This is a genomic window from Nocardioides euryhalodurans (assembly GCF_004564375.1).
Lineage (GTDB): Bacteria > Actinomycetota > Actinomycetes > Propionibacteriales > Nocardioidaceae > Nocardioides > Nocardioides euryhalodurans.
In genome coordinates this window covers 1,888,453-2,113,233 of record NZ_CP038267.1, presented here as the reverse complement: position 1 = coordinate 2,113,233, position 224,781 = coordinate 1,888,453, and the positions used below count along the sequence as shown (strand labels likewise).

General features: G+C 72.2%; 219 protein-coding genes, 4 tRNA genes and 3 pseudogenes (2 of these 226 cut by a window edge). 154 read left to right on the top strand and 72 right to left on the bottom strand.

All coding sequences use genetic code 11. The features are described from left to right. The 4 genes from EXE57_RS10050 to EXE57_RS10035 form a co-directional block, all read left to right on the top strand. Positions 1-390, top strand: the 3' portion of a protein-coding gene (locus EXE57_RS10050) for an ABC transporter ATP-binding protein (protein WP_135077122.1). It extends 597 nt beyond the left edge of the window; only the last 390 of its 987 coding nucleotides appear in the window; its start codon lies off the left edge, out of view; it ends in the stop codon at positions 388-390. A gap of 10 nt (positions 391-400) precedes the next feature. After that, positions 401-1,450, top strand: a complete 1,050-nt coding sequence (locus tag EXE57_RS10045) for a phosphatase PAP2 family protein (protein ID WP_244246776.1) — start codon at positions 401-403, stop codon at positions 1,448-1,450. Between the two features lie 280 nt (positions 1,451-1,730). Next, complete coding sequence (locus EXE57_RS19950; protein WP_135077119.1) at positions 1,731-3,038, top strand: C40 family peptidase; 1,308 nt, start codon at positions 1,731-1,733, stop codon at positions 3,036-3,038. Between the two features lie 35 nt (positions 3,039-3,073). Continuing rightward, positions 3,074-5,059 (top strand): acyl-CoA dehydrogenase family protein, encoded by a 1,986-nt coding sequence (locus EXE57_RS10035; RefSeq protein WP_135077116.1) that lies wholly within the window; start codon positions 3,074-3,076, stop codon positions 5,057-5,059. A gap of 30 nt (positions 5,060-5,089) precedes the next feature. Here the strand turns inward: EXE57_RS10035 and EXE57_RS10030 are convergent, their stop codons facing one another. After that, positions 5,090-5,593, bottom strand: coding sequence for an inorganic diphosphatase (locus tag EXE57_RS10030; RefSeq protein ID WP_135077113.1), 504 nt, complete (start codon positions 5,591-5,593; stop codon positions 5,090-5,092). 90 nt (positions 5,594-5,683) lie between these two features. On the opposite strand from EXE57_RS10030, the gene dacB reads away from it, so the two are divergent. The 12 genes from dacB (at position 5,684) to EXE57_RS09970 (ending at position 16,623) form a co-directional block, all read left to right on the top strand. Beyond that, positions 5,684-7,135 (top strand): D-alanyl-D-alanine carboxypeptidase/D-alanyl-D-alanine endopeptidase, encoded by a 1,452-nt coding sequence (gene dacB / locus EXE57_RS10025; protein ID WP_167305869.1) that lies wholly within the window; start codon positions 5,684-5,686, stop codon positions 7,133-7,135. Between the two features lie 29 nt (positions 7,136-7,164). Next, complete coding sequence (locus tag EXE57_RS10020) at positions 7,165-8,190, top strand: zinc-dependent metalloprotease (RefSeq protein WP_341869384.1); 1,026 nt, start codon at positions 7,165-7,167, stop codon at positions 8,188-8,190. Positions 8,191-8,194: 4 nt separating this feature from the next. Continuing rightward, positions 8,195-9,175 carry a tRNA lysidine(34) synthetase TilS gene (gene tilS, locus EXE57_RS10015; protein WP_135077107.1) on the top strand — a complete coding sequence of 327 codons (981 nt, stop codon included), beginning with the start codon at positions 8,195-8,197 and terminating at the stop codon, positions 9,173-9,175. Positions 9,176-9,180: 5 nt separating this feature from the next. Next, complete coding sequence (gene hpt / locus EXE57_RS10010; protein ID WP_135077103.1) at positions 9,181-9,732, top strand: hypoxanthine phosphoribosyltransferase; 552 nt, start codon at positions 9,181-9,183, stop codon at positions 9,730-9,732. A gap of 228 nt (positions 9,733-9,960) precedes the next feature. Further along, positions 9,961-12,015 carry an ATP-dependent zinc metalloprotease FtsH gene (gene ftsH, locus EXE57_RS10005; RefSeq protein ID WP_135077100.1) on the top strand — a complete coding sequence of 685 codons (2,055 nt, stop codon included), beginning with the start codon at positions 9,961-9,963 and terminating at the stop codon, positions 12,013-12,015. Further along, entirely contained in the window at positions 12,012-12,626 is a 615-nt protein-coding gene (gene folE, locus EXE57_RS10000) for a GTP cyclohydrolase I FolE (RefSeq protein ID WP_135077097.1), read from the top strand. Before ftsH ends, folE begins: the two co-directional genes overlap by 4 nt. A gap of 8 nt (positions 12,627-12,634) precedes the next feature. Then, positions 12,635-13,459, top strand: coding sequence for a dihydropteroate synthase (folP, locus tag EXE57_RS09995; RefSeq protein ID WP_482805345.1), 825 nt, complete (start codon positions 12,635-12,637; stop codon positions 13,457-13,459). Then, positions 13,456-13,827, top strand: a complete 372-nt coding sequence (folB, locus tag EXE57_RS09990) for a dihydroneopterin aldolase (protein ID WP_135077095.1) — start codon at positions 13,456-13,458, stop codon at positions 13,825-13,827. Before folP ends, folB begins: the two co-directional genes overlap by 4 nt. After that, positions 13,824-14,393 (top strand): 2-amino-4-hydroxy-6-hydroxymethyldihydropteridine diphosphokinase, encoded by a 570-nt coding sequence (gene folK, locus EXE57_RS09985; RefSeq protein WP_135077091.1) that lies wholly within the window; start codon positions 13,824-13,826, stop codon positions 14,391-14,393. Before folB ends, folK begins: the two co-directional genes overlap by 4 nt. Continuing rightward, on the top strand, positions 14,390-14,884 hold the full coding sequence (locus EXE57_RS09980) for a DUF3180 domain-containing protein (protein ID WP_135077088.1): 495 nt from the start codon (positions 14,390-14,392) through the stop codon (positions 14,882-14,884). Before folK ends, EXE57_RS09980 begins: the two co-directional genes overlap by 4 nt. Positions 14,885-14,893: 9 nt before the next feature. Continuing rightward, positions 14,894-15,472, top strand: coding sequence for a hypothetical protein (locus EXE57_RS09975; protein ID WP_135077085.1), 579 nt, complete (start codon positions 14,894-14,896; stop codon positions 15,470-15,472). Between the two features lie 53 nt (positions 15,473-15,525). Further along, the gene (locus EXE57_RS09970; protein ID WP_208542813.1) at positions 15,526-16,623 is read left to right on the top strand and encodes a GNAT family N-acetyltransferase; all 1,098 of its coding nucleotides are present in this window, start codon (positions 15,526-15,528) and stop codon (positions 16,621-16,623) included. A gap of 104 nt (positions 16,624-16,727) precedes the next feature. On the opposite strand, the gene EXE57_RS09965 is transcribed toward EXE57_RS09970, so the two are convergent. Further along, positions 16,728-17,750 (bottom strand): ABC transporter ATP-binding protein, encoded by a 1,023-nt coding sequence (locus EXE57_RS09965; RefSeq protein ID WP_425271683.1) that lies wholly within the window; start codon positions 17,748-17,750, stop codon positions 16,728-16,730. A 4-nt stretch (positions 17,751-17,754) separates the two neighbouring features. Here EXE57_RS09965 and EXE57_RS09960 point away from each other — a divergent pair, with 4 nt between their 5' ends. The 3 genes from EXE57_RS09960 to EXE57_RS09950 all read left to right on the top strand — a co-directional run bounded on the left by EXE57_RS09960 (position 17,755) and on the right by EXE57_RS09950 (position 20,196). Continuing rightward, complete coding sequence (locus EXE57_RS09960) at positions 17,755-18,456, top strand: ABC transporter permease (RefSeq protein WP_208542812.1); 702 nt, start codon at positions 17,755-17,757, stop codon at positions 18,454-18,456. Then, on the top strand, positions 18,453-19,187 hold the full coding sequence (locus tag EXE57_RS09955; protein WP_244246775.1) for an ABC transporter permease: 735 nt from the start codon (positions 18,453-18,455) through the stop codon (positions 19,185-19,187). The genes EXE57_RS09960 and EXE57_RS09955 overlap by 4 nt, the downstream gene beginning before the upstream one ends. A gap of 73 nt (positions 19,188-19,260) precedes the next feature. Further along, positions 19,261-20,196, top strand: coding sequence for an ABC transporter substrate-binding protein (locus EXE57_RS09950; protein ID WP_135077079.1), 936 nt, complete (start codon positions 19,261-19,263; stop codon positions 20,194-20,196). A gap of 3 nt (positions 20,197-20,199) precedes the next feature. Here EXE57_RS09950 and ispD read toward each other — a convergent pair whose 3' ends face one another. Next, entirely contained in the window at positions 20,200-20,916 is a 717-nt protein-coding gene (gene ispD, locus EXE57_RS09945) for a 2-C-methyl-D-erythritol 4-phosphate cytidylyltransferase (protein WP_135077076.1), read from the bottom strand. A gap of 170 nt (positions 20,917-21,086) precedes the next feature. Here ispD and EXE57_RS09940 point away from each other — a divergent pair, with 170 nt between their 5' ends. The 3 genes from EXE57_RS09940 to panD are packed head-to-tail and all read left to right on the top strand — an operon-like array spanning position 21,087 to position 23,328. Continuing rightward, positions 21,087-22,001, top strand: a complete 915-nt coding sequence (locus EXE57_RS09940; protein WP_135077073.1) for a Rossmann-like and DUF2520 domain-containing protein — start codon at positions 21,087-21,089, stop codon at positions 21,999-22,001. Beyond that, the gene (gene panC, locus EXE57_RS09935; protein WP_135077070.1) at positions 21,998-22,906 is read left to right on the top strand and encodes a pantoate--beta-alanine ligase; all 909 of its coding nucleotides are present in this window, start codon (positions 21,998-22,000) and stop codon (positions 22,904-22,906) included. Before EXE57_RS09940 ends, panC begins: the two co-directional genes overlap by 4 nt. Next, positions 22,906-23,328, top strand: coding sequence for an aspartate 1-decarboxylase (gene panD, locus EXE57_RS09930; protein WP_135077067.1), 423 nt, complete (start codon positions 22,906-22,908; stop codon positions 23,326-23,328). The genes panC and panD overlap by 1 nt, the downstream gene beginning before the upstream one ends. Here the strand turns inward: panD and EXE57_RS09925 are convergent. After that, the gene (locus EXE57_RS09925) at positions 23,315-24,223 is read right to left on the bottom strand and encodes a LysR family transcriptional regulator (RefSeq protein ID WP_135077064.1); all 909 of its coding nucleotides are present in this window, start codon (positions 24,221-24,223) and stop codon (positions 23,315-23,317) included. The genes panD and EXE57_RS09925 overlap by 14 nt on opposite strands. A gap of 82 nt (positions 24,224-24,305) precedes the next feature. On the opposite strand from EXE57_RS09925, the gene EXE57_RS09920 reads away from it, so the two are divergent. The 6 genes from EXE57_RS09920 (at position 24,306) to EXE57_RS09895 (ending at position 31,746) form a co-directional block, all read left to right on the top strand. Next, positions 24,306-25,196 carry an EamA family transporter gene (locus EXE57_RS09920; RefSeq protein WP_135077061.1) on the top strand — a complete coding sequence of 297 codons (891 nt, stop codon included), beginning with the start codon at positions 24,306-24,308 and terminating at the stop codon, positions 25,194-25,196. 57 nt (positions 25,197-25,253) lie between these two features. Beyond that, positions 25,254-26,912, top strand: a complete 1,659-nt coding sequence (locus tag EXE57_RS09915; RefSeq protein WP_135077059.1) for an L-aspartate oxidase — start codon at positions 25,254-25,256, stop codon at positions 26,910-26,912. Continuing rightward, the gene (gene nadC, locus EXE57_RS09910) at positions 26,909-27,817 is read left to right on the top strand and encodes a carboxylating nicotinate-nucleotide diphosphorylase (RefSeq protein WP_135077057.1); all 909 of its coding nucleotides are present in this window, start codon (positions 26,909-26,911) and stop codon (positions 27,815-27,817) included. Before EXE57_RS09915 ends, nadC begins: the two co-directional genes overlap by 4 nt. Before the next feature lie 2 nt (positions 27,818-27,819). Further along, a complete protein-coding gene (locus tag EXE57_RS09905) occupies positions 27,820-28,614 on the top strand; it encodes a type III pantothenate kinase (RefSeq protein ID WP_208542811.1) in 795 nt (264 codons plus the stop codon). A 95-nt stretch (positions 28,615-28,709) separates the two neighbouring features. Then, on the top strand, positions 28,710-29,036 hold the full coding sequence (locus tag EXE57_RS09900; protein WP_135077054.1) for a histone-like nucleoid-structuring protein Lsr2: 327 nt from the start codon (positions 28,710-28,712) through the stop codon (positions 29,034-29,036). 130 nt (positions 29,037-29,166) lie between these two features. Then, positions 29,167-31,746 (top strand): ATP-dependent Clp protease ATP-binding subunit, encoded by a 2,580-nt coding sequence (locus EXE57_RS09895; protein WP_135077051.1) that lies wholly within the window; start codon positions 29,167-29,169, stop codon positions 31,744-31,746. Positions 31,747-31,822: 76 nt separating this feature from the next. On the opposite strand, the gene EXE57_RS09890 is transcribed toward EXE57_RS09895, so the two are convergent. After that, complete coding sequence (locus tag EXE57_RS09890) at positions 31,823-32,149, bottom strand: DMT family transporter (RefSeq protein ID WP_135077048.1); 327 nt, start codon at positions 32,147-32,149, stop codon at positions 31,823-31,825. A gap of 81 nt (positions 32,150-32,230) precedes the next feature. Between EXE57_RS09890 and EXE57_RS09885 the strand changes: the two genes are divergently transcribed. After that, positions 32,231-32,806, top strand: coding sequence for a TetR/AcrR family transcriptional regulator (locus EXE57_RS09885; RefSeq protein ID WP_135077045.1), 576 nt, complete (start codon positions 32,231-32,233; stop codon positions 32,804-32,806). On the opposite strand, the gene EXE57_RS09880 is transcribed toward EXE57_RS09885, so the two are convergent. Continuing rightward, the gene (locus EXE57_RS09880; protein ID WP_135077042.1) at positions 32,791-33,654 is read right to left on the bottom strand and encodes an HhH-GPD family protein; all 864 of its coding nucleotides are present in this window, start codon (positions 33,652-33,654) and stop codon (positions 32,791-32,793) included. The two genes, EXE57_RS09885 and EXE57_RS09880, sit on opposite strands and share 16 nt — an antisense overlap. A gap of 68 nt (positions 33,655-33,722) precedes the next feature. Here EXE57_RS09880 and EXE57_RS09875 point away from each other — a divergent pair, with 68 nt between their 5' ends. Further along, on the top strand, positions 33,723-34,556 hold the full coding sequence (locus EXE57_RS09875) for a hypothetical protein (protein ID WP_135077039.1): 834 nt from the start codon (positions 33,723-33,725) through the stop codon (positions 34,554-34,556). Positions 34,557-34,566: 10 nt separating this feature from the next. Here EXE57_RS09875 and disA read toward each other — a convergent pair whose 3' ends face one another. Together disA and radA are read right to left on the bottom strand one after the other, a co-directional pair. After that, a complete protein-coding gene (disA, locus tag EXE57_RS09870; RefSeq protein WP_135077036.1) occupies positions 34,567-35,649 on the bottom strand; it encodes a DNA integrity scanning diadenylate cyclase DisA in 1,083 nt (360 codons plus the stop codon). A gap of 88 nt (positions 35,650-35,737) precedes the next feature. Continuing rightward, positions 35,738-37,132 carry a DNA repair protein RadA gene (gene radA / locus EXE57_RS09865; protein ID WP_135077033.1) on the bottom strand — a complete coding sequence of 465 codons (1,395 nt, stop codon included), beginning with the start codon at positions 37,130-37,132 and terminating at the stop codon, positions 35,738-35,740. 83 nt (positions 37,133-37,215) lie between these two features. On the opposite strand from radA, the gene EXE57_RS09860 reads away from it, so the two are divergent. After that, positions 37,216-38,247, top strand: coding sequence for a LacI family DNA-binding transcriptional regulator (locus EXE57_RS09860; RefSeq protein ID WP_135077030.1), 1,032 nt, complete (start codon positions 37,216-37,218; stop codon positions 38,245-38,247). A 52-nt stretch (positions 38,248-38,299) separates the two neighbouring features. Here EXE57_RS09860 and EXE57_RS09855 read toward each other — a convergent pair whose 3' ends face one another. The 3 genes from EXE57_RS09855 to EXE57_RS09845 form a co-directional block, all read right to left on the bottom strand. Continuing rightward, a complete protein-coding gene (locus tag EXE57_RS09855; RefSeq protein WP_135077027.1) occupies positions 38,300-38,998 on the bottom strand; it encodes a class I SAM-dependent methyltransferase in 699 nt (232 codons plus the stop codon). A 13-nt stretch (positions 38,999-39,011) separates the two neighbouring features. After that, positions 39,012-39,650, bottom strand: coding sequence for a VOC family protein (locus EXE57_RS09850; RefSeq protein ID WP_135077023.1), 639 nt, complete (start codon positions 39,648-39,650; stop codon positions 39,012-39,014). Positions 39,651-39,764: 114 nt separating this feature from the next. Next, positions 39,765-40,526: a DUF3109 family protein gene (locus EXE57_RS09845; RefSeq protein ID WP_135077020.1), complete on the bottom strand. Its 762-nt coding sequence runs from the start codon at positions 40,524-40,526 to the stop codon at positions 39,765-39,767. Positions 40,527-40,590: 64 nt separating this feature from the next. Here EXE57_RS09845 and EXE57_RS09840 point away from each other — a divergent pair, with 64 nt between their 5' ends. The 8 genes from EXE57_RS09840 to proC all read left to right on the top strand — a co-directional run bounded on the left by EXE57_RS09840 (position 40,591) and on the right by proC (position 47,052). Continuing rightward, positions 40,591-41,526 carry a Ppx/GppA family phosphatase gene (locus EXE57_RS09840; RefSeq protein ID WP_135077017.1) on the top strand — a complete coding sequence of 312 codons (936 nt, stop codon included), beginning with the start codon at positions 40,591-40,593 and terminating at the stop codon, positions 41,524-41,526. Then, positions 41,519-42,319 (top strand): sugar phosphate isomerase/epimerase family protein, encoded by an 801-nt coding sequence (locus tag EXE57_RS09835; RefSeq protein WP_135077014.1) that lies wholly within the window; start codon positions 41,519-41,521, stop codon positions 42,317-42,319. The genes EXE57_RS09840 and EXE57_RS09835 overlap by 8 nt, the downstream gene beginning before the upstream one ends. Further along, complete coding sequence (locus tag EXE57_RS09830; RefSeq protein WP_135077011.1) at positions 42,316-42,906, top strand: TetR/AcrR family transcriptional regulator; 591 nt, start codon at positions 42,316-42,318, stop codon at positions 42,904-42,906. The genes EXE57_RS09835 and EXE57_RS09830 overlap by 4 nt, the downstream gene beginning before the upstream one ends. A gap of 28 nt (positions 42,907-42,934) precedes the next feature. Beyond that, entirely contained in the window at positions 42,935-43,645 is a 711-nt protein-coding gene (locus tag EXE57_RS09825; protein ID WP_135077008.1) for an ABC transporter ATP-binding protein, read from the top strand. A gap of 67 nt (positions 43,646-43,712) precedes the next feature. After that, positions 43,713-44,450 carry an ABC transporter permease gene (locus EXE57_RS09820; protein ID WP_135077005.1) on the top strand — a complete coding sequence of 246 codons (738 nt, stop codon included), beginning with the start codon at positions 43,713-43,715 and terminating at the stop codon, positions 44,448-44,450. Between the two features lie 18 nt (positions 44,451-44,468). Then, complete coding sequence (locus EXE57_RS09815; protein WP_135077002.1) at positions 44,469-45,224, top strand: inositol monophosphatase family protein; 756 nt, start codon at positions 44,469-44,471, stop codon at positions 45,222-45,224. A gap of 52 nt (positions 45,225-45,276) precedes the next feature. After that, entirely contained in the window at positions 45,277-46,224 is a 948-nt protein-coding gene (locus tag EXE57_RS09810) for a proline dehydrogenase family protein (protein WP_244246774.1), read from the top strand. 57 nt (positions 46,225-46,281) lie between these two features. Further along, on the top strand, positions 46,282-47,052 hold the full coding sequence (gene proC / locus EXE57_RS09805; protein ID WP_135080812.1) for a pyrroline-5-carboxylate reductase: 771 nt from the start codon (positions 46,282-46,284) through the stop codon (positions 47,050-47,052). A gap of 1 nt (position 47,053) precedes the next feature. Here the strand turns inward: proC and trpS are convergent, their stop codons facing one another. After that, positions 47,054-48,001, bottom strand: a complete 948-nt coding sequence (gene trpS / locus EXE57_RS09800) for a tryptophan--tRNA ligase (protein WP_135076998.1) — start codon at positions 47,999-48,001, stop codon at positions 47,054-47,056. Between the two features lie 161 nt (positions 48,002-48,162). Beyond that, positions 48,163-48,837 carry an HAD family hydrolase gene (locus EXE57_RS09795; protein ID WP_135076995.1) on the bottom strand — a complete coding sequence of 225 codons (675 nt, stop codon included), beginning with the start codon at positions 48,835-48,837 and terminating at the stop codon, positions 48,163-48,165. 56 nt (positions 48,838-48,893) lie between these two features. Between EXE57_RS09795 and EXE57_RS09790 the strand changes: the two genes are divergently transcribed. The 5 genes from EXE57_RS09790 to EXE57_RS09770 all read left to right on the top strand — a co-directional run bounded on the left by EXE57_RS09790 (position 48,894) and on the right by EXE57_RS09770 (position 52,925). After that, a complete protein-coding gene (locus EXE57_RS09790) occupies positions 48,894-50,078 on the top strand; it encodes an acetoin utilization protein AcuC (RefSeq protein WP_135076992.1) in 1,185 nt (394 codons plus the stop codon). Positions 50,079-50,309: 231 nt separating this feature from the next. After that, positions 50,310-50,468, top strand: coding sequence for a helix-turn-helix domain-containing protein (locus EXE57_RS09785; protein ID WP_425271682.1), 159 nt, complete (start codon positions 50,310-50,312; stop codon positions 50,466-50,468). Positions 50,469-50,604: 136 nt separating this feature from the next. Next, on the top strand, positions 50,605-50,706 hold the full coding sequence (locus EXE57_RS09780; protein WP_008356322.1) for a 30S ribosomal protein bS22: 102 nt from the start codon (positions 50,605-50,607) through the stop codon (positions 50,704-50,706). Between the two features lie 22 nt (positions 50,707-50,728). Continuing rightward, positions 50,729-51,793: an NAD-dependent epimerase/dehydratase family protein gene (locus tag EXE57_RS09775; RefSeq protein WP_135076985.1), complete on the top strand. Its 1,065-nt coding sequence runs from the start codon at positions 50,729-50,731 to the stop codon at positions 51,791-51,793. After that, positions 51,786-52,925, top strand: a complete 1,140-nt coding sequence (locus EXE57_RS09770; RefSeq protein WP_135076982.1) for a lysophospholipid acyltransferase family protein — start codon at positions 51,786-51,788, stop codon at positions 52,923-52,925. Before EXE57_RS09775 ends, EXE57_RS09770 begins: the two co-directional genes overlap by 8 nt. Positions 52,926-52,938: 13 nt before the next feature. On the opposite strand, the gene EXE57_RS09765 is transcribed toward EXE57_RS09770, so the two are convergent. The 3 genes from EXE57_RS09765 to EXE57_RS09755 all read right to left on the bottom strand — a co-directional run bounded on the left by EXE57_RS09765 (position 52,939) and on the right by EXE57_RS09755 (position 56,092). Beyond that, positions 52,939-54,126 carry a DUF5667 domain-containing protein gene (locus tag EXE57_RS09765; protein WP_135076979.1) on the bottom strand — a complete coding sequence of 396 codons (1,188 nt, stop codon included), beginning with the start codon at positions 54,124-54,126 and terminating at the stop codon, positions 52,939-52,941. Positions 54,127-54,265: 139 nt separating this feature from the next. Beyond that, positions 54,266-55,021 carry a sigma-70 family RNA polymerase sigma factor gene (locus EXE57_RS09760; RefSeq protein ID WP_244246773.1) on the bottom strand — a complete coding sequence of 252 codons (756 nt, stop codon included), beginning with the start codon at positions 55,019-55,021 and terminating at the stop codon, positions 54,266-54,268. 192 nt (positions 55,022-55,213) lie between these two features. Beyond that, positions 55,214-56,092: an HAD family hydrolase gene (locus tag EXE57_RS09755; protein ID WP_135076976.1), complete on the bottom strand. Its 879-nt coding sequence runs from the start codon at positions 56,090-56,092 to the stop codon at positions 55,214-55,216. Between the two features lie 54 nt (positions 56,093-56,146). On the opposite strand from EXE57_RS09755, the gene EXE57_RS09750 reads away from it, so the two are divergent. The 7 genes from EXE57_RS09750 (at position 56,147) to hemB (ending at position 63,702) form a co-directional block, all read left to right on the top strand. After that, positions 56,147-57,748, top strand: a complete 1,602-nt coding sequence (locus tag EXE57_RS09750; protein WP_135076973.1) for a class I adenylate-forming enzyme family protein — start codon at positions 56,147-56,149, stop codon at positions 57,746-57,748. Beyond that, positions 57,745-57,984: a glutaredoxin family protein gene (locus EXE57_RS09745; RefSeq protein ID WP_135076970.1), complete on the top strand. Its 240-nt coding sequence runs from the start codon at positions 57,745-57,747 to the stop codon at positions 57,982-57,984. The genes EXE57_RS09750 and EXE57_RS09745 overlap by 4 nt, the downstream gene beginning before the upstream one ends. A 163-nt stretch (positions 57,985-58,147) precedes the next feature. Then, positions 58,148-58,819, top strand: a complete 672-nt coding sequence (locus EXE57_RS09740) for a redox-sensing transcriptional repressor Rex (protein WP_244246772.1) — start codon at positions 58,148-58,150, stop codon at positions 58,817-58,819. Next, on the top strand, positions 58,816-60,108 hold the full coding sequence (locus EXE57_RS09735; protein WP_135076967.1) for a glutamyl-tRNA reductase: 1,293 nt from the start codon (positions 58,816-58,818) through the stop codon (positions 60,106-60,108). The genes EXE57_RS09740 and EXE57_RS09735 overlap by 4 nt, the downstream gene beginning before the upstream one ends. Then, positions 60,105-61,043, top strand: a complete 939-nt coding sequence (hemC, locus tag EXE57_RS09730) for a hydroxymethylbilane synthase (RefSeq protein ID WP_135076964.1) — start codon at positions 60,105-60,107, stop codon at positions 61,041-61,043. Before EXE57_RS09735 ends, hemC begins: the two co-directional genes overlap by 4 nt. Continuing rightward, positions 61,040-62,698: a bifunctional uroporphyrinogen-III C-methyltransferase/uroporphyrinogen-III synthase gene (locus EXE57_RS09725; protein ID WP_135076961.1), complete on the top strand. Its 1,659-nt coding sequence runs from the start codon at positions 61,040-61,042 to the stop codon at positions 62,696-62,698. Before hemC ends, EXE57_RS09725 begins: the two co-directional genes overlap by 4 nt. Before the next feature lie 86 nt (positions 62,699-62,784). Beyond that, positions 62,785-63,702, top strand: a complete 918-nt coding sequence (hemB, locus tag EXE57_RS09720) for a porphobilinogen synthase (RefSeq protein WP_244247083.1) — start codon at positions 62,785-62,787, stop codon at positions 63,700-63,702. A 22-nt stretch (positions 63,703-63,724) separates the two neighbouring features. Here the strand turns inward: hemB and EXE57_RS20360 are convergent, their stop codons facing one another. Continuing rightward, complete coding sequence (locus EXE57_RS20360) at positions 63,725-64,993, bottom strand: lytic transglycosylase domain-containing protein (protein ID WP_279633121.1); 1,269 nt, start codon at positions 64,991-64,993, stop codon at positions 63,725-63,727. 147 nt (positions 64,994-65,140) lie between these two features. Next, positions 65,141-66,334 (bottom strand): lytic transglycosylase domain-containing protein, encoded by a 1,194-nt coding sequence (locus EXE57_RS20355; RefSeq protein WP_135076958.1) that lies wholly within the window; start codon positions 66,332-66,334, stop codon positions 65,141-65,143. 177 nt (positions 66,335-66,511) lie between these two features. Between EXE57_RS20355 and hemL the strand changes: the two genes are divergently transcribed. The 6 genes from hemL to ccsB are packed head-to-tail and all read left to right on the top strand — an operon-like array spanning position 66,512 to position 72,367. Then, a complete protein-coding gene (gene hemL / locus EXE57_RS09700) occupies positions 66,512-67,825 on the top strand; it encodes a glutamate-1-semialdehyde 2,1-aminomutase (RefSeq protein WP_135076955.1) in 1,314 nt (437 codons plus the stop codon). Then, positions 67,822-68,496 carry a histidine phosphatase family protein gene (locus EXE57_RS09695; protein WP_135076952.1) on the top strand — a complete coding sequence of 225 codons (675 nt, stop codon included), beginning with the start codon at positions 67,822-67,824 and terminating at the stop codon, positions 68,494-68,496. Before hemL ends, EXE57_RS09695 begins: the two co-directional genes overlap by 4 nt. 2 nt (positions 68,497-68,498) lie before the next feature. Further along, positions 68,499-69,068: a TlpA family protein disulfide reductase gene (locus EXE57_RS09690; protein WP_135076949.1), complete on the top strand. Its 570-nt coding sequence runs from the start codon at positions 68,499-68,501 to the stop codon at positions 69,066-69,068. After that, a complete protein-coding gene (locus tag EXE57_RS09685) occupies positions 69,061-69,810 on the top strand; it encodes a cytochrome c biogenesis CcdA family protein (RefSeq protein WP_135076946.1) in 750 nt (249 codons plus the stop codon). Before EXE57_RS09690 ends, EXE57_RS09685 begins: the two co-directional genes overlap by 8 nt. Further along, positions 69,810-71,372 (top strand): cytochrome c biogenesis protein ResB, encoded by a 1,563-nt coding sequence (gene resB / locus EXE57_RS09680; RefSeq protein WP_135076943.1) that lies wholly within the window; start codon positions 69,810-69,812, stop codon positions 71,370-71,372. The genes EXE57_RS09685 and resB overlap by 1 nt, the downstream gene beginning before the upstream one ends. Beyond that, the gene (gene ccsB / locus EXE57_RS09675) at positions 71,369-72,367 is read left to right on the top strand and encodes a c-type cytochrome biogenesis protein CcsB (RefSeq protein WP_135076940.1); all 999 of its coding nucleotides are present in this window, start codon (positions 71,369-71,371) and stop codon (positions 72,365-72,367) included. Before resB ends, ccsB begins: the two co-directional genes overlap by 4 nt. Here ccsB and EXE57_RS19725 read toward each other — a convergent pair. Next, a complete protein-coding gene (locus EXE57_RS19725; RefSeq protein ID WP_167305868.1) occupies positions 72,332-72,496 on the bottom strand; it encodes a hypothetical protein in 165 nt (54 codons plus the stop codon). The genes ccsB and EXE57_RS19725 overlap by 36 nt on opposite strands. A 55-nt stretch (positions 72,497-72,551) precedes the next feature. Between EXE57_RS19725 and EXE57_RS09670 the strand changes: the two genes are divergently transcribed. Continuing rightward, positions 72,552-72,812: a DUF4229 domain-containing protein gene (locus EXE57_RS09670; RefSeq protein ID WP_135076937.1), complete on the top strand. Its 261-nt coding sequence runs from the start codon at positions 72,552-72,554 to the stop codon at positions 72,810-72,812. Between the two features lie 4 nt (positions 72,813-72,816). Here the strand turns inward: EXE57_RS09670 and EXE57_RS20350 are convergent, their stop codons facing one another. Genes EXE57_RS20350 through EXE57_RS09660 form a run of 3 tightly spaced genes read right to left on the bottom strand, consistent with a single transcriptional unit; the run spans position 72,817 to position 75,166 of the window. Next, a complete protein-coding gene (locus EXE57_RS20350; RefSeq protein ID WP_279633120.1) occupies positions 72,817-72,951 on the bottom strand; it encodes a hypothetical protein in 135 nt (44 codons plus the stop codon). 20 nt (positions 72,952-72,971) lie between these two features. Continuing rightward, positions 72,972-74,243, bottom strand: a complete 1,272-nt coding sequence (locus EXE57_RS09665; RefSeq protein WP_167305867.1) for a GNAT family N-acetyltransferase — start codon at positions 74,241-74,243, stop codon at positions 72,972-72,974. Between the two features lie 50 nt (positions 74,244-74,293). Continuing rightward, on the bottom strand, positions 74,294-75,166 hold the full coding sequence (locus tag EXE57_RS09660) for a 1,4-dihydroxy-2-naphthoate polyprenyltransferase (protein ID WP_135076931.1): 873 nt from the start codon (positions 75,164-75,166) through the stop codon (positions 74,294-74,296). Positions 75,167-75,354: 188 nt separating this feature from the next. Between EXE57_RS09660 and EXE57_RS09655 the strand changes: the two genes are divergently transcribed. The 3 genes from EXE57_RS09655 to EXE57_RS09645 all read left to right on the top strand — a co-directional run bounded on the left by EXE57_RS09655 (position 75,355) and on the right by EXE57_RS09645 (position 78,646). Further along, complete coding sequence (locus tag EXE57_RS09655) at positions 75,355-77,313, top strand: GTP-binding protein (protein ID WP_167305866.1); 1,959 nt, start codon at positions 75,355-75,357, stop codon at positions 77,311-77,313. Positions 77,314-77,343: 30 nt separating this feature from the next. Beyond that, complete coding sequence (locus EXE57_RS09650) at positions 77,344-77,970, top strand: histidine phosphatase family protein (protein ID WP_135076925.1); 627 nt, start codon at positions 77,344-77,346, stop codon at positions 77,968-77,970. 70 nt (positions 77,971-78,040) lie between these two features. Further along, complete coding sequence (locus EXE57_RS09645; RefSeq protein WP_135076922.1) at positions 78,041-78,646, top strand: GNAT family N-acetyltransferase; 606 nt, start codon at positions 78,041-78,043, stop codon at positions 78,644-78,646. On the opposite strand, the gene EXE57_RS19720 is transcribed toward EXE57_RS09645, so the two are convergent. Both EXE57_RS19720 and EXE57_RS09640 read right to left on the bottom strand, forming a co-directional pair. Further along, the gene (locus EXE57_RS19720; RefSeq protein ID WP_167305865.1) at positions 78,643-78,819 is read right to left on the bottom strand and encodes a hypothetical protein; all 177 of its coding nucleotides are present in this window, start codon (positions 78,817-78,819) and stop codon (positions 78,643-78,645) included. The genes EXE57_RS09645 and EXE57_RS19720 overlap by 4 nt on opposite strands. A gap of 112 nt (positions 78,820-78,931) precedes the next feature. Then, positions 78,932-79,849, bottom strand: coding sequence for a CPBP family intramembrane glutamic endopeptidase (locus EXE57_RS09640; RefSeq protein WP_244247082.1), 918 nt, complete (start codon positions 79,847-79,849; stop codon positions 78,932-78,934). A gap of 182 nt (positions 79,850-80,031) precedes the next feature. On the opposite strand from EXE57_RS09640, the gene EXE57_RS09635 reads away from it, so the two are divergent. Both EXE57_RS09635 and EXE57_RS09630 read left to right on the top strand, forming a co-directional pair. Continuing rightward, on the top strand, positions 80,032-80,418 hold the full coding sequence (locus EXE57_RS09635; RefSeq protein WP_135076916.1) for a hypothetical protein: 387 nt from the start codon (positions 80,032-80,034) through the stop codon (positions 80,416-80,418). 133 nt (positions 80,419-80,551) lie between these two features. Then, the gene (locus EXE57_RS09630) at positions 80,552-80,926 is read left to right on the top strand and encodes a YciI family protein (RefSeq protein ID WP_135076914.1); all 375 of its coding nucleotides are present in this window, start codon (positions 80,552-80,554) and stop codon (positions 80,924-80,926) included. 115 nt (positions 80,927-81,041) lie between these two features. Here the strand turns inward: EXE57_RS09630 and dapB are convergent, their stop codons facing one another. The 3 genes from dapB to EXE57_RS09615 form a co-directional block, all read right to left on the bottom strand. Continuing rightward, positions 81,042-81,842: a 4-hydroxy-tetrahydrodipicolinate reductase gene (gene dapB / locus EXE57_RS09625; RefSeq protein ID WP_135076911.1), complete on the bottom strand. Its 801-nt coding sequence runs from the start codon at positions 81,840-81,842 to the stop codon at positions 81,042-81,044. Between the two features lie 113 nt (positions 81,843-81,955). Further along, positions 81,956-83,281, bottom strand: a complete 1,326-nt coding sequence (locus tag EXE57_RS09620) for an HNH endonuclease signature motif containing protein (RefSeq protein WP_135076908.1) — start codon at positions 83,279-83,281, stop codon at positions 81,956-81,958. A 348-nt stretch (positions 83,282-83,629) separates the two neighbouring features. Then, positions 83,630-84,079 (bottom strand): potassium channel family protein, encoded by a 450-nt coding sequence (locus EXE57_RS09615; protein WP_135076905.1) that lies wholly within the window; start codon positions 84,077-84,079, stop codon positions 83,630-83,632. Positions 84,080-84,179: 100 nt separating this feature from the next. On the opposite strand from EXE57_RS09615, the gene nhaA reads away from it, so the two are divergent. Genes nhaA through EXE57_RS09580 form a run of 7 tightly spaced genes read left to right on the top strand, consistent with a single transcriptional unit; the run spans position 84,180 to position 93,364 of the window. Continuing rightward, a complete protein-coding gene (gene nhaA / locus EXE57_RS09610; RefSeq protein WP_208542808.1) occupies positions 84,180-86,048 on the top strand; it encodes a Na+/H+ antiporter NhaA in 1,869 nt (622 codons plus the stop codon). Positions 86,049-86,058: 10 nt separating this feature from the next. Further along, entirely contained in the window at positions 86,059-87,054 is a 996-nt protein-coding gene (locus EXE57_RS09605; RefSeq protein ID WP_135076902.1) for an AMP-binding protein, read from the top strand. Next, the gene (locus EXE57_RS09600; RefSeq protein WP_135076899.1) at positions 87,051-88,001 is read left to right on the top strand and encodes an o-succinylbenzoate synthase; all 951 of its coding nucleotides are present in this window, start codon (positions 87,051-87,053) and stop codon (positions 87,999-88,001) included. The genes EXE57_RS09605 and EXE57_RS09600 overlap by 4 nt, the downstream gene beginning before the upstream one ends. Then, complete coding sequence (gene menD, locus EXE57_RS09595) at positions 87,998-89,572, top strand: 2-succinyl-5-enolpyruvyl-6-hydroxy-3-cyclohexene-1-carboxylic-acid synthase (protein ID WP_135076896.1); 1,575 nt, start codon at positions 87,998-88,000, stop codon at positions 89,570-89,572. Before EXE57_RS09600 ends, menD begins: the two co-directional genes overlap by 4 nt. A gap of 59 nt (positions 89,573-89,631) precedes the next feature. Further along, complete coding sequence (locus EXE57_RS09590; protein ID WP_135076893.1) at positions 89,632-90,576, top strand: SDR family oxidoreductase; 945 nt, start codon at positions 89,632-89,634, stop codon at positions 90,574-90,576. Beyond that, the gene (locus EXE57_RS09585) at positions 90,573-91,484 is read left to right on the top strand and encodes a helix-turn-helix transcriptional regulator (RefSeq protein ID WP_135076890.1); all 912 of its coding nucleotides are present in this window, start codon (positions 90,573-90,575) and stop codon (positions 91,482-91,484) included. Before EXE57_RS09590 ends, EXE57_RS09585 begins: the two co-directional genes overlap by 4 nt. Positions 91,485-91,510: 26 nt before the next feature. Then, entirely contained in the window at positions 91,511-93,364 is a 1,854-nt protein-coding gene (locus tag EXE57_RS09580) for a Na+/H+ antiporter (protein ID WP_135076887.1), read from the top strand. Between the two features lie 26 nt (positions 93,365-93,390). On the opposite strand, the gene EXE57_RS09575 is transcribed toward EXE57_RS09580, so the two are convergent. From EXE57_RS09575 to EXE57_RS09555, 5 genes are all read right to left on the bottom strand, one after another. Then, positions 93,391-94,530, bottom strand: coding sequence for an ABC transporter ATP-binding protein (locus tag EXE57_RS09575; RefSeq protein WP_135076884.1), 1,140 nt, complete (start codon positions 94,528-94,530; stop codon positions 93,391-93,393). After that, complete coding sequence (locus tag EXE57_RS09570; protein WP_135076881.1) at positions 94,523-95,512, bottom strand: ABC transporter ATP-binding protein; 990 nt, start codon at positions 95,510-95,512, stop codon at positions 94,523-94,525. The genes EXE57_RS09575 and EXE57_RS09570 overlap by 8 nt, the downstream gene beginning before the upstream one ends. Positions 95,513-95,520: 8 nt before the next feature. Beyond that, positions 95,521-96,471: an ABC transporter permease gene (locus EXE57_RS09565; RefSeq protein WP_135076878.1), complete on the bottom strand. Its 951-nt coding sequence runs from the start codon at positions 96,469-96,471 to the stop codon at positions 95,521-95,523. 6 nt (positions 96,472-96,477) lie between these two features. After that, positions 96,478-97,488: an ABC transporter permease gene (locus EXE57_RS09560; protein WP_135076875.1), complete on the bottom strand. Its 1,011-nt coding sequence runs from the start codon at positions 97,486-97,488 to the stop codon at positions 96,478-96,480. Between the two features lie 108 nt (positions 97,489-97,596). After that, complete coding sequence (locus EXE57_RS09555; protein WP_135076872.1) at positions 97,597-99,261, bottom strand: ABC transporter substrate-binding protein; 1,665 nt, start codon at positions 99,259-99,261, stop codon at positions 97,597-97,599. A 196-nt stretch (positions 99,262-99,457) separates the two neighbouring features. On the opposite strand from EXE57_RS09555, the gene EXE57_RS09550 reads away from it, so the two are divergent. After that, a complete protein-coding gene (locus EXE57_RS09550) occupies positions 99,458-100,090 on the top strand; it encodes an MBL fold metallo-hydrolase (protein WP_135076869.1) in 633 nt (210 codons plus the stop codon). A 6-nt stretch (positions 100,091-100,096) separates the two neighbouring features. Here the strand turns inward: EXE57_RS09550 and EXE57_RS09545 are convergent, their stop codons facing one another. Together EXE57_RS09545 and EXE57_RS09540 are read right to left on the bottom strand one after the other, a co-directional pair. Continuing rightward, complete coding sequence (locus EXE57_RS09545) at positions 100,097-101,389, bottom strand: isochorismate synthase (protein WP_244246771.1); 1,293 nt, start codon at positions 101,387-101,389, stop codon at positions 100,097-100,099. Between the two features lie 100 nt (positions 101,390-101,489). Next, positions 101,490-103,028, bottom strand: a complete 1,539-nt coding sequence (locus EXE57_RS09540; protein ID WP_135076866.1) for an LVIVD repeat-containing protein — start codon at positions 103,026-103,028, stop codon at positions 101,490-101,492. A gap of 48 nt (positions 103,029-103,076) precedes the next feature. On the opposite strand from EXE57_RS09540, the gene EXE57_RS09535 reads away from it, so the two are divergent. Further along, positions 103,077-103,811, top strand: a complete 735-nt coding sequence (locus EXE57_RS09535) for a DUF305 domain-containing protein (protein WP_135076863.1) — start codon at positions 103,077-103,079, stop codon at positions 103,809-103,811. 10 nt (positions 103,812-103,821) lie between these two features. Here the strand turns inward: EXE57_RS09535 and EXE57_RS09530 are convergent, their stop codons facing one another. Then, a complete protein-coding gene (locus tag EXE57_RS09530; protein ID WP_244247061.1) occupies positions 103,822-104,943 on the bottom strand; it encodes a L,D-transpeptidase family protein in 1,122 nt (373 codons plus the stop codon). Between the two features lie 119 nt (positions 104,944-105,062). Here EXE57_RS09530 and EXE57_RS09525 point away from each other — a divergent pair, with 119 nt between their 5' ends. The 17 genes and pseudogenes from EXE57_RS09525 to EXE57_RS09445 all read left to right on the top strand — a co-directional run bounded on the left by EXE57_RS09525 (position 105,063) and on the right by EXE57_RS09445 (position 122,624). Beyond that, positions 105,063-105,770: a demethylmenaquinone methyltransferase gene (locus EXE57_RS09525; RefSeq protein WP_135076861.1), complete on the top strand. Its 708-nt coding sequence runs from the start codon at positions 105,063-105,065 to the stop codon at positions 105,768-105,770. Between the two features lie 167 nt (positions 105,771-105,937). Continuing rightward, a complete protein-coding gene (locus EXE57_RS09520) occupies positions 105,938-106,297 on the top strand; it encodes an NADH-quinone oxidoreductase subunit A (protein ID WP_135076858.1) in 360 nt (119 codons plus the stop codon). A gap of 6 nt (positions 106,298-106,303) precedes the next feature. Then, the gene (locus tag EXE57_RS09515) at positions 106,304-106,858 is read left to right on the top strand and encodes a NuoB/complex I 20 kDa subunit family protein (protein WP_135076855.1); all 555 of its coding nucleotides are present in this window, start codon (positions 106,304-106,306) and stop codon (positions 106,856-106,858) included. Then, positions 106,855-107,559: an NADH-quinone oxidoreductase subunit C gene (locus EXE57_RS09510; RefSeq protein ID WP_135076852.1), complete on the top strand. Its 705-nt coding sequence runs from the start codon at positions 106,855-106,857 to the stop codon at positions 107,557-107,559. Before EXE57_RS09515 ends, EXE57_RS09510 begins: the two co-directional genes overlap by 4 nt. Before the next feature lie 74 nt (positions 107,560-107,633). After that, positions 107,634-107,723: pseudogene (locus tag EXE57_RS09505) on the top strand (NADH-quinone oxidoreductase subunit C); the annotation flags it as partial. Between the two features lies 1 nt (position 107,724). Further along, positions 107,725-109,065 carry an NADH-quinone oxidoreductase subunit D gene (locus EXE57_RS09500; protein ID WP_135076849.1) on the top strand — a complete coding sequence of 447 codons (1,341 nt, stop codon included), beginning with the start codon at positions 107,725-107,727 and terminating at the stop codon, positions 109,063-109,065. A gap of 5 nt (positions 109,066-109,070) precedes the next feature. Beyond that, positions 109,071-109,835 carry an NADH-quinone oxidoreductase subunit NuoE gene (gene nuoE, locus EXE57_RS09495; RefSeq protein ID WP_135080798.1) on the top strand — a complete coding sequence of 255 codons (765 nt, stop codon included), beginning with the start codon at positions 109,071-109,073 and terminating at the stop codon, positions 109,833-109,835. Next, entirely contained in the window at positions 109,835-111,145 is a 1,311-nt protein-coding gene (nuoF, locus tag EXE57_RS09490; protein ID WP_135076846.1) for an NADH-quinone oxidoreductase subunit NuoF, read from the top strand. Before nuoE ends, nuoF begins: the two co-directional genes overlap by 1 nt. 67 nt (positions 111,146-111,212) lie before the next feature. Continuing rightward, on the top strand, positions 111,213-113,594 hold the full coding sequence (locus EXE57_RS09485) for an NADH-quinone oxidoreductase subunit G (protein ID WP_135076843.1): 2,382 nt from the start codon (positions 111,213-111,215) through the stop codon (positions 113,592-113,594). A gap of 20 nt (positions 113,595-113,614) precedes the next feature. Then, positions 113,615-114,919, top strand: coding sequence for an NADH-quinone oxidoreductase subunit NuoH (nuoH, locus tag EXE57_RS09480; RefSeq protein WP_135080796.1), 1,305 nt, complete (start codon positions 113,615-113,617; stop codon positions 114,917-114,919). Next, entirely contained in the window at positions 114,912-115,469 is a 558-nt protein-coding gene (nuoI, locus tag EXE57_RS09475; RefSeq protein WP_135076839.1) for an NADH-quinone oxidoreductase subunit NuoI, read from the top strand. The genes nuoH and nuoI overlap by 8 nt, the downstream gene beginning before the upstream one ends. Next, entirely contained in the window at positions 115,466-116,269 is an 804-nt protein-coding gene (locus EXE57_RS09470; protein WP_135076836.1) for an NADH-quinone oxidoreductase subunit J, read from the top strand. The genes nuoI and EXE57_RS09470 overlap by 4 nt, the downstream gene beginning before the upstream one ends. Further along, complete coding sequence (nuoK, locus tag EXE57_RS09465; RefSeq protein ID WP_135076833.1) at positions 116,266-116,559, top strand: NADH-quinone oxidoreductase subunit NuoK; 294 nt, start codon at positions 116,266-116,268, stop codon at positions 116,557-116,559. Before EXE57_RS09470 ends, nuoK begins: the two co-directional genes overlap by 4 nt. 57 nt (positions 116,560-116,616) lie before the next feature. Beyond that, positions 116,617-118,514, top strand: a pseudogene (gene nuoL / locus EXE57_RS09460) (NADH-quinone oxidoreductase subunit L). Then, positions 118,511-120,028 (top strand): NADH-quinone oxidoreductase subunit M, encoded by a 1,518-nt coding sequence (locus tag EXE57_RS09455; RefSeq protein ID WP_135076830.1) that lies wholly within the window; start codon positions 118,511-118,513, stop codon positions 120,026-120,028. The pseudogene nuoL and the gene EXE57_RS09455 overlap by 4 nt, the downstream one beginning before the upstream one ends. Then, positions 120,028-121,617: an NADH-quinone oxidoreductase subunit NuoN gene (gene nuoN / locus EXE57_RS09450; protein WP_135076827.1), complete on the top strand. Its 1,590-nt coding sequence runs from the start codon at positions 120,028-120,030 to the stop codon at positions 121,615-121,617. The genes EXE57_RS09455 and nuoN overlap by 1 nt, the downstream gene beginning before the upstream one ends. Further along, entirely contained in the window at positions 121,614-122,624 is a 1,011-nt protein-coding gene (locus tag EXE57_RS09445; protein WP_244247060.1) for a polyprenyl synthetase family protein, read from the top strand. The genes nuoN and EXE57_RS09445 overlap by 4 nt, the downstream gene beginning before the upstream one ends. Before the next feature lie 18 nt (positions 122,625-122,642). Here the strand turns inward: EXE57_RS09445 and rarD are convergent, their stop codons facing one another. Then, positions 122,643-123,551: an EamA family transporter RarD gene (rarD, locus tag EXE57_RS09440; RefSeq protein ID WP_135076824.1), complete on the bottom strand. Its 909-nt coding sequence runs from the start codon at positions 123,549-123,551 to the stop codon at positions 122,643-122,645. Positions 123,552-123,652: 101 nt separating this feature from the next. Here rarD and EXE57_RS09435 point away from each other — a divergent pair, with 101 nt between their 5' ends. Next, a complete protein-coding gene (locus tag EXE57_RS09435; protein ID WP_135076822.1) occupies positions 123,653-124,099 on the top strand; it encodes a hypothetical protein in 447 nt (148 codons plus the stop codon). A 7-nt stretch (positions 124,100-124,106) separates the two neighbouring features. On the opposite strand, the gene EXE57_RS09430 is transcribed toward EXE57_RS09435, so the two are convergent. Beyond that, the gene (locus tag EXE57_RS09430; protein ID WP_208543027.1) at positions 124,107-125,201 is read right to left on the bottom strand and encodes a 2-oxoacid:ferredoxin oxidoreductase subunit beta; all 1,095 of its coding nucleotides are present in this window, start codon (positions 125,199-125,201) and stop codon (positions 124,107-124,109) included. After that, complete coding sequence (locus EXE57_RS09425) at positions 125,198-127,228, bottom strand: 2-oxoacid:acceptor oxidoreductase subunit alpha (RefSeq protein WP_425271706.1); 2,031 nt, start codon at positions 127,226-127,228, stop codon at positions 125,198-125,200. The genes EXE57_RS09430 and EXE57_RS09425 overlap by 4 nt, the downstream gene beginning before the upstream one ends. A gap of 110 nt (positions 127,229-127,338) precedes the next feature. Here EXE57_RS09425 and EXE57_RS09420 point away from each other — a divergent pair, with 110 nt between their 5' ends. Genes EXE57_RS09420 through EXE57_RS09405 form a run of 4 tightly spaced genes read left to right on the top strand, consistent with a single transcriptional unit; the run spans position 127,339 to position 131,078 of the window. Then, entirely contained in the window at positions 127,339-128,382 is a 1,044-nt protein-coding gene (locus tag EXE57_RS09420; RefSeq protein ID WP_135076816.1) for a sulfate ABC transporter substrate-binding protein, read from the top strand. Further along, complete coding sequence (gene cysT, locus EXE57_RS09415; protein WP_135076813.1) at positions 128,382-129,281, top strand: sulfate ABC transporter permease subunit CysT; 900 nt, start codon at positions 128,382-128,384, stop codon at positions 129,279-129,281. The genes EXE57_RS09420 and cysT overlap by 1 nt, the downstream gene beginning before the upstream one ends. Then, entirely contained in the window at positions 129,275-130,087 is an 813-nt protein-coding gene (locus tag EXE57_RS09410; RefSeq protein WP_135076809.1) for a sulfate ABC transporter permease subunit, read from the top strand. Before cysT ends, EXE57_RS09410 begins: the two co-directional genes overlap by 7 nt. A gap of 10 nt (positions 130,088-130,097) precedes the next feature. Next, positions 130,098-131,078 carry a sulfate/molybdate ABC transporter ATP-binding protein gene (locus EXE57_RS09405; protein ID WP_135076806.1) on the top strand — a complete coding sequence of 327 codons (981 nt, stop codon included), beginning with the start codon at positions 130,098-130,100 and terminating at the stop codon, positions 131,076-131,078. Between the two features lie 6 nt (positions 131,079-131,084). Here the strand turns inward: EXE57_RS09405 and EXE57_RS09400 are convergent, their stop codons facing one another. Continuing rightward, entirely contained in the window at positions 131,085-131,576 is a 492-nt protein-coding gene (locus tag EXE57_RS09400) for a YajQ family cyclic di-GMP-binding protein (RefSeq protein WP_135076803.1), read from the bottom strand. Positions 131,577-131,660: 84 nt separating this feature from the next. Here EXE57_RS09400 and EXE57_RS09395 point away from each other — a divergent pair. Then, positions 131,661-131,742 (top strand) — tRNA-Tyr (locus EXE57_RS09395). A gap of 40 nt (positions 131,743-131,782) precedes the next feature. Here the strand turns inward: EXE57_RS09395 and EXE57_RS09390 are convergent. Beyond that, on the bottom strand, positions 131,783-132,289 hold the full coding sequence (locus EXE57_RS09390) for a Pvc16 family protein (RefSeq protein ID WP_135076800.1): 507 nt from the start codon (positions 132,287-132,289) through the stop codon (positions 131,783-131,785). Between the two features lie 156 nt (positions 132,290-132,445). Between EXE57_RS09390 and EXE57_RS09385 the strand changes: the two genes are divergently transcribed. Further along, complete coding sequence (locus tag EXE57_RS09385) at positions 132,446-133,078, top strand: hypothetical protein (RefSeq protein ID WP_135076797.1); 633 nt, start codon at positions 132,446-132,448, stop codon at positions 133,076-133,078. After that, the gene (locus EXE57_RS20345; RefSeq protein WP_135076795.1) at positions 133,075-134,253 is read left to right on the top strand and encodes a PrsW family intramembrane metalloprotease; all 1,179 of its coding nucleotides are present in this window, start codon (positions 133,075-133,077) and stop codon (positions 134,251-134,253) included. Before EXE57_RS09385 ends, EXE57_RS20345 begins: the two co-directional genes overlap by 4 nt. On the opposite strand, the gene EXE57_RS09375 is transcribed toward EXE57_RS20345, so the two are convergent. Beyond that, positions 134,240-135,151, bottom strand: a complete 912-nt coding sequence (locus EXE57_RS09375) for a phosphodiesterase (RefSeq protein ID WP_244247080.1) — start codon at positions 135,149-135,151, stop codon at positions 134,240-134,242. The genes EXE57_RS20345 and EXE57_RS09375 overlap by 14 nt on opposite strands. A gap of 37 nt (positions 135,152-135,188) precedes the next feature. Between EXE57_RS09375 and EXE57_RS09370 the strand changes: the two genes are divergently transcribed. Next, positions 135,189-136,529, top strand: coding sequence for an MFS transporter (locus EXE57_RS09370; RefSeq protein ID WP_135076789.1), 1,341 nt, complete (start codon positions 135,189-135,191; stop codon positions 136,527-136,529). A gap of 8 nt (positions 136,530-136,537) precedes the next feature. On the opposite strand, the gene fahA is transcribed toward EXE57_RS09370, so the two are convergent. The 6 genes from fahA to EXE57_RS09340 form a co-directional block, all read right to left on the bottom strand. After that, entirely contained in the window at positions 136,538-137,737 is a 1,200-nt protein-coding gene (gene fahA, locus EXE57_RS09365) for a fumarylacetoacetase (RefSeq protein WP_135076786.1), read from the bottom strand. Then, the gene (locus EXE57_RS09360; RefSeq protein ID WP_244247059.1) at positions 137,734-138,576 is read right to left on the bottom strand and encodes a hypothetical protein; all 843 of its coding nucleotides are present in this window, start codon (positions 138,574-138,576) and stop codon (positions 137,734-137,736) included. Before EXE57_RS09360 ends, fahA begins: the two co-directional genes overlap by 4 nt. A gap of 21 nt (positions 138,577-138,597) precedes the next feature. Next, positions 138,598-139,830 carry an ABC transporter permease gene (locus tag EXE57_RS09355; protein WP_135076783.1) on the bottom strand — a complete coding sequence of 411 codons (1,233 nt, stop codon included), beginning with the start codon at positions 139,828-139,830 and terminating at the stop codon, positions 138,598-138,600. Positions 139,831-139,838: 8 nt separating this feature from the next. Then, on the bottom strand, positions 139,839-140,729 hold the full coding sequence (locus EXE57_RS09350; RefSeq protein ID WP_135076780.1) for an ABC transporter ATP-binding protein: 891 nt from the start codon (positions 140,727-140,729) through the stop codon (positions 139,839-139,841). 86 nt (positions 140,730-140,815) lie between these two features. Continuing rightward, on the bottom strand, positions 140,816-141,463 hold the full coding sequence (locus tag EXE57_RS09345; RefSeq protein ID WP_135080788.1) for a response regulator: 648 nt from the start codon (positions 141,461-141,463) through the stop codon (positions 140,816-140,818). A gap of 16 nt (positions 141,464-141,479) precedes the next feature. After that, positions 141,480-142,859 (bottom strand): sensor histidine kinase, encoded by a 1,380-nt coding sequence (locus EXE57_RS09340; RefSeq protein ID WP_135076777.1) that lies wholly within the window; start codon positions 142,857-142,859, stop codon positions 141,480-141,482. A 91-nt stretch (positions 142,860-142,950) separates the two neighbouring features. Here EXE57_RS09340 and EXE57_RS09335 point away from each other — a divergent pair, with 91 nt between their 5' ends. Continuing rightward, a complete protein-coding gene (locus tag EXE57_RS09335) occupies positions 142,951-143,409 on the top strand; it encodes a GNAT family N-acetyltransferase (protein ID WP_244247058.1) in 459 nt (152 codons plus the stop codon). A 75-nt stretch (positions 143,410-143,484) separates the two neighbouring features. Then, positions 143,485-144,048, top strand: coding sequence for a DUF1269 domain-containing protein (locus EXE57_RS09330; protein WP_135076773.1), 564 nt, complete (start codon positions 143,485-143,487; stop codon positions 144,046-144,048). 11 nt (positions 144,049-144,059) lie between these two features. Here the strand turns inward: EXE57_RS09330 and EXE57_RS09325 are convergent, their stop codons facing one another. Further along, entirely contained in the window at positions 144,060-144,641 is a 582-nt protein-coding gene (locus EXE57_RS09325; RefSeq protein ID WP_135076770.1) for a dihydrofolate reductase family protein, read from the bottom strand. A gap of 130 nt (positions 144,642-144,771) precedes the next feature. On the opposite strand from EXE57_RS09325, the gene EXE57_RS09320 reads away from it, so the two are divergent. Beyond that, positions 144,772-145,104, top strand: a complete 333-nt coding sequence (locus tag EXE57_RS09320) for a hypothetical protein (protein WP_135076767.1) — start codon at positions 144,772-144,774, stop codon at positions 145,102-145,104. 6 nt (positions 145,105-145,110) lie between these two features. Here the strand turns inward: EXE57_RS09320 and EXE57_RS09315 are convergent, their stop codons facing one another. After that, positions 145,111-145,662 (bottom strand): hypothetical protein, encoded by a 552-nt coding sequence (locus tag EXE57_RS09315; protein WP_135076764.1) that lies wholly within the window; start codon positions 145,660-145,662, stop codon positions 145,111-145,113. Positions 145,663-145,725: 63 nt separating this feature from the next. Between EXE57_RS09315 and EXE57_RS09310 the strand changes: the two genes are divergently transcribed. Further along, positions 145,726-146,223, top strand: coding sequence for a thioesterase family protein (locus EXE57_RS09310; RefSeq protein WP_135076761.1), 498 nt, complete (start codon positions 145,726-145,728; stop codon positions 146,221-146,223). Between the two features lie 6 nt (positions 146,224-146,229). Here EXE57_RS09310 and EXE57_RS20340 read toward each other — a convergent pair whose 3' ends face one another. From EXE57_RS20340 to EXE57_RS09275, 8 genes and pseudogenes are all read right to left on the bottom strand, one after another. Further along, positions 146,230-146,310, bottom strand: a complete 81-nt coding sequence (locus tag EXE57_RS20340) for a DUF2200 family protein (protein ID WP_279633196.1) — start codon at positions 146,308-146,310, stop codon at positions 146,230-146,232. A gap of 70 nt (positions 146,311-146,380) precedes the next feature. Further along, positions 146,381-146,515: pseudogene (locus EXE57_RS20335) on the bottom strand (DUF2200 family protein); the annotation flags it as partial. A gap of 76 nt (positions 146,516-146,591) precedes the next feature. Then, positions 146,592-148,520 carry an ABC transporter ATP-binding protein gene (locus EXE57_RS09300; protein WP_244247057.1) on the bottom strand — a complete coding sequence of 643 codons (1,929 nt, stop codon included), beginning with the start codon at positions 148,518-148,520 and terminating at the stop codon, positions 146,592-146,594. Then, the gene (locus tag EXE57_RS09295) at positions 148,517-150,394 is read right to left on the bottom strand and encodes an ABC transporter transmembrane domain-containing protein (RefSeq protein ID WP_135076756.1); all 1,878 of its coding nucleotides are present in this window, start codon (positions 150,392-150,394) and stop codon (positions 148,517-148,519) included. Before EXE57_RS09295 ends, EXE57_RS09300 begins: the two co-directional genes overlap by 4 nt. 135 nt (positions 150,395-150,529) lie before the next feature. Further along, the gene (locus EXE57_RS09290) at positions 150,530-150,805 is read right to left on the bottom strand and encodes a formate dehydrogenase subunit delta (protein ID WP_208543026.1); all 276 of its coding nucleotides are present in this window, start codon (positions 150,803-150,805) and stop codon (positions 150,530-150,532) included. Then, positions 150,802-153,639 (bottom strand): formate dehydrogenase subunit alpha, encoded by a 2,838-nt coding sequence (gene fdhF, locus EXE57_RS09285; protein WP_135076750.1) that lies wholly within the window; start codon positions 153,637-153,639, stop codon positions 150,802-150,804. Before fdhF ends, EXE57_RS09290 begins: the two co-directional genes overlap by 4 nt. After that, positions 153,636-155,156 (bottom strand): NADH-ubiquinone oxidoreductase-F iron-sulfur binding region domain-containing protein, encoded by a 1,521-nt coding sequence (locus EXE57_RS09280; protein ID WP_135076747.1) that lies wholly within the window; start codon positions 155,154-155,156, stop codon positions 153,636-153,638. Before EXE57_RS09280 ends, fdhF begins: the two co-directional genes overlap by 4 nt. Further along, positions 155,153-155,605, bottom strand: a complete 453-nt coding sequence (locus EXE57_RS09275) for an NAD(P)H-dependent oxidoreductase subunit E (protein ID WP_244247056.1) — start codon at positions 155,603-155,605, stop codon at positions 155,153-155,155. The genes EXE57_RS09280 and EXE57_RS09275 overlap by 4 nt, the downstream gene beginning before the upstream one ends. Before the next feature lie 188 nt (positions 155,606-155,793). Here EXE57_RS09275 and EXE57_RS09270 point away from each other — a divergent pair, with 188 nt between their 5' ends. Continuing rightward, the gene (locus tag EXE57_RS09270) at positions 155,794-157,029 is read left to right on the top strand and encodes a homogentisate 1,2-dioxygenase (protein ID WP_135076744.1); all 1,236 of its coding nucleotides are present in this window, start codon (positions 155,794-155,796) and stop codon (positions 157,027-157,029) included. A 103-nt stretch (positions 157,030-157,132) separates the two neighbouring features. On the opposite strand, the gene nemA is transcribed toward EXE57_RS09270, so the two are convergent. Next, on the bottom strand, positions 157,133-158,221 hold the full coding sequence (gene nemA / locus EXE57_RS09265; protein WP_244247055.1) for an N-ethylmaleimide reductase: 1,089 nt from the start codon (positions 158,219-158,221) through the stop codon (positions 157,133-157,135). A gap of 83 nt (positions 158,222-158,304) precedes the next feature. Here nemA and EXE57_RS09260 point away from each other — a divergent pair, with 83 nt between their 5' ends. Genes EXE57_RS09260 through EXE57_RS09245 form a run of 4 tightly spaced genes read left to right on the top strand, consistent with a single transcriptional unit; the run spans position 158,305 to position 163,719 of the window. Then, positions 158,305-160,692 (top strand): FdhF/YdeP family oxidoreductase, encoded by a 2,388-nt coding sequence (locus EXE57_RS09260; protein ID WP_135076738.1) that lies wholly within the window; start codon positions 158,305-158,307, stop codon positions 160,690-160,692. Positions 160,693-160,701: 9 nt separating this feature from the next. Next, complete coding sequence (locus EXE57_RS09255; RefSeq protein ID WP_135076735.1) at positions 160,702-161,697, top strand: pirin family protein; 996 nt, start codon at positions 160,702-160,704, stop codon at positions 161,695-161,697. Between the two features lie 17 nt (positions 161,698-161,714). Further along, entirely contained in the window at positions 161,715-162,296 is a 582-nt protein-coding gene (locus EXE57_RS09250) for a DNA-3-methyladenine glycosylase I (RefSeq protein ID WP_208543025.1), read from the top strand. Positions 162,297-162,318: 22 nt separating this feature from the next. Then, positions 162,319-163,719, top strand: a complete 1,401-nt coding sequence (locus EXE57_RS09245; protein WP_135076733.1) for an amidase — start codon at positions 162,319-162,321, stop codon at positions 163,717-163,719. Positions 163,720-163,740: 21 nt separating this feature from the next. Here the strand turns inward: EXE57_RS09245 and EXE57_RS09240 are convergent, their stop codons facing one another. Genes EXE57_RS09240 through EXE57_RS09225 form a run of 4 tightly spaced genes read right to left on the bottom strand, consistent with a single transcriptional unit; the run spans position 163,741 to position 166,547 of the window. Next, positions 163,741-164,445: an anti-sigma factor gene (locus EXE57_RS09240; protein ID WP_135080776.1), complete on the bottom strand. Its 705-nt coding sequence runs from the start codon at positions 164,443-164,445 to the stop codon at positions 163,741-163,743. Continuing rightward, positions 164,442-165,044 (bottom strand): RNA polymerase sigma factor, encoded by a 603-nt coding sequence (locus EXE57_RS09235; RefSeq protein WP_135076730.1) that lies wholly within the window; start codon positions 165,042-165,044, stop codon positions 164,442-164,444. Before EXE57_RS09235 ends, EXE57_RS09240 begins: the two co-directional genes overlap by 4 nt. Then, positions 165,041-165,703: a class F sortase gene (locus tag EXE57_RS09230; protein WP_135076727.1), complete on the bottom strand. Its 663-nt coding sequence runs from the start codon at positions 165,701-165,703 to the stop codon at positions 165,041-165,043. The genes EXE57_RS09235 and EXE57_RS09230 overlap by 4 nt, the downstream gene beginning before the upstream one ends. Positions 165,704-165,716: 13 nt before the next feature. Next, positions 165,717-166,547: a DUF4397 domain-containing protein gene (locus EXE57_RS09225; protein WP_135076724.1), complete on the bottom strand. Its 831-nt coding sequence runs from the start codon at positions 166,545-166,547 to the stop codon at positions 165,717-165,719. A 224-nt stretch (positions 166,548-166,771) separates the two neighbouring features. Between EXE57_RS09225 and EXE57_RS09220 the strand changes: the two genes are divergently transcribed. From EXE57_RS09220 to EXE57_RS09185, 8 genes are all read left to right on the top strand, one after another. After that, a tRNA-Thr gene (locus EXE57_RS09220) sits at positions 166,772-166,844 on the top strand. Positions 166,845-166,894: 50 nt separating this feature from the next. Beyond that, positions 166,895-166,968 (top strand) — tRNA-Met (locus EXE57_RS09215). 45 nt (positions 166,969-167,013) lie between these two features. Then, positions 167,014-167,184, top strand: coding sequence for a 50S ribosomal protein L33 (gene rpmG / locus EXE57_RS09210; RefSeq protein WP_135076721.1), 171 nt, complete (start codon positions 167,014-167,016; stop codon positions 167,182-167,184). 89 nt (positions 167,185-167,273) lie between these two features. Beyond that, positions 167,274-167,675 carry an FAS1-like dehydratase domain-containing protein gene (locus EXE57_RS09205; RefSeq protein WP_135076718.1) on the top strand — a complete coding sequence of 134 codons (402 nt, stop codon included), beginning with the start codon at positions 167,274-167,276 and terminating at the stop codon, positions 167,673-167,675. Further along, positions 167,672-168,061: a MaoC/PaaZ C-terminal domain-containing protein gene (locus tag EXE57_RS09200; RefSeq protein ID WP_135076715.1), complete on the top strand. Its 390-nt coding sequence runs from the start codon at positions 167,672-167,674 to the stop codon at positions 168,059-168,061. The genes EXE57_RS09205 and EXE57_RS09200 overlap by 4 nt, the downstream gene beginning before the upstream one ends. Continuing rightward, entirely contained in the window at positions 168,054-169,094 is a 1,041-nt protein-coding gene (locus EXE57_RS09195; RefSeq protein WP_135076713.1) for a UDP-N-acetylmuramate dehydrogenase, read from the top strand. The genes EXE57_RS09200 and EXE57_RS09195 overlap by 8 nt, the downstream gene beginning before the upstream one ends. A 34-nt stretch (positions 169,095-169,128) precedes the next feature. Beyond that, on the top strand, positions 169,129-170,820 hold the full coding sequence (locus EXE57_RS09190) for an MFS transporter (RefSeq protein ID WP_135076711.1): 1,692 nt from the start codon (positions 169,129-169,131) through the stop codon (positions 170,818-170,820). Positions 170,821-170,850: 30 nt separating this feature from the next. Further along, complete coding sequence (locus tag EXE57_RS09185; protein ID WP_135076709.1) at positions 170,851-171,567, top strand: DUF2652 domain-containing protein; 717 nt, start codon at positions 170,851-170,853, stop codon at positions 171,565-171,567. A gap of 21 nt (positions 171,568-171,588) precedes the next feature. On the opposite strand, the gene EXE57_RS09180 is transcribed toward EXE57_RS09185, so the two are convergent. The 3 genes from EXE57_RS09180 to EXE57_RS09170 form a co-directional block, all read right to left on the bottom strand. Beyond that, positions 171,589-172,245, bottom strand: coding sequence for a class I SAM-dependent methyltransferase (locus tag EXE57_RS09180; RefSeq protein WP_135076707.1), 657 nt, complete (start codon positions 172,243-172,245; stop codon positions 171,589-171,591). Between the two features lie 58 nt (positions 172,246-172,303). Continuing rightward, a complete protein-coding gene (locus tag EXE57_RS09175) occupies positions 172,304-173,263 on the bottom strand; it encodes an adenosine deaminase (protein WP_244247054.1) in 960 nt (319 codons plus the stop codon). Between the two features lie 543 nt (positions 173,264-173,806). After that, positions 173,807-175,099 (bottom strand): aspartate aminotransferase type Ic, encoded by a 1,293-nt coding sequence (locus EXE57_RS09170; protein ID WP_135076703.1) that lies wholly within the window; start codon positions 175,097-175,099, stop codon positions 173,807-173,809. A gap of 165 nt (positions 175,100-175,264) precedes the next feature. Here EXE57_RS09170 and EXE57_RS09165 point away from each other — a divergent pair. The 24 genes from EXE57_RS09165 (at position 175,265) to EXE57_RS09050 (ending at position 202,004) form a co-directional block, all read left to right on the top strand. Beyond that, a tRNA-Trp gene (locus EXE57_RS09165) sits at positions 175,265-175,337 on the top strand. A gap of 60 nt (positions 175,338-175,397) precedes the next feature. Beyond that, positions 175,398-175,634 carry a preprotein translocase subunit SecE gene (gene secE / locus EXE57_RS09160; protein WP_135076701.1) on the top strand — a complete coding sequence of 79 codons (237 nt, stop codon included), beginning with the start codon at positions 175,398-175,400 and terminating at the stop codon, positions 175,632-175,634. 55 nt (positions 175,635-175,689) lie between these two features. Then, positions 175,690-176,556 (top strand): transcription termination/antitermination protein NusG, encoded by an 867-nt coding sequence (gene nusG, locus EXE57_RS09155; RefSeq protein ID WP_135076699.1) that lies wholly within the window; start codon positions 175,690-175,692, stop codon positions 176,554-176,556. Positions 176,557-176,631: 75 nt separating this feature from the next. Then, on the top strand, positions 176,632-177,060 hold the full coding sequence (gene rplK / locus EXE57_RS09150) for a 50S ribosomal protein L11 (protein WP_135076697.1): 429 nt from the start codon (positions 176,632-176,634) through the stop codon (positions 177,058-177,060). Between the two features lie 97 nt (positions 177,061-177,157). Beyond that, positions 177,158-177,880 (top strand): 50S ribosomal protein L1, encoded by a 723-nt coding sequence (gene rplA, locus EXE57_RS09145; RefSeq protein ID WP_135076695.1) that lies wholly within the window; start codon positions 177,158-177,160, stop codon positions 177,878-177,880. A gap of 290 nt (positions 177,881-178,170) precedes the next feature. Continuing rightward, positions 178,171-178,815: a 50S ribosomal protein L10 gene (gene rplJ, locus EXE57_RS09140; RefSeq protein WP_135076692.1), complete on the top strand. Its 645-nt coding sequence runs from the start codon at positions 178,171-178,173 to the stop codon at positions 178,813-178,815. A gap of 84 nt (positions 178,816-178,899) precedes the next feature. Then, a complete protein-coding gene (gene rplL / locus EXE57_RS09135; RefSeq protein ID WP_135076689.1) occupies positions 178,900-179,295 on the top strand; it encodes a 50S ribosomal protein L7/L12 in 396 nt (131 codons plus the stop codon). A gap of 307 nt (positions 179,296-179,602) precedes the next feature. After that, positions 179,603-180,556 carry an ABC transporter ATP-binding protein gene (locus tag EXE57_RS09130; RefSeq protein WP_135076686.1) on the top strand — a complete coding sequence of 318 codons (954 nt, stop codon included), beginning with the start codon at positions 179,603-179,605 and terminating at the stop codon, positions 180,554-180,556. A gap of 1 nt (position 180,557) precedes the next feature. After that, the gene (locus tag EXE57_RS09125; protein WP_135076683.1) at positions 180,558-181,343 is read left to right on the top strand and encodes an MlaE family ABC transporter permease; all 786 of its coding nucleotides are present in this window, start codon (positions 180,558-180,560) and stop codon (positions 181,341-181,343) included. Between the two features lie 3 nt (positions 181,344-181,346). Continuing rightward, on the top strand, positions 181,347-182,174 hold the full coding sequence (locus EXE57_RS09120) for an MlaE family ABC transporter permease (protein ID WP_135076680.1): 828 nt from the start codon (positions 181,347-181,349) through the stop codon (positions 182,172-182,174). Between the two features lie 7 nt (positions 182,175-182,181). After that, positions 182,182-183,468, top strand: coding sequence for an MCE family protein (locus EXE57_RS09115; protein ID WP_135076677.1), 1,287 nt, complete (start codon positions 182,182-182,184; stop codon positions 183,466-183,468). Further along, on the top strand, positions 183,465-184,511 hold the full coding sequence (locus tag EXE57_RS09110) for an MCE family protein (protein ID WP_135076674.1): 1,047 nt from the start codon (positions 183,465-183,467) through the stop codon (positions 184,509-184,511). Before EXE57_RS09115 ends, EXE57_RS09110 begins: the two co-directional genes overlap by 4 nt. A gap of 70 nt (positions 184,512-184,581) precedes the next feature. Next, positions 184,582-185,550, top strand: coding sequence for an MCE family protein (locus tag EXE57_RS09105; RefSeq protein WP_135076671.1), 969 nt, complete (start codon positions 184,582-184,584; stop codon positions 185,548-185,550). Between the two features lie 4 nt (positions 185,551-185,554). Further along, positions 185,555-186,691 carry an MCE family protein gene (locus EXE57_RS09100; RefSeq protein ID WP_244247053.1) on the top strand — a complete coding sequence of 379 codons (1,137 nt, stop codon included), beginning with the start codon at positions 185,555-185,557 and terminating at the stop codon, positions 186,689-186,691. Further along, positions 186,688-188,145 (top strand): MCE family protein, encoded by a 1,458-nt coding sequence (locus EXE57_RS09095; RefSeq protein WP_135076668.1) that lies wholly within the window; start codon positions 186,688-186,690, stop codon positions 188,143-188,145. Before EXE57_RS09100 ends, EXE57_RS09095 begins: the two co-directional genes overlap by 4 nt. Continuing rightward, a complete protein-coding gene (locus tag EXE57_RS09090) occupies positions 188,142-189,413 on the top strand; it encodes an MCE family protein (protein ID WP_135076665.1) in 1,272 nt (423 codons plus the stop codon). The genes EXE57_RS09095 and EXE57_RS09090 overlap by 4 nt, the downstream gene beginning before the upstream one ends. After that, a complete protein-coding gene (locus EXE57_RS09085; RefSeq protein WP_135076662.1) occupies positions 189,410-189,994 on the top strand; it encodes a hypothetical protein in 585 nt (194 codons plus the stop codon). The genes EXE57_RS09090 and EXE57_RS09085 overlap by 4 nt, the downstream gene beginning before the upstream one ends. After that, positions 189,991-190,800 carry a J domain-containing protein gene (locus EXE57_RS09080; RefSeq protein ID WP_135076659.1) on the top strand — a complete coding sequence of 270 codons (810 nt, stop codon included), beginning with the start codon at positions 189,991-189,993 and terminating at the stop codon, positions 190,798-190,800. Before EXE57_RS09085 ends, EXE57_RS09080 begins: the two co-directional genes overlap by 4 nt. Positions 190,801-191,032: 232 nt before the next feature. After that, the gene (rpoB, locus tag EXE57_RS09075) at positions 191,033-194,575 is read left to right on the top strand and encodes a DNA-directed RNA polymerase subunit beta (RefSeq protein WP_135076656.1); all 3,543 of its coding nucleotides are present in this window, start codon (positions 191,033-191,035) and stop codon (positions 194,573-194,575) included. Between the two features lie 97 nt (positions 194,576-194,672). Next, a complete protein-coding gene (locus EXE57_RS09070; RefSeq protein ID WP_135076653.1) occupies positions 194,673-198,554 on the top strand; it encodes a DNA-directed RNA polymerase subunit beta' in 3,882 nt (1,293 codons plus the stop codon). Positions 198,555-198,643: 89 nt separating this feature from the next. Continuing rightward, positions 198,644-199,732, top strand: coding sequence for an alpha/beta fold hydrolase (locus EXE57_RS20190; protein WP_135076650.1), 1,089 nt, complete (start codon positions 198,644-198,646; stop codon positions 199,730-199,732). A 126-nt stretch (positions 199,733-199,858) separates the two neighbouring features. Next, positions 199,859-200,221 carry a DsrE family protein gene (locus tag EXE57_RS09060; protein WP_135076646.1) on the top strand — a complete coding sequence of 121 codons (363 nt, stop codon included), beginning with the start codon at positions 199,859-199,861 and terminating at the stop codon, positions 200,219-200,221. A 53-nt stretch (positions 200,222-200,274) separates the two neighbouring features. Beyond that, positions 200,275-201,327: a serine hydrolase domain-containing protein gene (locus EXE57_RS09055; protein WP_135076643.1), complete on the top strand. Its 1,053-nt coding sequence runs from the start codon at positions 200,275-200,277 to the stop codon at positions 201,325-201,327. Then, positions 201,324-202,004 carry a DUF429 domain-containing protein gene (locus EXE57_RS09050; RefSeq protein ID WP_167305864.1) on the top strand — a complete coding sequence of 227 codons (681 nt, stop codon included), beginning with the start codon at positions 201,324-201,326 and terminating at the stop codon, positions 202,002-202,004. Before EXE57_RS09055 ends, EXE57_RS09050 begins: the two co-directional genes overlap by 4 nt. Before the next feature lie 15 nt (positions 202,005-202,019). Here the strand turns inward: EXE57_RS09050 and EXE57_RS19715 are convergent, their stop codons facing one another. Next, the gene (locus EXE57_RS19715; RefSeq protein ID WP_167305863.1) at positions 202,020-202,193 is read right to left on the bottom strand and encodes a hypothetical protein; all 174 of its coding nucleotides are present in this window, start codon (positions 202,191-202,193) and stop codon (positions 202,020-202,022) included. 138 nt (positions 202,194-202,331) lie between these two features. On the opposite strand from EXE57_RS19715, the gene EXE57_RS09045 reads away from it, so the two are divergent. Further along, positions 202,332-203,567 (top strand): geranylgeranyl reductase family protein, encoded by a 1,236-nt coding sequence (locus EXE57_RS09045; RefSeq protein WP_135076638.1) that lies wholly within the window; start codon positions 202,332-202,334, stop codon positions 203,565-203,567. A gap of 177 nt (positions 203,568-203,744) precedes the next feature. On the opposite strand, the gene EXE57_RS09040 is transcribed toward EXE57_RS09045, so the two are convergent. After that, the gene (locus EXE57_RS09040) at positions 203,745-205,331 is read right to left on the bottom strand and encodes a phytoene desaturase family protein (protein WP_135076635.1); all 1,587 of its coding nucleotides are present in this window, start codon (positions 205,329-205,331) and stop codon (positions 203,745-203,747) included. Then, a complete protein-coding gene (locus EXE57_RS09035) occupies positions 205,328-206,545 on the bottom strand; it encodes an aminomethyl transferase family protein (protein ID WP_167305862.1) in 1,218 nt (405 codons plus the stop codon). The genes EXE57_RS09040 and EXE57_RS09035 overlap by 4 nt, the downstream gene beginning before the upstream one ends. Positions 206,546-206,656: 111 nt before the next feature. Here EXE57_RS09035 and EXE57_RS09030 point away from each other — a divergent pair, with 111 nt between their 5' ends. Together EXE57_RS09030 and solA are read left to right on the top strand one after the other, a co-directional pair. After that, positions 206,657-207,736, top strand: a complete 1,080-nt coding sequence (locus tag EXE57_RS09030; protein ID WP_208543024.1) for an aromatic ring-hydroxylating oxygenase subunit alpha — start codon at positions 206,657-206,659, stop codon at positions 207,734-207,736. Next, positions 207,729-208,889, top strand: coding sequence for an N-methyl-L-tryptophan oxidase (solA, locus tag EXE57_RS09025; protein WP_135076629.1), 1,161 nt, complete (start codon positions 207,729-207,731; stop codon positions 208,887-208,889). Before EXE57_RS09030 ends, solA begins: the two co-directional genes overlap by 8 nt. Before the next feature lie 19 nt (positions 208,890-208,908). Here solA and EXE57_RS09020 read toward each other — a convergent pair whose 3' ends face one another. Further along, positions 208,909-209,556 (bottom strand): TetR/AcrR family transcriptional regulator, encoded by a 648-nt coding sequence (locus EXE57_RS09020; protein ID WP_208543023.1) that lies wholly within the window; start codon positions 209,554-209,556, stop codon positions 208,909-208,911. A gap of 32 nt (positions 209,557-209,588) precedes the next feature. On the opposite strand from EXE57_RS09020, the gene EXE57_RS09015 reads away from it, so the two are divergent. The 9 genes from EXE57_RS09015 to EXE57_RS08975 all read left to right on the top strand — a co-directional run bounded on the left by EXE57_RS09015 (position 209,589) and on the right by EXE57_RS08975 (position 220,411). After that, the gene (locus EXE57_RS09015; protein WP_135076626.1) at positions 209,589-210,752 is read left to right on the top strand and encodes an aromatic ring-hydroxylating oxygenase subunit alpha; all 1,164 of its coding nucleotides are present in this window, start codon (positions 209,589-209,591) and stop codon (positions 210,750-210,752) included. 116 nt (positions 210,753-210,868) lie between these two features. After that, positions 210,869-211,684: a lysophospholipid acyltransferase family protein gene (locus EXE57_RS09010; protein ID WP_135076623.1), complete on the top strand. Its 816-nt coding sequence runs from the start codon at positions 210,869-210,871 to the stop codon at positions 211,682-211,684. An 11-nt stretch (positions 211,685-211,695) separates the two neighbouring features. After that, complete coding sequence (locus tag EXE57_RS09005) at positions 211,696-212,571, top strand: NUDIX hydrolase (protein WP_135076620.1); 876 nt, start codon at positions 211,696-211,698, stop codon at positions 212,569-212,571. Beyond that, on the top strand, positions 212,568-213,830 hold the full coding sequence (locus tag EXE57_RS09000; RefSeq protein ID WP_135076617.1) for a hydroxyacid-oxoacid transhydrogenase: 1,263 nt from the start codon (positions 212,568-212,570) through the stop codon (positions 213,828-213,830). Before EXE57_RS09005 ends, EXE57_RS09000 begins: the two co-directional genes overlap by 4 nt. Before the next feature lie 28 nt (positions 213,831-213,858). Beyond that, entirely contained in the window at positions 213,859-216,555 is a 2,697-nt protein-coding gene (locus EXE57_RS08995) for an FAD-binding and (Fe-S)-binding domain-containing protein (RefSeq protein WP_135076614.1), read from the top strand. 117 nt (positions 216,556-216,672) lie between these two features. Then, on the top strand, positions 216,673-217,893 hold the full coding sequence (locus EXE57_RS08990; RefSeq protein WP_135076611.1) for a class I SAM-dependent methyltransferase: 1,221 nt from the start codon (positions 216,673-216,675) through the stop codon (positions 217,891-217,893). Then, positions 217,880-218,854 (top strand): WD40 repeat domain-containing protein, encoded by a 975-nt coding sequence (locus EXE57_RS08985; RefSeq protein WP_135076608.1) that lies wholly within the window; start codon positions 217,880-217,882, stop codon positions 218,852-218,854. Before EXE57_RS08990 ends, EXE57_RS08985 begins: the two co-directional genes overlap by 14 nt. A gap of 54 nt (positions 218,855-218,908) precedes the next feature. Beyond that, on the top strand, positions 218,909-219,904 hold the full coding sequence (locus tag EXE57_RS08980; protein WP_135076605.1) for a DNA topoisomerase IB: 996 nt from the start codon (positions 218,909-218,911) through the stop codon (positions 219,902-219,904). 9 nt (positions 219,905-219,913) lie between these two features. Then, entirely contained in the window at positions 219,914-220,411 is a 498-nt protein-coding gene (locus EXE57_RS08975; protein ID WP_135076602.1) for an O-acetyl-ADP-ribose deacetylase, read from the top strand. A gap of 75 nt (positions 220,412-220,486) precedes the next feature. Here EXE57_RS08975 and serC read toward each other — a convergent pair whose 3' ends face one another. Further along, the gene (serC, locus tag EXE57_RS08970; protein WP_135076599.1) at positions 220,487-221,608 is read right to left on the bottom strand and encodes a phosphoserine transaminase; all 1,122 of its coding nucleotides are present in this window, start codon (positions 221,606-221,608) and stop codon (positions 220,487-220,489) included. Positions 221,609-221,812: 204 nt separating this feature from the next. Here serC and EXE57_RS08965 point away from each other — a divergent pair, with 204 nt between their 5' ends. Together EXE57_RS08965 and EXE57_RS08960 are read left to right on the top strand one after the other, a co-directional pair. After that, positions 221,813-222,142 (top strand): zinc ribbon domain-containing protein, encoded by a 330-nt coding sequence (locus EXE57_RS08965; protein ID WP_135076596.1) that lies wholly within the window; start codon positions 221,813-221,815, stop codon positions 222,140-222,142. Continuing rightward, the gene (locus tag EXE57_RS08960; protein WP_244247052.1) at positions 222,135-222,617 is read left to right on the top strand and encodes a GNAT family N-acetyltransferase; all 483 of its coding nucleotides are present in this window, start codon (positions 222,135-222,137) and stop codon (positions 222,615-222,617) included. Before EXE57_RS08965 ends, EXE57_RS08960 begins: the two co-directional genes overlap by 8 nt. A gap of 6 nt (positions 222,618-222,623) precedes the next feature. Here the strand turns inward: EXE57_RS08960 and EXE57_RS08955 are convergent, their stop codons facing one another. Then, a complete protein-coding gene (locus EXE57_RS08955) occupies positions 222,624-223,187 on the bottom strand; it encodes a hypothetical protein (protein WP_135076593.1) in 564 nt (187 codons plus the stop codon). Positions 223,188-223,348: 161 nt separating this feature from the next. On the opposite strand from EXE57_RS08955, the gene EXE57_RS08950 reads away from it, so the two are divergent. Next, positions 223,349-223,924 (top strand): VldE C-terminal domain-containing protein, encoded by a 576-nt coding sequence (locus tag EXE57_RS08950; protein ID WP_135076590.1) that lies wholly within the window; start codon positions 223,349-223,351, stop codon positions 223,922-223,924. 2 nt (positions 223,925-223,926) lie between these two features. Here the strand turns inward: EXE57_RS08950 and EXE57_RS08945 are convergent, their stop codons facing one another. Further along, positions 223,927-224,781, bottom strand: the 3' portion of a protein-coding gene (locus EXE57_RS08945) for an SRPBCC domain-containing protein (RefSeq protein WP_135076587.1). Its footprint extends 69 nt past the window's final position; 855 of the gene's 924 nt are visible here — the last part of the coding sequence; its start codon lies off the right edge, out of view; it ends in the stop codon at positions 223,927-223,929.

The window sequence follows — 224,781 nt, the reverse complement described above, 5'->3', positions numbered from 1 at the left end:
CTCGCGGTGATGCGCGCGGGACGGATCGTGCAGCAGGGCGACATCGCGGAGGTCTGGCGGGCACCCGTCGACGCCGAGACCGCGCTCTTCCTCGGCTACGCACGGGTGCTGGACGGGGAGCCGGCCGCGCGGGTCCTCGTGGCCGCCGGCCTGCCGGCGGCCCCCTCCGTCGCCCTGCGCCGCTCGGCGCTGCGGGTGGCCGACGACGGGGTCCTGCGCGGGACCGTGACCGCCTCGCGGCTCACGCCCGAGCAGGTCCGGCTCGAGGTCGACGTACCGGGTGCGGGGCTGCTCGACGCGGTCGCCCCGCTCGACCGTCACGCCGGGCCGGGTGACCCGGTGAGCCTACGGGTGGACCACACGCGTCTGGCCGTCGTGGCGCAACCCTAGACTGGCCCACGTGTATCGCCGGGCCTACGCACTCCTTGTCGGGACTGCTCTCGTCATGGGGTTGCTCGCCATCGTCGCGGCCCTGGTCCTCGACAAGCGACTCGCGGACCCGGACGGCTTCCTCGGCCCCTCGTGGCTGCGGCTGCCGCTGCTCCTCTCGGGTGCGTTCCTGGCCGACATCGTCCCGCGAACCCTGTGGCTCTCACGCGGTCGCCCCGGCCAGTGGCGCTCGGTCGCGCGGGAGCGGATCCGCGACCACTGGACGCGGGAGCGGCTGACGCTCGTCGTGATGGGCATCGTGTGCTTCTACATCACCTACGTCAGCTACCGGAACCTCAAGTCGTTCCTCCCCTTCATCATGGGGGACAAGAAGTACGACTACGAGCTGCACCTGGTCGACCAGGCCCTGATGCTCGGCAACGAGCCCGCGGACGTCCTCCACGCGATGCTCGGCACCGACGTCGCCGCCCACTTCCTGTCCTCGATCTACCTGTGGTTCCTGCCGCTGGTGCCGCTGGCCGTGACGGCCTGGCTCGTGTGGTCGCGCAACATCTCCTACGGCTACTGGTTCGTCACCTCGCAGGTCATCGCCTGGACGCTCGGGACGCTCTCCTACTACATGCTCCCGACCCTCGGCCCCGGGTTCGCCTACCCGTGGCTCTACGAGGACCTCGCGTCGACGCCGACCAACGACCTCATGGACGCCCTGTTCAACTCGCGCGTCCGGGTGACCCTCGAGGGGGTCGAGGGAGCGGTGCAGTCGACGGCCGGCTTCGCGAGCCTCCACACGGCGATCACCCTGCTGGTGGCGCTGATGGTGCAGTACACGGTCCGCTCCCGGGTGGTGCACTGGATCGCCTGGGTCAACTTCGGCCTCACCATCGCCGCGACCCTCTACTTCGGCTGGCACTACATCGCCGACGACGTCGCCGGCATCCTGATCGCGCTGCTCGCCTTCTACCTCGGTGGCATCGCCAGCGGGCAGAAGTTCGAGAGACACGGGCTCGCCTCGCACCCCACGACGACCACCTCCGCCGTCCCGGTCGAGGCCAAGGACTGACCTGCCACCCCACTGCCCGGCCGTGTGCCCGGGGGTGGGGATACCTGACCGCGATCATCGTCGTCCTCGGGGCCGTCGTGATGATCTTCGCGGTCAGCTATCGCAGCGCGCGTGAATTACAACCTTGTAGTTTGTCAAGGCGACACGCCTGGGGCTGAAGAAAAAATTGGGAAAAGTGTTCCCAGTGTGACGAATGAGCACTAGCGTTCCGCGAGGACCGGGCGATGGGGAAGTCGCCCGGGACAGTCCATGACTCACTCGAGCCAGGAGGAACGCCACCGTGCGTGCAGTCGGATCCGTGCTGGTGCTCACCCTCGCTCTCGCGGTCCCCCCGGCCGCGGGAGGGATGGCGTGGGCCGACGGGACCGACGCGCCCCCCACCCGCTCCGAGGTGCGCGACGCGCGTGCCGCGGTACGGGACCAGACGCGCGACGTGGCAACCGTCCAGGCCGAGCTGCTCGCCGCGAACCAGCGGCTGCAGGACTCAGCCATGCGCGCAGCGCAGGCGAGTGAGGCGTGGAACGGTGCGCGATACCGGCTCGAGCAGGCGCGGCGGGCCGCGGCCGCCGCTGCCGACCGGGCCGGTATCGCGCGCCAAGACGTGGACGCCCAGCGTCAGGCGTACGCCGACGCGGTCGTCGAGTCCTACCAGATGGCCCCCGAGCTGACCGCCGTCGCGTCGATCGTGCAGTCCGACGGCATCGCCTCGGTGGTCGAGCAGACCACGACCCTCGGGCAGACCGAGGCCGCGATGGACACCCGCTACGACGGGTTCCGCGCCGCCTCGACGCTGGCCGGGGTGGCAGTCGTCCAGGCGACCGACGCCCGGACCGAGGCCGAGCAGCTGCAGGTCGAGGCCCGGGAGGCGCGCGACGCAGCCGTCGCCGCTGCCGACGCGGCTGCCGCGGAGGCGCAGTCGATCGCCGAGCGCAAGGGCGTCCTGATCGAGGAGCTCGCACGGCTCGAGGACGTCAGTGTCGAGATCGCCGAGGAGCGGCAGTCCGCGCTCGAGGCGCAGGCGCTCGCCGAGGCCGCCGCCGAGCAGCGGGCCGCCCAGGAGGCGGCCGCGGCGGAGCAGGCAGCCGAGCAGGCGGAGCAGGACGCCGCCGACGAGGCGTCGCAGCCGGCCCCGGCGCCGGCCCCCTCGCCGGCGCCGGAGCCCCAGCCCGAGCCCGACCCGGCACCGCAGCCCCCGCCCGCACCGCCCGCGCCGCCCGCCCCCAGTGGTGGCGTCGGCGCGGCCATCTCCTTCGCCCGTGCCCAGATCGGCGAGCCCTACCAGTGGGGTGCCGCCGGCCCCTCCGCCTGGGACTGCTCCGGCCTGACGATGGGCGCCTGGAGCGCCGGTGGCCGGTCGCTGCCCCACTACTCCGTCGCGCAGTACGAGCAGTCGACCCCGATCGGCGTCGGGAACCTGCAGCCGGGTGACCTGCTCTTCTGGGGCTCCTCGAACAGCCCGTCGTCGATCTACCACGTGGCGCTCTACGTCGGCAGCGGCCAGATGATCCACGCCCCGCGCACCGGCCGCCCGGTGACGCAGGAGTCGATGTACTACTGGACCGCGCCGAACTTCTTCGCGCGACCCTGACGCCGCCGGCCCTACCGGCAAGTAATGTCGGGGGCATGGCCACCGACACCGCTGCGCCCGATGCCGGCAGCACCCGCGGCTACGTCCAGCCCACCATCGACGTCGCGGCCCTGCGCCGGCTGCTCGACGGCCGCTACGCCGAGGTCCGCGACCTGGTCCGCAGCAACCTCGCCGAGCACGCCTCGGTCCTCGAGGAGGCCGAGACCCTCTCGACCGACGACTACCGCGACCGCGTGCGCGACCTCGTGGTCACCATGGCGTCCACCGGCCAGACCGGCATGGGCTTCCCCGAGGCGTACGGCGGCGGCGGCGACCTCGGCGCCTCGATCGCGGCCTTCGAGACGCTGGCCTACGGCGACCTGTCCGTCCTGGTGAAGGTCGGCGTGCAGTTCGGGCTCTTCGGCGGTGCGATCCTGCAGCTCGGCACGCAGCGCCACCACGACCAATACCTCGCCGACCTGATCTCCGGTCGCGTGATGGGCTGCTTCGCGATGACCGAGGTCGGGCACGGCTCCAACGTGCAGGCGCTCGGCACGGTGGCGACGTACGACCCGGACCGCGAGGAGTTCGTCCTCACCACCCCGGACCCGTCGGCGCGCAAGGACTGGATCGGCAACGCCGCCCGGCACGCCGAGCTGGCCGTGGTCTTCGCACAGCTCGAGGTCGGGGGCGAGGCGCACGGCGTGCACGCGCTCGTGGTTCCGCTGCGCCGCGACGGCGAGGTCCTCGACGGGATCACCATCGAGGACGACGGGCTGAAGATGGGGCTCAACGGCGTCGACAACGGGCGGATCGGCTTCGACCACGTCCGGGTGCCGCGCGAGAACCTCCTCGACCAGTTCGCGCAGGTGACCCCCGACGGGCGGTACGAGAGCCCGATCGAGAACGCCAACCGTCGCTTCTTCACCATGCTCGGGACGCTCGTCCAGGGCCGGGTGTGCGTCGGCGGAGCCGGCATCAACGCGGCCAAGGTGGCGCTCGCGATCGCGATCACCTACGCGGACCGCCGTCGGCAGTTCAACGCCACCTCGGAGGAGCAGGAGGAGCTGCTCCTCGACTACGGGCTGCACCAGCGTCGACTGCTGCCGCTGCTCGCACGGACGTACGCCCTCCACTTCGCCCAGGAGGTCGTGGCGCTCGAGCTGCACGAGGTATTCACGCAGACCGACGCCCCCGAGGAGGGGGAGAACGAGCACCGGCGGCGCGAGCTGGAGTCGCTGGCCGCCGGCACCAAGGCGCTCGGCACCTGGCACGCCACCCGCACCATCCAGGAGTGCCGCGAGGCGTGCGGCGGGCAGGGGTACCGCGCGGTCAACCGGTTCGCCGCCCTCAAGGCCGACACCGACGTCTTCACGACCTTCGAGGGCGACAACCACGTGCTGCTGCAGCTGGTCGCCAAGGGCCTGCTCACCGACTACGCCGGTGAGTTCGAGGAGATGGACCAGTTCGGGATGGTCCGCTTCGTCGCCGGGCTCGCGGTCGACACCGTCATCGAGCGGACCTCGGTGCACAAGCTGCTCGAGCGGGTCCGCGACGTGCTGCCGGGCGGCGACGAGTGGGACCAGGAGGCCGGGCTGCTCGACCCCGACTACCAGCGGATGATGCTGCGCTTCCGCGAGGAGCACATGCTCTCCGGCGTCGCACGCCGCCTCAAGCGCGGCATCGACGGTGGCATGGACCCGGGCGAGGTGTTCTCCCGCGTCCAGGACCACGTCATCGCCGCGGCCGGTGCCCACGTCGAACGGCAGGTGCTCGACGCGTTCGTCGACAAGGTGGCGACGCTCGAGGACGGCGACGCCAAGGTCGCCCTCAACCTGCTCTGCGACCTGTTCGCGCTCTCCACCATCGAGGCCGACCGGGCCTGGTTCATGGAGCACGGGCGGATGTCGGCGCAGCGCTCCAAGGCGATCAGCCGCGAGGTCAACGACCTGTGCCGCAAGCTCCGCCCGCTCGCCCGCGACCTGGTCGACGCGTTCGGCGTACCGCCGGAGATGCTGCGGTCGCCGGAGCTGGTGGGCTGACCCCCGACTGTCCGAGCGCCGTGGCGCGGGTCAGTGGCCGGGGTTGTCCTCGTGCCGCTTGAACGACGCCTGCACCTCGGCCTCGGCCTCCGTACGGCCGACCCAGTCGGCCCCCTCGACGGACTTGCCGGGCTCGAGGTCCTTGTAGACCTCGAAGAAGTGCTGGATCTCCAGGCGGTCGAACTTCGACACGTGGTTGATGTCGCGCAGGTGCTCCAGGCGCGGGTCGTGGCTCGGGACGCAGAGGACCTTGTCGTCGCCGCCGGCCTCGTCGGTCATGCGGAACATGCCGATCGCGCGGCACTTGATGACGCAGCCCGGGAAGGTCGGCTGCTGGAGGATGACCATCGCGTCGAGCGGGTCGCCGTCCTGGCCGAGGGTGTCCTCGATGAAGCCGTAGTCGGCCGGGTAGGCCGTGGAGGTGAACAGCATCCGGTCCAGCCGGATGCGCCCGGTCTCGTGGTCGACCTCGTACTTGTTGCGCTCCCCCTTGGGGATCTCCACCACCACGTCGAACTCGAGCACGTCGTCCATCCTCCGCTTCGTCTGCGACCGGCCGGGTCCCGGTCCCGGGGCCAGTGTCGCGCACAATGGCCCCGAACGCGCAGCCGGAAGGGACCCAGAGTGAGCAGACGTGACCCACACCACGGCAGCGGGCGCCGTCCGGGCCGCCGTGGCGCCGTCGCGCTCTGGCTCCCCGTGGTGCTCGTCCTGGTGCTCGTGGGCGGCGCCGTGGCGGCGTGGCAGTACGACCTCGGCGCCCGCTGGTTCGGCACCGCGACCCCCGACCCGGTCAGCGAACCGGCCGCCGTACCTCCTCCCGAGGGGCTGGAGGTGCCGGCCCTCGACCGGCCCGGGCCGGTCGCGGCGGAGTCCGGGGACGCGGCGCTCGCCCCTGCCGCCGTACGCCGGGCCCTCGCGCCCGGCCTGCGCGACCGCGACCTGGGCCGCTCCGTGCTCGCCGCGGTCGCCCCGCTCGAGGGTGCCGGCCCCGGCTACGAGTCGGGCTCGGGGTCCTTCCTGCCGGCGTCGACCACCAAGCTGGTGACCGCGGCGGCCGCCCTGTCCGCCCTCGGGCCGGACCACCGTTTCGAGACGACCGTCGTCGGCAGGCGCGGGTCGGTGACCCTCGTCGGTGGCGGCGACCCCTTCCTCGCGAGCCGCCCCGTCCCGTCGGGGGAGTGGCCGGACCGCGCCGACGTCGTCGACCTCGCTCGTCAGACCGCCCGATCGCTGCCCGGGCGCAGGCCGGTCCGGGTGGCGTACGACGCCTCGCTCTTCACCGGCCCCGCCGAGAACCCCTACTGGCGCAGCGACTACGTCCCCGACGGCATCGTCTCGCCGATGTCGGCGCTCTGGGTCGACGAGGGTCGCGACGCCGACGGCTTCGGCCGCGTGGCGGACCCGGCTGCGGTGGCCGCCGACCGGTTCGCCGAGGCGCTGCGCCAGCAGGGCGTGAAGGTCACCGGCCAGCCCCGGCCGGCCACGGCTCCCCGGGGCGCCGAGCAGCTGGCGGTCGTCCGCAGCGCCCCGCTGTCCGCGATCGTCGAGTGGGTGCTCGAGGTCAGCGACAACGAGGCCGCCGAGGTGCTGGCCCACCAGACAGCCCTCGCCACCGGCGAGGAGGCGTCGTTCGCGGGCGCCTCGCGAGCGGTCTCCGAGACACTGCGCGGGCTCGGCGTCCCGATGGCGGGAGTCGTGCTGCGGGACGGCAGCGGTCTGTCGCGGGACAACCGGCTGACCGCTCCCGCCCTCCTCGAGGTGCTGCGGCTGGCCGCCGACCCCGACCACCCCGAGCTCCGACCGGTGGCGACCGGGCTGCCCGTCGGCGGCTTCACCGGGTCGCTCGCCCTCCGGTTCGACGAGGCGCCCGAGGCAGGCGTCGGCCGGGTGCGCGCCAAGACCGGCACCCTCACCGGGGTCAGCTCGCTCGCCGGGATCGCGACCGACCTCGACGGCACGCCGATGGCCTTCGTCCTCGCCGCCGACCGGGTCCGCGTGCCCGACACGCTCGACGCGCGCCAGGCGCTCGACAACCTGGCCGGGGCGCTGGGGGCCTGCCGCTGCTCGCGCTGAGCGGTTGCCGTCACGCGTAGGGTCGGCGCATGGACTCCATGGTCGACTGGGACCTCGCCGTCAACATCGGATCCCGGTTGGCGGGCAGGGGTCCCGAGGTGACCCCCGATCAGGCCGCCGCCGTGGTGGCCGAGCTCCGGACCGCGGCCGACCGCTCCACCGGGCTGGTCCGAGACTTCACGGGACTGGTCGCCGCCGACCGCAGCGCGCCGGTCCTCGTCGTCGACCGCGCCGGCTGGGTGCAGGCCAACGCCGACGCCTTCTCCACCATGCTCGGCCCGGTCATCGAGAAGCTCTCGGAGAAGAAGGGGCCGCCCAACGGGCTGGCCCAGGCGGTCGGCTCGCGCGTCACCGGCGCCGAGGTCGGGCTGCTGCTCGGCTTCCTCGCCGGCAAGGTGCTGGGCCAGTTCGACCCCTTCCACGACCCGGCCGGCCGGCTGCTGCTCGTGGCCCCCAACATCGTCCACGTCGAGCGCGAGCTCCGGGCGGACCCGCAGGACTTCCGACTGTGGGTCTGCCTCCACGAGGAGACCCACCGGGTGCAGTTCACGGCCGTCCCGTGGCTGCGTGACCACCTCGCCTCCGAGATCGCGGCGCTCGCCGAGACCGTCGATCCCGGTGCGGCGCTCGAGGACGGCGTCAGGCGCGTCTCCGAGGCTCTCCGCGGCGGCGGGGGAGGCAGTCTGCTCGACGCGCTCGGCTCACCGGAGCAGAAGCAGATCCTCGAGCGGGTCACCGGGGTGATGTCGTTGCTCGAGGGCCACGCCGACGTCGTCATGGACGGCGTCGGTCCCCAGGTCATCGGCTCGGTCGCGGCCATCCGGAAGAAGTTCGACCAGCGTCGCCAGGGCATCGGGGTCCTCGACAGGTTCTTGCGCCGGATGCTCGGCCTCGACGCCAAGATGGCGCAGTACCGCGACGGCGCGAAGTTCGTCCGTGGCGTCGTGGACAAGGTGGGGATGGCCGAGTTCAACGCCGTCTGGGACGGCCCGGCGAACCTCCCGTCCAAGGCCGAGATCGCGGACCCGGACGCCTGGGTCTCGCGGGTGCTCTAGGCCGGTGGCACTGCCTCCGGCGGTCGCCGCCTGCCGTCGCGCCGTACGCCGGTCGCTGGCGGGCCTCGAGCCCGCCGACCGGGTCCTGGTCGCCTGCTCCGGCGGCGCCGACTCGCTCGCCCTGCTGGCCGCCACCGTCCACGAGGCCCACCGGATCGAGGTGCTCGTCCTCGGGGCGACCGTCGACCACGGCCTGCAGGACGGGTCGGCGGGGCGGGCCGACCTGGTGGTGGCCCAGATGGCCAGGCTCGGGGCCGACGAGACCGCGAGCGCCCGGGTGCGGGTCGAGGGGGCGGGCCAGGGACCCGAGGCGGCCGCCCGCCAGGCGCGCTACGCCGTGCTGGAGGAGCTCGCCGGCCGCGCCGGTGCGCGCCGGGTGCTGCTCGGCCACACCCTCGACGACCAGGCCGAGACCGTGCTGCTCGGGCTCGCCCGCGGCAGCGGTGGCCGCTCGATCGCCGGCATGCGACCGGCGTACGGCGTCTTCGTGCGTCCGCTCCTCGACGTGACCCGGGCCGAGACCGAGGCGGCGTGCCGCGCCGAGGACATCGCCTGGTGGGACGACCCCCACAACGAGGACCCGCGGTTCACCCGCAGCCGGGTCCGCCACGTCGTGCTACCCGTGCTCGAGCGCGAGCTCGGCCCGGGGGTCGCCCAGACCCTGGCCCGGACCGCGGCCATGCTCCGCCCCGACATGGAGGCGCTCGACCGGATGGCTGCGGTGGCCCACGACGCCCTCGACGGTTCCGACGGCCTCCCGCTGGGGGCGCTCCACGACCTCGACGAGGCCGTAGCCAGCCGGGTGCTGAGGCTGGCCGCGCTCGCCGCCGGAGCCGTGGACGCGGACCTCTTCCACGTCCACGTCCGGGCCCTGGTCGACCTCGCGGCGGGTGACATCAGCGGCCAGGTCCAGCTGCCCGGCCACGTCACGGCGGTCCGCGAGGCCGGGCACCTGCGGTTCCGGCCCACGACTGTGGAATCCTGACGTCCATGGATGCCTCGCACGTCGACGACGACCTGGTCAACGTCCTCTTCACCGAGGCCCAGATCCGGGAGCGGCTCGGTGAGCTGGCCGCCCAGATCGAGGAGGACTACGCCGGGCGCGACCTCCTCATCGTCGGCATCCTGCGCGGCGCCGTGATGGTCATGGCCGACCTCGCCCGCAGCTTCACCCGCCACCTCGAGATGGACTGGATGGCGATCTCGTCCTACGGCTCCGGCACCAAGTCCAGCGGCGTCGTGCGGATCCTCAAGGACCTCGACACCGACATCAGCGGTCGCGACGTCGTCATCGTCGACGAGATCATCGACACCGGCCTCACCCTGTCGTGGCTGACCTCCAACCTCGCCTCGCGCGAGCCGGCCAGCGTCGAGATCTGCACCCTGCTCCGCAAGCCCGAGGCGCTCCAGATGCCCGTCGACGTGAAGTACGTCGGCTGGGACATCCCGAACGAGTTCGTCGTCGGCTACGGCCTCGACTACCGCGAGAAGTACCGCAACCTGCGCGACATCGGCACCCTCGCGCCGCACGTCTACTCCTGAGGGAGGCACTCCGCACCCTTCGGCCCGGGCGTCGCACGGCGGGTAACGGCGGATCGGATGCGCTCCACACGCGTTGCAGCCCGTGTGGAGCGCCTCGCATCCACCGTTAGCCACCAATAACGTCCTCCCGACCGGCCAGGCGGCCGTCCGTTCGCCCCCGTTGGGCCCGCCTGCGAGAATGACCGAGACTCCTGTCCACCCTGCTCGACCTGACTCGAAGAGAAGTACGTGAAGCGGATCCTCCTGAATCGCTGGGTCATCGGCATCCTCGCCGTGACCGGCGTCCTGCTCGCCCTCCAGTACCTCGTCCCCACGGGCGAGTACGAGGAGGTCTCCACCTCGCGGATGATCGAGTACATCGACTCCGGCGAGGTCAAGGAGATCACCTTCATCGACGGTGACCAGGTCATCGAGGCGACCCTCGATGACGACGTCGAGCGTGACGGCGGCAACCAGGTCATGGCGTACTGGCTCGACGGCACCCAGGTCGACATCGAGGCCGCCGCCCAGGAGCAGATCCAGGCCGGCGAGATCGAGGACTACACCACCGAGATCGCCAAGCCCAGCGTGCTGGGCTCGATCCTGGCGACCTTCCTCCCGTTCGTGCTGATCGTGCTCGTCTTCCTGTGGCTGATGAACAACGTCCAGGGTGGCGGCGGCCGCGGGGTCATGCAGTTCGCGAAGTCCAAGGCCAAGCTGATCACCAAGGACATGCCGAAGACCACGTTCAGCGACGTGGCCGGCTGCGACGAGGCCATCGAGGAGCTCGGCGAGATCAAGGAGTTCCTCCAGGAGCCCGCCAAGTTCCAGGCCGTCGGCGCCAAGATCCCCAAGGGCGTGCTGCTCTACGGCCAGCCCGGAACCGGCAAGACCCTGCTCGCCCGCGCCGTCGCCGGCGAGGCGGGCGTCCCCTTCTACTCCATCTCGGGCTCCGACTTCGTCGAGATGTTCGTCGGCGTCGGCGCCAGCCGCGTCCGCGACCTGTTCGAGCAGGCCAAGGAGAACGCCCCGGCGATCGTCTTCATCGACGAGATCGACGCCGTCGGCCGCCACCGCGGCGCCGGCATGGGCGGCGGGCACGACGAGCGCGAGCAGACCCTCAACCAGCTGCTCGTCGAGATGGACGGCTTCGACGTCCGCGGCGGCGTCATCCTGATCGCGGCGACCAACCGCCCCGACGTGCTCGACCCCGCGCTGCTGCGTCCCGGCCGGTTCGACCGACAGATCGGCGTCGACGCGCCCGACCTCGCCGGTCGCGAGCAGATCCTCAAGGTCCACTCCCGCGGCAAGCCGCTGGCCCAGGACGTCGACCTGCGCGGCGTGGCCCGGCGTACGCCCGGCTTCAGCGGTGCCGACCTCGCCAACGTGCTCAACGAGGCCGCCCTGCTCACCGCCCGCCAGGGCGGCAAGCTGATCACCGACGAGGCGCTCGACGAGGCGATCGACCGGGTCATCGCGGGTCCGCAGCGCCGCACCAGGCTGATGAGCGAGAAGGAGAAGCTCGTCACCGCCTACCACGAGGGCGGTCACGCGCTCGTCGCCGCAGCACTGCCCGGCAGCGACCCGGTCCACAAGGTCACGATCCTGCCCCGCGGCCGCGCCCTCGGCTACACGATGGTGCTGCCCGACGAGGACAAGTACTCGCAGACCCGCAGCGAGCTGCTCGACAAGCTGGCCTACATGATGGGCGGCCGGGCCGCGGAGGAGATGGTCTTCCACGACCCGACCACCGGCGCCGGCAACGACATCGAGAAGGCCACCAACCTCGCCCGCGCGATGGTGACCCAGTACGGCATGACCGAGACGCTCGGCGCGATCAAGCTGGGCGAGTCCAACTCCGAGCCCTTCCTCGGTCGCGACCTCGGCCACAGCCGGAACTACTCCGAGGACGTCGCCGCCAAGGTCGACCAGGAGACCAAGACCCTGCTCGCCGTGGCCCACCAGGAGGCCTTCGACATCCTCGAGGAGAACCGGGACGTCCTCGACGCGCTGGTCCTCGCGCTGCTCGACAAGGAGACCCTCGACAAGTCCGAGGTCGCCGAGATCTTCGAGGCCCTGCGGCGGCGCCCGACCCGCCCGGCCTGGACGGGATCGCCCGACCGCAACCCCTCGGAGATCCCGCCCATCGAGATCCCGCAGGAGATCCGCGAGCGCTCGCGGGCCAACGGCACGCCCGCGGTCGAGGAGAGCGAGGGCGGCGTCGTCATCACCCCGCCCGGCGCGGGCGGCGACGTCCACGGCGATCCCGGCCTGGGCCAGGCACCTCCCGAGCCGCCTCGATGACCGACCCGATCTCGCTGCCGCAGCGCGACCCGGACGAGGTCCCCGCGTTCGACCACGCGCGGGCCGAGGCCGCCGTGCGCGAGCTGCTGCTGGCGATCGGCGAGGACCCCGGCCGCGAGGGGTTGCACGAGACGCCCGCCCGCGTCGCGCGGGCCTGGGCAGAGCTGACCACGGGCCTGCGGCAGACACCCGAGGACGTGCTCACCACGACCTTCGACCTCGGCCACGACGAGATGGTGCTGGTCCGGGACATCGAGCTGTGGTCGATGTGCGAGCACCACCTGGTGCCGTTCACGGGCGTCGCCCACGTGGGCTACATCCCGGCCGCGTCGGGCAAGATCACCGGGCTCTCCAAGCTGGCGCGGCTGGTCGACGTCTACGCCAAGCGGCCGCAGGTGCAGGAGCGGCTCACCACGCAGGTCGCCGACGCCCTCATGGAGATCCTGGAGCCCCGGGGGGTGATCGTCGTGATCGAGGCCGAGCACCTCTGCATGACGATGCGCGGGGTCCGCAAGGCCGGCGCCCGCACCATCACCTCCGCGATGCGCGGCATGATGCGCGAGCCCGCGACCCGCGCGGAGGCGCTGGCCCTGATCCACCAGAGGCCGTAGTCGAGATCGTGTCTGCGCGGCTGATGGGCATCGTCAACGTCACCCCCGACTCGTTCTCCGACGGGGGTCTCTTCGTCGAGACGGCCGCCGCGGTGGCCCACGGCCGCCGGCTGCTCGCCGAGGGCGCCGACATCCTCGACGTCGGGGGCGAGTCGACGCGGCCGGGAGCCACGCGTCCCCTGGTCGAGGAGGAGCTGGCCCGGGTCGTCCCGGTGGTCGAGGCACTCGCCGGGGACGGTGCCGTGGTCTCGGTCGACACGATGCGCTCCGAGGTGGCGCGCGCGGCCGTGGCCGCCGGCGCGGCCGTCGTCAACGACGTCTCCGGGGGGCTCGCCGACCCCGCGATCCTCGACGTGGTCGCCGAGTCCGGGGCGACGTACGTCGCCATGCACTGGCGCGGGCACGCCGACCGGATGCAGGACCTGGCGTCGTACGACGAGCCGGGCGGGGTCGTCGCGGCCGTCGTCCGCGAGCTGTCGGAGCGGGCCTCGGCCGCCCTGGCCGCCGGCATCCCCGCCGATCGTCTGGTGCTTGACCCGGGACTCGGCTTCGCCAAGACCGCCGACCACAACTGGGCGCTGGTCGCCGGACTCGACCGGCTCCACGCGCTCGGTCACCCGCTGCTGGTCGGTGGCAGTCGCAAGTCCTTCCTCGGCAGCCTGCTCCGTGGCGCGGACGGCAGCCCCCGGGCGGTCGGCGAACGCGAGTCCGCCAGCACCGCGCTGACCCTGCTGCTCGCGCAGCGGGGGGTGTGGGCGATCCGCGTGCACGACGTCCGGGCGAGCGCCGACGCGCTCGCCGTGCTGGAACGCCTGGAGCAGGAGCATCCATGACCGACGAGCTCACCATCACGGGCATCGAGTGCTTCGGGCACCACGGCGTCTTCGACCACGAGCGGCGCGACGGCCAGGTGTTCGTGATCGATCTCACGCTGGGCCTCGACACCCGTCCGGCAGCGGCCAGCGACGACTTGCAGGACACGGCCGACTACGGAACCCTCGTGGCCCGAGCGAAGGCCGCTGTCGAGTCGGACCCGGTCGACCTGATCGAGACGCTCGCCCAGCGGATCGCGGACGTGGCCCTTTCGGCCGATCGTGTTGAATGGGTGCGGGTGACGGTGCACAAGCCGGATGCCCCGATCGAGGCAGCGTTCGCCGACGTGGCACTGACGATCCGGAGAGACGTGAGGGACATCCTGTGACCGAGACGCCCAACCCGAACATCATCGATGCCGACACCCTGACCGGCGAGATGCGCCCGATCCGGCGTGCGGTGCTCGCCCTGGGTTCCAACCTCGGTGACCGGATGTCGTCGCTCCAGGGCGCCGTCGACGCGATCGCCGACACCCCCGACGTCTGGGTCACCGCGGTCTCCCCGGTCTACGAGACCGAGCCGGTCGACAGCCCCGACGACGCCGGTCCCTACCTCAACGCCGTGGTGCTCCTCGACACCACCCTGGCCGCCCACCGGCTGCTGGACCGGGCCCTCGCCGTCGAGGACGCCTACGACCGTGAGCGCAGCGAGATCCGCAACGCCCCGCGGACGCTCGACGTCGACGTGATCGTCGTCGGCGACCGTCGGGCCGACGACGACAACCTGCGGCTGCCCCACCCGCGCGCCCACGAGCGCGCGTTCGTGCTCCAGCCCTGGCACGACCTCGAGCCCGACGCCGTGCTTCCCGACGCAGGGGCCGTCAAGGAGCTGCTCGACGGGGTCGACGCCTCCGGCCTCACGCGCCGCGACGACCTGGCGCTCGAGCTCCAGTGACCGACGGTCCGTCGGGCGAGGAGCCGGACGGACCGGTCGAAGGACGGCTCCAGCCGACCTCCCCGGCCACGGTCGGCGGCTCGGTCATCGTCGGTCTCGTGGCGGGCTGGCTGCTCCACCCCGTCGCCGACCGGCTGGGCAACGCCCCGGTCATCAGCTGGCTGCAGCCGCTCGCGCTGTTCTTCGTGGGTGCCGTGCTGCTGGCCACGGCCTGGGTCACCCACCGCTCGCTGCACGTACGCCGGGAGTGGCTCGAGCCGCACCGGGCCGTCAACCGGTTGGTGCTGGCCCGCGCCTGCGTCGTCGTGGGCGGCCTCGCGGCCGGCGCGTACGTCGGCTATGCCGTCAGCTGGCTCGGGGTGCCCGGTGAGCTCGCCGACCAGCGGATCCTCCGTTCGCTGCTGGCCGGAGCGGCCGGTGTGACGATCGTCGTCGGGGCACTGCTCCTGGAGCGTGCGTGTCGTGTCAGAAAAGACGACGCGGCGCAATAGTCTCGTGGTATGTCTTCCCCGACCGCACGTCGGCGACAGCGCAGCACGCGCCTCACCGTCGCCGTTTCCCTGCTGACGATCGCCGCGGTCCTCGTGACCGCGGCGTTCCTCGGTGACGTCGCCTGGTTCCAGGCGTTCGCCGCCGTGTCCGCCGTGGTGCTCGGCGCTGCCGCCACCCGGATCACCCACTCCGAGCTCATGCAGACGCGCCGCGACGCGGCACGCGACCGCGCCGAGCAGGCGCAGGCCTACCGCTCCCTCACCGAGGAGCGCACCGCCGAGCACACTGCCTTCGCCGACTCGATGAAGTCGCGCGTCGACCAGCAGGAGCTGGCCCTCACCGAGCTCGAGAGCGCGCTCAGCGAGGCCCAGAAGCGGGCGGCCGAGGCGACGCGCAAGTTCAACGCGGAGGCGCGGCGGGCCGAGCTGGCCGAGCAGGAGGGTCGCGCGGTCACGGTGCGGCTCGAGGAGGCCGAGGAGCGTGCCGCCGAGGCGGTGCTGCGGGTCGCCGAGCTCGAGCAGGAGGCCGACGTGCTGCGGGCCGAGCTGGCTGCCTGGCAGGCCGAGCCCGCCCGGCTGCGCGCCTGAGCGAGTCCGACCGCTGGGGGGCCTGCTCCCGCGGTGCGGCAGAATGACCTGACGTGATCCCCGAGGACAACCGGTTCCACAGCGACCCCGACGGCATCCTCGCGGATTCCGCGCACCTCGTCGACGGCTGGAAGGTCGAGCCGCCCGACCCGGGCGACCGCTTCACCGTCGCCCGCCTGACCCACCTGCTGCGCGAGCACGAGCGCGCCGGGCGCGGGTGGGCAGGAGCGTCGGTCGACGACGTCCTCGTCGAGGTGTCCGAGCGGGGCCTGCGGATGCGCGAGAACGTCGTGCTCCGCGACCCCGAGGGCGAGATCCGCGCCTGGGGGAGCGTCCACGACCGGGCCGAGGGGCGGATGCTCTTCGTCCACGTCGTGGAGCGCGGGCTGCCCGAGGAGCAGGCCGACGCCTGCTCCCGGCTGCTGTTCACCTGGGCCGACGAGCAGGCCCGCGCGGTCGGAACCGCGCGGGAGCTCGAGGTCCAGCAGATCGACACCGGCGCCTTCGCCGACGACGACCGCCAGCACGCCTGGCTGGAGGCGGCCGGCTTCACCAAGGTCCGGACCTGGTTCCAGATGAGCCGACCGGTCACGGCCGAGGAGGCCGACCTGGTCCCCGACCCCGACCTGTGGCAGCGCGGTGAGGTCACGATCCGGCGCGTACGCCGTCGCGAGGAGGACGGGCTGCCCGACTCCGTCGACCTCTCCGCGATCCACCAGGTCCTCGAGCAGGCCTTCCGCGACCACTTCAACTCGTGGGAGGAGACCTTCGGCGAGTTCGTGCACCGGGTCCGTGAGGACCCGGGGCACCGGTGGGACCACTGGTGGCTGGCCGAGCTCGAGCACGAGGACCTCGACGGCATCGGGCCGATCCCCGTCGGCGCGCTGATCGGGACCTACCTGGAGACCAACAACGGCGCCGACGGCTCGTACGTCTCCTACATCGGCGTCCTCGACGACGCCCGTGGTCGCGGCGTCGCCAAGGCGCTGCTCCACACGATCATCGCCGACGCCGCCACCCGCGGCCGCGACCGAGTCGGCCTCGAGGTCGACGCCGACTCGCCGACCGGTGCGCACGGCCTCTACGAGGCGCTCGGGTGGCAGACCAAGTACGTCACGGAGTCCTGGCACCGGGACGTCCCCGTCCGCTGACCGGGCGATCGTGCCGGCCACCGGGCCGCTGACCGGGCGTTCGAGGCGCCAGAAGTGCCCGGTCGTGCCGTTCAAGGCCGCCCCGAGTGCCCGGTCAGCGTGGGTCAGTGGGGGTGGTCGGCCAGCGACGCCCGCAGCGCCTGGTGCACCCCGTTGGGGGTGAGCACGCCGACGAAACCGGCGCCCGAGTCGGCCTTGACGCCCACCATCGGCCGGTCGTCGCGCAGCATCGCGGCCAGCGCCTCCTCCAGGGAGGAGTCGAGGCCGATGGCGGTCCCGAGGTCGCCGGCGTTGACGCCGTCCATGGGCTCGAGGTGCTCGCGGCGCAGCGGCGTGACGGCGAGCCGCCGCAGCCCCCGCGTCGAGCCGACGAAGTCGGCGACGAAGGCGTCGGCCGGCCGCGCGAGCAGCTCCATCGGGGTGGCGTACTGGGCCAGCCGGCCGCCGGTCGCGAAGACGGCGACCCGGTCGCCCATCCGGACCGCCTCGTCGATGTCGTGGGTGACCAGGACGACGGTCTTGCCGAGGTCGCGCTGCAGCCGCAGGAACTCGTCCTGCAGCCGCACCCGCACCACCGGGTCGACCGCGCCGAACGGCTCGTCCATCAGCAGGACCGGCGGGTTGGCGGCCAGCGCCCGGGCCACGCCCACCCGCTGCCGCTGACCGCCCGAGAGCTGGTGGGGGTAGCGGCCGGCGTACGTCGAGGGGTCGAGCCCCACGAGGTCCATCAGCTCGTGGGCCCGCTCGCGGGCGGTCGGCTTCGACTCGCCGTAGAGGAGCGGGACCGTCATCACGTTGGTCTCGATCTTCTGGTGCGGGAACAGCCCGACCTGCTGGATGACGTAGCCGATGCCGCGGCGCAGCTCGACCGGGTCCTCGCGCGTCACGTCGCGGCCGTCGATCTCGATCGTCCCCGTGGTCGGCTCGATCAGCCGGTTGATCATCTTCAGCGTGGTCGACTTGCCGCACCCGGACGGGCCGACGAGGCAGACCAGCTCGCCCTTCGCCACGTCGAGGTCGAGCTCCTGGACCGCGACGGTGCCGTCGGCGTACGTCTTGCCGACACCTGCCAGCCGGATCATGGGCTGCGCTGCGGGCGAGCCCGGAGCGTTTGCCGTAACGTCCATGCGCGTGACCCTACTCGTCCCGGCGGCCACCGAGCCGAGCTGTTACAGCCGGCTCACCAACGAGTGGATCTGCGGCCAGTACCTCGTCGACCGCCAGGACGAGATCGTCGACGCCACCGTCGAGCACATCTGGATCACCGTCGCCGCCGTCGTCTTCGGCGTGCTGATCGCCTTCCCGCTGGCGCTCGTCGCGCGCCGCTACCCCCGCCTCGAGTCGACCATCCTCGGTGTCAGCACCGGGCTCTACACGATCCCCTCGCTCGCGCTCTTCCCGCTGCTGGTGCCGTTCACCGGGCTCACCCCGACCACGGTGATCATCGGGCTCGGCCTCTATGCGCTCACGGTGCTGGTGCGCAGCATGCTCGAGGGCTTCCGGTCGGTGCCGGCCGAGGTCCGTGAGTCCGCCACCGGGCTGGGCTACGGAGCCGGTCGACTGCTGCTGCGGATCGAGCTGCCCCTCGCGCTGCCGGTCATCATGGCGGGCCTGCGCGTGGCGACGGTCTCGACGGTGGCGCTCACGACGATCGGCACCCTCGTCTCGTACGGCGGCCTCGGCAACCTCATCAAGGACGGCGTCGACACCAACTTCCGGGCCGAGCTGCTCACCGCGGCCGTGCTCTGCGTCGTGCTGGCCGTTCTCTTCGACGCGCTCATCGTGCTGGCGCAACGCCTGCTGACGCCGTGGACCCGGGGGGTCGGCGCGTGAACATCTTCGCCGAGACCTGGGCCTACCTGACCGACCCCGCCAACTGGCAGGGCGCGGGAGGGCTGTGGGCCCGGATGCTGGAGCAGCTGCTGCTCACCGGCACCGCCCTGGTGCTCGCGGTCGTGATCGGCCTGCCGATCGCGTTGTGGCTCGGCCACCTCGGCCGCGGCGGCTTCCTCGCCATCAACATCTCCAACGTCGGGCGCGCCATCCCGACGTTCGCGCTGCTGGCGCTGCTGGTGACCGCCGACTGGCCGGGGACCGCGAGCTTCGGCCCCTACGGTCGGGCCGGCCTGGCCACGCTGATCGCGCTCACGCTCTTCGCACTGCCTCCCATCATCACCCAGTCCTACACCGCGATCCGCGAGGTCGCCGACGACGTCAAGGAGTCGGCGCGGGGGATGGGCATGACCTCCTCGCAGCAGTTCTTCCGCGTGGAGCTCCCGCTCGGGTTGCCGCTCGTGATGTCGGGCATCCGGCTGGCGCTGGTGCAGGTCTGGGCGACCGCCACCATCGCGGCTCTGGTCGCCGGGCCGGGCCTCGGCCGCATCATCACCGACGGCTTCTACCGGTCCAACTACCCCCAGGGCATCGCGGGCGCGATCGTGGTCGCCCTGGTCGCGCTGGTGCTCGAGCTGGCCGCGGCCGGCGTCCAGCGGGCGCTCGACCCGACCCCGTCGGCGTCCGCCGCAGCGGATCCCGTTCGCGAATCAACCACCACCGGGGGATGATGGGCCCGCACGACCCACATCGCAGCATCCGGACACGCGCGGCGCGGCCGCGGGACACAGAAGGTTGACGAACATGCTCCGACGTTCCCTGGCTGCGGTGATGTCCGCCGGCCTGCTCCTGACCGCCGGCTGCGCCGGTGACGACCTCGCCGAGGACTCCTCGGGCGAGACCTCCGACACCGGTGGCGGCGGCGAGGTCCGCATCTCCGGGCAGAGCTTCCCCGAGGCCGCCCTGGTGACGGCGATGTACGACGAGCTCCTCACCGAGGCGGGCTACACCACGACCATCAACCTGGTGGACACCCGCGACGTCTACATGGGGGAGTTCCCGGGCAGCGTCGACGTCGTGCCCGAGTACGTCGGCGGCGTGGTCGACTTCCTCAGCACCACCATCGGCGACGGCGAGACGCTGACCACGACCGACGCCCAGGAGTCGATCGACAACGCGCAGGCGCTGCTGGAGGAGAAGGGCATCACGCTGCTCGCGCCCTCTGAGGCGACCGACACCAACGCCTTCTTCGTCACCCAGGAGTACTCCGAGGAGAACGGCGTCACCGCGCTGTCGGACCTCGAGGGCGAGACGGTGACCCTGGCCGCGGCTCCCGACTGCGAGGGCCGGCCCGACTGCGCCGGCGGGCTCACGGACGTCTACGGCATCGACATCGCCGAGGTGCTGCCGCTCGGCTTCGCCAGCGACCAGACCTACCAGTCGGTGCTCGACGGCGAGTCGCAGCTGGGCCTGACCTCCACCACCGACGGCACCCTGGAGAGCCAGGGCCTCGTGCTGCTCGAGGACGACCAGTCGATCCAGCCCGCGCAGAACCTCGTCCCGGCGATCAGCACCGAGTTCCTCGACGCCAACCCCGACATCGCCGACGTCCTGGAGCCGCTGATGTCCGCGCTGACCACCGAGAACCTCACCGAGCTCAACGGCCGCGTGGCCGTCGACCGGGAGACCCCCGAGGACGTCGCCCGTGACTTCCTCGAGGAGGAGGGCCTGCTCGGCTGACGCTCACCCCTCCTCGTCGAGGCGCATCAGCGCCTCGACGAGGACCAGGTCGAGCTTCGTCGTGACCTTGAGGGTGCGCTCGTCGCCGGCCACCACGGCGACCGGCACGTCCGGGAGGTAGCGGTGCACGACCGAGCAGTCGTCGGTCGCCACGAAGCCGGGGTCGCCGGCGGCGACCTCGTAGGCCCGGCGCAGCACCTCCGCGTGGAAGCCCTGCGGGGTCTGGGCCCGCTGGAGCGAGTCCCGGGGCGGCACGGAGCGCAGGGTCCGCTCCGGACCGACCTCGAGGAGGGTGTCGGTCGACGGCACGGCGGTCGCGACCGCGGCGTACGTCCCCAGCGCCGTGAGGCAGTCGGTGACCACCCTGCGTGGGAGCAGCGGCCGGGCGGCGTCGTGGAAGAGGACGTGGCAGTCGGCCTCGCCGAGGTGGGCGAGCGCGGCCAGGGTGCTCTGCGTCCGCGTGCTGCCGCCGGGGAGCACCGCGGTGACCTTGTCGTACGCCGCCGCGACCGACCGCGCGACGTCGAGGTGTCCGGGCGCCATCACGACGACGACCTCGTCGATCAGGTCGTGGTCGTGCAGCCCCCGGAGCGAGTGCTCGAGGATGGTCCGGCCGTGCAGCTCGACGAGCTGCTTGGGCCGGTCGAGGCCGACCCGGGCACCGACGCCCCCGGCCAGCAGCACCCCGACCCGGCGGGGCGTGGTGGGGCTGGCGTCCATGGCCGCATCCTCGCAGGCGCACGGGAGAGGTCCACGTCACACTCCGGGGCGGTTCCCAGCGGGAAGCGGGGCGCGTAGATTCACGTTGCAATCAACGAGCACATCGTCTGGTACCCGTACCGGCCGCGTCAGCGGATGTCGGCGGGACCGAAACGAGAGGTTCGCGAGACATGAGCAGCTCCACCACGCCTGCCCCGCTCCGGGTCGGGGTCATCGGCGCCGGCCGCGTCGGCGCCGTCCTCGCAGCGGCCCTGCGGGACGCCGGGCACGAGGTCGTCGCCGCCGCGGGCGAGTCCGACGCTTCCCGGGGGCGCATCGACGCCCTGCTCCCCGGGACCCCGGTCCGCAAGCCGTCCGCCGTCGCGCGGGCGTCCGACCTGCTGCTGCTCACCGTCCCCGACGACATGCTGCCCAACGTGGTCACGATGCTGGCTGCGAGCGGAGCGCTGCGCGAGGGCCAGTACGTCGCCCACACCTCGGGCCGCCACGGGCTCGCGGTCCTCGGGCCGGCGACCGCCCTCGGCGTACGCCCGATGGCGCTGCACCCCGCGATGACCTTCACCGGCACGGCCGTCGACCTGCCCCGCCTCGACGGTTGCGTCTTCGGCGTGACCGCGGGTGACGCCGAGCGCGAGGTCGCCGCACGGCTGGTGGCCGACCTCGGCGGGCGCCCGATGTGGGTCCCCGAGGAGCGGCGCAGCCTCTACCACGCCGGCCTCGCCCACGGCGCCAACCACCTGGTGACCCTGGTCAGCGAGGCGATGGAGCTGCTCTCGGCCTCCGGCGCGGACGACCCCGCAGCGACGCTCCGCCCGCTGCTGCAGGCGGCGCTCGACAACGCCCTCGAGCAGGGCGACAGCGCCCTGACCGGGCCGATCGTGCGCGGTGACGTCGAGACGGTGCGCGCCCACCTCGCCGAGGTGACGGCCAACGCCCCCGACACGCTCCCGTCGTACGTCGCGCTGGGGCGGGCCACGCTCGACCGGGTCGTCACCGACGGCCGGGTGCTCCCGATCCGCGCCGCGAAGATCCGCCGCGTGCTCGACGCCGCCGTGGCGCCGGCCGCCCTCCGCGCCCCGCGATGACCTCGGCCCCGGTCGTGGCGGCGACCCGCCACGAGCTTGCCGACCTGCTCGGGGACGCGCGTCGCGCCGGGGGCAGGGTGGCCCTGGTCCCCACGATGGGCGCGCTCCACGAGGGCCACGCCAGCCTGGTGCGGCGGGCCCGGGACGAGGTCGGTCCCGAGGGACGCGTCGTGGTCTCGATCTTCGTCAACCCGATGCAGTTCGGCCCCGGCGAGGACCTCGACCGCTATCCGCGTTCCTTCGACGCCGACCTCGCGACGTGTGCCCGCGAGGGCGCCGACCTCGTCTTCGCGCCGGCCGTCGACGAGGTCTACCCGGGTGGTGAGCCGATGGTGACGGTGGCGCCGGGTCCGCTCGCCGAGGTCCTGGAGGGTGCGGTCCGGCCGGGCCACTTCCGGGGGGTGCTCACGGTGGTCGCCAAGCTGCTCGGCCTGGTGCGTCCCGACGTCGCGGTCTTCGGGGAGAAGGACTACCAGCAGCTGGTGCTGATCCGGCGGATGGCCGCGGACCTCTGCCTCCCGGTCACGATCGTGGGGGCACCGACGCAGCGGGAGCCCGACGGCCTGGCGCTGTCCTCCCGGAACCGCTACCTCGACCCCGCCCAGCGGAGGTGCGCGGCCGGGCTGCACCGGGTCCTGCTGGCCGCCCGGGGCTCGCAGCAGGAGGGGCTCGCGTCCGCGCTGGCTGCCGCCCGGGCCACGCTGCGTGCCTCCCAGGGGCTCGACCTCGACTACCTCGTCGTCACCGACCCCGACCTCGGCGAGCTGCCCGCCGACCCCGCACCCGGGACCCCGGCGCGGGTCCTGGTCGCGGCGCGGGTCGGCAGCACCCGCCTCATCGACAACCTGCCCCTCACCCTGGGCGTCCCGCGCGTCGAGCAACCCGTCGAGCAAGGAGACCGCTGATGCTGCGGACGATGATGAAGAGCAAGATCCACCGGGCCACCGTCACCCAGGCCGACCTTCACTACGTCGGCTCGGTGACGGTCGACCAGGACCTGCTCGACGCGGCCGACCTGCTGCCGGGCGAGCTGGTCCACATCGTCGACGTCACCAACGGTGCCCGGCTCGAGACCTACACCATCGCCGGGGAGCGCGGCTCGGGCGTGATCGGCATCAACGGGGCCGCGGCCCGGCTGGTCGCCCCGGGCGACGTGGTGATCCTGATCGGCTACGGGCAGATGGAGACCGACGAGGCGAGGGCCTTCGTGCCGAGCGTGGTCTTCGTGGACGCCGACAACCGGGTCGTCGACACCGGCTCCGACCCCGCCGCCGTCGTCGCCGGGGTGACCGGCGACCTCGTGCGAGGCGACCTCACGGCCCGCTGACGCGTCCCTGCTCCGAACCGGCCACCAGGTGGTCGAGGACCAGGCGCAGGGGTGACCACGCCGACCGGCCGCGACGGGTGGCGGCGTACGCTCGCAGCGCGGCGCCGGGGTCACGCAGCGGCAGCACCCGCACCCCGGGCCGGAGGTCGCGGTCGACCGGGACCAGGCCGACCCCGAAGCCGGACGCCACGAGGTGCTCGACCAGGTCGAGGCTGTCGGCCCGGTGCCGGACCTGCGGGGTGAAGCCGGCGCGCGAGGCGAGGATCCGCACGACCGACTCGTCTGCGGTGTTGCGGCTGTTGACGATCCAGCCGTGCCCGGCGTACGCCGCCATCACGGTCGTCGCGTCGCCGCTGGGCAGGCCGTCCCCCTCCGGGACCGCCAGGCCCCAGTCCGCCGACCAGAGGTGGACGGCCTCGACGTCGTCGGGCGGCCCGGCCGGGGCCAGGTCGTAGTCGTAGACCAGGGCCAGGTCGATGTCGTCGACGGCCAGCGCGGCGTAGGCCTCCCCGGGCTCGAGCTCGCTCACCACCACCCGGGTGTCGGGATGGGTGGCGTCGAGCCGGTCGACCACGGGGAGCAGCGTCCTGCGGATGCAGGTGGCGAAGCCGCCCACCCGGACCGTCCCGGCGGGCTCGCTCCCGGGGTCGAGGTCGCGGCGGGCCACCTCGATCGCGGCGAGGATCGTGACCGCGTGGTCGGCGAGCCGGCGCCCGGCCGGCGTGAGCCGGACCCGGCGTCCGTCGGGCTCGACCAGGGGGGTGCCCGCCTCGCGGGCCAGCGTCGAGATCTGCTGCGACACCGTCGACGTCGTGAGGCGGCGCTCCTCGGCGACGGCCCGCATCGACCCCAGCCGGGAGAGCTGGAGGAGCAGGTCGAGGCGACGCGGGTCCACCCTCCCATTGTCCATGTCTGCCGAACGGTATGTCCAGCAATCTCACGTGGACGCGAACGGTCTGAGTGGGTTCACTGGAGCCATGACCACCACGACCTCCGGGCGAGCGACCGCCGCCGTGCGTACGGGCGTCGGCCTGTCGGTGGCCTCGATGCTCTGCGTGCAGCTCGGCCTCGCCGCCTCGGTGGGGCTGGTCGACCAGCTCGGCAGCGATGGCGTGGCCTGCCTGCGGCTGGTGTGGGCCGGCGCGCTGCTCCTCGTGATCGTCCGGCCGCGCCGCTCCGACTACTCCGCCCGCGGCTTCCGGGCGGCCGCGCTGCTCGGGGTGGTGACGGCGGGGGTCACCCTGCTGTTCATGGAGGCGGTGGCCCGGCTGCCGCTCGGCACGGCCAGCGCGCTGGAGTTCCTCGGACCGCTGGGCGTCGCGGTGGCCCGCGGCCGTGGCGGCCACCGGTTGTGGCCGGCGCTCGCCGCCGTCGGCGTGGTGCTCCTGACCGAGCCGTGGAGCGGTGCCGTGGACCCGGTCGGGGTGGCCTTCGCGCTGGGCGCCGCCCTCTGCTGGGCCGGCTACATCCTGCTCACCCAGCACGTCGGTGACGAGGTGGAGGGGATCCACGGCCTGGCGGTCTCGATGCCCGTCGCCGGGCTGGTCTCCGCACTCGTCGCCGGTCCCGCCCTCGTCGAGCGGCTCACGCCCGAGCTGCTCCTGATCGGGCTCGGCCTCGCCGTGCTGCTGCCGGTCGTGCCGTTCACGCTGGAGCTGTTGGCGCTGCGGCGGCTGACCACCGCGGCGTTCGGCACCCTGATGAGCCTCGAGCCCGCGATCGCCCTCGTCGTCGGGCTGGTGGCGCTGCAGCAGGTGCCGGGGGCCACGGCCGTGCTCGGGATCGCGCTGGTCGTCACGGCCGGCATCGGGGCTCAGCGGTCCGGGGCGCGGGTCCCGGTCGACGCCACGGTCGAAGCGGTGCGCTGAGTCCGCCCTCCGGGCTCGGGCTCGGTCGCCGGCCCGACGGTGGACTAGCCTGCCGGGGTGTCCCGGCCCTCGAGCGTCTCCGGACGTCTCAGCGCACCCGAGCCCGGGTGGACGACGTACGCCGACGTCGTCGTGGTCGGCTCCGGCATCGCCGGACTCACGGCGGCGCTCCGGCTCTACGGCCAGGTCGGCAAGATCCTGGTGGTCACCAAGGACGTCCTCGACGCCGGCTCGACCCAGTGGGCCCAGGGGGGCATCGCCGCCGCGCTCGGCCCCGGGGACACCCCAGCCCAGCACGAGCACGACACGCTGGTCGCCGGAGCCGGGGGGTGTGACCGCGACGCCGTCCGGGCCCTGGTCACCGAGGGCCCGGCAGCCGTGCGCGAGCTCATCAGCTGGGGCGCGGTCTTCGACCAGCACGAGGGCGCCCTGTCCCTCACCCGGGAGGGCGGGCACCTCCGCGACCGGATCGCGCACGCGGGCGGCGACGCGACCGGTGCGGAGATCCAGCGGGCGCTGATCGCGGCTGTCGGGAAGGCCCCCGAGATCGAGGTGATCCAGCACGCGCTCGCGGTCGACCTGCTGCCGGCCGCCGACGGTGGCGTCGCTGGCCTGACCCTCCACGTCCTCGGCGAGGGCCAGATCGACGGGGTCGGGCAGGTGCTGTGCCGCGCCGTCGTGCTGGCCAGCGGCGGCCTGGGGCAGGTCTTCTCGCAGTCGACCAACCCCTCGGTCGCCACCGGCGACGGGATGGCGCTGGCGATCCGGGCGGGCGCCACCCTGCGCGACCTGGAGTTCGTGCAGTTCCACCCGACCGTGATGTGGCTGGGCGAGGAGTCCCAGGGGCAGCAGCCGCTGATCTCGGAGGCCGTCCGCGGCGAGGGCGCCTTCCTCTTCGACGACGCCGGCCGCCGGATCATGGAGGGCGTCCACCCGCTCGCCGACCTGGCTCCCCGCGACGTGGTCGCGAAGGCGATCACCCGGCGGATGCACGAGACCGGCCGCCCGCACGCCTGGCTGGACGCCCGCCACCTCGGGGCCGACTTCTGGGAGCGGCGGTTCCCGACCATCCTCGCCACCGCCCGCGTCCACGGGGTCGATCCCGTGAGCGAGCTGATCCCCGTGGCACCGGCCCAGCACTACGCCTCGGGCGGTGTCGCCACCGACCTGTGGGGCCGGGCCGCCGGCGTGCCCGGGCTCTACGCCACCGGCGAGGTGGCCTGCTCCGGCGTCCACGGCGCCAACCGGCTCGCCTCCAACTCGCTCCTCGAGGGCCTGGTGTTCTCGCGCCGGATCGCCGAGGTGCTCCCCGGCGAGCTGCGCGACCGGACCGATCCGGTGGTCGACCCGCGCCCGGAGGGGCTGCTGCCGGGCTCGGCGCGGTCGGCCGTGCAGGAGGTCATGACCGACCGGGTGGGCGTGCTGCGCACTGCCGCTGGGCTCGCGAGCGCCGGCAGCGACCTGGCCGCGCTGGCCGCGGAGCCCGCGACCGAGCCCGGCCCGGACTCCTGGGAGACCACCAACCTCGTGACCGTGAGCCGGGCCCTCACCGCCGCGGCGACGCTGCGCGAGGAGACCCGCGGCTCCCACTGGCGCGACGACTTCCCGGCCCGCGACGACGCCGAGTGGGCCGGCCACATCGACGTCGTCGTCGACCGTGGTCGCCCGGTGGCGACCTTCCACCCGGCCCCCGCGACCGACGGAGAGTCCTCATGAGCATCGCCCGCACGCCGTACGACCTGCTGCCGCCGGCGCTGCTGCGCGAGCTGGCGGACGCCGGGCTCGACCCGGCAGCCGTCCACCGGATGGTGGAGGTGGCCTTCGAGGAGGACCTGCCCGCCGGGTCCAGCGACGTCACCAGCGCGGCGATGCCGCCGATGGGGCGCTCCAGCGGAGACTTCCGGGCCCGTGAGGAGGGCGTGGTCGCGGGGCTCGCGATCGCCGAGCTCGCCTTCCGCTACGCGCAGGGCGACGAGGTCTCGGTCACCGGACGGCTCGCCGACGGGAGCCGGGTGCGGCCGGGCGACGCCGTCCTGCACGTCGAGGGGCCGACCCGCGACCTGCTGACGGCCGAGCGGACGGCGCTCAACTTCGCCTGCCACCTCTCGGGCGTCGCCACCGCCACCGCGCACTGGGTCGACGCCCTGTCCGGCACCCGTGCCCGGGTCCTGGACACCCGCAAGACCCTGCCGGGCTGGCGCGCCCTCCAGAAGTACGCCGTGCGCTGCGGCGGCGGCGTCAACCACCGCTTCAGCCTGGCGGACCGGGCGATGGTGAAGGACAACCACGTGGTGGCCGCCGGTGGCGTGGTCCCGGCCTTCGAGGCGGTCAGGGCCGCCAACCCGGCGCTGCGGGTGGAGGTCGAGGTGACCGACCTCGACCAGCTCCGCGAGCTGCTCGACGCCGGCTGCGAGGAGATCCTGCTCGACAACATGAGCACCGCCACGATGGCCGAGGCGGTCGCGCTGACGGCGGGCCGCGCCACGCTGGAGGCCTCCGGCGGGCTGACCCTCGAGCGGGCGGCCGAGGTGGCCGCGACCGGCGTCGACTTCATCTCTGTCGGCGCGCTGACCCACTCCGTCAAGGTCTTCGACCTCGGCCTGGACCTCGTGGAGGAGTGACCGTGCCCCGCAACGCCGCCACCGCCGGACCGATCCTCGCCGCCGACATCGGCAACAGCCACACCGTCCTGGGGGTGGTGTCGGGCGGTGACGTGCTGGCCGAGTGGCGGGTGGCGACGGTGGCGACCCGGACCTCCGACGAGTGGTCGGTGCTGCTGCGCGGCCTGCTGGGCGACCGGGCGGCCGAGATCACCGGCATCGCGGTGTGCGCCACCGTTCCTGCCGTGCTCCACGAGTGGCGCGACATGCTCGACCGGCACTTCGGGGACCTGCCCCGCCTCGTCGTCGAGCCCGGCGTCCGGACCGGCGTGCCGGTCCGCACCGACAACCCCCGCGAGGTCGGCACCGACCGGATCCTCAACGCCCTGGCCGCCGCCACCGACTTCGGCGGTCCGGCCATCGTCGTCGACTTCGGCGGCACCGCCACGACCTTCGACGTCGTCGACGCCGCCGGCCAGTACGTCGGGGGCGCCATCGCACCCGGGATCGAGCTCTCCCTCGAGGCGCTCGGACATCGCGGTGCGCAATTGCGTACGGTCGAATTGTCGAGGCCGAGATCCGTCATTGCGCGCAACACCGTCGAGGCTTTGCAGTCTGGTCTCCTATTCGGGGTCGCGGGACAGGTCGAGGGCCTCGTCTCGCGCATGATCGGTGAATTGGCGACCGACGAGGACGTCACCGTCATCGCCACCGGCTATCTCGCCCCGCTTGTCCTCGGCGAGTGCGGCTGCTTCACCGCTCACGTGCCCGCGCTCACGCTGCGGGGGCTGGAGCTGGCCTTTGCCCGCAACCAGTAATTCGGCTTTCTCGGCTTTGATTTCCTTTTCCCGCGCCTTTCGGGCATGCTGAATTGCGAATTGCCAATGGGTGGCATTCAGGGGAAGGGAAAACAATGGCGCAGAAGGTGAACATCGTCCTGGTCGACGACCTCGACGGCAGTGACGCCTCGGAGACCGTGTCCTTCGGGCTCGACGGCACCTCCTACGAGATCGACCTGAACGACAAGAACGCCGCCGCGCTGCGCGAGGCCCTCTCCGGCTACGTCGGTCACGCCCGCAAGGTCACCGCCGCCCGCGGCCGCAAGGCGCGCACCACCGCCACGACCTCCGGCCCGAGCGCCCGCGAGCTGCGCGACTGGGCCCGCTCCAACGGCTTCGAGGTCTCCGACCGGGGCCGCGTCCCCGCCGAGGTGCGCGAGGCCTTCGACGCCGCGCACTGATCCTGTGTTCGCTCTGGGCGGACGCCCTTTGGCCCGCGCAGGGAACGCGTAGGCTGTCGGCGGGGTTGTACCGATAGTTTGCGGTTCGCCAGCGAGGCGACCGGCCCCCGAGGCAACAGGAGCGATGCGCATGTTCGAGCGGTTCACCGACCGAGCCCGACGAGTGGTGGTGCTGGCCCAGGAAGAGGCCCGCATGCTGTCCCACAACTACATCGGGACCGAGCACATCCTGCTCGGCCTGATCCACGAGGGCGAGGGTGTGGCGGCCAAGGCGCTGGAGAGCCTCGACATCTCCCTGGAGGCCGTGCGCGCCCAGGTCGAGGAGATCATCGGCCAGGGCCAGCAGGCCCCCAGCGGCCACATCCCGTTCACCCCGCGCGCCAAGAAGGTGCTCGAGCTGTCCCTGCGCGAGGCGCTGCAGCTCGGCCACTCCTACATCGGGACCGAGCACATCCTGCTCGGCCTGATCCGCGAGGGCGAGGGCGTCGCTGCCCAGGTCCTCCAGAAGCTCGGCGCCGACCTCAACCGGGTCCGCCAGCAGGTCATCCAGCTGCTCTCCGGCTTCCAGGGCAAGGAGTCCTCGGCGACCGCCTCCGCCAGCGGCGCCCCCTCCGAGCAGCAGTCCTCCTCGCTCGTCCTCGACCAGTTCGGGCGCAACCTCACCCAGGACGCCCGCGAGGGCAAGCTCGACCCGGTCATCGGCCGGGAGCAGGAGATCGAGCGGGTCATGCAGATCCTGTCGCGCCGTACGAAGAACAACCCGGTCCTCATCGGCGAGCCGGGCGTCGGCAAGACGACCATCGTCGAAGGCCTGGCCCAGGACATCGTCAAGGGCAACGTCCCCGAGACGCTCAAGGACAAGCAGATCTACACGCTCGACCTTGGCGCGCTCGTGGCCGGTTCCCGCTACCGCGGTGACTTCGAGGAGCGCCTCAAGAAGGTGCTCAAGGAGATCCGCACCCGCGGCGACATCGTGCTGTTCATCGACGAGATCCACACGCTCGTCGGCGCCGGTGCCGCCGAGGGCGCGATCGACGCGGCGAGCATCCTCAAGCCGATGCTGGCCCGCGGCGAGCTGCAGACCATCGGTGCGACCACCCTCGACGAGTACCGCAAGTACCTCGAGAAGGACGCCGCGCTGGAGCGCCGCTTCCAGCCGATCCAGGTCGCCGAGCCCTCGATCGCCCACACGATCGAGATGCTCAAGGGCCTGCGTGACCGCTACGAGGCCCACCACCGCGTGACGATCACCGACGAGGCGCTCGTGAGCGCCGCGACGCTGGCCGACCGCTACATCTCCGACCGCTTCCTCCCCGACAAGGCGATCGACCTGATCGACGAGGCCGGCTCGCGGCTGCGGATCCGCCGGATGACGGCGCCTGCCGACCTGCGCGAGTACGACGACAAGATCGCCGAGGTGCGCCAGCGCAAGGAGGGCGCGATCGACGGCCAGGACTTCGAGGCCGCGGCCCGCCTGCGCGACGAGGAGAAGCAGCTCATCGCCCGCAAGGCCGAGCGTGAGAAGCAGTGGCGCGCCGGCGACATGGACGAGGTCGCCGAGGTCGACGAGGAGCTGATCGCCGAGGTGCTCGCCGTCGCGACCGGCATCCCGATCGTGAAGCTGTCCGAGGAGGAGTCCTCGCGGCTGCTCCACATGGAGGACGAGCTCCACAAGCGGGTCATCGGCCAGGACCAGGCGGTCAAGGCGATCTCCCGCGCGATCCGGCGTACGCGTGCCGGCATGAAGGACCCCAAGCGGCCCGGCGGGTCGTTCATCTTCGCCGGCCCGTCCGGTGTCGGGAAGACCTGGCTGTCCAAGTCGCTCGCGGAGTTCCTCTTCGGCGACGAGGACGCGCTGATCCAGCTCGACATGAGCGAGTTCAGCGAGAAGCACACCGTCTCGCGGCTCTTCGGCTCGCCTCCGGGCTACGTCGGCTACGAGGAGGGCGGCCAGCTCACCGAGAAGGTGCGGCGCAAGCCGTTCTCCGTGGTCCTCTTCGACGAGGTCGAGAAGGCGCACCCCGACATCTTCAACAGCCTGCTGCAGATCCTGGAGGAAGGTCGCCTGACCGACTCCCAGGGCCGGGTCGTCGACTTCAAGAACACCGTCATCATCATGACGACCAACCTCGGCACGCGTGACATCGCCAAGGGCCTGAACCTCGGCTTCCAGCAGGCCGGTGACGCCGCCGGTTCCTACGAGCGGATGAAGAACAAGGTCTCGGAGGAGCTCAAGCAGCACTTCCGTCCCGAGTTCCTCAACCGTGTCGACGAGATCATCGTGTTCCCGCCGCTGTCGCAGGAGCAGATCGTCGCGATGGTCGACAACATGATCGCCGGCGTCGAGCTGCGCCTCCGCGACCGCGACATGAAGCTGGAGCTGACGCAGGACGCCAAGAACCTGCTGGCCGAGCGGGGCTTCGACCCCGTCCTCGGAGCGCGGCCGCTGCGGCGGACGATCCAGCGGGAGATCGAGGACGTGCTGTCCGAGAAGATGCTCTTCGGCGAGGTCGGCCCCGGGCAGATCGTGCTGGTCGGCGTCGAGGGCGAGGGGCCCACGGCCGCGTTCACGTTCCGCGGCCAGAAGATGGGCGAGCTGCCCGACGTTCCCCCGTTCGAGACCGCCGACGTCGACGCCTCCGCAGGCGAGGCACCGGCCGAGGGGCCGGACGACAGCGAAGGTCCCAAGGACGTCCCGCGCGCCGAGTGAGGTCCTGACCCGTCGTACGACATCCCGGCCCGCCGCAGAGAGATCTGCGGCGGGCCGGTGTCGTCGTGGCCGGCGGTCAGTGCGTGCCGTGCAGGTTGAGCACGACGACCCCGCCGATGATCATCAGGAGCGCCGCAGCCTTGACGATGTCCATCCGCTCGTCGAGAAAGAGCACGCCGATGACGGCGATGCCGGCGGTTCCGAGGCCGGCCCAGACGGCATACGCGACCGAGACGGGGAGTGTGCGGATCACGAGCGTGAGCAGCCAGATCGACAGCGCATAGCCCCCGATCACGGCGGCGGTCCATGCCGGGTCGCGGAACTGGTCGGTCCGGGGGAGGGAAGCCGTGGCGAAGACCTCCGCGACGATCGCGGCGAGCAGCAGCAACCAGGCGACGAGCATGACTCACGTCCTTGTGTGTAGCGACTGCTACGAAATGTAGCACTCGCTACACTCAGTCCCAGACGTCAGAGAGGGGACCGGGTGCCGCGCGACACCACCCGCCGGGCTGAGCTCGCCGAGGCCGCGACCGACCACGTGCTGGTCCACGGGCTGATCGGCCTCAGCCTGCGCCCGCTCGCCGAGGCGCTCGGGACCAGCGACCGGATGCTGCTCTACCACTTCGCCGGCAAGGACGACCTCGTGGCGACCGTGCTGCGGACCGCCAGCGACCGGTCGGTGGCGGAGGTCCGGGCGCTCGCCCCGTCCCCCGGCGTGCGCCGCGCCGTGCTCGACCTGTGGCGCGCTGCCACGGCAGAGCAGCTGGGCCGTTGCCAGCGCCTCTACGTCGAGGCGGCGGCGCTCGGCCTGCTGGGCCGCGAGCCGTACGCCTCCGTCGTCGCCGAGGCCAACGAGCGCTGGGTCCGGGCGCTGGCCGACCACCTGGTGGCCTCGGGAGCGCGACGCCGCGAGGCCCGCCGTGCCGTGGCCCTCGTCGACGCGACCTTCATGGGTCTGCAGCTCGACCTCCCGCTGGACCCGACTTCGCCGGCGATCCGGCGGGTGGTGCGCGACGTCGCGGCCGCCGCTGCGGTCGTGGCCGGTCAGGGCAGCGCGTAGTCCTCGCCGTCTCGCACGAGCAGGCCGTCGGCGAGCAGCGAGGCCAGGCAACGTTCCCGCTGTGCCTGCTCCGGCCAGACGGCGTCGAGCCGCGGCCTCGGGACCGGCCCGTCGGCCTCCCGGACGACCGCGAGCAGCCGGCCCCGGCACTGCCGGTCGGTCCCTGCCCAGGCCTGGCCACGTCGCGGCGGTCCGTCGTACGCCGGGTGGCCGGCGGCCCGCCAGGCGCACGCGTCGGCGACCGGGCACGCCCCGCAGCGGGGCCGCTGCGCCGTGCAGACCAGGGCGCCGAGCTCCATGACCGCCACCGACCAGGTCGCGGCGTCGGCGTCGTCACGGGGGAGCAGGTCGGTCGCCCGCTCGCGCTCGGCCCGGGTCACCGACTGCGGCGCCAGCTCGACCCCGTCGAGGACCCTGGCGTGGACCCGGCGGACGTTGGTGTCCAGCACGGCGTGCCGACGCCCGTGGGCGAAGACCGCGACGGCGGCCGCCGTGTAGTCGCCGACCCCCGGCAGGGCCAGCAGGTCCGCATGGTCGGCCGGGACCTCGCCCCCGTGGTGCTCCACGATCGCGGTGGCAGCGGCGTGGAGCCGCAGCGCCCGCCGCGGGTAGCCGAGCCGTCCCCACATCCGTACCGCCTCCCCGGCCGGCTCGGCCGCGAGGGACGCCGGCGTGGGCCAGCGCTCCAGCCACTGCTCGTGGACGGGCAGCACCCGGGCGACCGGTGTCTGCTGCAGCATGAGCTCGGAGACCATGACCGACCACGGGGTGGCCGAGGGTGAGCGCCACGGCAGCTCACGGGCGTGCTCGTCGTACCACCGCAGCACCGGGGCGTGGAGGTCGTTCATCGTCACCGATCGTAGGCAGGCAGGCGTGGCACCGCCGCCGGGGCCGCCCCGCTGTCTAGGTTGTGACCATGACCGCGATGACCCGGGGACCGCTGCCGGCACGCGTCTACTGGCGACGCCGCGCCCTCGTGGTGCTGCTGGCGCTCGGTCTCGTCATCGGGACCGCACGGCTGCTCACGCTGGGCTCCGACGCCTCCTCCGAGGACCCGCAGGCCAGCCAGGTCGCGGCCGACACCACCGAGTCCGCCGTGCCGGACGACGCGACCACCGAGGCCTCGTCCCCGATCGCCGAGCCGCGGGTCACCACCGAGCCGAAGCGCGAGCGGAAGAAGCAGCGCCCGAAGCGGCCGGTCCTCGCCGAGCCCGAGGGCGTCTGCTCCGACCGCGACATCGCCGTGACCCCCTCCGTCGAGGACGCGGTCGGCGGGCGCCCGGTCGTCTTCACCCTCCAGCTGCGCACCATCACCAGTCCGGCGTGCACCTGGCAGGTCTCGCCGACAACCCTGACGGTCAAGCTCCGCTCGGGCGACGACGACATCTGGTCCAGCCAGGACTGCCGCCGGGCGGTCCCGACCCAGGAGGTCGTGGTCCGCGACAACGTCAGCACCGAGGTCGAGGTGACCTGGTCCGGACGCCGCTCCGACGACGAGTGCTCGGTCTTCACCGACTGGGCCCTGCCCGGCTGGTACTACGTCGACGCAGCCGCCCTTGCCGGCGAGCCCTCCGACCTCCACTTCCAGCTCAGCAAGCCGGAGCCGGAGGTGCAGGTCGAGACCGTCCAGCCCGAGCCGCGCGAGGACCGACGCGACCGCGACCGCGACCGGCAGCGGCAGTCCGGGCAGGAGCAGCAGGGGCAGGACGGGGACCGGGCGCAGGACGAGGGGCAGGGCGGCCGCGGCTGAGTCGGGAGGCTCAGACGTAGCGCTCGAGGATCGTCGACTCCGCCAGTCGCGAGAGCCCCTCGCGGACGCTGCGGGCACGCAGCTCGCCGACGCCGTCGACCGCCTGCAGGTCCTCGATGCCGGCGGAGAGCAGCTTCTGGAGCGTCCCGAAGTGGTCGACCAGCCGGTCGACGACGGCCTGCGGCAGCCGCGGCACCTTGGCGAGCAGGCGGTAGCCGCGGGGGGCGACGGCTCCGTCGAGGTGCTCGCCGCTGCCGAGCCCGAGCGCGCGGGCGGCGGCACCGGGGTCGACCAGCTCGGTGGGGGAGAGGGCCTCGAGCCGTGCCAGGCACTCCTCCGGGGTCCGTGCGCGTCGACCCGCGGGCAGGTAGTCGCGGATCACCAGCTCGCGCTCGGCGTCCACGCCCGTGATCAGCTCCTCCAGCTGCAGCGAGAGCAGCCGGCCGTCGGTGCCGAGCTCGAGGACGTAGTCCTCGATCTCGCGGGCGATCCGGGTGACCATCTCGAGCCGTTGGGCGACGACGGCCACGTCGCGGACCGTGACGAGGTCCTCGATCTCGAGGGCCGACAGCGTGCTGGCGACCTCGTCGAGGCGCAGCTTGTAGCGCTCCAGGGTGGCGAGGGCCTGGTTGGCGCGGGACAGGATCTGGCCGGAGTCCTCGAGCACGTGGCGGGTCTCGCCGACGTACGCGGCGATGATCTGCATCGACTGCGACACCGAGATCACCGGGAAGCCGGTCTGCCGGGCGACGCGGTCGGCGGTGCGGTGCCGGGTCCCGGTCTCCTCCGAGGGGATCGTGTGGTCGGGCATCAGGTGGGTGGCGGCCCGGATGATCCGGGTGACGTCACGGTCGAGGACCAGGGCGCCGTCCATCTTGGCCAGCTCGCGCAGCCCGGTGGCGGTGAAGGGCACGTCGAGGCTGAAGCCGCCGGTGGCGATCGACTCGACGGTGCGGTCGTGGCCGAGGACGATCAGGGCGCCTGTGCGGCCGCGGAGGATCCGCTCGAGCCCGTCGCGCAGCGGCGTTCCCGGTGCGATCGTGGCCAGGGTCGCGCGCAGCCGGAGCTGCTCGTCCGTACGGTCGGCCGCCACGCCTGTCTCCCTCCGTCTGCCGAGTCGTCGTCACGCCTCGGCGCCGACAGTGTAGGAGATGTGGGCCACACCGGCCCGCACCGGACCGTCAGCCGGCGCGGGACCTGCCGAGCGAGAGGGTCCGCAACGCCGAGGCGACGTCGGGCACCTCGATCACGCGCATGCCGTCGATGCGCCGCTCACCGGTCTTCCCGCCGCTGCGGTCGTGGGGAACCACCGCGACGGTGAACCCCAGCCGGGCGGCCTCGGCGATCCGCTGGGGCAGGTCGCGGACCTTGCGCAGCTCCCCCGCCAGGCCCAGCTCGCCCATGGCCACCACGCCCTGGGGCGCCGGCTCCCCGGTCGACGCGGAGGCCAGGGCGACGGCGATGGCCAGGTCGGTGGCCGGCTCGAGCAGCCGGGCACCGCCGACGGTCGAGGCGAAGACGTCCTGCTGCTGGAGGCGGAGACCGCAGTGCTGGTGGAGCACCGCCAGCACCATCGCCACCCGGGAGGAGTCGAGGCCACTGGTCGTACGGCGGGGGCGCTCGGCGGCGGTGTGGGTGACCAGCGCCTGCACCTCGGCGAGCAACGGACGCCGCCCCTCCATCGTCACGGCTACACAGGTCCCGGGGACCTGCTGGTGGTGGTTCTCGACGAAGAGCCCGGTCGGGTCGGTCACCGCGGTGATGCCCTCGGCGGAGAGGTCGAAGCAGCCGACCTCGTCGACCGGGCCGAAGCGGTTCTTCATCGCCCGGACCATCCGGAAGCGGGAGTTGCGGTCGCCCTCGAAGTGGAGCACCACGTCGACCACGTGCTCGAGGACGCGGGGGCCGGCGATCGAGCCGTCCTTGGTCACGTGGCCCACGAGCACGGTGGTGATGTTGCGGGTCTTGGCGACCCGGATCAGCGCAGCCGCCACCTCCTTGACCTGGCTGACGCCGCCGGGGACGCCGTCGGTGCCGGAGGCGGCGATCGTCTGCACGGAGTCGACGACCAGCAGCTCGGGTCGCACCTCCTCGATGTGGGTCAGCACGGCGCCGAGGTCGGTCTCGGCCGCCAGGAAGAGCTGCTCGTGGACGCCGCCGGTCCGGTCGGCGCGCAGCCGGACCTGCGAGGCGGACTCCTCGCCCGTGACGTAGAGGGTGCGGCGCTGGTAGCGGGCGGTCTGGGCGGCCACCTCGAGCAGCAGCGTGCTCTTGCCGACGCCGGGCTCGCCGGCCAGCAGGATCGCCGCACCGGGGACGAGGCCGCCACCGAGCACCCGGTCGAGCTCGGGCACGCCGCTGGTGCGGAAGGCGGAGTCCTCGGCAGGCACCTCGCCGATGGGGACCGCCGGTCGGGTCACCGGTCCGGCGCTCGCTCGCATCGTGGGCGCGGCCGCCTCCGCCACCGAGCCCCAGGCCTGGCACTCGCCGCAGCGGCCCACCCACTTGGCGGTCTCCCAGCCGCACTCGCTGCAGCGGTAGGCAGGGCGCGGGGACCTGGCGGCACTCTTCGGCATGCGGGAGACGCTAGGTCACGGCACCCACAGCCATGGGTATGCTGCCCATTGGAACGATCAAGAGCGGCCTGTGAGGGGGACTGATGTCGCGCACACCGGGGCGGGTGCCTGCGCTGCCACCGACGTTGGCCGACGTGGCCGAGGTCGCCGGCGTGTCACGCCAGACCGTGTCCAACGCGGTCAACAACCCCGACCTCCTGCGCGCCGACACGCTGCAGCGGGTGCAGGAGGCGATCGACTCGCTGGGCTACTCGCCCAACCGGGCCGCCCGCAACCTCCGTACGCGCACCAGCCACCTGATCGGGCTGCGCTTCGCCCCCGCCCAGGAGGGCACGGCGAACGCCCTGATGGACCGGTTCGTCCACTCCCTGGTCGAGACCTCGAGTGCCGCCGGCTACCACGTGCTGCTCTTCCCGGGCGACCCGCAGGACCCGACGACGGGCTACGACGACCTGTTGCGCTCCACCGCCGTCGACGCCTTCGTGGCGACCGACACCTACCTCGGCAACCCGCAGGCGGCGTGGCTGGAGTCGCGCCGGGCCCCGTTCGTCGCGTTCGGCCGTCCCTGGGACAACCCCGGCGCCGGCCACCCCTGGGTCGACGTCGACGGCGCCGCCGGCACCCAGGTCGCGACCGAGCACCTGCTCTCGCGGGGCCACGAGCGGATCGCGTGGATCGGGTGGCGCAAGGACCAGGTGATCGGCGAGGACCGCCGGAGCGGGTGGACCCGCACCATGCGCTCCCACGGCCTGGCCACCACCGGCCTCGCCTCGCGCTCCGACGACACGGTCGCCAGCGGCCGGGAGGCGGCCGCCGTGCTGCTCGACGAGGCCGGCCCGACCGGTTTCGTGTGCGCCTCCGACACGCTGGCGCTCGGGGTCATGCACACCCTCGCCGACCGTGGCATGGTCCCCGGCCGCGACGTCGCCGTGGTCGGGTTCGACGACTCCCAGGTCGCCCAGGTCGTGCCCCCGGGCCTGACCTCGGTCCGACAGCCGCTCGAGGAGGTCGCGGTCGAGATCGTCCGTGCGCTCGAGGGCCTGCTCGGCCACCCGCCCGAGCGGGCCGAGGGCGTGCTGCTCGCTCCCGAGCTGGTCGTGCGCGGGACCAGCTGAGCGCCCTGCATGATTCCCCGGCTGCCGGGGAAACCTGCAACGTGCAGGCCGGCTAGAAGCCTCGCACCCACAGGTTCACGGCGTAGTCGACCGAGGTCCCCTCGTGCGTGGCCAGGACGTCGGTGGCCACCGCGGTCGGCAGCTCGATGCCGACCACGGCCTCGAGGTCCTCGCGGGACCCGAACTCCCAGCGGATCTCGAGCGGGTGTCTCTCCCAGCCGCGGCCCGACCAGAAGCGCTCCACCGCGACCGGGTCCACCTCGGGGTAGCCCCGCCGGAACCACGCGCCGAAGGTGGAGCGGGTGGGGTCGTTGTCGATGACGAACGCGGTGCCGCCACGGCGTACGACGCGGTCGAGCTCGGCCAGTCCGGGCTCGCAGCCGGGACCGAAGAAGTAGGCCCACCGGGCGTGCACCACGTCCACGGACGCGTCCGGGACCGGGAGGGACTGCGCGAGGCCCTCGCGGACCGCCACGTTGCCGAGCCGACGCGTACGTCGGCGCGCGATCGCCGCCAGGCCGGGATGCGGCTCCACCCCGACGACCGCGGCCGCGTCCTCGGCGAAGCGGGGGAGGTGGAAGCCGGTGCCGCAGCCGAGGTCGAGCACCGTCCGACCGGACCAGTCGGCGAGCCGGCGCATGGCGGCCTCGAGCAGGCCGTCGGGGTCGACGGCCCGGTTCTCGAGCTCGTACGTCGCGGTGTGGTGCCAGATGTTCGGGCTCGGTCGAGCGCCCGCGGGGATCCCGCTCACCCGCGAGGCTCGCTCAGATCCGGACCAGGCCGTTCGGGGTCTGCACCTGGGCGGCGATGATGCCGGGGGTGCCGTTGGGGGCCACCCACTCGACCTTCACGTCCTCCAGGGGCGCCTCGACGGTCTCGCCGAGCCACTCCGAGACCCGCTGCGGGTCGCCGGCGATCTCGAGGCAGGCGAGCGTGAAGTCGCCCGCCGCCCCGGCGCTCGGGTGCATCTCCGCAGGGCTCTCCCAGTGGATGAAGAAGGGCAGCTGCGGGTCTGCGATGAGACCGTTGATACCGATCTGCTGCCAGAGCAGCTCGGTGCCGTCGGGTCGCTTGCGGTTGCCCTTGGCGGCCTCGCGCCCGAGCCGGGTCTCGACCGCGGCGATGTCGTCGACCGCCACGACCCAGCCGAGCCAGCCGCCCCCGAGCTGGGAGCGGGCACGCACGGCCTGGCCGAAGGGCGCCTTGTCGGAGGCCGGGTGGTCGAGCACCTCGACGACCTCCAGGTAGGTCCCCCCGGACAACGGAAGGATCATGTTGCGGGTGCCGAACCGCGGGTGCACCCCGCCGTCGAGGAAGTCCGTGCCGAGCAGTCCCCCGAGTCGCTGGGCAGTGCTGGCAAGGCCATCAGGTCCGGCTGCGAAAGAGAGATGGTCCAAGCGCATGCCGTTCATTGTCGGCAATCGGGGATCGGTCGCGTGCAGCGGGGTCGATTTGTCTCGATGTCAAGGCTTCGTCCCGGGATCCGACAGTGGCCGGGTCCCCGCGGAGAAAGGTCCTCAGCGGGGGTCGGCGGGATGGATCGCGAGCGCCGAGCGGGACCGCAGGTGCGCCTCGCAGTGCGCCACGAGCGCGTCGTAGGCGGGGCGGCCCATCAGCTCGGTGAGCTCGGGCTCGTTGGTGACGTAGAGCGGCTCCACGCCGACGTGGGCCTCGGTGTTGCCCGAGCAGTACCAGTCGAGGTCGTGCCCGCCCGGACCCCAGCCGCGACGGTCGTACTCCGTGATCGTGACCTCGGTGTAGGACGTCTCGTCCTGCCGCTCGACGGTGCGGTACGTCCGCCGGATGGGCAGCTGCCAGCACACGTCGGGCTTCGTCTCGAGCGGGTTGCGGCCCTGCGCGAGCGCGAGGCCGTGGAGCGCGCAGCCGGCCCCGGTCGGGAAGTCGGTGCGGTTGTGGAAGATGCAGGCCCCCTGGCCGTCGACCTCGAGGGTGCGGGTCTTGGTCTCGCCGTCGGCGTCCTTCTCGACCCAGTCCGCCTTGCGGACCTTGCGGCCCGGGTGGAACTGCCACTGCTCCGGCGTGAGCTGGGCGACGTACGACGCCACCCGCTTCTCGTCGTCCTTGTCGGAGAAGTGGGCGCCGAGGGTGCAGCACCCGGTGTCGGGGGACTCCTTGTAGATGCCGTGGCAGCCCTGCCCGAAGATGCACAGGTAGTTCGACGTGAGCCACGTCAGGTCGCAGCGGAACACCTGGTCGGCGTCGGCGGGGTCGGCGAACTCGACCCAGGCTCGGGGGAAGACGAGGTCGACTTCGGGCACGCCCAGAAGCCTACGTCGGATGCGCGCCGTGTCCGCTCCGCCCCGACGGGGATACGGTGATCCCATGCGCCTGGGCGTGCTCGACATCGGATCCAACACCGGTCACCTGCTGGTGGTGGACGCCCACGTGGGCGCCGCCCCGCTCCCGGCGTACTCCCACAAGGAGCCGCTGCGGCTGGCCGAGCACCTCGACGAGTCCGGGGCGGTGACCGACCGGGGCATCGACGCGCTGGCCGACTTCGTCGCCTCCGCGCTGGTCGTCGCGGAGGACAAGGGCTGCGAGGACATGCTGCCCTTCGCCACCTCCGCCGTCCGCGACGCCACGAACTCCGACGACGTGCTGCAGGCGGTCCGCGACCGCACCGGCGTCGAGATCGGGGTGCTGCCCGGCGAGGACGAGGCCCGGTTGACCTTCCTCGCCGTACGCCGGTGGTTCGGCTGGTCCTCGGGCCGGCTGGCCGTCTTCGACATCGGTGGCGGGTCGCTCGAGATCGCGGCGGGCGCCAACGAGTGGCCCGACGTCGCCTGGTCGATGCCGCTCGGCGCCGCCCGCCTCGCGCGCGAGCACCTCGCCGACGACCGCTCCGAGGAGTCGATCCGGACGCTGCGCAGGAAGATCCGGGCCGACATCGCCCGTGACGCGGGCAACCTGCTCCGCTCCGGTGCGCCCGACCAGGCGGTGGCGACGTCCAAGACCTTCCGCTCGCTCGCACGCATCTGCGGAGCCCCGCCCTCGGGCGACGGGCCGCTGGTGCCGCGGGTGCTGCCGTGCGAGGCGATGACGGAGTGGATCCCCAAGCTCGCGGCGATGAGCGACGAGGAGCTCGGCGAGCTCCCGGGCGTCTCCCCGAGCCGCACCCACCAGATCCTCCCGGGCGCCCTGGTCGCTGTCGGGATCATGGACATCTTCGACCTCCCCGAGCTCGAGATCTGCCCGTGGGCGCTGCGGGAGGGCGTCATCCTCGAGCGGATCGACGCGATCCGGTCGGCCGGTGGCTGACCGCTCAGGTCGGATCGGACTGTCCACGGCGTCGGTCTATCCCGAGTCCTCCGCCCACGCCTTCGCCTACGCCGCGTCGCTGGGCTACGACGCCGTCGAGGTGATGGTGGGCATCGACGCCCTCTCGCAGCAGGTCGCGGCGGTGCGCCAGCTCTCCGAGCACCACCAGATCGACGTCTGCGCGATCCACGCGCCCTGCCTGCTCTTCACGCAGCGCGTGTGGGGGACCGAGCCCTGGGGCAAGCTCGAGCGGTCGGCGGAGATGGCGGCCGCGGTGGGTGCCGAGGTGGTCGTGGTGCACCCGCCCTTCCGCTGGCAGAAGGAGTACGCCGCCGGCTTCGTCGACGGCATCGCCGCCCTCGAGGAGTCGACCGGCCTGGCCTTCGCGGTCGAGAACATGTATCCGTGGCGGGCGTCCTCGCGCCGCGGCATGGAGATGTACCTGCCGGGCTGGGACCCCTCCGAGGAGTCGTACGCGCACACCACCATCGACCTCTCCCACGCCGCGATCGCGCGCTCGGACGTCGTCGAGATGGCGGTCCGCATGGGCTCACGGCTGCGTCACGTCCACCTCACCGACGGCAGCGGCTCCGCCAAGGACGAGCACCTCGTGCCGGGCCGCGGTGTGATGGGGGCAGCCGACTTCCTGCGCCACGTCGCGGACTCCGGCTTCGGCGGCGACATCGTGGTCGAGATCAACACCCGGAAGGCCGCCACCCGCGAGCAGCGTGAGGCCGACCTGCGGGCCTCGCTCGACTTCGCGCGGCAGCACTTCACCGTGGGGGCCCGGTGAGCGGTACCGCCCGCGGGCGGCGACCGGGGGCCCCCGACACCAGGGCGGCCATCCTCGCGTCGGCGCGGACCCGGTTCGCCGAGCGCGGGTTCGCAGGGACGACGATCCGTGCGGTGGCCGGCGACGCCGGCGTGGACGCGGCGCTGGTGCACCACTACTTCGGCACCAAGGACGACCTCTTCATGGCCGCCATGCAGCTGCCGGTGGACCCGCGCGAGGTGATCGCGCCCGTCGTGGCCCAGGGCCCGGACGGCGCGGCGGAGCGGTTCCTGGTCGCCTTCCTGGGCGTCTGGGAGGACCCCGAGCTGCAGCCGACCCTGGTGGCCTTCGCGCGGGGGCTGATGGACCCCGACGCGTCCCGGCTGCTGTCGGAGGGGTTCCTGCCGGTGGTGCTGCAGCCGGTCGGCGTCGCGCTCGGCCTCGAGCGGCCCGAGCGCCGGATGACGCTGGTGGCGAGCCAGGTGATCGGCCTGATCCTGCTGCGCTACGTGCTGCGGGTCGAGCCGCTCGCCTCCCTGTCACGGGACGAGCTCGTGGCGACGTACGCCCCGACCCTGCAGCGCTACCTCACCGGCCCCTTGCCCTGAGGGCGGTCTCAGGCGCATAATTCAACACATGATGAATAACTCCGTGGAGATCCGCGGGCTCACGGTCGTCCGCGGCACGCGCACGGTGCTGCGCGACCTCGACCTGGCCGTGGGCGGTGGCGTGACCGGGCTGCTCGGTCCCAGCGGCTGCGGCAAGACGACGTTGCTGCGATGCCTCGTGGGCGTCCAGCAGGTCAAGGGCGGGTCGGTGAGGGTCTTCGGCGAGGAGGCGGGCAGCCCGGTGCTCCGCCCCCGGACCGGCTACGTCACCCAGGCCGCCAGCGTCTACGACGACCTGACGGTCGCGGAGAACCTCCGCTTCTTCGGTCGCGTGCTCGGCGCCGATGCCGCGCGCGCCGACACGGTGCTGGAGCAGGTGGACCTCGCCGACCACGGCGACCAGGTGGTGAGCCGGCTCAGCGGTGGCCAGCGGTCCCGGGCGAGCCTGGCCGTCGCGCTGCTCGGGGAGCCGGACCTGCTCGTGCTCGACGAGCCGACCGTCGGCCTCGACCCGGTGCTGAGGCGCGACCTGTGGCAGCTGTTCCACCGGCTCGCCGACGCCGGTGCCGCGGTGATCGTCTCGAGCCACGTCATGGACGAGGCCGAGCGCTGCGACCGGCTGCTGCTCATGCGCGAGGGCGAGATCATCGCCGACGGCACACCCGACGCGATCCGCGAGCGCACCGGGACCGACGACATCGAGCAGGCCTTCCTGCGGATCGTGGAGCCGGCGGCATGAGCACCCCACGAGACTGCGCGCTTCTCCCGCTGCGCTCCTCCAGCCCACACTTCCGCGGGGACCCCGCATGAGCACCCGGGTGCTGCTCGCCGTCAACGGCCGGGTGCTCGCCCAGCTGCGGCGCGACCACCGCACCGTCGCGATGCTGCTGCTGGTGCCGTGCCTGCTGATGACCCTCCTCTGGTGGATGTTCGACGAGCTTCCGGGTGCGACCTTCGACCAGCTCGGCCCCGGCCTGCTGGCGATGTTCCCGTTCATCATCATGTTCCTGGTGACCAGCGTGACCACGCTGAGGGAACGCTCCTCCGGCACGCTCGAGCGGCTGCTGGCGATGCCGATGGGCAAGCTCGACTTCCTCGGCGGCTACGCGCTCGCCTTCGGGTTGGTCGCCGCGCTCCAGTCGGTCCTCGCCGTCGGGCTGAGCGTCGTCCTCCTCGACCTCGACGTCGCCGGACCGGTGTGGCTGCTGACCGTGGTGGCCGTGGCCGACGCCGTGCTGGGGACGGCCCTGGGGCTGTTCGTCAGCGCCTTCGCCCGCACCGAGTTCCAGGCGGTGCAGTTCATGCCGGTCGTGGTGATCCCGCAGATCCTGCTCTGCGGGCTCTTCGTGCCCCGCGACGCGCTCCCCGACGTGCTGGGCGCGATCAGCGACGTGCTGCCGCTGTCCTACGCCGTCGACGCGATGCAGACCCTCACGACCACGACCGGGACCGCCGAGGTCTGGCCGGACCTGGCGGTGGTGGTCGGGTTCGCGCTGGCCGGGCTCGCCCTCGGCGCGGCCACGCTGCGCCGGCGTACGCCCTGAGCGGCTAGCGTCGGGCGGGTGACCACCACGGACGTCGACGTCGCGATCGCAGCCGCCCGTGCGGGTGCCGCTGAGGCCGCGGCGGGCTACCGCACCCCGGTCGAGCGCCACGGCAAGGACGGGATCGACTTCGCCACCGAGGCCGACCTCGCCTCCGAACGTGCCGTCCGCGCCGTCCTGCGGGACCACCGGCCCGACGACGCGGTCGTCGGGGAGGAGTACGGCGCCGAGGGTGCCGGCGACCGCACCTGGCTGGTGGACCCCATCTGCGGGACCCTCAACTTCGCCGCCGGCATCCCGCTGCTGGCCGTCAACGTGGCGCTGCGCGAGGGTGAGCACGTACGGGTCGCGGCCGTCGCCGACCCGGTCGCCGGGGACGTCCTCGTCACCGACGGCGAGCGCGCCTGGGCCGAGTCGGACCCCGCGACCGCCCTCTCGGCCGGGACGGACAACCGGCTGGTCGAGGTCGACCTGACCTCGCTGCGCACGCGACGGCTGCTCGAGCTGCCGGCCTTCGCCGAGCGATACGCGCCGCGCGGGGCGGCCACCTCGCTGGCGGTGGCGTGGGTCGCGGCCGGCCGGTTCGCGGCGTACGTCGCCGACGGCGACGTCAGCCAGAGCGTCCACTACGCGGCGGGGCTGGCGCTGTGCCGCTCGACCGGGTGCGTGGTGACCGACCTCGAGGGCGGCCCGGTGTCGAGCGGCCAGGGGCTGCTCGTGGCAGCCACCGGCGACGCCCACGCCGACCTGCTGGCCCTGCTGGCGCGGGCCTGAGGGAGCCTCGCCGGCTTCGCCGCGGAGGAGTCCCGCGCGTAGCCTGTGCGCCATGTCCCTGCTCCGCCAACCACTCCTGATGCTGTCCCGCAGCCGCCACGTCCAGGAGCTCGTCAGCACCATGCCGGTCTCCTCCGGGATCGTCCACTCCTACGTCCCCGGCGAGACCACCGACGCGGCCGTGACCGCGTCCGAGGAGCTCGTCGCCGGCGGCATGTGGGTCACCCTCGACTTCCTGGGCGAGGACACCCTCGACGTGGAGCAGGCCGAGGCCACCGTGGCGGCGTACGTCGAGCTCCTCGGCGAGCTCGCCCACCGCGGGCTGGCCCGCCGGGCCGAGGTGTCGGTCAAGCTCAGCGCGGTCGGCCAGGCGTTGCCCGACTCGGTCGCCGGCGGCGGCCACAAGATCGCGCTCGAGAACGCCCGCACGATCTGCCGCGCCGCCCGCAACGCCGGCACCACGGTGACCCTCGACATGGAGGACCACACCACCACCGACTCGACGCTGGCGATCCTCCGCGAGCTGCGCAAGGACTTCCCCGAGACGGGCGCGGTGCTGCAGGCCGCCCTCCACCGCACCGAGGCCGACTGCCGGGCACTGGCCCACGAGGGCTCGCGGGTCCGGCTCTGCAAGGGCGCCTACCTCGAGCCCGAGGAGGTCGCCTTCCAGGACCGGATCGACGTCGACCGCTCCTACGTCCGCTGCCTCAAGGTGCTGCTGGCCGGGCAGGGCTACCCCATGATCGCGACGCACGACCCGCGGATGATCGAGATCGCCGGGTCGCTCGCCAGCCGCTACGGCCGCGAGCGCGGGACCTACGAGTTCCAGATGCTCTACGGCATCCGGCCCCTCGAGCAGCAGCGGCTGGCCGAGTCGGGCGAGACGATGCGTGTCTACCTGCCCTACGGGACCGAGTGGTACGGCTACCTCATGAGACGTCTCGCGGAGCGTCCGGCCAACCTGTCATTCTTCGTGAAGTCCTTGGTCTCCAAGAAGTAGGAAGGCGCTGACGTGGCCCAGGCTGAGTCCAGTGCGGCGATCCTCGGCGCCGGCGTGATGGGGGAGACCCTGCTCTCCGGCCTGGTGCGGGCCGGTCGCCGCGTCGACCACCTGCTGGTCGGCGAGAAGCGGCCCGAGCGGGCGCGCGAGCTCGAGGAGCGCTACGGCGTGGCGGTGGTCTCCAACGCCGAGGCCAGCCGCCGGGCCGACACGGTCGCGATCGTCGTCAAGCCGCAGGACATGGGCGACCTGCTCGACGAGATCGCGGGCGAGCTGCGCCCCGGGCAGCTCGTGGTCTCCCTCGCCGCCGGCATCACCACCGCCTTCATCGAGTCGCGCGTGCCCGACGGCGTCGCCGTCGTCCGGGTCATGCCCAACACGCCGGCGCTGGTCGACGAGGGGATGGCGGCGATCTCGCCCGGCTCCCACTGCGACGAGCAGCACCTCGCCGAGGCGGAGGCGCTGATGTCGTCGGTCGGCAAGGTGGTCCGCGTCCCCGAGCGGCAGCAGGACGCGGTCACGGCGATCTCCGGGTCCGGGCCGGCCTACATCTACTTCGTGGTCGAGTCGATGATCGAGGCCGGCGTGCACCTCGGGCTGCCGCGGGCCACCGCGACGGACCTGGTCGTGCAGACCGTCTTCGGGTCCGCGACGATGCTCCGCGAGACCGGCTCGCACCCCGTGGTGCTGCGGGAGCAGGTCACCTCGCCCGGCGGCACCACCGCGGCCGCGCTGCGCGAGCTCGAGACCCACAAGGTCCGGGCCGCGTTCCTCGCGGCCATGGAGGCCGCCCGCGACCGTTCCCGCGCGCTCGCCGAGGGCTCCTGACTCACAACCCGACGGCCTCGCGGGCCGCGTCGAGCACGGGCGTGCTGACCTCGAGGCACCGCTCCTCGCCCCGGGCGAGCACGCCGTCGACGTACGCGGGGTCGGCGGCGAGGTCACGGTAGCGCTGCTGCAGCGGCTCGAGCACGGCCACCACCGCGTCGGTCACGGCCGCCTTGAGCGCGCCGTACGTGGTCAGGCCGGCGGGTGACCCGCCGCAGGCGGTCAGGATGTCGAGCAGGTTGGTCACCCCGGGCTTGGCCTCCCGGTCGGCGCGCACGGCGTCCGGGCCGGTGTCGGAGTCGGTGACCGCACGCGCCAGCTTGCGGCGTACGACGTCGGGCGGGTCGAGCAGCAGGACCGACCCGGCCCCTTCGACCGACTTGCTCATCTTGCGGGTCGGCTCGGCGAGGTCCATGACCCGCGCCCCCGCCGCGGGCGTGACGATCTCCGGCACGGTGAACACCTCGCCGTAGGTCCGGTTGAAGCGGAGCGCGAGGTCACGGGTGAGCTCGATGTGCTGGCGCTGGTCGTCGCCCACCGGCACCTGCGTGGGTCGGTAGAGCAGGATGTCGGCTGCCATCAGGACCGGGTAGGTGTAGAGCGAGACGCGGGTGGAGTCGCGGCCGCGGCCCTTCTCCTTGAACTGGATCATCCGGTTGAGCTCGCCGGTGTGGGCGGTGCACTCCAGCAGGTAGGAGAGGGCAGTGTGTGTCGGCACCCGGCTCTGCCGGAACAAGGTGCTCTGCCCGAGACCGGCCGCGAGCAGCAGCGTCGACATCTCGGCGGTGCGCGCCCGCAGCGGGCCCGGGTCGTGCGGCGTGGTCATCGCGTGCAGGTCGGAGATGCCGTAGTAGGCGTCGTCCTGCCGCTCGGCCATCGGGCGCAGCGCGCCGAGCAGGTTGCCGAGGGTGAGCCGCCCGGACGGGGTGAGCAGGGAGAGGGTGGTCATGCGGTGCTCCTGTGGGTAGGGCCCACGGGCGCGCGTACGGTCGGCCGCCCGGGGGCGGCCGTGGTCGATGAGGGTGTGCTCGAGCAGGGGTCCGCCGTCAGGCGGGCCACCGGAGGAGGGTGGAGGTCGTCGGCACGCGTCCAGTCTGCCAGAACCCGGCGTCAGTCCCGGAGGACCTGGTCGAGGCTGCTCACCCGCGTGACGCCCGAGCCCCTGCCCGTTCCGGAGCGGTCCAGCCAGACCGCCTCGAGCCCGGCGGCCAGGGCGCCCCGGACGTCGAGCTCGAGGGAGTCGCCGATCATCAGGGTCCGGTCCGGCGGGGAGCCCGCCACCGCGCAGGCGTCGAGGAAGGCGCTCGGGTGCGGCTTGGACGCCGCGAGCCTCGAGGTGGCGACCAGGTGGTCGACCTCGTCCGCGAGGCCGGTCCTCGTCAGCTTGAGGGACTGGTGGTCGTGGTCGCCGTTGGTCAGCACGGCGATGGTGGCGCCGGCGAGGCGGGCGCGCCGCAGCGCAGGGGCGGCGTCGGGGAAGGCCTGCCACGCCTCCTCGTAGCGGGCGAGGTGCTCGGCGAAGGTGGCGTCCGCCTCGTCGTCGGAGTCGAGCGGGACCTCCGGCAGGAACTCGCGGATCCGCACCCGACGCTGCTCGAGGTAGGTCAGCTCGCGGTCCTGGTAGCGACGGTAGTGACGGTCGCTGAGGGCCGTCCAGCGCTCGACGAGCCGGTCCTCGGGATCGTCGAGGCCCCGGTCCCGGGCCCACCCGACGACGGCGGACCTGGCCGCGCCGTGCTGGTCCACGAGGGTGTCGTCGAGGTCGAAGAGGACTGCTGCCCACATGTCCGCCATCGTGCCGCACCGGAGGTGCGACCCAGGGCGGCGGTAGCGTGGCGGGCATGGTGGTGTGCTCCGGACCGGCGACGGTCGTCTTCGACCCGAGCCTCACCAGCTACGACTTCGGTCCGGCCCACCCGATGTCGCCGCTGCGGGTCGACCTCACCATGCGGCTCGCCGAGGAGCTCGGCGTCCTCGGGCACGGGCTGAAGACCGTCCCTGCCCCCACGGCCACCGAGGAGCAGCTGCTCACCGTGCACGACGCCGAGCTCGTGGCGGCCGTCGTCCGCGCCGGGACCACGGGGGAGCACAGCGACCGGTGCGGCCTCGGCAGCGACGACAACCCGGTCTTCCGCGACATGCACGTCGCGGCGGCGCACGTGGTCGGCGCCAGCATCGAGGCCTTCGACCAGGTCTGGAGCGGCCGCAGCCTCCACAGCGCCAACATCGCCGGTGGCCTGCACCACGGCATGCCCTCGCGTGCCAGCGGCTTCTGCATCTACAACGACGTCGCCGTCGGCATCCAGCACCTGCTCGACCGTGGCGCGGAGCGGATCGCGTACGTCGACGTCGACGTCCACCACGGCGACGGGGTGGAGCGGGTGTTCTGGGACGACCCGCGGGTGCTCACCGTCTCGCTCCACGAGACCGGCCAGATGCTCTTCCCGGGCACCGGCTTCCCGCAGGACTCCGGCGGACCGCGGGCGTTGGGGTCGGCCGTCAACGTCGCCCTGCCCCCCGGCACCTCGGACGCGGGCTGGCTGCGGGCCTTCCACGCGGTCGTGCCGCCGGTGGTGCGGGAGTTCGCGCCGGAGGTGCTCGTGACCCAGCACGGCTGCGACTCCCACATCGAGGACCCGCTTGCCCACCTGATGCTCACCGTCGACGGCCAGCGTGCGACCTACCTCGCGCTCCACGAGCTCGCCCACGAGGTCTGCGGCGGCCGCTGGGTCGCCACCGGGGGTGGCGGCTACTCCCTGGTCGAGGTCGTGCCGCGGGCCTGGACCCACCTGCTGGCGATCGTCGGGGGACGCCCGCTCGCCCCCGGGACCGAGACGCCACCGGAGTGGCGCGAGTACGTCCGGACGATGCTCGGCGCGACGCCTCCGATGCGCCTGACGGACGGTCGCACCCCGGCGTACCGCGACTGGTCGGAGGGGTTCGACCCCGAGTCGTGGCTGGACCGCGCCATCAACGCGACCCGGACCGAGGTGTTCCCGTACCACGGGCTGGACCCGATGCCCTGAGGCTCCGCAGGGCTGGCCCGCCCGGCAATTCCCTGCATGTCGCAAGCCGACACGCCGTCTCCCCACGAGTTTCAGTAGTGAATTGCTTCCCCACGGACCCCACAGGCCCTATCCTTCCCATGCGCGGCACGTTGTGCCCACCGGCGGGGAAGCCGGTGGCGTGCTGCCACAGAAAGCCGGTGCGCGATGGTGAACATGTCCGGGGATCACGCTGACCCCAAGTTCTTGACCGTGGCTGAGGTCGCGGCGATGATGCGCGTCTCGAAGATGACGGTGTACCGGCTGGTCCACAGCGGTGAGCTGCCCGCCGTCCGCGTCGGCCGCTCGTTCCGGGTGACCGAGGACGACGTAGACGAGTACCTCCGCAAGAGCTTCTACAGCGCCGGCTGACCTCCGGCGGGCCGTGTGCAGCGGCCTTCCACCCACCGGACCGCCTGCCCGCGGTTTCGGTCGGCCTGCGGGCGGCCGTTAGGCTGAGCCCGTCGTCGTCCGCCGACGTCGACCTCAGCATGTGAAAGGTTCTCCTGTGGGTTCTGTCATCAAGAAGCGGCGCAAGCGCATGGCCAAGAAGAAGCACCGCAAGCTTCTCAAGAAGACGCGCGTCCAGCGCCGCAAGCTCGGCAAGTAGGGCACGCCACGGCGCCACGACCATGAGTCGCCCGACGAGCGATCCCGGCAGGGTCGTCCTGGTCACGGGGGTCTCCCGCGACCTGGGGCGGCGGTGCGCCCGCGCGCTCAGCGACGCCCCCGGGGTGGCGCGGGTGATCGGGGTCGACGTGGTGCCGCCGCGCGGTGACATCGGCGAGGTCTCCTTCGTCCGCGCCGACATCCGCAACCCGGTGATCGCCAAGGTGATCGCCAAGGAGGACGTCGACACGGTCGTCCACATGAGTGTGATCTCGACTCCCGGCACCACCGGCAGCCGGCACACCATGAAGGAGCTCAACGTCATCGGGACGATGCAGCTCCTCGCCGCCGCGCAGCAGGCCCCCGGCCTGCAGCGGCTGGTCGTCAAGTCGACGTCGACCGTCTACGGAGCGAGCAGTCGCGACCCCGCGATGTTCACCGAGGACATGGAACCGCGCAGGCAGCCCCGTTCGGGCTACGCCAAGGACGCGGCCGAGGTCGAGGGCTACGTCCGCGGGTTCGCGCGCCGGCGCCCCGACGTCGAGGTGACCCTGCTGCGGTGCGCCAACGTCCTGGGCCCCCACGTCACGAGCCCGATCACCTCCTACTTCCGGCTCCCGGTGATCCCGACCGTGCTCGGTCACGACCCGCGGATGCAGTTCCTCCACGAGGAGGACCTGATCGACGTCCTGCAGCACGCCGCCCTCGAGGGGCGCCCCGGCACCTTCAACGTCGCCGGTGACGGCATCCTGATGCTGTCGCAGGCCGTACGCCGGCTGCAGCGCCCCAGTGTGCGGCTGCCGGGCTTCGCCGTCGGCAACGTCGGCTCGGCGCTGCGGCAGGCCCGGGTCGCGGAGTTCTCCCCGGAGCAGATCGGCTTCCTCACCTTCGGCCGGGGGATCGACACCACGCGGATGCGCGAGGAGCTCGACTTCCACCCCCGGTTCACGACGGCGGAGGCCTTCGCCGACTTCGCGGCGGCGCTGAGCCCCACGGGTGGGCGGACCACCCGGCTGATCGACCAGGTCGCCCGTCTCGTCGAGCCCGCCCCGCGTCCTCTCGAGCAGGCAGGAGCCGACCGTGGGTGACGCCGAGATCATCCCGATCGGCACCCGGGGTCGCCCCGGCCGCGGCACGGGCAGCGCCCGGCCCTCGGCCGCGGCCCGCAACCTCGCCCCGGGCACGCGTCCTGCCCGGCCGCCGGAGCCCCCGGCCGACGAGCCCGACGCGACGACACCGAGCGCAGCCGCCGCGGCCCCGCCCCGCGCGGTCCCTCCCGTCACGACGCGAGACCGCGGACCCCTGGCAGGCATCCCCGCCGGCGACTGGCTCTCGGCGTTCCGGCACGCCGCCCAGGAGCTCTTCGGTGACGAGTGGGAGCCGCAGCTGGCTCGCTTCCTCGCCTTCCTCCGGCGGCGCGTCACCGGCGACTACGTCGTGGACGAGTACGGCTTCGACCCCGAGGTGACCCAGCGGTTCCTCATGGCCGCGCTGCGACCGATCGCGCGGAAGTGGTTCCGGATCGAGGTCCGGGGCGCCGACAACATCCCCGCCGACGGCGGCGCGCTCGTCGTCTCCAACCACTCCGGCACGGTCCCCGTCGACGGCCTGATGACGATGGTCTCGATCCACGACGTGACCGGCCGCCACCTGCGGCCGCTCGGTGCGGACCTGGTCTTCGAGCTGCCGGTCATCAGCTCGATGGCCCGTCGCAGCGGTGCCACGCTGGCCTGCACCGAGGACGCCGAGCGGATGCTGGCCGGCGGCGAGCTGGTCGGGGTGTGGCCCGAGGGCTTCAAGGGCATCGGAAAGCCGTACTCCGACCGCTACAAGCTGCAGCGCTTCGGCCGGGGCGGCTTCGTGTCGGCCGCGCTGCGCACCGGCGTACCGATCGTCCCGCTGTCGGTCGTCGGGGCGGAGGAGATCTATCCGCTGGTCGGCAACGTGCCGTCGCTGGCCCGGCTGCTGGGGATGCCCTACATCCCGGTCACGCCGTTCTTCCCGTGGCTGGGCCCGCTGGGCCTGGTGCCGCTCCCCTCGAAGTGGCTGCTGGAGTTCGGGGAGCCGATCCGCACCGACGACTACGACGAGGGCGCGGCCGACGACCCGATGCTGGTCTTCAACGTGACCGACCAGGTCCGGGAGACGATCCAGCAGACGCTCTACACGCTGCTCATGCAGCGGGAGTCGGTCTTCCGCGGGAGCCCGCCGAAGGCCTGAGCGTCGGGGCTGCTCAGTCGCCCGTGAGCGGGTCGGTGAGGTCGTCGACGGTGTCGTCGAGCTGCTCCGTGGCGTCGTCCACGGTGTTGCCGACGGTGTCGTCCACCGTCTCCTTCACCTTGTCGCCGGCCTCCTTCAGGCCGTCGCGCACGGCGCCGAGCGGGCCACCGGGGTTGGACGCCGTGGGGTCGGAGCCATTGAGGGGATCGGTGAGCGCGTCCAGCGGACCGGTGTCGGTCCCGCCGCCGGTGCGGCCGCCACCCGGAGCCGTCACCACCGGGGTCAACGGGTTGTCGTCGGGCCCGGACCCGGATCCGTCACCGCCGCGGCGTCCCTCCCGGCCCTCGCGTGGGGGCGTCGCCCGCGGGATGACGAGCGTCCCGGGGTCGTCCACGGCGCCGCTGGCCAGCAGCACCGGCGGGATCTGGTCGATCCCGGCGCCGCCGCAGGACGGGCAGAGCTCCTCGGCGCGCGCGTCGATCCGGCTGACCGCCTCGGCTGCGGCGATGAGCTCGTCGCGGGCAGTGTCGGGAACGGTCCGCTCGAGGACCTCGAGGGTGTCCATGCTGGTGGAGGTGAAGTCGCGGAGCTCCCGGATCGAGCTCTCCTGCCCGTTCTGCTCGTACTCCTCGAGCAGCAGCTCCGACGCCGCGGTGGCCTGCTCGGTGAAGTCGACCAACGTCGTCGCGATCGCGTCGGCGTCCGCGCCGTCCGCGCTCTCGCTGAGCGCCGCGACCTCGTCGAGGCGACCGGTCGCATGGTCGAGCATCTGGGTGGCCTGCGAGTCGCGGTCGCTGGCGATGCCGGTCCGGGCGTCCTCGATGGCGCGCTTGAGCGGGTAGAGCATCTCGCCCGGCAGAGCGCTCTGGGAGGCGACCGCCATCGACGCCGTGGCGCCGACGACGGCGAAGCCGCCGATCGCGGCCGCCAGCCTCCGGTCGCGGGTGGTGCTGCGGGGCGGCAGCGTCAGGCGCGCGGTGTCGGCGGGCAGCAGCAGCGTGTCGGCCGCGGCCATCAGCTCCTCGCGCAGCCCGCGGACGAACTCCGGGCGAGGCTCGGGCGACGCAGGGACTCCGCGCAGCCCCTCGACGATCCCGAGGAACTCCGCGTAGCGGGCATCACGCGACGCGGGCCCGTCGGGGGCCTCCACCAGGGAGTCGAACTCCTCGGCGCGTCGTCGGGACGCGAACACCGACGTCATCGGCGGAATCCTGTCTTGTCGTCTGCGGCGGTCGTGGTCACGGGGAGGGCTCCCCGCGACACCGACCTCAACGACCCGCCGACCGGCGGGGTTACGGCCTGTGGGCCACCTGACATGGACAGCGTCGTGGGGGTGTGCATCAGTCGCGCACCCCCTCGGGCATCAGCTTGGCGAGGTTGCGCACGCCGCGCAGCTGGAGCTGCTTCACGGCACCGTCGGAGCGGTCGAGCACCTGGGCGGTCTCCGCGATGCTCAGGCCCTGCAGGAACCGCATGACCAGGCAGTCGCGCTGCTCGTCGGGGAGCTGGGTGAGCGCCTCCATCAGCATCTCGTTGGTGAGCGAGGCGAGGACGGCGTTCTCGGGCCCCTCGGTCGGGGCGTCGTGGGTGCCCATGTCCTCGGTCGTCATCTCGAGGCGGGTGCGCCCGGCCTTGAAGTGGTCGGTGCAGAGGTTGCGGGCGATCGTCATCAGCCAGGCGCCGAAGTCCTTGCCCTGCCAACGGAAGCCGTTCATCGACCGCAGCGCGCGGAAGAACGTCTCGGAGGTCAGGTCCTCGGCCAGCTGCTGTGAGCGGGTGCGGTAGTAGAGGAAGCGGTGCACCGACGGGTGGTAGTGGTCGTAGAGCAGCCCGAAGGCCTCCTTGTCGCCCGACCGGGCGAGGTCCACGAGAGCGATCAGCCGGCTCCGCTCGGCCTCGTCCTCCTCCGAGGACGCGGCCAGGTCGGCGTCGCCGTACGTCCCGCCGGAGCCGGTGCCGGAGGGCTTCCCGGGACCGGGGGAGACCGTCGCCTCGCTCAGCAGCCAGCCGGGAGGGCAGGGTGCCGGAGCGCCGACGAGTGCCGCCGCACGCTGCTCGAGAATGATCGCGGCGACGGTGGCGCGGAGCAGATCCAAGCCGCGCCCGACGTCACCACGACGCCGTTGCGTGTTGATGATGACCCTCCCGGTCAGCTTCCCCTGAAGCCACCGCCATGCTAGGGACGTCCACCGGGAGGGGGAACCCTTCCGGCGCAAATCGTGACCCGTGCCACACCATGGTCCCGCGCCCGGCCCGGCGTGTCCGCTGGACCCGCGGATCGGTGGGAGTCAGTGGCGGCGGCGGAGGGCGACGCCGGCGGCGACCGCGCCGCTCACGGCGCCGGCGGCCGCGCCGAGGACGAGGCCGGTCCGGGCGGCCTTGCGACCGGTCCGGTAGTCGCGGACCCGCCAGCCTGCAGCCTTCGCGTGGGAGCGCAGCCGGGCGTCGGGGTTGATGGCGCAGGGGTCGCCGACCAGCGAGAGCATCGGCAGGTCGTTGTAGGAGTCGGAGTACGCCGAGCAGCGGGCCAGGTCGAGACCCTCCCTGGCCGCGAGGGCCTTGATCGCCTCACCCTTGGCCGGTCCGTGCAGCATGTCGCCGACCAGCCGGCCGGTGTAGACGCCGTCGACGTGCTCGGCGACGGTTCCCATCGCGCCGGTGAGGCCGAGCCGGCGGGCGATGATCTGGGCGATCTCGATCGGGGCGGCGGTGACCAGCCAGACCCGCTGGCCCTGGTCGAGGTGCAGCTGGGCCAGGGCACGGGTCCCGGGCCAGATCCGGTGGGCCATCGCCTCGTCGAAGATCACCTCGCCCAGCTCCTCGAGCTCGGTGACGGTGTGGCCCGCGATGAAACCCAGGGCCGAGTTGCGGGCGTCGGCGACGTGCTCGGGGTCCTCCACCCCGACCACACGGAAGTACGCCTGCTTCCAGGCCGCCCCGAGGATCTCGCGCGTGGTGAAGAACTCCCGGCGGTGCAGGCCCCGCGCGAGGTGGAAGATGCTCGCGCCCTGCATGACGGTGTTGTCGACGTCGAAGAACGCGGCGGAGTCGGGGTCGGCGGGGGTGCTCAGGGCCGTCTCGACCTCGGCGGCGGACGCGGCGGCCTCACCGGCGAGGGCGGACCGCTGCTGGAGGTTCAGCGGTCGTCGCTGCCGCTCGGGCGTCATGCGGGCATCGTAGACGCCCGGCGCGGGCCTCGGCCGTGTGCGAGGATCGCGCCCATGCCTGTCGAGCCCGACGTCGCGCAGCTGGTGGCCTCGGCGGCCCGTGACCGGCCCGACGCGCTGGCCGTCGTCGAGGCCGGCGGTCGTCGGCTGACGTGGTCCGGTCTCGAGGACGAGGTGGCCCGCATCGCCACCGGTCTCGGTGAGGCCGGGGTGGTCGCCGGGCAGCGGGTCGTGATCGTGCTCGGCAACCGGATCGAGCTGGTCACCTGCTACCTCGGGGTGCTGCGGGCGCAGGTCGTCGCGGTGCCGGTCAACCCGGCCTCCACGACGGGGGAGCTGGCGCGGATGCTCGCCGACTGCGGCGCCCGACTGGTCGTGGCGGACGCGAGCACCCTTCCCGGCGTACGTGAGGCGGTGGCGCTGCTCGTACGGGCTCGCGCGGGGGAGACCACCGACCTCGACGACGACCTGGTGGCGCGGGCGGTCCCGACGCGGGTCGTGACCGTCGGCGAGGAACCCGGCGACGGCGAGGTCGGCCTGGACGTCCTCCGCGCGGCCGAGCCGCGGCCGGTGCCGCCGCTGCCCGACCCCGAGAAGCTGGCCGTGCTCCTCTACACCAGCGGGACGTCGGGACGTCCCCGGGCGGCGATGCTGACCCACCGGGCGCTGCTGGCCAACGTCGAGCAGGTCGCCGAGGTCGAGCCGCCGATGATGCACGGCGACGACGTCGTCCTCGGCGTGCTGCCGCTCTTCCACGTGTACGGCCTCAACGCGGTCCTCGGCGGGGTGCTGCGGCACCGCTGCAAGCTGGTGCTGGCCGAGCGGTTCGAGCCTCAGGGCACGCTGGACCTGATCGACGACGAGGCGTGCAGCGTGGTCCCGGTCGCGCCGGCGGTCTTCACGCAGTGGGCCGACGAGCCCGCGCTCAGGGAGCGGCTCGGCCCGGTCCGGCTGGTGCTCTCCGGCTCGGCGCCGCTCGCGGCCGAGGTGGTCGAGGACTTCACGGCGCGCACCGGCATCCCGCTCCACCAGGGCTACGGCCTCACCGAGGCCGCGCCGGTCGTCACGAGCACGCTGTGCTCACAGGTCCACCAGGCAGGGTCGGTCGGCGCTGCGCTCCCCGGGATCGAGATCCGGCTCGTCGACGGCCGCGGCCACGCCCCCGAGGGCGAGGACCCGGGCGAGATCGAGATCCGCGGTGCCAACCTCTTCAGCGGCTACTGGCCCGACGGCGCCGGCGGACCCGACGCCGAGGGCTGGTGGCGCACCGGCGACGTCGGCTTCCTCGACGCCAGCGGCGACCTCTTCCTCGTCGACCGCGTCAAGGAGCTCGTGATCGTCTCCGGCTTCAACGTCTACCCCGTCGAGGTCGAGGACGTCGTCCGCGAGGTCGCCGGCGTCACCGACGCGGCGGTGATCGGCGTCGAGGACCCCGGGACGGGGGAGGCCGTGGTCGCCTACGTCTCCGCGCCAGGCGCCGACCCGGTCGCGGTGGAGGCCGCCGTACGCGCCCGCTGCGAGGAGCGCCTGGCCCGCTTCAAGCAGCCGACCCGGGTCGTGGTGGTCGACGAGCTGCCGCTGACGGTCACCGGGAAGGTCCAGAAGGGCCGGCTGCGGGGCTTCGAGCGGCGCCGACGGTTGGGGCTGCTGGAGTGACGCCGCGCGTACGGCTCTACGTCCGGGACGGCTGCCACCTGTGCGAGGCCGCCCGCGAGGTCGTCGCGCGGGTGTGCGCCGACCTCGGCGAGACCTGGGACGAGGTCGACATCGACACCGATCCCGCGTTGCAGGACCGCTACGGCGAGGAGATCCCGGTGACCCTGGTCGACGGGCGCCAGCACGACTTCTGGCGCGTGGACGAGACCAGGCTGCGGACCGCCCTGCTGGGGTGACGACGGAGGCCTCGCAACCCGGTGGATGTGCGAATCCTCACGTGTGCTAGCCGAGGAGCCCGTCCGATTTGTTCCCCCGTTCACAAACTCCTACATTGATCGGGCCGCCGGGTCACTCCCGGGTTCCCGAGGCCCGTTTGCCCGGCGGCTGGAAAGTGGAGCAGTGACGGCCAGGACTTCCACCGAGAGCGCCCGGGACATCCCCGAGGCCACGGTCGCCCGTCTGCCGGTCTACCTCCGCGCCCTGATCACGCTCGCCGAGGCCGGCACGACGACCTGCTCCAGCGAGGAGCTCGCCCGTGCCGCCGGCGTCAACAGCGCCAAGCTGCGCAAGGACCTCTCCTACCTCGGCAGCTACGGCACCCGCGGGGTCGGCTACGACGTCAACTACCTCCGCTACCAGATCGCCCGCGAGATCGGCGTGACGCAGGACTGGCCGGTCGTCATCGTCGGCATCGGCAACCTCGGCCACGCCCTCGCCAACTACTCCGGCTTCCGCAGCCGCGGCTTCCGGGTGGTCGCGCTGCTCGACGCCGACCCCGAGCGGCAGGACGAGGTCGTCGCCGGCGTCGACGTCCGGCCCTTCGACGACCTCGAGGCGATCGTCGGCGAGCAGGGCGTGGCCATCGGCGTGATCGCGACGCCGGCCGCCGCCGCGCAGGCCGTCGCCGACCGGATGGTGGCCGCGGGCATCACCAGCATCCTCAACTTCGCCCCGACCGTGCTGGCCGTCGGCGAGGGCATCGACGTCCGCAAGGTCGACCTCTCGATCGAGCTCCAGATCCTCGCCTACCACGAGCAGCGCAAGGCGGCGCACGACGAGGAGGCGTCGTGAGCGTCCTCGTCGTCGGGATCTCCCACAAGTCGGCCCCCGTCTCGCTGCTCGAGCGCGTCGCCCTCGACGCCGACGGCGTCGCCAAGCTGCTGGCCGACGCCCAGGCCTGCGCGACGGTCGCCGAGACGGCCGTGATCGCCACCTGCAACCGGCTCGAGGTGTACGCCGAGGTCGACCGCTTCCACGGCAGCGTCGAGGACCTGTCGCGGCTGCTCGTCGAGCGCGCCGGCGAGTCGACCGAGGCGATGCTGCCGCACCTCTACGTCCACTACGAGGACGGTGCGGTCTCCCACCTGTTCCACGTCACCGCCGGCCTGGACTCGATGGCCGTCGGCGAGGGCCAGATCCTGGGCCAGACCCGCGCCGCGCTGCGCGGCGGCCAGGAGCACGGCAGCGTGGGTCCCGCCCTCAACGTGCTGTTCCAGCAGGCGCTGCGCGTCGGCAAGCGGGCCCGGGCCGAGACCGGCATCGACTCCGCAGCCCCCACGCTCGTCTCGGCCGCGGTCGAGCGGGTCCTGCCCGACGGTGTCGCCGGGCGACGGGTCGTCGTCCTCGGCGCCGGCGCGATGGCCGGCCTCGCGACCGCCACGGTCGCCCGGGGCGGCGCGAGCGACGTCGTGGTCCTCAACCGGACCGCCGGCAACGCCGAGCGGGTCGCCGCCGAGCACGGCGTCCGCCACGCAGCGCTGGAGGACATCGACGAGGAGCTGGCGCGGGCCGACCTGCTGGTGACCTGCACAGGCGCGGCCGGGGTCCTGGTCAGCGCCGCCCAGCTGCACGCGGCACGTCCCCACCAGCACCCCCTCGCGATCGCCGACCTGGCCCTGCCCCACGACGTCGAGCCGGCAGCCGCCGAGCTGCCCGGCGTCCACCTGATCGGGCTCGCCGACCTCGCCGAGGAGCTGCGCGACACCGATGCCGGCCGCGAGGTCGACGAGGTGCGCCGGATCGTGGGCGAGGAGGTGACGGCCTTCCTCAGTGCCCGCCGGCAGTCCAGCGTGACGCCCACCGTGGTGGCGCTGCGCTCGATGGCCACCGACGTGGTCGAGGCCGAGATGTTCCGGCTCGCGGCCCGGCTGCCCGACCTCGACGACGCGGCCCGGGCCGAGGTGCTCCACACGCTGCGCCGCGTCGCCGACAAGCTGCTCCACCAGCCGACCGTGCGGGTCAAGGAGCTGGCCAACGAGTCCGGCGCCGTCTCCTACGCGACCGCGCTCGCCGAGCTCTTCGCCCTCGACCCCGAGGCCGTCGACGCCGTCACCCGCGCCTCCGGGGAGGCGATCCAGTGACCGCGCTGCGTCTCGGCACCCGTGCCTCCGCCCTCGCGACCACCCAGTCGCGGCTGGTCGCCGACCTGGTCCGCGACCGCCTGGGCCGCGACGTCGAGCTCGTCGAGATCTCGACCGAGGGTGACCGCTCCAGCGCCCCGCTGGCGCAGCTGGGCGGCACCGGAGTCTTCGTCAGCGCGCTGCGCGAGGCGCTGCTCGACGGCCGGATCGACCTCGCCGTCCACTCGCTCAAGGACCTGCCCACTGCACCCTGCGAGGGCATCACCCTGGCCGCTGTCCCGACCCGCGAGGACCCCCGCGACGTCGTCGTCGCCCGGGACGGGCTGACCCTGGGCGAGCTCCCCGTCGGCTCCCGGGTCGGCACCGGGTCCCCGCGCCGCGCCGCCCAGCTCCATGCGCTGGGGCTCGGGCTCGAGGTCACCGGCATCCGGGGCAACGTGGACACCCGCGTCGGCAAGGTCCAGGCCGGGTCGTACGACGCCGTCCTGCTCGCGCGCGCCGGGCTGGCCCGCCTCGGGCGGGTCGACGAGGCCACCGAGGTGCTCGACCCGCTGCAGATGCTCCCGGCCCCCGGCCAGGGCGCTCTCGCGGTCGAGTGCCGCAGCGACGACCTCGAGCTGGTGGCCGCCCTGGCCGCCCTCGAGGACCCCCACTCACGCGCGGCGGTCGACGCCGAGCGTGCCGTGCTCGCCACCCTCGAGGGTGGCTGCTCGGCTCCGATCGGAGCCCTGGCCGAGGTGGTCGAGGGTGAGGACGGGGACGAGCTGTGGGTGAGGGCCGTGGCCCTCTCCCACGACGGAGGCCTCTCGGTGCGGATGTCCGCCTCGGGAGCCCCGGCCGACGCCGCCGGCGTCGGCAGCCGTCTGGCGGGCGAGATGCTCGCCGACGGAGCGGCCGAACTCACAGCAGCACCAGCGAAGAGGCAGAACGCATGACGCGAGGCAAGACCACGTCCAGCTCCCAGGCCACCTCTCCCGCCACCGGGTGGGTGTCGTTCGTGGGCAGTGGACCCGGTGACCCGGACCTGCTCACGGTCCGTGCCGTCGACCTGCTGCGCCAGGCCGAGGTGATCGTCACGGAGGTCCCCGACCACGAGCCGATGGTGAGGGCCCTCCTCGGGCTCCCCGCCGAGGACCCGGAGGCGACCGAGCCCGTCGGGCCGAGGTTCGTCGACGGCGGCTTCGGCGAGGACGGCCAGCCGCTGACCCACGCCGCCCGGGCCAAGGTGGTCGTCCGGCACGCGAAGAAGCACCGCGTGGTGCGACTGATGGTCGGCGACCCGTTCCTCTACGCCTCCGGCCCCGAGGAGGCGCAGGCCTGCGTCAAGGCCGACGTCGGCTTCGAGATCGTCCCGGGCGTGTCCAGCGTCGGCGCGGTCCCGGCGTACGCCGGCATCCCGCTGACCACCAAGCAGAACCGCGACGTCACCGTCGTCACCTGCGGCGGCTCCGTCGACTGGAGCCGCTACGCCGACGACCGCACGCTCGTGCTGCTCTCGGCGGTCGGCACCATCGGCGAGGTCGCGCAGGCGCTGGTCGCGGCCGGTCGGCCGGCCACGACCCCCGTCGCGATGACCCGGGTCGGCACCACCACCGAGCAGGCCACCGTGTGCTCCACGCTCGCCGACATCGCGGCCGACGCCCGCGCCGCCCGGATGGAGCCGCCCGCGGTCACCGTCGTCGGCGACGTGGTCGACCTGCGCGAGACGCTGTCGTGGTTCGAGACCAAGCCGCTGTTCGGCTGGCGGGTCCTGGTGCCCCGCACCAAGGAGCAGGCCGGCTCGCTGACCTCGCGGCTGCGCGGCTACGGCGCGGTTCCCGAGGAGGTGCCGACGATCTCCGTCGAGCCTCCCCGCAACCCGCAGCAGATGGACAAGGCCGTCCGCGGCCTGGTCGAGGGCCGCTACGAGTGGATCGCCTTCACCTCCGTCAACGCAGTCAAGGCGGTGCGCGAGAAGTTCGAGGAGTACGGCCTCGACGCGCGTGCCTTCTCCGGCCTCAAGATCGCCGCAGTGGGCGACAAGACCGCCCAGGCGATCGCCTCGTGGGGCCTGCGCGCCGACCTCGTCCCCTCGGGCGAGCAGTCGGCTGCGGGCCTGCTCGCCGACTGGCCTCCCTACGACGAGGTGCTGGACCCCATCAACCGGGTCTTCCTCCCGCGGGCCGACATCGCCACCGAGAACCTCGTCGCCGGCCTGATCGACCTGGGCTGGGAGTGCGACGACGTCACGGCCTACCGCACGGTGCGGGCCACCCCGCCGCCGGCGCCGACCCGCGACGCCATCAAGACCGGCAAGTTCGACGCGGTGGTCTTCACCTCCTCCTCGACGGTCCGCAACCTGGTCGGCATCGCCGGCAAGCCGCACCCCTCCACCGTGATCGCGGTGATCGGGCCGGCGACCGCCAAGACGGCCGAGGAGCACGGCCTGCGGGTCGACGTGCTGGCGCCCAAGCCGGACGTCGAGGTGCTCGTCGACGCGCTCGCCGACTTCGGTGCCACCCGGCGGGCCGCGATGGTGGAGGCCGGCCAGCCCGTGACCAAGCCGTCGGAGCGCAAGCCGGCGACGCGGCGGAGGGCACGGGCCAAGTGAGCCACGACGGCGTGCTCGGACCGGACCCGGTCACCGGGCCCGTCGTACGGCCGCGGCGTCTCCGCACCACCCCGGCCCTGCGCCGGATGGTCGCGGAGACGGCCGTGCAGCCGCGCCAGCTGGTGCTGCCGCTCTTCGTCCGTGAGGGGCTCGCCGAGCCCTACCCGATCTCGTCGATGCCCGGCGTGGTCCAGCACTCCCGCTCCAGCCTCCTCGCGGCGGTCAGCGAGGCGGCCGAGCTCGGCCTCGGTGGCGTCATGCTCTTCGGGATCCCCGACTTCAAGGACGCGACCGGCTCGGGTGCGATCGATCCCTCGGGGGTCCTCAACCTCGCCATCACCGACGTCGTGGCCGAGGTCGGGGACGCGCTGACGGTGATGAGTGACCTGTGCGTCGACGAGTTCACCGACCACGGCCACTGCGGCCTGCTCGGCAACGACGGGCAGGTCGACAACGACAAGACCCTGGCCGTGTACGCCGAGATGGCGCGGGCCCAGGCCCACGCGGGCGTCGACATGGTGGGTCCCAGCGGGATGATGGACGGCCAGGTGCGCGTGGTCCGCGAGGCCCTCGATTCCGCGGAGCACACCGACGTGTCGATCCTCGCGTACTCCGCGAAGTACGCCTCCGCCTTCTTCGGCCCCTTCCGCGAGGCCGTCGACTCCAGCCTGCAGGGCGACCGCCGGACCTACCAGCAGGACTTCGCCAACGCCCGGGAGGGCGTCCGTGAGGCCCGGCTCGACGTGGCCGAGGGCGCCGACATCGTGATGGTCAAGCCGGCGCTCGCCTACCTCGACGTGGTGCGGGCGGTCCGCGAGGCCGTCGAGGTCCCGGTGGCGGCCTACAACATCTCCGGTGAGTACGCCATGGTCGAGGCGGCCGCCGCCCACGGCTGGATCGACCGCGAGGCGGCCATCCTGGAGACCCTCACCTCGATCCGGCGTGCCGGAGCCGACGTGATCCTGACCTACTGGGCCGCCGAGGCCGCCCGCCTGCTGCGCTGAACCCGGGCGCGGCCCGGGTCGTTCACTCGGGGAAGCCGAGTCCCGTCATGCAGGTGGTGAAGTCGACGAGCAGGCCGAGGGCCTCCAGGTCCGGGAGCTGCTCGGCCGTGGCGCCCACGGTCGTGAGGCACTCCGCGGTCGCGAGCTCCTCGGGCGTCGGGGTGGGCTCGGGCGTCGGCTCCGGCTCGGGCGTCGGCTCGGGCTCGGGCTCGGGCGTCGGCTCCGGCTCGGGCGTCGGCTCCGGCTCGGGCGTCGGCTCCGGCTCGGGCGTCGGCGTCGTGGTGCCGTCGTCGTCGGGCTCCTCGGTGGCCGGCGCCTCGGGCTCGGGCACGATCTCGGAGCCGAGCGGCCCCCTGCCGCCGCCGGACCCGGCCAGCTCGTGGTCCAGCTCGTCGACGATCTCCTGCTGGCGACCCCCGGCCGACCGGCCGCGGACCGTGGTGGTGCGACCCACCGAACCGACGGCGCTGCGCGAGGGCACGAAGGTGCCGGAGAAGCTGGCGGTGTCGGGCACCGAGTCGTAGTCACCCTCGAGGTAGGCCTCCATCAGCGAGAGCACGAGGGACACGTAGTGGTGGCTGTGGTTGTAGCGGTAGATCGCGGAGCGCTGGTCGACCTCGCGGGAGAGGTCGTCGTTGCCGGAGCAGAGGTAGACCGCGGTGGCCAGCGCGGCGTCGTCGATGTCCTGCGGGTCGCGCGTTCCGTCGGCGTCGCCGTCGACCCCCACGACCGACCAGGTCGAGGGGATGAACTGCATCGGGCCGACCGCGCGGTCCCAGCGGTCGTCGTCGTCGTACTGGCCGGCGTCGGTGTCGCGGATCACCGCGGTGTCGTTGGTGCCGTCGAGCGGGATCCCGAAGATGCCGGGCCGGGCGACGCCCTCGGCGTCGAGCCGGTTGCCGCCGTAGCGGCCGTGGTCGGACTCCACGCGGCCGACGGCGGCGATCAGCTGCCACGTCAGGTTGCAGGACTTGTCGGCGGCGTTGATGACCGTCTCGGCCCGCTGGTAGGCCGCCAGCGCGGCGACGGGGATGCCCGACGTGGACGCCCCGGCGATGGCGCGGTCGATGCCCTGACGGGCGTGCCGTGCGACCACGCCGCGGTCGGCCACGCTCGCCGGCGCCTCGAGGGACTGTGTCGGGACCGCCGGCTCGGGCAGCGGTGCCGGGACCTCGATGGGCCTGGCGGTGGGGGCCGCGGCGCCGCCCCAGGGGGCGCTCGCGACCATCGACAGCATGGTGGCCGGCACCAGCACGATGGCGTGGTGGCGGCTCGGTCGTCGTGCGGACATGCGGTGGTGTTCTCCCCGTTGTGCGAACGGGTCCGGAACCACCGTGGCTCCGACACCCGCACGCTTCACTCGGCAGGCTACGTCACGACCGGCCCGGGGGACCATGGTTGGCCGGAACTCGTCTCAGATGGAGCCGAGCGCCGCTGCTCAGAAGCCGAGCTCGTCCATGCAGGAGTTGAAGTCGAGCAGCTGGAGCGGGTTGAGGCTCGCGACGCTGTCGACGCCGAGCTGGGCGAGGCACTGGGTGGTTGCCTCGGCCTGGGTGAGCACGTCCTCGACCGGGGGCAGGTCGGGGGGCTCGGGCAGGTTCGGGACGCCACCGCCGCCTCCGCCGCCACCGCCGCCGCCGGTGTTCCCGCCGGGCTGCTCGATCGGGCCGGTCGGCGTCTCCTCGCCACCGCCGCCACCTCCGGTGCCACCGCCGCCGGTCCCGCCGCCGCCGCTGCTGGGGGGCGTGGCCGGGGGCTTCGGCCCGTCGTTGCGGCCGCCCTCGGGGCGGACCGGCTCGGGGGCGGGCGAGAAGTAGCCGGCGCTGCTGCTCGTGCTGTTGGGCACGGAGGTGAAGTCGCCGTCGAGGTAGGCGTTCATGAACGACAGCACGAGGTCGACGTAGTCGTCGCTGTGGTTGTAGCGGAAGACGGCGGCGCGCTGGCCGGGCGTGGTCGAGAGGTCGTCGTTGCCGGAGCAGAGGTAGACGGCGCTCGCGAGCGCGGCGTCGTCGATGTCCTGCGGGTCGCGCGTGCCGTCGTTGTCACCGTCGACCCCGACGACCGACCAGGTCGAGGGGATGAACTGCATCGGGCCGACCGCGCGGTCCCACCGAGCGTCGTCGTCGTACTGGCCGGCGTCTGTGTCGGAGATGGCCTGCGTGTCGTTGCGACCGTTGAGGGCGATGCCGTAGATGCCCGGCGTCGCCCGGCCGTCGTCGTCGAGCACGTTGCCGCCGTAGCGGCCGTGGTCGGACTCCACGCGGCCGATGGCGGCGATCAGCTGCCAGGAGATGCGGCAGGACCGGTCGGCGGCGTTGATGACCGTCTCTGCCCGCTGGTAGGCCGCCAGCGCGGCGGCCGGGATGCCGGACGTGGTCGCGGTGGCGACGGCCCGGTCGGGTCGCCCCTGGACGCCCGGCGCGACGACCCCGGGCTCGGAGAGGCTCGCCGGTGCCTCGATCGCCTCGGCGGGGACCGAGCTGCCGTCGGGGAGGGCGGAGACCGGCTCGGTCTCGGCCACCGCGGTCGTGGGTCCCACCCCTGCCAGCGAGGCCGTCACCGCCGCGGACAGCATGGCCAGCGGCAGCAGGGCCGTGGCCTTCTGGAATCGGCCGAATCGTGGGTCGGACATCGGTGGTTGCTCCCCTTGGGTCGCTGCTCGTCCCTGGCTCGTGCTCCCTCCAGCACGGGGACGAAGGGACAAACGACACGGTTACTGGCAGGTTACGCCGGGCGCGCAGTGTGACCAAGGTCGCAGGCGCCCGTCCCCGATCCGGTCCTCGCTGGCCCGCTCGGTCACAATGGCGGGGTGAGTGCCTCCACCGACCGCTCCGAGGACCTGTTCCGGCGTGCCCGCGCGGTCACGCCGGGGGGCGTGAACTCGCCGGTCCGCGCCTTCAACGCCGTGGGCGGTGACCCGCGGTTCATCCGCTCCGCGCGCGGGGCGTGGCTGACCGACGTCGACGGCAACGAGTACGTCGACCTGATCTGCTCGTGGGGCCCGATGCTGCTCGGCCACGCGCACCCCGAGGTGCAGGCGACGGTCGCCGAGGCGGTCTCCCGCGGCACCTCCTACGGCGCGCCGACCGAGCCCGAGGTGGAGCTCGCCGAGGAGATCGTGGCCCGGACGCCGGTCGACTCGGTCCGCTTCGTCTCCTCCGGCACCGAGGCCACCATGTCGGCGATCCGGCTCGCGCGCGGCTTCACCGGCCGCGACCTGGTCGTGAAGTTCGCCGGCTGCTACCACGGCCACGTCGACGCGCTGCTCGCCTCGGCGGGCTCCGGCCTGGCCACCCTGGCGGTCCCCGGCACCCCCGGCGTCCCCGAGTCGGCGACGGCCCTGACGATCGTGCTGCCCTACCACGACCGGGAGGCAGTCACGGCGGCCTTCGTCGAGCACGGCGACCGGATCGCGTGCCTGGTCACGGAGGCGGCCCCGGGCAACATGGGCGTGGTCGCGCCCGAGCCCGGCTTCAACGAGTTCCTCGCCCGGACCTGCGCCGAGCACGGGGCGCTCTTCGTCTCCGACGAGGTGATGACCGGCTTCCGGGCCAGCAGGCAGGGGCAGTGGGGTCTCGACGGCGCGGTCGAGGGCTGGCGTCCCGACCTGATGACCTTCGGCAAGGTGATGGGTGGCGGCTTCCCCGCCGCGGCGTTCGGCGGCCGTGCCGACGTCATGGCCCGGCTCGCGCCGGAGGGGCCGGTCTACCAGGCCGGCACGCTGTCGGGGAACCCGATCGCCACCACTGCGGGGCTGACCACGCTCCGGCTGGCCGACGACGGCGTCTACGAGCACCTCACCAAGGCGGGCGAGACGATCAAGGCCGCCGCGACCGACGCGCTCGCCGCTGCCGGCGTGCCCCACGTGGTGCAGGCGACCGGCACCATGTTCTCCGTGTTCTTCACCGACTCCCCGGTCCGCGACTTCGCCGACGCCTCCCGCCAGGACACCGCGGCCTTCGCGGCGTTCTTCCGCGCGATGCTCGACCGGGGCGTCTACCTCCCGCCGTCGGCGTACGAGGCGTGGTTCCTCTCGGCCGCCCACGACGACCGGGCGGTGCAGACGGTGCTCGACGCGCTGCCGGCGGCCGCCCGCGCCGCGGCCGAGGCGGTGCCTGCATGAGCGAGCAGACGATCGTCCACCTGATGCGCCACGGCGAGGTCCACAACCCCGACGGCGTTCTCTACGGGCGGATGGGTGGCTTCCACCTCTCCGACCTCGGCCGGCAGATGGCGCACAAGGTCGCCGAGACGGTCGGTGACCGCGACATCACCCACCTCGTCGCCTCCCCGCTGGAGCGGGCGCGCGAGACGGCCCTGCCGCTGGCCGAGGCGCGCGGCCTCGAGATCACCGTCGACGAGCGGGTCATCGAGTCCACCAACGTCTTCGAGGGCGAGGGCTTCGGCGCCGGAGCGCGGCCGCTGCGCCGTCCCAGCGCCTGGCGCCACCTCTGGAACCCCTTCAAGCCCTCGTGGGGCGAGCCGTACGTCGACGTCGTCGAGCGGATGATGGCCGCCGTCCACGACGCCCGTGACGCCGCTCGCGGCCACGAGGCGGTCGTCGTCTCCCACCAGCTGCCGATCTGGATCACCCGGCTGCACGCCGAGCAGAGGTCGTTCCTGCACAACCCGCGCAGCCGCCAGTGCACGCTCTGCTCGCTCACCAGCCTCCACTTCGAGGACGACCGGCTCCACAAGGTCACCTACTCCGAGCCCGCGGGCGACCTGATCCCGACCCGCGACAAGAAGGCCCCCTTCTCCGCCGGCGGAGCTGCCGAGGAGCAGCGTCCCTGACCGTGCGCCGCGCCCTCCTGCTTCCCCTCGCCTGTCTGCTTCTGCTGACGGGCTGCTCGTCGTTGCAGGGCACCGGCGACCAGGGCTTCGTCAGCGGGGAGGGGCAGGTCACCCGGCTGGCCGTCGACCAGCGGGCCGAGCCGCTCGAGCTCGAGGGCGAGGACCTCGCCGGTGAGCGGCTCTCCCTCGAGGAGCTCCGGGGCAAGCCGGTGGTCGTGGTCGTCTGGGGCTCCTGGTGCGCGCCCTGTCGCGCGGAGGCGCCCGACGTCGTCGCGGCGGCCGAGGAGGTCGGCGACGCCGCGCAGTTCGTGGGCCTCAACATCCGCGACTCCAACCAGGCGCAGGCGCAGGCCTTCGAGCGGACCTTCGAGGTGCCGTACCCGTCCTTCTACTCACCCGACGGCAAGGCGATGCTGCCGTTCCGGGGCGTCCTGACGCCGAACTCGATCCCGAGCTTCGTCATCCTCGACGCCGACGGCCGGGTCGCCGCGAGCATCATCGGCGAGCTGCCCTCCCGCACCACCTTGGTCGAGCTCACCCGCGACGTCGCCGACGGGAACGTCGATGGCTGACTGGTTCTCCAGCACGGCCGCCTCCGGCTCCCTCGCCCTCGCCATCCCGGTCGCGCTCGTCGCCGGCCTGGTGTCCTTCTTCTCGCCGTGCGTGATCCCGTTGCTGCCGGGCTACCTCTCCTACGCCACCGGGCTCTCGGGCGCCGATCTGGAGGAGGCCAAGCGCGGCCGGATGCTGGCCGGGTCGCTGCTGTTCGTGCTGGGCTTCTCGACCGTCTTCGTCGCGCTCGGCACGCTGTCGGGTGCGCTCGGCAGCTGGCTGGTCACCTGGCAGCGCGAGATCACCGTCGTCCTCGGGGTGGTCACGATCCTGCTCGGCCTCGCCTTCGCCGGGCTGGTGCCGTGGCTGCAGCGTGACTGGCGCCTCCACCGCGTCCCTGCGGTCGGGCTGGCCGCCGCACCGCTGCTCGGGCTGCTCTTCGGCCTCGGCTGGACGCCGTGCATCGGCCCGACCCTGGGCGTGATCACGACGCTGTCCATCAACGAGGCCACCGCGGGCCGGGGTGCGCTGCTCTCCGCCTGCTACGCGCTGGGGCTCGGCCTGCCGTTCGTGATCGCCGGCCTGGCCTACCGGCGCGCGCTCGGCGCGTTCGGCTGGATCCGTCGCCACCAGCAGTGGGTGACCCGCGCGGGCGGCCTGATGCTGGTGGCCGTCGGCGTCCTGCTCGTCACGGGCTGGTGGGGCGACCTGGTCACCTGGATCCAGCTGCGCTTCGTCAGCAGCTTCGAGACGAGCGTGTGATGGCTCGTCCCACCCGCGAGCGTCGCTCCGGCGAGCTCACCTTCACCGAGCTGCTGCGCTGGTCGTGGCGGCAGCTCACCTCCATGCGGACCGCGCTGGTGCTGCTGCTCCTGCTGGCCCTCGCCGCGATCCCCGGGTCGGTGATCCCGCAGCAGGGGGTCGACTCGATCAAGACCTCCCGCTGGCAGGACGACCACCCGACGCTGACGCCGGTCTACGAGCGGCTCGGCCTCTTCGACGTCTACTCCTCGCCGTGGTTCGCCGCCATCTACCTGCTGCTGATGATCTCCCTCGTCGGCTGCTTCATCCCGCGGATCGTCGTCTACGCGAAGGCGCTGCGCGCGCAGCCACCGGCCACACCGCGCAACCTGGACCGGCTGCCCGACCACACGGCGTACACGACGACGGCGACGCCGGCCGAGGTCCTCGACCGGGCCCGCGCCTCGCTGCGCGGCTACCGCGTCGTCGACCGGGACGACTCGGTCTCCGCCGAGCGCGGCTACCTCCGCGAGGCCGGCAACCTGCTGTTCCACGTCTCGGTGCTCGTGGTGCTCGTCGGCTTCGCGATGGGCGGCCTGTTCGGCTACCAGGGCGGCGTGATCCTGGTCGTCGGCAACGGCATGTCCAACAACCTCACCCAGTACGACGACTTCGACCCCGGCTCGCTCTTCGGCGTCGACGACCTCGACGACTTCTACCTCGACGTCGACGACTTCGACGTCGAGTGGGTCGCGGACGGTCCCGCCGCGGGCCAGGCACGCAAGTTCGTCTCGCACGTGACCTACCAGGAGGGTGACGGGGAGCCGCAGGAGTACGACCTGCGCGTCAACCACCCGTTGTCGATCGGTGACACCGAGGTCTTCCTGATCGGCCACGGCTACGCCCCGGTCATCACGGTGCGCGACGGCAACGGCGACGTGGTCTACAGCGGGCCGACCGTCTTCCTGCCCGAGGACCAGTCCTTCCAGTCGATCGGTGTGGTCAAGGCGCCCGACGCGCGTCCGACCCAGATCGGGCTGGAGGGGTGGTTCTACCCGACGTACGCCTTCACCGACGAGACCGGACCCTTCTCGATCTTCGGGAGGGCGGAGAACCCCGCGATCTCGATGCTCGTCTACGCCGGCGACCTCGGCATGGACACCGGCGCCCCGCAGTCGGTCTACGCCCTCGACAAGGACGGCGTCGAGCCGGTGCTCGACGACGAGGGGAAGCCGTTCCGGGTCGACCTGCCGATGGGTGAGTCGGTGGAGCTGCCCGACGGGCTCGGCACCGTGAGCTTCGACGGGCTCGAGCGTTGGAACAAGATCACCATCAGCCAGACCCCCGGCAAGCTGGTCGCCCTCGCAGGCGTGGTGCTGGCGCTGGTCGGGCTGCTCGGCTCGCTCTACATCCGTCCGCGACGCGTCTGGGTTCGTGCGCGTGAGGGCGGGGCGGGCACACTGGTCGAGGTGGCGGTCCTCGACCGCTCCGGCAACGGCGACGCAGGTGCCGTCCTGGACCGCGTCGTGACCGCCCTCCGGGACGAGCCCGTCGAGACGGACGAGCAGAAGGAGTCATCGTGACCGACGCTGCGTGGGAAGCGCTCAGCAACCAGGCGGTCGCCGCTGCTGGTGTCGTCTACTTCCTGGCGATGATCGCCCACCTGGTCGAGCACGCGGCCGCGCGACGGGTCGCCGAGCCGGCCTCGGTCGCCTCCGGCGGGCCCGCCGGCGCGGTCGCGGTCGACACCGGCCCCGAGCCGGAGGTCACCCGCCGCCGCGACATGTTCGCCCGGCTCGGCTTCCTGCTCACGCTGATCGCGGCCGGCGTCCACCTGCTGTCCCTCGTGGCGCGTGGCCTCGCGGCCGACCCGAACCGGGTGCCGTGGGGCAACATGTACGAGTTCACGCTCTCCGGGACCTTCGTCGTCGCCGCCCTCTACCTGCTGCTCCACCGCAGGTTCTCGCTCGGCTGGATGGCGCCGATCGTCGTGGGGGTGGTGCTCACGCTGCTGATGGTGGCCGTGATCTGGCTCTACGCCCCGATCGCGCCCCTCACCGAGGCGCTCTACTCGCCGTGGCTGGTGATCCACGTGGTCTCGGCCATCATCGCCACCGGCGCCTTCACCCTCGGCGGGATCGCCTCGCTCCTCTTCCTCCTCAAGGACCGGCGCCCGGAGGCTGCGTCCCGTGGCTACCTCGCCCGGGTCCCCGCCGCCCCCGAGCTGGACCGGCTGTCCTACCGGATGCACGCCTTCGGCTTCCCGGTCTGGACCTTCGCGGTCCTCATCACGGGACCGATCTGGGCGCACGAGGCCTGGGCGAGCTACTGGAACTGGGACCCCAAGGAGGTCTGGGCCTTCATCACGTGGGTCGTCTACGCGGCGTACCTCCACGCCCGTGCGACCGCGGGGTGGAAGGGACGCAACGCGGCGCTGCTGGCGCTGCTCGGCCTCGCGACGCTGTGGTTCAACTTCATCGGGATCAACTTCTTCTCGACGACCAGCCAGCACTCCTACGCCGAGGGTGCGGCCGCACAGCCCTCAGCGGTCGTCGTCGGGACGGTCGAGCCCTCGTAGGAAGTCGGGGTCGTCGTCGGGGCCGACCGGCCGCGGCGGGGTCCGGGGTGCGACCCCACGGCGCTCGATCACCCGGATGGTGAGGTAGATCGCGACGGCGACGAGCACCACGACCAGCAGGAACTTCACACGGTCAGGATAGGTCGATGGTGGTCGCGGCCGCCCACGGATCTACCCTGATCGGGTGAAGGAGTTCTGGATCTACACGGCCCTGCGCGCCGTGCTGTTCGTCGCCACCCTGGTCACCGTCGTCGGCATCTGGCTGCTCGTCGCCGACCAGGTCCCGATCCTGTGGGCGGTCGTCGTCGCCTTCGTGCTCTCCGGGATCGCGTCGTACTTCGTCCTCGACCGCTCGCGCGACGCCTTCGCGCGCAAGGTGCAGGCGCGCGCCGAGCGTGCGTCAGCGGCCTTCGAGGCGCAGCGGTCGAAGGAGGACGCCGACTAGGCGTCTAGCGCTTGCGGCGCTCGATCTGCCGCTGCACCCGCGACTCGGACTGTCCGAGCACCTTCGCCATGATCGCCACGCGGTTCTTCCACGCGACGTAGCCACCGACGACGAGCACGAGCAGGATCAGCCATCCCATGCGGTCAGCGTACGCCGGACTCAGAAACCCAGCAGGTTGTACGGCGGCTCCGCGAGGTCGGCCATCGCTCCCAGCCGGGCCGCGGCGGTCTCGTCGCCGGTGATCCGACCAGCGTGGTGGAGCGTGGTGACGGGGACCGGACCGAGCAGGAACGTGCCGAGGGTCTCGGCGTCCAGGGCGAGCTCGGCGGGCTGGTCGGTCGGCACCACCTTGGCGATCCCGCCCGCGGTCGCGACCAGCCAGCGCCCGGCGGCGTGGCCCTGGGCGTCGGTCACCTCGATCACGACCTCGCCGTCGGCGGCCCACGGCCGCGCTCCGAGCGCGACCGGCACGTCGAGCACGCGCACCCAGAGGAACTCCTCGTTGCTGCCGAGCTTGAGCGCGTTGAGGTCGCGCAGCGCCCACCGCAGCGGGTCGTCGGCCGGCATCAGGCCCCAGGTGACGGTCCGGACCAGGTCGATGCCGCCGAGGAACTCCCACAGGGAGAGTCGGGTGGTGGGGTGGTCGGCCAGCATGGCGACGACCTTGACCTTGCGCCAGTTCTGCTCGTCGCGGCCGTCCTGCCGGTAGAGCACGAGGCCGTCGACGTGCTCGTCGGCGTCGAGGTGCACGACCCCGCGCAGCTGCTTGTCGGGGCCGGCCTCCCGGAAGTTCCAGGCGCCGGTGAGGAACGGCTCGTAGAAGGCGGGCAGGCCGACCGAGCCGCGGCTGGTGGCGTGGAGCCGGTCGAGGTGGTCGCGGATCATCGGCCACGAGTCGCGGGGGTCGAAGAACTCGACCCGCCCCGGGTCGGTGTGGTCGCGCAGCCCGAAGCGCGGGCCCGTGTCGAGGGTGGCCTCCTGGGCGAAGGTGGCGGCGCCGAACCCCCAGCGGCCGTAGATGGTGGCCTCCGAGACCGTGAGCGCTGCGAGCGGCAGCCCGGCCTCGGCCGCGTCGGCGAGGCAGTCCTCCATCAGCCGACGTACGAGCCCCCGGCGACGGTGGGCGGCGCTGGTCGTGACGTCGGTGATCATCCGCAGCGGCAGCATCTCGCGGCCCACGTTGAGCGTCTTGTCGAACCACGACGTCGTCGCGACGGGCACCGGTCCGGCTCCGAACGCGTCCGCGGGCAGCCACGCGCCGCGGCAGACGACGCCGTCGGCCTCGACGTGCTCGAGCCAGAGCTTCTCGTACTCCTCGCTGAGGCGTCCCTCGTGGAAGCCGTACTGGACGGCCTGCAGCCAGCCCGTACGCCGGGCGCGCGCAGGCTCGGAGTCGTCGCCGAAGTCGAGCTCGCCGAAGTCGTAGTCCACGATCAGCAACCGTAGCCCGGCGGGGCAGGACGGGTCGCGCGAGTTTCCGCTCAGGCGAGGAGCAGCGGGACGCCCACGAGCACCGACCACGCCAGCTCGGCGGTGCCGGTCTGCTGCAGCACGGGCACGAGGGCACGCTCGGTCGCGCCGGTGAGGACGGTCCGCAGCGCGGGGAGGGCCAGGACCAGGAAGCCCAGGCCGAGCAACGCGGTCCAGGTCGTGGCGGCGGCGACGGCGACGACCGCGGCCGCGGCGGCGACCACCAGCAGGAGGTAGAGCCCGCGGGTCCGCTCCTCGCCGAGCCGGACGGCGAGCGTGCGCTTGCCGGCGACGGTGTCGGTCGGGACGTCGCGGAGGTTGTTGACCACGAGGATCGCGCAGGCCAGCGCGCCGATGCCGACGGCCGCGTAGAGCGCCGCCTCCTCGAACGTGCCCGTCTGGACGTACGTCGTGCCGACCACCGCCACCAACCCGAAGAACACGAAGACCATCACCTCGCCGAGCGCGAGGTAGCCGTAGGGGTGGGAGCCGCCGGTGTAGAACCACGCGGCGACGACACAGGCTGCGCCGACCGCCACCAGCCACCACGCGGTGGTCGCCGCGAGCACCAGCCCGGCGACCCCGGCGACGCCGAACGCGAGGAACGCCGCCCGCTTCACGGCACCGGGCGTCGCGGTGCCCGACCCGACCAGGCGCAGCGGCCCCACCCGGTCGTCGTCGGTGCCGCGGATGCCGTCGGAGTAGTCGTTGGCGTAGTTGACGCCGACCTGCAGCGCGAGGCTCACCACGAGAGCGAGGACGGCCTTCCACCACACCGGCTCGTCGACGTACGCCGCGACGCCGGTGCCGGCGAGGACGGGCGCGACCGCCGCGGGGAGGGTGCGGGGGCGCGCGCCGGCGAGCCAGTCGGACGTGGTGGGCACGGACGGATTCAAGCAGGTGGGTCGCGGCGCACGTCCGCCGACCGGTCGGGCGCCGGGCGAAAACGCGTCGCGCGTCACGCCGGTCCGAGGCTACGGTGGCCGGACGGCACGGATCCCAGGAAGGAGGCTCGACATGCGAGCGATGCACGCGTCGACCCTGTCCAGCTTCCTCGCGAAGGAGATCGTGCGTGCCTCCAAGACCCAGCCTCAACCTCGGCGTCCTCGCCCACGTCGACGCCGGTAAGACCACCCTGACCGAGCGGCTCCTCCACCATGCCGGAGTCGTCGCCGAGCCGGGATCGGTCGACGCCGGCACCACCCGTACCGACAGCCTCGCCCTCGAGCGACGCCGCGGGATCACCATCAAGGCCGCCGTCGTGGCGTTCCCGTTGCGGGGGGCGACGGTCAACGTCATCGACACCCCCGGGCACCCCGACTTCATCGCCGAGGTCGAGCGCAGCCTGGGGGTGCTGGACGGCGCGATCCTGGTGGTGTCCGCGGTGGAGGGGGTGCAGCCACAGACCCGGATCCTGTTCCGGGCGCTGCAGCGGCTGCGCGTGCCGACGCTGCTCTTCGTCAACAAGATCGACCGCGCCGGGGCGTCGCCCGACCGGGTCGTGGCGGCGGTCCGGTCGCGGCTCACGCCCGACGTGCTGCCGATGGGCACCGTCGACGGGGCCGGGTCGCGAGCGGCCGGCTTCACTGCGTACTCCGGCAGCGACCGCGGCTTCCGGGAGGAGGAGTGCCTCGCGCTGGCCGAGCACGACGACGGGGTGCTCGCGGCGTACGTCGACGGCGCGGACCCCTCGTCGTCCTCGCTGGCGCGGGCCGTCGCGGCGCAGACCCGGGCGTGCGTCCTGCACCCGCTCTTCGCGGGCTCGGCGGCGACCGGTGCCGGAGTGGCGGAGCTGACCGACGGGATCGCCCGGCTGCTGCCGCTCGCGGCCCCGGACAGTGGCGGTCCCCCCTCGGGGCGGGTGTTCAAGGTCGAACGGGGAGCGGCGGGGGAGAAGGTCGCCTACGTCCGGCTGTTCGCCGGGGAGCTGCGCGTACGGCAGCGGATCGACCTCCCGCAGGGGGTGGGCAAGCCGGCCGGGTTGGCGGTGCACCGGGACGGCGAGTGGCGGCGTACGGACCGGCTCCTCGCCGGACAGGTCGGCCGGGTGCTCGGCCTGGCGGAGGTGCGGGTGGGGGACGGGTTCGGCGACGCAGCCCGGGCCGCGCCCCAGCACTTCCCGCCGCCCACGCTCGAGGCGGCGGTCACGGCGGTCGACCCCGCCCGGGAGCCGGCACTGCGGGCCGCGCTCGCCGAGCTCTCCGACCAGGACCCGCTGATCCGTGCGCGGACCGACGAGGACGCGTCGGGCGGGCGGGTGACGGTGTCGCTGTACGGGCGGGTGCAGCAGGAGGTGATCGGGTCGACGCTGGCCGAGGACCACGGGATCGAGGTCACCTTCGCCGACGCAGCGGTGGTCCACGTCGAGCGGCCCCGAGCCCGGGGCGAGGCGGTGATCCGGCTGAACACCGACGAGAACCCGCACCAGGCGACCATCGGGCTCCGCATCGAGCCGGGTCCGCCCGGGTCCGGGCTCCGCTTCGCCACCGAGGCGCCGGCCCGGGACATGCCCCTCTATCTCTTCCGGAGCGCCGAGGGGTTCGCCACCGCGGTCGAGAAGCACGTCCGCAGGACACTCGCCCGGGGTCGTCACGGCTGGGAGGTGACCGACTGTGTGGTCACCCTGACCGAGTGCGCCTACAGCACTGCGGACGGGCCGCCGTCACGGCGCGGGCCGACGAGCACGGCGTACGACTTCCGGCAGGTGACGCCGCGGGTGGCCCGCCGGGCGCTGGCCCGGGCGGGGACCGTGGTCTGCGAGCCGGTCCTCCGGGTGACGCTCGAGGTGCCGGTGGCCGATGCCGCGGTCGTGCAGCGGCTGCTGGGGCGGTGGGGTGCGGAGGTGACGGCGCAGTCCGGGTCGGCGGAGCTCGCCGGCCTCGAGGCGCTGCTCGAGGCGACCCGGCTCCACGAGCTGCAGCGCCAGCTGCCCGACCTGACCGGTGGCGAGGGGGTGATGGCGTCGCGGTTCGAGTGCTACCGACCGGTGACCGGACGACCGGTCTCGCGGCGGTCCGTCGGCAGGGGGTGAGCCTCCCGTCCGCGTGGTTGGATGCGGGGCATGTCGGGGGAGAGCACACGCTGGCTCTACATGGCGCGCCATGCCGAGCCCGAGGCGGACGGCGCCGCGCTGACCGCGGCGGGTGCCCGCCAGGCCGAGCACCTCGGTCGCCGGCTCGCCCACCTGCCGCTGAGCCACATCACCCACGGGCCGCTCCCGCGAGCGGCGGAGACGGCGCGAGTCGTGGCGGACCAGCTCGAGCTCCCTCCCTCCCTGTCCGAGGTCGAGGCGGCCGGCGACTACGTGCCGTACGTGCCCCGTCGTGCGGAGGTGCCCCATGCCTGGGCGGACGCCGTCCTGCCGCCCTTCGCGGACGTCACCGAGGAGGAGGCCTCCCGGGGCGAGGCCCTCGGCTCCCGGGCGATCGACCTCCTGGCCGGCCCCGCCACGGATGGGCGCGAGCGGGTCGAGGTCGTCATCACCCACGCCTTCACCATCGGGTGGCTGGTCCGGCACGCCCTCGACGCGCCGGCCTGGCGGTGGTGGCCGCCGATCCAGTGCCACGCGGGGCTGACGGTCATCCGGTACGAGCTCGAGGGCCCACCGGCGGTCATGGTCTCGAACGACGTGGCCCACCTGCCCGACGACCTCCGGTGGACCGGGTTCCCGGACCACCTGCGGTTGTGAGGGGCCCGGCCACGCATCGGTGCGATCCAGGTCCGGGCTCCAGGTCGCCGGCGCGAGTACGGTCGGTCTCATGGCGACCGAGGACCCCGGCACCACGACGATCAAGCCGCTGACCCCGGAGACGTGGGACCTCTTCGCTGCGCTGGTGGAGCGACACAACGGCATCTTCGGCGGCTGCTGGTGCGTCAAGTTCCATCCCGAGCGTGACGACCACGTCCCGGGGTACGACGGGAACCGGGCGTACAAGAAGTGCCTGGTCGAGGAGGGCGTCGCCCGTGCGGCGTTGGTCGTCCGCGACGGAGAGGACGGTGAGGAGGCGATCGCCTGGGCGGAGTACGGCACCCCGGCAGAGCTGCCCGACATCTACCACAGCAAGCAGTACCTCGCCGAGCAGGACCTCGAGCCCGACTACCGGATCACCTGCATCTTCGTCGACAAGCGGTTCCGCCAGCACGGCCTGGTGACGGTCGCCCTCGAGGGTGCGCTCGCGCTGATCGCGCAGGCGGGCGGCGGCGTCGTCGAGGGCTACCCCCACATCCCGGGAGAGCGGCGGCTGTCCTCGTCGTTCCTCTACAACGGCACGAAGGCCGTCTACGAGCGCGCCGGCTTCGACTTCATCCGGCCCAAGGGACTGAAGAACACGGTGATGCGCCGGAGCGTGGCACCGTCGGGTTAGGTGCCGGACACCCGTGCCTTCCGGCGCTTGCGCCAGTCGAGCAGGGCGATGATGCCGCGGGCAATGCCATGGTCGTGGCCGCCCATCCAGCTCTCGCGGGCGACCTGCGTGGGCGGGTTCGGATCGGGCACGGGGTTGCGTTCGCCGGGGAGGCGTTTGGGCTGGTGGGCCATGGCTCACCACGACACGCAGGGGCCCAACGGCCGCTCATCGCCGCGACCGGTCAGCGGCATGAGCGTGCGGTGGCGACGGAGGCTGTGGTGAGAGGCCAGGCGTGATCGATGTCTAGGGATGCGACAGCGCTTGCTGCACCGGCACTTCGGTGGCGTGCGTCTTCCGAACGTGACGCCGGGCCAGCCATCCGGTGAGCACCATGACCGCCAGCACGTCAACGAACCCTGCGATCGAGGCCCACGGCAGGTCGATGTCGCCGGAGTCCACGGCGTTGAAGAACGACCCGAGCGGTGTCAGCAGCGGCCACAGGACCAGTGCGCTGCGGGTTTGGGCGAACGCGACCGCGTAGACGATGCCGAGGCCGGTGAGGAACAACAGTTCACTGCCGCCCATCCCGTAGCCGACGTGGTACAACCCGTAGAGGACCGAGGCGACACCGATGCCGCCGACCGGGCCGTACGCGGCTTCGAGCCGGTTCTGGATGAACCCTCGGAAGAAGATCGTCTCGAAGACGCCCACCACCAGCGCCATCACTAGTAGCGGTACCCAGTCCACCGGCGCGGGCAGGTCGTAGCCCCACAGGGTGAGCGCGAATTGGACCCCAGCGAACACCAGTGCCAGCAGTCCGGTCGTCCGCCAGTCGCCCAGCCGCAGGCCGAGGTCGGACAGATCGGCGCGCCGACGCCAGACGGTGAAGTAGATCGGTCCGACTACGCCGAGCAGCAGGGCTGCGGCGAAGGAAAGGAACAATCCGGCGACATGGTCGGTGGTGAATCCGACGAACGCCAGCCGCATCAGGCCGACCACTCCGACGTACATGATGGCGATGGCGAGCAGGTCCGCCCGGGAACCGGTTCGCGAGACCTCTGGAAGCGCGTGCGGCACCAGGCACAGCAGCAATGCGCTGACCGCGACCACGAGTACGTACCAGGCACCGGGCGCAACGTCCAGCATGAGTAGCGCCGCAACGATCCAACTCGACCACAGCACGGTGCGTGCTGTGCGCTCCGACCATCGTGACGTGAGCATGACAATCACCGCCTCACTCCACCGAACCGCCACCGCACCGCCAGCGGCAGAGGCATATGACCCGCAACCGGGGGCCTTCGTGCCCCGCCGCACTCGCCCCACCTGCACTGCCGCTCATCGGCAGGAGCGGACGTCCGGGACCGGCGACGAGCTCGTCCTGTCGTTCAGCGACGATGGACCTCATGGAAGACCAGCTGTCGCGGCAGTCGGCCGAGGGCGAGGCGAAGGTCATCACGCTCTGCGGCTCGACCAGGTTCGAGGCCGAGTTCGCGGACGTCAACCAGCGGCTCACGATGGAAGGCTGCGTCGTGCTCAGCCTCGGGATGTTCAGGCTCCCCGACCTGCCGGACTACGACTGGACGACCGACAGCTGGGACCTGAAGGGGCGGCTCGGCCGCGTGCACTTCCAGAAGATCCGCATGGCCGACGAGGTGTTCATCGTGGATCCGGGCGGCTACGTCGGTGAGTCGACCCGACGGGAGATCGCCTACGCGGAGTCGCTCGGCACGCCCGTTCGCTATCTGAGCCGCGAGTGCTCGGCCCGACCGGGAGACGGCCGCCGGGAGTGAGTCGGGCCGGTCCGTGGAATGCGGCCCAGGGCGTGGGGCCGAACTGGCTCGCACGTGGGTGTCGTGTCGGCCGACTGCTGTTCGTAGCGTAGGTAGTGGCGGACATCGGGTCCGCCCGACGATGGGAGCAGGGATGCCTCAGTACCTCATCTACTTCAACCAGCAGTGGGTCGGCGACCACGACGAGGCGTGGTTCGAGAGCCGCGTCGAACCGTCCACGGCCGTCGTCCGGGACATGCAGGACCAAGGCGTCCTGGTCTATGCCGGCGGACTGGTCGAGGAGCTCGAGGAAGCGGCAAGCGCGGACGCCACGAGTGGCGAGCTGGTCGTCACCGACGGGCCGTTCGCCGAGACCAAGGAATGGCTCGGTGGCCTGACCATCGTGGACGTGCCCGACGACGAGTCCGCTCGCAGGTGGGCGGGGAGGGTGGCCGAGGGGTGCGGCTGGCCGCAGGAGGTGCGCCGCTTCAAGGCCGGCTCGTTGCAGGCGCTCACGCTCGGGGGGTGAGGCACGGGGCCGGCGGCGTCGTCGCGGGACGCACCGACATCGGCGATCGAGGCGCCGTCGGCCAGCATCGCGGTTCCTTGTGACGAAGCCGTGCGCCCACGCACCAAGGGTGAAGTCAGCTGTCGAGCAGGAGCCTGTCCAGTCCTCGCGTGAGGCCGGTCCGACTGGTCACTGCACGCGCGGCGAGCAGCGTGCCTCCGACGTAGGGGGTGGGCGTGCTCCCGGCGTCGTGGCGAATCGACAGTCGCTCGTCCGGAAGCCCGAACAGGACCTCGGTCGAGACGACGAAGCTGGGCAGTCGAACCGAGTGGACCTGCGTCCCACCCACCGCCGTCCCGCGAGCCTCGACCGCGCCACGAGTCTGCCCCGGTGGCACGTCGATCGAGTTGACCTGCACCTCAGCCAGTCGCTCGGCCAGTTCTCGGGCCGTCCCGCTGGGCGCGTCTGGCTTACCAGCCGAGGCATAGTCGATGACCTCGCGACAGGGCAGGTAGCGGGCGACAAGCAGCGATGCCGCCTGCGCCATGGCTGCCGTGAGCGAGAAGTTGCCAGCCGCGACGACACCCACGCCGGCCTCGGTGGCGGCCCGGTCGATGTCGACGAAGTCGTCGGCAGTGAGGCCAGAGGTTCCGATGATCACCGACACGGGATGCTCGAGCGCGGTCAGCACGTTGGCACGAACGGCCTCGTCGGAGGTGTAGTCGATCAGCACGTCGACACCGTCGAGCGCCTCCGCAACCGATCCGTAGACCGCCACCCCGAGCCGTTCACCGCCCCAGGCCGTGCCCAGGTCCTGACCGGCAGCCGAACGACTCACCGCGCTACTGAGCACCAGATCGTCCGAGGTCAACACTGCCTCGGCGATCGGACGTCCCGTCCAGCCCGTTGCTCCGGCAACGCACACCTTCGTGGTCATGCGTGGACGCTACCGCCCGTGTGCGGGCACGAGGGTGCGAGCCGTTCCACGCCCAGCGCCGGATGAGCTGATGCGTGCTCGGGCGTGGCGATGACCCACCGGAGTCGGTGGGGTCAGGGGCGGGGTCGAGGTCGGTCGACGGGGCGGGTGCCGGTGTGGTCGTGGAGGTAGTGGTGACCGTGGGGTGAGCGCCAGAGGTACTCGCCGGGGCCGAGCGGGGTGTAGCTCCACCCACCGTGGGTCTTGAGCCGGTGGTGGAAGGTGCAGAGGGCGGCGAGGTTGCCCGTGCTGGTGTCGGGTCGTTCGGGGTCGTACGGCGTCACGTGGTCGACCTGGCAGCGGCGGGCCGGGCGGCTGCACCAGGGGAAGACGCAGGTGCGGTCGCGGTGGACGACCTGCTCGCGGAGTCGGGGTGGGATCGCGTAGCCGGGGGCGCGGATCTGTTCGGCGAGGTCGAGGACGGGACGGATCGTGACCCGGGTGTGGCTGGCGGCGCACCAGCTGCGTACCTGGTCGAGCAGCACCTGTCGTGGGCCCTCCTCGAGCTCGGCGAGCCGGTCGAGGTGGACCTCGCCGCGGGTGGTCACCGCAGCGGCCAGCCGGACGTGGAGGACCACCTCGCGCGCGGGCGTGTGCGGGTCGTCCCGGTCGGAGTCGGCCCGCTGGTCGGTGGTGAGGTCGAGGGCGGTCTGGTGGCGGGCAAGGTGTCCCAGCGCTCGGGAGCGGCGTACGTCGAGTGGTGCGGTGGAGCCGAGGGCCCGGAGCTCCTCGGCGCCGCGGGCGAGGGCGTCGGCGAGGTCGACCTCGGCCTCGACCCGCACGGTGGTGTCGTAGGCAGCGAGCGGGTCGTGGACGGTGACGTGGCGCGGGTCGTGCCCGCAGCTGTTCTCGTCGTCGATCGTGGCGTCGGTGACGGTGGTGCAGCGGGCCAGCGCCTCGGCCACGAGCCGGTCGATGGCACTGACTCCGATGCGTTCGGCGTACGGGGCGACCATGCGGTCGACGTACGCCGCGGCGGTGGGCTCGAGGTCGGCGTGGATGGTGGCCTCCGCGATCCGGCGCGCCCGCCAGGCCTGGACCTGGCCGTCCTGGACCCGGTGCCAGAGCCGGGGGAGGCGGTGGCGCAGCTCGAGGGCGTGGCCGACCAGGCGCTTCCCGGCGGTGGTCGACATGCCGAGTGCTGCGGCGAGCTCGGCGAGGGAGAACTCGGCCACCAGTGGGCATCCCTGGCCGGCGATCTGTTCCTCGCGCTCACTGCCGGGAGGGGCGTCGAAGCAGGCGGCGAGGTGGATCGACTCGGGCGGGTGGAGGTCGGCCCAGTCGCACGCCGCGACCAGCAGTCGTGCCTCAGCCCGGTCGGCCGCGGCCCGCTCCTGCGTCGCGGTCGCCAGCACCCGCGCGGCAGCGAGTGCGGGGTCGGTGGCGAGCCTGTCGAACATGTGTTCGATCATAGAGGTGGCCACTGACACGAACGACGTCGCACGGCGGGCCGGTGGAGGGCGTCTCGATGAGTGCGTTCCATGGGCCGGGCCGGCTGTCGGAAGCGAAGGCGCTCAGGGTCCTCCGACTCGGCGTACCGGTCCAGGGAGGAGGCCCACATCCGGGAGCCGCCCCGGCCATGGGGCTCTCGTGCCTGAGGACCAGGAGGAGCTTCTGCCAGGCGCGGGCGGCGTCGGTGTCGTCCCACTCCACGTGCAGCCGGCTGCCCCGATCGGCTCCCGGCGTGATCCGGAACAGCCCGCCCACGGCTCGTCGCTCCTCGGCACGGCGGTCATCGCTCGCGAGCGTCACTCCCGGGGCGCTCGGCCCTGCAGGTGCTCCTCGATCCGCGCCAGGCGCGCGTCGAGGGTGTCCAGCCGCACTTCGAGGCGCGCTTCGAGCGTCCTCCCCTCTGCCTCGAGGAGGCGTTCCTCGCGGCGTGCGACCGCGGAGGCGAAGATCAGGGCCACGACCGCCGCCACCGCGCCGAGGACGGCGACGCCCATGATCATGATCATGCCGGCGACGACCCGCCCGGAGGTGGTCTCGGGCACGTGGTCGCCGTAGCCCACGGTCGTCATGGTGGTCATGGCCCACCAGATGCCGTCGCCCAAGGACTCGAACGTGGTCCCGTGCCGGTCACCCTCCAGGCGCCACACCATCGCGCCACCCACGAGGACGACCGAGCTCGACACCACGGCGGTCGCCAGGGCGAGGCGCAGGACGGAGGTGAGGGTCACTGACAGTCGACGGGGCATGGGCCCATCCTGCCGTGGCCGACAGGCCTGCTCCACGGCTTGCCGTGACGCATGCCGGGACGCGACCGGCCGGCTCCCCGCAAGTGGCTAGAGTCTCGTCGTGGCCACGAGCGACACCTCGGCAGCCGACGTCCACGACGACTTCGACGCCCGTCCGCGCGGCCCGCGCCACGCCTTCATCCGGACCGAGGCCGGCAGCGCCGGGCTCCTCGTCGTCGTCGCGGTGCTCGCGCTGCTGTGGGCCAACTCCCCGTGGTCGCAGGCGTACGTCGACCTGTGGCACTCCGAGCTCTCGGTCACGCTGGCCGGCCACGGCATCTCCATGGACCTCCACCACTGGGTCAACGACGGGCTGATGGTGGTGTTCTTCTTCGTCGTCGGGCTCGAGGTGCGGCGGGAGTTCTCGGTCGGCGAGCTCACCGAGCGCAGCCGGCTGACCGTCCCCCTGGTCGCGGGCATCGGCGGGATGCTCGTCCCCACGATCCTCTACCTGGCCCTCAACCCCAGCGGGGAGGCCGCCGCCGGCTGGGGCATCGTCATCGGCACCGACACCGCCTTCCTGCTGGGCATGCTCGCGCTCGTCGGGCCCGCGGTATCGACGCAGCTGCGAATCTTCCTGCTCACGCTCACCGTCATCGACGACATCGTGGCCGTCTCGGTCATCGGCATCGTCTACTCCGACGGCATCTCGCTGCCGTCCCTCGCGGTCGCCGGTGCGTGCCTGGTCCTGCTGGCGGTGATGGGCAGGGTGGGCATCTGGCGCGCCTCCCCGTACGTCGCGGTCGTGGTCGTGCTGTGGGTCGCGACCCTCGAGTCGGGGCTGCACGCCTCGATCGCCGGCATGGTGTCCGGCCTGCTGGTGCCGGCGCTCGACCCCGAGCGCCGCCTGGTGGAGTCGGCGGCCGACCAGTTCCGCGCCTTCCGGCAGTCCCCGCTGCCGAACCTGCAGCGCTCGGCCCGCCAGCAGCTCAACCGTGCGATCTCGGTCAACGAGCGGCTGCAGGAGGTCCTCCACGGATGGACGAGCTACGTCGTGGTCCCGGTGTTCGCGCTGGCCAACGCCGGGGTCGACCTGCGGGGCGGGCTGCTGGGCGACGCGCTGCGGTCGCCGGTGACGTGGGGCGTCGTGGTCGGGCTCGTCCTCGGCAAGCTCCTCGGCATCGGGGCCGGGGCGCTCGTCGCCTCGCGCCGCGGCTGGGGCAGCCTGCCCCAGGGCGTCGGCCCCGGTCACGTGTGGGCCGGTGCGGCCCTGTCCGGCATCGGGTTCACCGTCTCGTTGCTCATCGCGGGCCTGGCGTTCGAGGACGATCAGCTGCGCGACCAGGCGACCGTCGGCGTGCTGCTGGCCGCGCTCCTCGCCGGTGTCGTCGGGTGGGTGCTCTTCCGTGTGGCGGCGCGGATGGGCGAGGGGGACGCCGCCCTGCCGACGGTGCTGAGCGAGGCCGTCGACCTCGAGGTCGACCACGTGAAGGGGGACCCCGCCGCCGAGCTGACCCTGGTCGAGTACCTCGACTACGAATGTCCCTTCTGCGCCCGCGCGACGGGCTCGGCCGAGGAGGTCCGCGCCCACTTCGGGGACCGGCTGCGCTACGTGGTGCGGCACCTGCCGCTCTCGGTCCATCCCCACGCCGAGCTGGCCGGGGTCGCCGCGGAGGCCGCCGCCCGGCAGGGCCGCTTCTGGGAGATGCACGACCTGCTCTTCTCCCGGCAGGACCGGCTGACCTGGGACGACCTGATCGGGCACGCCACGGAGCTCGACCTCGACGTGGAGCGCTTCGCCGCGGACCTCGCCGACGAGCGGCTGCTGGAACGGTTGTGGCGCGACGTGGAGAGCGCCGCGGCCAGCGGGGTGCGTGGCACGCCGACGTTCTTCGTGGGGGAGCGCCGCCACATCGGCCCCTTCGACGCGCGCAGCCTGATCGAGGCGCTCGAGGCATCCCTCGACCCGAGGGTGAACACACCCGACTAGCGTTCTGGCCATGACCCCCGTCGACGTGGCCGGCACCCCGGCGGCCGTGGTGGCGACGCTGCGCGACTGGCTCGACGCCCAGGCGCCGCCGCCGCTCGTGGTCGAGACCTCGGGATCGACGGGCGCGCCGAAGCGGGTGCTGCTGCCACGGTCGTCGGTGCTGGCGAGCGTGGACGCGACGGCACGGCGGCTCGGGAGCGTGGGGCGGTGGGCGCTGGTGCTGCCGCCGACGTACGTCGCGGGGATCCAGGTCGTCGTCCGCTCCCTCGTCGCCGGCCACGAGCCGGTGCTCGACGGGTGGGGCGACGCGACCCATACCTCGCTGGTGCCGACGCAGCTCCACCGGATGCTCGACGACCCCGGCGACGCGCGACGGCTGGCGGCGATGGAGGCGGTCCTGCTCGGCGGCGGCCCCATCGACCCGACCCTCCGCGCCCGCGCCGAGGAGGCCGGCGTCAGGGTCGTGGCGACGTACGGCTCGGCGGAGACCTGTGGCGGCTGCGTGTACGACGGCTACGCGTTGGACGGCGTGGCGCTCGCCCTCGGGTCCGGTGGCCGCATCCGGATCGGCGGACCCACGCTCTTCGCCGGGTACGACGGCGACCCCGGCGCGACCGCCGAGGCACTCGTCGACGGCTGGTTCGTCACCTCCGACGCCGGTCGGCTCGACGAGGACGGCCGGCTCCACGTGATCGGGCGGGTCGACGACGTGGTGGTCAGCGGCGGCGTCAACGTCCCCACCCCGGCCGTCGCGGCACGGCTGCGCGAGCACCCGGACGTCAGCGACGCGGCCGTGGTCGGCACCCCGGACGAGGAGTGGGGCCACCGGGTCGTCGCCTTCGTCGTCGGCAGGCTCGACCTCGCCGGCGCCCGTGACTGGGTGGCGGCCGCCCACCCGCGCGCGTGGGCTCCCCGCGAGCTGATCGGCGTCGAGGCGCTGCCGCTGCTGGCGAACGGCAAGGTCGACCGGCTGGCGCTGCAGCGACGGGCCGGCGAGGCGCCGTGAAGGTCTGGTCGATCCCGCTGCGCACCCGCTTCCGCGGCATCACGGTCCGCGAGGGCGTGCTGCTCGAGGGGCCGGGTGGCTGGGGCGAGTGGAGCCCCTTCCTGGAGTACCCGCCCGACGTCGCCGACCCGTGGCTGCGCTGCGCCGAGGAGGCCGCGGCCGGTGACTGGCCCGAGCCGCTGCGCGACCGGGTCCCGGTCAACGTCACCGTCCCCGCCACGGACCCCGCGTCCGCGCACCGGATCGTCGGCGACGGCGGCTGTCGCACCGCCAAGGTCAAGGTCGCCGAGCCGGGACAGGGCCTGGCCGAGGACGAGGCACGGCTGGAGGCGGTCCGCGACGCGATCGGCCCCACCGGTCGCATCCGCGTGGACGCCAACGGCGCGTGGGACGTCGACGCCGCGGTCGCCGCGATCACCCGCCTCGACCGCGCGGCCGGCGGCCTGGAGTACGTCGAGCAGCCCTGCGCGACCGTCGAGGAGCTCGCCGCGTGCCGGCGCAGGGTCGACGTCCCGGTCGCGGCCGACGAGTCGATCCGCCGGGCGGCCGACCCCTACCGCGTCCGTGAGCTCGAGGCGGCCGACGTCGCGGTGCTGAAGGTGCAGCCGCTCGGCGGGGTCCGGGCGTGCCTGCGGATCGCCGAGGACATCGGGCTGCCCGTGGTCGTCTCGTCGGCGCTCGAGAGCAGCGTCGGCATCGCGGCCGGGATCGCGCTGGCCGCCGCGCTGCCCGAGCTGCCGTACGCCTGCGGGCTGGCGACCGTGCAGCTGCTCACCGACGACCTGGTGCGGCGCCCGCTGCTCCCGGTCGAGGGCGAGCTCCCGGTCGGCGCTCCCGTCGTCGACGAGGAGGCGCTCGACCGGCTCGCGGCGACCCCCGACCGGATCGCCGCCTGGGAGGCACGGCTGGCCGCGGTGCACGCGCTGCGGCAGGATCGACGACCGTGAGCACCGCGACCGAGCTGGCCAGGGGAGTCGTCAGCGCGCTCGTCGCCGGCGGTGTCGCCGAGGTCGTCCTCGCACCGGGCTCGCGCAACGCGCCGCTGGCCTTCGCCGCCCACGACGCCGCCGAGGCCGGGCTGCTGCGCCTCCACACCCGGATCGACGAGCGTACGGCGGCCTTCCTCGCCCTCGGCCTCTCGCGGACCGGCGGGCCCGCCGCGGTGGTGTGCACCTCCGGCACGGCGGTCGCCAACCTCCACCCGGCGCTCCTCGAGGCAGCCCACGCCGGCGTCCGGATGGTCGCGGTCACGGCCGACCGACCCGCCCGGCTGCGCGGCACCGGCGCCAACCAGACCACCGACCAGGTCGGGATCTTCGGGCCGCTCGTGCACACGCTCGACCTCGACGAGACGCCCGCCTGGTTGACGTGGGGAGGCGGACCCCTCCACCTCAACGTCCAGCTCGACGAGCCGCTGGTGCCGGAGGACCGCTGGACGCCCGACGTGGAGCGGGGCGAGCCGCCGCAGGAGATCCGGCCGGCGATCCACGAGACGATCGCCCTCGGCCCCCGCACGGTCGTGGTCGCCGGCGACGACGCCGGACCTCCGGCGCGGGTCCTCGCCGAGCAGGCCGGCTGGCCGCTGCTGGCCGAGCCCACGAGCGGCTCGCGCACCGGCACCCACCCCATCCGGTCCTACCGGCTGCTCCTCGACGGCGACCTCGGCCGGCGGGTCGAGCGCGTCGTCGTGTTCGGCCACCCGACGCTCTCGCGGCCGGTCAGCCGGCTGCTGGGGCGGGACGACGTGACGGTCCTCGACGCCGGCGCGAGGGGCGCCTGGTCCGACCGGCCCTTCGCCGTCGCCGACCGCTTCCTGTCAGGTCGTCCCGCGGCCGAGCCGGACGACCCGGCCTGGCTCGAGGAGTGGCGCGAGGCAGACCGGTCGGTCTCGCAGCAGCTCGACCGGCTGCTCGCCGCCGAGCCGGACCTGACGCCGTACGAGGTGGCGGGTGCGGTCAGCCGCGCGCTACCGCCCGAGGGCCTGCTCGTGGTGGGCGCGTCGAGCCCGGTGCGCGACCTCGACCTGGTGGTCGCGCCGTACGCCGTGGGTGACCGGCGCAAGGTGATCGCCAACCGCGGCCTCTCGGGGATCGACGGCACCGTCTCGACCGCGATCGGCGCCGCGCTCGGGCGGCCCCGCAGCAGCCGCTGCTTCGCGCTGATGGGCGACGTCACGTTCCTCCACGACGCCGGTGCCCTCGTCCTGGCCCCGCGGGAGCAGCGGCCCGACCTGACGGTCGTGGTCGTCAACGACGACGGCGGGTCGATCTTCTCGATGCTCGAGCAGGGGGCCGAGCCGTACGCGGACCGCTTCGACACCCTCTTCGGCACTCCCCACGGCGTGGACCTCGCGGCACTCTGCGCCGCCACCCGCACGCCGCACTGGCGGGTCGGGTCGCTGCCCGAGCTCGAGCAGGCCCTCGCCTCGCCCAACGGCGGCATCGAGGTGGTCGAGGTCCGGGTCCGCCGCGACAACCGCCGCGAGCTCGACCGGCGGATCCGCGCGCTCCGCCCCTGACCGGCAGCCCCGCAAGCACGATCAAGTGGCCCGTCGCGCGGAGCAGGCATGCTGTCGCCATGGCTTCCACCGCACTCTCGGGACGCGTCGCCCTCGTCGCCGGGGCGACCCGCGGCGCCGGACGCGCCATCGCCGTCGAGCTCGCCCGGGCCGGCGCCCACGTGTGGGCGACCGGACGCAGCAGCAGGGTCTCCGGCCCCTCGGAGATCGGGCGCCCCGAGACGATCGAGGAGACGGGGGAGCTGCTCGCCGAGGTCGGTGAGGGCGAGGCCCTCGTCGTCGACCACGAGGACAGCGAGGCGGTGGCTGCGCTCGTCTCCCGGATCGAGGCCGAGGACGGCCGGCTCGACGTGCTCGTCAACGACATCTTCGGCGGCGACCGCTACGCGCAGTGGGACAAGCCGCTGTGGGAGCACGACCTCGACGGCGGCTGGCGGATGCTGGGCATGGGCGTGCGCACCCACCTCGTCACCAGCCACCACGCGTTGCCGCTGATGCTGCGGAGCGCCCGGGACCACGGGCCCGGTCTGCTCGTCGAGATGACCGACGGCACCCACGAGGCCAACCGGACCTACCGGGCCGGGGTCGGCTTCTACTACGACCTGGTCAAGGCGGCCGTGGAACGGATCGTCGTCGGCCTCACCGCCGAGCTCGCGGACCGCCCGGTGACGGCCGTGGGGGTCACCCCCGGGTGGCTGCGGTCGGAGGCGATGCTCGACACCTTCGGGGTCACCGAGGAGACCTGGCGCGACGCGTGCGCCCGCGAGCCGGCCTTCGCGATCTCCGAGTCGCCGGCCTACGTCGCCCGCGGCGTGGCCGCGCTCGCGGCGGCCGACGACGTCGACCGCTGGGCCGGTCAGGTCGTGAGTGCCAGGCAGCTGTCCGACGCCTACGGCGTGACCGACACCGACGGTAGCCGCCCCGACTGCTGGGGCCACCTGGCGACGTACGGCTGGGGGCACGGCGGCGACGAGGGCGTCGCCCGGATCCGGGACTACCGGTGACCACCGCGGCGGACACGTTCGCCGAGTTCGTCGAGCAGCTCGTCGACGCGCTCGACGACCACGATGCCTCGCCCGAGGAGCGGGCGGACCGACTGCACTTCTCGCGCTTCCACGCCGACCGGATGATCCGCTCGGTCGCGGGGGAGCCGCCGCAGGCGTTCCGCCGACGGATCCTGCTGGAGCGGGCGGCCTACCGGATGGTCACGACGACGGCGCCGCTCCTCGACATCGCGGTCGAGGCGGGCTACGCCTCCCACGAGGCGTTCACCCGCGCGTTCGCCCGGGCCTACGGCGTCCCGCCGGCCACCTGGCGCAGGAAGCCCGGCCACCTGCAGGTACCGGCGCCCAGCGGCGTCCACTTCCACCCACCCGGCGGCCTCCGGCTGCCCGCACGAGACGAGGTCACGAGCATGGAGCTCCTCACCAGGATGGTCGAGCACCACGTCTGGCTCACCGGCGAGATGGTGCGCCTGGCCGAACGGCTCGCCGACGAGCAGCTCGACCGGCCGATCGAGCTCGACGTCGACGAGGACCGGCAGACGATCCGGTCGCTGCTCTCGCGGCTGGTCGGCCAGATGGGCATGTGGAACGCCGCGCTGGCGACGCGCGACTACGACTGGTCCGTCGAGGACCACGAGTCGCTCCGATCGCTCCGCGAGCGGCTGGCGGTCGAGGGACCGACGTACCTCTCCCACGTGCGGGAGGTCGTCGCCGCGAACCGTCTCGACGACACCTTCGTCGACGCCCTGTGCGAGCCCGCGGAGGTCTTCACCTACGGCGGCATGATCGCGCACGTGCTGACCTTCGCCGCCCACCGCCGCACCCTCGTGGCGCTGGCGTTCGCGCAGCACGGGGTCGAGGACCTGGGCTGGGGTGATCCCATGACGTGGGTCGCCTCGAGGGCCTGACTGGACCGACCCCACACAATGGGCAGGTGGAGATCGCCCTGCTGCTGGTCGTGCTCGCCGTGGTCGTGCTCGCCGGCACCGCCGTGGCGGAGCGGATCGGCACCCCGCCGCCCCTGTTCCTGGTGGTGGTGGGGGTCATCGGGTCCTGGGTTCCCGGGGTGCCCGAGATCCAGCTCAGCGCCGAGGTGGTCCTCTTCGGCCTGCTCCCGCCGCTGCTGTACGCCGCCGCGCTGCAGACCTCGCTGGTCGACTTCAACGCCAACCGCCGGCCGATCCTGCTGCTCTCGGTGGGGCTGGTCGTGTTCACCACCGTCGGGGTCGCCGTGGTCGTCGAGGGGCTGCTCCCCGGCCTCGGCTGGCCCCTGGCCTTCGCGATCGGCGCCGTCGTCGCACCGCCGGACGCCGTCGCCGCGACGGCGATCGGTCGCCGGATCGGGCTGCCACGACGGATCGTGACGATCCTCGAGGGGGAGTCGCTGCTCAACGATGCCACTGCCCTGGTCTCGCTGCGCACCGCCCTCTCCGCAGCGCTGGGCGGCGTCGGCCTGCTGGCCGTGGCGGGGGACTTCGTGCTGGCTGCGTTCGGTGGGGCTGCCGTCGGCTTCGCGGTGTTCCTGCTGGTCGCGCGGGTCCGCCGCCGGGTGACCGACCCGATCCTGGACACCGGCATCTCCTTGGTGGTCCCGTTCGCGTCGTACGTCCTGGCCGAGGAGATCCACGCCTCGGGCGTGCTCGCCGTCGTGGTGGCCGGGCTGCTGCTCGGCCACAAGGCGCCGGTGCTGCAGACCGCCCAGTCCCGGATCGCCGAGCGGACCAACTGGCGCACCATCGCCTTCGTCCTCGAGAACGCGGTCTTCCTCCTGATCGGCCTGCAGGCCGAGTGGATCCTCGCGGGCGTGGCCGACAGCGAGGTCGCACCCAGCCGCGTCGCCCTGGTCTGCGGCGCCACCCTGCTGGCCGTGGTCGCCCTGCGGATGGCCTGGGTGTTCACCACCGGCCAGCTGCTGCTGCGCCGCTCCCAGGCGCGGCCACCGGCCTCCTACACCTTCCTGCTCGGCTGGGCGGGCATGCGCGGCGTGGTGACCCTGGCGGCGGCCTTCGTGATCCCCGAGGGCACCGAGCACCGCGAGATCCTGCTGCTCGTCGCCTTCACCGTGGTGGCCGGCACCCTCTTCGGCCAGGGTCTCACGCTGCCGTGGCTGGCCCGCCGGCTCGAGGTCCCGTCGCCCGATCCCGCCGAGGACGCACTGGCGCGCGCGACGCTGCTCCAGCAGGCCTCCAAGGCGGGCTTCAAGGCGTTGGCCAAGGAGGAGTACGACGACCACCACGGGGTGACCGAGGCGGTCCGGGCCCGGGTGGAGCAGCGCAACTTCGCCGCCTGGGAGCAGCTCGGGCCGAACCTCGACGAGGAGACGCCCAGCGAGCAGTACACGCGGCTGCGGAGGATCATGATCGACGCCGAGCGGACGCGGGTGCTGCAGGTCCGCAGCCGGGGCGAGGTGGCGGCCGACGTGGTCGCCGAGGTGCTCGTCATGCTCGACGTGGAGGAGTCGATGCTCGACGCGGCCAGCCGGTCGCGCGAGGAGCTGAAGGGAGCGACCATGGCTGAGCTGAGCCGACACGCGGACGCGTGCGCCGACCTGGAGAGCCATCCGGCGATCGAGACCGACCGGGACCCCGCGTGTCCGGAGTGCCTCGAGGAGGGCCTGCGCTGGGTGCACCTGAGGCAGTGCCTCGCGTGCGGCCACGTGGGCTGCTGCGACTCCTCACCGGGTCGGCACGCCAGCGCCCACTTCCACGAGACCACCCACCCGGTGGTGCAGTCGGCCGAGGTCGGCGAGACCTGGCGCTGGTGCTTCGTGCACCACCTGACGGCCTGAGCCTGCAGCCCGGTCGAGCGGGTCGCTCAGCCGAGCTCGGAGACCGAGGCCGGCCCGAACGCCGACCCGCCGTCGGCCGCGCCGCTGGTCGCCTCGACCAGCTCGGCGTCGACGGCGTGCGCCCCGAGGTCACCCGCGGCGATCGCCTCCGCCCAGTGGCACGCCACCCGGTGGCCGGGGGTGACCCCGTCGACCTCGACGACCCGCAGCTGGGGCCGCTCGTCGTCGCAGCGGGTCGCCTGCCGCCAGGGGCAGCGGGTGTGGAAGCGGCAGCCGCTCGGAGGGTTCGACGGCGACGGCAGGTCGCCGGTCAGCAGGATCTGCTCGCGCCGGTCCTCGATCGCCGGGTCCGGCACGGGCACCGCCGACATCAGCGCCCGCGTGTACGGGTGCAGCGGGGTGTCGTACAGCTCGCCGGCCTCGGACTCCTCGACCAGCCCGCCGAGGTACATCACGCCGATCCGGTCGCTGATGTGGCGGACCACGGCGAGGTCGTGGGCCACGACGAGGTAGGTCAGCCCGAACTCGTCCTGCAGCTCCTCGAGCAGGTTGAGCACCTGCGCCTGCACCGACACGTCGAGCGCGCTGACCGGCTCGTCAGCCACGATCAGCTTGGGGCTCACCGACAGCGCCCGGGCGATGCCGATCCGCTGCCGCTGGCCGCCGGAGAACTCGTGGGGATACTTCGCGAGCGCGGCCGGGGGCAGCCCGACGGCGGCGAGCAGCTCGAGCAGGCGGGCCTTGGTGGCTGCCTTGTCGGTGTCGAGGCCGTGGGCCCGCATCCCCTCGACCAGCAGCGACTCGACCGACTGGCGCGGGTCCAGGCTCGACATCGGGTCCTGGAAGACCATCTGCATCTCGCGGCGCTTGCGACGCAGGGTCTCGCCCTTCAGCGTCGCGATGTCCTCGCCCTCGAAGACGACCGAACCCTCGGTCGGCTCCTCGAGCTTGAGGATCGCCCGGCCCAGCGTCGACTTGCCGCAGCCGGACTCGCCGACCAGGCCGTACGTCTCGCCGCGCCGGATCTTGAGGTCGATGCCGTCCACGGCGTAGACGAACCCGACGATCTTGTCGAACACCACTCCCCGCTTGATGGGGAAGTGCACCTTGAGGCCCTCGACGTCGACCAGCAGGTCGTCGTCGGCGGGGGTTGGCCGGTCACTCATGCTCCACCTCCACGGGGTTGTGGCAGCGCAGTCCGCGGCCGCCGTGCTCGATCTCCCACTCCGGGGTCTTGTCCCGGCACACGTCGATCACGTGGGAGCACCGCGGCGCGAACGCGCACGCGGACGCCCAGGGCAGGTTGTCGCTGACCGATCCCGGCACCGGCGTGAGCTTCGCGCCGCGGGGGACGTCGAGCCGGGGGATCGACGCCAGCAGGCCGTGGGTGTAGGGGTGCCGGGGTCGTGCGAAGAGGTCGTGCCGCTCGCCGCGCTCGACGATCCGGCCGCCGTAGAGGACGTTCACCTCGTCGCAGAGGCCCGCGACGACGCCCAGGTCGTGGGTGATCATGATCAGCGCGGTGCCGGTGTCCTGGACCAGCTCCTTGAGCAGCGCCAGGATCTGCGCCTGGATCGTCACGTCGAGCGCCGTCGTGGGCTCGTCGGCGATCAGCAGTCGCGGGGCGCACGCCAACGCCATCGCGATCAGCGCCCGCTGGCGCATCCCGCCGCTCAGCTGGTGGGGGTAGTTCTTCAGCCGCGCCTTGGGGTCGGGGATGCCGACCCGCTCGAGGAGCTCCTGGGCCTGCGGCATCGCCTCCTTGCGCGACATGCCGCGGTGGCGCTCCATCACCTCGGTCACCTGGAGGCCGATCGGGATCACGGGGTTCAGCGACGAGAGCGGGTCCTGGAAGATCATCGCGATGTCGCGACCACGGCGGTCGCGCATCTCGTTCTTGGACAGGCCGATCAGGTCGACCCCCTCGTACGTCGCCTCACCCTCGACCCGGTTGCCGCGATCGGGGAGCAGGCCCATGATCGCCAGCGAGGTCACGGACTTGCCGCAGCCGGACTCGCCGACGAGGCCGACGGTCTGGCCGGCGTGGACGTCGAAGGAGACGCCGTCGACAGCCGTGAACGGCTTCTCGCCGTGGCGGGTGAAGGTGACCCGCAGGTCGTTCACCGAGAGCAGCGGACCCGAGTTCATCGCGGGGGTCACCTCCGGGTCTTGGGGTCGAGGGCCTCGCGCAGCGACTCGCCCATCAGCGTGAAGCCGAGCGCGACGACGATGATGCACAGCGCGGGGTAGACGGCCAGGTGGGGGTAGTCGTAGATGAACTGCTGCGACCGGCCCAGCATCTGGCCCCACTCCGGCTGTCGGTCGTCGGGGTTGCCGAGGCCGAGGAAGGACAGTGCAGCCGCGTCGATGATCGCGACCGCGAGCACCAGCGTCGCCTGCACGATGACCGGCCCGAGCGCGTTGGGCAGCATGTGGCGGAAGACGATGGCGCGCTGCTTGACGCCCAGCGCCCGCGCCGCGAGGACGTGGTCGCTGTTGCGCTGCGCCAGCATCGACCCCCGCAGCAGGCGGGCGAAGATCGGGATCTGGATCACCGCGATGGCGATGATCAACGTGTTCTGGCTGGGCCTCGGTGCCAGCGCCGCGATCGAGAAGGCGAGCAGCAGCGAGGGCAGCGCCAGCATCACGTCGACGATGCGCATCACGAAGGAGTCGGCCCAGCCGGCGAAGGCGCCGGCGATGAGTCCGAGGATCATCCCGCCGGCGAGGCCGATGATCGTGGCGACGACACCGACGATCAGGGTCTGCCGGCTGCCGACGAGCAGCCGGGACAGCAGGTCGCGTCCCTGGTCGTCCGCGGCGCCGAGCGGGAAGCCGGGCTGCGGTCCGGGGATCGGGTTCGTCTGCTGCCGGACCTGGTCGAGCAGCAGGGGGGCCGACGGGTCGTGGGGTGCGATCCACGGGGAGATGATGGCCAGCACGATGAACAGGGCCGTGATCACGCCGCCGATGAGGAACACCGGGTCGCGGCGGAGCCGGCGCCAGGCGCTGGCGATGAGGGAGACGCCGGGGGTGTCGTCGACGGACCCTGCGGCGAGGGCGTCGATCTTCTCCTTGCGGCGCTCCGCGTAGGACTGGGGGGTCATGTCACGTCACCTCGTCCTGATGCGGGGGTCGATGATGGCGTAGGCGATGTCCACGAAGAGGTTGACGATCACGAAGATCGCGGCCGCCGCGAGGATCAGCACCTGGAGGACGGGATAGTCCTTGTCACGGATGGACTCGGCGAGCGCCTGCCCGATGCCGGGGAACGAGAAGACCGTCTCGGTGAGCACGGCGCCGGCGAGCAGGGCACCCACCAGCAGGCCGATCGTGGTCACCACCGGGAGCATGGCGTTGCGCAGGATGTGGCGTCCCCGGATGACCTTCGTGGACAGGCCCTTGGCCTCCGCGGTACGGACGAAGTCGGCGTCCATCGTGTCGAGCACCGAGGCCCGCGTGATCCGGAAGATCACGGCGAACGGGATGGTCGCGAGGGCGACCGCGGGGAGCAGCAGGTGGAGGAACGCGTCCCAGGCGGCGTCCCACTCGCGGGTCATGATGCCGTCGAGGACGAAGAAGCCGGTGACGCGGGTGGCGTCGATCGAGGCGTCCTGGCGCCCGGACACCGGGAGCAGCTGCCACTGGACGGCGAAGAAGTACTTGAGCAGGAAGGCGGTGAAGAACACCGGCACCGCGACACCGACGAGGGAGAAGATCACGGCGCCCGAGTCGAGCACCGACCCGCGGCGGCGGGCCGCCCAGTAGCCGAGCGGGATCCCGAGGCTGACCGCGATGAGCATCGCCAGCAGCGACAGCTCGATCGTGGCGGGCAGCCGCCCGAGGAAGATCTGGAAGGCGTCCTCACCGGGCAGCACGGCGGTCGAGGCACCGAACTCGCCCTGGAGGGCGCGCTGCACGAACTTGAGGTACTGGACGTAGATCGGTTGGTCGAGGCCGAGGGCGGCCTCGAGGGCTGCCCGTCGGGAGGGGGTGGCGCGCTCGCCGAGGATGGCGGACACGGTGCCGCCGGGCAGCGACCGCAGCCAGACGAACAGCAGCAGGGACAGCACCACCAGCACGCCTGCCATCTGCAGCACGCGGCGGACGATGAATCGGGCCATGGAAGCTCCTGTGGACAGTGGTGAGGGGGGTCACCCGCGGCGGATGACCCCCCTCGACCGCACGTTCCGGACTCTCAACCGGCGCTCAGGCCGGGGACGAGTGGTCCGTCACTCACCGCCGACGCTGACGGTGTCGAACTCCTCTGCCGTCAGCGGGCTCGGGATGACGCCCTCGACGTCCGGCCCGACCACGAGGGCCGGCGGGGAGTGGCTGATCGGCAGACCGGGGAGGTAGTCCTCCATGATCTGCTGGTTGATCGTCTCGAAGGCCGTCGCGCGCTCGGCCTCGTCCACGATCCCGTCGGCCGACTGCAGGTCGTCGGCGAGCTGCTTGCCCCACGGCATGACCTCGGTGCCGAAGTCGTTCTCCTTGAGGTTGCCGAAGAACGTGCCGATGAAGTTGAACGCGGCGTCGTAGTCGCCGGTCCAGCCGAGGAGGTAGGCGTCGTACTTGCCGGCCGTCACGTTGTCGAGGTAGCCGCCGTTCCAGGAGGCGGTCTGCACGTCGACCTTGATGCCGACGGCCTCAAGGTTGGTGCGCAGGGCCTCGAAGAGCTGCTGCGGGTCCGGCATGTAGGGGCGGCTGACCTCGGTCGGGTAGGCGAACTTCAGGGTCATGCCCTCGGCGCCCGCCTCCTGCAGCAGCTGCTCGGCCTGCTCGGGGTCGTAGGGGTACGCCTCGAGCTCGGAGTTGTAGCCGCTCACGGTGGAGGGCATGAACTGCGTCGCGACCTCGGCGCCCTCGGGCAGCTGGCTCTGGACGAGCTGCTCGCGGTCGAGGGCGTACATCAGCGCCTGGCGGACCTTGAGGTCCTTCAGCATCGGGTTCGCCTCGGGGTTCAGGCCGAGGTAGAAGATGTTGAACGGGTCGCGGATCTCGACGCTGTTGCCGCCGTCCTCGAGACCGGACCAGTCGGCCGGGCTCGGGAGGTCGTAGCCGTCGATGCTGCCGGCCTCGAGCTCCTGGCGACGGGTGCTCTCGTCGGGGATGACGCGGAAGACCAGGTTGTCGGTCTTGGCGGCGTCGCCCCAGTAGTCGTCGTTCGCCTCGAGGCTGATGGTCTGGTTGGCCTCGTCGTACTCACCGAAGGTGTAGGGGCCGGTGCCGACGGGGGCCTGCGCGTACTCGGGGAAGCTGAAGCCCTCGCCCTCGGTGGCGATGCCGTTGGCGTCGCCGCTCTCCATCGCCGCGGGCGACTGCATGGAGAGGGACTCCAGGGTCAGCATCGTCGGGAAGCCCGACGTGGCGCGCGAGATGGTGACGACGGCCTCGAACTCACCGGCGGCCTCGCAGCCCTGGTAGAGCGAGCTGTCGGGGTCGTTGGAGAACCCGCCCATGACGTAGCCCCAGTACTCGGCGGCGACCTGGCCGGCCTCGTTCTGGTCGAACATCCGCTCGAAGTTGGCGCACACGGCCTCGGCGTTGAAGGGCTCGCCGTCGTGGAAGGTGACGTCGTCGCGGAGCGTGAACGTCCACTCGGTGCCCTCCTCGTTGGAGGTCCACTCGGTCGCGAGCTCGGGGACGACCTCGGCGCTGCCGGGCTCGATGCCGAGCAGGCCCTCGAACATCTGGCGGGTGACGCGGAAGGTCTCGCCGTCCGTGGCGTACAGAGGGTCGAACATCTCAGGGGCGCCCGCGGCGCCGAAGGTGAACGTGGACGACCCGCCGCCGGAGCCGTCCCCCTCGCCGCGGTCGGACTCGGCGCACGAGGTGGCCACGAGGGCAAGTGCCCCGACCACGGCTACCGACGCCATCTTTCGAGTGGTTCTCATCAGTGCAAACCTCACTGTCGCTCCAACGGTCCGCCCTGGCGGCGGACCCCCTCGCCCCGAGTGCGTGAGCCACGTCTCGCTGGGCGTCCCGCGCACTCTAGCCCCACGTCGCCGCCCGTGAAACAGACCGAGCCCCCGGTGCGCCAAGCCGTTACACGGCCGTGACCCGGCACGGCGGCGGCGTAGGTTGGGTGGTATGCGGATCACCAAGTTCGGTCATGCCTGCGTCCGCGTCGAGCACGACGGTGCCGCCCTCGTGATCGACCCAGGGATGTTCACCGACCCCGAGGCGCTCGACGGCGCCACGGCCGTCCTGATCACCCACGAGCACCCCGACCACTACCTCCCCGACCACCTCCTCGCCGTGGCGGCGCCGGTGTTCACCATCGACGCCGTCGCGCGCCGGATCCGGGAGGACGCCCCGGCCGTCGCCGAGCGGCTGACGGTGGTGGCCCCCGGCGAGGACTTCGACCCGGGACTCCCGGTCCGCGCCGTGGGGGAGCGGCACGCGGTGATCCACCCCGACCTGCCGCGCTTCGACAACTCCGGCTACCTCGTCGCGGCAGGCGGCACCCGCGTGTTCCACCCGGGCGACGCCCTGACCGGCCCCGGCGAGCCGGTGGACGTGCTCTGCGCGCCCGTCTGCGCTCCCTGGCTCAAGGCGTCCGAGGCGGTCGACTTCGCCCGCGAGGTGGGCGCGCCGCGCAACCTCGCCATCCACGACCGCATCTACTCCGAGGCCGGGCTCGGCATCGTCGACGGCCACTTCGGGCTGCTGCTCGGCGACGACCAGGAGTACGTGAGGCTGCCTGACGGCGCCGACCTCTGAGGCGCGTCAGGCGCCGACGAGGGAGTCGCGCACGGGGACGAACTTGGCCTGCGACTCGGCCAGCTCCGCCTCCGGGTCGGAGTCGGCGACGATGCCGCACCCGGCGAAGAGCCGGACCGTGTCGCCGGTGACCTCCGCCGAGCGGAGGGCGATGCCCCACTCGCCGTCGCCGGCCGCGTCGATCCAGCCGACAGGTCCGGCGTAGCGACCCCGCTCCATGCCCTCGATCTCGGTGATCAGCGCGGTCGCACCGGGAGTGGGGGTGCCGCCCACGGCAGCCGACGGGTGCAGGGCCTCGGCGAGCTGGAGCGAGGACACGGTCGCCGCGTCGTGGACCACGCCGGCGACGTCGGTCGCCAGGTGCATGACGTTGGGGAGGTGGAGCACGAAGGGCGCCTCGGGGACGTTCATCGACGAGCAGTGCGGGTCCAGGGCCTCGGCGACCGAGCGGACGGCGTACTCGTGCTCCTCGAGGTCCTTGGAGGAACGGGCGAGGGTGGCGGCCAGGGCCAGGTCACGCTCGTCGTCGCCCGTACGCCGGATGGTGCCGGCCAGCACACGTGAGGTGACCAGGCCACGCTCCCGTCGTACGAGCATCTCCGGCGTCGCGCCGAACAGGCCGTCGACGTGGAAGGTCCAGCACATGGGGTAGCCGGAGGCGAGCCGCTGCAGCGGCCAGCGGACGTCGATCGGGCCGGCCGCCGTGGCGACCAGGTCGCGGGCCAGCACCACCTTCTCGAGGTCACCGGCACTGATCCGGGCGACCGCGTCGGCCACCGCGCTCATCCACTGCTCCCCGTTGAGGGAGCCGTCGGCGAAGCTGACCTCACCGGGCGGGGTCGGCGGTGCCGCGACGCTGATCGCGCCGCGGTGGTCGAGGAGGTCGAGGCCGGCGCGCGAGACGGTCGTGAGCCAGGCGCGGTCCCCGCGCCTGCCCACCACGACCTCGGGGACGGTGAGGACGCTGTCGCCGGGCTCGTCGGCGAAGCCGAAGCTGCCGAAGGCGACCAGGCCGGTGCCGGGTTCGTCGATCTCGTCGCGGACCACGGCGTGGGCGGCGGTTTCGGTCCACCACTTGTCGGCGTCGGAGAAGCGGGCGGCGCCTCGGGTGCGGAGCTCGGCGGCGACGCCCCAGCCCACGAGCCCCTCGCCACGCCGGAGCCAGGTGACCGGACGGCGGTCCTCGCCCTCGGACGAGGGGAGCAGGTCCAGCAGGGAGGTGGCGACGTCGAGGTCGAGGTCGACGGTGCGGACGACGAGGGGGGCGGCCTGCCCGTCAGGGGTCACGCTGGTCGTCACGAGAGCGAAGCCTACGCCGGGGTCGTGCCCGGACCACGAAGCAGGCCCCGGGCCCGGTGAACCGGGCCCGGGGCCTGCCGGGTGTCGCTGTGTCGCCGGGTCAGCCGTTGAAGCTGGGCTGGCTCTGCGGGTTGAACTCGCCGCGGTAGCGGTGACGCGCCGCCTTCTCGACGGCCTTGTCGGTGATCCGGAGGACGTCGAAGCCCTTCTGGATGTCGTTCGAGAAGACGTGGCCGTTGTAGTAGTAGGCCGACCACGAGCCACCGAGCACGAGCTGGGTGTCGGACAGCGGGCCGCGGTCGAACCAGGCCAGCTCCTTGGGCTTGCGGGAGTTGGTGAAGTCGAAGACCGAGATGCCGCCCTGGTACCAGGCCTGGACCATGATGTCCTTGCCCTTGACCGGGATCAGCGAGCCGTTGTGGGCCACGCAGTTCTCGGTGTCGGACTGGGTGCGGCCGATCTTGTAGTAGCTGGCGAACTTCAGGTTGCCGCGCCTGTCGATGTCGTAGATGCCGTTGGCGCCGCGGGTGGAGCCGACCTCCTCGTTGCAGGTCGGGGCGCCGCCACCGCCGAGCTCGTCGGTGTAGACGACCTTGGTGCCCTTGTTGTTGAAGGTCGCGGAGTGCCAGAACGCGAAGTTCTCGGTGTCACGGACCTGCTCGGTGACGACCGGGTTCAGGCGGTCGGAGATGTCGAGCAGGATGCCGTCACCCATGCAGGCGCCGGCCGCGATGTCCTTCGACGGGTAGGCGGTGATGTCGTGGCAGCCGCTCGTCGTGGAGGAGCCGTTGCCGCCCGGGTTGCCACCGTCGGGGAAGAGCACCGGGGTCGCGGCGAGCGAGGCCGAGGCCGGGTCGCCGGTCGGGATCTTCACGACGCTGATCAGGTCGTGGGGCGGCTGGCAGTCGGGGAACGCCGTGTTGGGCGAGTACGACGAGACGTACGCGAAGAGCTGCGTGCCCCGCTTGTTCGGCGCCAGCGTGTGGGTGTGCGAGCCGCAGGGCGTCTCGACGGCGGCGACGTACTCGGGAGCGGTCGGGTCGCTGATGTCGAAGACCTTCACGCCCTCCCACGTCTGGTCGGACGGGTTCGTCGCGGGCGACGCGGTGCTGGAGCAGCTGTCGTCGGTGCGGCTGGAGTCGGTGCTCAGCACGAGCAGGTCCCGGTAGACCGAGATGTCGTTCTGCGAACCGGGGCAGAGCACCTGGGCGACCTGTGCGGGCTCCGACGGGGTGCTGATGTCGTAGACGGTGAAGCCGTTGTAGTTGCCGGCGTAGGCGTAGTCGCCCTTGAAGGCGAGGTCGCTGCTGTAGGCGGTCTCGGCGGCGAACGCACCGTTCTTGGGGATGTTGGCGATCAGGCCCATGTCGCGGCTGGCGATCTGGCCGGGAGCGAGGTCGGCCTCGGCCTCGAGCGCGGACTCCTGCTGGTCGGTGAGGCAGCCCTGGGCGAACCGGTCGCCGGCGCGGGCGAGGGCGCGCTCGTCGGGCCCGCACTTCGGGGCCTTCTTCTCGCTGATGACGCGGTCGGGCCCGTCGCGGTGGCCCTCGTGGGCCTGCGAGGGGCTGGTGAGTGAGAGTCCGGCGACGGCCAGACAGGTGGCGGCGACGACGCCGCGGATCCGTGTTGCCCGAGACATGTGGCGACCTTCCGAGTAGGGGTGTGGTGATCCTACGTAGGGTGTGTCATGAATCACCAGACCTTTTGCTCGTTGATTCTCGGGAGGATCCAGGTGCGCACCCCCTTTGCCCGGTACGCCGCGGCCACGGCCCTCGCCACGCTCGCGCTCGTGACCGGGTGCTCCTCCGACGAGCCGCCGCGCGAGGACGACAGCGCGGCCCAGAGCAAGATCATCCAGCCCGGCCGTCCCGGTGAGGGCAACGAGACGGTCGACCCCGACACCACCGTCGAGGCGGCGCCGACCAACGACGACGACGTCATGTTCATGCAGATGATGGTCCCGCACCACGCGCAGGCCCTCGAGATGTGCGAGCTGGCCCAGACCCGCGCCGAGGACCCCCAGGTCGTCGCGATCGCCCGCCGGATCAAGGGCGCGCAGGGCCCGGAGATCAGCGGGATGGCCGCGTGGCTCCAGGCCCGGCAGATCGAGGTTCCCGAGTCGATGGCGGACCTCGAGGGGCACGGGGCGCACGGTGGCCACGGTGAGGATGGCGGGGAAACCATGTCGATGCCCGGCATGCTCACCGGTCAGCAGATGCGCGAGCTGGCCGCGGCCGACGGCGCGGAGTTCGACCGCCTCTTCCTCGCCGGGATGATCCAGCACCACCGTGGTGCCGTCGACATGGCCAACGAGGCGATGGGTGCCGGTTCCGACACCCTGGCCCTCGAGCTGGCCGCCGACATCGCCACCGGCCAGCTCGCCGAGATCGGTCGCATGCAGGACGTACGCCGGTCGCTGTGACCGGGTCGCCTCAGCTCCAGTAGACGATCACCGGCGTACCGATGTCGACCTGGTCGTAGAGCCACGCGATCCCGTCGTAGTCGCGCACGTTGACGCACCCGTGCGAGGCACCGGCGTAGCCGGTGGCCGCGAAGTCGGGGGAGTAGTGCACTGCCTGGCCCCCGGAGAAGAACATCGCGAAGGGCATCGAGGTGTCGTACAGGCTCGAGACGTGGTCGCGCGACTTGGAGAACACCGAGAAGGCGCCCTCCCGGGTCGGCAGCTCGTCGGAGCCGAACCGCACGTCGTAGGTCGCCTGCACCTTCCCGTCGACCACGTAGCGCAGCGAGTTCGAGGACTTGTCGATGCAGAGCACCTCACCGGTGCGGCAGCGCGGGTCGAGGGCGCCGAGCTTCGGCTCGATGTTGTGCATCGCTTCGTACGTCGGCGTGTAGGTCATCGCGTGGAGCCGGTCGAGCGTGCGCTGGTCGACCTCGCCGGTGACCGGGATCTCGCGCTTGGCCTGGAAGCCGCGGACCGCCTCGACGGTCGCGGCGTCGTAGGTGCCGGTGACGTCACCGAACAGCCACTGGATCGACACCAGCCGCGCCTGCAGGTCGCGGACCTGCTCGCCGGTGGCGTCGCGGGCGAGCAGTGCGGGCCCTGGACGCAGCACGTTGAAGAGCTGGTCGTGGGTGGGTCGCTCGGTCATGGACACGAGGCGGCGCCACGTCTTCCGGTCCACGACGCCGGTCGGCTCGAAGCCGCGCTTGTCCTGGAAGCCGCGCACCGCCTCGCGCGTGCCGGTGCCGTAGTAGGCGGTGGTGAGCTCCGGGAACCAGGCCATCTGGAACAGCCGCGACTGGAGCTCGCGGACCTGTACCCCCCGGTCGCCCGGAGCGAGCACCGGGCCACGCTGCTCGGGCTCCGGCGCGGGCTCGGGGGCGGTCGGCAGCGGCTCGTCGGTGTCGGCGCCGCGCCCCGGTGTCGGCGCTCCACCCGGCTCGTCGGGCGTCGGCTCCGGGGAGTCGGTGGCACGGAAGATCCCGGCCTGCGAGATCTGGTCGGACGTCAGCAGGCCGGTGCCGAACGCCGCGGCGCCGGCCAGGGCGACGACGAGCATCGTCACCAGCAGCGTCTTGAGCACGCGCATCGTGTGTCCTCCGGGGAAGGGAAGGTGGGTCCAGTGTCTGGGAAGGAGACGCGGTTGCCCCGCATTTGGTTGCGGGCCCGCGTCGCCACCGGCGCGTCGGACCCCCGTAGCATCCACCCGTGGTCCGTGCCGAGCTCGACAAGCAGCCCTCCGACGTCCGCAGCATGTTCGACGCGGTCGCCCGCCGCTACGACCTCACCAACGACGTCCTCTCGCTCGGGCAGGACCGGCGCTGGCGTACGCAGGTCATCGACGCGGTCGCCCCGCGTGCCGGCGACCTCGTGCTCGACCTCGCGGCCGGCACCGGCACCTCCAGCCAACCGTTCGCCGACCACGGCGCCACTGTGGTGCCCTGCGACTTCTCGCTCGGCATGCTCCGGGTGGGCAAGCAGGCCCGCCCCGCGCTCCCCTTCACGGCCGGCGACGGCACGAGGCTGCCGTTCGCCGACGACACCTTCGACGCGGTCACGATCTCGTTCGGGCTGCGCAACATCGTCGACCCGGGCGCGGGCCTGGCCGAGATGCTGCGCGTGACCCGGCCGGGTGGTCGGCTGGTCGTCTGCGAGTTCAGCCACCCGACCTTCGCGCCGTTCCGGACCGTCTACCTCGAGTACCTGATGAAGGCGCTGCCGGCGATCGCCCGCGCGGTCTCCTCGAGCCCCGACGCCTACGTCTACCTGGCCGAGTCGATCCGGGCCTGGCCCGACCAGCAGGGCCTCGCCGACCTGGTCGCGGGAGCCGGCTGGACCGGGGCCGGCGGGGTCGAGTGGCGCAACCTCAGCGGGGGCGTCGTCGCCCTGCACCGGGCCACCAAGCCGGAGCATTAACGCAACGCGTACGTGCGTTAAATGCGCAGGTCAGCGGCCCTGTCCTGGGTGGTCCACCCCGGGGTGCACTCGACGCGCGTGGGTCCTAGACTGGCCCGCGGCCGGGTTGTGAAGTGGTTCACAAGGTCACAACCTGCTGTCCTCGACGAGGGAAGGGAACGCGCCAGATGGAGCTCTACACGCCGGTCCTGGTGCTGGGTCTCCTCGCGGCAGGATTCGCGGTGTTCTCCGTGGTCATCAGTGCCGTCGTGGGTCCCAAGCGCTACAACCGTGCCAAGCTCGACTCCTACGAGTGCGGCATCGAGCCCACGCCGCAGCCGCTCGGCGGCGGCCGCTTCCCGATCAAGTACTTCATCACGGCGATGATGTTCATCGTCTTCGACATCGAGATCATCTTCCTCTACCCGTGGGCCGTGCACTTCGACGCGATGCAGCTCTTCGGCCTGGTGGAGATGGTCCTCTTCATCGCGACAGTGTTCGTCGCGTACGCCTATGTGTGGCGGCGCGGCGGACTCGATTGGGACTGATACCTGATGGGTCTTGAAGAGAAGCTCCCCAGCGGCGTCCTCCTCACCACGGTCGAGGGTGTCGCCGGCTACATGCGCAAGGCCAGCTTCTGGCCCGCGACCTTCGGGCTCGCCTGCTGCGCGATCGAGATGATGACGTCCGGTGGTCCCAAGTACGACCTGGCGCGCTTCGGCATGGAGGTCTTCCGGGCCAGCCCGCGCCAGGCCGACCTGATGATCGTCGCCGGCCGGGTGAGCCAGAAGATGGCGCCGGTCCTCCGCCAGATCTACGACCAGATGGCCGAGCCCAAGTGGGTGCTCGCCATGGGCGTGTGCGCGAGCAGCGGCGGCATGTTCAACAACTACGCGATCGTCCAGGGCGTCGACCACGTCGTCCCCGTCGACATGTACCTCCCCGGCTGCCCGCCCCGCCCCGAGATGCTGATCGACGCCATCCTCAAGCTCCACGACCAGGTGCAGACGACCAAGTTCGGCGCCCACCGGGCGGCCCAGATCGAGGAGCTCGAGACCGCCGCCCTGGCCGCGGCACCCACCTCCGAGATGAAGGGGCTGCTGAGGTGACGGAGGAGCAGAACCAGCGCACCAACGTCCCCGCGCCCGAGGGCGAGATCCGGACCACCGGCGAGCGCCGGGGCATGTTCGGCGTCTCCGGCAGCGGCGACACCAGCGGCTACGGCGGCCTCGTGCAGCCGATCGTCTACCCCGGTGCGACCCAGCGCCCGTACGGCGGCTGGTTCGACGACGTCGCCGACGCGCTCGAGGCGCGGCTCGGGGGTGGCGGGCTCGACCAGGTGATCGAGCAGGTCGTGGTCCACCGGGGGGAGATCACCTTCCACGTGCGCCGCGAGCACCTCGTCGCGGTCGCCCAGCACCTGCGCGACGACGAGCGGCTCCGGTTCGAGTTCTGCTCCGGCGTGAGCGGCGTCCACTACCCCGCCGACACCGACCGCGAGCTGCACGCCGTCTACCACCTGCTGTCGATGACCCACAACCGCCGGATCCGGCTCGAGGTGGCGGCGCCCGACGCCGATCCGCACGTGCCCAGCCTGGTCGGGGTCTACCCCACCAGCGACTGGCACGAGCGCGAGACCTACGACATGTTCGGGCTGATCTTCGACGGCCACCCCGCACTCACGCGCATCCTCATGCCCGACGACTGGCCGGGCCACCCCCAACGCAAGGACTACCCGTTGGGCGGAGTCCCCGTCGAGTACAAGGGTGGCACCATCCCGCCGCCCGACGAGCGGAGGTCGTACAACTGATGAGCAGCCTCCTCAGGTCCGCCGCCGTGGGGCCAGTCGTCCAGACGACTGGCCGGGCGCAGCGCCATCTCGCCCAACGCAAGGACTACCCGTTGGGCGGAGTCCCCGTCGAGTACAAGGGTGGCACCATCCCGCCGCCCGACGAGCGCCGGAGCTACAACTGACATGACCACCGAACAGGACTTCTACGCCACCGGTTCCGACACCACCGACGGGCGCGTCTTCACCGTCACCGGCCAGGACTGGGACTCCGTCACCGAGGCGCTCGGGGAGACCCCCGAGGAGCGGGTGGTCGTCAACATGGGCCCGCAGCACCCCTCGACCCACGGCGTGCTGCGGCTCATCCTCGAGCTCGAGGGCGAGATGGTGACCGAGGCCCGCTGCGGCATCGGCTACCTCCACACCGGCATCGAGAAGAACATGGAGTACCGCTCCTGGGTGCAGGGCACGACCTTCTGCACCCGGATGGACTACCTCTCGCCGTTCTTCAACGAGGCGACGTACGTGTTGGGCGTCGAGCGGCTGCTCGACATCGAGGACGACGTCCCCGAGAAGGCACAGGTCATGCGGGTGCTCCTGATGGAGCTCAACCGGATCTCGTCCCACCTGGTGGCCATCGCGACCGGTGGCATGGAGATCGGCGCGCTGACCGTGATGACGATCGGGTTCCGGGAGCGCGAGCTCGTGCTCGACCTGTTCGAGCTGATCACCGGTCTGCGCATGAACCACGCCTTCATCCGTCCCGGCGGTGTCGCCCAGGACCTCCCGCCGGGTGCCCTCGACGAGATCCGCGACTTCGTGAAGCTGATGAAGAAGCGGCTCCCCGAGTACGCCTCGCTCTGCAACGCCAACCCGATCTTCAAGGCGCGCCTCGAGGGCATCGGCCACCTCGACCTGGCCGGCTGCCTGGCGCTCGGCCTGAGCGGGCCGCCGCTGCGGGCGTCCGGCTACCCCTGGGACCTGCGCAAGACCCAGCCCTACAGCGGCTACGAGACCTACGACTTCGAGGTCCAGACCTGGGACACCGCCGACGCGTACGGCCGGTTCCGGGTCCGCCTGGCCGAGATGTGGGAGTCGCTGAAGATCGTCGAGCAGGCCGCCGAGCGGCTGGCCGGGCTCGAGGGGGCCCCCGTGATGGTCGCCGACAAGAAGATCGCGTGGCCGAGCCAGCTGGCCATCGGCAGCGACGGCATGGGCAACAGCCTCGACCACATCCGCCACATCATGGGCGAGTCGATGGAGGCCCTGATCCACCACTTCAAGCTGGTGACCGAGGGCTTCCGCGTACCGGCCGGCCAGGCCTACGTCCCGGTGGAGTCGCCGCGCGGCGAGCTCGGGGCCCACGTCGTCTCCGACGGCGGCACCCGACCGTTCCGTGCCCACTTCCGGGACCCGTCGTTCACCAACCTGCAGGCGACCAGCGTGATGAGTGAAGGAGGGCAGGTGGCCGACGTGATCGTCGCCATCGCCTCCATCGACCCGGTGATGGGAGGCGTCGACCGGTGACGGACATGACCCACCAGCTCGACGAGCAGACGTACGCCGAGCTCCGGGAGATCGCGGCCCGCTACCCGCAGAAGCGCTCGGGGCTGCTGCCGATGCTCCACCTCGTGCAGTCGGCCCAGGGCCGGGTGACCCCGGAGGGCATCGAGGCCTGTGCCGACATCCTGGAGATCTCGGCCGCCGAGGTCAGCGGCGTGGCGACCTTCTACACGATGTACAAGCGCCGCCCTGTCGGCGACTACCACGTCGGCGTCTGCACCAACACGCTCTGCGCGGTGATGGGCGGCGACGCCATCCTGTCCCGCCTGCAGGACCACCTCGGGGTCGGCAACGACGAGACGGCCGAGCAGCGCGACGGTGACACCCGGACCGTCAGCCTCGAGCACGTCGAGTGCAACGCCGCCTGCGACTACGCGCCGGTGATGATGGTCAACTGGGAGTTCATGGACAACATGACCCCCGAGTCGGCCGTCGAGCTGGTCGACGACCTGCGCGCCGGTCGCGAGGTCCGCTCCACGCGCGGTCCGCGGCTGTGCACCTGGCGCGAGGCCGAGCGGGTCCTCGCCGGCTTCCCCGACGACCTCGCCGACGAGGGACCGGCCGCCGGTCCCGCGAGCCTGGTCGGCCTCTCCGTGGCCCGGGAGCGCGGCTGGACGGCGCCCTCGGGTGACGCCAGCGGCTCCACCGCCGGGGTGGCCCGGACCAAGGAGGGTGCGGTCGAGCAGGCCGACACCTCGCGTGCCGAGACCGAGACCAAGCAGGAGGACAAGTAATGGTCGACACGTTGACCCCCGTCCTCACCGACAACTGGGGCGACGAGCGCAGCTGGACGATGGCCGCGTACGAGGGCCGAGGCGGCTACGGCGCGCTGCGCAAGGCGCTCACCCAGGAGCCGGCCGCGATCATCGAGCAGGTCAAGGACTCCGGCCTCCGCGGCCGCGGAGGCGCCGGCTTCCCGACCGGCATGAAGTGGGGGTTCATCCCGCAGGACAACCCGAACCCGAAGTACCTCGTCGTCAACGCCGACGAGTCGGAGCCGGGGACCTGCAAGGACATCCCGCTGATGATGGCCAACCCCCACGTGCTCGTCGAGGGCGTCGCCATCTCCTCCTACGCGATCCGCGCCAACACCGCCTTCATCTACATCCGCGGCGAGGTGCTCCACGTGATCCGCCGCGTGCAGCGGGCTGTCCAGGAGGCCTACCTCGCCGGTCACCTCGGCAAGGACATCCACGGCTCCGGCTACGACCTCGACGTCGTGGTGCACGCCGGTGCCGGCGCCTACATCTGCGGCGAGGAGACCGCGCTGCTCGAGGGCCTGGAGGGACGTCGCGGCCAGCCGCGGCTGCGCCCGCCGTTCCCCGCGGTCGCGGGGCTGTACGCCAGCCCGACCGTCATCAACAACGTCGAGTCGATCGCCTCGGTCCCCTCGATCGTCGAGCACGGCGCCGACTGGTTCTCCTCGATGGGCACCGAGAAGTCCAAGGGCTTCGGCATCTTCTCGCTGTCGGGGCACGTCCGGAACCCCGGCCAGTTCGAGGCCCCGCTCGGCATCACGCTGCGGGAGCTGATCGACCTCGCCGGCGGGATCCGCGAGGGCCACCAGCTGAAGTTCTGGACGCCCGGCGGCTCCAGCACCCCGCTGCTGACCGACCAGCACCTTGACGTACCCCTCGACTTCGAGGGCGTCGGCGAGGCGGGCTCGATGCTCGGAACCCGGGCGCTGCAGCTCTTCGACGAGACCACCTGCGTGGTCAGGGCCGTGCTGCGGTGGACCGAGTTCTACAAGCACGAGTCCTGCGGCAAGTGCACCCCCTGCCGCGAGGGCACCTGGTGGCTGGTGCAGACCCTGGCCCGGCTGGAGAAGGGGCAGGGGAGCGAGCAGGACCTCGACCTGCTGCTCGACCAGTGCGACAACATCCTGGGCCGGTCGTTCTGCGCACTCGGCGACGGTGCCACCTCGCCCATCTCGAGCTCGATCGAGTACTTCCGCGACGAGTACCTCGCCCACCTGACCCACGGCGGCTGCCCGTTCGACCCGGCCGCCTCGACCGCCTTCGCCACGGCCGGAGCGACCGCATGAGCACCCCACGACGTTGCCAGACTCCCCCGCTTCGCTCCGCCGTCGAACAACGCCGCGAGGACCCCGCATGACGACCACGCCCGAGAAGCAGGACACCGACCTGGTCAGCCTCACCATCGACGGCATCCAGGTGAGTGTCCCCAAGGACACCCTGGTGATCCGGGCGGCCGAGCAGGTCGGCACCCAGATCCCCCGCTTCTGCGACCACCCGCTCCTCGCGCCCGTCGGCGCCTGCCGGCAGTGCCTCGTCGACATCCCCGACGCCGGCAACGGCCGGGGCTTCCCGAAGCCGCAGGCCTCGTGCACGCTGCCGGTGGCCGAGGGCATGGTCGTCAACACCCAGGTCACCAGCGAGGTCGCCGACAAGGCGCAGCAGGGGATCATGGAGTTCCTGCTCGTCAACCACCCGCTCGACTGCCCGGTGTGCGACAAGGGCGGCGAGTGCCCGCTGCAGAACCAGGCGATGAGCAACGGCCGCGGCGAGTCCCGGTTCGAGGGCGTGAAGCGCACCTTCCCCAAGCCGATCAACATCTCCGCCCAGGTGCTGCTCGACCGTGAGCGCTGCGTGCTCTGCGCGCGCTGCACCCGCTTCTCCGAGCAGATCGCCGGGGACCCCTTCATCGCGCTCGTCGAGCGGGGTGCCCTCCAGCAGGTCGGCATCTACGAGAAGGAGCCCTTCGAGTCCTACTTCTCGGGCAACACCATCCAGATCTGCCCGGTGGGCGCGCTCACCAGCGCCGACTACCGCTTCCGCTCGCGACCCTTCGACCTCGTGTCGAGCCCGTCGGTGGCCGAGCACGACGCGTGCGGCTCCGCGATCCGCGTGGACCACCGCCGGGGCAAGGTCATGCGTCGCCTCGCCGGCAACGACCCCGAGGTCAACGAGGAGTGGATCTCCGACAAGGACCGCTTCGCCTTCCGCTACGCCCAGTCGGCCGACCGCATCACCCACCCGCTGGTGCGCGAGGACGGCCAGCTGCGTCCGGCGTCGTGGCCGGAGGCCTTCGCCGTCGCGGCCCGCGGCCTGCAGGCCGCCGGTGGCGTCGGCGTGCTGCCCGGTGGTCGGGTGACCGCCGAGGACGCCTACGCCTACAGCAAGTTCGCCCGGGTGGCGCTGCGGACCAACGACGTCGACTTCCGGGCCCGCCCGCTGTCGACCGAGGAAGCCGACTTCCTGGCCGCCGAGGTGGTGCTGGGGGCCGACGTCTCCTACACCGACCTGGAGGCCGCACCGACCGTGGTGCTCGCCGGCCTGGACCCCGAGGACGAGGCCGGCATGGTCTTCCTGAGGCTGCGCAAGGCCTCGCGCGGCCGCCTGCGGACCCGCGTGGTCGCGCTCGCGCCGTACGCCTCGCGCGGGCTGCGCAAGATGGACGCCGACGTCGTGCTGACCCGTCCGGGTGACGAGGCTGCTGCGCTCGCCGGCCTGCTCGAGCGGGCCGAGCACGGCATCGACAAGCACGCCGTCGTCCTCGTCGGCGAGCGGCTCGCCGCCGTCCCCGGCGCCCTCTCCGCCGCCGCCGACCTCGCCCGCAAGAGCGGTGCCCGGCTGGCCTGGGTGCCGCGCCGGGCCGGTGACCGTGGTGCCGTCGAGACCGGCTGCCTGCCCACCCTGCTGCCCGGCGGTCGTCCGGTGTCCGACCCCGCTGCCCGGGTCGACGCGTCGACCACGTGGGGCGTCGACTCGCTCCCGGAGCGGGTCGGCCGCGACGCCGACGCGATCGTCGCCGCCCTGCGGAGCGGGGAGCTCGGCGGACTGGTCATCGGTGGCGTCGACCCCGACGACACCGCCGACCCCGCCGCCACCCGTGGCGCGGTCGTCGCGGCCTCGTTCGTGGTGGCGCTCGACCTGCGCGAGACCGAGGTCACCCGGGCGGCCGACGTCGTGTTCCCGGTCGCCGCCGTGAGCGAGAAGGCCGGCACCTTCGTCAACTGGGAGGGACGCCCGCGCCCCTTCGACCCGGTGCTGACCGGCACCAACGCCCTCCCCGACCTGCGGGTCCTCAGCGGCATCGCCGAGGAGCTCGGCCGACCGCTCGGCTTCCGCACGGTCGCCGAGGCCCGGAAGGAGATGGCGGAGATGGGGCCCTGGGACGGCGCCCGCGCCTCCATGGTGCAGGTCCCCGCCGCTCCTCGACGCGACGGCGTCCAGCTCGCCACGTGGAAGCAGATGCTCGACAACGGCCGGATGCAGGACGGCGAGCAGCACCTGCGCGCCACCGCGCGCGCGGCCGTCGTCCGCGTCCCCGAGTCCCTGGCCGGGCAGTACGGATCCACGGTCACCGTCACCGGTGACCGCGGCTCGGTCACGCTGCCCGTCGAGGTCGTCCCCGACCAGCAGATCGCGCCGGACACCGCCTGGGTCCCGGCCAACTCCTTCGGACGTGGCGTGCTCGCCGACCTGGCGTCGCCGGGCAGCCCGGTCACCCTCACGGGAGGCACCCAGTGACCAGTCAGCTGATCGTCCCGATGGTCGACGACCTGTCGGCCTTCGGCCAGGACCCGTGGTGGCTGGTGCTGATCAAGGCCGTGCTCATCTTCGTGGTCCTGGTCCTGCTCACGCTCTTCAACATCTGGGCCGAGCGACGCGTCGTGGCCCGGATGCAGCACCGCATCGGCCCCAACGTGAACGGTCCCTTCGGCCTGCTCCAGTCGCTCGCCGACGGTGTGAAGCTGGCGCTCAAGGAGGACATCATCCCCAAGGCGGCCGACAAGGTCGTCTACGTCCTGGCTCCGGTGCTCGCCGTGATCCCGGCCTTCGTCACCTTCGCGGTGATCCCCTTCGGCCCGGTGGTGGAGGTGCCCTTCACCGACATCACCACGCCGCTGCAGCTCACCGACATGCCCGTGGCCGTGCTGTTCGTGATGGCGATCGCCTCGATCGGCATCTACGGCATCGTGCTCGGCGGCTGGTCCAGCGGGTCGACGTACTCGCTGCTGGGCGGCCTGCGCTCGAGCGCCCAGATGATCTCCTACGAGGTCGCGATGGGCCTCGCCCTGGTCGCGGTGTTCCTCTACGCCGGCTCGATGTCCACCAGCGGGATCGTCGCGGCGCAGGAGGAGCTCTGGTACGGCCTGATCCTGCTGCCGTCGTTCGTGATCTACATGATCTCGATGGTGGGGGAGACCAACCGTGCCCCCTTCGACCTCCCCGAGGCCGAGGGCGAGCTGGTGGGCGGCTTCCACACCGAGTACTCCAGCCTCAAGTTCGCGCTGTTCTTCCTCGCCGAGTACATCAACATGGCGACCGTCTCGGCGGTGGCCACGACGCTGTTCCTCGGCGGCTGGCAGGCTCCGTGGGGGCTGGTCAACATCTGGCCCGGGGCCAACGAGGGCTACTGGCCGGTGCTCTGGTTCTTCGGCAAGGTCTTCTTCTTCATCTTCATCTTCATCTGGCTGCGCGGCTCGCTGCCGCGGCTGCGCTACGACCAGTTCATGGCGTTCGGCTGGAAGGTGCTCATCCCGGCCTCGCTCGTCTGGATCGTGGCCGTCGCGACGATCCGCTCCCTCACCCTCGAGGGCGGGATCGACCGCCAGTACCTCCTCATCGGCATGGGAGTCCTCGCCGCGCTGTTCCTCGTCCTCTTCTTCTTCGGTGAGGACGAGGCCGAGGAACCGGTGCGCGAGGAGACCGCCGCGGACGCCTTCGCCGGCGGCTTCCCGGTCCCGCCGATGCCCGAAGGCGGCGCCGTGCGCGGCGGCGCCCGGCCGCTCGTCTTCGACACCGGGACCACCGTCCGTACCTCCGCTCCGGAAAGGGGCACCGATGGCTGAGTCACGCTCGCTCAAGGAGCAGTTCTGGGACCCCGTCGCGGGGTTCGGCGTCACCTTCCGGACCATGTTCCGCAAGGTCGTCACCGAGCAGTACCCCTTCGAGAAGCAGCCCACCGCCCCCCGCTTCCACGGCCGTCACCAGCTCAACCGCTGGCCCGACGGGCTCGAGAAGTGCATCGGGTGCGAGCTGTGCGCCTGGGCCTGCCCGGCCGACGCGATCTACGTCGAGGGTGCGTCCAACGACGACTCCGCGAACGGCGAGGGTCGCTTCTCACCCGGTGAGCGGTACGGCCGCGTCTACCAGATCAACTACCTGCGCTGCATCCTGTGCGGGCTGTGCATCGAGGCCTGCCCGACCCGCGCCCTGACGATGACCAACGAGTACGAGCTGGCCGACGACAACCGGGCCGACCTGATCTACGAGAAGTCGGACCTGCTCGCGCCGCTGCTGCCCGGGATGGAGCAGCCGCCCCACCCGATGCTGCTCGGCGACGACGAGGGCGACTACTACCGCGGGAACTTCACGGCGGCCAAGGAGGCGACCGAATGACCTTCTGGATCCTCGCCCCCGTGATGGTGGTGGCGGCCCTCGGCATCCTGTTCGTCCGCAAGGCCGTCCACGCCGCGCTGCTGCTCGCCGTCGTGATGATCTCGCTGGCGGTCCTCTACGCCGTGCTCGAGGCGCCGTTCCTCTTCGCGGTGCAGATCATCGTCTACACCGGCGCCATCCTGATGCTCTTCCTCTTCGTGCTGATGCTGGTCGGCGTCGACGCCTCCGACTCCGTCGTCGAGACGCTCAAGGGCCAGCGGGTGCTGGCCACGGTCACCGGCCTGCTGCTCGGCACCCTGCTGATCACCGCGATCACCCAGTCCACGCTGGGTGCCGCCGTGGGCCTGGAGGAGGCCAACGCCGAGGGCAACATCCAGGGCCTGGCCAACGTGCTGTTCTCGCGTTGGGTCTTCGCCTTCGAGGTCACCAGCGCGCTCCTCATCACCGCGGCCGTCGGCGCCATGGTGCTGGCCCACCGCGAGCGGCTGACGCCGCGCGAGAGCCAGGCCGACCTGGCGGCCCGCCGGATCCGCGACTTCGGCGAGCGCGGGGCGCACCCCGGGCCGCTGCCCGCGCCCGGTGTCTTCGCCCGCACGAACGCCGTGGACGCCGCCGCGCTGCTGCCCGACGGCACGCCGGCCGAGTCGTCGGTGTCGCGGGTGCTCGCCGCCCGGGGCACCGTGCGCGCGGCGCCGGCCGACGACGTCGACGAGCTGCGCCGTCAGCTCGAGGGGCAGACGCCCCCCGAGCGTCCCGGCACCCCCGACCAGCGACCGGAGCACGGAGGTGACCGGCGATGACCCAGTACGTCGTCCTCGGCGCGATCCTCTTCACCATCGGCTGTGTCGGGGTGCTGACCCGTCGCAACGCCATCGTGGTGTTCATGTGCGTCGAGCTGATGCTCAACGCCTGCAACCTCACGCTGGTGGCGTTCGCCAAGCAGCACGGCAACCTCGACGGCCAGATCGCCGCCTTCTTCGTGATGGTGGTGGCTGCGGCCGAGGTCGTCGTGGGGCTGGCGATCATCATGACCATCTTCCGGACCCGTCGCTCGGCCTCGGTCGACGACGCGAGCCTGCTGAAGTACTGAGGTAACCAGGTGTTGCACACGCTCATCCAGACCGCCGAGGGCGGCCACCAGATCCCGGTGGTCGATCCCGGTCCCGCCGACGGCGTCTTCTCGTTGCTGTGGCTGGTGATCGCGCTGCCGCTGCTCGGGGCCGTGATCCTGCTGCTCGGGGGACGCGCCACCGACAGGTGGGGCCACCTGCTCGGCACCGCGACGGCGGCCGGCTCGTTCGTCCTCAGCCTGCTGATGTTCCTCGCGCTGCTCGGCCGCGCGGAGGACGACCGCCAGGTCGGCCAGCAGCTCTTCACGTGGTTCCAGGCCGGCGACTTCACCGTCGGCATGGACCTCCTCTACGACCCGCTGTCGGCGCTCTTCCTGCTGCTGATCACCGGCGTCGGCTCGCTGATCCACGTCTACTCCATCGGCTACATGGAGCACGACCCGCGCCGCCGCCGGTTCTTCGGCTACCTCAACCTGTTCGTCGCCGCCATGCTGATGCTGGTGCTCTCGGCCAACTTCCTCGGGCTGTTCCTCGGCTGGGAGGGCGTCGGCCTGGCGTCGTACCTGCTGATCGGCTTCTGGCAGCACAAGCCGACGGCGGCCGCGGCCGCCAAGAAGGCCTTCGTCATCAACCGCGTCGGTGACATCGGGCTCTCGCTGGCCATCGCCCTGATGTTCGCGACCTTCGGCACCACCGACTTCGCGGCGATCAGCGAGGTGGCGGGCGAGGCCTCCGAGGGCACCCTGACCGCGCTCGGCCTGCTGCTCCTGCTCGCGGCCTGCGGCAAGTCCGCCCAGGTGCCGCTCCAGGCCTGGCTGCTCGACGCGATGGAGGGTCCGACCCCGGTCTCGGCGCTGATCCACGCCGCGACCATGGTCACCGCCGGCGTCTACCTCGTGACCCGCGCCAACTTCATCTTCGAGGAGGCGCCGACCGCGCAGACCGCGGTGGTGGTGGTCGCCACGGTGACGCTCCTGTGGGGTGCGATCATCGGTTGCGCCAAGGACGACATCAAGAAGGCGCTGGCCGGCTCCACGATGAGCCAGATCGGCTACATGATGCTCGGCGCCGGGCTCGGCGTCGCCGGCTACGCGTTCGCGATCTTCCACCTGCTGACGCACGGCTTCTTCAAGGCCAACATGTTCCTCGGGGCCGGGTCGGTCATGCACGGCATGAACGACGAGGTCGACATGCGTCGCTACGGCGCGCTCAGCAAGGCGATGCCGGTCACCTACCTCACGTTCGCGATGGGCTACCTCGCGATCATCGGGTTCCCGGCTTCTCCGGCTTCTGGTCCAAGGACAAGATCATCGAGACCGCCCTCGCCGAGAACCTGTTCGTCGGCATCTGCGCCCTGATCGGCGCCGGCGTCACCGGCTTCTACATGACCCGGCTGATGCTGATGACCTTCTTCACCCAGAAGCGGTGGGCCGACGACGCGCACCCCCACGAGTCGCCCAAGGTGATGACGGTCCCGCTGATCGTGCTCGCCGCGCTGTCGGTGCTCGGTGGCGTGCTGCTGCTCGGCGACTGGATCGTCGACTTCCTCGCCCCTGTCGTCGGCACCGCCGAGGAGCACCACCTCGCCGTGCCGCCGATCGTGATCACGATCATCGTGACCGCTGTGGTGGCGGTCGGCGTCGCGCTCGCCTGGTTCCTGGTGGGCAGGCGTGAGGTTCCGCGGGAGGCTCCGCAGGACGTCTCCTTCGTCACCCGGGCTGCGCGTGCCGACATCTACGGCGACGCCATCAACGAGGGCCTCGTGGTCGGCCCGGGACGCCACGTCGTGGCCGGCCTGACCACGATGGACCGGGTCGGGGTCGACGGGGCGGTCGAGGGCGGCTCGGCTGCCGTCGCCGGCCTGGCCGGAGTCCTGCGCCGGGTCCAGAACGGCTTCGTGCGCTCGTACGCCCTGTCCCTCCTGGCCGGCGTGCTGCTGGTCCTGCTGACCCTGATGGCGGTGAACCTCGCATGAGCGACGTCCCCTGGCTCACCCTCCTGATCGTGCTGCCGCTCGTCGGCGCCCTGGTCACCCCGTTCGTGCCCAAGGGCACCGCCCTGCCCAAGCAGGTCGGGCTCGGCTTCGCCGTCCTGACGCTGGTCGCGGCGATCGTCATGGCCACCGGCTACGACACCGACGGGGGCATGCAGTTCACCGAGCAGCACGAGTGGATCGCGGCGTTCGGCGTCCACTACGCGCTCGGCGTCGACGGCCTCGGCCTGCTGATGGTGCTGCTCACCTGCGTGCTGGTGCCGATCGTGCTGGTCGCGTCGTGGGACGAGGTGGAGCCCGACGCGGGCCGGTTCTTCGCCCTGACCCTGCTGCTGCAGGCGTTCTCGGTCGCGGTCTTCGCGGCCACCGACGTCTTCCTCTTCTACATCGTCTTCGAGGCCACGCTGATCCCGGCATACTTCCTCATCGGTGGGTTCGGCCGCGCCGGCCGGAGCCGGGCCGCGGTGAAGTTCCTGATCTACCAGCTGGCGGGCGGCCTGATCATGCTCGCCTCGGTGATCGGCTTCTACGTCGTCTCGGCGCGGGCCGGCACCCCGACCTACCTGGTGTCCGACCTGGCGGCCCTCGACATCGACCCGATGACGCAGCGCTACCTGTTCCTCGGCTTCTTCATCGCCTTCGCGATCAAGGCACCGATGTTCCCGGTCCACACCTGGCTGGCCGACACCACCGAGAAGGCGACCACCGGCACCTCGGTGCTGCTGGTCTGCATCCTCGACAAGATCGGGACCTACGGCATGCTCCGCTTCTGCCTGGAGCTGCTTCCCGACGCCTCGCGCTGGGCGACGCCGGTGGTCGTGGTGCTGGCGCTGATCTCGATCGTGTACGGCGCCCTGGTCGCGATCGGCCAGGACGACATGCTCCGGCTGATCGGTCTCACCTCGCTGAGCCACTTCGGCTTCATCGTGCTCGGCATCTTCGTGCTCACCCCGCAGGGCGGCGTCGGCGCGATCCTCTACATGGTCAACCACGGGATCGCGACCGCGGCGCTCTTCCTCATCGCCGGCTTCATCGTCAAGCGGCGCGGCACGGCGCTGATCAGCGAGATGGCTGGCGTCGAGAAGGCGGCCCCCGTCCTGGCCGGCACCTTCCTGGTGGCGGGCCTGGCGGCCTGCGGACTGCCCGGCCTCTCGCCGTTCGTCTCCGAGATGCTCGTGATCATCGCCGCGTTCGACTACGCGTGGTGGGCCGGAGCGGTCGCGGTGACCGCGATCGTGCTCGCCGCGGTCTACGTCCTGTGGATGTACCAGCGCACGATGACCGGTCCCGGCCGGCCCGACCTCCCCGCGGTCCCCGACCTGGGGCGTCGTGAGGTCGGTGTCGTGGCGCCGCTGCTGCTGGCCCTGGTGCTCTTCGGCTTCTACCCCATGCCGCTGCTCGACGTCATCAACCCGACCGTCGACTCGACCCTGTCGGAGGTGGGCGTGAGCCCCGATGAACCCGCCGTCCCGGCGACCGAGGGGGCGACCGACTGATGGAGTTCGTGAAGCCCACCATCGAGTACAGCCAGCTGTGGCCGCTGTTCGTGGTCTTCGGCGTCGCCTGCCTCGGGGTCGTCCTCGAGGCCTTCCTCCCGCGGGGTCGTCGCTACCTCGCGCAGACCGTGCTGGCCCTGGCCGGGCTGGTCACCGCCCTCGTCGGCACCGCTCTCGTCGGGGCCGACCTGGTCTCGCTGGGTGACGGGGTCGCCCGCGGCAACCTCGCCATGGAGGGCACCCTGGCCCTCGACGGGCCGACGGTGTTCCTCTGGGGCGTCGTCCTGGTCTTCGCCATCGGTGGCGTGCTGCTGTTCGCCGAGCGTCGCCTGGAGGGCGGGGTCTCGGCGTTCGCCGGCCAGGCCGCGGCGCTCCCGGGCACCGAGGCCGAGCGGCAGGCGTCCACCTCGGGCCTGGACCACACCGAGGTGTACCCGCTGATGATGTTCGCGGTCTTCGGGATGATGATGTTCCCGGCGGCCAACGACCTGCTGACGCTGTTCGTCGCCCTCGAGGTGCTCTCGCTGCCGCTCTACCTGCTCTGCGGGCTGGCGCGTCGTCGTCGCCTGCTCAGCCAGGAGGCGGCGCTGAAGTACTTCCTCCTCGGCGCCTTCTCCTCGGGCTTCTTCCTCTACGGCATCGCGCTGATCTACGGCTTCGCAGGCTCGATGGAGTTCGGGGCGATCAACGAGGCGATCCGCAACGACCTGGGCAACCGCAACCTGCTGCTGGTCGGCATGGGCATGCTCGCCGTGGGGCTCTTCTTCAAGGTCGGTGCCGCGCCGTTCCAGGCCTGGACCCCCGACGTCTACCAGGGCGCTCCCACCGCGGTGACCGCCTTCATGGCCGCCGGGACGAAGGTGGCGGCGTTCGGCGCGATGCTGCGTCTCTTCTACGTCGCCTTCGGGTCCGACCGCTGGACCTGGCAGCCGATGATGTGGGTCGTCGCGATCCTCACCATGGTCGTGGGCGCGGTGCTCGCCATCGCGCAGACCGACGTCAAGCGGATGCTGGCGTACTCCTCGGTGGCCCACACGGGCTTCCTGCTCACCGGCGTCCTCGGCGCGCAGAGCGTCACCGAGCTGGCCGACGGCCAGCTGACCTCGACGCAGGCGGTGCTGTTCTACCTCGTCACCTACGGCTTCGCGACCATGGGAGCGTTCGCCGTCGTCACGCTGGTGCGTGACTCCGGTGGCGAGCAGACCCACATGTCGCGCTGGGCGGGCCTCGGCAAGGAGTCACCGCTCGTCGCGGGCGTCTTCGCCTTCTTCCTGCTGGCGATGGCGGGCATCCCGCTGACGTCCGGCTTCATCGGCAAGTGGGCGGTCTTCGAGGCCGCGCTGTCGGCGGGCGCCTGGCCGGTCGTGCTGGTGGCGGTGCTGACCAGCGTAGTCGCCGCCTTCTTCTACGTGCGCGTGATCCGGATGATGTACTTCTCCGACCCGGTCGGGGACGGCCCGAACGTCGCGCACCCGTCGGTGCTGACCGCCGTCACCATCGGGGTGGGCGCCGCCGTGACCCTCGCGCTCGGCGTCGTACCGGGCCCGGTGCTCGACCTCGCGGGCGTCGCGGGAGAATTCATCAGGTGACCACCTCTCCCTCGTCCGGGGGCCTGGCGCTCCCGGTCACCGACGAGGCCCTCGCCGACCGTCTCCAGCACCGCCTGCTCGCGGTGGAGGAGGCGCTCGCGGGACACGTCGTCAGCCGGACGCCGTACGTCACGGCGGCGGCGTCCCACCTGCTGGCCGCAGGCGGGAAGCGGTTCCGGCCGCTGCTCGTGCTGCTAGCCGCGGAGGCCGGCAGCCGGCCGGACTCACCGGAGGTCGTCGACGCCGCCTGTGTCGTCGAGCTCACCCACGTCGGCTCGCTCTACCACGACGACGTCATGGACGAGGCCGACCTGCGGCGCGGGGCCGACTCGGCCAACGCGCGCTGGGACAACCTGGTCGCGATCCTCACCGGCGACTTCCTCTTCGCCAAGTCCTCCGAGCTGACCGCCGGGCTCGGTCCGGAGGCGGTGCGCATCCAGGCGGAGACCTTCGCCCGGCTGGTCGAGGGCCAGATCCTCGAGACCGTGCCGCCGGCCGAGGACGAGGACCCGCTCCAGCACTACCTCGAGGTGGTCGCGGGCAAGACCGGCTCGCTGATCGCGACCTCCGCCCGGTACGGCGCCCGCTTCGGCGGGGCGACCACGGAGGTGGAGGAGGCGCTGACGGCGTACGGCGAGATCGTGGGCTGCGCCTTCCAGCTCTCCGACGACATCCTCGACATCGCCTCGGAGTCCGGCGAGTCCGGCAAGACCCCCGGGACCGACCTGCGCGAGGGCGTCCCGACGCTGCCCGTGCTGATGGCGCGGGCGTCGCAGGACCCCGCCGACGCGCGGCTGCACGAGCTGCTCGACGGCGACCTGACCGACGACGCGCGCCACGCCGAGGCGCTGGCGCTGCTGCGCCGGCACCCCGCGATGGGGGAGGCGCGCGACTACGTGGTCGCCCGCGCCCACGAGGCCAAGCAGCTGCTCACCGCGCTGCCCGCCGGCCCGGTCCGCGAGGCCCTCGAGGCGTTCGCCGACGTGGTCGCGGTCCGGACCGCCTGAGCGGCCCGGCGTCCCGCGTCAGATGGCCACGGCCTCCGCGGTCATGCGGAGCTGGCGACGCCGGTGGTGGGCGGCGTCGACGGTGAAGACCGTGAGCGCGATCCAGACCAGCACGAACCCGACCCAGCGGCTCGCGGGCATGTCCTCGTGGAACCACAGCACGCCGAGGGCGAACTGCAGGATCGGGGCGATGTACTGCAGCAGCCCGATGGTCACCATCGACACCCGGATCGCCGCGGCTCCGAAGCAGAGCAGCGGGATGATCGTGACGATCCCGGTGGTGGTGAACAGCCAGGCGTGGCCGGCGCCGTGGCTCCCGAACTCGGCGGTGCCCTGCCAGGCCAGCCAGCCGATGTACGCGGCGGCGAACGGGCCGATGTAGAGGCTCTCGACCGCCAGGCTCTCGACGGCGTCGACGCCGGCCTGCTTCTTCGCCAGCCCGTAGGTCGCGAACGAGAAGGCCAGCAGCAGCGCCACCCACGGGGGCCGGCCGTAGTCGACCGTGAGCACGACGACCGCGACGGTCGCCAGCCCCACGGCCGCCCACTGCGGCCGCCGCAGCCGCTCACCGAGGATCACCACGCCCATGAGCACCGTGACGAGCGGGTTGATGAAGTAGCCGAGGGAGGTCTCGACGACGCGCCCGTTGGTGACGCCCCAGATGTAGCCGCCCCAGTTGAGGGTGATGACGACGGCCGCCCCCAGCAGGATCAGCCGGGAGCGCCGGTCGCGCAGCACCCCGATGACCGCCTGCTGGCGGCGCAGGAGCAGGACGAGCAGGGTGACGGTGACCAGCGACCACAGCACCCGGTGCGCGAGGATCTCCACGGCGCCGGCCGGCTCCAGGAGCGGCCAGTAGAGGGGGAACAGGCCCCACAGGCCGTACGCCGCGACGCCGTACGCGAACCCACGGCGCGACTCCGGCACCCGGCCAGCATAGATCGGGGCAATCCTCGTGTTGGGGTGGGGACCGTCGGGCGGACGTGGGAGGATGCGGCCCGAAACCGACGTCACTCATGAGGGGAGACATGAGGATGTTCCGCATGCTGACCGCCGGCCTGGCCGCCGCGCTCGCCACGGTGCTGCTGGTGCCGGGGGGTGCCGCGCAGGCGCGTGACCGCGAGCTGCGCCACGAGCTCGAGCCGCGCTACCGGATGTCCGAGCCGGCGCCGGTCACGCCGCCGTTCGGGCTGGCGCCCTCACGCCGGGTCGACTCCGAGGTCGTGTGGCGCTCCGGACGGCTCTACCTGCGCGGCGACGTGGAGGAGTACTCCCGCGGGCTGGTGCTGGTGCAGCGCAAGCGCTGCGAGGGCTGCGACTGGAAGCGGCACGAGGTCGTGACCTCGGGGCGCTACGGCTGGTTCCGCTCCCGCATCTCGGCGCCCGCGAAGGGCTCTGACTGGTGGCGCGTCCGCGTCCGCGCCTCCGGCGGCTACGTCACGTCCTACTCGGCGGTCTGGGAGACCTACTACTGAGAGACGCTCAGGCGACGGTCCAGGTGTCGCCGCCGTGGACCAGTGCTTGCAGCCGCGTCTGGGGGTCGCCCTCGACGCCGCCCCGTGCGGTGCCGAGCTGCGCGCGCGCCTGGTCGTCGTACGTCGCCCGCTCGACCTGGCGGAAGATGCCGATCGGCGCCTGGTGGAGGTAGCCCGCGTCGGTGAGCCGCGAGATCGCGAACGCCGTCGTGGGGTCCTCGGCGTGCGCGTCGTGGACCAGCAGCGAGCCCTCGCCCACGTCGGCGGTCTCCGCGACCTTGACCCCGCCGGTGGCCTGGTCACGGATCAGCCCCTTGGTGCCGCCCACGCCGAACCGGATCGGCTCGCCGTGGACCAGCGGGATGATCGCGTCGTCCTTGGTGTCGCGGTCCTTGATCGCGTCGAAGGCACCGTCGTTGAAGATCGGGCAGTTCTGGTAGATCTCGACCAGCGACGTGCCGCGGTGGGCGGCCGCGGCCGCGAGCACCGAGGTGAGGTGCTTGCGGTCGGAGTCGATGGTGCGCGCCACGAACGTGCCCTCGGCGCCGAGGGCCAGCGAGATCGGGTTGAAGGGGTGGTCCACCGACCCCATCGGGGTCGACTTGGTGATCTTGCCGGGCTCGGAGGTGGGGGAGTACTGGCCCTTGGTGAGCCCGTAGATCCGGTTGTTGAACAGCAGGATCGTCATGTTCACGTTGCGGCGCAGCGCGTGGATCAGGTGGTTGCCACCGATCGACAGCGCATCGCCGTCACCGGTCACGACCCACACCGACAGGTCCTCGCGCGCGGTGGCGATGCCGGTCGCGATCGACGGGGCGCGGCCGTGGATCGAGTGCATGCCGTAGGTGTCGAGGTAGTAGGGGAACCGGCTCGAGCAGCCGATGCCGGACACGAAGACGATGTTCTCGCGGCGCAGCCCGAGGTCGGGCAGGAATCCCTGGACGGCCTTGAGCACGGCGTAGTCGCCGCAGCCCGGGCACCAGCGGACCTCCTGGTCGGAGGTGAAGTCCTTGCCGGTCTGCGGGGCGGAGCCCTCGTCGAGGGTCGGGACGCCCTCGATGCCGCTGCGCATGCCGGGGAACGGGAGCTCGGTGCTGGTCATCGGACGGCCTCCTCCGGCGTCGTCGTGAGGTCGACCTCGACCCCTTCGGCCGAGGCGACGAGCTCGCCGATCGCCTCCGCCAGCTCGGCAGCCTTGAGCGGCAGCCCGCGGACGTGGTTGTAGCCGATCGCGTCGACGAGGTACCTCGCGCGCAGCAGCATGCTCAGCTGGCCCAGGTTCATCTCCGGCACGAGCACCTTGTCGTACCGCTCGAGGATGTCGCCGAGGTCGTTCGGGAACGGGTTGAGGTGGCGCAGGTGGGCCTGGGCCACGTGGTAGCCGGCCTTGCGGACGCGGCGGCAGCCGGCGCCGATCGGGCCGTACGTCGACCCCCAGCCGAGCACGAGCACCTTGGCCTGGCCCGAGGGGTCGTCGACCTCCAGCGGCGGGAGCGAGTCGGCGATCCGGTCGACCTTCGCCTGCCGGGTGCGGACCATGAAGTCGTGGTTGGCCGGGTCGTAGGAGATGTTGCCGTGGCCGTCGCCCTTCTCCAGGCCGCCGATCCGGTGCTCGAGGCCCGCGGTCCCGGGGACCGCCCACGGCCGGGCGAGCGTCGCCTCGTCACGCAGGTAGGGCCAGAACTCGGCGTCCTCGCCGTCCCCCTGGTTGCGGGCGGTCGCGAACGCCGGGTCGATCTCGGGGAGCTCGGCGATCTCGGGGATCCGCCAGGGCTCGGAGCCGTTGGCGAGCATCCCGTCGGAGAGCAGCATCACGGGCGTGCGGTAGGTGACGGCGATCCGTGCGGCCTCGATCGCCGCGTCGAAGCAGTCACCCGGTGACTGCGGCGCCACGATCGGGACCGGGGACTCGCCGTTGCGTCCGAACATCGCCTGGAGCAGGTCGGCCTGCTCGGTCTTGGTCGGCAGGCCGGTGGAGGGCCCGCCGCGCTGGACGTCCACCACGAGCAGCGGCAGCTCGGTCATCACCGCGAGGCCGATGGACTCCGACTTCAGGGCGATGCCGGGGCCGGAGGTCGTGGTCACCCCGAGGCTTCCCGCGAAGGCGGCACCGATGGCGGCGCCGATGCCGGCGATCTCGTCCTCGGCCTGGAAGGTCGTGACACCGAAGGCCTTGTGCTTGCTGAGCTCGTGGAGGATGTCGGAGGCAGGGGTGATCGGGTAGGAGCCGAGGAACAGCGGGAGCCCGGACTGCACCCCTGCCGCCACCAGGCCGTACGACAGCGCGAGGTTGCCGGTGATGTTGCGGTAGGTGCCGGTCGCCATCGGCGCCGGCTTCACCTCGTAGGTGACCGCGAAGGTCTCGGTGGTCTCGCCGAAGTTCCAGCCGGCCTTGAAGGCCGTGACGTTGGCGTCACGGATCGCCGGCACCTTGGCGAACCGCTTCTCGAGGAAGCCGATGGTCGACTCGGTGGGGCGTCCGTAGAGCCAGGACAGCAGCCCGAGGGCGAACATGTTCTTGGCGCGCGAGGCGTCCTTGCGGGACAGCCCGAACTCCTTGACGGCCGCGACCGTCATGCCGGTCAGGTCGACCGGGTGCACGGCGTACTCGGCGAGGGACTCGTCGTCGAGGGGGCTGGCGGTGTAGCCGGCCTTCGTGAGGTTGCGGGCGGTGAAGTCGGCGGTGTCGACGATGATCGTGGCGCCCTTGGGCAGGTCGCCCAGGTTGGCGCGGAGGGCCGCGGGATTCATCGCCACCAGCACGTCGGGGGCGTCGCCGGGCGTCAGGATGTCGTGGTCCGCGAAGTGGACCTGGAACGACGAGACGCCGGGGAGCGTGCCCTGTGGGGCGCGGATCTCGGCGGGGAAGTTGGGCAGCGTCGACAGGTCGTTGCCGAAGGACGCCGACTCATGGGTGAACCGGTCCCCGGTCAGCTGCATCCCGTCGCCGGAGTCGCCGGCGAAACGGATGATGACGCGGTCGAGCTGCTTGACCTGCTTGGTCACCTCGGTCGTCTCCTCCTCAGGGCCAGCGGCGGGGGTGTCGGGTGGGCCGCGGGCACCCGCCCCACGATAGTCCGGCCACGGCGAGACGCCACGTGATCCTGCCCACCGGACGACCCGCGACACGCGTTGTGCACGGAATGTCCTATTCTTGAGTTAAGTCGAGTAACTTAGTCATCTAACATCGACGTCGCGGCTCGGGCAGACGTCTCACCCTGGACGATCGGACACCAGACATGAAGCTCCACCAGAAGGCCGCCGCCGCCGGCCTCGTCGCCGCGCTGTCGCTCAGCGCCTGCTCCACCGCCGGTGCGGGCGGCACCGGGGACGGCCCCACCCTCAGCCTCAACGCGTTCTCCGTGATGGAGGCCGCCAACGAACCCGTCATCGAGGACTTCACCGCCACCTCGGAGGGCGAGGGGGTGACCTTCGAGACCTCCTACGGAGCCTCGGGCGACCAGAGCCGAGCCGTGGTCGCCGGTGCCGACGCCGACGTCGTGCACTACTCGCTCGAGACCGACGTCACGCGCCTGGTCGACGAGGGCCTGGTCGCCGAGGACTGGAAGGACAACGAGACCAACGGGATCGCCACCTCGTCGGTCGTGGTCTTCGTGGTCCGCAGCGGCAACCCGGAGGGCATCGAGACCTGGGACGACCTGGTCGAGCCGGGCGTCGAGATCATCACGCCCAACCCGGGCTCCTCCGGTTCGGCGCGCTGGAACATCCTCGCGGCCTGGGCCCACGTCACCGGCAACGGGGGCTCGGAGGAGGAGGCCAAGAGCTTCCTGACCAAGCTGCTCGGCAACACCATCGCCCTCCCCGGCAGCGGGCGTGAGGCCACGACCGCCTTCACCGACGGCAGCGGCGACGTGCTGCTGTCCTACGAGAACGAGGCGATCCTCGCCAAGCAGAGCGGGGCCGACATCGACTACGTCGTCCCGCCGGACACGCTGCTGATCGAGAACCCGGCCGCCGTGACCGCCGACGCAGACGAGACCGCCGAGGCCTTCCTGGCGTTCATGACGGGTCCCGAGGCGCAGGCCGACTACGCGAGCGCGGGCTTCCGCCCGGTCGTCGACGGCGTCGAGGTCGGCGAGGTCGAGGGCGCCAACGACCCCTCCGACCCGTTCCCCACGCCGGAGCAGCTCTTCACCGTGGACGAGGACTTCAACGGCTGGGCCGAGGCCGCCGACAAGTACTTCGGCGACGGTGAGGACGGCAACCCGCTGGGCATCATCACCGAGCTGCAGCTGGAGACCGGCAAGGTCGGCGAGGAGTAATGACCTCCGCCCAGCTCGTGGGCCCCAGCACGACCACCGAGCCGGCCGGTCCGGAGTCCCCCGTACGGGCGGGGCGACGCCGGGGTGGCCGGCCCGGCCGTGCGCGGCCCCGCAGCACGCTCACCCGCGGCACCGGCCTCGGGCTCGGCATCGCCATGCTCTGGTTCAGCCTCCTGGTGCTGATCCCGCTGTCTGCGGTCGTCGCCGCCGCCGCGGCCGGGGGCTGGGACCGCTACCTCTCCGTCCTCGCCAACGACCAGACCTGGGCGGCGGTGCAGCTGACCGTCCTGCAGGCGCTGCTCGTGACGGCGATCAACGTCGTCATGGGCTCTGTCATCGCCTGGGTGCTGGTCCGTGACAGCTTCCCCGGCAAGGGGATCCTCGACGTGATCATCGACGTGCCGTTCGCGCTGCCGACGATCGTGGCGGGCCTGGTCCTGCTGTCGCTCTACGGGCCGCAGAGCCCGCTCGGGCTCCACTGGGCGTTCACCCCGTCCGCGGTCACCCTCGCGCTGGCGTTCGTGACGCTGCCCTTCGTCGTCCGGACCGTGCAGCCGGTGCTCGAGGAGCTGGAGGCGGACGTCGAGGAGGCGGCCGCGTCGCTCGGGGCGAGCCGGCTCACGATCGTGCGGCGGATCATCCTGCCCGGCCTCGCGCCGGCGATCGCGGCAGGGGCGGCGCTGTCGTTCGCCCGGGCGATCTCCGAGTACGGGTCACTGGTGCTGCTCTCGGGCAACCGTCCGTTCGAGACCGAGGTGGTGTCCGTGCGCGTCCTCTCGTTCATCGAGAACGGCAACACCGCCTCGGCCGCGGCGCTGGCCTCGGTGATGCTCGCGGTCGCCCTGGTCGTCATCGTGGCCCTCGACATCGTCCAGCGGCGGGTGGCCCGCCGATGGTGAGGCTGCCCGCGGCCGCGCGGTGGACGCTCCGTCTCGCCGCGCTGGCGTACGTCTTCCTGCTGGTGGCGTGGCCGGTCGCGCTGGTCGTCCAGCAGACCTTCGCCGACGGGCTGCTGACGCTCAGCGAGTCGCTCTCGGACCCGCAGGTCACCTACGCGCTCCAGCTGACCGCGACCGTGGCGTTCTGGGCGGTGGTGATCAACCTGGTCTTCGGGGTCGGGATCTCGCTGCTGCTGGTCCGCCAGGAGTTCGTCGGCAAGCGCGTGCTCTCCGCCCTGATCGACGTCCCGCTGTCGGTGTCGCCGGTCGTGGTCGGCCTCGCCCTGCTGCTCGTCTACAACGGCCGTGACGGCTGGTTCGGCAAGCCGCTCGAGGAGGCCGGGTGGCAGATCGTCTTCGACACCCCCGCGATGGTGATGGCAACGTGCTTCGTCGCGTTGCCGCTGGTCATCCGCGAGGTCGTCCCGGTGCTCCAGGAGATCGGTGACGAGCAGGAGCAGGCGGCACGCAGCCTCGGCGCCAACAGCCCCCAGACCTTCTGGCGGATCACGCTGCCCAGCATCAAGTGGGCCGTCGTCTACGGGGTGGTGCTGAGCATGGCCCGCTCGCTGGGCGAGTTCGGCGCCGTCAAGATCGTCTCGGGCAACATCACCGGCCGGACCCAGACCGCGACGCTCGTCGTCGAGGCGAAGTACCAGAACTTCGCGCAGGAGACGGCGTACGCGACGTCGTTCCTGCTCATCCTCGCGAGCATCCTGAGCCTCGTCGTCGTGGCCATCCTCCGTCCTCGCGCCCACACCAGCTGAAGGAGCTGCCATGAGCATCGACGTCACCGGCGTCACCAAGAAGTTCGGAGACTTCGTCGCGCTCGACGACGTCTCCGTGTCCCTCCCGACCGGGCAGCTCACCGCGCTGCTCGGGCCCAGCGGCGGCGGCAAGTCCACCTTGCTGCGGATCATCGCCGGGCTCGACTCCGCCGACCGGGGGAGGGTCTCGATCGAGGGTGTGGACGCGACCAACCTGCCGGCGCAGAAGCGCAACGTGGGCTTCGTCTTCCAGCACTACGCGGTCTTCAAGCACATGACGGTCGCCCGCAACGTCGCCTTCGGGCTCGAGATCCGCAAGCGGCCGAAGGAGGAGGTCGCTGCCCGCGTCGAGGAGCTGCTGAAGCTGGTGCACCTCTCGCAGTTCGCGCATCGGCTGCCCTCGCAGCTCTCCGGCGGCCAGCGGCAGCGGATGGCGCTGGCGCGGGCCCTCGCGGTCGAGCCGAAGGTGCTGCTCCTCGACGAGCCGTTCGGTGCGCTCGACGCCAAGGTGCGCAAGGAGCTGCGCGACTGGCTGCGCCGGCTCCACGACGAGGTGGCCGTGACGACCGTGTTCGTCACCCACGACCAGGAGGAGGCGCTCGAGGTCGCCGACGAGATCGTGGTGATCAACGACGGTCGCGTCGAGCAGGTCGGGACCCCCGACGAGCTCTACGACACCCCCGCCAACGACTTCGTGATGTCGTTCCTCGGCGAGGTGACCCGGCTGGGGGAGACCCAGCTGCGGCCCCACGACATCGAGGTGGCGACGAGCCCGCAGCACGCGGGCGGGGTCGAGGGTGAGGTGCACCGGCTCCTGCGCATCGGCTTCGAGGTACGCATGACCGTCCTCACCGTCTCCGGCCAGGAGGTCCTGGTCGTGCTCACCCGTGCCCATGCCCGGGCCCTCGGGCTCGAGGAGGGCAGCACCGTGTGGCTGACGCCCGCCAACGGCGCCGCCGTGGTCCCGACGATGGTCGCCGTGGGGGCGTGAGGCGGATCAGCGGTAGTTGGTGAACTGCACCGCGAAGTCGTAGTCCTGCTCCTTGACCAGGGCGATGACCTGTTGCAGGTCGTCACGCTTCTTGCTCGAGACGCGCAGCTCGTCGCCCTGGATCTGGGACTTGACGCCCTTGGGGCCCTCGTCGCGGATCAGCTTGCCGATCTTCTTGGCGTCCTCGGAGCTGATGCCCTCCTTGAGGGCGATCCCGATCTTCGAGACCTGCCCTGACTGCCGCGGCTCGGAGGCGTCGAGGATCTTGAGGCTCTGGTTGCGCTTGACCAGCTTCTGCTTGAAGACGTCGAGGACGGCGGTGGCGCGGTCGTCGGCGGACGCCGTGATCTCGATCGCCTCCTCGCCCTTCCACTCGATCGAGGCCCCGGTGCCCTTGAAGTCGAACCGGGTGGCGACCTCGCGGGCCGTCTGTCCCAGGGCGTTGTCGACCTCCTGGCGGTCGATCTTGCTGACGATGTCGAACGACGAGTCGGCCATGGGTGCCTCCGGGTTTCGGGTCTGCGGCGTACGGCGCTATTCTGTCGTCTCGTCGTGACCCGGTGGAAGCCGGGGCGACGACCCGGCAGGTTGCCCGAGCGGCCAATGGGAGCGGACTGTAAATCCGTCGGCTTTGCCTTCGAAGGTTCGAATCCTTCACCTGCCACTGGCGCCCCGCACCGATCCGGTGCGGGGCGCCAGACATTTCAGGCCCCCGGGGAGGCCTCGAGCACGACTCCCGTGAGCACGTACGGCAGCAGCAGGACGTCGCGGCCCTCGAGGCCCAGCGCTGCCCACAGCTGGAGGAACTCGGTCCGGCCGGGGTCGTCGGCGACGACCCGGACGGTGTCTCCGGTCCCTTCGCCCGGCTCGGCGGTCAGCACCGGGTGGTCGTGCAGCCTGCCCATCACCCAGCCTGCCAGCGCCAACCTGGTGCCCGGTTCCTCCGCCTGGCAGACCACCACGACCTGCACCTCGACCGGGAGCGGGCGCGCATCCGGCCCGCCTGGCGACTCCAGGGCGCCCGTCCGGCCGACCCGGACCCGGTAGGGGAGCACCCCGGCGCCGCCGGGCCACGACCCGGTGGTGACGTCGCCCGCGCCGATCACGCCGCCGGAGAGGTGGGAGCCGGCCTGCCCCGCCGGCAGGGGTGCGTCGCGCAGGAGGCGGGCCAGCCCCTCGCACGCCACCTCGATCGCCCGGTGGTCAGCCATGTCTGCCCTTCCTTCCCTCGAGGTGTTCCCCCAGCAACCTAGACCGGTGGGCGCTCCTCGGATCCCGTCCCGTCGCCAGACACGTGGGACAGAGGATTGCCGGCTCGTGCAGCTGCTGCCATCGTGGATGCCGCCGCAGAACCGACGGGGGCCTCGATGAGTGTCACGGACAGGGCGCGGGCCGACCGGGTCCCCGTGGACGAGCGCTGGCTCGGCCTCGACCGCCGCAGCCGTACGCCGGCCCTCGTGGTCCTGCTGGTCGCCGTGCTGTTCACCGGGGTGCTGCCGGTCGTCAACGGCGCGATCGACCAGGACGACGCGACGGTCTCCGGAGACGTGCTCCTCGTGGGGCCCGGGGCCACGATCACCCCGCCGGTCGGGTGGCAGCTCGAGTCCGGCCTGCGCGACACCGACGACCCAGCCGTGCCCACCGCGCCACCGGTCGTGCTCTCCCGCGACGGGGTCACCGTGGTGCTCACCACGGTGGCGACGTCCGACTCTCCCGGGAAGGTCCTCGACCGCTACGAGGACATCTCGGGCCTCACCGACGACATCCCCGACTTCACCGTCAACGGGCCGCGGGCCGGGTTCACCACGGACAGCGGCGTCGCCGGGGCGGTCGAGTCGGTGTCGGGTGCCGACGTCGAGGGCCTCGCCGCGGCGTTCACGATCGGCGGTGACGGGGTCGTCGTCGCCACCGCGACGGGGGCAGCTGGGCAGCTCGCCCCGGTGCTCGACGACGTCCGCACCATGCTCCGCTCGCTCCGGATGGACGGGGAGGCGTCATGACCACCCTCGACGACGCCAGGCTCGAGCAACGCGAGGCCATCGAGGCGTCCGGCTGGGGTGCGCCCTTCCGGCTGGTGCAGCTCCGCAACGCCTGCTTCTGGGTGTTCGCCCTGGCGATGGTGCTCGGGACCTTCCGGATGCTGCAGTTCTACGGCGCCGCCGAGGCGTACGCCGTGGGGATCGGCAGCGGCGTCGCCCTGCTGCTGGTCTACGCGGTCCCGTGGCTGCTCCTGCTCACCCACCACAACCGCTACACCTCGCTCCCGGCCTCGGTGCTGCTGTTCTGCTTCGTCTGGGGCTTCGTGCCGGCGACGTACTGGCTGGGGCTCGCGGCGAACACCCAGCTCCTCGGCATCTACAACAAGGTCTTCGGGCACGCATGGACGCTGGACTTCGGCGGTGGGCTCGCGGCGCCGTTCACCGAGGAGACCGCCAAGTCCCTGGCCGTCGTCCTCGTCATCGGGCTCGCTCCCCACCTCGTGCGCAGCGCCTACGACGGCCTGATCCTGGGAGCCTTCGCCGGGCTGGGGCTGCAGGTCTCGGAGGACCTGCTCTACGTCTACAACACGACCCAGGCCGACTTCGGCGCCGACCAGGTCGGCTCCGCCCTGACGGTCGTGCTGCAGCGCGGTGGCGCCGGGCTGGTGCAGCACGTGCTCTTCAGCGCGGTGTTCTGCGCGGGGCTGGTCTGGCTGCTCGGCCGTGACGGCGGGAAGCACCGGCTGCGTGGGGCGCTGTTCATGGTGGCGGCGATGGTGGTCCACAGCTGCTGGGACAACCTGACGGCGTACGGGACCGCGATCGGCGGCCCGGTGGGGGCCGGCCTGTTCCTGCCCACCCTCGTCGTGGTCGAGCTGCTGTTGCTGTGGCAGGTCTTCCGGCTGGCCGCCCCGCAGGAGAGGGAGTGGGTGCGGAGCATCCTCGCGCCCGAGGTCGAGCGAGGTGTGCTGAGCGAGGCGGAGGTGACCGCGATCGTCGGGACGCGCCGCGACCGCACGGGAGCCCGCGAGCCGGGGGAGGGTCGCCGCGCTGCGGCCCACGTCCGTGACGCGGGGCTGGACCTCGCCCACGCGCTGGCGGTCTCCCGTGGCGAGGAGGACGACGAGGTCCGCCACGCGCGGGCCGAGGTGGAGCGGCTCCGGGGCGGCCCGCTGCAGCGGGTCACCCCTGGTTGAGCGGGGAGTCCTTGCGGGAGATCAGCTCGCGCCGCTCCGCCGGGTCCAGCGCCTCGACCTGAGCGACCACGTCGGAGGGGAAGCCGCTGACCTCGGGCACCTCGGCCAGCGGCACCACGGTGTGGACGATCCGGTCGTCGTAGAGGTGCAGCATCGTCGCCGCCTGGTGCCCGTCGACCCCGGAGATGAAGCGGGCCAGCGGTGCCGGATCGCTGGTGTAGCAGCTCGCGGAGGCGACCGACACCGGGATGCCGGCGAAGGTCGACCACGACGTCAGGTGGAAGTGGCCGCCGAGGATCGCGCGGACGTCGGACCCCTCGAGAACCTCGGCGAGCCGGTGCTGGTCGTCGAGCTCGATGATCTCGGCGGCCCGCAGCATCGGCACCGGGATCGGTGGGTGGTGCAGCGCGAGCAGCGTGCCGTACGGCGCCGGGGTGGCCAGCTGCTCGCGCAGCCACGCGAGCTGGTCGTCGGTGAGCTCGCCGTGGTGGTAGCCCGGGACGCTGGTGTCGAGCGCGACGACCCGCAGCCCGCCGACGTCGTGCACCCGGTCCTGGCAGCCGTCGTCGTCGCTGTCGAACAACCCTCGCGCGTACGCCTCCCGCTCGTCGTGGTTGCCCATCACCCACACCACCTCGGCGCCGAGGTCGACCGCCACTGGCTCGACCATCGCCCGGAGCGCGGCGTACGCCGCCGGCTCGGCCCGGTCGGCCAGGTCCCCGGTGAAGACCAGCACGTCGGGTCGGGGATCGAGGCGCGCCACCCGCTCGAGGGCGAGCCGGAGGCCGGCCTCGGTGTCGATGACGTCGTACTGCAGCCGGCCGTCGGCGAGCAGGTGCGGATCGCTCAGGTGCGCGACGACGTGACGGGGTGGTGGGTACTGACCGAACTGGACCACGGGAACACCGTAGGACCTCGGCTGGGATGATCGGGCGGTGACCGAGCAGATCCACGACATCGGCCGACGCCGGGCGTGGGTGATCTGGCTGGTCGCGCTGTCGGTCTACGTGCTGGCCGTCTTCCACCGCAGCTCCCTGGGCGTCGCCGGGCTGCTGGCCGCCGACCGGTTCGACATCGACGCGACGATGCTGTCGTTCTTCACCGTGCTCCAGCTCGTCGTGTACGCCGGCATGCAGGTGCCCGTCGGCGTGCTGCTCGACCGCTTCGGCTCGCGGGCGATGCTGCTGAGCGGTCTGGTGCTCATGACCGGCGCCCAGCTCGCCTTCGCCTTCGTCGAGTCCTTCCCGGCGGCCGTGGCAGCCCGCGCAGTGGTGGGGGCCGGCGACGCGATGATCTTCGTCAGCGTGATCCGGCTGGTCGCCTCGTGGTTCCTGGTCCGGCAGGCCCCGCTCGTCACGCAGCTGACGGGGCAGGTCGGGCAGGTCGGGGCCATCCTGGCCGCCGCCCCGCTGTCGTGGGCCCTGGTCACGCTCGGCTGGACCCGGGCCTTCGCGCTGGCCTCCTCGCTCGGGGTCGTGCTGATGGTCGCGGTCGTGCTGGTCGTCAAGAACTCGCCGTACGCCCGGGGCGGGCCGACGACGATCAAGCTCCGCCAGCTCGCCCGGCAGGTGCAGACCGTCTGGGGCAATCCGGGAACGAAGCTCGGCATGTGGACGCACTTCACGTCGCAGTTCTCGATGACGGTGTTCGCGATGCTGTGGGGCTTCCCCTTCCTGGTGAGCGCCCAGGGGCTCTCGGAGTCGACGGCGAGCACGCTGCTGATGCTGATGACGGTCTGGGTGATCATCAGCGGGCTGGTGCTGAGCTGGCTGGTCAGCCACCGCCCGTACTACCGCTCGTGGATCGTCCTGGGCGTCGTGTTCATGATGATCGTGCCGTGGACGGCGGTGCTGCTGCGTGACACCCCGTCGCCGCTGTGGCTGCTCGTCGTCCTGGTCTGCCTGACCGCGACCGGCGGTCCCGCCTCGATGGTCGGCTTCGACCTCGCACGCTCGTTCGTGCCGGTCGAGTCGAGCGGGCGCGCCAACGGGCTGGTCAACATCGGTGGCTTCTCGGCCTCGCTGCTGACGATGGCCCTGGTCGGCGTGGTCCTCGACCTGCGCGAGCCCGGCGGGATGGGCGCCTACGACCTCGACGACTACCGCGCTGCCATGTCGGTCCAGTACGTCTTCTGGGCCCTCGGGATCGTGCAGGTGCTGCGCTACCGGCGCCGGGGCATCGCCCACCTGCACCGTGTCCACCCGGGGGCCGTCGAGTCGATGCGCCGCGGCGAGCCGTTCGTGCACCCGGGGTTCAGCGACCGGGAAGGCGTCTGACTACCGGGCTAGCGGGCGGGCACCACGGTCCCGGTCACCTCGCCGAGTGCGATCCGGCCGCCGGCGGTGCCGGGCGCGGTGTAGCGGAGGGTGACGGTGTCGCCGTCCTCGAGAAACGTCCGGCCGCCGTCGAAGGGCTCGCTGCCGCCCCACGAGAGCTCGAGGAACGAGCCGCGCTGGTCGCGCTCCGGGCCGGAGACGGTGCCGGAGGCGAACAGGTCGCCGGTGCGCAGCGAGGCGCCGTTGACGGTCAGGTGGGCGAGCATCTGGGCGGGCGACCAGTACATCGATCGGTACGGCGGCCGGCTGACGACGGTGCCGTTGAGCTCCACCTCGATGTCGATGTCGAGCCCCCGCGGGCCTCCCTCGGCGAGGTAGGGCAGCGGGGTCGGGTCCTGGCCGGGCAGGTCGACCCAGGCGGCGTCGAGCGCCTCGAGCGGGGTGACCCAGTGGGAGACCGAGGTGGCGAAGGACTTGCCGAGGAACGGTCCGAGCGGGACGTACTCCCACGCCTGGATGTCGCGGGCCGACCAGTCGTTGAGGCCGACCAGCCCGAAGACGTGGTCGGCGAACGAGGCCACGGAGACCCGGTCGCCCTGCACGCTCGGCGAGCCGACGACGAAGCCGAGCTCGGCCTCGATGTCGAGGCGCGTCGACGGGCCGTACGTCGGCTGCTGGTCGCTCGGGGCCTTGCGCTGGCCCTGCGGGCGGACCACGCCGGTCCCGCTGGCCACGACCGTGCCGGCGCGCCCGTGGTAGCCGACCGGCAGGTGGCGCCAGTTGGGGAGCAGTGCCTCGGCGTCGGGGCGGAAGATCCGGCCGACGTTCGAGGCGTGGTCGAGTGAGGCGTAGAAGTCGACGTAGTCGGCCACCTCGACCGGCAGGTGGAGCGTGACGTCGGCCAGCGGCACGAGGTGGGGCTCGACCAGGTCGCGCTCGGTCTCGTCGGTGAGCAGCCCGGTCAGCCAGGTGCGCAGCGACGCGCGGACCTGGCGGCCCTCGGCCATCAGCGGGTTGAGGGAGCGCTCCTCGAAGACGTGGTGGACGTCGAGCATCTCGGCCGCGGCCACCGGCGCGACGTCGAGGACGAGGTCGCCGATCCGCACCCCCACGCGCGGGTCCTCCCCGCCCCGGGAGAAGACCCCCCACGGCAGGTTGTCGACGTCGAAGAGGGAGCCGGCGGCGCCCTCCACCCAGGTGTCGGTCATGGCTTCTCCAGCAGTCCGAGGGCGAGCAGGTCGTCGAGGGGCTCGGTCACCGAGCACGAGCCGAAGGAGGTGAACCAGCGGCGCCCGCGAGCCAGGTCGTCGCCGGTCGTGAGCAGGGGCTCGGGGTCACGGGCCTCGAGCAGGGCGACCACCTCGTCGGTGGCGGCGCCGTCGAAGGCCCGGAGGGTCGCGACGAGGACGTTGAGGAAGCCGTGGTGGGCGAAGCCGGTGGCGTCGTCGGTGTGGGCGAGCGCGTGGTGCAGGCCGGCGGTGCACTTGAAGGGCGTCTCGCGGTCCAGGGCGGCGTCGACCCATCCCGCGAGCGTCGTCGCCGACGGGAACAGGTGGGCCTCCAGCCCGCCGGTGCGGAACTTCAGGCGAAGGCCGGACTCCGCGACGGCATCGGCGGCGCGCAGCCAGGATCCTGCGTCAGGCACGGCCGGCAGCTCGACGTAGGTCGGCACCTCGTCGTCGAGCAGCCCCTCGACCGCGGCGGCGTCGACGGCGGCGGCGACCCGGCGGGCGTTGCCGGCCAGGTCGTCGAGGTCGCGCAGCGCGATCTCCAGGCCGGCGACCGTGTGACCGGCCCTGCCGGCGATCCGCAGCGCGCCGGGGACGGCCCCCGCGCCGCCGGTGACCACGACCGAGAGGGGGAGGGGGTCGCCGACGCCCGACAGCTTCTCGTCGGTCACGACGAACGACCCGACCAGGTCGGCCCACCACTCGTCGCGACGCTCGCGATGGGCGGACACGGCGTCGGGCAGCGGGGCGTTCCCGGGCGGGAAGACGGCCGCGTCGTCGACCAGTCCCGACCAGGCGGGCGACAGTGGAGAGGTCACCCTCGCCACTCTAGAGCCCGCTCAGTCCGCCGCGCGCCACGCCTGCTTGAGCGTCACCCGACCCTGCGTCTGCAGCAGCGCCCGGCGGTAGAGCCGCTCCGCGAGCACCACGGTCGCCCCCATCGCCGCCACCAGGATCGCGATCGCCGCGAAGGGCTCCCAGACCGCGGCGTCGCCCTGCAGGATCCGCATCGGCATCAGCACGCAGGAGAACGGCGGGACGTACGACGCGACCGTCAGGGCGGTGCCCTCGAAGAGGAAGGCCCCGAAGAAGACCCCCATCATGAGGAACGACAGCGGCGTGGCCGTGGTCTGCAGGTCCTCCGCCCGGCTCGCGAGTGCTCCGGCGACCGCCCACCAGCAGGCGATGAAGCAGAAGCCGACCAGGAAGAACGCGACGAACCAGCCGACGCCCTCGGTGAGCGCCGGGAGGTACTGGGCGTAGTCGGTGAAGGAGATGCCGACCAATCCGACCGCGACGATCAGGGCGGTCTGGCCGATGGCGAGCAGGGTGTTGCCGGCGATCTTGCCGATCAGCAGCTGCCGGACCGGGATCTTGGTGGTGATGATCTCGACGATCCGGTTGGCCTTCTCCTCGACGATGCTGCCCGACAGGGCGTAGCCGAAGCCGAGCGCCGCCATGTAGAAGAGGAACGCCAGCGCGACGCCCATCCCCTGCGCGAAGGCCTGCTGCTCGGCGTCGCCCTCCAGCAGGGTGGTGCTGAGCTCGCTGCCCTGCTGCAGCTCGGCCAGCGAGGTGCCGGCCTGCTCGGCGTTGCCGACCAGCGCCGCGTCGCGGACGACCGACGCGGCAGCGGCCTCCAGGTCGCCGGGGACCTCGTCGCGTCCCACCAGGGTCCAGCCGTTGTCGCCCGGCCGGAGCAGCACGTCGACCTCCTCGTCCTCCAGGGCGGTGACGCCCGCGTCGTCGGAGTCGACCTCGACCACCTCGACCCGGACCTCCTCGTCCACGCCGGGGACCTCCTCGGCCAGCAACCGGGCGGTGTCACCGGCGTCGGCGGTCGCGGCGACCGTGTAGGTCGAGGCGTCCCCCTCGGACACGATCTGCCAGCCGACGAAGCCGACGACGAGCAGGATCGTGATCAGGGTGCCGGCCAGGAACGCCTTGTCGGTCAGCCGTGTGAGCACCTCGCGTCGGGCCACGAGCAGCCAGGCGCGCTCGGCGACCGGCGGCGTACGGTCCGCCGGCGTCGGCTCGGTGGTGCGGTCGGGGACGGTGTCGGTGGTGCTCATGCGGGTGCTCATGCGGTGACCTCCCGGTAGATCTCGGCGAGCGGGGTGGTGACGCGGGCGAGCTCGCGGACCTCGCCGCGACCCAGCCCCTCCTGCAGCAGCGTGCGGCGTACGTCGTCGCCGTCGCCGCCGGTGAGCTCCAGCAGCGCGACCGGCCCGTCGACGTCGACCACGTGGAGGCCGCGCAGGTCGCGGACCCAGCCGGCGTCGCGATCGGTCACGAGCCGCAGGCGTTCGGGCCCGCGGGCCCGGAGCTCCTCCACCGCGCCCTGGGCGACCACCCGGCCGGCGGCGAGCACGACCAGCCGGTCGCAGAGCTGCTCGACGAGGTCGAGCTGGTGGCTGGAGAAGAGGACGGGGGTGTCCCGGGCGGTCTCCTCGCGCAGCAGGTCGACCATCGAGTCGACGGCACGGGGATCGAGCCCCGAGAACGGCTCGTCGAGGATGAGCGCGGTCGGGCTGTTCATGAGAGCGGCGATGATCTGGACCCGCTGCTGGTTGCCCAGGCTCAGCTTCTCGACGCGGTCGCCGGCGCGGTCGGCCAGGCCGAACCGTTCGAGGTGGCTGAGCGCGGAGCGGCGGGCCCGGCCGGCGGGCAGCCCGGAGAGCTCGCCGAGGTAGACCAGCTGGTCGACGATCTTCTGCTTGGGGTAGAGGCCGCGCTCCTCGGGCATGTAGCCGAAGCGGCGGCGGTCGGCCGCCGTGATCGCGCGGCCGTCCCACAGCACCTCGCCCCCGTGGATCCCCAACAGGCCCATGACCATCCGCATGGTCGTGGTCTTGCCGGCGCCGTTGCCCCCGACGAAGCCGGTCAGCAGGCCACGCGGGACGTCGAAGGAGACGTCGTCGACCGCCGTGACCTCGCCGAACCGGCGGGTGAGCCCTCGTGTCTGGATCATGCCCCCACGCTAGGGAACCCGAGGGGGGCTGTGATCCGCCGCGGGACGGAGATCCCGGCTCCGCCTGGTGGGGGAGCGCCGCCGTCTCAGCCGGCGAGGCCGGCCTTGTGGGCGAACACCACGGCCTGCACCCGGTCGCGGAGGTGGAGCTTGGCCAGGACGTGGGACACGTGGGTCTTGACCGTCGCCTCGCCGAGCACGAGCCGGGCGGCGATCTCGGCGTTGCTCAGCCCCTCGCCGAGCAGGACCAGGACCTCGCGCTCCCGCTCGGTGAGGCTCGCGAGCCCGGCCGTGACCGCCGGGTCCGGCGCGCGCGTCGAGGCGGCGTCGGGGGCGGCCATGCGGGCGATGACGCGCCGGGTGACCTCGGGGGAGAGCAGGGCGTGGCCGCGGCCGACGGCGCGGACGGCCTCGACGAGCTGGTCCGCCTCGCAGTTCTTGAGGAGGAAGCCGCTGGCGCCGGCCCGGAGCGCCGCGAAGAGGTAGTCGTCGCGGTCGAAGGTGGTGAGGATGACGACCTTGCCGAGGTCCTCCTCGACCACGGTCGCAGTCGCCTCGATGCCGTCCTTGCGGGGCATCTGCACGTCCATGAGGACGACGTCGGGACGCAGCGCCCGTGCCTCCGCGACGGCCTCGACACCGTCGCCGGCCTCGCCGACGACCTCGATGTCGGCCTCGGTCGAGAGGATCATGCGGAAGCCGGAGCGGACCAGGGCCTGGTCGTCGACGAGCATCACCCGCAGCACGTCCTCAGCCACGCGCGACCTCCGAGGGGCGGGCGGTCCCGTCGTGGGTGGGCGACGCCAGGGGGAGCCGGACCCGGACGCGGTAGCCGCGGGTCGCGCGGGGACCGATGTCGCACTGCCCGCGGTGCGAGGCCACCCGCTCCCGGATCCCGAGCAGGCCGAGCCCGGAGCCCGACGTACCGGTGCGGAGCCGGCCGTCGTCGAGCACCTCCACCTCGGCGAAGGGAGCCGGACCGGCCTCGGTGACCCGCACCGTCACGGAGGCGGTACCGGCCGTGGAGTGACGGGTGACGTTGGCGAGGGCCTCCTGGACGGTGCGGTAGAGGGACAGCCCGACGGCAGCCGGCAGCCGCTCGGCGGCGCCGGGACGGTCCTCCACCACGTCGTACGTCGTCCGCAGCGCCCCGCCGTCTCGGGAGGCGACGAGCTCGGGGAGGTCGGCGACGCCGGGTCCGGAGGTGCGGCGCGTGGTCGCGGCCGGCTCGCCCTCCGCCTCGGCCTCGATGTCGCGCAGCGTGCCGAGGAGGGACCGCATCTGGGTGACGGCCTCGCGCGAGCTGTCCTCGATCGCGCCGAGCGCGGCTCCGGCCGCCGCCGGGTCCCGGCCCATCACCCGGCGGGCGCCGGCGGCCTGGACGCCGATGACCGAGACGTGGTGGCCGACGACGTCGTGGAGCTCGCGCGCGATGCGGAGCCGTTCGTCGACGACCGCGCGGCGGCGCAGCGACTCGGCCTGGGCGGCGATGGTGGCGGCCTGTTCGGCGAGGGCGGCGCGCTGCCGGGCGCCTCGCCAGGCGACCTGGCCGCCGACGATCGCGCCGGCGAAGTAGACGACGTTGATGATGAAGGTGAGCAGCACGACCGCGGGGATGGCGGGGAGGAAGCCGCGGGCCTCGGGGGCGTCGTCACCCATGACGTCCTGCACGGCGGAGCCGAGGGCGAACTGCCAGGCGACCCAGCAGAGCATGAAGACGAGGATCGCGGAGCAGGCGAGGAGCGCCGTACGCCGGCTCCGGCCCCAGGCCATGGCGGAGAAGAGCCCGACGAAGTAGATGATCTGCAGGGCCAGCTGGCCCATCACCTCGGGCATGACGACGCCGGTGACGAACATGTGGGCGGCGAGGTAGACGGCGGTGGCGACGGGGTAGTGCCGGCGGAACACGACGGCGATCGCCGCCGCCGACATGACCAGGTAGATCACCCACCAAGGGGCGTCGACGTCCTCGAAGGCGCCCGCGCTGCGGGCGAGCTCGAGCGTCGTGACACCGATCGCCTCGACGACGACGCCGGTGAGCGCGTCACGCCGGCCGATCGGGGGCACGGGTCGGGACCAGCCGTCGTCGAGGGCGAAGAAGTCGCCGAGGCGGGTTCCGATCCTGCTCATGGCTCCACCCTAGGGAGGGGACCCCGCGGTGGCCTCCCTCCTCAGGCGGAGATCGGGAGCCGGCCGGGACGAGCGCGTGGAGAATGTCGTGGTGACCGTCGAGCCCAGCACCGATGACTACGAGATCTCCTCGGACCCTGCCCGGATGGACCTCGACCGGATCCACGGATGGCTCTCCACGGATGCCTACTGGGCGCTCGGTCGGAGTCGCGAGACCGTGGAGACCGCGGCACGGGGGTCGGTGAACCTCGGGGCGTTCACCGGCGACGGGAGCCAGGTCGCCTACGCCCGCGTCGTCACCGACCACGCGACCTTCGCCTGGCTCTGCGACGTGTACGTCGATCGCGGCCACCGCGGCCGCGGGCTGGGCAGGCGCCTCGCGGAGGCCGTCGTCGCGCGGCTCCGGCCGCTGGGCCTGGGACGGGTCCTCCTCGCGACGCAGGACGCCCACGAGGTCTACGCCCGCGTCGGTTTCGTGCCCGTGACCGACCCCGAGAGGCTCATGGTCCTCGGCGCCGACAGCCGGCGTCCGCGCCCGGCCGCGCCCTGACCACCCGCACAGGGTGATGCCACGGCGCCGCGGTCGCCCGAGAGTGGGAGCCCCACGACCGAAGGAGCTCCTGCCATGTCTGACGACAGCAACACCCCCGACCTCGAGGTGAACGCCGCAGCCGTCTCGGACGGCGCCTACACCCTCCTCGTCGCGGACTTCAGCGACGTCGGTGCGGCCTGGGAGGCGTACGAGGCCCTCAGGTCCGTCGAGGACGGCCGCAGCGTCGAGATCGAGGGCGTGATCGTGGTGAACCGGTCCGCGGAGGGCCGGCTGGAGGTCCAGAAGGCCACCGACCACAGCACCCGGTCGGGGCTCAGGTGGGGCGTGGTCGGGGGGATCGCGCTCGGCGTGATCTTCCCGCCGTCGATCCTCGGCAGCGCCGCCGTGGCCGGGACGGCCGGTGCACTGGCCGGCAAGCTGCGCCAGCGGCACCACCACGGCGAGCTCGAGCAGCAGCTGGAGAACGCCATCCCGCCCGGTCACTCCGGGCTGCTGGCGCTGGTCTCCGACCCCGGCGAGGTCAGGATCCGGAAGGCGCTCGAGCGTGCTGACGCCATCGTCGCGTCCGCCATCGACAAGGTCGAGGCGGAGGACATCAAGGCGGCGGCGAAGGAGGCGCAGGAGGAGGACGCCTGACCACGCCGCGGTCAGTGGAGGGTGGGCCGGTAGACGAGCTCCTGGGTGTGCCCGTCCAGCGTCCGGGCCTCGAGCAGCTCGAGGTCGAAGTCGTCCGCGCCCCCGAAGACCGGCTGCTCGCCGGTCCTGCCGGTGAGGACGGGGAAGACCGTCACCTGGACGCGGTCGACGAGCCCGGCTGCCATCAGCGCCCAGTTGAGCGAGAGGCTGCCGTGCGAGCGCAGCGGCGTGTCGGACTCCTCCTTGAGCCTGGTGACGACCTCGACCGCGTCCCCGCTCGCCACCGTGGCGTCCGGCCAGTCGAGCGGCCCCTCCAGCGTCGAGGACACGACCGTGGCCGGGAGGCTCCTCATCCGCTCGACCCAGCCGTCGCGGACCTCGGACTCCGCGCTGCCCTTCTCCCACATCCGCGCGAACTGCCGGAACGTGGTCGCACCGAAGACGATGCGCTGCTCGCCCTCGTGGGCCGCCAGCCGGTGCTCGAGCAGCTCGGGGCCCTGCTTGCCCCAGTAGCCGCCCCAGTCGCCGTCGGGCCCGTACGAGCCGTAGCCGTCGAGGCTGCAGAACACGTCGAAGGTGTAGGTCGCGGTCATGTCGTCCTCCTCGGGCGAGCTGCGATCGGTGCGGGTACCGACCCGGATCGGCCCGGCGACTCATCGCAGCCCGGGGCCGACGTCCCGATAACCGCTTGCCGCGGCCGGGCCGCGCTGCCAGTCTCGCGGCATGCAGCCCGGCACGGCAGGCCCGCCTTTCGACGAGTTCCTGGCGGCAGCGGACGAGGCCGCCCGGACGCGGCCCGAGGTGGATCCCGAGCTGGCGCGCGAGGTGTTCCTCGAGGCGGCGACCCTGCTCCACGACGGCCTCGCGCTCGACGGTCTGGACGACCGCGACCTGCGGGCGGTCGTCGCGGGGCTGTGCGTCGACCTCGTCGCCGAGGACCCCGGTGCCGCCGTACGCGCACGCTCCCGGACCGTGCTCGAGGAGCCGGGAGACCTGGACGACCCGGCAGGGGTGTCCGCGGCCTACCTGGTCTCGGCCTCGATCCTGCAGCTCTGAGCCCGGTCAGCGGGTCGACCGCGGCTGCCGGCACCCGTCGGCCGCCGGGCGGGTCCCGTCCGGGCACCGGGTGAGCGAGACGCCGACGACCTGCGTGAAGGACTCGTCCGCCACCTCGTAGGTGACCCGCAGGTCCTGCACGGTGACCGGCTGCTCCGCCACGGGCGGGAGGACCACGGCGAGGACGCCGTACAGGGCGCGGGCCGGGCCGCAGCTGCCGACCTCGCCCGACGCGCCCTCGACAGGCACGTAGGCGTCCGGCAGCGGACCCTCGCCCGCGTTCGTCCGGTCGAAGGGCGGGCCGTCGGGCCAGGCGACGTGGAAGGTGACGGGGTCGGACCTGCCGGTGACCTGCACGGCCTCGGCGCCGGTGAAGGTGACGGACGCCGGTTCGTCCTCGATGCACACGGGCACGCCGAAGTACGCCGTGGCGCCCCCGGCGCTCGTCGAGCTCTCGAACTCGTCGAAGCGCAGCGGCCGCTCCTCCTCCGCGGGACCTGAGCAGCCGGACACGACGACCAGGCTGCCCAGCAGCAGCCACCCCCACGCACCTCGCACGCGAGAAAGGTAGCGGCCCGCTCGCCCGCGCGGGCGACAACGGGCCCGGTAGGGTCACCCACCGTGACCGCACCGCACCCCACGTACGAGCAGCTCGCCGAGCTGCCGGCGTACGCCGAGCAGCCCGTCCCGATCGCCTTCGAGGACGCCAACGGGCACCTCAACGTCCGCCACTACACCGGCATCGCCAGCGAGGGGCTCGACGAGTCCCTGGTCGCGCAGGGGATCCTGCAGAACTGGCCGGCCCTCGGGCACGCCTGCTTCTCCGCCGAGCACCACCTGACCTACCTCGCCGAGATGCGCACCGGCGACCGGATGTCGACCCGGGTCCGGCTGCTCGGGCGCTCGGAGCGGGCAGCGCACGCCCTGGTCTACCTGCTCGACGAGACCCACCAGCGGCTCAGCTTCGTGATGGAGGAGGTCTTCCTCCACATCGACATGAGCACCCGCCTCACGGCCCCGTGGCCCGAGGAGGTCGCGGCCGCCCTCGACGCGCGGATCGCCGACGACGCCGGGCTGCCGTGGGAGCCGGACGTCTCCGGCTCGATGGCCCTGCGCTGAGGCAGGTCAGCCCCGCAGGACCTTCTCCATCGCCTTGCCCCTGGCCAGCTCGTCGACGAGCTTGTCGAGGTAGCGGATCTTCTGCATCAACGGGGTCCTCGACGTCCTCGACCCTGATCCCGCAGACCACGCCGGTGATCGACGAGGCGTGCGGGTTGAGCTCGGCGTCGGCGAAGAAGTCCTCGAAGGTCGTGCCCGCGGCCAGGTGGTCCTCCAGTGCCGACTCGTCGAAGCCGGTCAGCCACTCGATCACCTGGTCCAGCTCGGCCTTCGTCCGGCCCTTCCGCTCCATCTTCGTCACGTAGTGGGGGTAGACCGAGGCGACGCTGGTGGTGAAGATGCGGCTCATCCCGGTGAGGGTAGTCCGCTCAGCTCGTCCAGGCCCGCCACAGGGCGGCGTACTCACCGTCCTCGCGGTCGACCAGCTCGTCGTGGCTGCCCAGCTCCACGATCCGCCCGTCGATTACCACCGCGATGCGGTCGGCGTCGTGGGCGGTGTGGAGGCGGTGGGCGATGGCCACGACCGTCCGGCCCTCGAGCAGGGCGTTCATCGAGCCCTCGAGCGAGCGTGCGGTGCGAGGGTCGATCAGCGAGGTCGCCTCGTCGAGCACCAGCGTGTGCGGGTCGGCGATGATCAGCCGGGCCAGCGCGATCTGCTGCGCCTGGGCGGGGGTCAGTGCCTGCTGTCCCGACCCGATCCGGGTGTCGATGCCACGCGGCAGCCGCGACACCCAGTCGCGGGCGCCGACGGCGGACAGCGCCGACCAGACGGCGTCGTCGCCGGAGTCCTCGCGCGCGAGCACGATGTTGTCGCGCACCGTGCCGATGAACACGTGGTGCTCCTGGGTGACGAGGGCGACCTCGGTCCGCAGCAGCTCCAGCGGCAGGTCGACCAGGTCCACCCCGCCCACGCGGGCCGAGCCGGTCCGCGGCCGGTTGATGCCCGACAGCAGCCGGCCCAGGGTCGACTTGCCCGACCCCGAGGGGCCGACGATCGCGAGCCGCTCGCCGTCGCGCAGCTCCAGGTCGACGCCGTGCAGGACGTCGTGGCCCTCGCGGTAGGCGAACCGGAGGTCGTCGCCGACCAGGTGGCGACCGTCGGGGCGGTCCTCGCCGGGCGTCCGGTCCGGCGGCACCTCCGCGATGCCCAGCAGCCGCGCGGTCGAGGTCGCGCCGACCTGCAGCCGGTCGAGCTCGCCGACCAGCCGGTCCAGCGGCCCGCTCAGCGCCTCGACGTAGAGCACGGCGGTGGTGATCTGGCCGAGGTTGACGTAGCCGTACGCGTAGCCCCACGCGCCGACCACCAGCGTGATCACCCGCGGGGTGTTGAAGGCGATGTCGATGACCGCGAAGAGCAGGTTGCGCAGCGACATCGTGTAGCGCTCGGCCTGCGAGGAGACCTCGATGTCGCCGTCGCCCTGGTCGACCCGCCGGTCGGAGAGCCCGAGCGCCTCGACGGTCCGGGCGCCCTCCACCGTCTCCGTCAGCGTGGTGTTGATCCGGGAGTAGGTCGCGCCCTCGGTGATGTAGCCCTTGGGGGCGCTGCGCAGGTAGCTGCGGATCGCGACGGCGCTGGTGCTGATCACGAGCAGCGACGGCAGCGCGAGCAGCACCGAGTTGAGCAGCATCGCGACCACGGAGAGGGCGACGGTCAGCAACGAGATGATCGCCATCGGCACGCCGAACTGCACCGATCGGCTCATCGTGCCGACGTCACGGGTCACGCGCGTGACCAGGTCGCCGGTGCTGGCGCTCTCCACCTGGCCGAGCGGGAGCCGCAGGATCGTGCGCACGATGTACTCGCGCGCCGAGGCCAGCAGGTCCTGACCGAAGAGCGTGGAGGTGCGCTGGGCGAAGAACGTGAGGATCGCTTGGGCGATCACCACGCCCACGACCAGCAGCGCCAGCCGCCCGAGCCCGTCGGCGATCCCGCCGGCGCCCGCGACGAGGTTGACCAGGTCACCGAGCAGGGCCGGCACGACCAGCGCCGCCCCGGCAGCCAGCGCGTTGAGGATCACCAGGGCGGCGAACGCTCCGCGGCGCTCGCGCACCAGGTCGACGAAGAAGCGGAGGACGACGTGGTCGTCGGCCACCGGCCAGCCGCGCTCGGGGTGGCGCGAGTCGCGGTAGACGCGCTCGGCCTCCTCGCGACGCAGGTGGTGGCGCATCCGCCAGGCGGCGAGCCGCTCGGAGGGCGAGGCGTCGGTGGGCGGGCGCAGCCGCGGGTCGACGACGGGGGCGTCGTCGCGGTGGTCCGACCACGTCGCGGCCGAGGTCTCGAGCACGTCGGAGCTCACCGGACCACCTCCTCGTCCATGGCGCGGGCGACGACGGCCCGGTAGGCGTCGTCGCCGAGCAGCTGGTCGTGGCGTCCGTCGGCGACCACCCGGTCGTCGGCGAGCAGCACCACGCGGTCGGCGTGGTGGAGCCAGAGGGGGGAGACGGTGCACACGACCGTCGTACGCCCCGCGCGGAGGCGGGTGACCCGCTCGGCGATCCGGGCCTCGGTGTGGGCGTCGACCGCCGAAGTGGGCTCGACCAGGACCATGATCGGGGCCTCGGTGGCGAGGGCGCGGGCGAGCACGACCCGCTGCCGCTGGCCGCCGGACAGGCCGCGACCGCGCTCGTCGAGCTCGCCCTGCCAGCCGCCGGGGAGCGCGTCGTAGACGTCCTCGGCGTTGGCGGCGAGCAGCGCCACCTCGGCCTCGCGACGCGTGAGCCGGTGGTGCGGGTCGACCGCGTCCTGGAGGCTCCCGGCGAAGAGCTGCCCGGTGGTGTCGCTGACCAGGATCGTGGAGCGTACGTCGGCCAGCGACGCGTCCGCGAGGTCGACGTCGCCGAGCCTGGCCCCCCACGGGCCGCGGGTGCGCTCGGCGTCGCGGGCGGCGATCTCCGCGCGGCGGCGGGCGCGCTCGGTGCGGGCGACGCGGGCCGCGCGACCCTTGAGCCCCTCCTCGATCTCCTCGCTCACGGGATCGGTGTCGGCGGGGAGGTAGCGACCCAGCCGGTCGGCCAGTCGTGCCGAGTCCTCGGGGACGGCGCTCACGACCACGGTGAGCTCACCGGGCCGAACGGTCATGCCCGTGAGCTCGTCGTGGAGCCCGGCCGTGGCGTCGAGCGCTGCCGGGGTGTCCCGGTCGCGCCACGGCGGCTCGTGCTCGAAGATCGCGATCGCCTTGCGGGCGCTGACCAGCGAGCGGGTGATCTTCTGGGCGAACTCGAAGAAGGTGCGGATCGGGCCGATCAGGTAGAGGCCGTAGCCGAGGAAGCTGATGAGCTCGCCGATCGTGAGCCGGCCGGCCTCGACCTCGAGGGTGCCGAGGTAGAGGAGCAGCACCAGGAAGACGCCGGAGAAGAGCACGCCCAGCGCCTCGATGACGGCCTGCCAGATGCCCGCCGAGACGCCGGCGGCCCGCGAGCTCTGCGACTGGACCTCGTAGTTGCGGCCGAAGGTCCGCTCGCCGCCGATCCCGCGCAGGATCCGTAGGCCGGCGACGATGTCGGTGGCCATCGAGGTGAGCTCGGAGTTGCGCGAGCGCTCGAGCTCCTGGCGCCGGTGCAGCGGCTTGAGGAAGGGCAGCGCGACGCCGACGAGCACCGGCGCGGCCAGCAGCACCACGACGCCGAGCCGCGGCGAGGTCGCCAGCACGATCGCGGCGACCGCGAGGAACGAGACCAGCTGCGACCCGGCGCGGGCGATGATCTCGTTCATCGCGCCGAACTCGTCGGAGTCGCTGGACGCGACGCTGAGGATCTCGCCGGTGGGCGAGCGGCGGGGCAGGACGTGGCCCATCTGCGCGGCCTTGCGGGTGACCATCATGGTGGTCCCGTAGAGGCTGATCAGCCAGCTCCGGACGATCAGGGTGTGCAGCAGGATTCCGAAGACGGCGCCGATCACCGTGACGAGCAGCAGCAGCCCGGCGAACTCGGCGACCACGGTCGCGTCGCCGGGGATGATGCCCCGGTCGATCGCCCGGCCGAACAACCACGGGCCGGCGATCAGGGGCAGCTGCCAGAACACCCCGAGCAGCGTCGCGATCCACACCAGCGATCCCTGCTCGCGCACGACCCACCCCAGGAACCGCAGCGGGCTCCGGGTGTCGGGTGGCTCGCCGACCGGTTCCCCCTCGGGGGACCAGAACGTCGTCACGAGGGGCGGGAAGTCACGCATGGCACCTCCGAGCGTACGGCTCGGGGTGGGGGAGCAGCGACCGGTTTTCGGCCCGCGTGACGGGGGTCGCACGAGGGGTCACGTCAGGACGCCAGGACCTCGAGCGTGGTTGAGGTCAACTCCTCGGCTGCGGGGTCAGCCTCCGGTGGGCTTGCGCCGCTCGGCGTCGTCGGTGTCGTCACGCTCGAGTCGTCTGAGCCCGGCGACGAGCAGCGGATCGGCCTCGTCGAGGTGGCCGCTGGCCGGCGCGAGGAGCTCGTGGAGGTTGCGTCGCATCCGGGGGTCCCAGAACTTCTCGATGTGGGTGCCGACCTGGACCGCGGCCTTCTCGGGCTCGAGGTGGCCGAACTGGCGGGCGATGTCGTTGCCCATCCGGATCTCGGGAGGGAGGCCCCCGACGGAGTGGCTCACTGCCGCGCCGCCAGGTCCCGCTGCGCGGCGGCGCCCTCGGAGCGCTCACCCGCGTTGGCGACGCCGACCTGCACGGCCGTGACCTTGTACTCCGGGCAGTTGGTGGCCCAGTCGGAGTTCTCGGTCGTGACCACGTTGGCGCCGGTCACCGGGTGGTGGAAGGTCGTGTAGACGACCCCGGCGGGCATCCGCTCGGACACGACGGCGGTCAGCGTCGTCGTCCCCACCCGCGAGGACAGCTCCACCCGGTCGCCGGTCGAGATCCCGCGGAGGTCGGCGTCGGCGGGGTGGATCTCCAGGACGTCCTCGGGGTGCCAGGTCTGGTTGGGCGTACGCCGGGTCTGCGCGCCGACGTTGTACTGGCTGAGGATCCGACCCGTGGTGAGCACCAGCGGGTAGCGGCGGGTGGTGCGCTCGGTCGTGGGCACGTAGACCGTCTCCACCAGGTGCCCCTTGCCGCGCACGAACTCCCCGACGTGCATCGTGGGCGTGCCCTGGGGAGCGGCGTCGTTGACCGGCCACTGCATCGAGCCCTCCGCGTCGAGCCTGGCGAAGGAGACGCCGGCGAAGGTCGGCGTGGTCTGGGCGATCTCGTCCATGATCTCGGCCGCCGAGTCGTAGTGCATGTCGTAGCCCATGGCCTGAGCGATCTCGCAGACCACCCGCCACTCGTCCTTGCCCACCCGGCTGGGGAAGACCGGGCGCACCCGGTTGATCCGGCGCTCGGCGTTGGTGAAGGTCCCGTCCTTCTCCAGGAAGCTGGAGCCGGGCAGGAAGACGTGGGCGAACCGGGCGGTCTCGTTGAGGAACAGGTCCTGGACGACGACCATGTCCATCGCCGAGAGCGCCGCCTCGACGTGCTGGGTGTTGGGGTCGGACTGCGCGATGTCCTCGCCCTGGACGAAGAGCCCGCGGAACGTCCCGCCGATGGCGGAGTCGAACATGTTGGGGATGCGCAGGCCGGGTTGCGGGTCGAGCGCGAGCCCCCACAGCGACTCGTAGATGCTGCGGACCTCGTCGCGGGAGACGTGTCGGTAGCCCGGGAACTCGTGGGGGAAGGAGCCCATGTCGCAGGACCCCTGGACGTTGTTCTGCCCGCGCAGCGGGTTCACCCCGACGCCCTCGCGGCCGATGTTGCCGGTGACCATCGCCAGGTTGGCCATCCCCATGACCATCGTCGAGCCCTGGCTGTGCTCGGTGACGCCGAGGCCGTAGTAGATGGCGGAGTTGGCGGCGGACGCGTAGAGCCGGGCCGCCGCGCGCAGCTGCTCGGGAGGTACGCCGGTCGCCGCCGCGGTCGACTCCGGGGAGTTCTCGTCGCGGGCGATGAACGCGAGGTAGTCCTCGACGTTCTCGCAGCGGCTGCGCAGGAACTCCTCGTCGTGGAGGCCCTCGGTGACGATGGTGTGGGCCAGGGCGTTGACGAAGGCGACGTTGGAGCCGGGCAGCACCGGGAGGTGGTGGGCGGCCTCGACGTGCGGCGACCGCACGATGTCGATGCGCCGGGGGTCCGCCACGATGATCTGGGCACCCTGGCGCAGCCGCCGCTTCATGCGGGAGGCGAACACCGGGTGGGCGTCGGTGGGGTTCGCGCCGATGAGCAGGATCACGTCGGCGCTCTCCACCGACTTGAAGTCCTGGGTGCCGGCGGAGGTGCCGAAGGTCTGGTTCAGCCCGTAGCCGGTCGGCGAGTGGCACACCCGCGCGCAGGTGTCGATGTTGTTGTTGCCGAACGCCGCCCGGACCATCTTCTGGACGACGTACACCTCCTCGTTGGTGCAGCGCGAGGAGGAGATGCCACCGATGGAGCCGACGCCGTGCTCGGCCTGGATCGCCCGGAAACCCTCGGCGACGCGGCCGATGGCCTCCTCCCAGGAGACGGTCCGCCACTCCTCGTCGATCGAGTCGCGCACCATCGGGTGCATCTGCCGGTCGTCGTGGCTGGCGTAGCCGTAGGCGAAGCGACCCTTGACGCAGGAGTGGCCCTCGTTGGCCCCGCCGTCCTTGCTCGGGATCATCCGCACCACCCGGGTGTCGTCACCCTCGCCGGACACCTCGGCACGGAAGGAGCAGCCCACGCCGCAGTAGGCGCAGGTGGTGTCGACGCTGCGGGTCGGCATCCCGAGCTCCACCAGCGACTTCTCGGCCAGCGCGTCCGTGGGGCATGCCTGCACGCAGGCGCCGCAGGAGACGCAGTCGGAGGAGAGGAAGTCGACGCCGCCGGGGGTGATGCGCGAGTCGAAGCCGCGCCCCTCCACCGTCAGTGCGAACGTGCCCTGGATGTCGTCGCACGCGCGCACGCACCGCGAGCAGACAATGCAGGCGGCAGGGTCGTAGTCGAAGTAGGGGTTGGAGGTGTCGGCGGTCTCCTCGACGTGCTGCCGGCCGAGCCCGTAGCGCACCTCGGCGGCCCCCACCCGGGTGGCCAGGGCCTGGATCTCGCAGTTGCCGCGGGCGCAGCCGTCGCAGTCGGTGGGATGGTCGGAGAGGTAGAGCTCCATCACGCCGCGGCGCAGCTGCTGCACCTGCTCGGTTTCGGTGTTCACGACCATGCCCTCGGCGCAGGGCGTCGTGCAGGAGGCGGGCACGCCCTTGCCGTCCTCCACCTCGACGAGGCACATCCGGCAGGACCCGAAGGCCTTCATGGAGTCGGTGGCGCACAGCTTGGGGACGTCGATCCCGGCGAGGGCCGCGGCCCGCATCACCGAGGTGCCCTCGGGCACGGCGACCGACCGGCCGTCGACGGTGAGGTGGACGGTCTCGCCCGCGACCGGTGGCGTGCCGAGGTCGCGCTCGGGTGCCCAGCCGGTGACGGGGTGCTCGGTGGTGGTCATGAGGGAACTCCCTCCTGCTCCTGGTGGCTGCGGTCGAAGTCCTCGGGCCAGTGCCGGATCGCGCTCTGGACGGGCATCGGCGTGAGCCCGCCCATGGCGCACAGCGACCCCTTGGTCATGGTGTTGCAGAGGTCGTCGACGAGCTCGAGGTTCCGCTCGACGTCACGGCCGGCGATCACGTGGTCGAGCGTCTCCTTGCCCCGCACCGCGCCGATGCGGCACGGCGTGCACTTGCCGCACGACTCCACGGCGCAGAACTCGAAGGCGAACCGGGCCATGCGGGCCATGTCGACGGTGTCGTCGAAGACCACGACCCCGCCGTGGCCGAGCATCGCCTCGATCTCGGCCAGCTCCTCGTAGCCCATCTGGACGTCGAAGCGGTCCGGTGGCACGTAGGCGCCGAGCGGGCCGCCGACCTGGACGGCCCGCACCGGTCGGCCGGTGCGCGTGCCGCCGCCGTAGCCCTCGACCAGCTCGCCGAGGGTGACGCCCATCGGCAGCTCGACGATCCCGCCGCGGGCCACGTTCCCGGCCAGCTGGAAGACCTGGGTGCCGCGGGACCGGCCGACGCCTAGGTCGGCGTACGCCCGACCGCCGTCGGCGAGGATCATCGGCACCGCACAGAGCGTCAGCACGTTGTTGACCGCGGTCGGCTGGCCGAAGAGGCCCTTGAGCGCGGGGATCGGCGGCTTGGCCCGCACCTCGCCGCGGCGCCCCTCGAGGCTCTCCAGCATCGAGGACTCCTCGCCGCAGATGTAGGCACCCGCGCCCACGCGCACGTGGATGTCGACGTGGTGGCCGCTGCCGAGGATGTCGCGGCCGAGGAAGCCGTGGGTGTAGGCCGTCTCGATGGCGCGACGCAGGGCGGTGATCGCGTGCGGGTACTCGGAGCGGACGTAGACGTAGCCCTCGCTCGCACCCACGGCGTACGCCGCGATCACCATGCCCTCGATCAGCGTGAACGGGTCGCCCTCGACCACCATGCGGTCGGCGAAGGTCCCGGAGTCGCCCTCGTCGAAGTTGCAGGCGACGTACTTGGTGTCGGCCTCGGCGCCGAGCACGGTCTTCCACTTGACGCCGGCGGGGAAGCCGGCGCCGCCACGCCCGCGGAGCCCGGAGGCGGTGACCTCCTCCACCACGTCGGCGGGGGACATCGTCAGCGCCCGGCGGAGCCCGGCCCAGCCGCCCTGGGCCTCGAAGCCCTCGACGTCCTGGGGGTCGATGACGCCGACCCGGGCGAAGGAGACGCGGCGCTGGCCGGCGAGCCACTCGTGGTCGTCCACGACCCCGAGGCAGTCACCGTGGCCGTCGAGCACGCCGGCGGCGCCCTCCGGCGTGACGTTGGCGTAGCCGATCCGACCTCCGTCGGTCTCGACCTCCACCAGCGGCTCGGCCCAGAGCATCCCGCGGGAGCCGTTGCGGCGCACGGTGGCGCCGGCGGCCACGAGGGCGTCGGCGACCTCGTCGGCACCCACGGAGACCGCGGCCGCGTCGGCCGGCACCCACACCGTGGTCATCGCCAGTCCCCGGTGAGGGCTGCGATGCGGTCGGCGTCGAGCCGGCCGTGCAGCCGTCCGTCGAGCATCCCGCTGGGGCCGAGCGCGCAGTTGCCGAGGCAGAAGACCTCGCGCACCTCCACGTCGTCGCGACCCTCGTGGGCCGCGACCGTCTCGGCGAAGACCTGCTCGCCTCCCACGGACTGGCAGGCCTCGGCCCGGCAGAGCGCGATCGTGTGCGCAGGCGGCGGCGTGGTGCGGAAGTCGTGGTAGAAGCTCACGACGCCGTGGACCTCCGCGACCGAGAGGTTGAGGACGTCGGCCACCGTCGCGACGTCGTCCCGGGAGATGTGGCCGAACTCCTCCATCAGGTCGCGCAGCACCGGCATCAGCGGTCCGCGGTCGCCGAGGTGCTGCTCGGTGATGGTGCGGGCCCGCTGCGCGTGAGGGGTGAAGGACTCGGTGGTCAAGGTGCCTCCGCTTCGGTGTGACCCGTGTCTCGCAGCCTAGTGCACACGTCGTGACCGAACCTGTCCACAACCCTGTCCGATCGGGGCCGGGTTCCGACCTCGTCAGCCGAGATCGGGGCTCGGCGGCAGGGGCGGTGTCGTGGCACGATGGTCCCTGACATGCGGACACCGAGGATCGGATATCGGACATGACCTACTACCGCCAGGTCGGCGAGGTGCCGCCGAAACGGCACACCCAGCACCGCGACGCCGACGGCTTCCTCCACCGCGAGGAGCTGATGGGTGAGGAGGGCTTCTCCTCCGACTCCTCGCTGCTCTATCACCGCGGTGTCCCCAGCGCGATCGTGGACAGCCAGGTCTGGGAGCTCCCCGACCAGTCGCTTCGGCCGAACCACCCGCTCAAGCCGCGGCACCTCAAGCTGCACGACCTCTTCCCCGACGGCGGGGGCGGCTGCCCGGTGGAGGGGCGGCGACTGGTGCTCGGCAACGCCGACGTGCGGATCGCGTACGTCGTCACCGGCACCGACCCGTCGCCGTACTACCGCAACGCGATCGGCGACGAGTGCGTCTACGTCGAGTCGGGGTCGGGCACGGTCGAGACCGTCTTCGGGGTGCTGGCCTATCGCACCGGTGACTACGTCATCGTGCCGCGCGCCACCGACCACCGCTGGCTGCCGGCCGAGCCGAGCCGCCTCTACGCGATCGAGGCCAACAGCCACGTCGCGCCGCCGAAGCGCTACCTCTCGCGCTACGGGCAGCTGCTCGAGCACGCGCCGTACTGCGAGCGCGACCTGCACGGCCCGACCGAGCCTTACCTCCTCGAGGGCGAGGACGTGGAGGTGCTGGTCAAGCACCGGACCTCGGCCGGCGTCGTCGGCAGCCGGCTGACCTATGCCACCCACCCGTTCGACGTCGTCGGCTGGGACGGCTGCCTCTACCCGTACACGTTCAACGTCGAGGACTACATGCCGATCACCGGGAAGGTGCACCAGCCGCCGCCGGTCCACCAGGTCTTCGAGGGCCAGAACTTCGTCGTCTGCAACTTCCTGCCCCGCAAGGTCGACTACCACCCGCTGGCGATCCCCGTCCCCTACTACCACTCCAACGTCGACAGCGACGAGGTCATGTTCTACGTCGGCGGCGACTACGAGGCGCGCAAGGGCTCGGGGATCAACCTCGGGTCGATCAGCCTGCACCCCGGCGGCCACGCCCACGGCCCGCAGCCGAGCGCGATCGAGGCCTCCCTCGGGGTGGAGTACTTCGAGGAGTCGGCCGTCATGGTCGACACGTTCCGCCCGCTCGAGCTCGGTGAGGGAGGGCTGGCGGTCGAGGACCCGGCGTACGCCTGGAGCTGGGCCGGTCGCGGTCCCGACAGCGGCCCGGGCGAGGCCGACGGCGGCCCGGCGGTGTTCTCCAACTCCTGAGGCCGGCGGGCCGAGGGATGGGTAGTCCCCGAACTTCCGGTCGCCGACACGCGTTGCCGACGACCGAAGGTTCGGGGACTACCCGACGTGGGGGCGCCTGGCCTCAGGCGTACGCCGGGTAGTCGGTGTAGCCGCGGGCGTCCCCGCCGTAGAAGGTGCTCTTGTCCGGGTCGGTGAGCGGCAGCCCGTCGCGCAGCCGGGCCGGGAGGTCCGGGTTGGCGATGAAGGTGCGCCCGAAGGCGACCGCGTCGACGTGGCCCGCCTTGAGGACCCGCTCGGCCTTGACGAGGTCGTAGCTGCCGGCGCCGACGATCACGCCGGGGAACGCCTCGCGGAGCCGGTCGCGGAAGTCGTCGGTCAGCTCCTGGCCACCGACCCAGTCGGGCTCGGAGAGGTGCAGGAAGCCGATCCCGTGGGCGTGGAGCAGGCGCGCGACGTGCAGGCCGGTCTCCTCGCCCTCGGGGTCCTCGACGCCGTTGAAGGAGCCCACCGGGGAGATCCGGACACCGACGCGGTCCGCGGACCAGGTCTCGACGACCGCCGCGACGACCTCGTCGAGCAGCCGCGAGCGGTTCTCGAGGGAGCCGCCGTAGGCGTCCTCGCGCTGGTTGCTCGTCGGTGACAGGAACTGGTGGAGCAGGTAGCCGTGGGCCGCGTGGATCTCGACCGCGTCGAAGCCGGCCTCCCGGGCGTTGCGGGTCGCCTGCCGGTAGTCCTCCACCAGCCGGGGGAGCTCGTCGCCGGCGAGGGCACGCGGGGTCGGGCTGTCCGCCCGCACGAGGGTGCCGTCGGGCTCCTTGAGCGACGTCCGGCCGCCGGAGGGGATCGCGCTGGCGGAGACGGGGAGCGCCCCGTCGTGCAGCGACTCGTGGGAGACCCGGCCGACGTGCCACAGCTGCGCGGCGATCCGGCCGCCGGCCTCGTGGACGGCGTCCGTGACCCGACGCCAGCCGGCGACCTGCTCGGCGCTGTGGATCCCCGGCGTGTCGGCGTACCCCTTGCCCTCGGGGGTGATCTGGGTCCCCTCGCTGAGGATCAGGCCGGCGGAGGCGCGCTGGACGTAGTAGTCGCGCATCAGGTCGTTGGGGACATCGCCGGGCCGCGTGGCACGCATCCGGGTCAGGGGCGCCATCAGCACGCGGTGGGGGGCGCGCACGGCACCGATGGTCAGGTCGTCGAAGAGGTCAGCCACGGTGAGCCCAACCCGGGGCAGGCCGCCGGTCATTCCCCGGGGTGGTGATCCTCACGCTTGACCGCCGCGTGAGGATGGGGGACATGAGCCGCCGACCTCCCCTCCGTGACATCGACGAGGCCGAGATCGAGGTCGACGGGGCCGAGAGCTCCGCGGCCGGACCGGTGGCCGTGGCCGTCGCCATGAAACGGGCCCTCGAGCAGATGGGCCCGGTCCGCTCGGCGAGGACGCTGCTCAGGCTCAACCAGGTGGACGGTTTCGACTGCCAGGGGTGTGCATGGCCGGACCCCGATCCGTCGCACCGGCACACGGCCGAGTTCTGCGAGAACGGCGCCAAGGCGGTGGCCGAGGAGGCGACCAGGCGGACCGTCGGCCCGGAGTTCTTCGCCGAGCACCCGATGTCCGAGCTGCGCGAGCGCACCGACTACTGGCTCGGCCAGCAGGGACGGCTCACGCAGCCGGTGGTGCTGCGCGCCGGGGCGACCCACTACGAACCGATCGGGTGGGACGACGCGTTCGCCATGATCGGTGACCGGTTGCGCGGACTGGCCTCGCCCGACGAGGCCCTGTTCTACACCTCGGGCAAGACCTCCAACGAGGCCGCGTTCGTCTACCAGCTCTTCGCGCGCGCCTTCGGCACCAACAACCTCCCCGACTGCTCCAACATGTGCCACGAGTCGACGAGCGTCGCCCTGGCAGAGGTGATCGGCATCGGCAAGGGCTCGGTGACGCTGAACGACGTCGAGACGGCCGAGTGCCTGGTGATCATGGGCCAGAACCCCGGGACCAACCACCCGCGCATGCTCTCCGCGCTGGAGAAGGCCAAGCAGAACGGCGCCCGGATCATCGCGATCAACCCGCTCCGCGAGGCCGGGCTGGTGAGGTTCAAGAACCCCCAGAAGCCCCGGGGGCTGGCCGGTCCCGGGACCGAGCTCGCCGACCTGCACCTCCCCGTCCGGATCAACGGCGACCTCGCGCTGCTGCAGGCCATCGCCCACCACCTGCTCGAGTGGGGTGCGATCGACCACGACTTCGTCGAGCGGCACACGCACGGCTTCGAGGAGTGGGTCGACCACGTCCGCGACCTCGACTGGGACGCCGTCGACCGCGCGACGGGGCTCGACCGGGGGCAGATCCGGCAGGCCGCCGAGATGCTCCGCGACTCCTCCGCGACCGTCTTCTGCTGGGCGATGGGCATCACCCAGCACCGCAACGCGGTCGCCACGGTCAAGGAGATCGCCAACCTGTCCTTCCTGCAGGGCAACATCGGCAAGCCGGGGGCGGGACTGTGCCCGGTCCGGGGCCACTCCAACGTGCAGGGCGACCGCACCATGGGGATCTGGGAGCAGGTCCCCGACCACTTCCTCGACAGCCTGCAGGAGGAGTTCGGCTTCGAGCCGCCCCGCGAGCACGGCCTCGACACCGTCAACGCGGTCAAGGCGCTGCGCGACGGCGATGCGAGGGTGTTCTTCGGGATGGGGGGCAACTTCGTCTCGGCCGTCTCCGACACCAGCGTCACCGAGGACGCGATGCGGTCGGCCGACCTGACCGTCCACGTGTCGACCAAGCTCAACCGCTCCCACGTCGTGCACGGCCGCGAGGCGCTGATCCTGCCCGCGCTCGGCCGGAGCGAGAGGGACCTGACGGGGGGTCGGCCGCAGCGGGTCACCGTCGAGGACTCGATGTCGGCGGTGCACGCCTCCCAGGGGCCGCTCGCCCCCGCCTCGGACCACCTGCGCTCCGAGGTCGACATCGTGTGCAACCTGGCGCTGGCCACCCTGGGCGGCGACCACGTCGTCCCCTGGGCGACCCTGCGCGACGACTACACCGAGATCCGGCGGCGGATCGCCCGGGTGGTCCCCGACTGCGAGGCCTACGACGAGAAGGTGGACCAGCCCGGCGGATTCGTGCTGCCCCACCCCCCGCGCGACACGAGGACCTTCCCCACCGAGGTCGGGAAGGCGAGGTTCACGGCGAGCCCGACCGACGTGCTCCACGTCCCCGAGGGCCGGCTGCTGCTGCAGACGATGCGTTCCCACGACCAGTTCAACACGACGATCTACGGCCTCGACGACCGCTACCGCGGGGTCAAGGGCGGCCGACGGGTCGTGTTCGTCCACCCGGAGGACATCGCGGCCCTCGGCCTGGCCGACGGCGGCTACGTCGACCTGGTGAGCGAGTGGGACGACGGAGAGCGCCGGGCCCCGGAGTTCCGCGTCGTCGCCTACGACCAGCCCCGCGGGTGCGCGGCGGCGTACTACCCGGAGACCAACCCGCTCATCGCGCTGGACCACGTGGCCGAGGGCAGCAACTGCCCGTCGTCGAAGTCGGTGGTGGTGCGGCTGGACCCGACCGAGCAGGGCTCCACCGAGGCCCACTACGGCAGCATCCGCAGCGACCAGGGGACGCGCGCGGGGTCCCCGGCCGGCACCGGGACCAAGCGGTCCCCCGAGCCCGACCAGCTGGGATAGGAGAACTCCGTGACCAACCCCGAGCGCGACCCCGACGAGCTGGTCCTCGATCCCTGCGCCGCGGCGGAGGGGGTCGAGATCCTCACGCCGCGGGAGGTCCCGCTCGGTGGGCCGAGGGCGATGCGGGTCCGGCGTACGCTCCCGCAGCGCCACCGGTCGCTGATCGGCGCGTGGTGCTTCGTGGACCACTACGGCCCCGACCTGGTGGCCGACACCGGCGGCATGGTCGTCGCGCCCCACCCGCACACCGGCCTGCAGACGGTCAGCTGGCTGTTCACCGGGGAGGTCGAGCACACCGACAGTGCCGGCCACCACGCCCTCGTGCGCCCCGGCGAGGTCAACCTGATGACGGGCGGCCGCGGCATCAGCCACTCCGAGGTGTCGACCGAGGCCACGTCCACGCTGCACGGCGCCCAGCTGTGGGTCGCGCTCCCGGACGCGTCCCGTGACGTCGCGCCGGGGTTCGCCCACCACGCCCCCGACGCCGTCCGCGGTGAGGACTGGGAGGCGCGCGTGTTCCTGGGCTCGCTGCTGGGGGAGTCTTCCCCGGTGACGACCCACACCCCGCTGCTCGGGGCCGAGCTGCTGCTCGACGCCGGCGCCGCGGTCGAGCTCGACGTCGACCCTGCCTTCGAGCACGGCGTGCTGGTCGACACGGGGGTCGTCGCCGTGGCGGGTCGGGAGGCCAAGGCCGCCGACCTCGCCTACGTCGCCCCGGGGCCCACGACGCTGGCGCTCGCCGCCGGCGCGGAGCCGGTGCGGCTGCTGCTGCTCGGCGGACCGCCGTTCGGGGAGTCCATCGTGATGTGGTGGAACTTCGTGGGGCGCAGCCACGAGGAGATCGTCGGTTTCCGCGAGGAGTGGCAGCGCCAGATCACCCGCGACGGACAGGTCGTCCCCGACAGCCGTCAGGTCGCCGAGGGCCGCTTCGGGGTCGTCGACCACGCGCTCCCGCCGATCCCCGCTCCGGCGCTTCCCAACGCGCGGCTGCGCGAGCGTCGCTGAGGGCCGGGGAGGAGCGCGTGCCAGGACCCGTGACCGGCGAGGACGGCCTCGCCCGCTGCCCGTGGGCGGTCGGGCACCCCGCCAACCTCGCCTACCACGACACCGAGTGGGGGCTGCCGATCCAGGGCGAGTCCGCCTGGCTGGAGCGGCTGGTGCTCGAGGGCTTCCAGTCCGGGCTGTCCTGGCTGACGATCCTCAACAAGCGCGAGAGGTTCCGGGCCGCCTTCGCCGGGTTCGACGCCGACACCGTCGCGGCGTACGACGAGGCCGACGTCGAGCGGCTGCTCGGTGACGCGGGCATCGTCCGGCACCGCCGCAAGATCGAGGCCGCCATCACCAACGCCCGGGCGACCGTGGCGCTGCGAGGGAGCGGCGGCCTCGAGGACTTCGTGGCCGGCTTCCGTCCCGACCACCACCCGGCGCCGCGCACCACCGAGGAGCTCGCCACCACGTCGCCGGAGTCGCTCGCGCTGTCGAAGGCCCTCAAGGGTGTCGGGTTCGCCTTCGTCGGGCCGACGACGATGTACGCGCTGATGGAGGCGACCGGGCTGGTCGACGACCATCTCGTGGGTTGTCACAGGCGTACCGCCGGAACGTGACCGGCCGGTAACCTCACCGCCCATGACGCGCGTGCACGCCTTCACCGACGACGCCCTCGGCCACCTCGACGCGGTGGGGGTGGTCGCTGCGCTCCGGTCCGGGGAGGTGTCGATCCCCGAGGTGGTCGAGGCCGCGCTGGCGCGCACCGGGGCCGTCAACGGGCGCCTCAACGCCGTCGCGTACGACGACGCTGCCGGCGCGCGGCGCCGGGCGGCCGACCCCCACGGCGGCTTCTTCGCCGGCGTCCCCACCTTCGTCAAGGACAACGTCGACGTCGCCGGGATGCCGACCATGCAGGGCGCGGACGCCTGGGAGCCGCAGCCGCGGCCGGCCGACGGCGACTTCGCGCGGATGTACCTCGCGACCGGACTGCTGCCGCTGGGCAAGACCCAGCTCTCGGAGTTCGGCTTCAGCGCCAGCGCCGAGCACCCGCGGCTGGGGCCGGTCCGGTCGCCCTGGGACCTCGAGCGCACCGCGGGAGCCTCCTCGGCCGGCTCCGCCGCGCTCGTGGCGGCGGGCGCCGTCCCGATCGCCCACGCCAACGACGGCGGCGGCTCGATCCGGATCCCGGCCTCGGTCAACGGCCTGGTCGGCCTCAAGCCGACCCGCGGCCGGCTCGCCCAGGACGCCTCGCTGCGCCAGATGCCGGTCCGGATCGTCCAGGACGGGGTGCTGACCCGCAGCGTCCGCGACACTGCCGCCTTCTACCGCGAGGCCGAGCAGGTCTACCGCAACCTCCGGCTGCCCCCGATCGGCGACGTCCGGCGACCCGGCCGCACGCGGCTGCGAATCGCGGTCGTCACCGAGGGCGTCGGCACCAGTGCCTCCCCCGAGGTCGCCGACCTCACGCGCAAGACCGGGACGCTGCTCGAGGAGCTCGGGCACGCGGTCGTCGAGACCGACTTCCCGGTCCCCGAGTCGCTGCGCGACGACTTCCTCCTCTACTGGTCGATGCTGGCGTTGGTCTCGGTCCGCACGGGGCGACGCACGTTCGGGCGGACCTGGGACGCCGGCCAGCTCGACAACCTCACGACCGGGCTCGCCGAGCACTCGGCACGGCACGCCCGTCGGCTGCCGCTGGCGATCGCCCGGCTGCGCGCGTTGCCGCGCCGGACCCGCGGGTTCTTCGACCAGCACGACGTGGTCCTCACGCCGACGCTGGCCACCGTGACCCCGCGGATCGGACACCTGGCACCGACCCAGGACTACGAGACGATCATCGCCCGGCTGCTCGGCTGGGTCGCGTTCACGCCACTGTTCAACGCGACCGGTGACCCCGCGATCAGCCTGCCGCTCGCCACCACCTCCGACGGTCTCCCGCAGGGCATGATGCTGGGCGCGGCGGCCGGTCGGGAGGACACCCTGCTGGAGCTCGCGCTGGAGCTCGAGGAGGCGCGTCCCTGGGTCCGGATCGACGCCTGAGCCGGCTCACGGTGCGGCCGGTCAGGACCTGACGTCCTCCGGGGGCGGCGGGCGGTAGTCGGCCCGCAGCACCGACGTGACCGAGTGGCCGGGGTCGCCGTCGTCCCGTTCGAGGCTCACGTCGATCGCGCTGTACCTCTCGAGCAGGGACAGCGGCAGGTGGAAGGTGGTGCTGCCCTCCGCCTCGACCTGGCCGACGGGGAGCATCTTGTCGGTGTCCGGGTCCAGCAGCCACACGTAGTAGTAGTCCCCGCGCCGCGGACGCGGCAGGTCGGTCGTCTCGACCGTCATCCGGGCCACGTCGGTCCCGGTCATCGTGACCTGGCCCCGGCCGGCGCCCTGGCCCACGCCCTCCAGCCTCGTCTCGGCCACGGTGGCCGGTTCGCGCTCGTCCGGCTCCTGGGGGTCGAGCACCGTCGCCAGCCCGGCACCCGCGGCGACCAGGACGACGGCTGCCGCGACCAGGCCGGCGGTCCGCCACCGACGTGGGGGCGCCGGCGGCGGCGCGGCGGGCAGCTCCGGCTCGCGGACGGCCTCGGGCACCTGGAGGCTCCGGGTGGTCGCGCTGAGCAGGGAGTGGCCGACGGCCACCTCGAGCAGCTCGTCACGGCAGGAGGGGCACCCGGCGACGTGCTCGCGCACGCGCATCACCTCGGCGGTCGAGAGCTCGCCCCGCAGCAGTGCCAGCAGCTCGTGGCGTCCCGGGTCCGCGTCGTGGTCCGTCATCGCACGTCTCCTTCCTGCTCCATCCGCACCAGCTCGCCCAACCGGCGGGTGCCACGTGCGGCGCGTGCCTTGACCGTCCCCAGCGGGATCTCCAGCTGCTCGGCGATCTCTCGCTGCGTCAGCTGGCGGAAGTACGCCAGCTCCAGCACCACCCTCTCGTGCTCGGGCAGCCGTCGCAGGTTCTGCTGCACCTCCGCCGCGTCGGCGAACCTCTCCGCGGTCACCCGACCGTCGTCGCCGACGAGGTCGCGCAGGGTGGTCACGTCCACCACGACGGCCCGCTTGGCCCGCAGGGCGTCGACCGCCCGGTGGTGCGCGATCGTGAACAGCCAGCTCGAGAGCCGCTGCTTCGGGTCGTAGCTGCGCGCGTTGCGCCAGGCGTCCAGGAACGTGCGCTGCAGCACGTCCTCGGCCTCGTCCCGCCCGACGTACCTGGTGAGGTAGCGCAGCAGCATCGGGGCGTAGGCCCGGTAGGCGTCGGCGAGGGCCTCCTCGTCACGCCTCGCGAGCCGTACCCCGATCGGGTCCCCGACCTCCATGCCGGTGGTTCGTAGCGGATCAGGATCCGGGTTGCCCGGCCGGGACTCGTCGCTGCTCACGTCGGCTCCGCGACCACGACGACGTTGTCCTGGTAGCCGCCCTGGTCCGGCAGGTAGGGGCCACCGCACGTGACGAGGTGGAGCCGTGGTGGTCCGGTGCGCCGGAAGAGAGCCGGCAGGTCGAGGACGGCCTTGGGGAGCCGACGCACGGCGACCACCTCGTACGTCGTGCTGCCGCCGCGGTGGTCGAGCGTGACCCGGCTTCCCGCAGCGAGCCCGCCCAGCCGCGCGAGCGGGCCGACGCCCTCCTCGGCGGTGTCCACGTGGCCCGCGACCACGACGGCGCCCTGCCGGTCGGTCGGGTCGGCCCCGTAGCGGTACCAGGCCGTGGCGAAGGGGGTCGTCGGCAGCGCCATCAGCCCGTCGGCGTCCACGCCCATGGCTGCCACCGGCAGCTCCAGGTCGAGCGCCCCGATCCGCAGCCGCGTCGGTGGCGCCGGCCGCTCCGGCCGCGGATCGGGTCGTGCGGAGGTGCGGCCGACGGTCGGGGCCCGTTCGGCCCGTGCCCGCTCCGGCTGCCGCTCCAGGAGCGGGAGCCCACGAGGACTCGCCTCCGGATCCGCGCCGTGCCCCCCGGACACCAGGGCGGCGCCACCGGCGACCGCCCCGCCGAGCAGGACGGCGGCCACGACGACCGCCGTCCTGCGGGGGCCCAGCACGGTCCGCGTCCTCTCAGTCGAGCCGGCTCGTGGCGGGTCGCCCGACCATGACCAGGGCGAGGGCTCCGGCGAGCAGCATGCCCGCACCGGCCCACAGCCACACGTCGTCGCCAGCGGTCGTCGCCGCCTGGCCGCCGGTGCCGCCGGGAACGCCGCCCGGTGCCGAGTGGAGGCCGTCGATCGTCTGCACCGCGAGGTCGAGGTTGCCGTCCTCGGCACTGCCCCACGCGTAGACGATGGTGCTGACGCCCTCGGCGAGGTCGAGGTCGGCGGGGCCGATCGCCACGTCGGAGGTGCCCGCGAGCACCACGTCGGCCGAGATGGTGCCGGCAGGAAGGTCAGCGGCGTCCTCGTTGGGGTTGGTCAGGCCGGTGAAGACCGGCTCCTCGTTGGCGCGTACGTCGACCGCGGGTGCCGCGGCGGTGTGGCGCACGGTGATGCGGGCCTGCCCCGCTGCGATGGGTGCGGTGTCGTTGACGAACGGCGTCAGCGTCGGGTCGCCGTTCTCCTGGAGGTGGGCGACCACGGTGATGTTCGCGCCGGCGGGGACGGCCACGCCGTTCGCCTCGATCAGCGCGTCGCCGTCGGGTCCGGCGCCGGCCTCGGTCACCTTGAGGTCGTACTCCCCCTCGGGCAGGGGGGTCGGGTCGGTGAGGGTGCCGGGCTCGAAGTCCGTGAGGAGCTCGTCACCGTTGGCGTAGACGTCGACCGTGACGCCGGGCACGGCGTGCAGGACGGACACGTCGGACGTGCCGGCCTGGGCCTGTGCGGCCGTGCCGCCCAGGGTCAGGGTGCCGGTGGCGAGTGCTCCCGCGGCCACCGCTCGCAGGATCTGTGTCTTCATCGCTCCACTCCTCCTGGTGCAGGATCCGTGCCGGGCACGGCGGCCACCGGGCGGTGGCTCCTGCCCCTTCTTCGCGGGGGGAGCGGGCTCGGTTGCACGGACTTCTGCTGGCCCGTCCGGCGGCGGTGCCAGGGGGGTCGTGGGACCGTGGAGCAGCGCGTCCGACGAGGTGGCCTGCCCGATTTCCTGATGGCGGGAGAGCACCTGTAGTGTTCTCCGTCGTTGCCCCTTTAGCTCAGTCGGCAGAGCGTCTCCATGGTAAGGAGAAGGTCTACGGTTCGATTCCGTAAAGGGGCTCTGGGTCGGGTTCTGGCCCTCCTCACGGAGGTCGGACACCACGTCCCTGTGGCGGGGTAGCTCAGGTGGTTAGAGCACACGGCTCATAATCGTGGTGTCGCGGGTTCGAGTCCCGCCCCCGCTACTCAGACCGAGCAGTACGACACAGCATCAACGCGAAGGACTTCCCGTGGCCAGCAAGAGCTCCGACGTTCGCCCCAAGATCACGCTTGCCTGCCAGGAGTGCAAGGAGCGCAACTACATCACCAAGAAGAACCGCCGCAACGATCCCGACCGGATCGAGCTGGCGAAGTTCTGCCCCCGTTGCCGCACCCACACCACCCACAAGGAGACCCGCTGACGCGGTCTCCGGCAGCACGAGACCCGCTGAGCGGGTCTCCGACAGCGACCCGTCCGGCCCCCGGACGGGTCGACGTCTATTTTGGGCACATGCCGATCGACCAGTCCCTCGTGGGACGCTCCTTCCCGCCCACCCCGTCGCGCGCTGTCACCGAGGAGCACGTCCGGGCCTTCGCCGAGTCGGTCGGAGGTGACTACGACGGCGGCCCGGCACCCGCGACGTACCCGATCGTGCTGGCGTTCGACGCGATGAACGCCTTCCTCGAGGCCGAGCAGGTCGACCTGTTCCGCATCGTGCACGGCGAGCAGAAGTTCTCCTACAGCCGTCCGGTCGTCCCCGGCGACGTCCTCACCGCCACCCTGACCGTGGCGAGCCTGCGCCAGATCGGGGGCGCCGACATCATCGGCACCGCGAGCGAGATCACCGACGCCGACGGCACCCTGGTCTGCACGACCCGCGCCACCCTCGTCCACAAGGGAGCCGACGCATGAACCCCGGTGACGTCCTCGAGACGCAGACCTACGACGTCACCCGGGCCGACCTGGTCCGCTACGCCGCGGCCAGCGGCGACCAGAACCCCATCCACCAGGACGAGTCGGTCGCGACCTCCGTCGGCCTCCCGGGCGTGATCGCCCACGGCATGTACACCCTCGCGCTCGCGGCCCGCGCGGTCGCGACCTGGACCGGGGGCGCCGAGGTGGTCGACCTCGGCTGCAAGTTCACCAACCCGGTCGTCGTACCGGCCGACGGTGCCGTGACCGTGACCGTCGCCGGCACCGTGAAGTCGGTCGACGACGGGCTGACCACGCTGGCCCTCGAGGTCACCTGCGACGGCCAGAAGGTGCTCGGCATGCCGAAGGCCGTGGTCCGTGCCTGAGCTGCGGGACCGTACGACGCTGCGCCTGGGCGGACCGGCGCGCCACTGGGTCACCGCCACCACGGACGCCGAGCTGGTCGAGGCCGTGCGGACCGCCGACGAGACGGGCGAACCCGTCCTCGTCCTCGGCGGGGGCAGCAACCTCGTCGTCGCCGACGAGGGCTTCGACGGCACGGTCGTCGAGGTGGCCACCGCCGGCGTCGAGGCCGACCGCGACGACCCCGACGACCTGGCCTGCCTGGGGGCCGTGACCGTCACCGTGGCCGCGGGCGAGGGCTGGGACGGATTCGTGGCCCGGGCCGTCGGGAGCGGCTGGGTCGGCGTCGAGTCGCTCTCCGGCATCCCCGGCTCGGTCGGGGCGACCCCCATCCAGAACGTCGGAGCCTACGGCCAGGAGGTCGCCCAGTCGATCGCGTCGGTCCGCACCTGGGACCGCGCCGACCGCACCCAGCGCACCTTCGCCGCCGCCGACTGCGGCTTCGGCTACCGCACCAGCCGCTTCAAGGAGGAGCCCGGCCGGCACGTCGTGCTGGGGGTCACCTTCCTGCTCAAGCAGGGCACCCTCGGCGCCCCCGTCGCCTACGCCGAGCTCGCGCGGACCCTGGGGGTCGAGCAGGGGGAACGTGCGCCGCTGGCCGACGTCCGCGACGCGGTGCTGGGTCTGCGGGCCGGCAAGGGGATGGTGCTCGACGCCGAGGACCACGACACGTGGAGCGCCGGCTCGTTCTTCACCAACCCCTTCGTCGACCGCTCGCGCGTGCCCGAGGGGGCGCCGGCCTGGGAGCAGCCCGACGGCCGGGTCAAGACCAGCGCTGCGTGGCTGATCGAGCACGCCGGCTTCGGCAAGGGGTACGGCCTCGACCGTGGCGCGCCCGCGTCCCTGTCCACCAAGCACACGCTCGCGCTCACCAACCGTGGCCGGGCCACCACCGCCGACCTGATCGGGCTGGCTCGCGAGATTCGGGCCGGCGTGGAGTCGGCGTACGGCATCCGGCTGGTCAACGAGCCCGTCCTGGTGGGCTGTCGGCTCTGAGCCCGGCGGGCCCGCCGAGGGCTACGATCCCCGGATGGGGGTGGGGACGGGGGCCCGGGGCAGGCTCGGCGACGCCGCGGCGGCGTTCACCAGCAACGCCCGCAACCCGAACCTCCGACGCGCGCAGCTGGCCTTCCTCGGCGCCTGGACGGCGGAGTGGGCCTTCACCGTGGCGCTCGGCATCGTCGCCTACCGCGACGGCGGCGCGACCGCGGTCGGGCTGGTCGGGCTGCTCCGGATGGTGCCCTCCGCGATCTGTGCGCCGCTCCTCTCCCCGATCGCCGACCGGGGCCGCCGGGAGCGGGTGCTGGTCCTGGTCTCCACCCTCCGCGGCGTGGCCACCGCCGCCGCGGCGGTGGTCGCCGCGGTCGCCGGCCCGGCGGCGATCGTCTACGCCCTCGCGGTGCTGTCGACGATCGCGGCCACCCTCTTCCGCCCGGCGCACTCCGCGCTGCTCCCGTCGCTGTGCCGCACCGGTCACGAGCTGGCCAGCGCCAACGTGGTCCGCGGGCTGCTGGACTCCGCCGCCACCCTGGTGGGACCGCTGCTGGCGGCGGTGCTGCTCCGGTTCACCAACGTGGCCGTGGTGTTCGCGGTCGCCGCGGCCGCGTCGCTGTGGGCTGCCGCGCTGCTGCTGCGGTTGAGGTACGACGCCCCGCCGCGCCCCGCAGCCCCGAAGCCGCACCTGGGCCGCGAGGCGGTCGAGGGGCTGCGTGCGGTCGCCCGGCACCGCGGCGTCGCCCTGATCCTCGGCCTCGCCGCCGCCCAGTCGCTGACCCGGGGTGCGCTGACCGTGCTCTCCGTCGTGGTCGCCATCGAGCTGCTCGGGACCGGCGAGTCCGGGGTCGGCACCCTGATGACCGCGGTCGGGGTGGGGGCCGTGCTGGGGTCGCTCGGGGCCTCGCTGCTCGTGGGCACCCGACGGTTGGGCGCCTGGTTCGCCGCCGGAGTCGCCCTCTGGGGCCTGCCGGTCGCGATGATCGGGGTCTTCCCGTACCCGGCTGCCGCGCTGGCCCTGCTGGCCTTCGTGGGTGTCGGCAACGCGCTCATCGACGTCAGCGGCTTCACCCTGCTCGGCCGGATGGCGCCCGACGAGGTGCTGGCCCGGGTCTTCGGACTCCTGGAGAGCCTGGTCGCCGTGTTCATCGGCCTCGGTGCCGTGGCCGCGTCGCTGCTGGTCGAGCTGTACGGCACCCGGACGGCCCTGGTCGCCCTCGGCCTGGTGTGCCCGGTCCTCGCCGTGGCCTCCTGGGGGAGGCTGCGGCAGCTCGACCGGTCGCTGGGCGTCCAGGACCTCGAGGTGGGGCTGCTGCAACGGGTGCCGATGCTGCGGACCCTGCCGCTGCCTGCGGTCGAGCAGCTCGCCCGTGGCCTCGAGCCCCTCGCGGTGCCGGCTGGGGAGCTGGTCTTCAGCCAGGGCGACGTGGGCGACCGCTACTACGTGGTCGAGGCGGGTGGGGCCGACGTCGTCGGCGACGGCGTCGTGGTGGCGACGCTCGGCCCGGGAGAGGGTTTCGGCGAGATCGCGCTGCTGCGGCGTACGCGACGGACCGCGTCGGTGCGGGCCCGCACCGACCTCCGGCTGCAGTCCCTGCGCTCCGAACGGTTCCTCCCCGTGGTCACCGGCTACACGCCGAGTGCGCGCGAGGCCGGGGTGGTCGTGGACATGATGCTCGACCGCTACTCGCCCCGGGACCCGTACGGACCAGCATCCGACGCACCTTGAGGGGCGGGGGTGCAGGTGGGACCGTGGCGCATGACGTCTGGTCGCGCGCTCCTGCTCATCGCTGACATCGGGGGCTACACCGAGTACATGAGCACGCACCGGATGAGCCTCGCGCACGCCGAGGTCAACACCGCGCGCCTGCTCGACAGGGTGGTCGACGCCGCGGGCGGCTTCGACCTGATCGAGATCGAGGGCGACGCGGCGTTCCTCTCCCGCCGCGCCGACGGCCTGGAGGCCGAGGCGGCTGTCGCCGAGGTCGTCCGCGCGGCCGCCGCGATGCACCGGGCCTTCCACGTCGAGCGCAAGTACGTCGCGACCAACCTGTGCCCCTGCAACGGCTGCGCGCAGGCGGACAACCTGAAGCTCAAGTTCGTCGCGCACGTCGGCGAGGTCGCGACGCAGACCATCCGGCAGCGCCGCAAGCTCGTCGGGATCGACGTGATCCTCGTCCACCGGCTGCTGAAGAACCCCGTCCACGTCCCCGAGTACGTGCTGCTCTCGGAGGACCTCTACCGGACGGGTGAGGCCGCCCTGCCCGAGGCGGTGCAGGAGATCACCCACGAGCTCGACGGGATCGGGGAGGTCCGCGCCTACTTCGTCGACGTGGGGGACCTCGACTCCTCGGAGGAGCCGCTGCCCGAGCCGACCCTCTGGGCGCGCCTCGGCAGGACGGCCCAGGTCGCCGGCACCGGCCTTCCCTACATGCTGGGGCTGCGGCGGCGCCGGGCCGAGACCGTCATCCCCTGACCTGACCCGCGGGGCGCGGGGTCAGCGGCGCCGCGCGACGACCACGCTGTCGAGCAGAACCCCCGCCTCGCCGTCGGGGCGGGTCACCTCCCGCTCGCGGTCCTCGGCGACCTCGACGACCCACTCCTCACCGAGCGCGAGGTCGGCGAGCTCGCGCTCGGCGGGGTGGAACTCGTCGTGCCGCTCCGGCGGGACGTCCGACCACGGCGGCGGCGCGGCGTGCGCGACGACGACCAGGCGGCCACCGGGCGCGGTCCGCTCCGCCGCGCGTCGCAGGACCTCGACGCGCGGGAACTCCAGCGGGGTCTGGAGGAAGCAGGCGGTCACCAGGTCGTAGGGGGCCTCGTCGGGCCAGGTCGAGGCGTCGGCGAGGTCCGCGACCTCGCAGCGAAGCCGGTCGGCCACCCCGGCGTCGCGGGCCGCGGCGGCCGCCCGGGCCAGGGCGGTGGGGGAGAGGTCGACCCCGGTCACCGTCCAGCCGCGGCCGGCGAGCCACACCGCGTCGCCGCCCTCGCCGCAGCCGAGGTCCAGGGCGCGCCCGGGCGGGAGGTCGGCGGCCTCGTCGACCAGCGCCCGGTTGGGGTCGCCCGACCAGATGCCGGTACGCCCGGCGTACCGCTCCTCCCAGAACGTCGTCGGGTCGTCGTGGACGGTCGTGTGGGTGTGCTCGTGCGTCATGGACCCAGCCTGCGGGACCCGGAGCCGCGGGGCAACTCCTGTTGCTGGTACGGCAAAATCAGGCGGGGGCGGCCAGCCAGGCGTCCACGTCGGCGAGGGCCTTCGCCACCAGGTCCGAGGGGGCGCGGGAGGCCCGGAACGACATCCGCGCCAGCTCGGCCAGCTGCTCGTCGGTGAGCTCGTGCGCGGCCCGCATCGTGGCGTACTGGCCAGCCAGGCGGGAGCCGAAGAGCAGCGGGTCGTCGGCGCCGAGGGCCACGGTCGCCCCGGCGGCCAGCAGCTCCGGCAGCGGCACGGAGGTGAGGTCGGAGTAGACGCCGAGGGCCACGTTGGACACCGGGCACACCTCGAGCGCGATGCCCCGCTCGACGATCTCCTCCAGCAGCCCGGGGTCCTCGGCGGAGCGGACGCCGTGGCCGAGCCGACCGGGGCGGAGCGTGTCGAGGCAGACCCGGACGTGTCCCGGCCCGCGGAGCTCGCCGCCGTGGGGGACCAGCAGCAGCCCCGCTCGCTCGGCGATCGCGAACGCGGGGCCGAAGTCGGGCGTCGAGCCCCGACGCTCGTCGTTGGAGAGCCCGAACCCGACGACGCCGCGACCGGCGTACTGGCCGGCGAGGCGCGCGAGGGTCCGGGCGTCGAGCGGGTGCCGCGTCCGGTTGGCGGCCACCACCAGGGCGATGCCCAGCCCGGTGTCGCGGGAGGTGCTGGCGACCGCATCGAGCACGAGGTCGGTGAAGGCGGTGATCCCGCCGAACCGGGCGGCGTAGCCGGACGGGTCGACCTGGATCTCCAGCCACCGACCGCCGTCACGGGCGTCGTCCTCGGCCGCCTCGCGCACCAGTCGGCGTACGTCCTCCTCGGTCCGCAGCACCGACCGGGCCACGTCGTAGAGGCGTTGGAAGCGGAACCAGCCCTTCTCGTCGGCGGCCGACAGCTCCGGCGGCCACTCGCCGACCAGGGAGTCCGGCAGGTGGATCCCGTCGCGCTCGGCCAGCTCGAGCAGCGTGGTGTGGCGCATGGAGCCTGTGAAGTGCAGATGCAGATGCGCTTTCGGCAAGGTCGCGAGCGACCTTCGCCGGGGCGCACCTGCATCCCTCGCGCTGCGCGCTCGCATGGTCGAGGTCAACGGGTGCTCACCTGCATCCCTCGCGCTGCGCGCTCGTCATGGTCACCTTTCGCCGGGGCGCACCTGCATCCCTCGCGCTGCGCGCTCGCATGGTCGAGGTCAACGGGTGCTCACCTGCATCCCTCGCGCTTCGCGCTCGTCATGGTCACCTTTCGCCGGGGCGCACCTGCATCCCTCGCGCTGCGCGCTCGCATGGTCGAGGTCAACGGGTGCTCACCTGCATCCCTCGCGCTTCGCGCTCGTCATGGTCACCTTTCGCCGGGGCGCACCTGCATCCCTCGCGCTGCGCGCTCGCATGGTCGAGGTCAACGGGTGCTCACCTGCATCCCTCGCGCTTCGCGCTCGTCATGGTCACCTTTCGCCGGGGCGCACCTGCATCCCTCGCGCTGCGCGCTCGCATGGCTGGGGACTGCCCCGGACTGGTCGCGTACCGGATCAGTGGGAGAGCTTCTCGGCGGCGGCGAGGGCGACGCAGGTGGCGACGGCGTCCATGGCCTCGCGGACCTCGGGGAGCTCCGGGAACGTGGGGGCCAGACGGATGTTGCGGTCGTCGGGGTCGTGGCCGCCGGGGAAGGAGGCGCCGGCGGGGGTGAGGGCGACCCCGGCCTCGCGGGCGAGCTCGACGACGCGGCCCGCGGTGCCGTCGAGGACGTCGAGGCTGACGAAGTAGCCGCCGCTGGGTCGGGTCCAGGTGGCGACGCCGAGGCCCTCCAGCCGCGAGGTCAGCACCTCGTCGACCGCGGCGAACTTCGGCGCGATGATCGCGCGGTGCTGGCGCATGTGGTCGCGGACGCCCTCCGGGGAGCCGAAGAACTGTGCGTGACGCAGCTGGTTGACCTTGTCCGGGCCGATCGAGCCCTTGCCGAGGTGGCCGACGTACCAGGCGACGTTCTCGACCGAGCCGCCCAGGAAGGCGACGCCCGCGCCGGCGAAGGTGATCTTGGAGGTGGAGGCGAACATGATCGGCCGGTGCGGGTGCCCCGCCGCAGCCGCCAGCGACAGCACGTCGGCGGTCTTGGCCTCGTCCTCGGTCAGGTGGTGCAGGGCGTAGGCGTTGTCCCAGAAGATCTTGAAGTCCGGCGCCGCGGTCTCCATCGTCGCCAGCCGGGCGGCGACCTCCTGGGTGACCACCGAGCCGGTCGGGTTCGCGTACGTCGGCACCACCCACATCCCCTTGATGCTGGGGTCCGCCGCGGCCAGGGCGGCGACCGCCTCGACGTCGGGTCCGTGCTCGTCCATCGGCACCGTCACGGTGTCGATGCCGAACCAGCTCAGCAGCGTGAAGTGACGGTCGTAGCCCGGCACCGGGCAGATGAAGGTGACCTTCTCCTCCTCCGACCACGGCCGCACCCCGTCGACGGCGCCCTTGAGCCAGAGGTCGGTGAGCACCTCGCGCATCATCACCAGGCTGGAGCTGCCGCCGGCCACGAGCTGCGCGGGCTCGACCCCGAGCAGGTCGGCGAACATCTCGCGGAGCTCGCGGATCCCCTCGAGGCCGCCGTAGTTGCGGACGTCCACCCCGTGGGCGTCGCGGGTGCCGTCGGGCAGCGAGAGCAGCCGCTCGGACAGGTCGAGCTGTGCGGAGGAGGGCTTGCCCCGGGTGAGGTCCAGGGACAGGCCGCGCCCGCGCAGGGCGTCGTACGCCGTCTGCTGCTCCTGCCGGAAGGCGGTCAGCTCCTCGGGGCCGAGGTCGGTCAGCGGGCGGGGACGTGGGGTCGACTCAGGCACGGGCCCATCGTCGCATCCCCGCGGCAGCGGGGCACCCGGCCCCGCGCGGCGCCGGTTCGACTCGGACTCGCAGCGCCGGGTAGAGTTCACCAACGGTGATCTCTCCCCATGCTTCGGCCTGCCCTCCACAGGGTGGTCCCGGCGTGCCGGGCGGGGTCCCGATGGAGGGCACTAGCTCAACTGGCAGAGCATCGGTCTCCAAAACCGAAGGTTGGGGGTTCAAGTCCCTCGTGCCCTGCGAGGACCTACGGGTCACACACGAAGATCGCACGACGATGCGGAACAGGAAGGGACTGCGATGACGGACAGCCGAGCGGATCGCCGCGACGGCACCGAGCAGCGCACCAGCCCGGTGACGTTCTACCGACAGGTGGTCGCCGAGCTCCGGAAGGTCGTCTGGCCGACGCAGGAGCAGCTGGTCACCTACTTCATCGTGGTGCTGGTGTTCGTGGCCTTCTTCATGACGATGGTGGCGCTCCTCGACCTGGGCTTCGGCAAGCTCGTGTTCGAGATCTTCACCCGCGGCGAGGCCTAGTGACGGGGGCCACGAGCCCCAACCCCTGAGGTCCGGACAGCAGCCGGACGACGAGATGAGCGAAGTGACGGAGCAGCACGTGTCGGAGCAGTACGACCAGGACCACCTCGACGAGGTCACCGAGGGCACCCCTGCCTCGGAGATGGTCGCCGAGGGCGACCCCATCGTCGAGGACGCCGGGACCGTCGAGACCGAGGAGACCGCCGACGAGGCCGCTCCCGCCGACGAGGCCGCGCCCGCTGACGACGCCGACGAGGCGACGAGCGACGCCGACGCGCCTGCCGACGACGACGACCCGCTCGAGGCGTTCCGCCGCGACCTGCTCTCCAAGCCCGGCGACTGGTACGTGGTCCACACGTACTCCGGCATGGAGAAGCGGGTGAAGTCGAACCTCGAGAACCGCATCAACTCCCTCAACATGGAGGACTACATCCACGAGGTCGTGGTCCCCACCGAGGACGTCGCGGAGATCAAGAACGGCCAGCGCAAGATGGTCAACCGGACCCGCTTCGCCGGCTACGTCCTGGTCCGGATGGACCTCACCGACGAGTCGTGGGCCGCGGTCCGCCACACGCCGTCGGTCACGGGCTTCGTGGGCCACGCCCACCAGCCGGTCCCGCTGAGCATGGCCGAGGTCGAGAACTGGCTCGCGCCGACGTTCGCTGCCCCCGAGGCCGAGGCGACCCCCGCCGGCGGCGAGGCCGCGTCCGGCTCCGGCGGCGCCCAGCCCGCCAAGCGTCCGGTCGAGGTCGCCGACTTCGACGTCTCGGACTCGGTCATGGTGGTCGACGGCCCGTTCGCCACGCTGCACGCCACGATCACCGAGATCAACGCGGACACCCAGAGGGTCAAGGCCCTCGTCGAGATCTTCGGCCGGGAGACCCCGGTCGAGCTGAGCTTCAGCCAGATCCAGAAGGTCTGAAGCGCAACAACCCAGGTGGCAGGGCCGGTCCGGCCCGCATGACCACGACGCACAACACGAAGGACAGGACAGGCAATGCCTCCCAAGAAGAAGGTCGCTGCACTGGTCAAGGTGCAGCTGCAGGCTGGCGCAGCAACTCCGGCTCCGCCGGTGGGTACCGCTCTCGGTCCCCACGGCGTGAACATCATGGACTTCTGCAAGGCCTACAACGCGCAGACCGAGTCGATGCGCGGCAACGTCATCCCCGTGGAGATCACCATCTACGAGGACCGGTCGTTCACGTTCATCACCAAGACCCCGCCGGCCGCCGAGCTGATCAAGAAGGCCGCGGGCCTGCAGAAGGGCTCGGGCGTCCCGCACAAGGAGAAGGTCGGCAAGCTGACCAAGGACCAGGTGCGCGAGATCGCCCAGACCAAGCTCCCCGACCTCAATGCCAACGACATCGAGGCCGCGATGAAGATCGTCGAGGGCACCGCCCGCTCCATGGGCGTCACCACCGACTGACCATCCCCGGACGTCGGGGCGCCCACGCGCCGCGACACCACCTGTGGCAGGGCCGCGCTGGTCCGCCGACCACACTTTCGTAGAAACGGAATCCACCATGCAGCGCAGCAAGACCTACCGCGCGGCGGCCGAGCAGATCTCGCAGGACGAGCTCTACGCGCCGCTGACCGCCATCAAGATCGCCAAGGGCGGCTCGAAGAAGAAGTTCGACGAGACCGTCGACGTCGTGATGCGCCTCGGGGTCGACCCCCGCAAGGCCGACCAGATGGTCCGCGGCACCGTGAACCTGCCCCACGGCACCGGCAAGACCGCCAAGGTCCTGGTGTTCGCCAACGGCGACAAGGCCGAGTCCGCCCGTGAGGCCGGCGCCGACGTCGTGGGTGGCGACGAGCTGATCGAGAAGGTCGCCGGCGGCTGGCTCGACTTCGACGCCGTCGTCGCGACGCCTGACATGATGGGCAAGGTCGGCCGCCTCGGCCGCGTCCTGGGCCCGCGGGGCCTGATGCCGAACCCGAAGACCGGCACCGTCACGCCCGACCCGGCCAAGGCCGTCACGGACATCAAGGGCGGCAAGATCGAGTTCCGGGTCGACCGCCACGCCAACCTGCACTTCATCATCGGCAAGGCGTCCTTCGGCGAGGTCCAGCTGGCCGAGAACTACGCCGCTGCCCTCGAGGAGGTGCTGCGGCTCAAGCCGGCCAGCTCCAAGGGCCGCTACATCAAGAAGGTCACCCTGTCGACGACCATGGGCCCCGGTGTCCCGGTCGACCCCAACCGCGTGAAGAACGTCGCGGTCGAGGACGCAGCCGTCACGGAGTGACTCCTGGTGCCTCGCGCAGGGCGGTGACCTCCGTGGTCGCCGCCCTGTCGCACGTCCGGGGCATCGATTTGGTGGCAGCTCCCGACGCCCCGTAGAGTGGCGCGCAGCAACCAGAGACCGCCGGTGATCGGCCCGCGACGAGCGAGCAGATCGAAGGTTCCGCAGAGCGGACGGCCAGCGCAGGTGACAGAGCAGGATCCCTCACACGGATCCGTCCACGCCCTGAGCCTGTGCTCGGGGCGTTCGTCCTTTCCGGGCCCGGTCGGTCTCACCAGTCCGGAAGGAGACCCATGGCGCGGGCAGACAAGCAAGCGGCCGTCTCGGAGATCGTTGAGTCCTTCAACGAGTCCTCGGGTGCCGTGCTGACCGAGTACCGCGGTCTCACCGTGAAGCAGCTGCAGGAACTGCGGCGCTCCCTCGGTGAGAACGCCAGCTACGCCGTGGTCAAGAACACGCTGGCCAAGATCGCCGCCTCCGAGGCGGGGATCGACGGCTTCGAGGACCTGCTGACCGGTCCGACCGCCATCGCCTTCATCAACGGCGACGTGGTCGAGGCGGCCAAGGGCCTGCGTGACTTTGCCAAGGCGAACCCCACCCTCGTGATCAAGGGTGGCGTCCTGGACGGCAAGCCCCTCGACGCCGCCGAGATCAGCAAGCTCGCTGACCTCGAGTCGCGTGAGGTGCTCATGGGCAAGCTGGCCGGCGCGATGCTCGCGTCGCTCAGCCAGGCCGTCTACCTGCTCAACGCCCCGATCTCGCAGGCTGCCCGGCTCGCCGGCGCCCTGCAGGCCAAGGCCGAGAGCGACCCCACGATCCTCGCAGGTGGTGCCCCCCAGGATTCAAGCACTGGGCCGGTCGCTGACGCTGCCGAGGAGTCGGCCGCCGACGAGGCTGCCGGGACCGAGGCTGGCGACGACCAGCCTGCCGACGCCTGACCCCAGGCCGACGCACACCACCTGAAACCAGCACACCAGGTCCACCGCCAGCAGGTGGACCGCACTACGGAAGGAAACGCCCTCATGGCGAAGCTCACCACCGACGAGCTGCTCGACGCGTTCAAGGAGATGACCCTCATTGAGCTGAGCGAGTTCGTGAAGCAGTTCGAGGAGACCTTCGGCGTCACCGCCGCCGCTCCGGTCGCCGTTGCCGCCCCGGGCGCTGCCGCTGCCGGCGGCGACGCGGGCGCTGCCGCTGCCGAGGAGAAGGACGAGTTCGAGGTCGTCCTCGAGGCCGCCGGCGACAAGAAGATCAACGTCATCAAGGAGGTGCGCGCGCTCACGTCCCTCGGCCTGAAGGAGGCCAAGGACCTCGTCGAGTCCGCCCCCAAGACGATCCTCGAGAACGCCACCAAGGAGGCCGCCGAGAAGGCCAAGGAGTCCCTCGAGGGCGCCGGCGCCACCGTCACCCTCAAGTGACCTCGCGCTGAGTCCCCGCGGGGACCCAGCACTCCGCCGTACGGGGCGGGCACCACCTGGTGCCCGCCCCGTACGCGTATCCGGGCACGGTCACGATGTGGTCTCGGCCGGCGGTACGGGTGTTCACCGGAACGAATTCCGGTCAGGATGGCCGCGGCCCGTGTCGGCGCGGTGACGAGAACCGAAATGTTGCGTAACCTCGCCCGTCAGGTCCCGTTGTTACTGGCGAGTGGGGCGCCACCGACGTGTCGTTGCGCGTCCCCCTCTCACCACGCACGGGCTCGAGGCAGAGGAGGGAGCGCCAGGCATGGGTGTCGAGATCCAGGTGGACGACCTGACCAAGTCGTTCGGCAAGCAGCTGATCTGGGGTGACGTGACCCTGACGATCCCTGCCGGCGAGATCTGCGTCATGCTCGGCCCCTCCGGCACCGGCAAGTCGGTCTTCCTCAAGACCCTGATCGGGCTGCTCAAGCCCGACAAGGGCTCGATCGTCATCGAGGGCACCGACATCGCGACCTGCTCCGAGAAGGACCTCTACGAGATCCGCAAGCTCTTCGGCGTGCTGTTCCAGGACGGCGCGATGTTCGGCTCGATGAACCTCTACGACAACGTCGCCTTCCCGCTCCGCGAGCACACCAAGAAGTCGGAGAGCGAGGTCCGTGACGTCGTCATGGAGAAGATGGACCTGGTCGGTCTGATCGGCGCCGAGGACAAGCTGCCCGGCGAGATCTCGGGGGGCATGCGCAAGCGGGCCGGCCTGGCCCGGGCCCTGGTCCTGGACCCCGAGATCGTGCTCTTCGACGAGCCGGACTCAGGCCTTGACCCCGTGCGGACGGCGTTCCTCAACCAGCTGATCGTCGACCTCAACGCGCAGATCGACGCGACGTTCCTCATCGTGACCCACGACATCAACACCGCCCGGACCGTCCCGGACAACATCGGGCTGCTCTACCACAAGCACCTCGCGATGTTCGGGCCGCGCGAGATGCTGCTCTCCTCCGAGGAGCCGGTCGTCCGGCAGTTCCTCAACGCCCAGAAGGTCGGCCCGATCGGGATGTCGGAGGAGAAGGACGCCGACGAGCTCGAGGCCGAGAAGGACCAGGACCTCCCGCCGCTGCCGCCGATCCCGATGCAGCTCGACCCCTCCAACGGCATCAAGCGGCGCAGCCAGCGCGAGCCCGGCTCGTGGTGCCGCGAGAACGGCGTGACCCCGCCCCCGGGGTCCTTCGACGAGAACATGACGATGGCGACGGGCGGCTGAGGTGTCGACCCTGACCAGCTCCCGGGCGCTGCGGCCGATCGGGACCGCGGGCAAGCTCTTCGCCTTCGGTCTCGACGTCGGACGCAACCTCTTCCGGCGCCCGTTCCAGCTGCGGGAGTTCCTCCAGCAGGCCTGGTTCATCGCCTCCGTGACGATCATCCCGACCGCCCTGGTGGCGATCCCGTTCGGCGCCGTGATCGCGCTGCAGGTCGGTGGCCTGATCAAGCAGTTCGGTGCGCAGTCGTTCACCGGATCCGCCGCCGTGCTCGCCGTGATCCGCGAGGCCGGACCGATCGCGACGGCGCTGCTCATCGCCGGAGCGGGCGGCTCGGCCATCGCCGCCGACCTCGGTTCGCGCAAGATCCGCGAGGAGCTCGACGCCATGATGGTGCTGGGGATCGACCCGATCCAGCGCCTCGTCGTACCGCGGGTGCTGGCCGCGATGCTGGTGGCGGTCTTCCTCAACGGGCTGGTGAGCGTCGTGGGCGTCGCGGGCGGCTACGTCTTCAACGTGATCCTGCAGGACGGCACCCCAGGCGCCTACCTGGCGAGCTTCACCGCGCTCGCACAGCTGGCAGATCTCTGGCAGGGGATGATCAAGGCGGTCATCTTCGGGCTGATCGCCGCGATCGTCGCCTCCTACAAGGGCATGAACGCCGCCGGCGGACCCAAGGGCGTGGGCGACGCGGTCAACGAGTCGGTGGTCATCACCTTCCTGCTGCTCTTCGTCGTGAACGTCGTCATGAGCGCCATCTACTTCCAGCTCGTCCCCCCGAAGACAGGTTGACCCGTGGCCAGTGTGCGCGCGGTCGTCGGCAGGCCGCTCAAGACGCTCGACAGCCTCGGCGAGGAGCTGTCGTTCTACATCCGCGCCCTCGCGTGGACCCCGCGGACCATCCGTCGCTACAAGAAGGAGATCCTGCGGGTCCTCGCCGAGGTGACGCTCGGGTCGGGCTCGCTCGCGGTCATCGGCGGCACGACCGGCGTGATCACGATGCTGTGCTTCTTCACCGGCACCAACGTCGGCCTGCAGGGGTACGCCGCCCTCAACCAGCTCGGCACGGCCGCCTTCTCCGGCTTCGTGTCGGCCTACTTCAACACCCGCGAGATCGCCCCCCTGGTGGCCGGCATCGCCCTGGCGGCCACGGTCGGCTGCGGCTTCACGGCCCAGCTCGGCGCGATGCGGATCTCCGAGGAGGTCGACGCCCTCGAGGTGATGGCGATCCCCTCGCTGCCGTTCCTGGTGACGACCCGCATCATCGGCGGGCTGATCGCGATCATCCCGCTCTACGTGGTGGGCCTGCTGTCGTCGTACTTCGCGACCCGGCTGACGGTCACCCAGTTCTTCGGGCAGTCACCAGGGACCTACGACCACTACTTCAACCAGTTCCTACCCCCGGGAGACGTGCTGTGGTCCTTCGGCAAGGTGCTCGTCTTCGCGGTGACCGTGATCCTCATCCACTGCTACCACGGCTACAACGCCTCGGGCGGTCCGGCGGGGGTCGGTGTGGCCGTGGGCCGCGCGGTGCGGACCAGCATCGTGGCGGTCAACGTGATCGACCTGTTCCTGTCGATGGCGATCTGGGGCACCACCACGACCGTACGGCTGGCGGGGTGAGGCGCCGATGAGGATCCTGGCTGCCCACAAGGCCCTGGGCGTCATCTTCCTGTGCCTGCTGCTGCTGGGCGTGTGGCTGACGTACGCCATCTTCAGCAAGAAGTTCGCCGACTACGACGAGGTGAGCCTGCAGACCAGCAAGATCGGCCTGCAGCTCCCGCAGCGCGCCGACGTCAAGGTGCGTGGTGTGATCGTCGGCGAGGTGCTCGAGTTCGAGTCCGACGCCGAGGGCGCCGTGCTCACGCTCGGCCTCTACCCCGGCGAGATCGACACCATCCCTGCCGACGTCACCGGCTCGATCGTCCCCAAGACGCTCTTCGGCGAGAAGTACGTCTCGCTCGAGATCCCCGAGGGGAGCCAGACCGGCGACGCGCCGCTCGAGGTCGGGCAGACCATCGAGCGCACCGACGTCTCGATCGAGGTCGAGAAGGTGCTCTCCGACCTCTACCCGCTGCTGCGGACGGTGCAGCCGGCCGAGCTCAACATGACGCTCAACGCGATCGCCACCGCGCTCGAGGGGCGGGGCGAGCGGCTCGGGGAGAACCTCGAGACCCTCGACGCCTACCTCAAGCGGCTCAACCCGCAGGTCCCGCAGATCATCGACGACCTCCGGCTGACCGCCCAGGTGTCCGACACCTACGCCGACGTGATGCCCCAGATCGCCCGGATCCTGCGCAACACGATCACGACCACCGGCACGCTCGAGGACCGTGACGCCAAGGTCCGCGCGCTCTACACCGACGTGGCTGCCTTCGCCTCGACCTCGCGCGACTTCCTCGACACCAACGGCGACAACCTGATCCGCCTCGGTGACGTGAGCGCGCAGCAGCTGCGGCTCCTCGCGAGGTACGCGCCCGAGTACCCCTGCCTCCTCGAGGGCATCGTCAACGCCGGCGTCCGGCAGGCCGAGGCCTTCCGCGGCTTCACGCTCCACATCGTGCTCGAGACGCTGCCCAACCAGCCCCGCGGCTACAACGCCTCGGACACCCCCCGCTTCGGCGACACGCGAGGGCCGACCTGCCTGCACCTGCCGAACCCGCCGTTCGACCAGGAGAACCCCGTGCGGACCCAGCCGGACTTCGACGACGGCGTCGACGAGCCGACCGGCAAGGGAACCAGCCGGGTCGCCCCCTCGTGGGGCAGCGGCGCGGGCTTCGAGGGCTCGACGGCCGAGGAGCAGATGCTCAAGTCGTTGCTCGCCCCCGGCCTCGGCGTCACCGCCGACGACGTCCCCGACCTCGGGGTGCTGCTGGTCGGCCCGATGGCGCGGGGTGCGGAGGTGAGTCTCCGGTGAGCCTCCTCGACAAGAAGACCACGGGCGACCTGGTCAAGCTGCTGATCTTCATCGTGGTGACGACCCTGGCCACCTCGATGCTGGTCGTGACGATCGGCAACATCTCCTTCGGCAGTACCAAGGACTACCGCGCCGAGTTCGTCGACGCGACGGGCGTCGTCGAGGGCGACGACGTTCGCATCGCCGGCGTGAAGGTGGGCGTGGTGACCGGGGTCGAGATCGTCGACCGCACCCGCGCGATGGTGTCGTTCAAGGTCGACGAGGACACCCCGCTGAGCGAGGCCACCAACGCCTCGATCCGCTACCGCAACCTCGTCGGCCAGCGCTACATCTCCCTCAGCGAGACCATCGGGGACACCGCCCGGCTCGACGAGGACGCCACCATCCCGGTCGGCCAGACCTCGCCGGCCCTGGACCTGACGGTGCTGTTCAACGGCTTCAAGCCGCTCTTCGAGGCGCTCTCTCCCGAGGAGCTCAACCAGCTCTCCTACGAGGTCATCCGGGTCTTCCAGGGCGAGGGTGGCACTCTCGAGGGGCTGCTCCAGAGCACGGCCTCGGTCACCCAGACCCTCGCCGACCGTGACGAGGTCATCTCGGACCTGATCGACAACCTCAACACCGTGCTCGTCCAGATCGGCAACCGAGACCAGGAGCTCACCGAGCTGATCAACTCGTTCCGCACCCTGGTCGGCGGCCTCAAGGACGACCGGCAGGCCATCCTCGGCTCGCTCGAGCAGATCTCCGACCTCTCCGTCGAGACCGCCGACCTGGTCTCGGGCATCCGCAAGCCCTTCGTCGAGGACATCGAGCAGCTGCGCCGCTTCGCGGGCAACGTGGACCGCAACCGGGCCGAGCTCGACCGGGCGCTGCAGGTGCTGCCGATCAAGCTGACCAAGGTGGGCCGGACGGCGATCTACGGCTCGTGGTTCAACTTCTACCTCTGCGAGTTCAAGGGCAACGTCCGGCTGCCGGGTGGCCAGAACCTCGGCGTCAGGTACCCCCTCCCCGGAACCAAGGTGGCAGACAGGTGTGATCTCGGATGAACCACCCCACGAAGTCGCACTTTCCACTCGCTGCGCTCCCTCCGCGCACGACTCCGAGGGGACCCCGGACATGAGCGTGCCGTTCCGCGAGCGCAACCCGGTGGTGGTCGGGGCGATCAGCCTCGCCGTCATCGCCGGGTTGATCCTCGTCTCCTTCAAGGCGTCCTCGCTGCCGGTCATCGGCGGTGGCGACGTCTACTACGCGAGCTTCAGCGAGGCCGGTGGCCTCAAGGCCAACGACGAGGTCCGGGTCGCCGGCGTCCGGGTGGGCAAGGTCGAGGAGGTCGCCCTGGCCGGTGACCACGTCCGGGTCCGCTTCCGGGTCGAGGACGACGTGGACTTCGGCCAGGAGTCCGCCGCCGCGATCAAGGTCAAGACGCTGCTCGGGGCGATGTTCCTCGCGCTGCAGCCCGCGGGCGACGGCCAGATGAACGAGGGGTCGGAGATCCCCGTCGAGCGGACCAGCTCCCCGTACGACGTGGTGGAGGCCTTCGAGGGTCTCGCCGAGACCTCGGCGGACATCGACACCGACCAGCTGGCCGAGTCGATGACGACGCTGGCGGACCTGACCCGCAACACGCCCGAGGAGTTCCGGGCCGCCCTCGACGGCGTCTCCGCCCTCTCGGCGAACGTGGCGGACAAGAACGAGCAGATCAACACGCTCCTGCAGAACCTCGAGAAGGTGTCCACGGTGCTCGACGAGCGCGACGAGGACATCATCGCGCTGATGCGGGACGCCGACGTGCTCTTCCGGGCGCTGGTGAGGCGGCGGGAGGCGATCCACGACCTGCTGGTGTCGACGTCGACGCTCTCGCGGGAGCTGACGACCCTGGTGCGGCAGAGCCGCGAGGACCTGAAGCCGGCCCTGACCCACCTCGAGAACGTGGTCCGGGTGCTCAACAAGAACGAGGACAACATCGACAACAGCCTGCGACTGATGGCGCCGTTCTACCGCGTGTTCGCCAACACGCTGGGCACCGGCCCGTGGTTCGACACCTACATCCAGAACATGCCGCCCGTGCCGCAGGTGGGGAGGTGAGGACGTGGTGAAGCGACTGATCGTCCCCGGCGTCGTCCTGGCGCTGCTCGCCGCCGCTGCCGTCGTCATGTTCGGCAACGAGGAGCGCCGGACCCTGACCGCCCACTTCCCGCGCACCATCTCCCTCTACGAGGGCAGTGACGTCCGGGTGCTCGGCGTGCCCGTCGGCACCGTCGACTCGGTGACCCCCTCCGGCACCGACGTGGTGGTGACCATCTCCTACGACCCCGAGGTGAAGGTGCCCGCGGACGCGCAGGCCGTCATCGTCTCGCCGTCCATCGTCGGCGACCGCTACGTCCAGCTGACCCCGGCCTACGACGGCGGTGAGGTGCTCCCCGACGGCGCCACCATGCAGACCGAGCAGACCGCCGTACCGCTCGAGCTCGACGAGATCTACGAGAACCTCGACGAGCTCAACGTCGCGCTCGGCCCGACCGGTGCCAACCGCAACGGCGCGCTGTCGGACCTGCTCGAGGTCACGGCCGAGAACTTCGGGGGCGAGGGCGAGCAGTTCAACCAGACCATCCGCGACTTCTCCGACTTCAGCCAGACGCTGAGCGACAACCGGGAGGAGTTCTTCGGGTCGGCCCGGGCGCTGCAGGGCTTCATCAGCACCCTCGCCGAGAACGACCAGACCGTCCGCGACTTCAACCAGTCGATCGCCGACGTGTCCACCGTGCTGGAGGGCGAGAAGGAGGAGCTGGCGGCCTCGCTGCGCAACCTCTCGACCGCGCTGGGGGAGGTCTCGACCTTCGTGCGTGACAACCGCGCGATCCTCGGTCGCAACATCGAGGGCCTCAACCGGGTCTCCAAGGTCCTGGTCAAGCAACGCGACGCGCTCGACGAGATCCTGTCCGCGGCCCCGGTCGCCCTCAACAACCTGGCCCTGACCTACAACCCGCAGGCGGGCACGCTCGACACCCGCTCCAACCTCGAGCAGACGCCCGGGCAGATCGCCGCCGACCCGGCGACGTTCCTGTGCGGCTTCGTCAGCCAGGCCGACACCTCCGGTGAGGCCTGCGACCTGATCCAGGAGGCACTGCCCGAGCCGAGCCGCGTACCCCTCGGACAGGGCCCGAACCCCGCCTGGCAGGACCGCTTCGACCAGAGCCTCGGCGGACTCGTGGAGGTGGGACGATGACCGGCTTCCCTCGCTGGGCCTCGGCCCTCGCCGCCACCGTGACCGGTGCCGTCGTCCTCAGCAGCTGCAGCCTGAGCGTCAACGAGCTGCCGCTGCCGGGCGGCACCGACACCGGTGACGACCCGATCACCATCACCGCGGAGTTCGTCGACGTGCTCGACCTGGTCCCGCAGTCGACGGTCAAGGTCAACGACGTGAGCGTCGGCAAGATCACCGACATCATGCTGCGCGGCGAGACCGCCGTGGTCACCATGGAGCTGCCGCGCGACACCGACCTGCCCGACAACACCGTCGCCGAGATCCGGCAGACCAGCCTCCTGGGCGAGAAGTTCGTCTCGCTCAGCCCGCCCCAGACCGGTGCCAGCGGTGAGCTCGGGACCGGCGACGTCATCGAGCTCGCCGACACCGGCCGCAACCCCGAGGTCGAGGAGGTCCTGGGGGCGTTGAGCCTGCTCCTCAACGGCGGTGGCGTCGCACAGCTCAAGACGATCTCCAGCGAGCTCAACCTGGCTCTCGAGGGGCGCGAGGACAGCGCGAAGTCGGTGTTCCGCCAGGTCGAGGAGCTGATGGGCCAGCTCGACGAGGGCAAGGCCGACATCGTCCGTGCCATCGAGGGTCTCAACCGGCTCTCGATCTCGGTGAGCGACCAGATCGGGACCATCGACGCCGCTCTCGAGGAGCTGCCCAGCGCGCTGCGGACGATCGACCGGCAGCGTGGCGACCTGGTGCGGATGCTGCAGGCCGTCAACCGCCTCGGCGACGTCGGCGTCCGGGTGATCCGGGCGTCCAAGGACTCCACGATCGAGTCCGTACGCCAGCTGGTCCCGGTGCTGACCAAGTTCGCGGACTCCGGCGACTCCTTCGTCAAGGCGTTCAACGTCTTCCTCACCTACCCGTTCGTCGACGAGGTCGTCGGGCGGGACCCCCAGGTCGCGCGCAACCTCCACATGGGCGACTACACCAACCTGTCGGTCACCCTCGACGTCGACGTGCAGGGCGGCGGTGACGGCGGCGGTGGCGTGGTCCCGCCGCTGGACCCGCCCGACATCCTCGATCCCGGTCAGACCCTGGACCTGGTGACCCGCTGCCTGCGCTCGGGCGACCTGTCGAGCCGGCCCTGTCGCAAGGTCCTGCGCCGGCCGCAGCAGCTGCTGAACCTCCAGGAGGAGTGCGCCAAGCGCAGGAACCGCGACAAGGACGTCTGCCGCGAGCTGCAGGCCCTGCCCAACCTGGGTGACCTGCTCCCCGGCGGCGGCGGCGGCGGTGGCGGCGGCGGTGCCGGCGGTGGCGGGGGCGGGGGCATCCTCGACGACATCATCGGCGGGGGCCTGCCCCGCCCGGCCTTCGGAGGCGCCGGTGACGGCGGTTCGCAGGGCCCGACGATGGGTGAGCTGATGGAGGTCTACGACCCCGACCTGGTGTCGCTGCTCGTGCCGGGGATGGTGGTCCGGTGATCACGCGTCGTACGAAGGTGCAGCTGCTGGTCTTCGTGGTCATCACGCTGCTCGGCGTGAGCTACGTCGGGGCCCGCTACGCCCGGCTCGACCAGCTGGTCCGCGACGACACGTACACGGTCGTCGCCCACTTCGCGGAGTCCGGTGGCATCTTCGCCGGGGGAGAGGTGACCTACCGCGGCGTCAAGATCGGCCAGGTGGAGCAGCTCGAGCTGACCGGGTCAGGCGTCGACGTGCACCTCGGCATCGAGGACTCCTTCGACTCGATCCCCGCCGACGCCATCGCCCTGGTCGGCAACCGGTCCGCGGTCGGGGAGCAGTACGTCGAGCTGCAGCCGCAGAGCGACGAGAAGCCCTACCTCGGGGACGAGTCGGAGATCGCGGTCGAGAACACCCGCACCCCGATCCAGACCCAGACGCTGCTCACGAACCTGTCCAACACGGTCGAGTCGGTCGACAAGGACGCGCTGCGGACCACCGTCAAGGAGCTCGGCGCCGCGTTCGCCGGCACCGGCGATGACCTCGGCCAGATCATCGACACCGGCAACGCGTTCATCGAGGACGCCAACGAGAACTTCGACGTCACGACGGCGCTGATCCGCGACAGCAACGTGGTCCTGCAGGGTCAGGTCGACTCCGAGACCGCGATCCGCACCTTCGCCCGCGACCTGGCGCTGTTCTCCGACACGCTCGCCGCGTCGGACGGCGACCTGCGCGGCGTGATCGACAGCGGGTCGGTGGCCGCCAACGAGCTGCGCACCTTCATCGAGGACAACGAGGTCCAGCTCGGCGAGCTGATCAACAACCTGGTGACCACCGGTGAGGTCGTGGTCCAGCACCTCGACGGCATCGAGCAGGTGCTGGTGATCTACCCGTACGTCGTCGAGGGCGGCTTCACCGTGGTGTCGAAGTCCCCCGACACGGGCAGGTACGACGCCCACTTCGGGCTGATCACGCAGTCCTCACCCCCGGTGTGCCGGCGCGGCTACGAGAGCACGAACACCCGGCCCCCGCAGGAGCGCGCCGACCTGCCGATGAACGAGGGCGCGCGCTGCCTCGAGCCGGCGACGCAGAGCAACGCGCGCGGCTCGCAGCACTCGCCGGCCTCCCGCGTGGCCGCGACCTACGACCCGACCACGGGCCGGCTGCGCTGGGGTGGCAAGGTTCCCAGCGGGCAGTCCACGCCCGGTACGTTGGCCCCCAGCACCCTTGGAGAGGAGTCGTGGAAGTGGCTGTTCCTCCAGCCCCTGGCAGCGACGCAGGAGTGACGAGCAGCGACCCCCACGACCAGACCCGCCGGGACACCAGGCTCCGGCGCGCCCTGCTCGTGGTGCTGGTCGTGGTGCTCGTCGCCTGTGTCGGCGTGAGCGCCTGGCTCGTGACCACGCGGGGCGCCGAGGCCGTCGGCATCGACGGTGGCGCCTCCGAGGTGCAGTCCGAGCGCGACGCCGTGATGAGCCAGGCCCGCCAGTTCATGCTGCGGCTCGGCACCTACGACCCCGAGCAGCTCGAGGAGGGCGAGCTCCCGGAGTACCGCGAGCTGGTCTCCGAGGTGATCACGCCCAACTTCCGGCCGTCCTTCGACCGCCAGGTGGTGGCGGTCGAGCAGCTGGTCGCCCAGGCGGGCGTGTCCCGGACCGCCGAGGTGTTCTCCGCAGGCGCCGCCACCCTCGACTCCGACTCGGCCACGGTGCTCGTGGCCGGCACCTTCACCGAGTCCTACCCCGACCGGCAGGGCGAGATGCAGCCGCAGGACCCGGTGCCGTTCCGCATGGAGGTCACGCTGAACCGCATCGACGGCGAGTGGCTGGTCGACGACTTCACCCCCGTGAGCGGAGGCGAGCAGTGAGCCCCGACGAGACCGGCTACGCCGGACCGAACTGGTACGACGTCCTCGACGTCGACCAGTCCGCCTCCGGCGAGGAGATCCGCGACGCCTGGCGCGCCGCGATCGCCGACCTGACCCCCGCCGACCGCCGGTTCCGGCTCTACAACCAGGCCGCGGAGGTGCTGCTGGACCCCGAGCGCCGGGCGGCCCACGACGCCGAGCTCGCCGCGCAGCACGACGCGGCGGAGGAGCAGGAGCAGCCCGACGAGGCCGAGCAGGTCGCGCCCCGGGGCGCCGGGGGGGCGCCGACGCCCACGCCTGCCCCCACCGGGCGGGGCGTGCCGACCTGGCTGCTGGCCGTCCTCGCGGTCGCGGCGGCGGTGGCGCTGGGCGTCACGGCCTACCTGTGGACGCAGCCCTCGGAGGACGCTGCCGAGGAGGCCGCGAGCGAGGCCCGGAGCGCGGCCGAGCGGGCGGTCGTCCCCCTGCTGTCCTACGACTTCGAGACCCTGGAGCAGGACCGCGCCGAGGCCGAGGAGCTGATGACGCCGGACTACCAGGAGAAGTACGACGGCCTCTTCTCGGTCATCGAGGAGAACGCCCCCCGCACCCGGACGGTGGTCGACGTGGACGTGGTGGCCTCCGCCGTGGTGCGCTCCGGCGAGGACGAGGACCGCTGGGACATCCTGCTCTTCGTCGACCGTCCGACCACCAACAAGGCCACCGAGGAGCCGGTCGTCTTCAAGGACCAGGCGACGCTGACCATGCAGCGCGTGGACGGCGAGTGGCTCGTCGACGGCCTGCAGACCAGCCCGGCCCAGCAGTAGCGGATCGAGGAGGTCGACACGACCTGTGCGTGCCCGCTTGACCTGACGCGGACGGACGTTCATCATCTATCGCAACGTCGCGGACATGGTCTTGACGCCGATGTTGTGTCGCGCCCTCGTTCTGAGGTACTCTTCACGTTCGCGCCCTCTCTCATATGCGCTCTCCCCTGCCCGGATGGGGGGAGTGTGGTGGTGGGCGCCCTCCCAGAGCGACCCGTGAAAAGGACACCTCTTGGCCGCGCGTACCGCCACAGGTAATTCCCACAGTTCCAAGCGCATCTCCTTCGCGAAGATCAGCGAACCCCTCGAGCTTCCTCAGCTCCTCTCGCTCCAGACCGACAGCTTCGACTGGCTGATCGGCAGCGAGGCCTGGCAGGCCGAGGTCCAGCGCCGCCGCGAGGCGGACGAGGACGTCTCCGAGAAGTCGGGGCTGCAGGAGATCTTCGAGGAGATCTCGCCGATCGAGGACTTCAGCGAGACCATGTCGCTGTCCTTCGAGAACCCGGTCTTCTACGACCCGAAGTACACCGTGGACGAGTGCAAGGAGAAGGACTTCACCTACTCCGCGCCGCTCTACGTCTCCGCCGAGTTCACCAACAACGACACCGGTGAGATCAAGGGCCAGACGGTCTTCATGGGCGACTTCCCGCTCATGAGCCCCAAGGGCACCTTCATCATCAACGGCACCGAGCGCGTCGTCGTCTCCCAGCTGGTCCGCTCGCCGGGCGTCTACTTCGAGCGCTCCGCCGACAAGACGTCCGACAAGGACATCTACACCTCCAAGCTGATCCCGTCGCGCGGCGCGTGGCTGGAGTTCGAGGTCGACAAGCGCGACCTCGTGGGCGTCCGCCTCGACCGCAAGCGCAAGCAGAACGTCACCGTGCTGCTCAAGGCCCTCCAGGCCGTCGCCGAGGACACCGGCGAGGAGTACGACTACGACGGCGTGATGGCGGAGTTCCGCCAGTTCGAGTCGATCCAGCTGACCGAGGAGAAGGACCACACCCAGGGTCCCGACGACGCGCTGCTCGACATCTACCGCAAGCTGCGACCGGGCGAACCGCCCACGCGCGAGGCGGCACTGACGCTGCTGAAGAACTACTACTTCAACCCCAAGCGCTACGACCTCGCCAAGGTCGGCCGCTACAAGATCAACAAGAAGCTCGGCGTCGCCCGGGCCTTCGACCAGCAGACGCTGACCATCGCCGACATCGTCGCCACGATCCGCTACATCGTGCAGCTGCACGCCAGCGGCACCCCCGTGGACGCCCCGGACCTGCTCGACCAGCAGGGCCAGGTCGTCATGGGCACCGACGACAAGCCGATCAAGGTGCAGGCCGACGACATCGACCACTTCGGCAACCGCCGGATGCGGACCGTCGGTGAGCTGATCCAGAACCAGCTCCGTACCGGCCTCGCCCGCATGGAGCGCGTCGTCCGCGAGCGGATGACCACCCAGGACGTCGAGGCGATCACGCCGCAGTCGCTGATCAACATCCGCCCCGTCGTCGCGGCGCTGAAGGAGTTCTTCGGAACCTCGCAGCTCTCGCAGTTCATGGACCAGACCAACCCGATCGCCGGCCTGACGCACAAGCGTCGGCTCTCGGCGCTCGGGCCGGGTGGTCTGTCCCGTGACCGCGCGGGCATGGAGGTCCGTGACGTCCACCCGTCGCACTACGGCCGGATGTGCCCGATCGAGACGCCGGAAGGCCCGAACATCGGCCTCATCGGCTCGCTGGCCTCCTACGGCCGGATCAACCCGTTCGGCTTCGTCGAGACGCCCTACCGGATCGTCAAGAAGGGCCGCGTCAGCGACGAGGTCCACTACCTCACCGCCGACGACGAGGACCGCTACGTCATCGCGCAGGCCAACGCCGCGCTCGACGACAAGGGTCGCTTCGTCGAGGAGCGCGTGCTGGTCCGCCAGCGCGACGGCGAGGTCTCGGAGATCCTGGCCGACGAGGTCGACTACATGGACGTCTCGCCGCGGCAGATGGTGTCGGTCGCGACGGCCCTGATCCCGTTCCTCGAGCACGACGACGCCAACCGCGCGCTCATGGGCGCCAACATGCAGCGTCAGGCCGTCCCGCTCATCAAGAGCGACAGCCCGCTGGTCGGCACCGGCATCGAGTACCGCGCCGCCGTCGACGCCGGGGACGTGGTCGTGGCCGACAAGGCCGGTGTGGTCAAGGACGTGTCGGCCGACCTGATCGAGGTCATGAACGACGACGGGACGTACTCCTCGTACCGCCTGGCGAAGTTCCGCCGCTCCAACCAGGGCACCTGCATCAACCAGCGCCCGCTGGTCGCCGAGGGTGACAAGCTGGTGGCCGGCAGCCCGATCGCCGACGGTCCGTGCACCGACGACGCGGAGATGGCCCTCGGCACCAACCTGCTCGTGGCCTTCATGCCGTGGCAGGGCCACAACTACGAGGACGCCATCATCCTCAGCCAGCGCCTGGTGCAGGAGGACATCCTCACCTCGATCCACATCGAGGAGCACGAGGTCGACGCCCGCGACACCAAGCTGGGCCCGGAGGAGATCACCCGCGACATCCCGAACGTCGGCGAGGAGATGCTCGCCGACCTCGACGAGCGCGGCATCATCCGGATCGGCGCCGAGGTCACCACCGGTGACATCCTCGTCGGCAAGGTCACGCCCAAGGGCGAGACCGAGCTGACCCCCGAGGAGCGGCTGCTCCGCGCGATCTTCGGTGAGAAGGCGCGCGAGGTCCGCGACACCTCGATGAAGGTCCCCCACGGCGAGGCCGGCACGGTCATCGGCGTCCGGGTCTTCGACCGCGAGGACGGCGACGAGCTGCCGCCGGGCGTCAACCAGCTGGTGCGGGTCTACGTCGCCCAGAAGCGCAAGATCTCCGTCGGCGACAAGCTCGCCGGACGCCACGGCAACAAGGGCGTCATCGCGAAGATCCTGCCGGTCGAGGACATGCCGTTCATGGAGGACGGCACCCCGGTCGACGTGATCCTCAACCCGCTCGGCGTGCCGCGCCGGATGAACATCGGCCAGATCCTCGAGCTGCACCTGGGGTGGCTGGCCAAGCAGGGCTGGGACCTGAAGCTGTCCGACGAGGAGGGTGACGCCGACTGGAAGCAGCGGCTGATCCGCATCCACGCCGACAAGGCCGAGCCCGACACCCGGGTCGCGACCCCGGTGTTCGACGGTGCCCGCGAGGACGAGATCACCGGGCTGCTGGGCGCCACGCTGCCCAACCGTGACGGTGTCCGCGTGATCGACGGGACCGGCAAGGCCAGCCTGTTCGACGGCCGCTCCGGGGAGCCCTTCCCCGACCCGGTCTCGGTCGGCTACATGTACATCCTCAAGCTGCACCACCTGGTGGACGACAAGATCCACGCGCGCAGCACCGGCCCGTACTCGATGATCACGCAGCAGCCGCTGGGCGGTAAGGCCCAGTTCGGTGGCCAGCGGTTCGGCGAGATGGAGGTCTGGGCGATGGAGGCGTACGGCGCCGCCTACGCCCTGCAGGAGCTGCTGACCATCAAGTCCGACGACGTGCCGGGTCGCGTCAAGGTCTACGAGGCGATCGTCAAGGGCGAGAACATCCCCGACTCCGGCATCCCCGAGTCGTTCAAGGTGCTCGTCAAGGAGATGCAGTCGCTCTGCCTCAACGTCGAGGTGCTCAGCCAGGACGGCTCGCAGATCGAGCTCAAGGACGCCGAGGAAGACGTCTTCCGGGCCGCCGAGGAGCTCGGGATCGACCTGTCGCGCCGCGAGCCCAGCAGCGTCGAAGAAGTCTGAACCACCCCACGGGGACCCGGTCCTGTGGCCACAGCCGCAGGACCGGGGGTTCGGTCCACCAAGCTTTGAACGTATCTAACGAAGGATTGAAGCCAACGTGCTTGACGTGAACTTCTTCGACCAGCTCAAGATCGGCCTGGCCACCGCGGACGAGATCCGCCAGTGGAGCCACGGCGAGGTCAAGAAGCCCGAGACCATCAACTACCGCACGCTCAAGCCCGAGCGTGACGGCCTGTTCTGCGAGAAGATCTTCGGTCCCACCCGGGACTGGGAGTGCTACTGCGGCAAGTACAAGCGCGTGCGCTTCAAGGGGATCATCTGCGAGCGCTGCGGCGTCGAGGTGACCCGCTCGAAGGTCCGCCGTGAGCGGATGGGCCACATCGAGCTGGCCGCCCCCGTGACCCACATCTGGTACTTCAAGGGTGTCCCGTCGCGGCTGGGCTACCTGCTCGACCTGGCGCCGAAGGACCTCGAGAAGGTCATCTACTTCGCCGCCTACATGATCACCTCCGTCGACGAGGACGCGCGTCACCGCGACCTGTCCTCGCTCGAGGGCAAGGTGCAGCTGGAGCGCGAGCGCCTCGAGAAGCGGCGCGACACCGCGCTCGAGGACCGCACCAAGAAGCTGGAGGAGGACCTGGCGACCCTCGAGGCCGAGGGTGCCAAGGCCGACCAGCGTCGCAAGGTCCGTGACGGCGCCGAGCGCGAGATGAAGCAGATCCGCGACCGCTCGCAGCGCGAGATCGACCGCCTCGACGAGGTCTGGAACTCCTTCAAGTCGCTCAAGGTCCAGGACCTGATGGGTGACGAGCTCCTCTACCGCGAGATGAAGGCCTGGTTCGGCAAGTACTTCGAGGGCCACATGGGCGCCACGGCGATCCAGAAGCGCCTCCAGGACTTCGACATCGAGGCCGAGGTCGAGTCGCTGCGCGAGACCATCGCGACCGGCAAGGGCCAGCGCAAGGTCCGTGCCCTCAAGCGGCTCAAGGTCGTCGACGCCTTCCGCAAGACCGGCAACCAGCCGATCGGCATGGTCCTCGACGCCGTCCCGGTCATCCCGCCGGACCTGCGGCCGATGGTGCAGCTCGACGGTGGCCGCTTCGCGACCTCCGACCTCAACGACCTGTACCGCCGTGTCATCAACCGGAACAACCGCCTCAAGCGGCTGCTCGACCTCGGTGCGCCCGAGATCATCGTCAACAACGAGAAGCGGATGCTCCAGGAGGCCGTCGACTCGCTGTTCGACAACGGCCGCCGCGGTCGTCCCGTCACCGGCCCGGGCAACCGGCCGCTGAAGTCGCTGTCCGACATGCTCAAGGGCAAGCAGGGCCGGTTCCGCCAGAACCTCCTCGGCAAGCGTGTCGACTACTCCGGCCGTTCGGTCATCGTGTCCGGCCCGCAGCTGAAGCTGCACCAGTGCGGCCTGCCCAAGCAGATGGCGCTGGAGCTGTTCAAGCCGTTCGTCATGAAGCGGCTGGTCGACCTGTCGCACGCCCAGAACATCAAGTCCGCCAAGCGGATGGTGGAGCGCGCGCGCCCGGTCGTGTGGGACGTCCTGGAAGAGGTCATCACCGAGCACCCGGTGCTGCTCAACCGTGCACCCACGCTGCACCGCCTCGGCATCCAGGCCTTCGAGCCGCAGCTGATCGAGGGCAAGGCCATCCAGATCCACCCGCTCGTCTGCACGGCGTTCAACGCCGACTTCGACGGTGACCAGATGGCGGTGCACCTGCCGCTGTCCGCCGAGGCCCAGGCCGAGGCGCGGATCCTGATGCTGTCGACGAACAACATCCTCAAGCCGTCCGACGGCCGGCCGGTGACGATGCCGACCCAGGACATGATCATCGGTCTGTTCTTCCTGACGACCGACCGTGACGGCGAGCCGGGCGAGGGTCGTTCCTTCAGCTCGGTCGCCGAGGCGATCATGGCCCTCGACCGCGGCGAGATCAGCCTGCAGAGCCAGGTACGGATCCGCTTCGACGAGGTCGTCCCGCCGCTCGAGCTCGACCTGGGCGCGGAGTGGGAGGAGGGCACGTCCCTCACCCTGGCGACCACGCTGGGCCGGGCGCTGTTCAACGAGACCCTGCCCGCCGACTACCCCTTCGTGAACTACGAGGTGGGCAAGAAGGCCCTGGGCGCGATCGTCAACGACCTCGCCGAGCGCTACACCAAGGTCGAGGTCGCCGCGTCGCTGGACGCCCTCAAGGACGCCGGCTTCCACTGGGCCACGCGTTCGGGCGTCACGGTGTCGATCGACGACGTGACCACGCCGGGCAACAAGGCCGAGATCCTCTCGGACTACGAGAAGCAGGCCGAGAAGGTCCAGAAGCAGTTCGAGCGCGGTCTGGTCACCGACGAGGAGCGCCGCCAGGAGCTCATCGAGATCTGGACGCAGGCCTCCAACGACGTCGCCAAGGCGATGGAGGGGACCTTCGACAAGTCGAACCCGATCTACATGATGGTCGACTCGGGTGCGTCCGGAAACATGATGCAGATCCGTCAGGTGGCCGCCATGCGTGGTCTGGTGGCCAACCCGCGAGGCGACATCATCCCGCGGCCGATCAAGGCGAACTTCCGTGAGGGCCTGTCGGTCCTGGAGTACTTCATCTCCACGCACGGTGCCCGCAAGGGTCTCGCCGACACCGCGCTGCGGACCGCCGACTCGGGCTACCTGACGCGTCGTCTGGTCGACGTGTCGCAGGACGTCATCATCCGTGAGGACGACTGCGGCACCGAGCGTGGGCTGCCGAAGACGATCGGCGTCCGGGGCGAGGACGGAGTGGTCCGCAAGGACGACAACGCCGAGACCGCGGCGTACGCCCGCTCGGCGGCCGTCGAGATCACCCACCCCGACTCCGGTGAGGTGCTCGCCGCTGCCGGCGAGGACCTCGGTGACGTCAAGATCGGTGAGCTCGTCGCGGCCGGCATCGAGGAGGTCAAGGTCCGCTCCGTGCTGACCTGTGACGCCAAGACCGGCACCTGCGCGAAGTGCTACGGCCGCTCGCTGGCCACCGGCAAGATGGTCGACATCGGCGAGGCCGTCGGCATCATCGCCGCCCAGTCGATCGGTGAGCCCGGCACGCAGCTGACGATGCGTACCTTCCACACCGGTGGTGTGGCCTCGGCCGACGACATCACGCAGGGTCTGCCCCGTGTGGTCGAGCTGTTCGAGGCGCGTCAGCCCAAGGGACTCTCGCCGATCTCGGAGGCCAGCGGCCGGATCGAGATCGAGGAGACCGACAAGACCCGCAAGGTCCTGGTCACCCCGGACGACGGCTCCGACGTCCACGAGTACCCCGTCAGCAAGCGGTCCCGCCTGCTGGTCGCCGACGGCGACCACATCGAGGTGGGCCACCAGCTGACCGTCGGTACTCCCGACCCCAAGGAGGTGCTCCGGATCCTCGGCATCCGCCGGGCCCAGCAGCACCTCGTGGACGAGGTCCAGCAGGTCTACCGCTCGCAGGGCGTGTCGATCCACGACAAGCACATCGAGATCATCGTGCGGCAGATGCTGCGTCGCGTGACGGTCATCGAGTCCGGTGACACCAACCTGCTTCCCTCGGACCTGGTCGACCGGATCCGCTTCGAGGAGGAGAACCGTCGGGTGGTGACCGAGGGCGGCAAGCCGGCCTCGGGTCGTGCCGAGCTGATGGGCATCACCAAGGCGTCGCTGGCCACCGAGTCGTGGCTGTCGGCGGCCTCCTTCCAGGAGACGACCCGCGTCCTCACCGACGCGGCGATCAACGGTCGCAGCGACTCGCTGCGCGGCCTGAAGGAGAACGTGATCATCGGCAAGCTGATCCCGGCCGGAACCGGACTGGAGCGCTACCGCAACATCCGGGTGGAGCCGACCGAGGAGGCCCGTGCCGCGGCGTACTCCGTCACCGGCTACGACTCCTACGACTACGAGTTCGGCAACTCCGGCAGCGGCCAGGCCGTTGCCCTGGACGACTTCGACTTCGGGTCGTACCAGAACTGACCGCACCACGGAGGGGCCCCGTCGCTGACCAGCGGCGGGGCCCTTCCGCGTCCCGGGGCGACGACGCCGGTCGGCCCTATCATCGAGGCATGGTCGGAGTCGCAGATGACGGCGTCCGTCAGGTCGTCCGCTTCTGCCGGTCGTCCGACGGCGTGAACATCGCGTACGCCGTGCACGGGTCCGGTCCGCCGTTGGTCGTCGACGCGTGCTGGATGAGCCACCTCGACTTCGACTGGGACAGCCCGATCTGGCGGCACTACCTCGTCGAGCTCGGCCGGATCGCGACGGTGATCCGGTTCGACGAGCGGGGCCACGGCCTCTCCGACCGCGACGTCGACGACCTGGGCCTCGAGCGGCGGGTCGACGACCTCGCCGCGGTGGTCGACGACGCCGGGCTGGACCGTTTCGCGGTGCTGGCGATGGCGCAGGGCGGGCCGGTGACGCTGCACTACATGGCTCGCAACCCCGGACGGGTCACCCGGCTGGTCTGCGCCAGCACCTACGCCGGAGGCTCGGGCCACGTCACCGAGGACGACCTCGCGCTGGAGGAGGCGTTCGAGGCGCTGATCCGGGCCGGGTGGGACCGCAAGGACCCGGCCTTCCGGCGGGTCTTCACCTCGATGATGATCCCCGACGCGACCGAGGAGCAGATGCGGTGGCTCGACGAGCTCCACAACAAGGCCGTGACCGCGCCCACGGCGTACGCCGCCCGCCGTGCCCGGCGTGACGCCGACGCCAGCGACCTGATGGCGAGGGTGGACGTGCCCACGCTGGTGCTCCACTCGCGCGACGAGCGGATGAACGACTTCGAGCAGGCCCGCAGGCTGGCCCGCGGCATCCCCGGCGCCCGGCTGGTCGCGCTGGAGAGCCGCAACCACATCCTGCTGGAGGACGAACCGGCCTGGCCGGTCTTCCTGCGCGAGGTGACGGCCTTCCTCGCGGCCGACCGGGACGCCGCGGACCCGGCGGGGTCCCCGGTGACGGCGCTGCTCACCGAGCGCGAGCTCGACGTCCTCGCGCTGGCGGCCGAAGGCCGTGACAACGCGGCCATCGCCGACCGGATGGTGCTCAGCCCCCGCACCGTCGAGCGGCACCTGCAGAACATCTACCTCAAGCTCGGCCTCACCGGGACCACGGCCCGGACCGCGGCCGTGGCGCGCTTCCTCACCGGCCGCTGACGGTCCTACGCGTCCGCCGCCAGCGACCCCGGCTCCGGACCGGGTGAATGGGTGCCGGCGCGGACGCGGCACCACCACGTCCGCTCCTACCGTCGAGCCCACCATCGACGAAGGAGGAGTCACACCATGGGCAAGGCAGTCGTCTCACTGGCCACCGGGCTGGAGGATCCCGAGAAGGTCACGGTGGCCTTCCTGGTCGCCGTCGGAGCTGCGGAGTCGGGCCGACCGACCCTGATGTTCCTCACTAAGGAAGCAGTCCGGTTGGGGATGAAGGGGATCGCGACGGGGACCGCGTGCGCCGGGTGTCCGTCGCTGGAGGACCTGATGGGTCGTTACGAGGCCGCCGGCGGGCGCTACCTCGTCTGCCCGCTGTGCGTCGACGCCAAGGGGCTGCAGGACGACGTCCTGATCAGCGGCGCCGAGCGGGGCGGCACGGTGCCGATGTGGGAGTGGATCGGCGACGAGGGCGCCACCACCTTCAGCTACTGACCCCGGGCGTAAACCCGGTGGTGCCGCGGCCCCCTCGCTCCTACGCTCGAGGCATGGAGCAGGGGGACGCCTGGCAGCAGGTCGAGCGCCGTCTGGAGGAGCTGGCGGCGGCAGACCGTTTCTCCGGCGTCGTGCTGGTGACCCGAGGCGCCGAGACGCTGCTGACGTGCGGCGCCGGCGTGGCCGACCGGGCCGCGGGGACGCCGGTCACGCTGCGCACCCGCTTCGCGGTCGCCTCGCTCTCGAAGATGTTCACCGCCGCGGCCGTGCTCAGCTGCGTCCGCGACGGGCTGCTCCACCCTCACGACCGCGTCGTCGACCTGCTTCCGGCCGCGCGCCGGCCGCGGACGATGCGCGACGCGGTGACCGTCCACCACCTGCTGACCCACACCTCCGGCATCGGTGACTACGCCGAGGAGGACGAGGACCTGCCCGGCTACGTCGCCGACTACGGGTCGCTGTGGCGCGAGCGGCCGTCGTACGCGATGGAGCGGCCCGACGACTACCTCCCGCTCTACGCCGACGCCGCCCCGGTGGCGGAGCCCGGAACCGCCTTCCACTACTGCAACGGGGCGTACGTCCTGCTCGGCGCGGTGCTCGAGGAGGTCACCGGGCTCGACGTGGTCACGGTGATCACCCAGCGGGTCCTCGTGCCCGTGGGGATGGCGGACAGCGGCTACCTCCGCCTCGATGACGCCCACCCGGACGTGGCCCTCGCCTACCTGCCCCGGACCGACCCGTCCGCGCCGTGGCGCACCAACGTCTTCTCGGTCCCGGTGGTCGGGGGAGGGGACGGCGGGGCGCTGGTGACCGCACCCGACGTCGACCGGTTCCTCCGGGCGATCGCGGGCGGCGACCTGCTGGGGGAGGAGCTCACGGCCACGATGCGCACGCCGTACGTCCGCGTCGACCACGAGGCTGCGATGGGCTACGGGATCTTCCTGCTCGACGAGGGCGGTTTCGGCCACGGCGGTGGGGACCCGGGCGTGGAGACCGGCGCCCGCCACCTCCCCGACCAGGACGTGTCGATCGTCGTCCTCTGCAACGGCGAGGACATGCTCGACGAGGCGTGGGACCTCGTCGAGGCCGCCCTGGCCACGGCGTGATCCCGCCGGTCCTGGGTGTCGACGCCTGCCGCGCCGGCTGGGTCGGTGCGTCGCTGCGCGACGGCCGGGTCGAGCTGCTGACGGCGCCCACCGTCGCCGCCCTGGTCGCTCGGCTCGCGGTCGCGCCGGCCGTCGTCGGCATCGACATCCCGATCGGGCTCCCCGACACCGGTCACCGGCTGGCCGACGTGGCGGCGCGGACCGAGCTGCCGGTGGGGCGGAAGTCCTCGGTCTTCCCGACCCCCGCGCGGGCCGCCGTGGCGGCGACGACGTGGCAGGAGGCCAACGCCGCCAACCGTTCCGCCACCGGCAAGGGACTGAGCCACCAGGCGTTCAACCTGTGCGGGAAGGTCGCCGAGGTCGACGCGTGGGTCCGGGGCGGCCTCGGCCTGGTCGTGATCGAGGTCCACCCGGAGGTGTCCTTCACGGCGCTCGGGGCCGACACCCTCGCCTCGAAGAAGACGGCGGCGGGACGTGCGACCCGCGAGGCGGCGCTGCGTGCGGCCGGGATCGTCGTGCCCGCGGACCTGCGCGGCCCCGGCGTCGGCGCCGACGACGCCCTGGACGCCTGCGCGGTCGCGTGGACGGCGCTGCGGCACGCCCGGGGTGAGTCACGCACGCTGCCCGAGGTTGCCGAGCGGTTCTCCGACGGGCTGGCCGCCGCCATCCACGTCTGAGCGAGGGGGGCCGGGCTACAGGGTGCCGCCGGCCCCACTGGCGACGGTGCCTGCATCGTGGCTCTCCTTGCCACAGCGCAGGCATCGCAGGAACATGCCGGTCGCCTCCCCTTCCTGGGACGGCGGGTAGGAGATCTTCGCCCATCGGTGGCCCACCAGGCACAGGGTGAACCGCTTCAGCTGGTTCATGACGCTCGCCGTCCTCTCCACGGCTCAGCTCCACTGCCCTGGGGCTCGCTCCGATCGTACGCCCGGAGCACGGGTGACGGGGAGGCGATGCGGGACCACGGATTCGGCCGGTCACGGGGGTCCTGAGACAATCGGGGGGTGAGCCTGCCCTCCCGCACCGACGTCCTCGTGGTCGGCGCCGGCCCCGCCGGGTCGGCCGCCGCGGCCTGGGCGGCCCGGGCCGGTCTGGAGACGCTGCTGGTCGACGCCGCGGTGTTCCCGCGCGACAAGACCTGCGGCGACGGGCTCACGCCCCGCGCGGTGGGCGAGCTGCAGCAGCTGGGCCTCGAGGACTGGCTGCGGGCGCACACCGTCAACCAAGGGCTGCGGGCGCACGGCTTCGGACAGACCCTGCTGCTGCCGTGGCCGGGCGGGACCCTTCCGGCGTGGGGCTCGGCCGTCGCCCGGACCGAGCTCGACGACCATCTGCGCACGACCGCGATCAAGGCCGGGGCGCAGGCCGTCGACGGCGTGCGGGCGGTCGACGTCCGCATGGACGGCGACCGGGTCGCCGCGGTCACCTTCGCCGCGGGCGAGGAGCGTGTCGAGGTCGCCTGCGAGCGGCTGGTCGTGGCCGACGGCGTCCGCTCGCCGCTCGGCAAGCTGCTGGGCCGGGAGTGGCACCGCGACACCGTCTACGGCGTCGCCGGTCGCAGCTACGTCGGGTCCGGGATGTCGGACGACCCGTGGATCAGCTCCCACCTCGAGCTGCGCGGCACCGGCGGCGAGATCCTCAGCGGCTACGGCTGGATCTTCCCGCTCGGCACCGGTGAGGTGAACCTCGGCGTCGGCACGCTCGCCACCGCGAAGCGGCCCGCCAACATCGCGATCAAGCCCCTCATGGGCTTCTACGCCGAGCAGCGCCGCGAGGAGTTCGACCTCTCGGGCGACCTGCGCGCACCGACGTCGGCGCTGCTGCCGATGGGCGGTGCCGTCTCGCAGGTGGCCGGCCGCAACTGGGCGCTGATCGGCGACGCCGCCGGCTGCGTGAACCCGCTCAACGGCGAGGGCATCGACTACGGCCTCGAGACGGGTCGGCTGGTCGTCGAGACGATGACGACGCACGACGACCTGGGATCGGTCTGGCCGGCGCTCCTCACCGAGCACTACGGCGAGGCGTTCTCGATCGCGCGGCGGCTCGCCGGGCTCGTGACCGTCCCCGGGCTGCTGGCGAGGCTCGGACCTGTCGGGATGCGGTCGGACTGGATGATGACCCTCGCGCTGCGCTGGATGGGCAACCTGGTCACCGACGAGGACCGTGACCGGGCCGCCCGCGTGTGGCGCTGGGCCGGTCGCCGGTCGATCGCCCGGGACGCCCGGCCCCCGTTCGTCTGAGGTCGCCTTCGCGGCATCGCGGTGGTGCCGGCCCTGCTTCGGCCCCGGGGTCTCGAGGCTCGCTGGCGCTCGCACCTCGGACCTCCGGGGTCGCTCTGGTGCCGTGGCCTCCGGAGGTGGCCGACGTCGGAGGTCGAACCTCGAGACTCCCGCACCCGGGCGCGGGCGTTCCCGGGATCAGCGGCGGCGGTCGCGCAGGATCCGCTCGCTGGCGAGCTTGCCGGGGGCGCCGATCACGCAGCCGCCGGGATGGGTTCCCGAGCCGCACTGGTAGTAGCCGTCGATCGGCGTCGCGTACTGGCTCCAGCCCGGCGCGGGGCGGAAGAAGTACATCTGCGGCGCCAGGAACTCGCCGGCGAAGATGTTGCCCTCCGTGAGGCCCGTGACCCGCTCGATGTCGACGGGGGTGACCACCTCGCGGTGGAGCACCAGGTCGCCGAACCCGGGGAAGTGGGACTCCAGGACCGCCTGTGCCTTGTCGCCGAACGGCTCCCGCTCGGTCTCCCAGTCGCTGCCGCGGAGCTCGTAGGGGGCGTACTGCACGAAGCACGACATGACGTGCTTGCCGGGAGGCGCCATGTCGGGGTCGACGACCGACTGCACCGCGGCGTCGATGAAGGGCTGCTCGCTGTACCAGCCGTACTTCGCGGCGTCGAAGGCGCGCTCGACGTACTCGATGGTCGGGCCGATGTTCAGGAACCCGCCGAAGTGGTCGACGGTGTCCGGCAGCGCCGGGAAGACGGGCAGCCCGTCGAGGGCGAAGTTGACCTTGGCCGACACGCCCCGGAACTTCATCCGCTCCACGTTGTCGACCAGGTCGCCCGGGAGCTCGCGCGGGTCGACGAGCTCCAGGAACGTGCGCCGCGGGTCGAGTGCCGAGACCACGACGGGTGCCCGGAACTCGGTGCCGTCCTCGAGCGCGACGCCCACGGCTCGGCCGTCCTGGTGGAGGACCGAGGTGACCGGCGCCTCGAGCCGGATCTCGGCGCCGTACGCCTCGGCGGCGCGCGCCAGCACCTGGGTGAACCCGCCGTTCCCGCCCTTGTGGAAGGCCCACGAGCCGAGGTGGCCGTCGTGCTCGCCCATCTTGTGGAACAGCAGCACCAGGCCCGAACCCGGTGACATCGGCCCGACCTTGGAGCCGATGATGCTGGAGGAGGCGTGGAAGCCCTTGATCGCCTCGTGGGTGAAGTAGTCGTCGAGCCAGTCCGAGGCGCTGCCGGTCAGCAGCCGGACCGTGTCGTGGAGCACCGAGCGCTCCACGGAGCCGAGCTGCTTCAGCAGCCACGCCACGTCGGCCTGGTCCTCGGGGTCGGTGCCGAAGATGTCGGGTGGGGCGGAGTCGAACAGCGGCCGGATCGCCTGGCACACCTTGTCGAGGTCGTGGTGGTAGCGCTCGTAGGCATCGGCGTCGCGCGGGGAGTGGCGACGGATCTCCTGCAGGTTCTGCTGGTGGTCGTCACCGAGGAGGAGGTAGTCGCCGTCGCCCGTCGGGTGGAAGGACGAGGGCATCATCAGCGGCATGAAGCCGTGGCGGACCAGGTCGAGCTCGTGGATGATCTCGGGCCGTAGCAGGCTCAGGGCGTAGGAGAACGTCGTGAACGAGAAGCCGGGCACCAGCTCCTCGGTGATGGCCGCGCCACCGACCATGCCGCGGCGCTCGAGCACGAGGGTGCGGAGGCCGGCCTTGGCGAGGTAGGCGGCGTTGGTGAGGCCGTTGTGGCCGCCACCGACGACGATGGCGTCGTAGCTGTGGGCATTCATGCGCGGGCGGTCTTTCGGCTCGGGTCGAAGAACGGCGTGCGGGCGACCTGCGCCCGGACGGAGGTGTTGTGGTGGTTGACGGCCAGCTCGAGGTGGACCTCGGTGCCGGTCGCGGCGTGGCCGGGGACGACGCGGGCCAGGCCGACGTGGCGCTGGAGCACCGGGGAGTAGACGAAGCTGGTGCAGTAGCCGACCTCGACGGCGCCGGTCCCGACCGGTCCGTCGAGCAGCATCGCCTCGTAGGACCAGGGGTGCTCGTCCTTGGGCGGGAACAGCCCGGCGTCGCGGTGGAGCCGGTCCCAGTCGGCCCAGTCCACCACGATCCCGACCGTCCGCCAGCGTGAGGTGTCCTCGGCCAGCTCGCGCCGGATCGCGGCGCCACCGACGAAGGCACGCCCGTCCTCGCGCACGCCGCGCAGCATCCAGCCCATGCCGAGCTCGCGGGGCGTGACCCGCTGGTGGTCGGTCATCGCCACCCGGCTGTTGTGCCACTCGACGTCGACCAGCGGCAGGCCCGCCTCGATCCGCAGTGTCATCAGCGCCTCCTCCCCGAACGGGCGGAGGCCGTGGTCGCGGCCGGCGTCGAGCACCGCGTCCAGCACGGCGACGGCGTCGTCGGCACCCACCGTGATCTCGAAGCCGAGGTCGCCGGTGTAGCCGGTACGGGAGATGCTCACCGGCGCCGACCCGATCTTGGCCGGGGTGAGGTCGAAGAAGCCGAGCTCGTCGACCTCGGGTGCGAGCTCGCCGAGCACGGTCCGCGAGCGCGGCCCCTGCACGGCGAGGATCCCGTGGTGGTCGGAGACGTCCTCGATCTCGACCCGCAGCCGGCCCCGGTGCTCCTCGAGCCACCCCAGGTTGGGTCGGGCCGCGGTGAGCAGGAAGTCGTCGGCCGCGTGCCGGAAGACCACGCCGTCCTCCATCACGAACCCGCGGTCGTCGCACCACAGCGTGTACTGGGCGGTGCCGGGCCGGCAGGTGCGGATGTCGCGCACCATCACCCCCGCCAGCAGCCGTTCGGCGTCCGGGCCGGTGAGCCGGTACTTGAACAGCGGCGAGGTGTCGAAGACCCCGACGCTGTTGCGCACCGCGAAGTACTCGTGCTTCGGCGCATGGGTGTAGCGAAGGGCGGAGAGGTGCCCCTGCCAGTGGGTGTAGAGGCCCTGGGAGTTGAGCTCGCTCAGGCGCGGGTGGAAGGGGGTCGTGCGGATCACCCGCCCACGGTATCGGTTACTGATCCGTGAGTCAGTAGCCGACGTGCGATCGTCGTGCCAGAATCCTCCTACTGAGTCGTGAGTCAGCAACGCGTCGACCGAGGAGGTCGGGTGGGTCTGGAAGCAGCGCTGCCGCGGGAGCTGTACGTCGACGACGCCGCCTGGGCCGCGGAACGCGAGGCCGTGCTGTTCGCGGAGTGGTTCTGCGTCGGTCGGGCCGACCGCCTCGCGACCTCCCAGGCGGTCGCGGTCGACGTCGCCGGCGAGTCGGTGGTGCTCACCTGCGACGACACGGGCGAGCTCCGTGCCGCGTACAACGTCTGCCGCCACCGCGGCTCGCAGCTGCTCGACCCCGCCGCCCCCGCGTGCTCGGTGGGGGCGCTGCGCTGCCCGTACCACTCCTGGACCTACGGGCTCGACGGCCGGCTGCTGCGGGCTCCGCACGCCGAGGTCGACGACCCCACGGCGTTCTCCCTGAACCCGGTCGCCGTGGCCACGTGGGGCGGCTTCGTGTTCGTCCACCTCACCCCCGAGGCGGCCGAGCCGCTCGAGCCCTCGGTGGCCCGGGCGCAGGCGACGCTGGCCAACTACGCGCTCGACGCCCTGGTCGTGGGGGCCTCGTTCCACTACGAGGTGGCCGCCAACTACAAGGTGCTGCTGGAGAACTACAACGAGTGCTACCACTGCGGCCCGGTCCACCCGGAGCTCTGCCGGTTGGTGCCGTCCTTCGCGGGCGGCGGCAGCGACCTGGACTGGGAGGAGGGCGTGCCGCACCGCGAGGGCGCCTGGACCTTCACGACGACGGGGACCACCGCACGGGCGCCGCTGCCGGGGCTGACCGAGGCCGAGCGGACCCGCCACAAGGGCGAGCTGGTCTATCCGAACCTCATGCTCTCGGCGTCGGCCGACCACGTCGCGGCGTTCGTGCTGCTGCCGCACGGCCCCGCCCGCACCACGGTCGAGTGCTCGTTGCTGTTCGCCCGCGACGAGGTGGAGGACCCCGGCTTCGACCCCTCCGACGCCGGCGAGCTCTGGGACCTCGTCAACCGCCAGGACTGGGCGGTCTGCGAGTCGGTGCAGCGCGGCATGTCGTCCCGGAGCTACCGCCACGGCTGGTTCGCGCCGATGGAGGACGAGTCGCTCGACATCCGGCGCTGGCTGCTGCCGAGGTTGGGGCGGCGCGATGGCTGAGCAGGTCGACTTCGTCGTCGCCGGGCTGGGGGCGCTCGGGAGCGCGGCCGCGTGGCAGCTCGCCCGCCGGGGCCACCGGGTCGTCGGGCTCGAGCGGTTCGAGCTCGGGCACTCCCGCGGGGCGAGCCACGACACGAGCCGGATCCTGCGGCACAGCTATCACACCCCGGCGTACGTCCGGCTGACGCAGGAGGCGTACGCCGACTGGGCGCTGCTCGAGGCGGAGAGCCGCGAGTCCCTGGTGACCCGGGTGGGCGGGCTCGACCTCTTCCCGCCGGACCCGGCGATCCCGCTGGTCGACTACACCGCCTCCCTCAGCGACGTCGGCATCGCCCACGAGCTGCTGGAGGCCGCCGAGGTGACGCGCCGCTGGCCGCAGTTCCGGCTCCCCGACGGGACCGTCGCGCTCCACCAGGCCGACGCGGCCATCGTCCCCGCGGCCCGGGGCACGCGGGCGATGCAGGACCTGGCGCGGCGCCACGGGGCCGACCTGCGCGAGCTGAGCCCCGTGGCCGGGGTCCGGGTGGTGGGTGACGGGGTGGAGGTCACCACACCCCACGGCGTGCTGCGGGCCCGGGGGCTGGTGGTCTGCGCCGACGCGTGGGTCAACGACGTCCTGGGCCACCTCGGCACGAGCATCCCGCTGGAGGTGACGCTCGAGCAGGTCACCTACTTCCGCCCCGAGCGGCCGGTCGACTTCGACCCGGCCGTGCTGCCGCTGTGGATCTGGATGGACGACCCGTGCTACTACGGTTTTCCCACCTACGGGGAGCCCACCGTCAAGGCCGCCCAGGACTGCGGCGGGCCAGCCGTCGACCCGGACCACCGCACCTCCGAGGTGGACCCTGCGATGCAGGCGCGGCTCGCCGCGCACCTCGCCGACATCCTCCCCGGCAGCGGGCCGCCGGTGCGGTCGCTGCGCTGCCAGTACACCCTGACCCCCGACCGGGACTTCGTGCTCGCCCCGCTGCCCGACCACCCGCAGGTGGTCGTCGGGCTGGGTGCCGCCCACGCGTTCAAGTTCGCCCCGACCTTCGGGCGGCTGCTGGCCGACCTCGCCGCCGACGGCTCGACCCCCAGCGACGTGGCGGCGTTCCGGATCGACCGGCCCGGGCTGGCCGACCCCGACTACGCAGCACACTGGCTGGTGTGAGGTGCGCGCGGCAACCGGCTCAGGCCAGCAGGGCGGGGTCCAGCCCCACCTCGGTGGCGACCGCCTCGGCCACCCAGCGACGCAGCTGCGCCCGGGTGACGCTGCGGTAGACCAGCGTCGCGACGGACAGCCCGTCGAGCAGCGCCGACACCCGCGCCACGGAGGCCGCCGGGTCGGGACACACGAACACCCCCTGCGCCACGCCCTCGTCCACGATCCCGCGCAGCACCGTGCACCAGCGGTCGTCGAGCCGGCGGAGCGCGGTACGGATGCCGGGCTCGCGCTGGGCGAGCGCCCACGCGTCGATCCAGATCCGCCAGCCTGCCGCCGGGCCCGTGGGCCCGTACGCCCGCAGCGCCCGGCGCAGCCGGTCGACCGGGTCGGTGCCCCTGGCCACGGCCGCGTCGAGCCGGGCCAGGTCGCGCTCGACGGCGTACGCGAACGTCTCGACGACCAGCGCGTCCTTGGTGCCGAAGTGGTAGAACACCAGGCTCGGACTGACCCCGAGGGCCTGGGCGACGTCGGTCACCCGGGTGGCCGCCAGGCCGATCCGGTCGACGATGCCGCTGGTCGCGGCGAGGATCTCGTCGCGCCGCAGGTCGACGCTGCGGCGCCGTCGCGGCGCCGTCACCCCGCCCCGGTCCGGTCCGTCGCCCGTCAGCCCCACCCGCGCAGCCTAGCCACAGGAAGGAGCACCCGATGACCCTCACCGACGCCCTGGAGCAGCTCCGGAGTGCTGCCCCGACCGACGGGGAGCCGGTGCTGATGATGCCGGCCGTCGCCTACACGACCGAGCAGGTGCTCGACTGGGAGCGGCGCCACCTGTTCGCCGGGGGCTGGACCTGCCTGGGCCGGCGCGCGGACCTGTTCCCGACCGACCGGGAGCGGCTGACGCAACAGGCGGTCGCCGTCGGTGACGTCGCCTGCCTCGTCGTCCGCACCGGCGACCGGCTGCGGATGTACGCCAACACGTGCCGGCACCGCGGCCACGAGCTGCTGCCCGAGGGGCAGGGGTCGGAGCGGCGGAGCATCCTGTGCCCGTACCACGCCTGGACCTACGACTTCGACGGCCGACTGATCGGCGCCAAGGGTTTCCGCGACGACGAGCGCTTCGACGCCGACGACCACGGGCTCGTCGAGCTGCCGGTCCGGGAGTGGCACGGGTGGGTGTTCGCCCACGCGCTCCACGCCGTGGGGAGCCTCGAGGTGCCCGACTTCGACACCTACGTCGGCGACCTGGCCCCCCTGGTGGCGCCGTACGACCCGGCGTCGCTCGTGGTGGCCGATCGCCACACCTACGAGGTGGCGGCGAACTGGAAGGCGATCGCGGAGAACTACCACGAGTGCTACCACTGCCCGCTGATCCACCCCGAGCTGTGCCAGGTGAGCCCGCCCGACTCGGGGGACAACTACGACCTGCCCGGAGCGTGGGTCGGCGGCTCCATGGACCTGCGTGACGGCATGGCCACGATGTCGATGACCGGCGAGCTGGCTGCGGCGCCGATCCCGGGGGCGCCGGCCGACCGGGTCGAGTACCTCCACCTGCTGCCGAACCTGCTCGTCTCGGCGCACCCCGACTACGTGATGACCCACCGGCTGGTGCCGCTGGCGCCGGACCGGACCTGGGTGGAGTGCTCGTGGCTGGTCGTGCCGGGGACGGACGGGACCGCGCCGGCCGCGGCCGCGGCCGTGGAGTTCTGGGACGTCACCAACCGGCAGGACTGGGCGGCCTGCGAGTCGGTGCAGCGCGGGCTGGCCAGCCCGCACTTCCGGCCGGGCCCGTTCGCCCCCAACGAGGACGCCGTCGCCCAGCTGGTCTCGCTGATCGGTCGGGCCTACCGGACGGGCTCGTTGCTCCCGTGAGGCGAGGGCCGGTCAGGTCGCGGCGCTGGTGTCGCTTGCTGCCGGTGCCCTGAGCCCGTTCGGCTCGCCGGGACGTCGATGCGCGGGCGGCGGGCCGACCACGGTTGAATGCGCGGGTGCGATTCCGTGATCCCTGGTACGACGCGACCGTCGCGCTCGGCCGCGTCGCGCTCGGGGCGCTGGGGCTGCGGACCGAGATGGAGGGCCTCGACAACCTCCCGTCGTCCGGTCCGGCGATCGTGGCCGCCACCCACGTGGCCTACCCCGACTTCATGACGCTCGCGGCCGCCGGTCGGAAGCGGGGTCGCAGCATCCGGTTCCTGACCCGGCACGACGTCTGGAACACGCCCGGCGTGCGCGCCGCGATGACCGGCATGCGGCACGTGCCGGTCGACCGGGAGGCCCCGGCGGCGGCCTACGTGATGGCGCGGCGGCTGCTCCGCGAGGGCGAGGTCGTCGGGATCTTCCCGGAGGCCGGGATCTCGTGGTCCTACACCGTGCGGTCGCTGATGCCGGGCGCGGTCGCGCTGGCGCGGGAGACCGGCGCCCCGGTGGTGCCGGCGTCGCAGTGGGGGATCCAGCGCGTGTGGAGCGTCGGGCGCCCGGTGGCCGGGCGGAAGCCGCGACCCAGCCTGACGCGCGGGCGGCGCAACGACCTGCGGCTCGGGACTCCCTTCACGGTGCCGGCGGACGGTGACCTCGTCGACTGGACGACCCGGCTCGGCGTCGAGCTGACCGAGCTGCTGGAGGAGCTGCAGGCCAGGCCGCACCTGCGGCCGCAGCCCGGCGAGCACGCCCCGTGGTACCCGGCACACCTGGGCGGCCACGCCCCTGACCGGCGCGAGGCGCTGGACCTCGACGTCGTGCCGCGCGCGGCGATCGTGGCGTCCTGGGGCCCGCCGGTCCCACCCCGGCGCCCGGCCGACCACTAGGTTGGACCGCGATGGCCAGCACTCCGAAGCGACAGCGTGTGGCGGCGTACGCCGTCATCGTCCGCGACGACCAGATCCTGCTCAGCAGGTTGTCGCCGCTCGTCACCCAGGAGGAGCTGTGGACGCTTCCCGGTGGCGGGCTCGACCACGGTGAGGACCCGCGGGACGCGGTGATCCGCGAGATCCACGAGGAGACCGGCCTCGACGCGACCGTGAGCGACACCGCGCGGGTCTACTCCGCCCACCTGCCCTCGGCCTGGCGCAACGGTCGCCGGGTCGACGCGCACGCGGTCCGGATCGTCTACGACGGCTGGGTCGCCCCCGGTTCGCCCGAGCCCCGCGTGGTCGAGGTCGACGGCTCGACCAGCGAGGCCGCCTGGCACCCGCTGGCGTCCGTCCTGTCCGGGGCCCTGCCGGTCTCACCGCTGGTCGTCGAGGCGCTCGCCGACCACCGCCCGTTCCGGCTGCAGCGCGTCGCCGCCTACGGACTGGTACGACGGGGTGAGGAGGTCCTGCTGACCCGGGTCTCGTCGCGGGGCTACCACTCCGGGAGGTGGAGCCTCCCCGGCGGCGGGGTCAGGCACGGCGAGAGGCCACAGGATGCGCTCGTCCGCGAGATCCGCGAGGAGTGCGGGGTCGAGGCGCGGGTCGGCCCGTTGGTGACCCTGTTCGACGAGCACTTCTCGGGCACCGCCCCTCGCGGGCGGTTCGAGGACTTCCACAGCATCGCCCTGATCTTCTCCGCCGACGTGCCCGCCGACGTCGAACCGCGGCTCGTGGAGCTGGACGGGACCACGGACGCGGTCGCCTGGATCCCGGTGGCGGACATCGAGTCGGGGACGGTCCCCGTCCACGACGCCGTGACCCACGTCCTGGAGGTGACATGACCGAGACCGTCTTCACCTACGCCGCACCCGGCCTCACGTTCGGACCCGGCGCGTCGGGCGAGATCGGCCACGACCTGGCTGCCTCGGGTGCCCGGCGCGTGCTGCTGGTGACCGACCCGGGCGTCGCGGCCACCGGCCACCCGGCTCGCATCGCGGACCAGGTCGCGGCGCAGGGCATCGACGTGACGACGTACGACGGAGCGGCGGTCGAGCCGACCGACGCCTCGCTCGAGCAGGCCATCGGCTTCGCGCGCGGTGCCGGTCCCCTCGACGCGATCGTCGCGGTGGGTGGCGGGTCCGCGATCGACACCGCCAAGGCGGTCAACCTGCTGACGACCAACCCCGGCGAGCTGCTCGACTACGTCAACCCGCCCGTCGGCGGTGGCCGCGCGCCCAGCGAGCCGCTGCTGCCACTGGTGGCGGTGCCGACGACGACGGGGACCGGCAGCGAGTCGACCACCATCTGCGTCCTGGACGTCCTCGCCCAGCAGGTCAAGACCGGCATCAGCCACGTCGCGCTGCGCCCGACCCGCGCCGTGGTCGACCCGGACCTCACGCTCACGCAGCCGGCGATGGTGACCGCGGCGGCCGGCATGGACATCCTGTGCCACGCGCTCGAGAGCTACACCGCCCGCTGGTACGCCGACTTCCCGGCCAAGCAGCCCGGCGAACGGGTGCCCTACTGCGGCGCCAACCCGATCGCCGACCTCTGGTCCGAGAAGGCGCTGTCGCTGGTCGCCGGGGCGTTCCGCAGCGCCGTCCGCGACGGGTCGGACCGGGCGGCCCGCGAGCAGATGGCGCTCGCCGCCACCTTCGCCGGGCTGGGGTTCGGCAACGCCGGCGTCCACATCCCGCACGCCAACGCCTATCCCGTCGCCGGGCGGGTCCGCGACTACCGGCCCGCGGGCTACCCCGACGGCAAGCCGATCGTGCCCCACGGGATGGCGGTCTCGCTGACCGCTCCGGCCGCCTTCCGGTTCACCTTCGACTCCTCGCCGGATCGGCACCTGCGCGCGGCCCGGCTGCTCGACCCCGACGTCTCCGGCGACGGCCCGGAGGTGCTCGCGAGCGTGCTGGCCACCTTGATGCGTGATGTCGGGCTGCCCAACGGGCTGGCGGAGGTGGGCTTCGGCGTCGCCGACGTCGACGACCTGGTCGAGGGCGCCCTCAAGCAGCAGCGGCTGCTCGCGACCGCTCCGCGCGACGTGACCGGCGAGGACCTGGCCGGGGTGTTCCGCGACTCGATGGAGCTGTGGTGAGTCGGCGACCCGCCGGCGGTCGCACCGCGTGAGCGTCCCGCCCGGCGACCTGCTCGCCGCGCTGCGCCGCGAGGGCGTGACCGACGTGTCCGACTCCGTCCTGGACCGGGCGCTGCACTCCTCGGACGCCTCGCTCTACCGGGTCGTCCCGCAGGCGGTGGCGCGGCCGCGCCACGCCGACGAGCTCCGGGCCTGCCTGTCCGTCGCGCGCGAGACCGGCGTACCCCTCACGATGCGCGGGGCCGGGACCTCCATCGCGGGCAACGCCGTCGGCCCCGGGCTGGTCGTCGACACGCGGCGCCACCTCGACCGGGTGCTCTCGATCGACCCGGACGCACGGACCGCGCGGGTGCAGCCGGGAGTCGTGCACGCCTCGCTGCAGCGGGCCGCCGCCCCCCACGGGCTGCGGTTCGGCCCGGACCCGTCCACCCACCCGCGCTGCACCATCGGCGGGATGATCGGCAACAACGCCTGCGGCTCGCGGGCGCTCGGCTACGGGCGGACCAGCGACAACGTCGCCGGGCTCGACGTGGCGTGGGGGGCCGACGACGACGTCGAGGGGCGGCTCACCGCGCTCGCCGACCGCCACCTCGCCCACGTCCGGACCGGCTTCGGGCGCTTCAGCCGGCAGGTGAGCGGGTACGCGCTGGAGCACCTGCTCCCCGAGAACGGCCGCCGCCTCGACCGCTTCCTCGTCGGCTCGGAGGGCACCCTCGGCGTCGTGCTCGAGGCGACGGTGACCCTGGTCCCCGAGGAGCCACGGCGGCTGGTCGTCCTCGGCTTCCCGACGATGGCCGAGGCCGCGGACGCGGTGCCGGCGCTGCTCGGCGCGGGCCTGCGACTGGTGGCCTGCGAGGGGCTGGACGCGCGGATCGTCGACCTGGTGCGGGCTGCCGGGCGGCCGGTCCCCGAGCTGCCGCGAGGTGGCGGCTGGCTGTTCGTCGAGGTGGCCGGTGGGGGCGAGGTCCCCGACGTGGGAGAGCTCGCCCGCCGGTCCGTGGCGGACCCGGACGAGGCTGCGGCGCTGTGGAGGATCCGCGAGGCAGGGGCCGGGCTGGCCTCTCGCAGCCTGTCGCGCCCGGCGCACGCCGGCTGGGAGGACGCCGCCGTACCCCCGGAGCACCTCGGTGCCTGGCTGCGCGACTTCGAGCGGCTGCTCGCCGAGTTCGACCTCGAGACCGTGCCCTACGGACACTTCGGCGACGGGTGCGTCCATGCCCGGATCGACTTCGAGTTCGACGAGGCCGGTCGCCGGCGGTTCCGCGACTTCCTCACGGCCTCGGCGACCGCGCTGACTTCGTACGGCGGCTCGCTCTCCGGTGAGCACGGTGACGGGCGTGCCCGCTCCGAGCTGCTGCCGCTGATGTACGACGAGCAGTCGATGGCGCTCTTCCGCGAGGTCAAGGCGATCTGCGACCCGGGCGGCGTGCTCAACCCGGGCGTGCTCGTCGACCCCGCGCCCGTGGACGCCGACCTGTGGCCGGCGCGCCCGGTCGCTCCGCTCCGGACCGCGCTGCGGCTGGTCCACGACGACTCCCTCGGCGCCGCGGTCCACCGCTGCACCGGCGTCGGAGCCTGCGTCGCGACCCGCTCGACCGGGGTGATGTGCCCGTCGTGGCTCGCGACCGGTGAGGAGAAGGACGCGACCCGCGGCCGCGCCCGGGTGCTGCAGGAGGCGCTCGACGGCTCCCTCGTCGACGGGCTCCGCGACCCGGCGGTCACCGAGGCGCTCGACCTCTGCCTCTCCTGCAAGGGCTGCGTGGCCGACTGCCCGACCGGGGTGGACATGGCGACGTACAAGGCCGAGGTGCTCCACCAGCAGTACGCCGGCCGCCGCCGCCCGCTCACCCACTACACGCTCGGGCGGCTGCCGCAGTGGCTGGCCCGGACGCCCGACTGGGCCCGGCGGCTGGCAGGTGCCCGACCTGCTGCCGCGGTGGCGAAGGTCGCCGCGGGCGTCGACCGACGGCGCACGCTGCCGCGGCTCGCGCCGCACCGCCTCGCCCGGCCGGCCGACGGACCGGCTCCCGACGTGTGGCTGTGGGCCGACACGTTCACCGACCACTTCGGGCCGGGCATCGCCCAGGCGGCGGTCGACGTGCTCGCCGCCGCCGGGCTGCGCGCGCGGGTGGTTCCGGAGCCGGCCTGCTGCGGGTTGACGTGGGTCACCACCGGCCAGCTCGACCGGGCGCGCGAGATCGTGGGCCGGACCGTCGCGACGCTGGCGCCGTACGTCGACAGCGGCGTGCCGGTCGTGGGGCTGGAGCCGTCGTGCCTGGCCACGATGCGCACCGACGCCGTCGAGCTGACCGACGACCCGCGGGCGGTGTCGGTCGCCCGTGGCCTGCTGACCTTCGCGGAGCTGGTCGAGCGCCTCGCGCTGCCGGTGCCCGACCTCCGGGGCCGGGAGGTCGTGGCCCAGCCGCACTGCCACCACGCCTCGGTGCTCGGCTGGGACGCCGACGAGCGGCTGCTGCGCCGGGCCGGCGCCACCGTGACCCGGGTGCAGGGGTGCTGCGGCCTGGCCGGCAACTTCGGGATGGAGCGCGGTCACTACGACGTCTCGGTCGCCGTCGCCGAGACCCACCTGCTGCCGGCGGTGCGCGCGCGCGGCAAGGAGGCGGTCGTGCTCGCCGACGGGCTGTCGTGCCGCCACCAGCTCGACGACCTGGCGCAGGTCCGGGCGGTGCACCTCGTGGAGCTGTGGCGCTCCGCCGGCGGATGAGGTTCGGCGGGGACTCCCTCGTTACGATCGGTGGGTGAATCCCCGCCACCGCCGCCTCGTCATCCCCGTGGCGCTGGCCGGGCTCCTGCTCGTGGTCGTCGTCGCGGCGCTGTGGCGATGACCCGCTCGCTGATCGACGCCCTCGACCGGGTCCGGGGAGCCCTTCTCGACACCGACGGCCTGGTCCGGGCCGTGGCCTCCGGCCGCCGGAAGGGCGCCCGCCCGCGGTGGCGACGCGTCGAGCTCCGCCCGGTCGACCTGAAGGCCGGCCGGCACCTCCAGGTGACGGCGTACGACGACACCCAGGCCCACACCGCCAACCACCTCGTCGGCGATCCGGCCACCGCGGCCGTGGCCGACCTCCTCGCCGAGCCCTTCGGCAACTGGCACGTGGAGACCGCCACCGAGACCCTGCAGGTCCGGGTGACCAAGAAGGGGGAGGCCCTCGTTCACGGCAAGGCACGGGCGACCCCGGTCGAGGTCGACCGCGACCACGACCGTGACAAGGAGCGACTGCTGCCGCCCGGCGACCCGGTGCTCGTGGCGCTCGGCATCAGCGACCGTGAGGGACGGGTCAAGCCGAGCCGGCAGGCCAAGTACCGCCAGGTGGAGGAGTTCCTCCGACTGCTCGACGTCGCCCTCCGCGACGCGCTCGCCCAGGGCCACCTGCGCACCCCGACCACCGAGGACCCGCTCCGGATCGTCGACCTCGGCTGCGGCAACGCCTACCTCACCTTCGCCGCCCACCGCTTCCTGACCGAGGTCCGTGGGCTCCCGGTCCGCCTGACGGGGGTCGACGTCAAGGACCAGTCGCGCAGCCACAACGCGGAGGTCGCGCAGGGCCTCGGCATCGAGGCCGACTTCGTGGTGGGGTCGATCTCCGGTGTCACCCTGCAGCGCGCCCCGGAGGTGGTGCTCGCGCTCCACGCCTGCGACACCGCCACCGACGAGGCGCTGGCCCGCGCGGTCGGGTGGGGTGCTCCGGTCGTCCTCGCCGCGCCCTGCTGCCACCACGACGTCGCCGCCCAGCTGCGGCGCAGCACCGCGCCGGCGCCGTACGCGATGCTCACCCGGCACGGCATCCTGCGGGAGCGCTTCGCCGACACCCTGACCGACGCCCTGCGCGCCTCCCTGCTGCGGGCGGAGGGCTACCGGGTCGAGGTGGTGCAATTCGTCGAGAGCCGGCACACGCCGCGCAACACCCTGCTCCGCGCCGTCCGGACCGGGGCGAGCGCCGACGCCGCCGCCCGCGAGGAGTACGACGCGCTCGTGGGCGACTGGGAGATCCGGCCGCGCCTCGCCGAGCTGCTGGAGGGGCAGGCACGTGGTCCTGCGTGAGGTCGCGGCGGCGCTGCTGGTGGCGCTGCCCTTCGGGATCGGCGCGTCCGCGGCGACGGAAGGCGACCGCCCGCTGTTCCGGTTCGCGGACCCGGAGATCACCGAGTCGAGCGGGCTCGTCGTCGCCGACGACCTCGTCGTCACGGTCAACGACTCCGGGGACGAGGCCCGCGTCTTCGTGGTCGACCCGGCCACCGGCGAGACCGTCGGGGTGACCCGGTGGGTCGGGGAGCCGGTCGACGTCGAGGCGCTGGCACCCGCCGGGCCGGGCGAGGTGTGGGTCGCCGACATCGGCGACAACGCGGGGGAGCGCGCCACGACGCGGGTGACCCGGGTGCCCGTGGCGCGCGGCGACCGTGCGGTCGAGGGAGAGGCCCTCGACCTGGTGCTGCCCGGCGGACCCACCGACGCCGAGGCGCTGCTCGTCCACCCCCGGTCCGGTCGGCTGCTCGTCGCCACCAAGGGCATCCTCGGCGGCGAGCTGCTGGCGGCCGCGACGGACCTCGGCAGCGAGGACCCGCTCCGCCTGAGGTCGCTGGGCGCGGTGATGCCGTTGGTCACCGACGGCGCCTTCTTCCCCGACGGCCGACACCTGGTGCTGCGCGACTACGGCCGGGCGATGGTCCTCGCCTGGCCCTCGCTGCGCATCGTGGGGGAGGTCTCCCTGCCACCCTCGGAGCAGGGTGAGGGCATCGCGGTCACCGAGGACGATCGGCTGCTGGTGAGCTCCGAGGGTGTGCGCGCGCCGGTGCACGAGGTGGCGCTCCCGCCGGACCTGGTGCGCGCGATGGCGCCGGCACCGGGCCGGTCCTCGGACGCGTCGGACTCACCGTCGCCGTCCGCGCCGGAGCAGGCACCCCCGCAGCCCGCCCCGCGACGCGACCCCTGGCCGTGGCTGCTCGGCGGCCTGGTCGGCGGGGTGATGCTCGTCGTGCTGCTGCGCTCGCTGCGGCCGCGCTGACGATCTCCTTCGGGGTGAGCCCCTGACCGGCGCCCGCGTCGTACGCTCCCGGGCATGCCGCGGCTGCGACGTACCTCCTGCGACGGGCCGGGCTGGACGCGTCGTCGCGCGGGCTCCGGCTTCGTCTACCTCGATGCCGACGGAGCCCGGCTGCCCGACGAGGACGCCCAGCGCTGCCGCGACCTGGTGATCCCGCCCGCCTGGCGGGACGTGTGGATCTGCCCGCTGGCCAACGGCCACCTGCAGGCCGTGGGCACCGATGACGCCGGCCGGCGTCAGTACCTCTACCACCCCGACTGGCGGACCAAGCGGGACGGCGAGAAGCACGTCAGGGTCCTCGGCTTCGGAAAGGTGCTGTCCCGGGCCCGCGAGCAGATCCTGGTCGACCTCGGCACCGAGGGGATGCCGCACGCACGGGCCTGCGCGACCGCCGTACGGCTGCTCGACCTGGGCTACTTCCGGATCGGCAACGACGTCTACGCCGACCAGAACGGCAGCTTCGGGCTCACCACGCTGCAGCGCCGGCACGTGCGCCGGCAGGGGGACGCGCTCGTCTTCTGCTTCGAGGGCAAGTCCGGCGTCGAGCACTCCGTCACCATCGACGACCCCCACGCCATCGGGGCGCTGGAGGTGATGCGCCGGCGCCGCGGCGGCGACCAGCTGCTCGCGTGGAAGGAGGGCCGCAGCTGGCGGGACCTGCACTCGTCCCACGTCAACGACTACCTGCGCGAGGCCACCGGTGAGGACTACTCGGCGAAGGACTTCCGGACCTGGCACGCCACGGTGCTGGCGGCCGCCTCGCTCGCGGAGTCGGAGGAGCCGGGGGAGAGCAAGGCCTCGCGCAAGCGGGCGGTCTCCGCGGCGATGAAGGAGGTCGCGGAGTTCCTCGGCAACACCCCGGCCCTGGCGAAGTCGTCGTACGTCGACCCTCGCGTGGTCGACGCCTACGAGGAGGGCCGCACGATCGCCGCGACCGCCCGCCGGAGCCACCGCACCGCGGACGAGCGCCAGGCCGCGCTGGAGCGCGCGGTGCTCCGGCTGCTGCGATAGTCCTCAGCCATGGAGCTCACGGTCGTCCACGGCGACATCACCCGGCAGCAGGTCGATGCGGTGGTCAACGCCGCCAACCGGGCGATGCGTGGCGGAGGCGGGGTCGACGGGGCGATCCACGCGGCGGGCGGGCCGGAGGTGCTGGCGGACTGTGTCCGCCGGTTCCCGGACGGGCTGTCCACCGGCGACGCCGGGTGGACGACGGCGGGGGAGATGCGGGCCCGCTGGGTGATCCACGTCGTCGGGCCGAACCACCGGGCCGGTGAGACCGATCGCGCGTTGCTGGTGTCCTGCTACGCCCGGGCGCTGGCGGTCGCCGACGAGCTCGGGGCCGGCTCGGTCGCCTTCCCGCTCGTCAGCGCCGGGATCTACGGGTGGCCCAAGGACGACGCGGTCGCCGTGGCCGTGGAGACGCTGCGGGCCTCCCCGACGCAGGTCGAGGAGGCCCGGCTGGTGGCGTACGACGCCGTGACGTACGAGGCGATCCGTCAGCGCTTGGCGAGATAGTGCGTCACGAATCGGTCGTGGACCCGGGCGCGTCGCGACCGTTCCGTGACGGACTATCCCTGGGGAGCCGATCTGTCAGCGGTTCTCGACGACGTAGTCGATGCAGGCGGTGAGCGCCTCGACGTCGGCCGGGTCGATCGCGGGGTACATCGCGATCCGGAGCTGGTTGCGGCCGAGCTTGCGGTAGGGCTCGGTGTCGACGATCCCGTTGCTGCGCAGGGTGGCCGCCACCCCGGCGGCGTCGATCGCGTCGTCGAGGTCGATGGTGCCGATCACCAGCGAGCGGTGCGTCGGGTCCGCGACGTACGGCGTCGTGTACGCCGTCCGCTCGGCCCAGCCGTAGAGCGCCTCGGAGGACGCCGTGGTCCGCTCGACCATGCCCTTGAGCCCGCCCTGGGCGTTCATCCAGTCCAGCTGCTCGGCCATCAGGAACAGGGTGGCGACCGACGGGGTGTTGTAGGTCTGGTTCTTGGCGGAGTTGTCGATCGCGGTGGGCAGGTCGAAGAACGGCGGGACGTAGCGGCCGCTCGCGGCGATCTCGTCGACGCGCGCCAGGGCGCGCGGCGACAGCACCGCCACCCACAGGCCACCGTCGGAGGCGAAGCACTTCTGGGGGGCGAAGTAGTAGGCGTCGACCTCGGTCAGGTCGACGGGCAGCCCGCCCGCGCCCGAGGTGGCGTCGACCAGGACCAGGTCGTCGTCGGCCAGGCCCTCGGGGCGTACGACGGGCGCCATCACGGCGGTCGAGGTCTCGTTGTGGGCCCAGGCGTAGGCGTCGACGCCCTCCTCGGCGACCGGGTCGGGCCGCGAACCGGGGTCGCTCGTCACGACCGACGGGTCGGCCAGCCACGGCGCCTTCGTGGCCGACGTCGCGAACTTCGAGGAGAACTCGCCGAAGGAGAGGTGCTGGCTCTTCTCCCGGATCAGCCCGAAGCAGGCCACGTCCCAGAAGGCGGTCGCCCCCCCGTTGCCGAGCACGACCTGGTGGCCCTCGGGCAGGGAGAAGAGGTCCGCGAGGCCCTCGCGCACCCGGCCGACGGTGTCCTTGACCGGCGCCTGGCGGTGCGAGGTCCCCATCAGGGTCGAGCCCGTGGCGGCCAGCGCGTCGAGGTGGCCGGTCTGGATCTTCGACGGTCCCGCGCCGAAGCGGCCGTCGGCGGGCTTGAGGTGGTCGGGGATCTGGAGCGCGTCGCTCATGGGGCAACCTTCCGGTGGTCCGTACGGGTCTCTGCCTGACGACGCTGTCAGCCGTGCCTATTCTGGCACCCGCCGCAGGGCGACCACGAAATCGAGGGAGACCATGAACACCGTTCCGAACCCGGGGCTCGCCAACCAGTCGGGTCTGCGTACCTTCCTGCGGGTCGCGGGACCTGCCGTGATCGCCGTGGCGCTGGTCCCCTCGTGATCGGGGGCATCGACTTCTTCAGCACGGTCGACTCCTTCGAGGGTCCGACCAGGTTCTGGATGTTCTTCGTCGCCATCCCCCTGCTCGCGGTCGGTGGCTGGCTCACCCAGGCCGGCTACGTGGGTGTCGCCGCCCGTTACGCGTCGGGCGAGCTCTCGCCGGTGATCAAGGACAGCGCCGCCTACCTCAGCGACGGCCGGGGTGTCGCGGGGGTGGGCCGGACCGTCGACGACCGGCCGGCTGCCGGGCCCTTCTGCCGCCAGTGCGGGGTCCGCAGCGACGCCGACGCCCGCTTCTGCTCTGGGTGCGGCCAGTCCCTTGCCTGAGCTGGTCATCGCCCGCGTCGGCTTCGGTCATCCCGATGCGCTGCAGCTGATCGAGGCCGTCCAGGAGGAGTACGTCGTCCGCTACGGCGGCCGCGACGACACCCCCCTCGACCCGCTGATGTTCGAGGCCCCGGCCGGCAGCTTCTTCGTGGGCTACCTCGACGGGGAGCCGGTCGCCTCGGGTGCCTGGCGTCGGCGGGACGACGTCGAGGCCTTCGGCACGACCGTGACCGCCGAGATCAAGCGGATGTTCGTCGTGGCGCACGCCAGGGGCGCGGGCCACGCCCGCACCGTCCTGGCCCACCTCGAGTCGACCGCCCGGGAGTCGGGAGCCGAGGCGATGGTGCTGGAGACCGGATCGGAGCAGCCGGAGGCGATCGCGCTCTACCTCTCCTCCGGGTACCGCCGGATCCCGAGCTTCGGGCACTACCGGTGGTCGCCGAAGAACCGCTGCTTCGCCAAGCCGCTCAGCTGACCGTCGTCAGGTCGTCCGCGAGCCACACCCGTCCGGCTCGCCGGGCGCGCTGAGCGTGACCGCGTCGATGCCACGGCGCACGCGCACGGTGAGCCTGACCCAGGCCGCGGTGTCCGTCGTCCTCGTCGCCCTCGCGACCACGGTCCCGCGACGGCGCGCGACGAGCCTGAAGGTCGCGTCCCCCACGCTCGTGCCGGTCTGGGACACCCAGATCGTCACCCGCTTCTGGCGGGTGGTCAGCGAGATCCTCTCAGGCCCGCGGGGTACCCCGCCGTTGGCGAGCTGGCCGCCGGTGTTGAAGGCGAGGAACCTCGATCCGGTGCGGGGTGCGACGCCGAAGCCGCCGCAGGTGTCCAGGACGGCGCCACCGCCGGTCGCGGTGGGGCCGCGGAACTTCGCGGCTGCGTAGTGCCCGCGCAGCGGCTGGGTGTCGTCGAAGCTGCACCTGAGCGGCCGGTCCTCGAAGCTGATGTAGGTGGTGCCGGCCGCCTGCGCCGGAGGCGCCGACAGCAGCGGCGCCACGAGCACGAGGGCGATGACCGAGAGGACGGACGGGCGGATCCTGGCCATGCTTTCGCTCCACGGTCGGGGCGTCCCGATCCGCCGGATGATCGACGGTACGCCCGGCGCCGGGGGACCGGACACGGGGGTCTGGACCAGCTCGACCGCTGACAGCGGCCGTGATCCCGCCTACCCTCGTCGGAGCCTGGCACCCCCCGGAAAGGCCTTCCATGACCCCCCGACCCCTCGGACTCGCTCTCGTCGTCACGACGATCGCGGCCCTGCTGCTCGTCGCCGCACCCGCCCACGCCCGCATCGAGCCGTACGCCGACTACCAGCCGCAGACCCGCTGCGCCCCGCAGGCCAAGCCGGGCACCAAGGCGCTCGGCCGCTGGCTGGTCAACACCCGCGGTGGCGGCTACGGACCGACCTCGCGGCCCTGCCGCTCCGGCGGCGCCTCCGAGCACAAGGAGGGCCGCGCCTTCGACTGGACCCTCGACGCGACCAAGGCCAAGCACCGACGGCTGGCCCGGGCGTTCCTGACCCGGATCCGCGCGACGGACCGCCACGGCAACGACCATGCGCTCGCCCGCCGGATGGGCATCATGTACATCATCTGGAACGACCACATCTACCGGTCCTACGACGACCGTGAGTTCGCCGAGCGCGACTACCTGAGCAGCTCGTGCCGACGGAAGCGGTCGTGCTCCAAGACCCTGCGCCACCGCGACCACATGCACATCTCGCTGAGCCGGCCCGGTGGCCGGGGCACCACCAGCTGGTACGACGGCCGCGTCCCGGACTGACCTCAGCCGAGGGTCGCGAGGTCGGCCTCGACCAGCGCGCGGTCCTCGGGGTCGGCGACCTCGACCGACCGCGCGTCCCGCCAGGCGCGCGCGGCCTCCTCGGCCCGGCCCAGCGCGTGCAGCGCCCGGGCACGGGCCTCGTGGGCGTAGGCGAGGTCGAAGTCGTCGATGCCGAGCTCCCGGCAGGACCCGAGCACGCGGTCGGCGACCCGGAGCCCCCGGTCGGGCTGCCCGGTGGCGGTCAGGGCGCGTGAGACGAGGTAGTCGGCCCGGACGTCGTTGACCGGGGCTCGGCCGGCCGCCCGCTCCCAGTGGTACGCCGCGGCGTACGCCAGCCGCAGCAGCCGCTCGTCGGCCTCGGCGTCGCGCTGCGCCGGCAGCAGCTCGAAGGCGGCGTTGGTCGCCTCGACGCCCTGGCGTCGGTGCCAGTCGCCCTCGGCGGACACGGGGGAGTCGTCGCCGTCGACCGTGATCGACGGCAGCGTGCGGCCGGTCTCGAGCACCGTCTTGAGCGCGTCGAGGACCCACACCCAGCCGTCCTTGACGGATGCCCAGGTGAGCGGGCTGGAGGCGAGGTCGCCGTGGCGCAGCCGCACCCGGGTGAGCCGGTCACCGACCTGCTCGACGGTCCACTCGACCCGGCTCGGCGGTTCGGCCGCGAGGTCGGCGTCGTAGAGCACGTGCCACGTCTGCACGAAGCGGCCGGGCGTGCCCGGCCCCGGCGGGGTCATCTCCTCGATCATCCCGTCGACCGCGTCGCCTCCGTCGGCCTTGACGGTGCGGTAGCGCGCACCGGGGACCGGCCCCTCGGCGTACGACGTGCCGTGGAAGTAGCGCCGCTTCCACTCCGACTGCGT

Excerpts from the sequence above, each read along its gene's own strand:
- EXE57_RS10035 (WP_135077116.1), top strand. The coding sequence starts at position 3,074 with ATGGCCACCGACACCGCTGCGCCCGATGCCGGCAGCACCCGCGGCTAC.
- EXE57_RS10030 (WP_135077113.1), bottom strand. The coding sequence starts at position 5,593 with ATGGACGACGTGCTCGAGTTCGACGTGGTGGTGGAGATCCCCAAGGGG.
- EXE57_RS10020 (WP_341869384.1), top strand. The coding sequence starts at position 7,165 with ATGGACTCCATGGTCGACTGGGACCTCGCCGTCAACATCGGATCCCGG.
- hpt (WP_135077103.1), top strand. The coding sequence starts at position 9,181 with ATGGATGCCTCGCACGTCGACGACGACCTGGTCAACGTCCTCTTCACC.
- folE (WP_135077097.1), top strand. The coding sequence starts at position 12,012 with ATGACCGACCCGATCTCGCTGCCGCAGCGCGACCCGGACGAGGTCCCC.
- folB (WP_135077095.1), top strand. The coding sequence starts at position 13,456 with ATGACCGACGAGCTCACCATCACGGGCATCGAGTGCTTCGGGCACCAC.
- EXE57_RS09975 (WP_135077085.1), top strand. The coding sequence starts at position 14,894 with ATGTCTTCCCCGACCGCACGTCGGCGACAGCGCAGCACGCGCCTCACC.
- EXE57_RS09965 (WP_425271683.1), bottom strand. The coding sequence starts at position 17,750 with ATGGACGTTACGGCAAACGCTCCGGGCTCGCCCGCAGCGCAGCCCATG.
- EXE57_RS09950 (WP_135077079.1), top strand. The coding sequence starts at position 19,261 with ATGCTCCGACGTTCCCTGGCTGCGGTGATGTCCGCCGGCCTGCTCCTG.
- ispD (WP_135077076.1), bottom strand. The coding sequence starts at position 20,916 with ATGGACGCCAGCCCCACCACGCCCCGCCGGGTCGGGGTGCTGCTGGCC.
- EXE57_RS09940 (WP_135077073.1), top strand. The coding sequence starts at position 21,087 with ATGAGCAGCTCCACCACGCCTGCCCCGCTCCGGGTCGGGGTCATCGGC.
- panC (WP_135077070.1), top strand. The coding sequence starts at position 21,998 with ATGACCTCGGCCCCGGTCGTGGCGGCGACCCGCCACGAGCTTGCCGAC.
- panD (WP_135077067.1), top strand. The coding sequence starts at position 22,906 with ATGCTGCGGACGATGATGAAGAGCAAGATCCACCGGGCCACCGTCACC.
- EXE57_RS09920 (WP_135077061.1), top strand. The coding sequence starts at position 24,306 with ATGACCACCACGACCTCCGGGCGAGCGACCGCCGCCGTGCGTACGGGC.
- nadC (WP_135077057.1), top strand. The coding sequence starts at position 26,909 with ATGAGCATCGCCCGCACGCCGTACGACCTGCTGCCGCCGGCGCTGCTG.
- EXE57_RS09900 (WP_135077054.1), top strand. The coding sequence starts at position 28,710 with ATGGCGCAGAAGGTGAACATCGTCCTGGTCGACGACCTCGACGGCAGT.
- EXE57_RS09895 (WP_135077051.1), top strand. The coding sequence starts at position 29,167 with ATGTTCGAGCGGTTCACCGACCGAGCCCGACGAGTGGTGGTGCTGGCC.
- EXE57_RS09890 (WP_135077048.1), bottom strand. The coding sequence starts at position 32,149 with ATGCTCGTCGCCTGGTTGCTGCTGCTCGCCGCGATCGTCGCGGAGGTC.
- EXE57_RS09880 (WP_135077042.1), bottom strand. The coding sequence starts at position 33,654 with ATGAACGACCTCCACGCCCCGGTGCTGCGGTGGTACGACGAGCACGCC.
- EXE57_RS09875 (WP_135077039.1), top strand. The coding sequence starts at position 33,723 with ATGACCGCGATGACCCGGGGACCGCTGCCGGCACGCGTCTACTGGCGA.
- radA (WP_135077033.1), bottom strand. The coding sequence starts at position 37,132 with ATGCCGAAGAGTGCCGCCAGGTCCCCGCGCCCTGCCTACCGCTGCAGC.
- EXE57_RS09860 (WP_135077030.1), top strand. The coding sequence starts at position 37,216 with ATGTCGCGCACACCGGGGCGGGTGCCTGCGCTGCCACCGACGTTGGCC.
- EXE57_RS09850 (WP_135077023.1), bottom strand. The coding sequence starts at position 39,650 with ATGCGCTTGGACCATCTCTCTTTCGCAGCCGGACCTGATGGCCTTGCC.
- EXE57_RS09840 (WP_135077017.1), top strand. The coding sequence starts at position 40,591 with ATGCGCCTGGGCGTGCTCGACATCGGATCCAACACCGGTCACCTGCTG.
- EXE57_RS09825 (WP_135077008.1), top strand. The coding sequence starts at position 42,935 with ATGATGAATAACTCCGTGGAGATCCGCGGGCTCACGGTCGTCCGCGGC.
- EXE57_RS09820 (WP_135077005.1), top strand. The coding sequence starts at position 43,713 with ATGAGCACCCGGGTGCTGCTCGCCGTCAACGGCCGGGTGCTCGCCCAG.
- EXE57_RS09810 (WP_244246774.1), top strand. The coding sequence starts at position 45,277 with ATGTCCCTGCTCCGCCAACCACTCCTGATGCTGTCCCGCAGCCGCCAC.
- proC (WP_135080812.1), top strand. The coding sequence starts at position 46,282 with ATGGGGGAGACCCTGCTCTCCGGCCTGGTGCGGGCCGGTCGCCGCGTC.
- trpS (WP_135076998.1), bottom strand. The coding sequence starts at position 48,001 with ATGACCACCCTCTCCCTGCTCACCCCGTCCGGGCGGCTCACCCTCGGC.
- EXE57_RS09795 (WP_135076995.1), bottom strand. The coding sequence starts at position 48,837 with ATGTGGGCAGCAGTCCTCTTCGACCTCGACGACACCCTCGTGGACCAG.
- EXE57_RS09790 (WP_135076992.1), top strand. The coding sequence starts at position 48,894 with ATGGTGGTGTGCTCCGGACCGGCGACGGTCGTCTTCGACCCGAGCCTC.
- EXE57_RS09775 (WP_135076985.1), top strand. The coding sequence starts at position 50,729 with ATGAGTCGCCCGACGAGCGATCCCGGCAGGGTCGTCCTGGTCACGGGG.
- EXE57_RS09765 (WP_135076979.1), bottom strand. The coding sequence starts at position 54,126 with ATGACGTCGGTGTTCGCGTCCCGACGACGCGCCGAGGAGTTCGACTCC.
- EXE57_RS09755 (WP_135076976.1), bottom strand. The coding sequence starts at position 56,092 with ATGACGCCCGAGCGGCAGCGACGACCGCTGAACCTCCAGCAGCGGTCC.
- EXE57_RS09750 (WP_135076973.1), top strand. The coding sequence starts at position 56,147 with ATGCCTGTCGAGCCCGACGTCGCGCAGCTGGTGGCCTCGGCGGCCCGT.
- EXE57_RS09725 (WP_135076961.1), top strand. The coding sequence starts at position 61,040 with ATGACGCGAGGCAAGACCACGTCCAGCTCCCAGGCCACCTCTCCCGCC.
- hemB (WP_244247083.1), top strand. The coding sequence starts at position 62,785 with ATGGTCGCGGAGACGGCCGTGCAGCCGCGCCAGCTGGTGCTGCCGCTC.
- EXE57_RS20360 (WP_279633121.1), bottom strand. The coding sequence starts at position 64,993 with ATGTCCGCACGACGACCGAGCCGCCACCACGCCATCGTGCTGGTGCCG.
- EXE57_RS20355 (WP_135076958.1), bottom strand. The coding sequence starts at position 66,334 with ATGTCCGACCCACGATTCGGCCGATTCCAGAAGGCCACGGCCCTGCTG.
- EXE57_RS09695 (WP_135076952.1), top strand. The coding sequence starts at position 67,822 with ATGAGCGAGCAGACGATCGTCCACCTGATGCGCCACGGCGAGGTCCAC.
- EXE57_RS09685 (WP_135076946.1), top strand. The coding sequence starts at position 69,061 with ATGGCTGACTGGTTCTCCAGCACGGCCGCCTCCGGCTCCCTCGCCCTC.
- resB (WP_135076943.1), top strand. The coding sequence starts at position 69,810 with ATGGCTCGTCCCACCCGCGAGCGTCGCTCCGGCGAGCTCACCTTCACC.
- EXE57_RS20350 (WP_279633120.1), bottom strand. The coding sequence starts at position 72,951 with ATGGGATGGCTGATCCTGCTCGTGCTCGTCGTCGGTGGCTACGTCGCG.
- EXE57_RS09650 (WP_135076925.1), top strand. The coding sequence starts at position 77,344 with ATGTCGGGGGAGAGCACACGCTGGCTCTACATGGCGCGCCATGCCGAG.
- EXE57_RS09645 (WP_135076922.1), top strand. The coding sequence starts at position 78,041 with ATGGCGACCGAGGACCCCGGCACCACGACGATCAAGCCGCTGACCCCG.
- EXE57_RS19720 (WP_167305865.1), bottom strand. The coding sequence starts at position 78,819 with ATGGCCCACCAGCCCAAACGCCTCCCCGGCGAACGCAACCCCGTGCCC.
- EXE57_RS09640 (WP_244247082.1), bottom strand. The coding sequence starts at position 79,849 with ATGCTCACGTCACGATGGTCGGAGCGCACAGCACGCACCGTGCTGTGG.
- EXE57_RS09635 (WP_135076916.1), top strand. The coding sequence starts at position 80,032 with ATGGAAGACCAGCTGTCGCGGCAGTCGGCCGAGGGCGAGGCGAAGGTC.
- EXE57_RS09630 (WP_135076914.1), top strand. The coding sequence starts at position 80,552 with ATGCCTCAGTACCTCATCTACTTCAACCAGCAGTGGGTCGGCGACCAC.
- dapB (WP_135076911.1), bottom strand. The coding sequence starts at position 81,842 with ATGACCACGAAGGTGTGCGTTGCCGGAGCAACGGGCTGGACGGGACGT.
- EXE57_RS09620 (WP_135076908.1), bottom strand. The coding sequence starts at position 83,281 with ATGTTCGACAGGCTCGCCACCGACCCCGCACTCGCTGCCGCGCGGGTG.
- EXE57_RS09615 (WP_135076905.1), bottom strand. The coding sequence starts at position 84,079 with ATGCCCCGTCGACTGTCAGTGACCCTCACCTCCGTCCTGCGCCTCGCC.
- EXE57_RS09605 (WP_135076902.1), top strand. The coding sequence starts at position 86,059 with ATGACCCCCGTCGACGTGGCCGGCACCCCGGCGGCCGTGGTGGCGACG.
- EXE57_RS09590 (WP_135076893.1), top strand. The coding sequence starts at position 89,632 with ATGGCTTCCACCGCACTCTCGGGACGCGTCGCCCTCGTCGCCGGGGCG.
- EXE57_RS09575 (WP_135076884.1), bottom strand. The coding sequence starts at position 94,530 with ATGAGTGACCGGCCAACCCCCGCCGACGACGACCTGCTGGTCGACGTC.
- EXE57_RS09570 (WP_135076881.1), bottom strand. The coding sequence starts at position 95,512 with ATGAACTCGGGTCCGCTGCTCTCGGTGAACGACCTGCGGGTCACCTTC.
- EXE57_RS09565 (WP_135076878.1), bottom strand. The coding sequence starts at position 96,471 with ATGACCCCCCAGTCCTACGCGGAGCGCCGCAAGGAGAAGATCGACGCC.
- EXE57_RS09560 (WP_135076875.1), bottom strand. The coding sequence starts at position 97,488 with ATGGCCCGATTCATCGTCCGCCGCGTGCTGCAGATGGCAGGCGTGCTG.
- EXE57_RS09555 (WP_135076872.1), bottom strand. The coding sequence starts at position 99,261 with ATGAGAACCACTCGAAAGATGGCGTCGGTAGCCGTGGTCGGGGCACTT.
- EXE57_RS09550 (WP_135076869.1), top strand. The coding sequence starts at position 99,458 with ATGCGGATCACCAAGTTCGGTCATGCCTGCGTCCGCGTCGAGCACGAC.
- EXE57_RS09540 (WP_135076866.1), bottom strand. The coding sequence starts at position 103,028 with ATGTCTCGGGCAACACGGATCCGCGGCGTCGTCGCCGCCACCTGTCTG.
- EXE57_RS09535 (WP_135076863.1), top strand. The coding sequence starts at position 103,077 with ATGAATCACCAGACCTTTTGCTCGTTGATTCTCGGGAGGATCCAGGTG.
- EXE57_RS09530 (WP_244247061.1), bottom strand. The coding sequence starts at position 104,943 with ATGCGCGTGCTCAAGACGCTGCTGGTGACGATGCTCGTCGTCGCCCTG.
- EXE57_RS09520 (WP_135076858.1), top strand. The coding sequence starts at position 105,938 with ATGGAGCTCTACACGCCGGTCCTGGTGCTGGGTCTCCTCGCGGCAGGA.
- EXE57_RS09515 (WP_135076855.1), top strand. The coding sequence starts at position 106,304 with ATGGGTCTTGAAGAGAAGCTCCCCAGCGGCGTCCTCCTCACCACGGTC.
- EXE57_RS09500 (WP_135076849.1), top strand. The coding sequence starts at position 107,725 with ATGACCACCGAACAGGACTTCTACGCCACCGGTTCCGACACCACCGAC.
- nuoE (WP_135080798.1), top strand. The coding sequence starts at position 109,071 with ATGACCCACCAGCTCGACGAGCAGACGTACGCCGAGCTCCGGGAGATC.
- nuoF (WP_135076846.1), top strand. The coding sequence starts at position 109,835 with ATGGTCGACACGTTGACCCCCGTCCTCACCGACAACTGGGGCGACGAG.
- EXE57_RS09485 (WP_135076843.1), top strand. The coding sequence starts at position 111,213 with ATGACGACCACGCCCGAGAAGCAGGACACCGACCTGGTCAGCCTCACC.
- nuoH (WP_135080796.1), top strand. The coding sequence starts at position 113,615 with ATGGTCGACGACCTGTCGGCCTTCGGCCAGGACCCGTGGTGGCTGGTG.
- nuoI (WP_135076839.1), top strand. The coding sequence starts at position 114,912 with ATGGCTGAGTCACGCTCGCTCAAGGAGCAGTTCTGGGACCCCGTCGCG.
- EXE57_RS09470 (WP_135076836.1), top strand. The coding sequence starts at position 115,466 with ATGACCTTCTGGATCCTCGCCCCCGTGATGGTGGTGGCGGCCCTCGGC.
- nuoK (WP_135076833.1), top strand. The coding sequence starts at position 116,266 with ATGACCCAGTACGTCGTCCTCGGCGCGATCCTCTTCACCATCGGCTGT.
- EXE57_RS09455 (WP_135076830.1), top strand. The coding sequence starts at position 118,511 with ATGAGCGACGTCCCCTGGCTCACCCTCCTGATCGTGCTGCCGCTCGTC.
- nuoN (WP_135076827.1), top strand. The coding sequence starts at position 120,028 with ATGGAGTTCGTGAAGCCCACCATCGAGTACAGCCAGCTGTGGCCGCTG.
- EXE57_RS09435 (WP_135076822.1), top strand. The coding sequence starts at position 123,653 with ATGAGGATGTTCCGCATGCTGACCGCCGGCCTGGCCGCCGCGCTCGCC.
- EXE57_RS09430 (WP_208543027.1), bottom strand. The coding sequence starts at position 125,201 with ATGACCAGCACCGAGCTCCCGTTCCCCGGCATGCGCAGCGGCATCGAG.
- EXE57_RS09420 (WP_135076816.1), top strand. The coding sequence starts at position 127,339 with ATGAAGCTCCACCAGAAGGCCGCCGCCGCCGGCCTCGTCGCCGCGCTG.
- cysT (WP_135076813.1), top strand. The coding sequence starts at position 128,382 with ATGACCTCCGCCCAGCTCGTGGGCCCCAGCACGACCACCGAGCCGGCC.
- EXE57_RS09410 (WP_135076809.1), top strand. The coding sequence starts at position 129,275 with ATGGTGAGGCTGCCCGCGGCCGCGCGGTGGACGCTCCGTCTCGCCGCG.
- EXE57_RS09405 (WP_135076806.1), top strand. The coding sequence starts at position 130,098 with ATGAGCATCGACGTCACCGGCGTCACCAAGAAGTTCGGAGACTTCGTC.
- EXE57_RS09400 (WP_135076803.1), bottom strand. The coding sequence starts at position 131,576 with ATGGCCGACTCGTCGTTCGACATCGTCAGCAAGATCGACCGCCAGGAG.
- EXE57_RS09390 (WP_135076800.1), bottom strand. The coding sequence starts at position 132,289 with ATGGCTGACCACCGGGCGATCGAGGTGGCGTGCGAGGGGCTGGCCCGC.
- EXE57_RS09385 (WP_135076797.1), top strand. The coding sequence starts at position 132,446 with ATGAGTGTCACGGACAGGGCGCGGGCCGACCGGGTCCCCGTGGACGAG.
- EXE57_RS20345 (WP_135076795.1), top strand. The coding sequence starts at position 133,075 with ATGACCACCCTCGACGACGCCAGGCTCGAGCAACGCGAGGCCATCGAG.
- fahA (WP_135076786.1), bottom strand. The coding sequence starts at position 137,737 with ATGACCGACACCTGGGTGGAGGGCGCCGCCGGCTCCCTCTTCGACGTC.
- EXE57_RS09355 (WP_135076783.1), bottom strand. The coding sequence starts at position 139,830 with ATGAGCACCACCGACACCGTCCCCGACCGCACCACCGAGCCGACGCCG.
- EXE57_RS09350 (WP_135076780.1), bottom strand. The coding sequence starts at position 140,729 with ATGATCCAGACACGAGGGCTCACCCGCCGGTTCGGCGAGGTCACGGCG.
- EXE57_RS09345 (WP_135080788.1), bottom strand. The coding sequence starts at position 141,463 with ATGCTCGTCGACGACCAGGCCCTGGTCCGCTCCGGCTTCCGCATGATC.
- EXE57_RS09340 (WP_135076777.1), bottom strand. The coding sequence starts at position 142,859 with ATGAGCAGGATCGGAACCCGCCTCGGCGACTTCTTCGCCCTCGACGAC.
- EXE57_RS09330 (WP_135076773.1), top strand. The coding sequence starts at position 143,485 with ATGTCTGACGACAGCAACACCCCCGACCTCGAGGTGAACGCCGCAGCC.
- EXE57_RS09325 (WP_135076770.1), bottom strand. The coding sequence starts at position 144,641 with ATGACCGCGACCTACACCTTCGACGTGTTCTGCAGCCTCGACGGCTAC.
- EXE57_RS09320 (WP_135076767.1), top strand. The coding sequence starts at position 144,772 with ATGCAGCCCGGCACGGCAGGCCCGCCTTTCGACGAGTTCCTGGCGGCA.
- EXE57_RS20340 (WP_279633196.1), bottom strand. The coding sequence starts at position 146,310 with ATGCAGAAGATCCGCTACCTCGACAAGCTCGTCGACGAGCTGGCCAGG.
- EXE57_RS09295 (WP_135076756.1), bottom strand. The coding sequence starts at position 150,394 with ATGCGTGACTTCCCGCCCCTCGTGACGACGTTCTGGTCCCCCGAGGGG.
- fdhF (WP_135076750.1), bottom strand. The coding sequence starts at position 153,639 with ATGACCACCACCGAGCACCCCGTCACCGGCTGGGCACCCGAGCGCGAC.
- EXE57_RS09280 (WP_135076747.1), bottom strand. The coding sequence starts at position 155,156 with ATGACCACGGTGTGGGTGCCGGCCGACGCGGCCGCGGTCTCCGTGGGT.
- EXE57_RS09270 (WP_135076744.1), top strand. The coding sequence starts at position 155,794 with ATGACCTACTACCGCCAGGTCGGCGAGGTGCCGCCGAAACGGCACACC.
- EXE57_RS09260 (WP_135076738.1), top strand. The coding sequence starts at position 158,305 with ATGAGCCGCCGACCTCCCCTCCGTGACATCGACGAGGCCGAGATCGAG.
- EXE57_RS09245 (WP_135076733.1), top strand. The coding sequence starts at position 162,319 with ATGACGCGCGTGCACGCCTTCACCGACGACGCCCTCGGCCACCTCGAC.
- EXE57_RS09240 (WP_135080776.1), bottom strand. The coding sequence starts at position 164,445 with ATGACGGACCACGACGCGGACCCGGGACGCCACGAGCTGCTGGCACTG.
- EXE57_RS09225 (WP_135076724.1), bottom strand. The coding sequence starts at position 166,547 with ATGAAGACACAGATCCTGCGAGCGGTGGCCGCGGGAGCACTCGCCACC.
- EXE57_RS09205 (WP_135076718.1), top strand. The coding sequence starts at position 167,274 with ATGCCGATCGACCAGTCCCTCGTGGGACGCTCCTTCCCGCCCACCCCG.
- EXE57_RS09200 (WP_135076715.1), top strand. The coding sequence starts at position 167,672 with ATGAACCCCGGTGACGTCCTCGAGACGCAGACCTACGACGTCACCCGG.
- EXE57_RS09190 (WP_135076711.1), top strand. The coding sequence starts at position 169,129 with ATGGGGGTGGGGACGGGGGCCCGGGGCAGGCTCGGCGACGCCGCGGCG.
- EXE57_RS09185 (WP_135076709.1), top strand. The coding sequence starts at position 170,851 with ATGACGTCTGGTCGCGCGCTCCTGCTCATCGCTGACATCGGGGGCTAC.
- EXE57_RS09180 (WP_135076707.1), bottom strand. The coding sequence starts at position 172,245 with ATGACGCACGAGCACACCCACACGACCGTCCACGACGACCCGACGACG.
- EXE57_RS09175 (WP_244247054.1), bottom strand. The coding sequence starts at position 173,263 with ATGCGCCACACCACGCTGCTCGAGCTGGCCGAGCGCGACGGGATCCAC.
- secE (WP_135076701.1), top strand. The coding sequence starts at position 175,398 with ATGACGGACAGCCGAGCGGATCGCCGCGACGGCACCGAGCAGCGCACC.
- nusG (WP_135076699.1), top strand. The coding sequence starts at position 175,690 with ATGAGCGAAGTGACGGAGCAGCACGTGTCGGAGCAGTACGACCAGGAC.
- rplK (WP_135076697.1), top strand. The coding sequence starts at position 176,632 with ATGCCTCCCAAGAAGAAGGTCGCTGCACTGGTCAAGGTGCAGCTGCAG.
- rplA (WP_135076695.1), top strand. The coding sequence starts at position 177,158 with ATGCAGCGCAGCAAGACCTACCGCGCGGCGGCCGAGCAGATCTCGCAG.
- rplJ (WP_135076692.1), top strand. The coding sequence starts at position 178,171 with ATGGCGCGGGCAGACAAGCAAGCGGCCGTCTCGGAGATCGTTGAGTCC.
- rplL (WP_135076689.1), top strand. The coding sequence starts at position 178,900 with ATGGCGAAGCTCACCACCGACGAGCTGCTCGACGCGTTCAAGGAGATG.
- EXE57_RS09130 (WP_135076686.1), top strand. The coding sequence starts at position 179,603 with ATGGGTGTCGAGATCCAGGTGGACGACCTGACCAAGTCGTTCGGCAAG.
- EXE57_RS09115 (WP_135076677.1), top strand. The coding sequence starts at position 182,182 with ATGAGGATCCTGGCTGCCCACAAGGCCCTGGGCGTCATCTTCCTGTGC.
- EXE57_RS09105 (WP_135076671.1), top strand. The coding sequence starts at position 184,582 with ATGAGCGTGCCGTTCCGCGAGCGCAACCCGGTGGTGGTCGGGGCGATC.
- EXE57_RS09095 (WP_135076668.1), top strand. The coding sequence starts at position 186,688 with ATGACCGGCTTCCCTCGCTGGGCCTCGGCCCTCGCCGCCACCGTGACC.
- EXE57_RS20190 (WP_135076650.1), top strand. The coding sequence starts at position 198,644 with ATGGTCGGAGTCGCAGATGACGGCGTCCGTCAGGTCGTCCGCTTCTGC.
- EXE57_RS09060 (WP_135076646.1), top strand. The coding sequence starts at position 199,859 with ATGGGCAAGGCAGTCGTCTCACTGGCCACCGGGCTGGAGGATCCCGAG.
- EXE57_RS09055 (WP_135076643.1), top strand. The coding sequence starts at position 200,275 with ATGGAGCAGGGGGACGCCTGGCAGCAGGTCGAGCGCCGTCTGGAGGAG.
- EXE57_RS19715 (WP_167305863.1), bottom strand. The coding sequence starts at position 202,193 with ATGAACCAGCTGAAGCGGTTCACCCTGTGCCTGGTGGGCCACCGATGG.
- EXE57_RS09040 (WP_135076635.1), bottom strand. The coding sequence starts at position 205,331 with ATGAATGCCCACAGCTACGACGCCATCGTCGTCGGTGGCGGCCACAAC.
- solA (WP_135076629.1), top strand. The coding sequence starts at position 207,729 with ATGGCTGAGCAGGTCGACTTCGTCGTCGCCGGGCTGGGGGCGCTCGGG.
- EXE57_RS09015 (WP_135076626.1), top strand. The coding sequence starts at position 209,589 with ATGACCCTCACCGACGCCCTGGAGCAGCTCCGGAGTGCTGCCCCGACC.
- EXE57_RS09005 (WP_135076620.1), top strand. The coding sequence starts at position 211,696 with ATGGCCAGCACTCCGAAGCGACAGCGTGTGGCGGCGTACGCCGTCATC.
- EXE57_RS09000 (WP_135076617.1), top strand. The coding sequence starts at position 212,568 with ATGACCGAGACCGTCTTCACCTACGCCGCACCCGGCCTCACGTTCGGA.
- EXE57_RS08990 (WP_135076611.1), top strand. The coding sequence starts at position 216,673 with ATGACCCGCTCGCTGATCGACGCCCTCGACCGGGTCCGGGGAGCCCTT.
- EXE57_RS08980 (WP_135076605.1), top strand. The coding sequence starts at position 218,909 with ATGCCGCGGCTGCGACGTACCTCCTGCGACGGGCCGGGCTGGACGCGT.
- EXE57_RS08975 (WP_135076602.1), top strand. The coding sequence starts at position 219,914 with ATGGAGCTCACGGTCGTCCACGGCGACATCACCCGGCAGCAGGTCGAT.
- serC (WP_135076599.1), bottom strand. The coding sequence starts at position 221,608 with ATGAGCGACGCGCTCCAGATCCCCGACCACCTCAAGCCCGCCGACGGC.
- EXE57_RS08955 (WP_135076593.1), bottom strand. The coding sequence starts at position 223,187 with ATGGCCAGGATCCGCCCGTCCGTCCTCTCGGTCATCGCCCTCGTGCTC.
- EXE57_RS08950 (WP_135076590.1), top strand. The coding sequence starts at position 223,349 with ATGACCCCCCGACCCCTCGGACTCGCTCTCGTCGTCACGACGATCGCG.